Source organism: Mycolicibacterium sp. 624, assembly GCF_040548615.1.
Taxonomy (GTDB): domain Bacteria; phylum Actinomycetota; class Actinomycetes; order Mycobacteriales; family Mycobacteriaceae; genus Mycobacterium.
On the sequence record NZ_JBEPRZ010000001.1, the window covers coordinates 1,311,545 to 1,519,372 of the forward strand.

Here is a 207,828-nt window from a genome sequence, read left to right on the forward strand (position 1 = left end):
GATCCGCCCCTGCGGTCGCATTGCCCCATGTCCGCACGCCCACCGACATCTCGAAGCGAAGGCTCTCGCCGCTCAACGTCGTGCACCGGTTTCCCGGATGGACCACCACCTGTGGTTCGGTGTCGGCGTCGTGCGCGAAGCGATAGTGCTCTGTCCCGCGCGTGACGGCGACGTCACCGGGACTGAGGTCGAGCACGTCACCCGACTCCGTGACGATGACGGACTCGCCGTGCGTGACGCAGATCAGTGACAGCGGGGCGTCGTCCTGGATGCGCATCGCCCAAGGTGGGTCCAGCGAGGTCCGCAGCACGAACGCTCCGCGCGCGCGGACACCGTCGAGGAGCCCACCCAGTGCGTCCACACCGGAGAATGTAGACGATGGCGTATGCAAATGAGCCATTTGGCCATGGAACGTCTCGCGGTCCAGCGATTGACTGAGGTCATGTCAACGAGCCCGTACGTCATCGCCACCACCGCGGCTGCGGTGTCGACCGCCGCCGTCGGCGGTCTCTTCTACGCGTTCTCCACCTTCGTCATGAAGGGACTGGACCGCACCGAACCAGTTGAGGCGATCACCGCCATGCGGGGCATGAATGCCGAAGCCCAGGCGAATGCACCGTTCCTGATGCTCTTCGTGGGATCAGCCCTGCTGGCACTCGGCGTCGGCATCGCTGCAGCGCTTCGCCTGTCGACACCCGGCGCGCCCTACGTGTTGGCCGGCGCCGCACTGGGCCTGGTGGCGTTCGTCGTCACCATGGCGTTCAACGTCCCGCTGAACAACCGGCTCGACGCTGTCGACCCGGCCGTCCTGTCTACGGCTGAGGCAGTACGCCAGTGGCGTGACTATCTGGTGCCGTGGACGGCGTGGAACCACGTTCGGACGGTTGCGCCACTGGTGGGCTCGGCTCTGATACTGGTCGGCTTGGCGCAGCGCTGAATCGGTTGCCGCGGAACGTGAATGCGACCACGACCGCTGCCACCAGGGTGAGCAGGCCCGCGATGATCGCCGTCGGCGCGATACCGGAGTCGAAGGCCACCTTCGCCGAGTCCAGCAGCTTGTCGGCCACCGCGGGCGGCAACTGCTGGGCCACTGCCGTCGCGCCGCCGATGCTCTCCGCGGCGTCGGCGGTTTGTCCGGCGGACAGACCTTGTGGCACTTGGACATTGGCGCGGTAGAACGCCGTGAAGATCGTGCCCAGGATGGCGGTGCCGACCACCGCGCCCAGTTCGTACGCGGTCTCCGACACCGCTGAGGCCGCGCCGGCCTTGGCCGGTGGCACCGATGACACGATGGTGTCGTTGGTGATCGTCTGTGAGATGCCGACGCCGACCTCCAGCACGATGAACGACGCCACCACGGCGGCCACCGTCAGGTCGTGGCGGAACAGCAGGATCATGCCGAAGCCGAGCGACACCAGCACCAGACCCGTGACGACCAGGGCGTGCGGGGCGAACCACCTGACCAGTCGCACCACCCCGATGCCCGCCACCATCGACAGGACCGCGCCGGGCAGCGTCACCAGACCGGCCGCCAGGGGACTCAGCCCCAGCACGAGCTGGAGGTGTTGGGACACGAAGAAGATGAACCCGATGAGCCCCACAATCGACAAGAAGTTCGCCAGGATCGACGACGCGAACGGGGCGTAGCCGAAGAGCTTGATGTCGATCATCGGTGTGGCGCTTTGATTCTGGCGCCGCACGAACAGCAGGCCGGAGGCGACCGTCACGACCAGTGCGGCGCCGACCATCCAGGACAGGCCGTCGTGGGCGCCGGACTTGATGGCCCAGACCAGCGGAAGCATCGTCGTCAGCGACAACACGACGCTCGTCGGATCGAGTGGCCCGGGGTTGGGGTCACGCGACTCGGGCACCAGCCGCGGCGCGAAGATCAGCAGCGGCAGCAGGATCGGCACCGCGACCAGGAACACCGCACCCCAGTGGAAGTGCTCGAGCAGCACCCCACCCACGATCGGGCCCAGCGCGGACCCGGCGGTGAAGAACGATGCCCAGATCGCGATCGCGAGCCGGCGCGAGGACGCGTCCTCGAAGATGTTGCGGATCAACGACAGCGTCGACGGCATCAGCATGGCGCCGAAGAAGCCGAGCACGGCGCGTGCCAGGACGAGGTAGCCGGCGCTGGGTGCGAATGCCGCCGCCGCCGACACCGCCGCGAAACCGGTCGCGCCGATCATCAGCATGCGACGCCGTCCGATCCGGTCGCCGAGGCTTCCCATCGCCACCAGAAGCGTGGCGAGCACCAGCGAGTACACGTCGACGATCCACAACTGGGTGGTGGCCGCCGGGCGGAACTCCTGGGCGATGCTGGGTAGAGCGAACGCCAGGATGGTGTTGTCAACGGCGATCAGCAGTACCGGCAGCAATAGGACGGCCAGAGCCGCCCACGCCTTGCGCGGGGTCGTGATGGACTGCTGGCTCGACGCCTCGTTGGCGTCATGCCGGATGGACATTGTCACTCCTGTAGAACGGAAAAGCGGAAGGGTGCGGACGGGCGGACGGCCGCGTCTCAGCTCGAGTTCGGGTTGATCGTGCCCTCGACCAGGCTCGCCATGATGGCGTCAACGATCTGCACGCGGGGCGCACTGTTGAGCTTCATGGCCTCATAGCCCGCATTCAGAAGCGCCCAGAAGACCAGCCGTGGCCATCCGGGAGGCCCGGCCGACCCCTGACACGACGCGCGGTTGAGCATCTCGACGATCAGCTCGTCGCCCGTGTCGAGCTCGGCCGCGATCTCCGGGTCGGCGACGAGCGTCGGCTCGTTGAAGATGAAGGGCACGATCGGGCCGAGGTCGAGTTGGCACTCGACGACACGGCGCAGTGCCTCCACCGGTGGTCCGCAGTCGGGTTCGGCGTGCTCGATGGCCGCGTTACTCAGCGCGTGGACGTGACGCGCGAGCGCGCGCAGCAGATCGGAGCGTTCGGGAAAGTAGCGGTGCAGGGTGCTCCGGCCCACCTCGGCCTCGGCCGCGATATCACCGAGTGGGGTGGTGGGGTCGTCGGCGAGCAGGGTCATCGCAGCATCGAGAATCGCCCGACGCGTGCGAGCGCGCGAGCCACCTTCGATCGATTGCGGAGCTGCCATGGGGCTTAATGTAGCACATCATGACCAAAGTGGGACAGTGGTGTCCCATTATTCGGGTGGCGCGAAACCCGGGGTCTGTGGTGGAGCGACGGGAACGGGTGCGTAGGCCGCCTGCGCAGGCGCGTACGCCGGTGGTGGAGCCGGTGCGTAGCCGGGTGGGAACTGGGGCGGCGGCGCGGCCGGACGCAACCTGATGAGCTCGCGGCGGTGGCGCTCGGCCAGCACCGCGGCGAGCACTAACTGCGGCGGCGTGCCGGGCGGCGGTGGCGGCGAGATCTGCGCGACGACCTCGGCGGTGATCCGGTACGCCATCTGGTCGCGGAACTCGGGCTGCAATTGGGTGGCCCGGGAGAGGAACTGACGCGCGCGCTCGGCCTGCGCCGCACCGAGCCCGGAGAGCTGCAGCGAGGCCGCCCACCACGCCAGCTGCGGCGGCATGGTCGGCGGCGGGCTGAGCTTGGGCGCGCGCTCGCTGATGACCATGGTGCCCGCGAAGATGTCGCCGATGCGCTTGCCCCTGGCCGACAACAGGCTGCAGATCACCGCCGGACCACCGGTGAACATCCAGAGTTCGATGAAGCCGGCGAGGGCGCGAAACAATGCCTGCCGGAACCGTTCCGGTCCACCGTCGTCGGAGACGACGCGCAGGCCCATCGCCATCTTGCCGAGCGACCGTCCGCGCGTGGCGGTCTCGAAGATGATCGGGTAGCCGACGACGGCGAGCACCGTGAAGATGATCAGCACCGCCGCGGAGAACGCCGAGTCGAGGTCACGCAGCGTGGCCGCCCACAGCGCCACCCCGATCACGTAGCCGACGAAGATGACGGTCAGGTCGATGAACGCCGAGAGGGCGCGCACCGGCAACTGGGCGATCTGCACGTCCAACACCACGGCGTCGCCGGTCACCATCGGCTCGGGTTGGGCCACCATGAAACCCAACGCTACTAGGATTCCCAAGCGTGGATGTCGACGCGTTCGTGCTGGCACACCGCGCGTCGTGGGACCGCCTCGAAGAGCTGGTGAAGCGGCGCCGCAAGCTGACCGGTGCCGAGGTGGACGAACTGGTCGACCTGTACCAGCGGGTGTCCACCCATCTGTCGATGGTGCGGTCGGCGTCGGCGGACTCGGTCATCGTCGGTCGCCTGTCAGGCCTAGTCGCGCGCGCCCGTGCCGCGGTGACCGGCGCGCATGCGCCGCTGTGGAGCGAGTTCGTTCGCTTCTGGCTGGTGTCCTTCCCGGTGGTCGCCTACCGGTCGTGGCGGTGGTGGCTCGGATCGGCGGTGGCCTTCTTCGTGGTCGCCATCGTGATGGGGGCCTGGGTGGCGGGCAACCCCGAGGTGCAGTCGATGATCGGAACACCCGCCGACATCGAGCAACTGGTCAACCACGACTTCGCCTCGTACTACAGCGAGAACCCGGCCGGGTCGTTCGCGCTGCGGGTGTGGGTGAACAACGCGTGGGTGGCGGCCCAGTGCATCGGCTTCGCGATTCTGCTCGGAATCCCGATCCCCTACATCCTTTTCCAGAACGCCGCGAACGTCGCCGTCTCCGGTGGCCTGATGTTCAACGCGGGCAAGGGTGACGTCTTCCTCGGCCTGCTCGTGCCGCACGGTCTGATCGAACTCACCGCGGTGTTCCTGGCCGCCGCCGCGGGGATGCGCCTCGGGTGGTCGGTGATCTCGCCCGGTGACCGGCCACGCAGCCAGGTCCTCGCCGAACAGGGGCGTGCCGTCGTGTCGGTCGCCGTGGGTCTGGTCGCGGTGCTGCTGATCGCCGGCCTGATCGAGGCACTCGTGACACCGTCATCGCTGCCGACGTTCGCCCGGATCGCCATCGGTGTGGCCGCCGAGGTCGCGTTTCTCGGCTACGTGGTGCACTTCGGGCGCAAGGCCGCCCGGGCGGGGGAGACCGGTGACATCGAGGACGCACCCGACGTCGTCCCGACGGGATGAGTCACAGCCTGCCGGTGGCCTTCAGCGACAGATAGCGGTCCGCGAGTGCAGGCGCCAGATCCTCGGGTTGGGCATCGACGACGTCGACGCCGTGGCGGCGCAGCCTGGTCGCGATGGACATGCGGTCATTGCGGGCACGCTCGGCGGACGCCGCGTCGTACACCTGCGCGGCATCGGCGCGGCCCGCGGCCAGCGTGTCCACCCGGGGGTCGGCCACCGCGGCGAGCATCACCTGATGCTTGGCGGCCAACTGCGGTAGCACCGCCAGCAGCCCCTCGTCGAGTGCCGACGCGTTGAGGTCGGTGAGCAGCACGACGAGTGCGCGCCGCCGGAAGCGCCGCAGGACGGTGGCCACCGTTGCGGCCGCATCGGATTCGACGAGTGCGGGCTGCAGCGGTGCCATCGCATCGACGAGATGGGCCAGCACCTCGGTGCGCGACGCGTTGTAGACGCCTGCCCGGGGCACGCGGTCGTGCGCGATGAAGTCGACGTGGTCTCCGGCCCGGGAGGCCAGTGCCGCCAACAGGAGTGCGGCGTCCATCGACCAGTCCAGACGCGGCCATCCGCTGGGGTCACCCGCCGTGGGATCGACGCCGACCCGGCCAGCCGACGTGCGCCCGGTGTCGAGCACGATGACAATGCGACGGTCGCGTTCGGGCCGCCAGGTCCGCACCACGACATCGGATCGTCGTGCCGTTGCCCGCCAGTCGATCGAGCGCACGTCGTCACCCACCACGTATTCGCGCAGCGAGTCGAATTCGGTGCCCTGCCCGCGGATCAACACCGGCACCATGCCGTCGAGTTCACGCAGGCGGGCCAGCCTCGACGGCAGATGCTTGCGCGACAGGAACGGGGGAAGGATCCGGATCCGCCACGGCACGGGTTGCGATCTCTGTCTGCCCGCCAGCCCAAGAGGGCCGATCGAGCGTGCGGTGACCGCTGCGGACACCTGATCTCCGCGGCGGTTGGGCCGCAATGTCGTGACGACCCGAAGGCTTTGCCCCGCAGCGATATCGACGGGGTGTGTGCGGGGTTCGGCACGTGCCGACGGCGGCCACGCGTCGCGGACCACACCGCGGAACCGGCGGCCGCCGTCGTTCTCGATCACCAGTACCGCGTCGATGGTCTCGCCGAGCCGGGCCGAGGTGTCGCCGCTCCGGCGCAGGCTCAGCTTGCGGGTGTTCGCGGCCAACGCGACATCGGCCAGCACCGCCAGCACCAGCAGGGCGAACAGCGCGGCGAAAGCCGCTGCAGGCCATGGTGCGAACCCGATCGGCAGGACGCAGATCAGGGCGACCAGGCCGGTGCGGCCGGTGAGGATCACTAGCGCGGTACCGGGACCGCGGCCAGGATCCCGTCCAGCACACCGTCGGGTGTTGCGCCCTCGAGCTCGGCCTCGGGCCGAAGGGCCACGCGGTGCCGAAGGGTCGGACGGGCCATGGCCTTGACGTCGTCCGGGGTGACGTAGTTGCGTCCCGACAGCCAGGCCCAGGACCGCGATGTCGACAACAGCGCGGTCGCACCGCGCGGGGACACCCCGAGCTGCAGCGATGGCGAATGCCTTGTCGCCCCGACGATGTCGACGATGTAGCCGAGCACCTCATCGCCGACCAGCACCTGGCGCACGGCCTCGCGCCCGGCGGCCAGTTCGTCGGGTCCCGCGACGGGGCGAATCGCCGACAGGTCGCGCGGGTCGAAACCCTGGGCGTGCCTCGACAGGATTGCCACCTCCTGATCGCGCGGCGGCAGCGGCACATTGAGCTTGAGCAGGAAGCGGTCGAGCTGGGCCTCGGGCAACTGGTAGGTGCCCTCGTACTCGATGGGGTTCTGGGTGGCGGCGACGATGAAGGGGTCGGGCAGCGGCCGGGCCTCGCCGTCGACGCTGACCTGCCGTTCCTCCATGGCCTCCAGCAGGGCGGCCTGGGTCTTCGGCGGCGTCCGGTTGATCTCGTCGGCGAGCAGCAGGTTGGTGAACACCGGGCCGGAGCGGAACTCGAACTCCGCGGTGCGCGCGTCGTAGATCAGGGACCCGGTGATGTCTCCCGGCATCAGGTCGGGCGTGAACTGGACCCGCTTGAAGTCCAGCTGCAACGCCGCCGACAGGGTGCGCACCAGCAGCGTCTTGGCGACGCCGGGCACCCCCTCGAGCAGGACGTGGCCGCGGCACAACAGGGCGATCACCAGTCCGCTGACCACTGCGTCCTGGCCGACGACGGCCTTGGCGATCTCCGTCCGCAAGGCCAGCAGTGCATTTCGGGCAGCGTCGGCGCTCACGGTGGTTGGCTGTGTCACGACTGAGATACCTGTCTTTCGATGTCGTCCAGTTGGCGGGCGAGGGTGACCAATTCGGCATCGGTGGCCGGAGGTGGACCGAACAGCATGTGCCCGTGGGTATTCGGATCGCCGCCGATGCGCGCGGCGACGGCGGCGGCGACGGCAGGGGGCGCCGCGGTGGCCGCGAGGCCAAGGCGCGGCAGCATGCGGTGCAGCGCGCCCGTGCGCAGGGCATCGGCGGCGCGATCCCGTGAGCGCCGTGAGCGATACAGTCGGCCACGGCCCTCGACGGTCTCGGAGGCACGCACCACCACCGGCAGGTCCTCGGCGACCAGTGGGCCCACCCGCCGGCCGCGCCACAGCGCGACGAGCAGCACGACCAGACACAGCTGCAGCGCAATCCAGTTCACCCGGTCGGGGATGAGATCCATGATCGAGGCCGTGGCGTCGGACTCGCCCTCGATCAGTGTCGGGGTGTACCAGATGACCCGCTCGCGGCTGCCCGCCAGATTCATCGCCAGCGCGGCGTTGCCCTGTTTCGTCAGGCCGGAGTTGGTCATGAAGTCGGCGGTCCCGACCACGGTGACGGTGCGCCCGTCCTCGGCGTAGCGGACCACCGCGCCGCCATAGCAGCTCGTGACGTCGACGTCGCCGGTCGCCTCGTAGGTGGTGGCGGTCCCGAGTTGGGTCTCCCCGGCGCGGGTGGCCGCGCGCAGATCGCAGTCGGGCTCGCCGCCGAAGCTGGTCTCGTCGGCGACGCCGATCTCGGGGGCCAGGGCCTCACGGGTGCGCGATACGGGTTCGACGAGGAGTCGGTCGCCGGGGAGGTCGGCGAGACGACGCAGTCCGTCGTCGTCGACCAGGAAGAAGGTCTCGGCGATGACGAGCAGGGTGTCCGGGCGTGCGTCGCGCTCAACGTCGGCCAGCGACCGAGCCTCGATGACATCGACGCCGCGATCACGCAGCAGGGACACCAGGGCCAGTGCACCGTCCGGCGATGTGGCCGTGGGGTCCATGCGGCCGCCGGGTCGCGGAGCGGTCAGGTACGTGCTGAGCGTCGACACCGCGGCGATGATGACCAGGGCCAGCACCACCCACTTCGTCGTGCGCCAGGGCCCGGTCGCCTTGAGACCGGCAGGCGCGGTGGGGGTCTGCGTCATCGGATCTCGGCCCATCCGTCGGCCGCACCGGGCGTTGCCGGTGCCGTTGCGCCTGCGGCCCTGCGGGAGCGCAGGTGGTCGTCGAGGTCGGCGATGGTGCGGTAGGCGGTCTCGGTGCCGGGGCGTTCGCCGTAGGTGACGTCGTTGAAGGTGACTGCGGCACGGCGTAGTTCGGCCGCCAGGTCCGGCACGGCCGCCGCGGCGTCGCGGGCGAGTTCGGTGGCGGTGCGCCCCGGGACCGGATCGAGTATCGCGGTCTCCTCCAGGTGGCGGGCGACGGCGCGCAGGCGGTGGCGGATGGCTGCGGCCCAGTCGCCCTGCGCCGCGTACTGCTCAGCGGTGGCGCGATGCTCGGCCGAGGTCAGCTCGTGGGTGTCGAACAGGGCGGCACTGCGGCCCCGGTTGGTGCGCATGGTCCGCATCGCCACCCGCACGGCCACCACGGCGGCGATCACCAGGATGATCAGCAGCACGGTGATGGTGAACCAGCCGCCGGGGATCGACGCGCCCTCCACCATGATCCTGTAGAGCAGCTCGTCGATCCAGTCGAAGAATCGTTCGGTCAGCGATGCGTTGGGGTACATCGGTTTCGAGAGTTCGCGCAGGGCGGCGTCATGCGCGGCGTCCCGGTCGATGTCTACGGTCGGCACGTCACCGATGCGGGGTCTGCGAGGTCAGCCACAGGTAGTCGGTGGAGTCCGGCGATGCACCGGGTGGGACCGTCGCCCCGGTCTGCAGGACGAGGTCGAAGGCCTCCGCGCGGATGCGACGATCGGCGTAGAGCAGCACGATCACACCCGCGTTGAACGGGGACGTGATGATCTGACCGATCGCCGATCCGATGGACATCAGAATCATCGCGATGACCGCTCCGGTCGCCGTGGCGGCGCCGACGATCAGCATCTCGCCAGCGATGCTGAAGGGTATTGATACGGCAGCCGCGATGATCCCCGCCACCAGCTGACTGAGCAGCCAGATGCCAAGAACGCGCCAGAAGTCGTTCTTGACCAACGCGAACGAGCGCGTGATGGCAGGCATAACGCTGAGTCGTTCGAGCACCACCAGGGTGGGTGCGAAGACCAGCATCGTGCCCAGGTAGATCAGCCCCGCGATCACGGCCAGAACCACCGGCACACCGACGACGAAGGCAGCCACACCGCCGATGACGACGGCGACCATGGCGATGATGCCCGCGGCGACGCTGATGATGACCAGGGCGCCGACGACCTCGATCGCGACGATGCCGAACAGCGCGGGGAGGCGTCCGCGGACCCGCTCCCAGGCCTCCGCGATGGTGATCCTCGCGCCGAAGACCGCGCGGCCCACCACAACGGTGAGCAGGCCGCTCAGCACGATGGACGACACCAACGTGGTGAAGGCGCTCGCGAGGCCTGACAGCAGCGACCCGACCAGTCCGGCAGTGGTGGGCTCGCCGCCGTTCATGCCGACCGTGTTGTTCAGTTCTCCCATGGCGGCCAGGGGGCCGATCTGAAGCAGCAGCGCGACGATCTGCGCAACAATCACCACGACCGCTGTCAGACCGAGTGTGGCCTTGGGGTTCATCCGGATGTAGGCGACGGCACCGTTGAAGATGTCCGAGACGCTCAGTGGCCGCAGTGGGATGACACCCGGCTTCAGCGCGGGCGGCACCGGTGAATAGCCCTGCGGGCCGTAACCCTGCGGGCCGTATCCCTGTGGCGGGTACCCGGGTGGCGGATAGCCCTGCGGGGCGTACCCCGGTGGCGGATAGCCCTGAGGGGCGTACCCCGGTGGCGGATAGCCCTGCTGCGCATACCCCGGTGCCGGATAACCCTGCTGCGGATAACCCTGTTGCGGATAGTCGGGCGGTGGATACCCGGGGTAGTTCTGCGGATACGGCGCGGCCCCGCTCTGGTCCTGCCCGGGCGGCGGGTACCCGGGAGGCGGGTATCCCGACGGTGGCGGGCCGACCGGACCGAACCCACCGGCGTCGTTGCTCATGCCCACCATCCTGTCGAGAGCGGACCGGATTGACAACGTGCACCGTCGTCGGGCCGATAACGTGTCCTCACGATCGCGGCCGATGAAGGGACGCACCCACATGACCGACACCGGGCCCGCCGACGCGGCGCCGCTCGTCAACCGGGCGATCCGTCGCGACGTCGCGCGGGCGCTGACCGCGCTGACGCAGTGCCCCATCCCGATGACGCGCAGCGCCGCGCCATCGCCGAACACCTGGTGTGGATGCTGAAACCGATTGCCCGCGAGGAAACTCCGGCCGCAGCTGCCGCAGCCGCGGTGATCAGCGCGGCGCGACGGTACGCCGATGACGCCGCACACCGAGAAGAGGTCGCCGACGCGCTCGGCGTGCTGGCCCCGCTGCTGAACGAGTTGCGCGTCGGGATGCCGACGTCGACCCTGGCGCTACCGTGGCTGGTCGATGACGCGCCCACCGCAGAACGCCACGCGCTGGGCGTGTCGAGGCGCCTCGAGCGTGCCTACCGGCGCCGGACCTACCGGTGCTGGTATCTGCCAGAACACTGCGGGCTCAAACGCAACCTGAGTGCCCACGTGAGCGTCGACGTGAATGCGCCCACGGACGCCGTGTGGCGGGTGATCTCCGACCCGACCCGCACCGCGGAGTGGAGCCACGAGTGCAACGGTGCCCAGTTCCTGGACGGCGCAACCGAATCCGGGCTCGGCGTGCGTTTCAAGGGCGTCAACCGCTCGGGGCGTACCACGTGGTCGCGGGTGTGCACGATCTTCGCGTTCGAACCGGGCCGGGAGTTCGGCTACGTCACCTCCAGTGGCACCGGCGATGCGACGGCGTGGCACTTCCGGGTCTCGCCGACACCGACTGGCGCTCGCCTCGAGCAGGCGTTTCAGACCGTCGCGCTGCCGGCGTGGATGTCGGCCATGGTGGGTGTCCTGATGCCATCGCACGACGATCGGACGGGCGCGCTGCGCGAGGACATGCGACGTGCCGGCGCATTGGCCGAGCTTTACCACCGCACCCAGTCCTCGGCGTAGCCTCTCGGCCATGGCGGAACTCAAGGAACGGCTGCGGGCAGACCTGACGACGGCGATGAAGTCGCGGGACAAGTTGCGCACCGCGACGCTGCGGATGCTGCTCGCGGCGGTGCAGGCCGAGGAGGTCTCGGGTAAGTCGTCACGCGAACTGTCCGACGACGACGTGCTGAAGGTGCTCGCCCGTGAGTCGCGCAAGCGTGGCGAGGCCGCGCAGATCTACATCACGAACGGTCGCGGCGAACTGGCGGCCAACGAGCGTGCCGAGGCCAGCGTGATCGACGAGTACCTGCCGACCCAGCTCAACGACGACGAAGTGGCCAACGTGGTGAACACCGCGATCGCGCAGGTGGCCGAGGAGATCGGGCACGGTCCCGGCATGAAGCAGATGGGCCAGGTGATGAAGGCCGCGACGGCCATCGCCGACGGAAGGGTCGACGGGTCGCGTCTGTCGGCAGCCGTGAAGGACCGGTTGTAGCCGTTTTCCCGGGCCGCGCCCGGGTATCCGGAAACCCATGACGCGTTTCGGATACACCCTCATGACGGAGCAGAGCGGACCCAAACAACTTGTCGAGTACGCCGTTTCGGCGGAACGGGCGGGTTTCGACTTCGAGGTCTGCAGTGACCACTTCTCGCCGTGGCTGAGCGCGCAGGGGCATGCGCCCAACGCATGGACGGTGCTCGGGGCGGTCGCGCACGCGACGGACACCGTCGAACTCCTCACCTACGTGACGTGTCCGACGATGCGCTATCACCCCGCGGTGGTGGCCCAGCAGGCGGCGACGCTGCAGATTCTGGCCGACGGTCGCTTCACCCTCGGCCTGGGGAGCGGGGAGAACCTGAACGAACACGTGGTCGGTCAGGGCTGGCCGACCATCGCGCGGCGTCAGGAGATGCTCAGCGAGGCGATCCAGATCATCAGAGAGCTGTTCACCGGCGAGGTGGTCGACTGGAAGGGCGACTACTTTCAGGTGGACTCGGCCCGGCTGTGGGATCTCCCCGAGGTTCCAGTGGCGATCGCCGCCGCCGTGTCGGGGGACCGATCCGTGGAGGCGTTCGCACCGCTGGCCGACCACCTGATCGCCGTGCAGCCCGACAAGGACCTGGTGGACGCGTGGAGCCGTGCGCGCAAGGCGATCGGGCTGTCCGGCGAGGTCCGCGCCATCGGGCAGTTGCCAATCTGCTGGGATCCCGATCGCGATGCCGCTGTGGCGCGTGCTCACGAGCAGTTCCGGTGGTTCGCCGGCGGGTGGGCAGTCAACGCCGACCTGCCGACCACCGCGGGATTCGCGGGCGCGACCCAGTTCGTCACACCGGAGGACACCGCGTCGAACATCCCATGTGGCCCCGACCTTGAGGCGATCGTCACCGCGGTCGACGAGTACCGGCAGGCCGGCTTCACCGATATCGCGCTGGTTCAGGTCGGCGACGACGGGCAGGACCGCTTCCTCGATATAGCTGCCAAGCCGCTACTGGCGATGCTGCGCGACGCGGTCGGCTGAGCCACCGCGTCCGCCCGTCAGGCCCGTGGCCGGCGCTGGCGACGTAGGCAGCCATTGCAGCAAGAAGCCCTGACCGGATAAACCGAATCAGGGCCTCTATCTGCCTACACGAGTCGGGGTGACAGGATTTGAACCTGCGACCTCTTCGTCCCGAACGAAGCACGCTACCAAGCTGCGCCACACCCCGAGTAAAGCCACGACAGCGTATCGCACGGGGCCCGACGGACGCCAAACGCCTGGTCTGCGCCGCGGTGTCGGATGGTGCCTGGGCGAGGGGTAACCGTTTGATCAACACGCGGCGTGGGATGAATTCGGCGCACCCCGGCGTTGTCACGATCAGAAACGCGCACCACACGAGGGAGGAGAGATTCGATGACCACCTTGGGAGCAGCTCTCTACGGCGGGTTCTTCGGTATCGCTGCGCTGTGGCTTTTCCTGACGTCGGACGCGGTCGGTAGTCGGCGCGGTCAGACCCAGGTGCCGGAGCGTTCGAACTCGGCCAGCACGGCCTTCGACGCCGAGGTGTCCAGCCCCGCGCTGGTCAGCCATTCGTCACTGAAATAGGTGTCGGCGTAGCGGTCGCCGCTGTCCGCGAGCAGCGTGATGACCGACCCGCTGCGCTTCTGCGCGATCATCTCGGCCAGCAGGCCGAAGGCGCCCCACACATTGGTGCCGGTCGAGGGGCCGACACGCCGTCCCAGGACCGAGCCGACGTGATGTGCGGCGGCGATTGAGGCCGCATCGGGGACCACCATCATGCGATCGACCACATCGGGCAGAAACGACGGTTCCACCCGCGGACGACCGATGCCCTCGATGCGCGACGACGCGCCCGTGACGATGTCACGCCTGCCCTGGGCATAGGACGGGAAGAACGCCGAGTTCTCCGGGTCCACGACGCACAGCCGGGTGGGGTAGCGGCGATACCTGATGTAGCGCCCGATGGTCGCGCTCGTCCCGCCAGTCCCCGCTCCCACCACGATCCACTCGGGGCAGGGGTGCTGCTCCTCGCGCATCTGATCGAATATCGACTCGGCGATGTTGTTGTTGCCCCGCCAGTCCGTCGCGCGCTCGGCGTTGGTGAACTGGTCGAGATAGTGCCCGCCGGTCTCGGCGGCGAGACGTTCGGCCTCCGCGTACACCTGAGACGACTCGGCGACGAAATGGCAACGGCCACCCTGTGATTCGATCAGCTTGATCTTCGCCGTGCTGGTCGACGACGGCATCACGGCGATGAAAGGCAAGCCGAGCATCGCGGCGAAATATGCCTCGGAGACGGCCGTCGAGCCCGACGACGCCTCGATCACCGTGGTGTTCTCGCCGATCCATCCGTTGCACAACCCGTACAGGAAGAGCGATCTCGCCAACCGATGCTTGAGGCTGCCGGTGATGTGCGTCGTCTCGTCCTTGAGATACAGCTCGACGTCGACACCGTCACACCACGCCGCGGGTAGCGGATACCGCAGCAGATGTGTGTCGGCACTACGGCGTGCGTCGGCCTCGATCAGGCGTACGGCGTTATCCACCCACTGACGAGGCTGAGTCCGCGCAGCGTCCGTGGCGCCGTCGCTCACCGTGCCGCGACGGTCGACTGCGAGACACCTGCCCTGGTTCCGGCGTGACCGCCACCGGTGGGAGCGGCGACCAGTGTGAGAAGCGTGGCCTCCGGGCGGCAGCAGAACCGCAGCGGCGCGTACGGCGAGGTGCCGACGCCCGCCGAGACGTGCAGCTGGGTGTTGGTGCCCCACCGGGACGGTCCCTTGGCCCGTGACGGGTCAAGATCGCAGTTGGTCACCAGGGCGCCCTTGAACGGAAGGCAGAGCTGCCCGCCGTGGGTGTGGCCCGCCATGACCAGCTGGTAGCCGTCGGCGGCGAACCGGTCCAGCACCCGCGTGTAGGGCGCATGGGTGATGCCGAGCGTCAGGTTGGCCGCCGGGTTGGGGCGACCGGCGACGGTCTCGTAGCGGTCGCGCTTGAGGTGCGGGTCGTCGACACCGGCGGCCGCGATCACCAGACCGTTGACGTCGATCTCGCGCCGGGTGTGGGTCATGTCCAGCCAGCCGCGCTCGGTGAACGCCGCCCGCAGGTCCTGCCAGGGCAGCGGCACACCGGTGATGCGCTTGGACTTGTTGAAGATGTAGCTGGCGGGGTTCTTCGGCCGCGGCCCGAAGTAGTCGTTGCTGCCGAACACGAACAGTCCCGGCACCGACAGCAGATCCCCCATGGCCTGTACGACCGACGGCACGGCCTTCGGGTGCGCGAGATTGTCACCGGTGTTCACCACCAGGTCTGGGCTCCAGCGCGCCAGGTCGCGCAGCCAACCCTGCTTGCGTTGCTGTCCCGGGCGCATGTGGAAGTCCGACAGGTGCAGCACGCGCAGCGGCGACGAACCGGGCGTCAGCACCGGCATGGTCACTTCGCGAATCACGAACGCGTTGCGCTCGATGAGCGAACCGTAGGCGATCCCGGCGACCAGCGAGCCAGCGGCGACCGCCGCGGTGTTCTTCAGAATGGTCGATGGGTCGGGCATGCTCGCAGCCTACTGCCAGATGGGTGCAGGCCGCCCAAAGCACAGCGAGCCGTTATCAACCCCACAGTCGATACCCCGCCCGTCGGGCGGGGTATCGATCACGGTGGCGGCGGCGGTGGCGGCGGGGGTCCCAGGACCGGCACGGTGATCGGCGGAAGGCCGGGGATCTGAATGACCGTCGAGCCAACGGGAGCGGGCGGCCCATCCATGCCCGGGATCGGCGGAAGGCCGATTGGCGGTGGCGGTGGTGGCGGCGCGATGCCATTGCTGACCTGGATCGTGATGATCGACCCCGGCACCGTCTGGCCGGCTGGCGAGGTTCCGACGACCGTGCCCAGCCGCAAACCGCTGTTGACCGGGTTGGACTGATCGGCCACCTGGAAGCCCGCGTCCTTCAGACGTTGACGGGCCAGACTCTCACTCATGCCGGCGATGCTGGGCACCTTCGAACCCGGTGCACCGTCGACGAAACGCGGGTCAGTGGGCGGCAACTGCACGGTGTCCGGCGTGAACTGCTTCATGGCGGTGAACCACGTCCGGGCGGGCTCGTTACCGCCGAACAGGTTGCCCGATCCGCATTGCCGCAACGGGAACGAGCACAACTCCGTTGGGGCGGTGGAGTCGTCGTAGATGTAGTTGGCCGCGGCGTACTCACTGGTGAAGCCCAGGAACGCGGACGACCGGTTCGCCTCAGTGGTGCCGGTCTTGCCCGACATCGGCAGGTTCCAGCCGACCGATCCGGCCGCACCCGCCGCGGTACCCGAGCCGGTGTCGTCCTTGCTCATCGCGTTGGCCAGGGTGTTGGCCAGGCCCTCGGGCACTACCTGTTCGCACGTCTCGGTCGTGACCGAGACTTCTTGACCGGACCGGTCGAAGACCTTGTCGATCGGGTTCGGCGGGCACCACGTGCCGCCCGAGGCCAGCGTCGCTGCGACGTTCGACAGCTCAAGCGCGTTGACCTCGATGGGGCCCAGAGTGAAGGACCCCAGGTTCTGGCGCTTGACGAAGTCGGCCAGGCTCTCGTTGCTCTCAGGGTCGTAGTCGCGCGCGGTGCCGGGCAGGGCGTAGGAACGCAGGCCCAACTTGACCGCCATGTCGACGGTGCGCTGCACGCCCACCTGGGAGATCAGCTTGGCGAAGGCGGTGTTCGGGGAGGTGGCCAGCGCGTCTGTGACGGTCATCGAGCCGCGGTAGTTGCCCGCGTTCTGCACGCACCAGGTGGCGGGCGGGCAACCCTTGGCGCCGCCGCTGCCCAGCCCCTTGGCCTCGAACCGGGACGGCGCGTCCAGCTGCGCGTTGATGCCCATACCCATGTCGAGGGCCGCCGCGGTGGTGAAGATCTTGAACACCGACCCCGCGCCATTGCCCACCAACGAGAACGGTTGGGGCTGCATGGTCTCGCCGGCGTCCAGGTTCAGCCCGTAGGTGCGGTTACTCGCCATCGCGACGACCGGATGCGATTCCTTGCCGGGCCTGATCACGCTCATCACGCTGGCGACACCGTCGAGGTCCGGCGGCGCGATCCCGTCAACCGAGGACTTCACCGAGGCCTGCACGTCGGGATCGAGCGTCGTCTTGATGAGGTAACCGCCCTTGGCGACCTGCTCCTTGCTGATGCCCGCGCGTGCCAGGTACTCGAGTGCGTAGTCGCAGAAGAAGGCGCGGTCGCCCGCGGCGATACAGCCTCGCGGCAGCTCCATCGGTACCGGAAGCACGCCAAGGGGTTGCTCCTTGGCCTCCCGCAACGCCGACGCCTCGTGTGGCAGGTTCTCGATCATCGTGTCCAGCACGACGTTCCGCCGTGCCAGCGCACCGTCGGGGTTGGTGTACGGGTTGAGCGTGCTGGTCGACTGGACCATGCCCGCCAGCAGTGCGGCCTGTTGCCAGTTCAACTCGGAGGCGTTGATGCCGAAGTAGGTCTGGGCCGCGTCCTGCACCCCGAACGCGTTATTACCGAAGGACACCAGGTTGAGGTATCGGGTGAGGATCTCGGGCTTGGTGAACGTCTTGTCCAGTGTCAGCGCCATCCGGATCTCTCGCAGCTTGCGTGCGGGAGTGGTCTCGATGGCCGCGCGCTTCTCTGCCTCGGTCTGCGCGACGACGAGGAGTTGGTAGTTCTTGATGTACTGCTGCTCGAGGGTCGAGCCGCCGCGGGTGTCGCTGGCGCCCGAAAGGTAGCCAGAAAGGCCCGTCAGCGTGCCCTGCCAGTCGACACCGTTGTGGTCGGCGAACCTCTTGTCCTCGATCGAGACGATCGCCAACTTCATCGTGTTGGCGATCTGTTCGCTCGGAACCTCGAAACGTCGTTGGCTGTATAACCAGGCGATGGGGTTGCCGCGAGCGTCCACCATCGTGGAAACCGCGGGCACGTCACCCTCGACGAGTTGAGTGGATCCGTTGGCCACGACGTCGGACGCGCGGTTCGACATCAGGCCGAAGCCGCCGACGAGCGGAAACATGAAGGCGGCGGCCACGACGCTGGCCAAAACGCAGCACCACGCCAACTTGATGACCGTCACCGCAGTGGGTGGACGAGTCGGCGGGCGCTCAGACATGGGTTACAGAGTAGCGACGTCGGCTAACGACAGCTTTTCCGCCGCTGAATCGCCCCTGCTCGACACTTGGCGGGGTCCTGTATGGCCTGCCAGAGCGGTATGCGACGCTGACGGTGCCTGCATAAGTCAAGTCACGGCACGGTCGTCCCAAAAATTCGTGATTTGACTGTTGCGCAAAACCCCCCTGACCACCTAGCTTGGACAGACAGTGCGATCTAGGTAACACTACCGGTCGCAATGTGGCGCAGCTCGCAACAGCGTGCTATCGCTTGGGGTTGACCGCCGAAATGGCGGCTGGAGGAGGGATCGCACGTGTCAGGTACACGGCCGGCGGCTCGCAGGACAATCATGAGTTCCCCTGTAAATGCAGTTGTTGTTCAAAGTGTCGAGGCCGAGGCCCGCATCGCGTGGGTTTCGCAGGCCAGATGCCGGCAAGCCGATCCTGATGAATTGTTCGTGCGGGGGGCCGCACAGCGGAAGGCCGCAGTCATCTGCAGGCACTGCCCGGTCATCACCGAATGCGGCGCAGATGCACTCGACAACCGCGTCGAGTTCGGGGTGTGGGGTGGCATGACCGAGCGTCAGCGTCGCGCTTTGCTCAAGCAGCATCCCGAGGTCGTGTCCTGGGCGGACTTCTTTGCCGCTCAGCGTAAGCACCGCAGCGCGGTTTAGTACCGAGCCGCCTCGGCTCAGGCGGCTTCCCCGGTGATCTGATCGGCGATGGCGCGCAGCGCCTCGAGGTCCGACACGTCGAACGGCAGCGAGGGTACGCCGACGATCGAGACGTGCGGGTTTGCTCCCGTGAAGCGGGAGAGCAGTCGCACCTCACGTTTGGCCGTTAGCGCGCGGTCGGCGTGAATCCTCAGCACCGCCGCGGTCAACGCGTCGTCCTCGGTCAACGAGTCAGCCGCGGTGCTGGCCTGCTCGGGCTTCAGATCGCACAGCGTGGGGTGTGTGCGGTTGAGGATCAGCCCGGCAAGCGGCATCTTCTCCTGTGACAGACGGTCGACGAAGAACGATGCCTCCCGCAGCGCGTCGGGCTCGGCCGCCGACACCACCACGAACTGGGTGCCGCGTCGCTTGAGCAGTTCGTACGTGCGGTCGGCCTTCTCGCGGAATCCGCCGAATGTCGCATCCAGTGACTGCACGAAACTTGCCGCGTCGGAGAGCATTTGGGAACCGAGCACCGTCGACAGTGCCTTCATGGCCAGGCCGACGGCGCCGGTCACCAGGCGGCCGATGCCACGTCCCGGCGCGAGCAGCATCTTCCACAGCCGGCTGTCCATGAAACTGCCCAGGCGCTTCGGCGCGTCGAGGAAGTCAAGCGCATTGCGCGACGGCGGGGTGTCGACGACCACCAGGTCCCACTTGTCCTGGGCCAGCAGCTGTCCGAGCTTCTCCATCGCCATGTACTCCTGAGTCCCGGCGAGGGAGGTTGCCACGGTCTGATAGAACTGGTTCTCCAGAATCGCGTCTGCCCGATCGGATCCCGAGTACTGGATCACCATCTCGTCGAACGTGCGACGCATGTCGAGCATCATCGCGTGCAACTCCCCGGTGACCTCGGGGGCCAGCGGTACCCGCTGCGGGGTGTTGCCCAGATCCTTGACGCCGAGGGCCTGCGCGAGGCGCTTCGCGGGGTCGATGGTCAGCACCACAACGGTGCGGCCGTACTCGGCGGCCCGCAGCGCCATCGCGGCGGCCGTGGTGGTCTTGCCGACACCGCCTGCGCCACAACACACCACGACGCGGTTGGAGGTGTCGGACAGGATTGCCTGCATGTCGAGCGTGAGCGGTGTGGTGCTCATCTATCGGACTCCCTGCTGCGCGAGTTCTTCGGCGAGTTCATACAGGCTGCCCAGGTCGACGCCGTCGCGCAGGGCGGGCAGCTCCAGTCGTGGCACGTCGATCAGGTCGAGCTGCTCTGCGCTCTCGGCGCGCGCCGAGATCCGCGTGGCGTGCTGAATGGTCTCGGTCAACAGGCCCGCGAAGTCGGAGTCCGACAACGTGATTCCCGTCTTCGCGAGACCCGCTCGGACGGCGTCCGCGTCGACGTCACCCTCGGCCGCCTTGGCTAGATCGTCGGCACCGAGATAGGCCGGGATGTTGCGGTTCACGATGACGCTGCCGACATGCAGCCCCATCTCCTGCAGCTCCTCGATGGCCTCCACGGTCTCCTGAATCGGCAGGGCCTCCAGCAGCGTCACCAGATGGATCGAGGTCAGATCCGAGTGCAGCAGCTTGACGACGCCATCGGCCTGCGAGTGCACGGGACCGCCCTTGGCCAGGTCGGACACCGCCTTGGTGACATCGAGGAAGCGAGCGATGCGACCGGTGGGCGGTGAGTCGACGACAACGGCGTCGTAGGCCTGGTGCTTGGCCTTCTCCCGCTCCTTCTCGTTGCGCACCACGATTTCCTTGATCTTGCCCGTCAGCAGGACGTCGCGAAGGCCCGGCGCGATGGTGGTCGCGAACTCGACGGCACCGATGCGACGCATTGCGCGGCCGGCGATACCGAGGTTGTAGAACATGTCGAGGTACTCCAGGAACGCCGCCTCGGTGTCGATGGCCAGCGCATTGACCAGGCCACCGCCGTCGGCGGTCGCGATCTTCACCTCCTCGTAGGGAAGCGGCGGGACGTCGAAGAGCTGCGCGATGCCCTGGCGTCCCTCGACCTCCACCAACAGCACGCGGCGGCCACCCGCGGCGAGCGCCAGGGCAAGGGCCGCGGCGATTGTCGACTTTCCGGTGCCACCCTTTCCGGTCACGAAGTGCAGCCGGGCCTTGGTCGATCGCGAGGACCAGCCGACGGCGTTTCGGCCGGTGGATGCGGAGGAGGGGGGAGCCACCTATGCATGCTAACCAAGCCGCACCGCCTGACCCGTAAGCTCAGCCGCATGAGCGAACTGACTCGGTGGGAGTACGCCACGGTCCCCCTGCTGACACATGCGACAAAGCAGATCCTCGACCAATGGGGCGAGGACGGCTGGGAGCTGGTTTCGGTGCTACCTGGCCCGACCGGCGAGCAGCATGTCGCCTATCTGAAGCGACCCAAGTGACGGCGTCCGGGACCTGGTCGGCGCGCCTGGCGGAGCTGGGCATCGAGCTGCCCGCCGTCGTCGCTCCGCTGGCCGCCTACGTGCCCGCCGTCCGCACCGGCAACCTGGTCTACACGTCCGGGCAGCTGCCGATGCAGTCGGGTGAGCTGCCGCGCACCGGCAAGGTCGGCGCCGACGTCGACCCCGCCGACGCCAAGGATCTCGCGCGGACATGCGCGCTCAACGCGCTGGCCGCCGTGCACGCTCTGGTCGGCATCGATGCCGTCGTCCGGGTGGTGAAGGTGGTTGGCTTCGTCGCGTCCGCACCCGGCTTCAACGGACAACCCGGCGTCATCAACGGCGCATCGGCGCTGCTCGGTGACGTTTTCGGCGAGGCGGGCGCGCACGCCCGCTCCGCTGTGGGGGTGTCGGAGCTGCCGCTGGATGCGCCGGTCGAGGTCGAACTCATCGTGGAGGTCGCGGGGGCGTGACCTCCAACGCGGCATTGGAGCACCCCGCCTACGGGGCGCTGCGTCGCGTGACCGACACGGCGTCCGTCCTCCTGTGCGATAACCCCGGCCTGCTGACGCTCGACGGCACCAACACGTGGGTGCTTCAGGGACCGGGCAGCGACGAGATGGTGATCGTCGATCCCGGACCCGATGACGACGCGCATGTCGACGCCATCGCGAGCCTGGGCAAGATCCCGCTGATCCTGATCAGCCACAAGCACGGCGACCACACCGACGCCATCGACAAACTCGTCGATCGGACCGGTGCGACCGTCCGCGCGCTGGGTAGCGGATTCCTTCGCGGCCTCGGCGGTCCGCTGACCGACGGCGAGGTGATTGACGCCGCTGGCGTGCGCATCACCGTGATGGCCACGCCCGGCCACACCGCCGACTCGCTGTGCTTCCTGGTCGACGACGCCGTTCTGACCGCGGACACGGTCCTCGGGCGGGGAACGACCGTGATCGACAACGAGGACGGCAGCCTTCGCGACTACCTGGAGTCCCTGCGCCGTCTGCGTGGATTGGGCAAGCGCACGGTGCTGCCGGGGCACGGTCCCGATCTGGGTGACATTGAGGCGGTCGCGGGGATGTATCTGGCGCATCGCGAGGAACGGCTGGACCAGGTGCGAGACGCGCTAAAGGTGCTCGGTGAGGACGCCACCGCCCGACAGATCGTGGAGCACGTCTACACCGACGTGGACCAGAAGCTGTGGCCGCACGCGGAGTGGTCGGTCCAGGCGCAGCTGAACTACCTGCGCAGCTGACCTCTCCCCGCCCAGCAGTCGCAAAAGCCCCTCATTCACGTGGAGTGAAGTGAGGGGCTTGTGCGACTGTTCGCGCTACTAGCGCGCTCGGCGGGCCAGACGCTCGGAATCGCTGATCAGAACGCTCTTGCCCTCGAGGCGAATCCAGCCGCGGTGGGCGAAGTCGGCGAGCGCCTTGTTCACCGTCTCGCGGGAGGCGCCGACCAGCTGGGCGATCTCCTCCTGGGTCAGGTCGTGCGTGACCCGGAGCGAGCCGCCCTCCTGGGTGCCGAAACGCTGGGCCAGCTGCAGCAGCTGCTTGGCAACCCGGCCGGGCACGTCGGTGAAGATGAGGTCGGCCAGGTTGTTGTTGGTGCGGCGAAGCCGGCGAGCCAGCACACGCAACAACTGATCGGCGATCTCGGGACGGTCCTTGATCCACGCCTTGAGGGCGTCGCGGTTCATCGCCACGGCGCGCACCTCGGTGATGGTGGTGGCGCTCGAGGTCCGCGGACCGGGATCGAAGATGGACAGCTCGCCGAACATGTCCGACGGACCCATGATGGTCAGCAGGTTCTCGCGACCGTCGGGTGAGCGGCGACCGATCTTCACCTTGCCGGACATGATGATGTACAGCCGATCACCGGGCTCGCCCTCGGCGAACACCGTGTGTCCGCGCGGGAAATCGACGGGCTGCAACTCCTTGGCCAGCGCCGATACAGCGGTCGGTTCGACGCCCTGGAAGATTCCGGCCCTAGCCAGGATCTCGTCCACGTTGCCCCTCTTTTTGTTCTCGGGTGATATGACACGCGCAGGCTAAGCCGCCGCGCGATAGCGAACGTCAGTCTAGTGGGTGCCCGGTTCGCGACGTGCCAACGCTACACACGATCGGGCTGCCGGGTCGGCAGAAATTCGGGATTGCCCCGGTGATGGATGTAGATCCGGGCAGGCGCACGGTGCGATGCGGTGCTCGGAATCGACTCACTGAAGCGGGTGTGGAACGGCTCGTACACGCAGTCGGCGTCCAAATCGTCGTCGACGTCGTCGCGTGCGGGCGGACGTGCACAGTCGGCCTTGGCCCGGTCCAGGGCGGCGGCCACGTCCTTGTCGGAGACTGCGTCACCGACAAGATTCGATTCCAGGCGGTCAAGCCCGAAGGTCGCCAACATCAGCAACCCCGGGACGAAGACAACCAGCAACCACGACACAAGACTGAAGTAAACACGGCCAATATCTCGGCGTGATCACGAAATGCCACCGGTCTGTTCGCCGTGCTCGTTGACCCGTCAGTAGGCTGAATGCCGTGGCAGGACGCGTGCCCGCGAGCAAGCGGGCCTCCCAGAAAAAGTGGGCCGAAGAAACTCACCTCGGTCTGGTTCGTCGCGCGCGACGTATGAATCGTGCTCTCGCACAGGCCTTTCCGCACGTCTACTGCGAACTGGACTTCACCAACCCGCTCGAGCTCACCGTCGCCACGATCCTGTCTGCGCAAAGCACCGACAAGCGGGTGAACCTGACCACGCCTGCGCTGTTCAAGAAGTACTCGACGGCGCTGGACTATGCCCAGGCTGACCGCGAGGAGTTGGAGTCGATTATTCGGCCTACCGGCTTCTACCGGAACAAGGCGACGTCCTTGATGCGGCTCGGCCAGGAGCTCGTCGAGCGGTTCGACGGCCAGGTCCCCGACACGCTCGAGGAGTTGGTCACGCTTCCGGGTATCGGCCGCAAGACCGCAAACGTGGTCCTCGGAAATGCGTTCGACGTCCCGGGCATCACTGTGGACACCCACTTCGGGCGCTTGGTGCGGCGCTGGGGCTGGACGACGCTGGAGGACCCGGTCAAGGTCGAGTTCGCCATCGGCGAGCTGATCGAGCGCCGGGAGTGGACGTTATTGAGTCATCGCGTCATTTTTCATGGTCGACGCGTCTGCCACGCCCGCCGTCCGGCGTGCGGCGTGTGCGTGCTGGCCAAGGACTGCCCCTCCTTCGGCACGGGCCCGACCGACCCGCTGACCGCCGCGGCCCTGGTCAAGGGGCCCGAGACGGAACACCTGCTGGCACTGGCCGGACTCTGATGAGCAGTGGGGCGCGGTGGACGGCCGCGGTTCTGGTCGTCCTGGTGGCACTCGGCTTCGCGTTCTGGCAGGAACTGGGCGACGATGCCGACACCTCGACCAGCCCCACCGGATCACCGGTCGCACGTGATCACCGCGACGCCGACACACCCGAAGCGCTGGCCGGGCCACGTGCCAGCGCCGACCTCGCGCCATGTCCTCCTGCCGGCCCCGGAGCCGGGCCGGAGGTGCTGCGTGGCATCTCGGTCGAGTGCGCGGCCGACGGGTCGACGGTCGATGTCGCCCGCGCGGTCGACGACCGCATCGTGGTACTGAACCTGTGGGCCTACTGGTGCGGGCCGTGCGCCGACGAACTCCCGGCGATGGCCGAGTACCAGCGCCGCATGGGCTCGGAGGTGACGGTGCTGACCGTCCACCAGGACGAGAACGAGACCGCCGCGCTACTGCGACTCGCCGAACTGGGCGTACATCTGCCGACGCTGCAGGACGGCAGACGCCTGATCGCCGCGGCACTGAAGGTCCCCAACGTCATGCCCGCGACGGTTGTCCTGCGTTCGGACGGTAGCGTTGCCCAAATTCTGCCCCGATCCTTCGCCACGGCTGACGAGATCGCGGAGGCTGTGAACCCACGGATGGGAGTGCCGGGTTGAGTTCGGAGCGCGACGGCACTGGGGCCGAGTTCTTCCCCGATGCCGCCCCCGCGTGGCTCAAACCCCTCGTCGACAACATCGGCGAGGTACCCAGCGCCTACCGCAGCCGCATTCCGCCGGACGTCGCGGCCGCGTTCAAGGTCGCCAACGCCGCCGCCACCCTGTCCGGCACGAAGCGCGATGCCGCGGTGCTGGTGCTGTTCTCGGGCGCGCAGGACGCGCCCGCCGGCGGGTTGCCCGACGACGCCGACCTGCTGGTCACCGTGCGCGCCTCGACGCTTCGGCACCACGCGGGGCAGGCGGCCTTTCCCGGCGGAGCGTCCGACCCCGAGGACAACGGTCCGGTGTCCACGGCGCTGCGTGAGGCCAACGAGGAGACCGGTGTCGACACCGGTCGACTTCATCCCCTGGCCACCCTGGAACGGATGTTCATCCCGCCGTCGGGCTTCCACGTCGTGCCAGTCCTGGCGTACTCGCCGGACCCAGGCCCCGTGCACGCCGTCAGCCCGGAGGAGACAGCCATTGTGGCGAGGGTTCCGGTGCGTGCCTTCGTCAACCCCGAGAACCGGTTGATGGTGTACCGCAAGGAGCGCTCACGCCGGTACGCGGGCCCGGCGTTCCTGCTCAACCAGATGTTGGTGTGGGGATTCACCGGGCAGGTGATCTCGGCGGCGCTCGACGTCGCGGGATGGGCCAAGCCATGGAACACCGACGACGTACTTGAACTCGACGCGGCAATGGCCCTCGTCGGGGCCACCAGCAGCTACCGTGAAGGCCAACGATGACTTCCTCTCAATGGCTCGATCTGGCCGTACTCGCCGTCGCCTTCGTCGCCGCCGTATCCGGCTGGCGTTCCGGGGCGCTGGGCTCGCTGCTGTCCTTCTTCGGCGTGATCCTGGGTGCGGTGGCCGGTGTGCTGCTGGCTCCCCACGTCGTCAGCAACATCGACGGGGCCCGCACCAAGCTGTTCGTCTCCCTGTTTCTGATCCTCGGCCTTGTCGTGATCGGCGAGATCGCGGGCGTGGTGCTCGGACGGGCGGTTCGCGGTGCGATCCGCAATCGCACCCTGCGATCGTTCGACTCCGTGGTCGGCGTCGCCATTCAGCTGGTCGCGGTCCTGGTCGCGGCCTGGTTGCTGGCCACCCCGCTCACATCGTCGGATCAGCCGAATCTCGCTGCCGCCGTGCGAGGGTCGCGGGTTCTGGCTCAGGTCAATGATCTCGCGCCATCGTGGCTGCAGCGAGTACCCGCGCGCCTGTCGGGTCTGCTGGACACCTCCGGCCTGCCCGATGTCCTGCAACCGTTCGGCCGCACCCCGGTGGCCAACGTCGACGTGCCCGACGCCGCCCTGGCGACCGACCCCGTTGTCGCGGGCACGCGCCCGAGCGTGTTGAAGATTCGCGGCGTCGCGCCGAGCTGCCAGAAGGTGCTGGAGGGCAGCGGATTCGTCGTCGCCCCCAACCGCGTGATGTCCAACGCGCACGTGGTGGCGGGATCGGAGAGTGTCACGGTCGAGGCCGAGGGCAAGAGCTATGACGCCAGCGTGGTGTCCTATGACCCCAACGCCGACATCTCGATCCTCGACGTGCCGAACCTGCCGTCGGCGCCCCTGGTGTTCCACATGCAGGAGGCGCCCTCGGGAACCGACTCCGTGGTGATGGGCTACCCCGGCGGCGGTGACTTCACCGCCACGCCCGCCCGTATCCGCGAGATCATCCAGCTCAACGGGCCTGACATCTACCACACCACGACGGTGACACGCGAGGTCTACACGGTCAGAGGCACTGTCCGGCAGGGTAATTCCGGCGGGCCGCTGATCGATCGCAAGGGCAGGGTGCTGGGCGTGGTGTTCGGCGCCGCCGTCGACGACGCTGACACCGGGTTCGTGCTGACCGCCAACGAGGTGGCCAAGCAGATGGCCGGGGTGGGCGCTACTCAGAAGGTGCCCACCGGCACCTGCATCTCCTGAGCCGAGCGCTAAGCGCTGTCGTTCAGGAACCGGGTCAGCCGCTCGTTGACCGCCTCCGGTTGCTCCTCGTGCGCGAAATGGCCTGCACCGGAGATCGATACGTATCGCCCGTGAGGCGCGTAGTGGTGGGTGCGATTCACCGGGTCGGCCAGAACGTAGGGGTCGGCGTCGCCCCGCAGATGCAGGACCGGAACCGTCAGCGGGCGCTTCATCGATCTCATGAAGCGCATGCCCTCGCCGCGAAGCTGGCTGCGCACGGCCCATCGTTGATACTCCAGCGCGGAGTGTGCCGCCGAGGGAATCTGGATGGCTCGCCGCATGTGCCCGATCGTCTCGGTGAAGTCCGGTGAGGCCTGCCACTTCTCGCTAGCGCGGCTTCGGACCAGTGTTTCGAGATCCGCGGCGTCACCGCGGGTCAACACGTGCTCGGGCCAGAACGGCAACTGGTAGCCCAGCATGCGGGGCAGCAGCGCCAGGCCCTGGTCGCGCCGGGTCAACGCCGATGCCCGTAGCGCCACCGGATGGGGTGAACTCACCAAGGCGATGGCCCGCACCGCTCGCGGATGCAGCACCGAGGTCGCCCAGCACACCAGTCCGCCGTCGGCATGGCCGATCAGTGTGGCGCTCTCGTGCCCCAGCGCGCGGACGAGGCCCGCGGTGTCGCCGGCCAGGGTCCAGCCGTCGTAGCCGCGCGGCGGCTTGTCGCTGCCGCCGTAACCCCGCAGATCGACGGCAACCACCCGGGCCCCGCGCAGTCCCCGCAACTGGTGACGCCACGACCACCAGAATGAGCCGAATCCGTGCAGCAGGATCACGAGCGGTCGGTCGGCTGCGGCCGTCTCGTCGGACTGCGCTTCCACGACGTGGAAGCGAATCCCGTTGGCGTGCACCTCCAGATGCCGCCACGGACCCTCGATGCGTGTCACCGACGGGTCGGGCGGCGGCCGATTGCCGCGGCCCTTACGGGCCATTACCAGCCTGATGGATCTGTGGTCGCCACCGCGCGGCCGTCACCGTTGGGGGAGGGCTTGTCACCCCCGGGTACCAGGGCGACGCGCGCCTCCTTGACCGATTCGATGGTCTGCTGCGGTCCCCGGATCCGACGGACCTTCAGATAGCCAAGGAACGCGAACGCGATGGTGGTCAGCACCATGAGCCCGAACACGATGAGGTAGGCGGCCCACGACATCAGCCACAGGTTGAGCACTTCGGCGAGAAAGAAGAAGAAGAAGAACGTCGAGTAGAACAGCACGACCAGCGCGAGGATGAAGAAGACGCTGCCCGTGAGGCCCTTCTTCACATCACGGGTCACCTCGGCCTTGGCCAGGGCCACCTCGGCACGGACCAGTGTCGACATCTGCGTTGTCGCGTCTTTGACGAGATCGCCGATCGACGGATCGGCCTTGGGTGCGTGCGGATCCACCAAGGGAATCGACGTCACGGTGGTCGGCACGCCGTTCTTACGGTCACCAGCGCTCATGGACACGTCCTCCCGCGTCGAGGTCAATGCGGCCCATGTTGCCATGTCGCGTCGGGGGCAACGATCCCGGCCGACGATAGACTGACGGTGTTCTCCAAAACACGCGTCAAAAGAACATTGGGCCGGGGCAGACGATAGGGGTGCTGTTGAGACACCGCGAGTACGGCCCTGCTCAACGAGGTGCCGTTGCGGCGACCTTGGTCTTCCTGCTTGCACTGATGGGCGTGTCCCTCGCGACGCCAGCGGGTGCCGCGGACCCGGTGCCGCTGGGCGGTGGCTCCGGCATCGTCGTCAACGGTGAGTCGTTCTGCACGCTGACCGCGATCGGCAACGACAACCGCGGGAACCTGATCGGCTTCACCTCCGCACACTGCGGTGGGCCGGGAGCCCAGGTGGCCGCCGAGGGTGCCGAGGACCGTGGCGTGCTTGGCACGATGGTGGCAGGCAATGACGCGCTGGACTACGCCGTCATCCAGTTCGACCCGGCGCTGGTCGCACCGACCAACAACGTCAACGGATTCCAGATCGACGGCATCGGACCCGATCCGGCGTTCGGCGCGGTGTCATGCAAGCTCGGCCGCACCACCGGCTACTCGTGCGGCGTCACGTGGGGGCCGGGCAAGGATCCCGGCACGATCGTGAGCCAGGTGTGCGGTCAGCCCGGCGACTCCGGTGCACCTGTCACGGTGAACAACCGGCTGGTCGGCATGATCCACGGCGCCTTCACCGAGGGACTGCCGACCTGCGTGATCAAGTACATCCCGCTGCACACACCGGCCGTGACGATGTCGATGAACGCGATCCTTGCCGATATCGCCGCCAAGGACCGGCCGGGATCGGGCTTCGTCCCGGTCGGCGCGGTCGCCTAGCGCGGTCGGCGAACAGGGGCTACTTGCTGGCCCGGATCGCCTCGAACACGCCGGGGTCCAACAGCGTCGAGGTATCCCCGAGTTCGCGTCCCTCGGCCACGTCGCGCAGCAGACGACGCATGATCTTGCCGCTGCGGGTCTTGGGCAGTTCGGGCACGACGTGAATCTCACGCGGTCGGGCGATCGGCGAGATCTCCTTGGCCACCTCGGCCCGCAGCTCGTCGACCATGCCGTCGGCGCCGCCCTCGGCACTGGCCTTCAGGATGACGAACGCGCAGATGGCCTGGCCGGTCTGTTCATCGGTGGCTCCGACGACGGCGGCTTCGGCGACTCCGGCGTGGCCGACGAGTGCGGACTCAACCTCCGCGGTCGAGATGCGGTGGCCGGAGATGTTCATGACGTCGTCGATGCGGCCGAGCACCCAGATCTCGCCGTCCTTGCCGTAGCGGGCGCCGTCACCTGCGAAGTACCAGCCCTGCTCGGCGAACCTCGACCAGTAGGTCTCCTTGAATCGCTCCGGGTCGCCCCAGATGCCGCGCAGCATGGCAGGCCACGGCTTGTCGAGGACCAGGTAACCGCTGGCCTGTTCGCCGTGATCGGCGCCCGGCTCGAGTTGGTTGCCGTCGTCGTCGACGATCTTGGCTGAGATGCCCGGCAGTGGCGTCATGGCCGAACCCGGCTTGGTCTCGGTGACACCGGGCAGCGGCGAGATCATGATCGCGCCCGTCTCGGTCTGCCACCAGGTGTCGACGATGGGGGTCTGCTCGGCGCCGAACACCGTGCGGTACCAGCGCCACGCCTCGGGGTTGATGGGCTCGCCGACCGAACCCAGCAGCCGCAGGCTGGTCAGGTTGTGCTCGGCAGGGATCTGGCGGCCGAGCTTCATGAAGGTCCGGATGAGGGTAGGCGCTGTGTAATAGATTGTGACGCCGTACTTCTCGATGATCTCGAAGTGGCGATGCTCGGTGGGCGAGGCGGGTGTGCCCTCGTAGACCACCTGCGTGACACCGTTGGACAGCGGCCCGTACACGATGTAGCTGTGCCCGGTGACCCAGCCGATGTCAGCCGTGCACCAGAAGACGTCGGTCTCGGGCTTGACGTCGAAGACGTTGTAGTGGGTGTAGCTGGTTTGCGTCAGGTATCCGCCCGTGGTGTGCATGATGCCCTTGGGCTTGCCAGTGGTGCCCGAGGTGTACAGCAGGAACAGCGGGTGCTCGGCATCGAATGCCTCGGGGGTGTGTTCGGCGGACGCGGAGTCGACGACGTCATGCCACCAGAGGTCACGGCCCTCCGTCCACGCCGTGTCGATTCCGGTGCGGCGCACCACCAGAACGTTGGTGACCGACGGCTGGCCCTCGACGGCCTCGTCGACGGCCTCCTTGAGCGAGGCGGCCTTGCCGCGGCGGTACTGCCCGTCGGTGGTGATCACCAGCTTGGCCTCCGCGTCCTCGATGCGGGCCTTCAGCGCCGATGCCGAGAATCCGGCGAAGACGACCGAGTGCATCACGCCGAGGCGTGCGCAGGCCAGCATCGCGACGATGGCCTCCGGGACCATCGGCATGTAGATCGCGACGCGGTCACCCGCGACCAGGCCCAGGTCGGTGAAGGCGTTGGCGGCCCTGCACACCTCGTCCTTGAGCTCGGCGTAGGTGATGGAGCGGGCATCGCCAACCGGCTCACCCTCCCAGTGGATCGCGACGCGGTCACCGTTGCCGGCCTCCACGTGACGGTCGACGCAGTTGTAGGCGACGTTGAGCTTGCCGCCGACGAACCACTTCGCGAACGGTGCCTGCGACCAGTCCAGGACCTCGGTGAACGGTGTGTTCCAGGTCAACCGGTTCGCCTGCTCGGCCCAGAACGCCAACCTGTCCTTCTCGGCCCGGTCGTAGAGCTCGGCGGTGGCGTTAGCGTTGGCGGCGAAGTCGGCGGCAGGCGGGTAGGACGCCTGGACCTCAGCATGCGTGTCAGACATGAGTGTGAGGGTAGTCACCCGAGGTTGCACGGAGGTTGGCGACTCACACTGTCAGCTGCGGACGGTGCCTGGTGAGCGACGAACGAGCGGCGTGGAGAGCCCAGCGGTCGATCGACCATGCGCGAGACGACGGACTGCAGGCATTACCGTGTGCTGTCGTGGCCGCACCCGATCCCCTAGCCCCGCTTGCGGAGCTGCCTGGCGTCGCCGCCGCCGGCGACGAGGCGCGCGAGGCGCTGGGCCGGGCGCACCGGCACAAGTACAACCTGCGTGGGTGGCCCGCGACGGCGGCCGAGTCCTCGGTCCGCGCCGCGCGGGCGTCGTCGGTGCTCGACGGCGGGTCACTCAACCTTGCCGATGCGGGTGAGGTCGACCCCGTGCTGACGGGGGCGTTGCGCGTTGCCGAGGCGCTTGAGGGTGGCGCCACCTCGTTGGTGGGTACCTGGCAGCGCGCGCCGCTGCAGGCCATCGCCCGGCTGCACGCGCTGGCGGCTTCCGACCTGACCGACGATGACCGGCTCGGGCGGCCCCGCCCGGAGGCCGACGTGGCCCGGCGGCTCGAACTTCTCGGCGACCTCGTGATGGGCGGCACCCGGGTGCCGGCGCACGTGCTCGCGGCCGTCGCGCACGGCGAGCTGCTCACGCTCGAGCCGTTCGGGGTGGCCGACGGTGTGGTGGCCCGCGCCGTGTCGCGGCTGATTACGATCAGCAGCGGCCTGGACCCGCACGGCCTCGGCGTCCCGGAGATCTACTGGATGCGGCAATCCGGCGACTATCGCGCGTCGGCGCGGGGGTTTGCGTCGGGAACACCGGATGGCTTGACCGCCTGGCTGATCAACAGTTCGCGGGGTCTGCATGCCGGTGCACGCGAAGCGCTGTCGATAGCTCAGGCGATGGCGGGGTAGACGCCAGCAAACGCAAAGCGGGCGGCGTCCCGACTCACCTCACTGAGGTGGTTCAGGTCGCCGCCCGCTAGCACGAATACCGGTTACCATGCGTGCTGGGTGGGTTGCGTGGGTTGGCCTCGGCGTTCTTGCGATGCGCTACGGCTGCAACCTCACCCAAGAGGCCGACGTACCGTTCGCTCTCCGCAATTCCGCAGGCCCGCAACACTTCTGCCATTATCGCGGCTTGTGCTCCGCGTGGGTTCCGGAATTCGTGCTGGGTTGCTTGAGTTGGGAGACCGCGCCTTCTCTTCCGGCCCGGTCTTGGCCTTCCCAAGCTTCCGTGCCTCCTTTGTACTCCGTGACGGCGGTCACATCAAGTGGGAGGTGTTGGCGAGTCCCGATCGTTACGCCCACGCGTCTCAGCTACCCGGGCGGGGCCGCTGCCGGCGAGCCGACTCACCAAGCGAATCGGCGCAGCAGCGAGTAGGTCAGTGCGCCCGCGGCGAGCGCGCTGGCGCCCACGGCGACGGTCGTGGCGACGGCAGCCCCAGACGGTGCCGGAATCCGGCCGCGCAGTGGAACGGGTCGGGAGAACGTCCGGGCCGGCCACCCGCGGGCGGCGGCCTCCTTGCGCAGTGCGCGGTCCGGGTTGACCACCGTCGGGTGACCGACCGCCTCGAGCATCGGCAGATCGGTGATCGAGTCGGAGTACGCGTAGCAGTGCTCGAGCGAATAGCCCTCGCGCGCAGCGAGTTCCCGGATGGCCTCGACCTTGCCCTCGCCGTAGCAGTAGAAGGCCACCTCGCCCGTGTACTTGCCGTCCTCGACGACCATGCGGGTCGCCATCGCGTGGGTGGCGCCCAGGGCGCGCGCGATGGGGGCGACGATCTCCTCGCCCGAGGCGGACACGACGACGACGTCACGGCCGCACAGCTTGTGGTCGGCGATGAGATTCGCGGCCTCGGCGAAGACCAGGGGATCGACGATGTCGTGCAGGGTCTCAGCCACGATCGATTTCACCTGCTCGACGTTCCAGCCCGTGCACATGTTGGTGATGTAGGACCGCATCCGGTCCATCTGGTCGTGGTCAGCACCCGACATCAGGAACAGGAACTGGGCGTACGCGGACTTCAGGACGGTCTGCCGATTGATCAGCCCCTGATCGAAGAATGGTTTGCTGAAGGCGAGCGTGCTCGACTTTGCGATGACAGTCTTGTCGAGGTCGAAGAACGCAGCGGTGCGCACGGGGTGATCGGCGTCGGACTCGGGGACCGGGACCTCGCCGTGGCGGGCCGCGTCGGTTGCGGGCACGTTCTCAGCATAGGTGGCGGGTCGGCGGGCGAAGCGGTGATGACCCCCAACTGGCAGCGTCAGACACGTGCCGGTGGCTGCAACATTCCTGGTCACCGGGTGATTTCGTAGTCAAGCAGGACTTGCGCCACGTCGGGCTCCCTTGTGTATAGTGAGCATTACTCGGCTTATGTCGGGTGTGTATCAGCCCGACCCCCCGGGGCTGATACACGACGACCTCCGCCTCCTCCCCCCCTGGCGGGGGTCGTCCCTTTTTCCGGGGGCTTTCTCCGGCGTGTGTCATCCGTCGTGAGGCATGTAAAACCGGAAGCGCCCCGATCGCGTTGCGGAAATCGCATGCCCCGGTGTGTTTATCCACAGTCGCGACTTGATGCACAATTCGTTGCTAAACCTGCACGCGGCGTCGTGGTGGGCCACGAGACGCACGCACAGTTGGTCCATGAGTTCTGCAGGCGGCCTGTTGGCGTTGATCGACGACACCGGTCTGCGCGCCGACGCGGACCGCGTCGCGGCGGCGGTCGGCATGCGTGTGGTGCACGTGCCCGAGCCGTCCAACCGCAAGGTGTGGATGTCGGCTTCGGCGGTTGTGATCGACGATCACGCCGCGACGCGATGTGCGGAGTTCGGGCTGCCCCGCCGCGCACGGGTGTATCTGATCGGTCGCGGAGAAGCCGCTCCGGATCACTGGCGGGCCGCCATCGGTGTCGGCGCGCAGCGGGTGCTGATGCTGCCGGAGCAGGAGGACGAGCTCGCCGCGGAACTGTCCGATGTGGCCGACGGTCACCGCACCGAGCGACGCGGCGCGATCGTCGCAGTCATCGGTGGGCGCGGTGGCGCCGGGGCGTCGGTGTTCGCCACCGCCCTCGCCCTCACCGCCGGCGATGCGTTGCTGGTTGACGTCGACCCGTGGGGTGGCGGCATCGACCTCGTGCTGGGCAGTGAGGCGCAACCCGGTCTGCGCTGGCCGGACCTGAGCTCTGCGGGCGGCCGGTTGAGTCACGCAGCGCTGCGCGAGGCGCTTCCTGTCCGCCACGGTGTCGCGGTGCTGTCGGCGGGCCGAAGCGTCAGCGATATCGACGCCCGCGCCGTTGCCGCGGTGCTGGAGGCGGGGTGTCGAGGCGGTGCCACGGTCGTGTGCGACCTTGGGCGTCGCGACTCGCCCGCGGCCGAAACAGTCTTGGCGGCAGCGGATCTGGTCACATTGGTCAGCTGCGCCGACGTCCGATCGTGTGCCGCGTCGGCGGCGTTGGGGGCCTGGCTCGGCACGTCGAACCCGAACGTCGGGCTCGTCGTGCGCGGGCCCTCGCCTGGCGGCCTGCGCTGCGCCGACGTCGAACGGATCACCGGCCTTCCGCTGTTGGTGGCGATGCGGCCGCAGCATCAGGTGGCGGTCGCGCTTGAGCACGGCGGGCTCGAGCTGCGTCGACGATCGCCGTTGGCCGTCGCCGCGCGGCGCGTGCACGCGGTGCTGGGGAGACAGGCGCTGCCCCAAGCCGACGCGGTGGGTGTGGCGTGAGCGCCTCGCTGGTTGAACGGGTCCGCGAGCGGCTGGCTGGTGAGTCGGCGGCCCTGCGTCCCAGCGTCGTCGCCGCGGCAATCCGCGCGGAGTCCGGCGGTGTGATCGGTGACGCCGAGGTGCTCACCGAGCTTCGGGTGATGCAGACCGAACTGACCGGCGCGGGCATCCTGGAGCCGCTGCTTCGAGCTGCGGGCACCACCGACGTTCTGGTGGCAGCACCCGACTCGGTCTGGATCGATGACGGAACCGGGCTGCGGCGCAGTTCGATCCGATTCGCCGACGAGGCGTCGGTGCGTCGCCTGGCGCAGCGGCTCGCACTCGCGGTGGGGCGACGCCTCGACGATGCGCAGCCCTGGGTGGACGGGCAGCTCACCGGATTCGGCGAGTTCACCGTCCGCCTGCACGCGGTCCTTCCCCCGGTTGCCGCCGCCGGAACATGCCTGTCGCTGAGGGTGCTTCGGCCCGCGACGCAGGACCTCGGCGCGCTCGTGAACTCGGGCGCCATCGCCTCGGACGCGGCTCGGTTGCTGCGCGGCGTCATCGCCGCGCGCCGAGCGTTCCTGGTCTCCGGCGGTACCGGTGCGGGAAAGACGACGCTGCTGTCGGCCGCGCTCGGTGCGGTGCCGGCTCGCGAGCGCCTGGTGTGTGTCGAGGACGCGCCCGAGCTGGCGCCGCGGCACCCTCACCTGGTCAAGCTTGTCGCGCGCGCCGCCAACGTCGAGGGCGTCGGTGAGGTGACCGTGCGGGACCTGGTGCGTCAGGCGCTGCGGATGCGGCCCGACCGGATCGTGGTCGGCGAGGTGAGAGGTGGCGAGGTCGTCGACCTGCTCGCCGCGCTCAACACCGGCCACGACGGGGGAGCAGGCACGGTGCACGCCAACAGTCCCGCTGAGGTGCCGGCCCGGCTCGAGGCGCTCGCCGCAGCCGGCGGGCTGGACCGGCCGGCGCTGCACAGCCAGCTCGCCGCCGCCGTGCAGGTCCTGCTACACGTCGGCCGCGACGTCAGCGGATGTCGACGACTCGAGGAGATCGCGGTCCTGCAACGCGGTGCCGACGGTCTGGTGTCGGCCAGGACCGCATGGCATTCGGACACCGGATACGGCAGCGGTATCGAGTGTCTGCGGAGCCTGCTTCACGGCCGCGGGACGCCGTCGTGACCGCGGCGGCGCTGCTGCTTGCCGTCGCGGTGTTCCTCGCGTCGCCCTCACCGGGGCGTCGGCTGATGCCGCGGCGTGGGTCACCGATGACGTGGCCTCGTGGCTCGATGGGCGCGGTGACCGCGGCCGCCGTGGCACTTTGCGCCGTCGTCATTCCGGTGCCTGTGGTGGTGGCCGCGGTGATCGTGGCGGCGACGTTCACGGTGCGGCGGCGCCGGTCGGCGTCGGACGCGCGGCGTTCGCGGGAGTCTGACGCGTTGCAGGGCGCGCTGGCCGTGCTGATCGGCGAACTGCGTGTCGGGGTGCACCCGGTGGCGGCGTTCGATGTCGCGGCGCGTGAGGTGGACGGGCCGGTGGCCGACGGGCTGCGTGCAGTGGCGGCCCGCGCCCGCCTTGGTGCCGATGTCGCCGTCGGGCTGTCTGTCGCGGCGAGCTCGTCCGCGCTGGGTACGCACTGGGAGCGGCTGTCGGTGTGTTGGCGACTGGCCGAGGCACACGGACTGGCGATCGCGACGCTGATGCGGACGGCCCATCGCGACATCACCGAGCGGGAACGCTTCGCATCGCAGGTGCTCGCGGGTATGGCCGGTGCCCGTGCCACGGCCGCCGTGCTGGCGGGTCTGCCGGTGCTGGGCATCGGGCTTGGCCACCTCATCGGCGCCGAGCCGTTGTCATTCCTGATGTCCGACGGAGCCGGCGGGTGGCTGCTGGTCGTTGGTGTGACGCTGTCCTGCTGCGGGCTGCTGTGGTCGGATCGGATCGTCCGCGGGGTGTTGACATGAGCTGGGCGGCACTGCTGTTGGCGCTGGCTGTCATCGCCGGGGGCACGCCCGGTGGCCCGCGTCGCCGGCTGACTCCAACAGCTGGCGCGGGCGCTGCGAGCGCCCGGGCCCCCGAGATGGCCTGCGACCCGCTCGCCGTGGCGTCCGGGCTGGACGTTCTGTCGGCCTGCCTGTCGTCGGGAATGACGGTCGCGGGGGCGGCGGGGGCCGCGGCCGCGTCGGCACCCCGGGCGCTGGCCGACGTTCTGCACCGCGCCGCGGACCTCCTCGCACTCGGCGCCGAGCCTGCTCTCGCATGGTCGAACACCGCGGTCGACGACAGGAGGGTGGCGGCCCTGCTGCGGCTGGCCCGGCGGTCGTCGGCATCGGGTGCCGCGCTGGCACAGGGCGTCGCCGAACTGGCCGACCAGTCCCGGCTGGACGCGGCCGATACCGCCAGGGCGGCGGCCGAGCGCGCGTCGGTCTTGATCGCCGGACCACTGGGCCTGTGCTACCTGCCCGCGTTCGTGTGCCTGGGCATCGTGCCGGTGGTGGGTCTGGCCGGAGACGTGCTGAGGACCGGAGTGCTGTGACCGCACCGGGTTTCGCGGTGGCTGGCGGATCCGCCGCAGCCACGACCGATGGGAGGAAACACGATGATGGACACTGTGATTCGGCGGATACGCGCCCGGATGACGCTGCTGGTGGTCGACGAGTCCGGGATGTCGACTGTCGAGTACGCAATCGGGACGATCGCCGCGGCGGCGTTCGGCGCCATTCTGTACTCGGTGGTCACCGGCGACTCCATCGTCAGCGCGCTCACCAACCTGATCGGCCGGGCACTCACCACCAACGTCTGAACGGGGACGCGGGTGCCGTCACTGTCGAGGCCGCGCTCGCGATCGCGTCGCTGGTCGCGGTTCTGCTGTTGTGCGTCGCCGGGCTCGTGGCGGTGGCCACCCAGGTGCGCTGTGTCGACGCCGCGCGGGAGGCGGCGCGGCTGGCCGCGCGAGGTGATCGGGCCTCGGCGGAGGCGGCGGTACGTGGCGTCGGGCCGGACGGCGCCGACCTGCGTCTTCGCTCCGAGACCGGACACGTCATCGCCCGCGTCTCGGTTCCTGCACCCCTGCTGCCGGGTGTCGTCATCGCCGCGGAGGCGGTCGCCGCCGTCGAATCCGATTCGGGCTGAGCGGGGTTCGGCGACTCTGGTCGCGGCGGCGATGCTCGTCGTGCTGGTGATGATCAGTCTCGGTGGTGTCGCCGTCGGCTCGGCGGTCATCGCCCGCCACCGCGCGCAGGCGGCCGCGGATCTGGCGGCGTTGGCGGCGGCGGGCCGGATCGCTCTCGGCGGTGACGCGGCCTGCGCCTCGGCGGCGTCGATCGCGCGGCGCATGGGTGCGGCGATCGCGTCGTGCGCCGTTGACGGCCTCGACGTCGTGGTCAGTGTGGACGTCACTGCGGAACTGGGCCGCCTGCGTGTCGGCACGGCCCGCGCCGCGGCCCGGGCGGGCCCGGTGGAGGGTCGCTGGAGGTCATCAGAACAAGATTCGTAAGGCGGCGATGACCGCCAGTGTCGTTGTCGCCATGGAGAACACGTTGGCAATGAACGGGTGAAAATATGGCGAGAGTGGCCTCGCCAGCTGGCGAGCAGTCGGCGCGCCGAGTATCCCACCCAGTACCGAGCCGACGATCAGTGCTGGCCAGGAACCTTCAAACGCGATCACCGCGGTGGGGGCGGCGGACACCACCGGGACATAGGTCGCCGTCCACCCTCCGTCGCCGTACCAGCGCCGCCACAGCACGACACCCACGGCGGAGGCCAAGACTTGTGCGAACAGAATCTCCGGGATGAGTTCAAGACCGTACCCCGGAATCTGCGGGTTGATCAGATATCCGACACATACGCCCGCTATGAGAAGGCCACCTGCCCACTCATTGCCAATGAACTGAGCCTCGGAGAAGTCGGCTAGCACCCGACGCATCGTCCACGTGAATTCGTTGTGTCGGCGCCGCTTTGGCCCGGGGAGCGTCGAGAGCGTCGGAATTGGTGCTCGGCGCATCCATGGCAACAACAGGCAGCCAGCGCAGGCAGCCAGCCCACCGATGCCCATAGCTGTGACGATACCGACGACATTCGGGATGCCTGCCGGTTGACAGATCGCCGCGATGAGCAGCATCGAGAGCGGCGGCACGGTAAGCACACCCAAGACCGCGGCGGTGACCAACACGGCCCATCCGCGCCCATACAGGATGACGAGAGCTGCGGGCACCGATGCCACCACTACGAACGTGGGCTGCCATTGCCCGCCGTCGAGCAGACCGCGGAATACCACGTTCGAGATAACCAGCGACAAACCCGCAGATCCGAGCAACCACGGGAAGCGATCCCCGAAGCCATACGACACGGGGAAGCCGGCCCACCTCGACCCCCATCGCCACAGGAGGTACGCAGCGAGCGCGCCGGTTATCAGACCGAGCGAGGCCAGGGGACTCTTGTAGGAGCTGGGCTCTGACACGTCACCTATTACCCACAGCCCCCAAGCCGTCCATGACGACGTCGTGCTGTCGATCCACTGCTGAAAGGTGCTGCCGTTCAGGCGCGTACTCGCAACCGATTTCATGGCTACGCACACCAGTAGGGTGACGACAGCTAGCGTTGCCGCACCTGTGATCGTCTCCAGAGTGGCGGAGTGTCGGACTCGCTCGCTATCCAACTGTGGGGATGTTCCGCTCATGATGGATTGCCTTCCAATGACATGCCGAACAGCACCCGGGCGCCGCGAGGTACACGGGAGAACCCAAGCCAGCAGCGAACGAGATATTGGTAGTCGGCAGAAGACAGCTCAAGGAATCAAAGAGGCCCTGCCGTGAGCGTTGTCGGTCAGAGCTGGCGTGCCGCGGGAATGTTGTAGCTGTCAACCCATGGTCGTGCTTGCTCGAAGGCCGCGATGGCAGCCATCACTCCGGCGTCGTCATGCCGACGGCCAATCACCAACATGCCGACAGGCAGGCCGCCACAGAGTCCCGCGGGTACTGACGCACTCGGGTGACCGATGAAATTGGTGAAATACGTCATGCACCAACCGATCAACGGGTCGACATCCTCACCGTTGATTTCGGTGGGTCCCTGTGTCTCGCCGTCGGTGCCGTTGAGGACGGGTAGGCACGCCAGAGTCGGCGCAACGATGAAATCAAATTTGGTGAATGCTTCCTGGAAGCAGTCAAAGATCTTGGTCCGGGTGACCTGGTCGCGGATGAGATCGTCAATCGTCAGGCGAGCTGCCGAGTCAACCCACTGCATCATTGCCTGGGGGAGTTCGTCGGGGTAGGTGCTTCTGAGGTCAATGCCGTCGGCGGCCAAGGACTCGATGATCTCGTGAACGCCCAGCGCCGTGGTTCGCGCCCACATGTCACTGAGGTCGTGCTGCGCGAAGGGGATGGACAGGTCGACTTCGTCCACCGATGCGCCGAGCCTCTCGAAGGCACGCACCGACTCAGACACGATGGTGCGAACTTCTCCCTGCACCGGGAAGATCCCGTAGTCGGCTGTGAAGCCGATTCGTTTCCCCCGTACACCGCGGGTGAGTGCATCGATGAAGTCGACCGAGTCGGCCTGGGAGTTGGGATCGCGTGGGTCGTACCCATGCAGTGCGGTCATCGCCAGCGCGGAGTCCTCAACCGTGCGGGTGATCGGGCCTTCGTATAGATAGTAGGAGACACCGAAAGCATTGGGGCGAGCGATGAATGGAACTCGTCCTGCGGACGGTTGAAAGCCGACTACGCCGCTCCACGCCGAGGGGATGCGGATCGATCCGCCGCCGTCTGTCGCCCCGGCTAGAGGGACCATGCCGTCGGCCACGGCTGCCGCGCTACCTCCTGAGGAGCCGCCGGGGTTCCTCCTGGTATCGAACGGGTTCTTGGTTGCGCCGACAGCTTTGTTGTCGGTTGTGCCCCGAAAACCGAACGCCGGGCTGTTGGTCTGGCCAACGATGACCGCGCCGGCGGCTTCGATCCTGGCTGGATAGGTACTCCAGCTGTCGGCGATGTTGTCCTTGAGCGCGGAGAGCAGTCCTAGAGTCGCGGGCCACCCCGGCTTGAACCCGAACAGATCCTTCATGAGAGTGGGTACGCCAGCGAGCAGTCCTACGTCGGCGCCGTGTGTCAATCTGGATTCAAGTTCCCGTGCGCGGTCGAGTGCATCGTCATATCCCTTGTAGGTCACGGCATTCAGGGACGGATTACGCCGTTCAATTCTCTCGATGGCGGCATGTGTTGTCTCCACTGGCGACAACCGCTTGGCGCGCACCTCGCGGGCGATGTCTGCGGCAGAGAGCGTGTGTAGTTCGGAATCGAGGGTCATTGCCTACTCCTGTTGTGGCTGTGAGTAATTGCGCGAACGACGACGCCCTCACCAACTCAACGCCTCGTCTGCGTCGTGCTCATCGCGAAGATCTGACCGGTGGTGTGGTCTACGTCACGAAGTGTCCGATGGGTAGAAACGTAGGCCGCCCGGCCCTGGAGATCGTCGGTGGAATTACGTATTTTCGGGCAGGGTGACGAGACCCTCGCGGTCGGCGAGTAGTGCGGCGGCGGTGCGCGTGCCGACAGTGAGCTTCGCCAGAATGTGTTCGACGTGTGTGGTGACCGTTCGGGTGCTGGTCGACAGCTGATTCGCGATCTCACCGTTGGACAGCCCGGCCGTCAGGCCCGCCAGGACATCCAGTTCGCGCCTGGTGAGCCCGTAGGGAAGTGTCATGGGTTGCCAGCAGAGCAGCGCGCTGTAGTTGGCGTCGTGGAGCGGAATCAGCGACACGCCGACCGGATCACCCTTACGGGAGCGTCGCCCGCGGACATCATCGATCCAAGTGAATCGAACAGGTCGCTGCGCAGCCCGCAGGGCGTCGGTAGCTGCTTCGAGTAGTGCAGGAGGCGGCAGGTCGTCGCCGGTTAGCAAAACCCAGCCGCGAGCGTAGTCCAGCGCGGCGCAGCATTGGTTGGGCGCGATGAGGGCAGCGAACTGTCGTGCCGCAGCGAGTCGGTCAACGAGTGGAACAAGTCCGGATCCGACGATCTCCAACATCTGCTGCTCGAACTCTCCTGGAGCCGTTGCAGATTCAAGATTTACAGTGAACATGCCCAGATATGCCCCATGAGTCCCGCGCAGCAGCATTGTGGCGCCTTCTTTAAACCCGTTGGGTTCAATCGCTTTGACGTAGAACTCGGACTCGCGTCGATCGAACGGGCAGTCTCTCCAGAAGGTGGCGTCGTGCTGCCGCTCGAGGACCGGCCACACCTTGTCGTTGCGATAGACAGGGCCGTTCAGTGCGCTGCGCATGTAAGCCGTGTAGCCACGGCTGGCAACGGTGACGTGTGTCGATGCTCGGTCATCCCAGGCGGCGATCTGTGCGGCGGCGTACGGGAAGACGTTCGTCAGCTCGTCGAGCACCGCATTCGCCCGATCCTGCGCTGGCGCAGAGTCGGCGACGATCGCCGAGATTCGACGGATGGATACCAACGGCGATGGCCGCGACATATCCCTAGCTTAGGGCGCCGGGTCAACTCCACGCTCTAGGTGCGCGTGGTCCTGCCCTTGAGCGTCAGGCGCCCGGAACGCCGGGGTTTGGCGCGGCCCTCGTACTCGGCGAGTTCGGCATCGGTGGGTTCGCGCAGTGAGAGCAGACCACCGAACACCTCGTCCTCGAGCTCGACGCGGTGCACGGTGACGTGCACGGGTGTCCACCCGCCGCCGTTGGCGCGCAGCCGCAGCACGCTGGACACCGGCCCTCTGTCGAAGTCCGCGACCATGGCGGACACCTGGTCGTTGTCATCGGGGTGGGCAAGCGGCTCGCCGTCGGCGCGGCTGCGCCAGTCGTAGAACGGGCACGGCTCGTCGAGCCACTTCAGCAGTGTCCAGGACCTCAGGTCGACGATCGCACGATGCACTCCGGGCTCGGCCAGCCCGTTGAGGATTCGCTGCGCCAGGTCGTGCGGGACGATGGTGGACCGATCACGGACCGCACGCCAGTTCATCGCGCGGCAGATCATGCGTTCGGGTCCGCCGTCGCTCTCCGACAGGACTCGCGCGACGAACCCCACCGCGATCGGGTTGCCCTCATAATCGGTGACATCCCAGGTGCTGCAGAACGTCCGGCCGGGTTTGGGGTTGATCGCCACCGCGAGGACCCGAGTCTCACTCGGGTTGAGGTCGCGGGTGGGCAGATCCTCGGCGAAGGCCCGGCCCTGGGTGGCCTCGACCGTCGGGTTCATCCCGCTGTTGCACAGCGATTCGGCTGTGTCCGTGGCGATTCTGTTGGTCAGATCCCACTTCAGGGCACCCGGCACGATGCGCTCCTGCGGCTCGAGGTCTGGCGGGCCGGACCACACATGGACACCGTGTATCCGGCCGTCGGTCATCTGCACGACCTCCGTGCGAATCACGAGGTCGTTCTTGGGGGTGATGCTGCTGAGTCCATTGCCTGCCCGGACGGTTTCGCCGATCGCCGACTGGATCGCCATCAGATGGGGATCTCGCCGCAGGAAGGCGCTGATCGGGATCAAGTTCTTGGTCAGACTGCCCTGCGCGACCACCGCGGGCTCGGCGCCCAGCGTCTCCACGAGGAGCCAGTCGTGGGTCATCGACCCATTCTACCGGGCAGGGGTGCGCAAACCGGTTCGCGCAGGCCGCGAATCATGCCCTGTGGCCGATCCAAGAAACCTGGGAAAGTGCTGGTAGGGCTTGCGTGAGGCCCTGACGGGAGGTATTTTTCGACTGCGCGCTGGCCGACGGCCGTCGAGGGGTAGGTCGTCCCGCGGGTGGTTCACCGACTGTGTTCGGGCAGGTTTGCGAGTACCAGGCGCAGCACTGCGACGGCTCCTGCCTTGTCGAGCGGGTCATTCCCATTGCCACACTTCGGTGACTGCACACACGACGGGCAGCCCTGCGGACACTCGCACGCCTCGATGGCGGCCGCCGTGGCCGACCACCACGTCGAGATCCGGCGGAAACCGCGGTCAGCGAAGCCCGCGCCGCCGGGATAGCCGTCGTAGACGAAGATCGTTGGGGCGCCGTCCTCGGGCCCCACTGCCATGGAGACCCCGCCGATGTCACCTCGATCGCAACTGGCGACAAGTGGCAGCAGGCCGATGGACGCGTGTTCGGCGGCGTGCAGCGATCCGGGGAAGCGGATGGGGTCCAAACCGCTGTCCTGCAGGGCTTCCGGGGTGATGGTGCACATCACCGCCTTGGTGTCGAGGGTGTGGGTGGGCATGTCGACCTCGACCGAGTCGATGATCTCACCGTTGAGCCTACGTCGCAGGTACCCAACCACGGTGTTGGACACCGACACTGGGACAATGCCGATGGTGATCGGACCGTGGCTGCGCCGCTCGCCCTGGCCCGTGACGACGATGTCTGTCACCTCCCGCGCCGACGTGGTGTAGCCGGGGTCGTCGGGCCGTACGAACGCGACGCCGTCCTCGAAGTCGAGTGAGTCGACGACGTAGGTCTCCCCGCGGTGCAGGTAGACCGCGCCGGGATGCACCGAGGCGGGTGCCTGCCCAGCCCCCGTCGTGCCAAGCATGCGGCCCGTTCCGGTCTCGAGAATCGCGATCTGACCACCCGATGAACCTCGAATGTCCACTGCCGGATGGGGATCGAGGCCGGGGGCGGGGTGGTAGCCGGTGGGCCGGCGACGCAGCAGACCGTCGTCCACGAGTTCCGCGGCGACCGCCTCGGCGTTCCACGTCCGCACCTCCGCGTCCGTCAGAGGGAGTTCGGCCGCAGCACAGAGGAGTTGCGGGCCAAGCACATACGGGTTGGCGGGGTCGATGACGACGCGTTCAATGGGCTTGCCCAGCAGTGCCTGCGGGTGGTGTACCAGGTAGGTGTCCAGCGGATCGTCGCGGGCGATCATCACGACCAGTGCGCTTTGACCGCGCCTGCCGGCCCGGCCCGCCTGCTGCCAGAACGAGGCGACAGTCCCGGGAAAGCCAGCCAGGACCACGGCGTCGAGTCCTGCGATGTCCACGCCCAATTCGAGGGCGTTGGTCGTCGCCAGGCCCCGCAGGGTGCCCTCGGACAGTGCCCGTTCGAGCGCGCGCCGGTCCTCTGCCAGGTAACCGGCGCGGTAGGACCCGACCAACTCCACCAGATCGGGGGCCGTCGCCTCGAGTCGGGCGCGGGCGCCCAGCGCGGTGAGTTCGGCACCTCGGCGGGACCGGACGAAGGTCAGGGTCCGGGCACCCTCGGCCACTAGGTCCGCCATCACCCGGGCGGCCTCGGCGCCCGCCGAACGACGGACCGGTGCGCCGTTCTCGCCGGCCAGGTCGGTGCGCAGGGCGGGCTCCCACAGTGCGACGGTGCGACTGCCCTGGGGTGAGCCGTCCTCGGTCACCTCGGTGACGGTGTGCCCGAGCAGTTCTGAGGCGGTGGCCGCCGGTGCGGCCGTCGTCGCGCTGGCGAAGATCACCGTCGGCTCCGCCGAGCCGGCCGAGTACCTGGCGCACAACCGCACCAGCCGACGCAGCACCATCGCCACGTTGGAGCCGAATATGCCGCGGTAATAGTGACATTCGTCCACCACGATGAAGCGGAGGTTGCGCAGGAACACCGCCCAGCGAGCGTGATTGCGCAACAGTGACAGGTGGATCATGTCCGGATTGGAGAAGATCCAGCGCGACCGCTCCCTGGCGAACTGCCGCGCCTCGGTGGTGCTGTCGCCGTCGTAGGGACTCGGGCCGACGTCGGCCAGCCGGTGCACGGCAGCGGTCAGGGACTGCGCGGCGCGCAACTGGTCGTGGCCCAGTGCCTTGGTGGGCGAGAGATAGAGCGCGCGGGCGCGCGGGTCCGATGCCATCGTGGACAAAATGGGTAGCTGATAGGCCAAGGACTTGCCCGACGCGGTGCCGGTGGACAGCACCACGTGGCGCCCGGAGTGCGCGAGGTCGGCCGCCGCGACCTGATGCGTCCACGGCTCGGCGATGCCCCGCGCGACGAAGGCCGCCACGACATCGGCCTCTGCCCACCGCGGCCACGGGCGAGGGTGTGCACCACGCGCGGCGAGACCCTCGACGTGACGCAGCGGATGCTCGTCGGCGTCCGTGCCGCCGACCGCGCAGTCCAGCAGCTCGCGGCCGAAATCCGACATCTCTCACCTCCTCGGCCGCGGGTCGCGGTGGTCGGGATCCGCCCCGGCCATCGAAGCACGATGCGATCCCGTAGTAGTAGGCAGTATTAAAGGAAGGAAGGCACATGTCACAGGAGCCGTTGAGCGCTCGTACGGCCCGGCGGCACGATCGGACTGGCCTGCTGGCCTAGTGTCGTTTTCGTGAGTCAGCTGTCGTTCTTCTCGGCTGAGTCGGTGCCGCCTGCGGTCTCCGACTTGACCGGGATGCTCGCTGCCTCGGGGCAGGTGGTCCTGGTGGGCAGCGGCGCAGCGCAGGCGGTCCGGTTGTCGGTGGTCGTCGATGCCGTGTGGCGGGCGGAGGCGCTGGCCGTGATGATCGCCGAGGCCGGACTCACCCCTGAGATCTCCCGCACCGACGAGGAAACGCCGTTGGTGCGCACCGACGTCGATCGGCGGCTGTTGCCGATTGCGGCCGACTGGACACGGGGAGCGGTCAAGACCGTACCGCCCCAGTGGCTGCCCGGGCCGCGCGAGCTGCGCGCGTGGACGCTGGCCGCGGGAACTCCCGAAGCCGACCGCTACCTGCTCGGACTGGACCCGCACGCGCCGGATACGCATTCCGCACTCGCCTCGGCGATGATGCGGGTCGGGATGGCACCAACATTAATCGGCACCAGGGGGGCACATCCGGCACTACGAATCAGCGGCCGCCGACGGCTATTGCGCCTGGTAGAGAACGTGGGGGAACCTCCAGCCGGTGACGAGGCGTTCCTGCAATGGCCGCGCTCCTAATTCCCCTCGCCGGGTGAGCCGGTTTGCATAGGCTGCGCCAGAATGCGAAATTGACAGTTGCCATGGGCCGAATCGCGCGTGCAAGCGTGACTGGTGACCGGGTGGCGGCACAGAAGTGGAGTGGGTACGAGGTTGGCTGACCAGAGTGGTGGCAGCGGCAACGGCAGGGTGCGGCGACTCGTCATAGTCGAGTCGCCGACTAAGGCGCGCAAAATCGCCGGATACCTTGGGTCCAACTACGTCGTGGAATCGTCGCGTGGGCACATCCGCGACCTGCCGCGATCGGCCGCCGATGTCCCCGCGAAGTACAAGTCCGAACCCTGGGCACGCCTCGGGGTCAATGTCGATGCCGACTTCGAGCCCCTATATATCGTCAGCCCCGACAAAAAGGGCACCGTCACCGAGCTGAAGGACCTGCTCAAGGGCGTCGACGAGCTTTATCTCGCAACAGACGGTGACCGCGAGGGCGAGGCCATCGCCTGGCACCTCCTCGAGACGCTCAAGCCGACGGTCCCGGTCAAGCGGATGGTGTTCCACGAGATCACCGAGTCCGCCATCCGGGCGGCCGCCGAGGATCCGCGTGACCTCGACATAGACCTGGTCGACGCCCAGGAGACCCGACGCATCCTCGACCGTTTGTACGGCTACGAGGTCAGCCCGGTGCTGTGGAAGAAGGTGGCCCCGAAGCTGTCCGCGGGTCGCGTGCAGTCGGTGGCGACGCGCATCATCGTCTCCCGCGAACGCGAACGCATGGCGTTCCGCAGTGCGGGCTACTGGGACGTCACCGCCCAACTCGACGCCAGCGTGTCCGATCCGCAGGCGTCGCCGCCGAAGTTCACGGCCAAGCTCAACTCCGTCGACGGGCGGCGGGTGGCCTCCGGGCGCGACTTCGACTCGCTTGGCGCGGTCCGCAAGCCCGACGAGGTGCTGGTGCTCGACGAGGCGGCGGCGACGTCGCTGGCCACGGGGCTGCACGGGGCGCATATGACGGTGTCCTCAGTCGAGCAGAAGCCCTACACGCGCAAGCCGTACGCACCGTTCATGACCTCGACGCTGCAGCAGGAGGCGGGCCGCAAGCTGCGGTTCAGCTCCGAGCGCTGCATGAGCATCGCGCAGCGCCTGTACGAGAACGGCTACATCACCTACATGCGTACCGACTCGACGACGCTGTCGGAGTCGGCCATCAATGCCGCACGTAACCAGGCTCGCCAGCTCTACGGCGAGGAGTACGTGCACCCGACGGCGCGCCAGTACACCCGCAAGGTGAAGAACGCGCAGGAGGCCCATGAGGCCATCCGCCCCGCTGGTGATGTGTTCCAGACACCGGGTCAGCTGCACGCCGCGCTCGACACTGACGAGTTCCGGCTCTACGAGCTGATCTGGCAGCGCACCGTGGCCTCCCAGATGGCGGACGCCAGGGGTACCACGCTGTCGCTGCGCATCTCGGGTACCTCGAGCGCCAACGGCGCAGCCCCACGTGAGGTGGTGTTCGGCGCCAGTGGCCGCACCATCACCTTCGCGGGCTTCCTGAAGGCCTACGTCGAGAGCCTCGACGAGCAGGCTGGCGGCGAGGCCGATGACGCCGAGAGCCGGCTGCCGAACCTGACCCAGGGCCAGCAGGTGGACGCCACCGAGCTGACCCCGGACGGGCACACCACCAACCCGCCCGCCCGGTACACCGAGGCGTCGCTGATCAAGGCGCTCGAGGAACTGGGCATCGGGCGCCCGTCAACGTACAGCTCGATCATCAAGACCATCCAGGACCGCGGCTACGTCCACAAGAAGGGCAGCGCGCTGGTCCCGTCGTGGGTGGCGTTCGCTGTCATCGGGCTTCTCGAGCAGCACTTCGGGCGGCTCGTCGACTACGACTTCACCGCTGCCATGGAGGACGAGCTCGACGAGATCGCCTCCGGTAACGAGCGACGGACCAACTGGCTCAACAACTTCTACTTCGGCGGCGAGCACGGCGTGGAGGGCTCGATCGCCCGCGCGGGTGGTCTGAAGAAACTCGTCGGCGGCAATCTCGAGGAGATCGACGCTCGAGTCGTCAACTCCATCAAGCTGTTCGACGACGAAGAGGGCCGCGCGGTCAACGTCCGTGTCGGTCGCAACGGTCCATATCTGGAGCGGATGGTCGCCGACCCCGACAACCCGGGTGAACTCAAGCCGCAGCGGGCGAACCTGAAGGACGAGCTGACCCCCGACGAGTTGACCCTCGAACTCGCCGAGAAGCTTTTCGCCACACCGCAGGAGGGTCGCACGCTGGGCGTCGACCCCGAGACCGGCCATGAGATCGTGGCCAAGGACGGGCGGTACGGCCCGTACGTGACCGAGGTGCTGCCGCAACCGCCGGAGGAACCCGAGGACGGTGCGCCGGCGAAGAAGGGTAAGAAGCCGACCGGTCCCAAGCCTCGCACCGGGTCACTGCTGCGATCGATGGACCTCGAGACGGTGACGCTCGAGGACGCTTTGCGACTGCTGTCGCTGCCACGCGTTGTCGGTGTCGATCCGAGCAACAACGAGGAGATCACCGCGCAGAACGGCCGCTACGGCCCATACCTCAAGCGCGGCACGGACTCTCGATCGCTGGCCACCGAAGAGCAGATGTTCGACATCACGCTCGATGAGGCGTTGAAGATCTACGCCGAGCCCAAGCGGCGTGGACGTCAGGGTGCTGCGACGCCGCCGCTGCGCGAACTCGGCACCGACCCCGTCTCCGAGAAGCCGATGGTGATCAAGGACGGCCGGTTCGGTCCGTACGTGACCGACGGTGAAACGAACGCCAGCCTGCGCAAGGGTGATGACGTGCTGTCGATCACCGACGCGCGGGCCTCCGAGCTGCTGGCGGATCGTCGAGCCCGCGGCCCCGTCAAGAAGGCGGCCAAGAAGGCTCCCGCCAAGAAGGCCGCGGTCAAGAAGGTCGCGAAGAAGGCTCCCGCCAAGAAGGCTGCGGCCAAGAAGGTGGCGAAAAAGGCCTAAGCGGTCGGGGTTAGGCGTCTGACGGCGTCGGCTCCGGCTGGGGGGCTTCGGCCTCCGCGTCATGGCTTATCGGCGGTGGCGAGAACAGGTTCGTCGGGCGGGCCAGCTGCGTCGGTGCGACGCGGCCGCGCAGTTCAACGATCTCGCCGACCTCCCAGCACAGCGCCTCGGCATCCACGGCACCGCTGACGGCGATGGCCGAGGCCAGCACGTGGCCCTCCTCGAGTTTGGCCAGCTCGGTGAGGCGGGCGGCCTCGTTAACCGGGTCACCGATCACCGTGTACTCGAAGCGGGCCTGCGCGCCGATGTGGCCGGCGATGGCGCGGCCGGAGGAGACGCCGATACCGAACTCGGTCTGGCCCAGCACCGCCACCAGTTCGTCGTGCACCTCGCGGGATGCCGCCAGCGCGGCGCCCGAGGCATCGGGATGTTCGATGGGCGCGCCGAATATTGCCAGCGCCGCGTCGCCCTGGAACTTGTTGACGAACCCGCCGTGGCGGTTCACGGTGTCGACGATGACGCGGAAGAAGTCGTTGAGCAGGCTCACGACCTCCGAGGCGGGCACCGTGGAGGCGAGCTGCGTCGAGCCCACCAGGTCGACGAACAGGACGGCGACATCGCGTTCCTGACCGCCGAGCTCGGTGCCGCGTTCCAGTGCGCGACGGGCCACGTCCTCGCCGACGTAGCGACCGAACAGGTCTCGTAGGCGTTGTCGTTCGGCGAGGTCACGGACCATGTCGTTGAACCCGGCCTGCAACAGGCCCAGTTCGCTGGCGTCGTAGATCTGCATGTGCGCGTTGTAGTTGCCGCGCTGCACTTCGCCGAGCGCCCACCGCAACTGGCGCAGTGGGTCGGCGATGGACATCGCGACCAGCACCGTCCCGGACAGGCCGATGACGAGCCCGGCAATGGCCAGCAGCAGGATCGGTGTGGTCAGCCGATCGGCGGGTGCGGTGAGGATCTCGAACTTGCTTGCCACGACTGCCAGCACGATCGCGAGGATCGGCACGCCGGTCGACAGCACCCAGGTCAGGACCTGCCGCTGAATGACGCCGGGCGCCCGGAAGTTGGCAGGCACACCACCGCGCAGCGCGGCCACGGCCACGGGCCGCAACACCCGCTCCGACTGCAGGTAGCCGATGATGGCGGTCGCCGTGGCACCCAGCGCCGTGGCGACGGCCACGACGGGAGCGGACTTGCTGGCCACCGGCCAGCTCGCGACGATGAAGACGATGGAGCCCAGCAGCCAGTTCGTCACGTTGATCAGGGACCGGTAGTACGGCATCTTCAGCGCGCGTGCACGGGCGAGTTCGGTGATCGCGGGGTCTGAGCTACTCAGCAGGGTGTCGTTGCGCTGCCAGCGGATCACCGGAAGCAGCATGCGCAGGGTCAGATAGGCGCCCACGCCGAACGACACGAAGAGATAGATCAGGAAGACCGCCAGGTTGAACACCGGCAGGTCCTGCAGCTGGACGCGGTCCTCCGGCGGCAGGCCAAACCGCAGGAAACCCAGGACCAGCAGCGCGCCGATGATGTCGGCCTGCAGCATGCCGAGGGTGAACACCGGCCACGGGGTACGCGCCACCCACCGGACGAATGCGATGATTCGCCCGATCGGTCTGGCCCCTGTGGTCATGCGATAACCGTATCGGTCCACGGCGACCGTTAGCGTCCCCGTTAGGCAGGTTGTGTCGCTGTCGGCACTAGGGTGGGCTCGATATGAGCGGTGTTTTCTCGCGTCTGGTTGGCCAGGACGCGGTCGAGGCGGAGTTGGTGGGTGCCGCCGTCGCCGCGCGCGGTGATTCGGCTCACAGGGCGGACATGCCGACCTCGAGCGGCACCATGACCCACGCCTGGCTGATCACGGGTCCGCCCGGGTCGGGCCGCTCGATCGCCGCACTGTGCTTCGCCGCTGCCCTGCAGTGCACGTCGGATGGCACCCCGGGGTGTGGTGAGTGCCGCGCGTGCACGACCACCATGGCGGGCACCCACGGTGACGTTCGCCGGATCATTCCCGAGGGGCTGTCGATCGGCGTCGGGGAGATGCGCGAGATCGTTCAGATAGCGTCGCGGCGCCCAGGCACTGGCCGGTGGCAGGTCGTGCTCGTCGAGGATGCCGACCGACTGACCGAGGGTGCGGCGAATGCGCTGCTCAAGGTGGTTGAGGAACCGCCGCCGTCCACGGTGTTCCTGCTGTGCGCACCGTCGGTGGACCCCGAGGACATCGCGATCACGCTCAAGTCCAGGTGCAGGCACGTGGCCCTGGTGACGCCGCGGCTCGAGGCGATCGCCCAGGTGTTGATGGACACCGACGGATTGCCCGAGGCCGACGCCATGTGGGCGGCCTCGGTCAGCGGCGGCCACGTCGGTCGGGCTCGCCGCCTGGCCACCGACGACGAGGCCCGGCGCCGCCGCGAACGCGCTCTGGGACTGGCACGTGATGCGGCCACGCCGTCGCGGGCCTACGCATCGGCCGAGGAGTTGGTGGTCACCGCCGAGGATGAGGCCAAGGCACTGACCGGTGAGCGCAATGAGGTGGAGACCGAGGAACTGCGCACGGCGCTCGGTGCGGGCGGCACCGGCAAGGGTGCCGCCGGCGCGTTGCGCGGCTCGGCGGGTGCGCTCAAGGACCTGGAAAAGAGACAGAAGTCACGTCAGACGAGGGCGTCCCGCGACGCTCTTGACCGCGCTTTGATCGATCTGGCGACGTATTTCCGCGACGCGTTGGTGGTGTCGGCCGGGGCCGGGACGGTGCAGGCCAATCACCCTGACATGGCCGAGAAGGTGGGGGCCATGGCGGCGCACGTGCCCGCCGACCGGCTGCTGCGCTGTATCGAGGCGGTGCTGGAGTGCCGGGAGGCGCTGGCGATCAACGTCAAGCCGAAGTTCGCCGTGGATGCGATGGTCGCGACCGTCGGGCAGGCCCTGCGCGGGTGACTCCGACGGGGTAGGCGCGAATTGGGTTGGCGGCGCGGCCTGCCGTAGACTCTGCTGCGCCTGCCACTCGAACGCTTGGCTGCTCTTACAAGCGCTCATCGGCTGGGCATCGCCGCCTTAGCTCAGTCGGTAGAGCGTCTCACTCGTAATGAGAAGGTCGGGGGTTCGATTCCCCCAGGCGGCTCCATGTTCACTTCGCCGAACGTGACACCACGGCGATTCTCAGCCCCGATTCTCGCGCTCACGTCACGTTCGGCGAATGCGGCTGGGTCACACGTCCTCGGCGAGCGCTGCTTCGGCGATCTTCGCCGCGGTGGCGGCCGCCGGGAAGCCCGCATAGCCACTGGCGTGGTAGATGATCTCGGCCAGCTCGTCGTCGGTGAGACCGTTGGTGCGGGCGATCCTGAAGTGGGCGTGCAGCTCGTCGTTGGCCCGCAGCGCCATCAGGATGCCGAGCGTGACGAGGCTGCGGTCGCGTCGGCTGATGCCGTCACGGGCCCAGAGCCTGCCGAACACGCTCTCGACGCCAATGTCCATCAGTTCGGGCGCGAAGCCGCTGCTGAAGTCGACGTCACCGTCGTCGTCCGGGATGGAGCCTGGCAGCAGCTCGCGGAAGACCCGAAGGCCCTCATCGCGTAAGTTAGTCATGCTTACTATTCTGGCACGACGGTCACTCGGTCGGTGCCAGATATCCGACGGGACCCGACGCAACGCACACCGACAACGCCGAGGTGTTGGCCTGCACGTCGATGGCGTCGCCCGCACCGGGCAGTCGCACGAACACCCGGTTGAGGCCGGGCCGCACCGGCACCTTCACCTGCGTCCCCTCCGACAGCGAGACGGTGATCGACCCGTCGCTGTTGGCCAGATAGTTGAGCTCGGCTGTCCACTCCGACGGCAGCAGCGGCCCGTCGAGCGGGATCCGTGCCGGCGCGTCGGGCTGTACCAGGTAGCCGCAGCTCGGCAGGGGACCGAGTTGCATCGAGCGCACCCACGTCACCTTGGCGCCGAGCAGCCGCCCCGACATGTCGAGCATCCGCAGGTCGGTGGTGGCCGCGGCGAACTCGGGTCGGTCGCGAATCAGGGCGAACACGTGGCTGAGCAGGTTCTCCGGCCACTGGATCCGTTGCAGGATCAGCGGGTCGACCTCCTGGTCGAGCATCGGCGCATCCGACGCGGCGGCGGCCTGGGCCAGGGACGCCCGCCCGTTCTGCAGGTAGGACCTGGTCGGGTTGTCCTGCCAGATGGTGTTGAACGTCGCGGTCGAGTACAGGCTGCTCGCGACGAACAGGGCTGTGCCGACAGCGACGACGGCAGTGCGCGCGCGTGAGGAGTCCAGCCACCGCGATGTCTCCCTGTTCGGCGCGCACAGCCCGACGGCGGCCAGCAGCGCCAGTACCACCACCAGGTCGGGCAGGTAGCGCAGCGTCTGCGCCAGCTCCAGCGCCGTGAACTGAGAGGACCGCATCAGATAGATCGGTATCTGGCAGGCCACCGCGTAACCGATCGCCGCCAACCACACCCAGCCGATCCGCTGCTTGCGCACCAGGCTCACCACGAAGACCGCGGCCAGTGCGGCCCAGCCCAGCGCCATGACCGTCAAAGGCGGTGTCGCCCAGGGAGATGCGGGTGCCCAGCGCTGCCAGTCCCACGGTCCGCCCACCAGGCCGGGCACGATACCGTGCGTCACCGACCGCAGTAGCAGGTCAGAGGTCATGCCCAGATCGAAGCTCCACCGCTGCTGATCGACCACCAGCAGATAGACGCCGATCCACGCGATCAGCACCGCCAGGCACGCCGCCCACAACCGGATACCGCTCCGCCACACGGTTTTACACGCAGCGCCGTCCCCGGCGACGTGTGCGAGCAGTGCGACCACCGCGAACGCCACGAACGGGATCACCGCGGCCTTCTCGAAGAACTGCAGCCCCACGAGGAACGCGATGACGCCTGTGACGGCGTATCGCTGGTTGCCGGTGCGCACCAACAGAATTGCGTCGGCGCACACCCACGCCATCGCCGCGATCATGGGCAGTGCGTTGAGTGCGGCCGCCCACCACGAGAAGGCCGGCAACCCAAGCGGGGTGAACAGTGCGAAGGTCAGCGGGAGCAGCAGCACGGGGCGCCAGCCGAGGATGACGTACAGCGCCCGCAACAACGCCAGGGACGCGACCAGCTGCAGGACCACCAGGCTGATGGCCGGACCGATCCAGTCCAGAGGCGCCAGCCGGGTGATGCCACCGGCGATCAGGAACGCCGCGGGCATGACGTGCCCGTCGTGGTCGTCGAACAGGTATGAGGCCGACAGCAGGCCCTGAGTGCCCGCGCGGCCGGTCAGGATCAGATCGTCCCAGTAGAAGTAGCCGTGAAATGCGAGCACCGCGCGGACCAGCAGCTGCAGCGCGATCAACGCGACGGCGGTGCGGGGGACCCAGGTAACCACCCCCGGTCGCTGCGCTCCTGCCCGCCGGATGTTCACGTCCGCCGACTGTACGGATGGGGGAGCACCATCGGTATGGTGGCCCCGTGCGGACACTAGTCACCGGCGCGGCCGGTTTCATTGGATCGACGCTGGTAGACCGCTTGCTTGCCGACGGGCACAGCGTGGTCGGCGTCGATGACCTCAGCTCGGGTCGCAGTACCAACATCACGACGGCCGAACAGAGCGACGTGTTCGAGTTCGCCAAGGCCGACATCGTCGATGCCGACCTCATCGCGCTGCTGGCCGACGTCAAGCCCGAGGTGGTCTTCCATCTCGCCGCGCAGATCTCGGTCACGCACTCCGTTGACGACCCGCAGCGCGACTCCAGCGTCAACGTCGTCGGCACGGTCCGGCTGGCCGAGGCCGCCCGCCGGGCGGGTGTGCGCAAGGTGGTGCACACGTCGTCGGGCGGGTCGATCTACGGCATCCCGCCGTCCTACCCGACCACCGAGGACATGCCCGTCGACCCGTCCTCGCCGTACGCGGCGAGCAAGGTGTGCGGCGAGGTCTACCTCAATATGTTCCGCAACCTCTACGGGCTGGACTGCTCGCATATCGCGCCTGCCAACGTCTACGGCCCGCGCCAGGATCCGCACGGCGAGGCCGGTGTTGTCGCGATCTTCGCCCAGGCGCTGCTGGCGGGCCGGGCCACCAAGATCTTCGGCGACGGCACGGACACGCGTGACTACGTGTTCGTCGAGGACGTCGTCGACGCTTTCGTGCGGGCCGGCGGCGAGGCCGGGGGTGGCCAGCGGTTCAACGTCGGCACCGGGGTGGAGACCTCGACCCGGCAGCTGCACACGGCGATCGCCGCGGCGGCGGGTAAACCCGACGAGCCCGAGTTGCACCCGCCCCGGCTCGGCGACCTGAAGCGCTCGCGGCTGGACGCCTCCCGGGCCCACGACGTGCTGGGATGGGCTCCGCAGGTCACTCTGGCCGACGGCGTGCGCCGGACGGTCGACTACTTCCGCGAGGAATGATCACAAAAAGATTGTGAGTACTCACTTTCTGTTGTAGGTTGGCGTCGACCCAAGGAGACGCCATGACGTTCGACGTCATCATTCGCAACGGCCTGTGGTTCGACGGCACCGGTCGCGCGCCCGCGACCAGGACGCTCGGCATCCGTGACGGCATCGTCGCCGCGGTGTCTGCCGGACCGCTCGACGAGGCCGGGTGTCCCGACGTCATCGACGCCGACGGCAAGTGGGTGCTCCCCGGTTTCATCGACGTGCACACCCACTACGACGCCGAGGTCCTGCTCGACCCGGGTCTGCGCGAATCGGTGCGCCACGGCGTCACCACCGTGCTGCTCGGCAACTGCTCGCTGTCGACGGTGTACGCCTCGTCTGAGGATGCCGCCGATCTGTTCAGCCGTGTCGAGGCGGTGCCCCGCCAGTACGTGCTCGGCGCGCTCGAGGCCAAGAAGTGCTGGACCACACCCGCCGAGTACGTGGCGGCACTCGATGAGCTGCCACTGGGCCCAAACGTCGCCTCGATGCTGGGCCACTCGGACCTGCGCACCGCGGTGCTTGGCCTCGACCGTGCCACCACCGACGACGTGCGGCCGACCGACGCCGAACTGGACCGGATGGCGACAATGCTCGAAAAGGCGCTCGACGCAGGCCTTCTCGGTATGTCCGGGATGGACGCGGCGATCGACAAGCTCGACGGGGATCGGTACCGGTCCCGCGCGCTGCCGTCCACTTTCGCGACATGGCGCGAGCGGCGCAGGCTCATCGCCGTCCTGCGCAAACGAGGCAGAATCCTGCAGAGCGCGCCGAATGTGAAGAGCCCGATCTCCGCGCTGCTGTTCTTCCTGTCCAGCAGTCGCATGCTCGGCCGACGGTCGGGTGTGCGCATGAGCCTGCTGGTGTCGGCCGACGCCAAGTCCGCGCCCGCGGCCGTGCACGTATTCGGGCCCGGCACCCGGCTCCTCAACAAGCTGCTCGGCTCGTCCGTGCGCTTCCAGCACCTGCCCGTACCGTTCGAGTTGTACTCCGACGGAATCGATCTGCCCGTCTTCGAGGAGTTCGGCGCGGGGACTGCCGCACTGCACCTGCGTGACCAGTTGGAGCGCAACGAGCTTCTCGCCGACACCGAGTATCGGCGTCGGTTCCGTCGCTCCTTCGACCGCAAGAAGCTCGGACCGAGCCTGTGGCACAGGGACTTCCACGACGCGGCCATCGTGGAGTGCCCCGACGAGTCGCTTATCGGCAAGAGCTTCGGGCAGATCGCCGACGAGCGCGGTCTGCACCCGTTGGACGCGTTCCTCGACGTCCTGGTCGAGAACGGCGAGCGCAACGTCCGCTGGACGACCATCGTGGCGAACCATCGACCGAAGCACCTCGATCGACTCGCCGCCGAACCGTCCATTCACATGGGCTTCTCGGACGCCGGTGCGCACCTGCGCAATATGGCGTTCTACAACTACGCGCTGCGGCTGCTCAAGCGCACCCGTGACGCCGACCGGGCCGGCAGGCCGTTCCTGACCATCGAGCACGCGGTGCACCGGCTCACCGCCGAGGTCGCCGACTGGTTCGGCGTTCCGGCGGGCACCCTGCGCGAGGGCGACCGCGCCGACTTCGTGGTCGTCGACCCTGCGGGTCTCGATGCCTCGGTCGACGCCTACCACGAGTCGGAAGTTCCCTTCTACGGCGGACTCTCGCGGATGGTCAACCGAAACGACGCCGCCGTGGTCGCGACGGGAGTCAACGGCTCGGTCGTGTTCCGCAACGGCGAGTTCGTCGAGGGCTACGCCCGCGGCGCCGGGTCAGGCCACTTCCTGCGGGCGGGTGTCGCTCAGCCGAGGCGCGCGAGAACGACACTCTGACATGGCCAGAACTCAGCAGCAGCGCCGCGAGGAGACCGTTGCGCGCCTTCTCGACGCCTGCATCGACACCATCGTCGAGGTCGGCTACGCGCGGGCATCGGCCGCGGTGATCGCCAAGCGCGCCAAGGTGTCCGACGGCGCGCTGTTCCGGCACTTCCCCACGATGGGTGACTTCATGGCCGCCACGGCTCACGAGGTCATGCGGCGCCAACTCGACGCGTTCACCAAGCGTGTCGCCGAGATCCCCGCCGACCAACCGGCCCTCGATGCCTCTCTGATAGTCCTGCGCGACGTCACCGGCAACGCGACGAACGCCGTGATGTACGAGCTGCTCGTCGCCGCGCGCACCGACGAGAGGCTCAGGGCGACGCTGCAGGTGGTCCTCGCCGAGTACGCCGCGAACATCTACGACGTCGCGAAGTCGCTGCCCGGCGCCGACCGATTCCCGCCGGACGTGCTGGCGGTAGTCGTCGCCACCCTGACGAACGCGTTCGACGGTGCCGCGATCGTGCGCGGCGTGCTCCCACAACCCGAACTCGAGGACGGCCGCATCGCGCTGCTGTCGGCACTGCTCAACGGCACACTGCCGAGCTAGGCGTCCTCGGGTGCACGCGCACCGTCGAGTGCGACGGCCCGTGCCAACTGCGCGTACTTCAGTTCGAGGTCCTTGAAGCGCATGTAGGTGCTGAGGGTGGTGAACAGGAACGCCACGATCAGCGCGTATCCGAGCAGGTCGGACCCGCGGTCGACGCCGAGCCAGTTGGCCAGCACGGTCGTGTCGTCGGGTCGCACGATGGCGTATACCGCGGCCACCACGAACAGGACGTAGCCCACCTTCACCCACGCCCGGGCCTGCGCGCTGCGCCGTGACCGCAGCAGGTACACCAGCAGCGTGATGATGGCCGCGATCAGCAGGACCTGGATCCAGTTCATCGACGCATCCTTCCGCGCAGCAGTCCGTCGAAGACGATGTTGACGCCGTTGACCAACGGCTGCCCCTTCGACATCGAGTAGTCGGTGTAGATGATCTCGACGGGTTCCTCGGCCACCCGCCAACCGTTCTCGACTATCAGCGCAATGATCTCGCTGGCGTGGCTCATCCCGCTCATGGTGATGTTGAGCGATTCGGCGACGGTCCTGTTGAAAACCCGCAGACCGTTGTGCGCATCGGTCAGCCCCAGCTTGCGGCTGGCCGGGCTGAGCTTGGCGATGAGAGGGAACAGCATCCGCCGCAGCGCGGGCATGCGCGCGGGCACACTGCCGCCGAAGCGGGTGCCGATGACGATGTCGAGGTTCTCGGCGACAAGACGGTCGATCATCCGGATGACGTCCTTCACGCGGTGCTGACCGTCGGCGTCGAACGTCACGAACACCGCTGCGCCGGGCCGGGCGCGGGCGTACTCGACGCCGGTCTGGATGGCCGCGCCCTGGCCCAGGTTGACCGGGTGGCGCACCAGGTGTGCCCCGGCGCGCAGCGCTCGCTCGCCGGTGTCGTCGCGGCTGCCGTCATCGACGCAGACCACATTGGGAAATACGGTGCGAACGTCGGCGATGACGTCGCTGATGACGCTCGCCTCGTTGAAGGCTGGGACGACGATCCACACGTCGCGGTACGGGCTGTCGATGCCGATCAAGTTACACGCTTACGCTGGGTGCGCCCTTGCGCAGCGCAACCAGGTGCACGCCGATTCCGACCAGCGGTCCGCACATCAGGGCCACCACTGTGCGGGTCGCGAGATCCAGGGGTAGCAGCAGAAGAAGGGTCGAGGCCAGCGTCGCCCCGACCCAGCCGGCGGCGTACGCGCGGTGCAGTGCGGCGGCGACGGCGGCGGCACCTGTCAGGGTGAGCAGCGCGATGGCTATCGCCGCCGCGGTGAGCCACGCCAGCAGCGTGCCGCTGGCCTGATACTGGGGACCGAACGCAGCCGTCAGCAGCCACGGTCCGGCCAGACCCGCGATCGCCACCGCCAGTGCGCCGAGACCGATGACCACCAGGGTCGGCATCAGCAGGGCACGCAACCGGGCCTCGCGCTGGTCGACGAAGTAAGCGATCAGGTTGCCCTGCATGGCAGTCAGCGGTACCAGCAGCGGTGCGCGGGTCAGCGTGACCGCCAGTATCACCACACCACCGGCCGCGCCGAGGTCGGCTGAGGTGGCCTTCAGCAGCACCGGGAAGCCCATGACGAGAATCGCACTTGCGCCCGCCGCGGCGATGGAGTGCGTCGCCCCCCGCAGGAAGGTGCCGACGGTACCGGGCGTCAGCAGCCGCGCCGCGGCGCGCGACGCCGGGGAGGCCAGCAGCAGGATCAGCCATGCCATCGAGCCCGCGACGGTCGCCCACAGGTAACCGACCAGCGCCCACCCGACCAGGAAGGTGGTGATCGCCACCGCGACCCGGCCGATGGCGTCACCGACGATCAGCGCCCCGTACTGGCTCCACCGGTTAACCCCGGCCAGCACCCCCAACAGCGTGGCGTGCACACAGAAACCAGCTATGCCTGCGGCCAGCAGGCCCACGCTCAGCCACCGGGACTCGACGAAGACGTGGCTTGACCACAGCGGCGCGGTGACGGCGACAGTCGCCGCGGAGGCCAGACCGACAAGCACCGCCACCCGAATCGGACGGATCCGCGGACCGGTGGGGTACCGCGCCGCACCGGCTTGTGCGACCTCGCGCACCTCGCGGGTGGACTCCTGGAGCAGGCCGTTGGCGGCCCCGGCCAGCAACCCGAAAGCACCCCAGAACACCGCGAACACCGAGAATCCCGCCGGTTCGAGGTCGCGCGCCGCGAGGTAGAGCACCAGGTACCCGCACACCGCGCTGATCAGCGTGGCGATACCGACCCTGACGACGCTGCCCCTGGTGACCGGCCCCAGCGCGGGAACGGGCGACGCGCCGTCGGTCACAGGTCCGGTAGCGCGGTGGAGTACAGCCAGGCCTGCCACAGCGGGCGCAGCGACTCGTCGGAGTAATTGGCGGCCAGACCGGTGAAGTCGTCAGTCACGGCGGTCGAGTGACGGTACCGGGTGGTCCACTCCCGGAGCAGGTCGAAGAAGTTCTCGTCACCGATGGTGCGGCGCAACACGTGCAGCGTCACCGCGCCCCGCTTGTACACCCGGTCGTCGAACATGTCGCGTGGGCCGGGGTCGGCCAGAAGCAGGTCCTGACGTGAGGACGCGAGCTTCTGGTAGTAGTACCGGGCGCGCTCGTCGGCGGTGCGGTCACCGGACTCCTCCGACCACAACCACTCGGCGTAGCAGGCGAAGCCCTCGTGCAACCAGATGTCGCGCCAGCGTCGCGCCGTCACCGAATTGCCGAACCACTGATGCGCCATCTCGTGGGCGACGAGTCGCTCGGCGCGGCGCGTACCGTCGCAGTGGTTGGCGCCGAATATCGAGATTCCCTGTGCCTCAAGGGGAATCTCCAAGTCATCGTCGGTGATCACCACGGTGTAGCCGCTCGAGAGGGGATACGGGCCGAAGAGCTTGACGAAGAGCTTCATCATCTGCGGCTGACGCCCGAAGTCATGGTCGAAGTTGGCGCGCAGACGCTCCGGCAGCACGACGCTCATCGGCACCGGCGTCTTGGTGACCCGGTGCTCCTCGTACTCGCCGATCTGCAGCGTGACGAGGTAGGTGGAGGTGGGTTCGGCCTGCTCGTAGGTCCACGTCGTCATCGCCGCGCGGGTGCGACGCGACACCAGCTTGCCGTTGGCCACCGCGTGGTAGGGATTCTCGGTGGTGATCGCGATGCGGTAGCTCGCCTTGCTGCTCGGGTGGTCATCACACGGGAACCACGATGCCGCCCCGTTGGGCTGGCCCGCCACCAGCGCCCCGCTGGACAACTCCTCGAATCCGACTTCGCCCCACAGGGTTCGGATGGGCCGGGGGGTTCCGCCGTAGCGCACCACCACGGCCATCGCGGCACCCGCGGGTAGCGCGGAGGCCAAGGTGATCTGAAGCTTTCCGCGTGAGGTGTGAAACGACGCGGGCCTGCGCCCGTTGACCGACACCTTGGACACCGACAGCGTGTCGGCGAGGTCCAGGGTGAACGTCTTGAGCGACGCCAGGGTCGTCGCCGTGATGGTGGCGGCACCCGACAGCCGGTTGATGTTGACCTTGTACTCGATGTCGAGCTCGTACCGCGACACCCGGTAGCCAAAGTTCCCGTTTCCGGGCAGGTAGGGGTCGATCACCGGGGGAGATGCCTTGAGCGCCTTCTTAAACCGGGTCACGCGGCGGAGGCTCCGGACTTCTTCGACTTCGCCGCGCGGCCGCTGCGCTTCTTGCCCAACGGGTTCCATGGCGCGATCGGGTTGCCCTGCCATCGGGTCGAGGCCGGGACCTCGTCGCCGCGCATCACCAGGGAGGCGGGTCCCACCGTGGCACCCGCGCCGATCCTCGCGGCGGGTAGCGCCACACAGTGCGGCCCGAGCGTCGAACCGGCCTCGAGTGTGACGGTGTCCATCCGCATGATGCGGTCGTGGAACAGGTGCGTCTGCACGACGCAGCCACGGTTGACCGTCGCGCCCGCGCCCAGCTCGACCAGGTCGGCCTCGGGCAGCCAGTAGGTCTCGCACCACACCCCGGCCCCGATCTTCGCGCCGAGCGCCCGCAGCCAGAGGTTCATCACGAACGTGCCGCTGGCGGCGCGGGCGAACCAGGGTGCGGCGACCGTCTCGACGAAGGTGTCCGAAACCTCATTGCGCCAGACGAACGACGACCACAGGGGATGCTCGATGGCGCGAATCCTGCCGATCACCAACCACTTCGCCACCACCGCGATGGTTCCGGCGATCGCGCCGGCCACCAGCAGGATGATCCCGCCACCCAACGCGGCCCACACGTAGCCGAACTCACCGGCCAGGTACTGCAGCGCACCGAGCACCGCGACGCCGATCGCGAACGTGACGATGAGCGGGATGACGCGGCACGTCTCGACCAGTGAGCGCAGCAGCTTCAACCGCGGCGACGGATGGAATGTGCGCAGTGCGTCGGCCGGGGCCGGTTGGCGGCGCAACCGGATCGGGGGGCTGCCCAACCACGACGAGCCCGCCTTCGCCTTGTGTGGTGCCGCGCTCAGCACCGCGACCAGACCGTCATCGGGTACCCGTCGGCCGGGTTGGGTGATACCGGAGTTGCCGAGGAACGCCCGCTTGCCGATCGTCGCCTTGGCGACGTGAATCCAGCCGCCGCCGAGTTCGTAGGAGGCCACCATGGTGTCGTCGGCCAGGAACGCGCCGTCCTCGATGACGGTGAACTTCGGGGTGAGCAGCGCGGTCGAGATCTCGGTTCCGCGACCGACTTTCGCGCCAAGCAAACGCAGCCACCACGGGGTGAGCAGGCTGGCGTAGATGGGGAACAGATAGTTGCGCGCCGCGTCCATGAGCCGTTCTGTCGCCCACAGCTGCCAGCCGACGCGGCTGCGCACCGGGTGATAACCCTCGTGCAGGCCCAGCGCCAACACGCGGACACCGATCACCGTCAACCCGGCGTACGCGACAACCGCGGCCAGCGTGGCCGCCGGTGTCCAGATCAGCGCGGGGACAATCGCTTCGGTCAGCGATGTGGTGTCGCGGATCGCCCAGCCCAACACGGCCAGTCCGGTACCAAGCGCGACGAGCGGCACACCGCCGAGCAGTACCGAGGTGAGGCCGTACATGAGCACCCAGAACGGGGCGCGGCGCGGTCGCTCGTCGGGCCACGGGTGCCGGGCCTTGCCCGACTTGAGCGCCGGTGAGCCCTTCCAGAACTGACCCGCCTTGACCTTGCCGACCACGCCGGAACCCGGTGCGACGTCGGCATTCTTGCCCACCACGGCGCCAGGCAGCAGGGTCGTTCGCGCCCCGATCGTGGCGTCGTTGCCGATCTCGATGCGACCGACGTGGAAGTGGTCGCCGTCGATCCAGTGCCCGGTGAGGTCCACCTCCGGCTCGATCGAACACCGGTGGCCGAGGGTCAGCATGCCGGTGACGGGAGGGGCGGAGTGCAGGTCGACGCCCTTGCCCACCCTGTTGCCCAACATCCGGGCGTAGTAGACGAGCCATGGCGCACCGGCCTGGTTCTCGGCCCCGCTGGCCTCGCCGAGTCGCTCGGCCAGCCAGACGCGCAGATGCACCGATCCACCACGTCGGTAGGTGCCCGGTTCGAGCCCGCCGAGCAGCATGCGTGCGCACAGCACCGCGATACCCATCCGGCCCGGGGGCGTGACGAAGACCAGGAACCCCGCCAGGATCCACCACCAGTTGACCGGCACGGCCCACGACAGCAGGCCCAGACCCGCGGCGATGTTGTTGAACAGCGCCAGCCACACCACCCACTGCATACCGGTCAGGGTCGCCAGCGGCAGCGACATCCCGACCTGCGCCAGCTGCGTCAGACGCGACACCTTCTTGACGGTCCGCGTGATGACCGCGGGCGGCGGGTCGAGTTCGTCGAGGTAGCCCGCCAGCGATCCCAGCCGGGGATGGTCGTACAGGTCGGCGACCGTCACCTGCGGGTAGCGCGCCCGCAGCGCGGCGACCAACTGCGCCGCCGACAGCGAGCCTCCGCCGAGCGCGAAGAAGTCCTCCTCCGGTCCCGCGACGGGTGCGGCGAGCACATCGCGCCACAGTCCGGCGAGCCAGCCGGTGGTGCCCGCGAGATCGGGGTCGTCCGCACCGGTGTCGCCCGCCACGGGCCACGGCAGCGCGTCGCGGTCGACCTTGCCCGACGTGCGGGTGGGCAGTTCGTCGACCAGGACCAGGCGCGGCACCAGCGCGGCGGGCAGCGACTCGGCCAGCGCAATGCGCGCCGCGGCGACGTCGAAGTCCGGGTCGGCGCTCGCGATGTAGCCGACCAGAAGTGGTGTGCCGCTTGCGGTCTTGCGCACCGCCGCGGCACCGCCGCTGACACCGGGCAGGTTAACCAGCGCAGAGTCGACCTCGCCGAGTTCGATGCGGCGCCCGCCGACCTTGACCTGATCGTCGGCGCGACCCTGGAAGTAGAGCCCGTCGGACTCGAGACGGACCAGGTCACCGCTGCGGTAGGCCCGCGCCCAGCCCAGCGTGGGCATCGGCGCGTACTTCTCGGCGTCCTTCTCCGGGTCCAGGTAGCGCGCGAGCCCCACACCGCCGATCACCAGCTCCCCGGTCTCGCCCACGGGCACCGTAAGGCCGTCCTTGTCGACGACGGCCAGGTCCCAGCCCGGCAGCGGCAGGCCGATGCTGACGGGACCGCGCCCGTCCAGCTTGGCCAGGCACGCCACGACAGTCGCCTCGGTGGGGCCGTAGGTGTTCCACACCTCGCGGCCCGCCGAATCGGGGCCTGCCGCGAGCCGTTCCGCCAGTTCCGGCGGGCATGCCTCGCCGCCGAATATCAGCAGGCGCACCGCCTCCAGCGCCTCGGCGGGCCACAGCGCGGCCAGCGTCGGCACCGTCGAGACCACCGTGATGTCGCGCGCCACCAGCCACGGCCCCAGATCCATGCCGCTGCGCACCAGCGAACGGGGCGCAGGCACCAGACATGCGCCGTGCCGCCAGGCCAGCCACATCTCCTCACATGACGCGTCGAAGGCCACCGACAGCCCGGCGAGTACCCGGTCGCCGGGCCCTAGCGGATTGGCCTGCAGGAATATCTGGGCCTCGGCGTCGACGAACGCCGCCGCGTTGCGGTGCGTCACCGCGACGCCCTTGGGCGTTCCGGTCGAGCCGGACGTGAAGATGATCCACGCGTCGTCGCGACCGAGCGGCCTGGCGGCGCGCCAGCCCCGCGACGACCCGTGACCGCGGATGAGGCCGGCCTCGGTGATGACGCCGACGACGCCGGCCTCGCCGAACACCAGGGCGGCCCGCTCGTCGGGGTCGTCAGCGTCGACCGGCACGTATGCCGCGCCTGCGGCGAGGGTGGACAGGATCGCCACGTACAGCGCGTAGCTGCCCGACGGCATGCGGATGCCGATGCGGTCGCCGCGCCCGATGCCCCGGGCGGCCAGCCACTCCACGCTCTCCTCGACGTCGGCGATCAGCTCGGCGTAGGTGAGCTGAACGTCACCGTCGTCGAGCGCGGGTGCGTCCGGATGGCGCTCGGCGGTGGCGTAGAGGATGTCGATCAGCGTGCGTGGCTCCGTCGCCGCCGAGGACAACAGGTACTGGGCGGGGATGCCGAACTCCGGAGGTCCCTCGTCTGCTGTCACGAGTACAAACTACTAAGGCTCGGGGGGTTCGGCTGACGGCGCACGGCGGCGCGATCACATCGATATCGCGATCCCGTCGATGTCGCGTGTGAATTCCGCGGAAATGCGGATTCCGTTGGACTCTGGCTGATCACAAACATCGCACCTATCCACGCGGAGGGCCTAGCGTGGCGGTGGTGCGGATCTTTGTGGCTGATGAGGCAGGCGAGGACGTCAGCGAGCTGACCTCCGGTGGACAACCCGTGGTGAGGCTCACAGCCCCCGATCTGCAGTGGGCCAAGCGCGGTACCGCCAGAATCCACGCCGACGGCGGTGGCGTGGCGGTGATCCTCGATGTCTCGGTCGCGGTGCCTGGTGACTTCCGGGTGCCTGCGGCCTCCGAAACGGTGCACTATGCGGGCACCGTGGCGGGGCTGGCGGGGCTTATCGCCGACATCGGCTTGGCGGGCGTCGCCGACGGCGTCACCCTGGTCCCCGCCACCGAACTGGGCCCCGGGGAGCTGCGCCAGCTCGGGCAGGACGTGCTGCGCCGCCTCGCCGATCGCGAGCCGAAGTCCGCCTGATCGGCTGAGTCACCGCCGCCGCGGAACCCCCGGCGGCCCTAGAGTTTCCTGCGATGGCTCGTTACCGCTTCTGCGTGATCGGCGCAGGCATTGTCGGACTCGCGACAGCACACCGACTGCTGAGTGAGCACCCTGGCGCCTCCGTCGTGGTCATCGAGGCCGAGGATGACGTGGGCCGGCACCAGACCGGGCACAACAGCGGCGTCATCCACTCCGGCATCTACTACGAACCGGGCAGCCTCAAGGCGACGTTGTGCAAGGCGGGGGAGCAGGCCACCAAGGAGTTCTGCGCCGAGCACGCCATCGAGTTCGACGAGTGCGGCAAGCTCATCGTGGCCACCGACGCAGGCGAGGTCGCGCGATGCGACGCCCTGGCCGAGCGCGCAGTGATCAACGGCATCGAGTGCCGCCGGGTCAGCGGCGCGGAACTGACCGAGATGGAACCCAACGTCACCGGTCTGGCCGCGTTGTACCTGCCCCGCACCGGCATAGTCGACTACCGCAGGGTGTGTACGACGCTGGCCGGCCTGATCCTGGACTCGGGCGGGGAACTGCGCACCGGTGAACGCGTCGTCGCGATCGAGGAGGGCGCCGCAGGCGTCACGGTCGGCACGACGTCGGGCACCGTTGCCTGTGAGCGTCTGGTGGTGTGTGCGGGCCTTCAGGCCGACCGCCTGGCCCGGATGGCGGGCCTGCGGGTCGACGTCCAGATCGTGCCATTCCGCGGCGAGTACTTCCGGCTGCCGCCTGGCCGGTCCGGGTTCGTGCAGCGGCTGATCTACCCGGTGCCCGACCCGGCGCTGCCGTTCCTCGGCGTGCACCTGAGCCCAACGATCTCCGGCGATATCACCGTCGGGCCCAGCGCGGTGCTCGGTCTCGCGCGGGAGGGCTACCCGAAGTTCTCGGTGAACCTGCGCGACGTCGCGTCGATGGCCACCTTCCCCGGGGTGTGGCGCGTCGCGGCGGCGAACATCGCCCTGGGTTGCAGGGAGATCGGCAACTCGGTGTTCAAGGGCAGATACCTGACGGAGTGCCGCAGGTACGCGCCTGAGCTGACCAAGGCCGACCTGCTGGCCCATCCCGCGGGTATCCGCGCCCAGGCCGTCGGCCGCGACGGGACGTTGCTGCACGACTTCGTCATCGAGCGGACCGACCGGATGATCCATGTGCTGAACTCGCCGTCGCCAGCGGCCACCGCGGCGTTGCCCATCGGGCGCCACATTGCCGCGCTGGCCGCGTAGCCGAGGCCGAAACGGACGGATCAATTCCAGTCGATGCAGTTAGCTGCTGCTGGAGATCGCAATCATTCTTGGTGTTCGGCAGGCGTCGATGCCGGCGATATCCATAGCCAGAACCCGGGGTCGTCGTCGTTGGCGCCACCTGGCGGTGCGGCTCGCTCGGCAGGGAATGGCCCTCGGATGCTGCGTCGGTCGAGCTTTTCAGCTAGCGTTCTCCTGCTGGCAAAATTCGATAAGACCAAGATCGAGAGGCGTTCCGACTCGAACTGTCCTCGAAACAGCAAACTATAGGTACGGAATGCGGCGACGCTTCCAAGCCTCGGGTGCGAATCCCCGGCTCGGCGTGTATTGGACGAAAGGGATCGTTGTGGGTTCAACCGAGACGCCCCCCGCGTCGGGTGGCGCGAAGTTGCGGGCTCGGATCATCGGGCTCGACGGCGTGCGCGGTCTGCTCTGCCTGTCGATCGCCATCACCCACGTAACCACGCACTACACACCCAAGACCGCGGAGACGTGGATGACGAGCCTGCTGGGGTTCTCCCTGGTGTACTTCTTCGTCCTCAGTGGCTTTTTGCTGTTCCTGCCGTACGTGCGGAATCTCGTCGTGGATCGCGCCGCCGCGAAGATGCCGGGCGTGCGTGACTACGCGCTGCACCGGATCGCCCGGATCATGCCCTGCTATCTGGTGATCTTCCTGATCGTCAACTACGTACTGCAGGTCGCGTACGTCCAGAATCCCGCGCTGCAGCCGCTCGGCACCGATGACGGCACCGGAATGATCACCGACCCCGGAATGCTGCTCGCCAACCTCACCCTGACCCAGACCTACTTTCCCGCCTACATCCAGACCGGCATCAACCCCGCGTGGTCGCTGACGCTGGAGTACGCGTTCTACGCGTCCCTGCCGCTGCTCGGCATGATCCTGTTCGCGCTGCGCAAGCGGATCAACCTCAACCCCTTCGTGCTGGCGGCACTGGCACCTGCCCTGCTGCTCATCGTGGGGCTGGTCGGCCGGTCGCTGATCCCCGTCGTGTTCGCCCACGCCGGGACGACGGACTTCATGTTGCTCAACTGGGGTCCGAACTGGGCCGCGGTCTTCACCAAGAGCTTCTTGACCAATGCGGACAACTTCGCCCTCGGGATGTTCGCCGCCGTGGTGTTCGTGGCGATCGAACGCGGTGCGCTCATCGAGCGGTGGAGCGCTCGGGTGCGGACGATCAGCGCGGTGGCGATCCTGCCGACATTCGCGGTGTCCGCGGTGCTGCTCGTGGTGGCCAACCAGTTCGTCACCGCAGGCGTTGCCGTGGTCGCCGCACTGATGATCCTGGTGATCGTGGCACCGCTGGCGCGTGGTGAGCGGACCAGGCTGGCGGTGTGGCTGGACAGCCGCCCCATCCGCTACGTCGGCGAGATCTCGCTGTCGGCCTACCTGTGGCACTTCCCGGTCATGCTCATGCTGGACCGCTTGAATCTGATGGCGGGTGACACCGCAGCGGGCATGTGGCGCAACGTCGTGCTGCTGCTGGCCGTCACCATCGCGGTCGCCTCGGTGACCTACTACGCCGTCGAGAAGCCCGTCATGAGGTGGATCAAGAGCCGTCGAACCAGGAGGCTCGCGCTAGGGCAGGACGCGAAGCCGGTACCCGCCGAACCTGCGCCCAGCGCGCCGTAGCCTGATCTGCTCCTCGCGTGCGCGGCACTCACCAATTGTGGTATCCGCCTTCGGGTCCCAGCATTCGCTCCAGCCGACTCCGGTTGACCTTCGCGAGTTCGTTGCGGACCACCTTGCGTTCGGTCTCGAGGTCGTTGTGCATGCGGTCGATCACCGATGCGGTCACGTCTGCGGCGCACAGCCCGTTGACGAACATCACGAATCCGAACCCGAACCGCTGCGCGTAGGCCCCGGCCGCCGATGACAGGGCCGCCATCACGGCGGTGTCGTCATCCCACACCGAACACTGCTCGGCGCGGCTGCGGGGGCTGCGGGGCCGGCGACCGACGTCGGGGCACGCCTCCAGGATCTGATCGATCGCGGCCTCGGGCATGGCGAACAGCAGCGCATCGGCCTGCCGAAACAACGTGGCGTGGTCGGGGTAGGGCCGCCCACGCGCAAGGTCGCGCGACAGTCTCAGGCAGTTGGCGCACTCGTACAACGCGTAGGCAGCCCTGCGCTCAGGCCACGCGTTGAACGCATCGAGGCCAACCCCCTGATACATGAACACAACTCCATGATCGAAGGCGCAGAGAACACCTGGGTTACCCCGTGTAACGACGGTGCTAAATCAGCCCCGGATCGGGGCCGCGGATCTCAGTGACCGCTGTTCTTGAACCGCTCGATGGAGGCCTTCACCTCGGCCTCGGCCTCTTCGCGTCCGACCCAGTCGGCGGCCTTGACGTACTTGCCCGGCTCGAGATCCTTGTAGTGCACGAAGAAGTGCTTGATGGCCTCGAGTTCGAACTCGTTGACGTCGCCGACGTCCTGGACGTGGTCCCAGCGCGGATCGCCTGCGGGGACGCACAACACCTTGTCGTCGCCGCCCTTCTCGTCGGTCATCCGGAACATCGCGACCGGACGGGCATCCAGCGCCGCCCCCGGGAACAGCGGCTCAGGCAGCAGCACCAGCGCGTCCAGCGGGTCCCCGTCCTCGCCGAGGGTGTCCTCGATGAAGCCGTAGTCGGCCGGGTAGCCGAAGGCCGTGTAGAGGTAGCGGTCCAGCTTCAGCTTGCCGGTTTCGTGATCCACCTCGTACTTATTGCGCGAGCCCTTTTGGATCTCGACGACAACCTCGAACTCCACCGTCGCGGCTCCTTCGTCTCTAAAGTCTGTGGCTCGTCGGGTGACGGCGCGGGTCCACCATAGACGAGCGATACCCTGGCCAATACGGGTTGCTCGGCAGCCCGGGTCTCGCAATCGCATCCCAGGAGAGTCATGCGGCCCACTCGGTGGCGTCGGTCCACCCACGTACTCGTGGGTGTCGCGGTGCTGCTGCTCGTCACCGCGGTGGTGGCGGTGGGCGCCATGCTCACCACAGGCGGTCCCGCATCCGACGCGGCGCAGGCCGTCGACCGGCAGCCGGATCCGGCCGTCGCGGAGCCCGCTGTCTTCGGGCTCGCGCACACCGCCCCCGAGCCGAAACCCACCCTGCTCGCGGCCAGGCTGGCCCCGGTTGTCGCCGATCCGAATCTCGGACGGTTCACCGGCCGCGTCACCGACGCCGTCACCGGGACCGAGCTGTGGACCCAGGGTGCGTCGATCCCGATGCAGCCGGCCTCGACCAACAAGACACTCACCGCAGCGGCCGCGCTGCTCGCGCTCGATCGCGACGCCACGCTGAGAACCACGGTGCACACCGACGTCGACTCGCCGGGCGTGGTGATCCTCAAGGGCGGTGGTGATCCGACACTGTCGGCGGCAGGCCCCAAGACGCAGACCTGGTACCGCAACGCGGCCCGGATCGCCGACCTCGCCGATCAGGTGCGCGCGTCCGGTACCGCCGTCAGATCAGTGATGGTGGACCTGAGCGCCTACAGCGGCCCCACCATGGCGCCCGGCTGGGATCCGTTGGACATCCAGAACGGCGATATCGCCCCAATCGAGTCGGTGATGCTTGACGGTGGTCGCACCCAGCCGGTGAGCGTCGAGTCGCGACGGTCGAACACGCCTGGCCTGGACGCCGGACGGGCACTGGCCGTGGCGCTGGGCGTCAACCCGGCGAAGGTCGGTGTCGTGCCCTCGACGGTGGTTGAGGGGGACGAGATCGCCTCGGTTTCCTCGCCGCCGCTCATGGAACGGCTGCGCGACATGATGAACGCCTCGGACAACGTGATGGCCGAGAGCATTGGCCGCGAGGTCGCCGCGGCACTGGGCCGGCCGCAGAGCTTCGACGGAGCCGCCCACGCGGTGCTCGACGAGATCGGTGACGCCGGGATCGACACCACCGGGGCGGTGCTGTTCGACTCCAGCGGGCTGTCGATCGACGACAGGTTGACTGCGCAGACGCTGGATGAGGTCGTCGTCGCTGCCACCGGCGACGAGGAACACCGATTGCGTCCACTCGTCGATCTGCTGCCCATCGCCGGTGGTAGCGGCACGCTGTCCAACCGGTTCCTGGACACCGCCCCTGGCCGTGACGCCGCGGGTTTCCTGCGCGCCAAGACCGGTTCGCTGACGGGTACCAACGCGTTGGCGGGCATCGTCACCGATGCGAGCGGCAGGGTCCTGACGTTCTCCCTGATCTCGAACGAGGCCGGTCCCACCGGACGCACGTCGATCGACGCGGTGGCCGCCGCACTGCGGTCCTGCGGGTGCAGCGCATGACTTCCGCCGCAGGCCCGACGGTCGGCCGCACCGTCGACTGGAATTTCGCCGCCACGGTCGGAGGCAAGCTGGTCCGGCCCGCGCCGGCGACCACCGACTACACGCGCAGGCAGGTCATCGACGAACTGGCCGACTCCGCACGGCGGGCAGAGCTGCCGGTGCGTGAGGTCACCGGGCTCAACGAGGGCTCCGAGATCGCCGAGGCGCGCGTCATTGACCGTCGTGAATGGGTGTGCGCCGCCACCGAATCCATGCGCGTCATGACAGGTGGGGACAATGGCGAAGGCAAGTCGAGCGGCCTGCTGACGCGCCGCATCACGGGCGCCCAGACAGGCGCCGTTCTGGCATTCATCTCGTCGGGCATCCTCGGCCAGTACGACCCGTTCACGGCAAATGGCGGTGAGCTACTCCTGGTGTACCCCAACGTCATTGCCGTCGAGCGCCTGATGCGGGTGTCACCCGCGGACTTCCGGCTCTGGGTGTGCCTGCACGAGGTGACCCACCGGGTGCAGTTCCGGGCCAATCCGTGGCTGGCCGGGTACATGTCGAGCACGCTCGGGGTGCTCACCGACGAGGACGGTCAGGACCTCGGTGCGATGATCGGCCGGCTCAATGAGTTCGTGCGCGATCGCAGGAACTCGAACGGCGAAGCCACCCAACCGAATTCCGAGGGCATCGTCGGACTGCTGCGGGCCGTCCAGTCCGAACCGCAACGCGAGGCGCTCGACAAACTGCTGGTGTTGGGCACCCTTCTGGAGGGCCACGCCGACCACGTGATGGACGCCGTCGGCCCCGCCGTGGTGCCGTCGGTGGCCACCATCCGGCGCAGGTTCAACGAGCGCAGGCAACGCCGACAACCCCCGCTGCAGCGCGTGATCCGGGCGCTTCTCGGTGTGGACGCCAAGATGAGTCAGTACACCCGGGGCAAGGCCTTCGTCGACGACGTGGTGGACAAGGTGGGTATGGCCAGGTTCAACACCGTGTGGACGTCACCCGAGACCCTGCCACTGCCAAGCGAAGTCGACGAGCCGCAGCGATGGATCGAACGGGTCCTGTAGCTGCGCTGCGTCGCGCGGTGGAGGACTTCATCCGCGCGAACCCGCCTGAGGAGAACCGATGGTGCGTCGCGCTGTCCGGCGGCGCGGACTCGCTCGCCCTGACCGCCGTCGCGGCCCGGCTGCGTCCCACCACGGCGCTGATCGTCGACCACGGACTGCAGGACGGCTCGGCCGGGGTCGCCGCCACAGCGCGTGAGCAGGCGCTCGCATTGGGCTGTGTGGAGGCCCGCGTGCTGCCGGTCAGCGTCGGCTCGGCGGGTGGTCCCGAGGCCGCCGCGCGCAGCGCCCGCTACGCCGCGCTGGATGCGGCGCGCGCGGGATTGTCCGTGCTGCTCGGGCACACGCTCGACGATCAGGCCGAGACGGTGCTGCTTGGTCTGGGCCGCGGGTCGGGTCCGCGGTCCATCGCGGGGATGCGCGCACTGGATCCGCCGTGGGGCCGACCCCTGCTTGGGACGCGTCGGACCGTCACCGAGGCGGCCTGTGCGGAACTGGGGCTGTCGCCGTGGCACGACCCGCACAACACCGACCGGCGGTTCACCCGGGTGCGGCTGCGCACCGAGGTGCTGCCACTGCTCGAGGACGTGCTCGGTGGAGGTGTCGCCGAATCGCTGGCCCGCACCGCTGCCGCCCTGCGGGAGGACACCGAGACTCTCGACGCCCTCGCGCATGACGTGCTGGCCGGGTGCACGCCAGGGGCAGGCCTGGCGATCACCGACCTGATCGGGCTGCCCGCGTCGGTCCGGCGCCGGGTGATCCGTGGCTGGCTGCTGACCGGCGGCGCGACGGGCCTGACAGACAAGCAGATTCGCGGTATCGACGTCCTGGTCACCGGGTGGCGGGGACAAGGCGGCGTCGCTGTCGGATCACCGCTGCACCGCGAGCGACTCGTCGCCGTGCGGCGCGACGGAAGGCTCGAGCTGACCCGCGAACCCGTGTGAGCGGAAAGCGCTTGGTCGGTCGTATTGGTCGCAGGCGTCCCGACGTGGCACGCTGGTGCCGTGCCAGCGCATCGTGCCGCCGACCTGTATCCCGGTGACATCAAGTCGGTGCTCCTCTCCGAGGAGCAGATTCAAGCGCGGACCGCTGAGCTGGGTGACCAGATCGCATCCGTGTACCGCGACGCCATCGGGGACGACGGCCAGGACTTGCTCCTCGTCACGGTGCTCAAGGGTGCCGTCATGTTCGTCACCGACCTGTCGCGGGCGATCCCGATCCCCACGCAGCTCGAGTTCATGGCGGTGAGTTCCTACGGCTCGGCCACATCGTCATCCGGTGTGGTGCGCATCCTCAAGGACCTCGACCGCGATATCAACGGCCGTGACGTGCTGATCGTCGAGGACATCGTCGACTCCGGGCTGACGCTGTCGTGGCTGCTGCGCAACCTCGCCACCCGCGGCCCCAGGTCGCTGGCCGTGTGCACGCTACTGCGCAAGCTCGATGCCGTGCGCGCCGACGTCGACATCACCTACGTGGGCTTCGACATCCCCAATGAGTTCGTCGTCGGTTACGGGCTCGACTACGCCGAGCGCTACCGCGATCTGCCGTACATCGGCACCCTCGACCCCAAGGTGTACTCAGACTCCTGACGAAGGGCAGCGTGCGATATGGCTCGAACGGAAACCGGAGTCGAATCCGGCACGGACGTCCATACGGCACTGCGCATCTGCCCCTTCTGCGAGGCGACGTGCGGCCTGACCCTCACGATCGACACGGGCCGGGTGACATCGGCCCGCGGTGACCGTGACGACGTGTTCAGCGCCGGGTTCATCTGCCCCAAGGGTGCGAGCTTCGGAGAACTCGACGCCGACCCGGACCGTCTGACCGCACCCCTGATCCGCCGCGACGGCGCGCTCGTCGAGGTCGGCTGGGACGAGGCCTTCCAGGCGGCCGCGGACGGGCTCGGCACCGTCCTGCGCGAGCACGGCGGACAGTCGGTCGCGGTCTACATCGGCAACCCGAACGCGCACACCATCGCGGGTGCGCTCTACCTGCCGCTGATCATCAAGGGCCTCGGCACCCATCTGACGTTCTCCGCGAGCACGCTGGACCAGATGCCCAAACACGTCGCGCTTGGGCTGATGTTCGGCAATCCGCTCGCGTTCACCGTGCCCGATCTCGACCGCACCGATCACCTCGTCGTCATCGGCGCCAATCCGCTGGTGTCCAACGGAAGCCTGGCCACCGCCGCGGACTTCGGCGGGAAGCTCAAGGCGTTGCGCCGCCGCGGCGGTCGCCTCGTCGTCATCGACCCGGCCCGCACCCGAACCGCGGAGCTGGCCGACCACCACATCGCACCGCGGCCCGGAACCGACGCCGCGCTCCTGTTCGCCATCGTGCACACACTCTTCGACGAGAGCCTGGTGTCCGACGACCTGGGTGGACTCGAGCCCCATGTCGAGGGCCTCGAGGACGTCGCCGTCCTGTCGGCGGGGTTCGCGCCCGAGACGGTCGCCGCACACTGCGGTGTGCCCGCCGAGGAGATCCGCACCGTGGCGCGTGAACTGGTCGCCGCCCCGAGCGCTGCCGTGTACGGCCGGATCGGCACCTCCACCGTGGAGTTCGGCACCATCGGCAGCTGGCTCATCGACGTCATCAACATCCTGACCGGCAACCTCGACCGGGTCGGCGGGGCGATGTTCCCGCAGTCGCCCGTCGGGTCCGCGCCGCGACCGCCCAAGCCGGGCAGGGGTTTTCGCACCGGCCGGTGGCACAGCAGGGTATCCGGACATCCCGAGGTGCTCTCCGAACTGCCCGCCGCTGCGTTGGCGGAGGAACTCGAGACACCAGGTGACGGGCAGCCCACGGCGATCATCACCGTCGCGGGCAACCCCGTGCTGTCGGCGCCCGACGGTGACCGCCTGAGCCGTGCGCTCGACGCCGTCGGCTTCATGCTCAGCGTCGATCCCTACCTCAACGAGACCACCCGGCACGCCGACGTCATCCTGCCGCCACCGCCGCCGTCACGTAGCGCCCACTTCGACGTCGCGTTGAGCAACACGCCGGTGCGCAACAACGCCCGCTACTCGCCGCCGGCTGTCGACCTCGCGCCGGATCAACCCGACGAGCCGGAGATCCTGGCGCGCCTCGCGCTTGTCCTGTACGGGATGGGGCCGTTCGCCGATCCGGCGCTCGTCGACGAGCAGGTCATCGCGATGACACTGGCCAAGGAGACCTCCGACCCCGACTCGCCCGTTGCGGGCCGCGACCCCGAGGAACTGACCGCCATGCTGGCGTCGGGGCGAGGCTATGAGCGCAGGCTCGACATGATGCTGCGCCTCGGCCCCTACGGCGACTGGTTCGGCGCCAACCCGGAGGGGCTCACGCTGCAGCGGCTCAAGGATTCCCCGCACGGAATCGACCTCGGCGCGTTGCGGCCCCGGCTGACCGAGGTGCTGCGAACCCCGTCGGGCAAGGTGGAACTCGCGCCGGCGGCGCTGGTCGCCGACGTGGCGCGGCTGACGGCGTCCCTAAACCGTGGCGTGGACGATTTCGTGCTGATCGGCCGTCGCCATCTGCGGTCCAACAACAGCTGGATGCACAATGTGCCCGCGCTGGCCGGCGGCACCAACCGCTGCACGCTGCGAATGCATCCGGCTGACGCGGCAGAACTCGGCGTCACCGACTGGGCCCGCATCAAGGGTCCCGGTGGTGAACTCGAGGCCCCCGTCGAGATCACCGACACCATCCGCCGTGGCGTCGTCTCCCTGCCGCACGGGTGGGGCCACGGCCAGAGCGGGACCAGGCAGGCCGTCGCCGCGGGTCAGGCAGGGGTGAATGTCAATCAGCTCAACGACGGCACGTCGCTGGATCCGTTGTCGGGAACGTCTGTGCTGAGCGGGATTCCGGTGCAGATCGCACCGGCGGGCAGGAGCGAAGCGACCGGGGGATAGATCCGGCCTAGCGCAGCTCCCAGACCACCGTCACCGAGAAGCCGACGGTCTGCTCGCCGGGCTGTAGCGGCGCATCGGCCTGCATCGCCTCGAAACGCGGCATCGGCGTCGGCGGCGGTGTGCTGCCCGAATCGACCTCGGAGATCGAGATGACGTCGCCCAGGCTCAGACCCGACAGCTGCGAGTACTGCTGGGCGCGATCCTTGGCGTCGTTGAACGCGCGAGCGCGGGCGTCCTTCACCAGCTGGGAGTTGTCCTCGATGGAGAAGCTGACTGAATTGATGCGGGTGGCGTTGCCGCCGGTGGTCTGAATCGCGGTGATCGTCGGAGACGCGGCGTCGATACTGCGGATCTTCACCGCGATCGAATTGCTCGCCCGGTAACCGGTGATGACGGAGTTGTCCCCGTACTGCGGCGACAGGCTGACGTCTGTGGTGCTGATGTCCTTGCGGTCGATGCCCTGATTCGCGACGGCGTCGATAACCGCGGTCATGCGCTCGTTCGTCTGGTTCATCGCGGCGGTGGCATCCGATGCGGTCGACTCGATCGCGGCGTTGACCGTGACGGTGTCGGGTGCACCCTGAACCTTGCCCTCACCCACCACGGTGACCTGGCGGGGAACGGGTCCGTCGGGTCCGGAGACCGGCGATGCGGGGGAGGCGTCGCACGCCGAGAGGCCGACCACCATCAGCCCCGCCGCGGCGAGAACGAGGATCCGGGACGGCTTCTTCATCCACGCGCACAACGGCATACGGACTGGCATACCCCGCACCCTACAGATCTGATCGGTGTGCGCCGATGAACTCGAGTAAGGCCGCGTTGACCTCGTGGGGGCGCTCCTGCTGCAGCCAGTGCCCCGCGCCGGGGATCATCACCTCGCGGTAGTCGCCGGTGACGACCTCGCGCGCCCGGGCGGGCCGGTTGACCGTCAGCGCCGGATCGGCCGAGCCGCCGACGAACAGCGCGGGCACGGTGATGGTGGTCGCGGGCATCACCGCCGTCAGCTCCCAGTTGCGATCGAGGTTGCGGTACCAGTTCAGCGGGCCGGTGAATCCCGTGCGGGTGAACTCCGCGACGTAGTGGTCGAACTCGCGGCGGCCGATCCACGGTGGCAACCCGCCGGGTTCGGCAATCCGGTCGATGAACCCCAGCGGTCCCGGTGCGTGCATACGAGACGCTGCGGCCCGGTCGTCCGGATCGGTACCGCTCATGATCCGCCGCAGCGTCGTCGCCGGATCGCGGTCCATCTCGGCGTCGGCCACACCGGGTTGCTGAAAGTGGAGCATGTAGAAGAAGTGCTCGCCGAACGTCCGTCGCAGCGCCTCGGTCGGTGGGCGCTTGGGCCGGGGCACCGGTGGCATGCTCAGCCCGGCGACGGCCTTCACCCGGTCGGGGTGGACCAGCGGGAAGTGCCAGGTGAGGATGGCGCCCCAGTCATGGCCGACGACGACGGCCTGTTCGGCGTCGACGTCATCGAGCAGTCCGGCGAGATCGCCGGTCAGGGCGATGATGTCGTAGTCGGTGACGGCCTCGGGTCGTGACGAGCCGCCGTAGCCACGCTGATCGGGTGCCAGCACGTGGAATCCGGCATCGGCCAGCGCCTGCACCTGATGGCGCCAGGCGTATGCGAGGTCGGGGAAGCCGTGCACGAGGAGGACCACCGGCGCGCCGCGCTCACCGGCCTCGGTGACCCGCAGCCGCACCCCGTTGACCTCGACGTAGCGTTCGATGGGGTCGACCACGGACTCACCCAAGCACAGCAACCGAGCGCGGCCGTGGGTGGATCGGGTTGGTGGGAACCCGGCGGCGACCGTGCGACGTTGGGCAAGCGGTAGCCTTGAACAACCCAAACTGTGAGTACCGGAAGGACCGGGCCGGCGTAGCACCAGCCGGCCAAAAACAACGATGAACCGAAAGAACGTCATCCGCACCCTCAGCGCGATAGCGGTCGTGTTGCTGCTGGGGTGGTCCTTCTTCTACTTCAGCGACGACACGCGAGGGTACAAGCCCGTCGACACCTCGGTGGCGATCGCGCAGGTCAATGCCGACAACGTCAACAGCGCCCAGATCGATGACCGCGAGCAGCAGGTACGTCTCGACCTGAAGAACGGCAACGGCGACACCGAGAACAGCAACAAGATCATCTCCAAGTACCCCACGGGGTACGGGGTGCAGCTGTTCGAAGCCCTGAACGCCAAGAACGCCAAGGTCAACACCGTCGTCAACCAGGGCAGTGTGCTGGGCTCGCTGTTGATCTACCTGTTGCCGCTGCTCCTGCTGGTCGGCCTGTTCGTGATGTTCTCCCGCATGCAGTCGGGCGGACGAATGGGCTTCGGCTTCGGCAAGTCCAAGGCCAAGCAGCTGAGCAAGGACATGCCCAAGACCACGTTCGCCGACGTCGCGGGCGTCGACGAGGCGGTCGAGGAGCTCTACGAGATCAAGGACTTCCTGCAGAACCCGACGCGGTATCAGGCGCTCGGCGCCAAGATCCCCAAGGGCGTACTGCTGTACGGCCCGCCCGGTACCGGCAAGACGCTGCTGGCCCGCGCCGTCGCCGGTGAGGCCGAGGTCCCGTTCTTCACCATCTCCGGCTCGGACTTCGTCGAGATGTTCGTCGGCGTCGGGGCCTCGCGCGTTCGCGACATGTTCGAGCAGGCCAAGCAGAACAGCCCCTGCATCATCTTCGTCGACGAGATCGACGCCGTCGGCCGCCAGCGCGGCGCCGGCCTCGGCGGTGGGCACGACGAACGCGAACAGACGCTCAATCAGCTGCTGGTCGAGATGGACGGTTTCGGTGACCGCCAGGGCGTCATCCTGATCGCCGCCACCAACCGGCCCGACATCCTCGACCCGGCGCTGCTGCGGCCGGGCCGCTTCGACCGTCAGATCCCGGTGTCCAATCCCGATATCGCGGGGAGGCGCGCGGTGCTGCGCGTGCACTCGGCGGGTAAGCCGATCGCCCCCGACGCCGACCTCGACGGATTGGCCAAGCGCACCGTCGGTATGTCCGGCGCCGATCTGGCCAACGTCATCAACGAGGCCGCCCTGCTGACGGCCCGCGAGAACGGCACCGTCATCACTGGCGCCGCGCTCGAGGAGGCCGTCGACCGTGTCGTCGGCGGGCCGCGCCGCAAGGGCCGCATCATCAGCGAGCACGAGAAGAAGATCACCGCCTACCACGAGGGTGGTCACACCCTGGCGGCGTGGGCGATGCCCGATATCGAGCCGATCTACAAGGTCACGATCCTGGCCCGCGGTCGCACCGGTGGTCACGCGGTCGCTGTCCCCGAGGACGACAAGGGTCTGATGACCCGGTCAGAGATGATTGCCCGCCTGGTCTTCGCCCTGGGTGGTCGCGCGGCCGAGGAACTGGTGTTCCGGGAGCCGACGACGGGCGCGGTGTCCGATATCGAGCAGGCCACCAAGATCGCGCGCGCCATGGTCACCGAGTACGGCATGAGCGCCAAGCTGGGTGCGGTCCGCTACGGCACCGAGCACGGCGACCCGTTCCTGGGTCGCACGATGGGCACGCAGGCCGACTACAGCCACGAGGTCGCGCAGATCATCGATGACGAGGTCCGCAAGCTCATCGAGGCCGCCCACACCGAGGCGTGGGAGATCCTGTCCGAGTACCGCGACGTGCTCGACATCCTCGCCGGTGAGCTTCTCGAGAAGGAGACGCTGCACCGCGTCGAACTCGAGGCGATCTTCGGTGATGTCCAGAAGCGGCCCCGGCTCACGATGTTCGACGACTTCGGGGGCCGCGTGCCGTCGGACAAGCCGCCGATCAAGACTCCCGGTGAACTCGCCATCGAACGCGGCGAGGAGTGGCCCAAGCCCGCTCCTGAGCCGGCGTTCAAGGCGGCCATCGCGGCCGCATCTCGCGCCGCAGAGGCGGCCGGAGGGCCATACGGCCCCGGCGGCCCGAATGGCTCCGGCGGCAACGGGACCGGTGTCAACGGGCAGGGCCACGGCGGTTGGCCCAACGGCGCCCCCGCGAACGGCGCGCCCGACAATGCCGGACAAACACAGCCTGACTACGGCGCCCCCGCCGGTTGGCACGCACCAGGCTGGCCCCCTCGGCCAGGCCAGCAGGGTCACCCGGGCCAGCAGGGACAGCAGGGGCAGTGGTACCCGCCACCGCCGCCGCCGTCGGGGTGGGCGCCGCAGCCAGGAGGCCAGCCGCCGTATCCGCAGTATCAGCCGTACCCGCAGCCCGGGCCACACGTCCCGCAGGGGCGCTCACACGATCCGAACCGGACGCCGAGCCCTCCGCAAGACGAACAGGGAGACGGCCGGTCCGGCGACCAGCCCACCCCACCCCCACCGGGCTGATACGAACGGAGTGACTAGATGACGCGGTCGGAGATCGACCCGGTGCGGCGCACTGTGCCCCCGGCGTTCGACCAGGCTCGTGCCGAGGCCGCAGTCCGTGAGTTGCTCATCGCGGTCGGCGAGGATCCCGACAGGCACGGATTGATCGACACCCCTGCCAGGGTGGCGCGCGCGTACCAGGAGATGTTCGCGGGCCTCTACATCGATCCGGATCACGTGCTGGACACCACGTTCGACGAGCAGCACGACGAACTCGTACTGGTCAAGGAAATCCCGATGTACTCCACGTGCGAGCATCATCTGGTGGCGTTCCACGGGGTTGCGCACGTCGGTTACATCCCGGGCGTCGACGGGCGTGTGACAGGCCTGTCCAAGATCGCGCGGCTCGTCGACCTCTACGCGAAGCGCCCGCAGGTGCAGGAGCGACTGACCGCTCAGGTCGCGGACGGGTTGATGCGCAGGCTCAATCCGCGCGGCGTCATTGTCGTGATCGAGGCCGAGCACCTGTGCATGGCGATGCGTGGTGTTCGCAAGCCCGGCGCCATCACCACGACGTCGGCCGTCCGCGGTCAGTTCAAGGTCGACAACGCATCACGGGCCGAGGCGCTGGACCTGATTCTGCGACGGTGACACCGACACGCGCGACCCCTCATCCCGTCGCTTCGCTCGCCCCGTTGGTGATGGGAGTCGTCAACGTCACCGATGACTCCTTCTCCGACGGCGGACTCTTTCTCGACAGGCAGCGCGCCGTCGAGCACGGCTTGGCACTGGCTGCCGAGGGTGCGCAGATAATCGACGTCGGCGGTGAGTCGACCCGACCCGGCGCGGTGCGGATCGAGGCATCCGTGGAGACCGCCCGCGTGCTTCCCGTCGTCAAAGAGCTTGCCGAGCAGGGGATCACGGTCAGCATCGACACCATGCACGCCGACGTGGCACGGGCCGCGTTGGAGAACGGCGCCAGCATCGTCAACGACGTTTCCGGTGGGCGCGCCGACCCTGCCATGGCCCCGCTGCTCGCCGATGCCGGCGTGCCGTGGGTGCTGATGCACTGGCGTCCTCTGGACGCCGGTGAGCCACACCGGGTGCCCGACTACCGCGACGTGGTCACCGATGTGCGCACCGAACTCCTGGCCGCCGTCGACGCCGCCGTGGCAGCCGGTGTTGACCCCGCCAACCTGATCATCGATCCGGGTCTGGGCTTTGCGAAGTCCGCCGCCCACAACTGGGCGCTGCTGCGGGCGCTGCCGGATCTGGTCGCCACCGGAATCCCGGTCCTGGTGGGGGCGTCGCGCAAGCGGTTCCTCGGAACGCTGCTCGCCGAGCCCACGGGCCAGGTACGCCCACCGGACGGCCGGGAGACGGCCACCGCGGTGATCTCCGCGCTGGCCGCGCTGCACGGTGCCTGGGGTGTTCGAGTGCACGATGTGCGCGCGTCGGTGGACGCACTGAAGGTCCTGGGTGCCTGGCAGGGGCGAAGCGATGTGGAGGGTGTCGGCGACCATGGCTGATCGAATTGAGCTGCGCGGCTTGACCGTTCGAGGAAACCACGGTGTGTTCGATCACGAGCGGGTCGAGGGCCAGGACTTCGTCGTGGATCTGACGGTGTGGGTCGACCTCGCCGCCGCGGCCGCCAGTGATGACCTGGCAGACACCCTCGACTACGGATCGTTGGCGCAGCGCGCGGCGGACATCATTGCCGGACCGCCGCGAAACCTGATCGAGACGGTCGCCGCCGAGATCGCCGAGGACGTCATGGTCGATGCACGAGTGCACGCCGTTGAGGTGGTGGTGCACAAGCCGCACGCACCGATCCCGTTGTCGTTCACCGATGTTGCCGTTGTGGCTCGCAGGTCCAGGCGCTCCGGCAGGGGTGGCCCCGAGTGACTCGAGTCGTGTTGTCCATCGGATCGAACCTCGGCGATCGCCTGGCCCGGCTGCAATCAGTGGTGGACGGTCTGGGTGCCGCGGTGCGGGCCGTGTCCCCGGTCTATGAGACGGCAGCGTGGGGTGGTGTCGAACAGGGGCCCTTCCTCAACGCCGTGGTGATCGCCGACGATCCCGCGTTGGACGCACGGGCGTGGCTGCGGCGAGGCCAGGAACTCGAGCGCGCTGCCGACCGCGTCCGCGAGGTGCATTGGGGCCCGCGCACACTCGACGTCGACATCGTCACGTGTCATGACGGCTCGGCCGAGGTGACGTCAGACGACGAGGAACTCACCCTGCCGCATCCGCTGGCACATCAGCGGGCCTTCGTCCTGGCCCCCTGGCTGGCAGTGGATCCGTCGGCCACTTTGACCGTGGCCGGTGAGACGGCACCCGTCGCAGCACTGCTCGACGCCATCGACGCCGACGAGCGGGCGGGCGTGCACCAAGTCGATCTGGCGTTGGCACTCTGATGGGACCGACCCGCAAGCGTGACCTGACGGTGGCGACCCTGATCGCGGCCGTCGCCGGCTACATCCTGGTGATCGGCCTGTACCGCTGGTTCCCGCCGCTGACGGTGTGGACGGGGCTGTCGCTCCTCCTGGTCGGGGCCGCCGAGGCCGGGTGGGGGTTCTACATCCGGTCGAAGATCGGCGCCGGTGAGATCGGGCCAGGACGCGGGCGGGTGCACCCGTTGGCCGTGGCGCGCGCGGTCACCATCGCGAAGGCGTCGGCATGGATGGGGGCGGTGGTACTCGGCTGGTGGATCGGCGTCATCGTGTATCTGCTCCCGCGTCGAGACGTGATCAGGGTGGCGGGCGAGGACACCGCGGGTGCCGTCGTCGCGGCGTTGAGCGCGCTGGCTCTGGTGATCGGGGCGCTCTGGCTACAGCATTGCTGCAAGTCTCCGCAGGATCACTCCGAGGACCCGGATGGCGTTCCGGAGTAGCCGATCTGCGAGGTCGGTGCGCCGAATCGCCGAACTGGTCGACACGCGATGTGAGCTGTGACCGGTACAGTCGGCCCATGACCGATCCGACTCGTGGGACGCGCTCTCGGCGCGCCACCCGGAGGCCGGGTTGGGCGCTTATGACGACGTTGCTGGTGCTCGCCATTCTGGCCAGTTCTGCGCTGGTGTTCACCAATCGCGTTGAGCTGCTGAAGCTTGCCGTGATCGTCGCACTGTGGGCCGCGGTGGTCGCGGCGTTCGTGTCCTTCATCTACCGCAGGCAGGCCGACGTCGACTCCGCCAGGGCCCGTGACCTCAAGCTCGTCTACGACTTGCAGCTCGACCGCGAGATCTCGGCGCGCCGCGAGTACGAACTGTCCGTCGAGTCCGCAGTGCGACGTGAGCTGGCCTCCGAGATGCAATCGCAGGCCGCCGACGAGGTGGCCAGCCTGCGCGCGGAACTCGCGGCACTGCGTGCGAACCTCGAGATCCTCTTCGACACCGATCTGGCGCACCGTCCCGCGCTGGAGACCGAGCGCAGCAGCGTGCACGGGTTCGCCGACTGGGATGGCGCCGATGGCGCATCGGATCGCGAGCGCTTCGCGCCGGGCCGCGTCATAAGCAGCCGTATCGACACCGAGGATGCTGACGCGACCGACCCCAACACCGAGGAGAGCCCGATCATCGACGTCCCTGTCGAGCCACCGCCGGCGGAACCCGACTGGGCAGTGCAGCCGGCCGCCGGTGCGCATCGACGGCCGTCCGAGGTCGACCCGGCATCGCGCTGGCAAGCCCCGGCACCTGTGACGCCGCCACCGCCGCCGGTGACGCCGGTAACGCCGACGCCGCCGCCGGTGCCGCCACCACCGCCACCGCAGCCGACGTGGACACCCGAGCCGGCGCCCGCCCCGGCGGCGTCCGGAGCTGCGCGTCCGTGGCTGCCCTCGCAGCCTCCGGTGTCCGCACCACCGACGACCCCGCCTGCCTCGGTGCTGCCACCGCCGCCGCCACCGCCGCCACCCGTGCAGCAGCCCGCGGCGCGTTCGCCGTGGCAGGAACCCGAGCGTCCCGGTCGACACACCTCGGATCCCGAACCCGCAGTCACATCGACCGGGTGGCGGCCCGTACCGGCCGAGGGCGAGTTCATCCCCGCAGGCACCCCGGGCAGCAACTGGGTCGCCCCGACGGTGGACAACGGGGCCGAACTCCCATCACCTCCCGCCGTACCCCTGGTGCCTCCGGCCGTGACGTCGCCTCCGTCCGTGACACCGCCTCCCGCCATGGCACCGCCTTCGACCGAGCCCGGGGCCGGCGGCAGGCACTGGACACCTCAGGACCCGGCGGCCTCGGAGCCGGCGCGTCGCGCACGGCACTCATCTCCCGGGCAGGATCCGGGCCGGCCGTCGCCGCCCACCCTCGCGACCGCTGCGCCGCCGACGCCTCGCGAGCCCGAGAAGCCGCGCCCGTCGCGGCACCGCGGCCCGGAAGAACCCCAGGAACGCGAGGAGCCCAGCGAACCGGAAGGGCAGCACAGCGGTGGCCTGCCGGCATCGGAGTTGCTGGCACGGCTGCAGGGAAGCTCGACGGGAGGCGGCAGGCGCCGTCGTCGCGAGGAGTGAGCTAGTCTCTTGGCGTCCGTCCGGTACCCGTGGAGCGGGACTGGAACGAGTTAACTCATGACGTCAGCGAGGTCGTCGCAGTGGGGACCCCCAACGCATTCCGCCCGGCCCGTCTCGCGGTGGGCATCATCTCCGCAGGTCGGGTCGGTACGGCCCTCGGGGTAGCGCTCGAACGGGCCGAGCACGTCGTGGCGGCCTGCAGCGCCATCTCGAGTGCCTCACTGCGGCGCGCCGAGCAGCGACTGCCCGATTCTCCTGTGCTACCCGTGGACGAGGTTGCGCGCCGCGCGGAGTTGTTGCTGCTGGCGGTCCCCGACGCCGAACTGGCGGGCCTGGTGTCGGGCCTGGCGGCCACCGGCTCGGTCCGACCGGGCACCATCGTCGTCCACACCTCGGGAGCCAACGGCGTCACGCTGCTGAACCCCCTCACCGAACAGGGCTGCATCCCGCTGGCGATCCACCCGGCGATGACCTTCACCGGAGCCGACGAGGACATCGCCCGGCTATCGGAGTCCTGCTTCGGGATCACCGCGGCCGACGAGGTCGGCTACGCCATCGCGCAGTCCCTGGTCCTCGAGATCGGCGGTGAGCCGTTCCGAGTGCGTGAGAACGCCCGAACGCTGTACCACGCAGCGCTTGCACATGCGGGCAATCACGTCAGCACCGTGGTGCTCGACGCCGTCGAGGCACTTCGCGTCGCGCTCCGGGGGCAGGAGTTGCTGGGGCAGGAACTCGTCGGTGACGGCCCGGGCGGGCTCGCCGAGCGGGTCATCGCCCCACTGGCTCGGGCATCGCTCGACAACGCGTTGCGCCGCGGCCAGAGTGCGCTGACGGGCCCCGTGGCCCGCGGTGACGCATCGGCGGTGCGCGCGCACCTGCTGGCCTTCGCCGAAGCCGATCCCGAACTCGGGCAGGCATACCGGGCGAACTCGCTGCGGACCGCGCAGCGGGCGCACGCCTCCGAAGACGTATTCGCCGTATTGACCGCCGATCCCGGGGAGAAGTCCTGAGTACTCGCAAACCGCCCAAGTTCAACCCGGGCGAACTCAACGTCTACTCGCGACCGAGCGAGATGGCCGATGTCTCGCGTGCCCTGCGCGCGACCGGTCGCCGCATCATGCTGGTGCCCACGATGGGCGCGCTGCACGACGGACACCTCTCTCTGGTGCGTGCCGCCAAGCGGGTGCCGGGCTCCGTCGTCGTGGTGTCGATCTTCGTGAACCCCTTGCAGTTTGGCGCCGGTGAGGACCTCGACGCCTATCCGCAGCCGCTGGACGCCGACCTCGCGCTGTTGCGGGCAGAGGGCGTCGAGATCGCCTTCACGCCGACGGCCGCCGACATGTATCCGGCGGGCCAACGCACCACGGTCCTGCCAGGTCCGCTGGGCGCCGAACTTGAGGGCGATTCGCGGCCAACGCATTTCGCGGGCATGCTGACCGTCGTTCTCAAGCTGCTGCAGATCGCGCGACCGGACCGGGCGTTCTTCGGTGAGAAGGACTACCAGCAGCTGGTGCTGGTCCGACAGATGGCCGACGATTTCAATCTCGACGTGCGGATCGTCGCGGTGCCCATCGTGCGGGAACCCGATGGCCTCGCGATGTCCTCGCGCAACGCCTATCTCGACGACGTGCAACGCGAACACGCGGGTGCGTTGTCCGCGGCGCTGATGGCAGGTATGTACGCCGCGTCGCGCGGTGTGGACGCCGCACTGGATGCGGCGCGGGCCGTCCTCGACGAGGTACCGGCCATCGACGTCGAGTACATCGAGATCCGCGACACCTGGTTGGGGCCACCACCCGCCGAGGGGGTTGCCCGACTGCTGGTGGCGGGCAGGCTCGGGCGAACGCGGCTGCTGGACAACATCGCGATCGACATCGGCGCATCCGCCGGCATCGACGGGCACTCCCGGGTCGAGTCGGATGGGAACCACGAATTGCCCTGGAGGAATTGATGTTCCGCACAATGCTGAAGTCGAAGATTCACCGGGCCACGGTGACGCAGGCGGACCTGCACTACGTCGGATCGGTGACCATCGACGAGGATCTGATGGACGCTGCCGACCTGCTCGAGGGCGAGCAGGTGACCATCGTCGACATCGACAATGGCAACCGCTTGGTGACCTATGCCATCACCGGTGAACGCGGCAGCGGCGTCATCGGGATCAACGGTGCGGCGGCCCACCTGATTCACCCGGGCGATCTGGTGATCCTGATCGCCTACGCCACGCTGGCGGATGCCGAGGCTCGGTCGTATGAGCCCCGGATCGTCTTCGTCGACGGACAGAACCGCCAGCTCGACCTCGGTGTCGATCCCGCCCACGTGCCGGCCAACGCCGCCGGCCTGATGTCCCCGCGGTAGACCGTGCTACTCGCGATCGACGTCCGCAACACCCACACCGTCGTCGGGCTGATATCGGGCTCGGGTGACCACTCGAAGGTGGTGCACAACTGGCGAATTCGCACCGAGTCCGAGGTCACCGCCGATGAGCTGGCACTCACCATCGACGGGCTGATCGGCGACGACGCCGAACGCCTCACCGGCGCCACCGGGCTGTCCACGGTGCCGTCGGTGCTGCACGAGATCAGGGTGATGCTCGAGCAGTACTGGCCCTCTGTTCCGCACGTGCTCATCGAACCCGGTGTGCGAACCGGTATTCCGCTGCTCGTCGACAACCCGAAGGATATTGGGGCCGACCGCATCGTCAACTGCCTTGCCGCCTATCACCGGTTCCGGGGTGCCGCGATCGTCGTCGACTTCGGCTCGTCGATATGCGTTGACGTCGTGTCGGCCAAGGGGGAGTTCCTGGGTGGTGCCATCGCCCCCGGCGTGCAGGTGTCCTCGGATGCCGCCGCGGCGCGCTCGGCCGCGCTGCGCCGTGTCGAGCTGACTAGGCCGCGTTCGGTCGTCGGAAAGAACACCGTGGAGTCGATGCAGTCCGGTGCGGTGTTCGGCTTCGCCGGTCTGGTCGACGGCTTGGTGAACCGGATCCGCGACGATATCGACGGATTCGGCGGCGACGACGTCGCGGTCGTGGCGACCGGACACACCGCGCCGCTGGTGCTGCCCGATCTGCGCACCGTCGAGCACTACGACAAGCACCTGACATTGGACGGGCTGCGCATGGTGTTCGAGCGCAATAGAGACAACCAGCGGGCCAAGCGCTAACCGCACTGGGGTCGTGAGGAGCGTGGCCTCAGCGGTCGCGTCGGTGGGGCCGGGCGCGACTTCATTTAAGCTGGCACGTCGTGAGCACTGCAGATGATCTCGAGTCCGACGTCCCCGAGCAGTTTCGGATCCGTCAGGCCAAACGGGAGCGACTGCTCGCCGAGGGCCGCGACCCGTACCCGGTGGAGGTGCCGCGCACCCACACCCTCGCCGAGGTTCGGGCTTCCTACCCCAACCTCGAGCCAGCCGCCGAGACGGGCGAGTACGTGGGTGTCGCCGGGCGCGTGGTGTTCGCCCGCAATTCGGGGAAGTTGTGCTTCGCGACGCTGCAGGAGGGCGACGGCACCCAACTCCAGGTGATGCTGAGCCTCGACAAGGTCGGCCAGGAGTCCCTCGATGCGTGGAAGGGCGACGTCGATCTTGCCGACATCGTCTTCGTCCACGGCGAGGTGATCAGCTCCCGTCGCGGTGAACTGTCTGTGCTTGCGGATTCGTGGCAAATAATCTCGAAGGCTCTGCGGCCACTCCCCGTCGCGCACAAGGAGATGAGTGAGGAGTCGCGGGTCCGTCAGCGTTACGTCGATCTGATCGTCCGCCCGGAGGCGCGCAGCATTGCTCGCCAGCGCATCGCGGTTGTCCGTGCCGTTCGTTCCGCACTGGAGCGCCGAGGATTTCTCGAAGTCGAGACGCCGATACTGCAGACGCTCGCCGGCGGTGCCGCGGCGCGGCCATTCGTCACCCACTCGAATGCCCTCGACACCGACCTGTTCCTCCGGATCGCACCTGAGTTGTTCCTCAAGCGATGCTTGGTCGGAGGATTCGAGAGAGTCTTCGAGTTGAATCGCGTTTTCCGTAACGAAGGCGCGGATTCCACGCATTCGCCGGAATTCGCGATGCTGGAGACTTATCAGGCGTACGGCACCTACGACGATTCTGCGATCGTGACGCGGGAACTTATTCAGGAGGTCGCCGACGAGGCGATTGGCACCAGAAACGTCCCGCTGCCCGACGGATCCACCTACGATCTCGACGGCGAATGGGACATGGTGGAAATGTACCCGTCCCTGTCATCGGCGCTGGGTGAGGAGATCACCCCGGACACCGGTGTCGATCGGTTGTGGGCGATCGCGGATGGCCTGGGCGTGGAGATTCCCCGAGACCGGGGTTTCGGCCACGGCAAGCTGGTCGAGGAGCTCTGGGAGCATCAGGTCGGCGACAAGCTGTGGGCCCCAACTTTCGTGCGGGACTTCCCTGTCGAGACGTCGCCTCTCACACGTGAACACCGCACTATTCCCGGTGTCACCGAGAAGTGGGATCTCTACATCCGCAAGTTCGAGCTGGCGACGGGATACTCCGAACTCATCGATCCGGTGATCCAACGCGAGCGATTCGCGGCTCAGGCCCGTGCCGCCGCGGCGGGTGACGACGAGGCAATGCTTCTCGACGAGGATTTCCTCACCGCATTGGAGTACGCCATGCCACCCACTACGGGAACCGGAATGGGCATCGATCGATTGTTGATGGCATTGACGGGCTTGTCGATTAGGGAGACGGTTTTGTTCCCGATTGTCCGTCGTCACGGGAACTGATCACCAGATATCATACTTGTTGAATGATTTGAGTTCTTGTGCCAATATTGCCGTAAGGGTTCGTTGGACCCGTCAGTGCAGCAGAAGGGTCAGTGTGGACTTATGGCGAAGAAGGTAACCGTCACGTTGGTCGACGATTTCGACGGCGAAGGTGCTGCAGACGAAACCGTCGAATTTGCGATCGATGGCGTGAGTTATGAGATCGACCTTTCGTCCAAGAATGCCGCGAAGCTGCGCAACGATATGAAGCAATGGCTCGAGGCGGGGCGTCGTGTCGGCGGCCGTCGACGTGGCCGAGCTGTGGGCACTGGCCGTGGCCGGGCCTCGATCGACCGGGAGCAGAGCGCTGCCATCCGGGAGTGGGCACGCCGCAATGGACACAACGTGTCGACGCGCGGCCGTATCCCGGCAGACGTCATCGACGCGTTCCACGCGGCAACGTAGGCAGGCATTGCCGATTCCGTCTGCGCCGGTCGTTGGGCGCAGATCGGCGTTCGCTCGTGGCGTACCGATTGGGCTCCGTTGCGGAACGTTCGGCGCCTACCTGGCGTTGGTCACGTAACAGGCCAATTGCGTAGCGCTCGATTGCCGGAGACACCCAGGGCAGCCGGGGCTGCCGCCCACTACAGTGGACGGCAGGTGCAGGACGCGGTGCTACCGCGTGACGAGCTGCGCTATCTGATCGAGAGCAGGTAACCACCGATGTTCGAACGCTTCACTGACCGCGCACGGCGCGTCGTCGTCCTGGCCCAAGAAGAGGCCCGGATGCTCAATCACAACTACATCGGCACCGAGCACATCCTCTTGGGACTCATTCACGAGGGCGAGGGCGTGGCGGCCAAGTCGCTGGAATCTCTCGGCATCTCGTTGGAGGGCGTGCGCAGCCAGGTCGAGGAGATCATCGGCCAGGGCCAGCAGGCGCCGTCCGGACACATCCCCTTCACGCCGCGGGCCAAGAAGGTCCTCGAGCTGTCCCTGCGCGAGGCGCTGCAGCTCGGCCACAACTACATCGGCACCGAGCACATTCTGCTCGGGCTGATTCGCGAGGGCGAGGGTGTCGCAGCCCAGGTGCTGGTCAAGCTCGGCGCCGAACTCACTCGGGTGCGCCAGCAGGTCATCCAGCTGCTGAGCGGTTACCAGGGCAAGGAGACCGCCGAGGCCGGTACCGGCGGTCGTGGCGGCGAGGCGGGCAACCCGTCGACGTCGCTGGTCCTGGACCAGTTCGGCCGTAACCTCACCGCCGCTGCCATGGAGGGCAAGCTCGATCCGGTCATCGGCCGCGAGAAGGAAATCGAGCGGGTCATGCAGGTGCTGAGCCGCCGCACCAAGAACAACCCGGTGCTGATCGGTGAGCCCGGCGTCGGCAAGACCGCCGTCGTCGAGGGTCTCGCGCAGGCCATCGTGCACGGTGAGGTCCCCGAGACGCTCAAGGACAAGCAGCTGTACACCCTCGACCTGGGTTCCCTGGTCGCGGGTAGCCGCTACCGCGGTGACTTCGAGGAACGCCTCAAGAAGGTGCTCAAGGAGATCAACACCCGCGGCGACATCATCCTGTTCATCGATGAGCTGCACACGCTCGTCGGCGCGGGTGCCGCCGAGGGCGCGATCGACGCGGCAAGCATCCTCAAGCCGAAGCTGGCTCGCGGTGAGCTGCAGACCATCGGTGCCACCACGCTCGACGAGTACCGCAAGTACATCGAGAAGGACGCCGCCCTGGAGCGCCGGTTCCAGCCGGTCCAGGTGGGCGAGCCGACCGTCGAGCACACCATCGAGATCCTCAAGGGTCTGCGTGACCGGTATGAGGCACACCACCGTGTCTCGATCACCGACGGCGCGATTGTCGCCGCGGCGACACTGGCCGACCGGTACATCAACGACCGGTTCCTGCCGGACAAGGCCATCGACCTGATCGACGAGGCCGGCGCCCGGATGCGAATCCGCCGGATGACCGCTCCGCCAGACCTGCGCGAGTTCGACGAGAAGATCGCCGACGCGCGCCGCGAGAAGGAGTCCGCGATCGACGCGCAGGACTTCGAGAAGGCCGCCAATCTGCGCGACAAGGAGAAGCAGCTCGTCGCGCAGCGCGCCGAGCGGGAGAAGCAGTGGCGCTCCGGTGATCTTGACGTGGTCGCCGAGGTCGACGACGAGCAGATCGCGGAGGTCCTCGGCAATTGGACCGGTATCCCGGTGTTCAAGCTGACGGAGGCCGAGACCACGCGCCTGCTGCGCATGGAGGACGAGCTGCACAAGCGGATCATCGGCCAGGAGGATGCCGTCAAGGCCGTCTCCAAGGCGATCCGTCGTACCCGTGCGGGGCTCAAGGATCCGAAGCGCCCGTCGGGCTCGTTCATCTTCGCCGGCCCGTCCGGTGTCGGTAAGACCGAGCTGTCCAAGGCGCTCGCCGAGTTCCTGTTCGGCGACGACGACGCGCTCATTCAGATCGACATGGGCGAGTTCCACGACCGCTTCACCGCGTCGCGGCTGTTCGGTGCCCCTCCCGGGTACGTCGGCTACGAGGAGGGCGGCCAGCTCACCGAGAAGGTGCGTCGCAAGCCGTTCAGCGTCGTGCTGTTCGACGAGATCGAGAAGGCCCACCAGGAGATCTACAACAGCCTGTTGCAGGTCCTCGAGGACGGCCGCCTCACCGACGGCCAGGGGCGCACGGTCGACTTCAAGAACACCGTGCTGATCTTCACGTCCAACCTCGGCACGTCCGATATCAGCAAGGCGGTTGGGCTCGGCTTCACCCAGGGTGGTGGCGAGAACAACTACGAGCGGATGAAGCAGAAGGTCAACGACGAGCTGAAGAAACACTTCCGCCCGGAGTTCCTCAACCGCATCGACGACATCATCGTCTTCCACCAGCTGACCAAGGAGGAGATCATCCAGATGGTCGACCTCATGATCGGCCGTGTGGAGAAGCAGTTGAAGGCCAAGGACATGGCCATGGAGCTGACGGACAAGGCGAAGTCGCTGCTGGCCAAGCGTGGCTTCGACCCGGTGCTGGGGGCCCGGCCGCTGCGCCGGACCATCCAGCGCGAGATCGAGGACGCCCTGTCGGAGAAGATCCTCTTCGAGGAGATCGGCCCCGGTCAGATCGTCTCGGTCGACGTCGAGGGCTGGGACGGCGAGAGCGCCAACATCGAGAACGCGGTGTTCACGTTCGCCGGTGCGCGCAAGCCGGTCGTCGAACCCGATCTGGCTGGCGCCGGAACGGGCGGCGCCGCGGCCGGAGCGGCGACAGCTGCCGAATAGCGAGGAATCACGGAAGGGCCCCGACGCGAGTCGGGGCCCTTTTCGTCTCCGCAGGCAGTGGACTGTTCGATCTGGCACCCCCTCTGCTTAGAATGCTGCTGTAATCGACGGATAAAGGAATCTGGTGGAAATCCAGAACGGTCGCGCCACTGTGAATAGTCAGACCCGACGCCGTCACCCCTGTGATACGGGACGCGAATTCCCGAAAGGAACGTAGACATGACTCCCTCCAAGGCCCGCGTGGCCAAGGCTCCCGCCATCGACCTCTCCGCCGCGAGCGCGGCGGTGTGGCTGTCGGCCACCGCATTCCTTGCGCTTCTGGTGCTCTACTTCGTCGGCATGGATCAGGGCGCGACGTCGGTGTTCGGTGCCGACAACACCACGATTCACGAGTTCATTCACGACGCCCGCCATCTCCTCGGCTTCCCCTGCCACTGACGAACCGGTAAGGGATAACAGAAAATGGAGAAGCAGATCATCGGGCGCGGCCTTCTGGCCGGCGCCCTAGCTGGAGTGCTCGCGTTCGTCTTCGCTCGGATCTTCCTTGAGCCGGTCATCGAACTGGCAATCGGCTACGAGGACGGTATCGGGGCGGCCCACGAGGCCCTGGAGACCGCGGCAGGTGCCGCCGGGCACAGTCACGGTGAGGAGGGCGAGGGATTCACCCGCGCCATCCAGATGAACATCGGGATGGGTCTTGGCGTGCTGCTGTTCAGCATCGCGATCGGAGCGCTGTTCGCCGTGGTCTTCGCGGTGGCCTACGGCAGGGTCGGCAACGTGTCGGCCAAGCTGTTGTCGCTGTATGTTGCGGGCGGCATGTTGGTGAGCGCGTTCATCGTCCCGGCGCTGAAGTACCCGCCGAGCCCGCCCGCACTCAGCCTCGACGAGACCATCCGCCAGCGGACGCTGCTGTACCTGCTGATGGTGGTGCTGTCGGTGGCGTTGTTCGTCGCAGCGGTCTATCTGCGCGGGCGGCTCGTCGAGAAGCTCGGGGCGTGGAACTCCACGCTGGCCGCCGGCGCCGGTTACATCGTGGCGATCGGCGTGGTGATGCTGGTGCTGCCGACCATCGATGAGACACCGGCACCGCTGAAGGACGACGCGGGCACGATCGTCTACGAAGGTTTCCCCGCCGACCTGCTGTATGACTTCAGGCTCTACGCGCTGGGCACCCAGGTTGTGATCTACGCGACGATCGGATTGGTGTTCGGAGTGCTCGCCTCCCGTCTGCTCGAGGGCAAGCGCCAGGAGAACATCGCCGCGTGAGCGTCCGTGAGTGAGATCGTCCGGCTGACGCTGGTGTCGCATGCAATGACCGACGCCATGTCAGCCGGACGGTTTCCCACCGACGAACCACTCAATGCGCTTGGCCACCGCCAGGTCGACGCCACAATGGATCTGGGTCCGGTCGATGCGGTGTGGTGCGGCCCGGAGAAGCGGACTCGGCAGACCGCCGAACTTCTGGGCCTGCGCGCCGAGACCGATACGCGGCTGGCCGATCTGGATCACGGGGCGTGGCGGGGCAGCCTGCTCTCAAAGGTCCCACCCGGCGACCTGACGGTGTGGCTGACCGATCCCACACAGGCGCCGCACGGCGGTGAGTCGGTTGTGGCCCTGATCCTGCGGGTAGGGGAGTGGCTGGAATCCGTTGGCACCCGGCCGGGCCGGCTGGTGGCCGTGACACATCCGGCGGTCATCCGCGCCGCCATCCTGGCCGCCCTCGATTCACCACCGAAGTCGTTCTGGCGCATCGACATTGCTCCGGCCAGCCGAACCGTCATGCACCGGCGCGGGCACGCCTGGACGCTGCGTTCGACAGGCTAGCGGACGGGGATCAGCCCGAACGTCTGCTCGGCGATGGCGAGCAGCCAACCCGCGGCAGTCTGACTGCGGTAGCTCGGCCAGTTCAGCTGGAAGCTGACCACCCAGGCCTGGCCCGTGCGGTCCTCGGCATACCAACTGAACGTCAGGTCCCCGGGCAGGTTTCCGCCCTTGGCGCCGATGTAGTGCCACCTCTTGCCGTCGAGTTCGATTCCGGGGATCGCCGACAGGATCTCGCGCACCGGTGCGCCGGGGCCGACGGCCGCCGCCTGCAGCGCCGCGTGCACCCGGCAGATGTCGGCCGCGCTGCCGTACCACTCGACGCCAAACGGAGATGCGGGCGTGTGGGTGCGCTGCGGATCCGGTTCGTAGGGTTGTTCATTGGTCTGCTGGAGCAGCCGCGCGCGGCCCTGCGGGGTGGCCTCCTTCCACTGCTCGCGCAGATCAGGTTCACCCCATCCGACGGAGAACAGCTCGTGCGCGGTGGGGAACGGTGTCATGCTGGCGGGGTCGTGGTGGCCGGCCGTGGCAAGTGCGCGTTCGACCGCACCCGGTCCGAGCCGGGCGATCAGCAGGTCGGTGGCCATGTTGTCGCTGGCCGAGATCATCTGCTGGGCGGCCTCGCGCACCGACACCGTGGCGCCGGGCTCGAGATCGTCCAGACCCGCGGAGCCGACGGCCTTGGCCTCCGCGGTGATCGTCATCTGGTCGGTCCAGTTCAGCGTTCCGGCGTTGACCGCGTTCGCGACCGCCAGTAGCACGTACAGCTTGAAGATCGACGCCAGAGGCAGGGACTCGTCGAGGTTGGTGCCCGCGACCGCCTCGCACCGGCCGTCGGTGACCTTCGAGGCCTGGTAGGAGTAGCGCGCGCCCGACTTGGTCAGCTCGGCGTCGATATCCGACCACTGCCGGATGACGGGGCGCTGCAGTGAGACGTCGAAGCGATCGACCAGCCCCGCGTCATCGGTGCGCAGTTCGATGGTCTGCGCGACCGCGTACGAGGTGAGCACTCGCAGTGTGGCGTGGCCCGCGCCGATGTCCACACCGGTGACGGTGAACGGGCGGTCCCACCACAGCCGGTCCATCTTCCCGGTGACGTCCTGGACCTGGTCGGGCGCGGCGAGCGTGCCGACGCCGACCGTGCCGATGGGCCAATCGGAGTTGATCATGTCGAGGGTCTGCTTGGCGCGCAGCCCCTGTGGTGTGTTCGTGTCGACGTATGCGCGCGCCTCGGCCGGTGCCGGACCGGTGTGTCCACAACCGCAGGCCACGGTCACGACGAGGGCGGTGGCGAGCGCAGCGCCGATCCTTCGTTGTCGCGACCGGCCTGCGCTACGACGAGGTGCCGGGCCCCGCAACGTCCAACACAACCTCGAACTCGAGCAACGATGCGCCGGTGGCCACGGGATTCGCCCGCTGCCCGGCATGTGCCTCAGCGGCGGGGCCGCCCGCCCAGGCCTGGAAGGCCTCATCCGACTCCCACTGCGTCACGACGAAGTAGCGATTCTCGCCCTTCACTGGACGGAGCAATTGAAAGCCCAGGAATCCGGGCTGGTTGTCGACGGAGTGGGCACGGTTGGCGAAGCGCTTCTCCAACTCGGGGCCAGCTTCGGGCGGAACTTCGATCGCATTGATCTTCACCACTGCCATGCGCTTCAGGCTACCGCTACGCCTGCGGGCAGGATTGACCCATGCGTTCCGAACGACTGACGGATCGGGGTGGCCGGGGTCAGCCCGTGGTCCTGGTGCATGGGCTGATGGGGCGTGGCAGCACGTGGTCGCGTCAACTGCCGTGGCTCACGGCGTCCTCACAGGTGTTCACCTACGACGCGCCGTGGCACAGGGGACGCGACGTGGCCGACGTCGAGCCGATCAGCACCGAGCGCTTCGTCGCCGACCTCGCCGACGCCGTGGCCGCGCTGGGCCGTCCGGCCACGCTGATCGGTCACTCGATGGGAGGCCTGCACGCGTGGTGTGTGGCAGCTGAGTACCCCGAACTGGTCCGTGCGCTGGTCGTCGAGGACATGGCTCCCGACTTCCGTGGCCGCACCACTGGTCCCTGGGAGCCGTGGGTGCACGCGCTACCCGTCGAGTTCACCTCGCAGCGGGCGATATTCGACGAGTTCGGCGATGTCGCGGGGCAGTACTTCATGGAGGCCTTCGACCGGACCTCGGGCGGTTGGCGGTTGCACGGGGACCCCGAGCGGTGGGTGCAGATCGCCGCGGAGTGGGGCACCCGGGACTACTGGAGCCAGTGGCAGTCGGTGCGGGTGCCCGCGCTGCTGATCGAGGCGGGCAACGGCGTCACCCCGCCCGGGCAGATGGCCCGGATGTGCGAAACCGGCCACCAGGCAACCTATCTGAAGGTTCCTGGAGCCGGCCATCTGGTGCATGACGACCGTCCGCGGGAATACCGGGACGCGGTCGAGGCGTTTCTAGCGACGTTCGCCGCGCACTCCTGAGACGGGCCACGTCGGGGCCTGCTCGAAGCGGGTGCGTGCCGCGTCGGCGTCGTGCTGGATGCGGTACCAGTCGGGGTCGTCGACGAGGCCCTGAAGGTAGCCGCGGGTCGGCTGGCTGCGGTGTGCCGACCAGCTCGCCACGGCGGCCACGGCGAACGGTGCGGCGAGGATGAGGAAGGTCAACAACATGTCCATGGCAGCAATTATTCGACCGAATACATTCCGCCAACAGTGGCAGAAGTGACCTTGAGGGATAAGATACTGCCATGATCAAGAGTGTCTCCGCGCTGGTGTTGGACGGAACCGCTGTCTTCGAGTTCGGCGTCATCTGCGAGGTCTTCGGCATCGATCGGGCGGCCGACGGTGTGCCGAACTTCGACTTCAAGGTGTGCGGGCCAGAGCCTGGGCGGCCGGTGCGGACGTCGGTCGGCGCCACCTTGATCCCCGACCACGGCCTCGAGGACCTGGTCAGCGCGGACCTGGTCGCGATCCCCGCCATCGGCGGACCCGACTACCCTCCCGAGGCGCTCGACGCGATCCGACGAGCCGCGCAGCGCGGCGCGATCATCCTGACCGTCTGCTCGGGGGCCTTCGTCGCGGGGGCGGCGGGGCTGTTGGACGGCCGACCCTGCACCACGCACTGGATGCACGCCGACGAACTCGCGCGGGCGTACCCGACCGCCCGAGTCGACCGCAATGTGCTGTTCGTCGACGACGGCAACCTGATCACCAGCGCTGGGACCGCCGCGGGTATCGACGCGTGCCTGCATCTGGTCCGTCGCGAACTGGGCAGTGAGGTCACCAACAAGATCGCGCGCCGGATGGTGGTGGCGCCGCAGCGCGACGGCGGGCAGCGTCAGTACATCGAACAGCCCATCCCGGTGCGGTGTTCGGAGGGGTTCGCACCCCATCTGGACTGGATCCTGACCAACCTCGAGACGCCGCACACCGTGGCGAGCCTGGCCAAACGGGCCAGCATGTCGGCCCGCACATTCGCGCGCCGCTTCGTCGAGGAGACGGGCCGCACACCGATGCAGTGGGTCACCGATCAGCGGGTGCTCTACGCACGAACACTGCTCGAGGAGACGGATCTCGACATCGACCGCGTCGCCGACCGGTCCGGGTTCGGTACCGCCACGCTGCTACGCCACCACTTCCGCCGCATCATCGGGGTCACGCCGTCGGACTATCGCCGCAGCTTCGCTTGCGGTGAACCCCCCTGTGCCGAAACGGCTTAGGGGCCCGTTTCCGGTTCGCATGACAGGGCGTGCAGCCGCCACTGCCCGGGGATGCCCTTGAGTTCGTGCTGACCGCGGTCGGTGAACTCGTGGTGCGACCCGGTGACGATCTCACGCACCGTCGAGGACACCAGCACCTCACCCGCGCCCGCGCGTGCGGCGACGCGTGCTCCGATGTGCACGGCCATGCCCGCGATATCGTCGCCGCGCATCTCGACCTCACCGACGTGTATCCCGACGCGGACCTCGAGGCCAAGCGGCCGGACGGCGTCGACGATCGCCTCGGCGCAGTCGAGTGCGACGCTGGGCGTGGTGAACGTCGCGACGAAACCGTCACCGGCGGTGTTGACCTCGCGGCCGCGGAACCTCTCGAGTTCGTGTCGGATCCTGGCGTCGTGGTGATCCAGGAGGTCGCGCCAGCGGTCGTCGCCCATGGTCGCGGCCCGCGCCGTGGAGCCGACGATATCGGTGAACACGATCGTGGTCAGGACGCGCTCGGCCTCTGACCCCGTGCGCACGCCAGTGATGAACTCCTCGACCTCGTCGAGGACGGGCGTGGTGTCACCTATCCAATAGAGGGTGTCGGCGCCGTCGAGTTCGACGTAACGAGCTCCGGCGATGTGGTCGACCAGATACCGGCCGTGGCCCACATTGACGAATTTCGATGCCGCTCGGTGCATCACCAGCGTCGGTGCGGTGATCGACGGAAGTTTCTCTCGCACATCGGCTTCGGCGAGTACCCGATTTGCCATGCGCGCCATGCTCGGTGAGGCGGCACGGTTGCCCGCGTGATCCCACCAGGTGCGGAACGGGCCGTCGCCGACGACCGACGGCGCGATAACCGACAGCACGTCGAAACCCTGCTCGAGCGCATTGGGTTCGATGACGACCGTGGTGAACGGACTGGCGCCGCTGGCCTGGGCCCCGACGGGGTAGTCGGGCGCCCACAGTGCCCGGGCGCTGCCGTTGAGCACCACCAGATGACTGACCCGGTCGGGATGGTCGGCGGCCAGCAGCAGCGCGCTGACCGCGGTGAATCCCGACCCCAGCACCGCGACGCGTTCACACCCGACGGCGTCCATGACCGTGATGGCGTCCTCCGCCCAGCACGACGGTGTGACGGTGGCGGCCGAACCGATGCGAGAGGACATGCCCATGCCGCGGTGGTCGAAGCGGATCACCCGGCAGAACGACGACAAACGGCGGTAGAAGCGGTACATCGACGGCTCGCTGTCGATGGAGTCGATCGGAACGAACGGACCCGGCATCACCACCAGATCGACGGGGCCGCTGCCGAGTACCTGATAGGCGATGTCCAGATCACCGCGGGATGCATAGTGAGTCCGCGGAGTCTGCGAACCACGTCCGGCCACATGCAAAGGCTAATTGACTGCGTGCCTCGGCGACTGGGATTCCCCGCCCTCGCCCGCGAGTGCGAACAACCCATCCGCGGTCTGTTCCACCAGGCCGTCGACCAGGAGCGAATCCAGCGCCCGGTCCCGTTGCGCGGTGTCGGAAAGCCACACCACGTCGAGCTGGGCGCGGGTCACCGGGACGGTGCTGCCGCGCAGCACGTCAAGCAGCTTTCCGCGGACCTGCCGGTCGGTGCCCGCGTAGCGCTGCGGCCGCCGCGCCGGTGCGCTCGCCGGGGGGAAGCCGGCGGACCGCCACGCGCACCGGCTCAGTGGGCACACGCCGCAACGCGGCGAGCGCGCGGTGCAGACCGTGGCGCCGAGTTCCATGATGGCAACCGAAAAGCGCGGTCCCTCATTATTATTGGGAAGAAGTGCCGCCACGTCGGCGAGGTCGCGAACGCTTGCCGGTGAATCCGCCCGACCGTGCACCGTACGCGCGACGACGCGACGCACGTTGGTGTCCACGACCGGGACGTTGTGCCCGTAAGCGAAGCACGCCACGGCCCGCGCGGTGTAGGCGCCAACGCCGGGCAGCGTCAGCAACGTCTCGACGTCGTCGGGCACGCGGTCGTCGTAGTCGACGGCGATGGTGCGCGCGCATTCATGCAATCGCTTCGCCCTGCGCGGATAGCCCAGCTTGCCCCAGGCCCGCAGCACGTCGGCAGCCGAGGCCGCCGCCGTCGCCGACGGTGTCGGCCAGCGCGCCACCCAGTCGAGCCATATCGGCTCGACCCGAGCCACCGGGGTCTGCTGCAGCATGAACTCGCTGACCAGAATCTGCCAGGCGCTGGTGGGTGGTTGTCGCCACGGCAGGTCCCGCTTCTGAGCGTCATACCACGTCAGAAGCTCACCCGCGTCGACCGTCATCGCGGCCTCGGGCAGAATGACGAACATGCCCAACTCGAACCCCGTGTCCGCTTGGAAGGCACTCAAGGATGGTAACGACCGGTTCGTAGCCGGCCAGCCACAGCATCCGAGCCAGAGCATCGAGGACCGGGCGAGGCTGGCTCACGGGCAGAAGCCGACCGCGGTGGTGTTCGGTTGCGCCGACAGCCGGGTCGCCGCCGAGATCATCTTCGACCAGGGGCTCGGCGATATGTTCGTGGTGCGGACCGCGGGCCACGTCGCCGACTCAGCCGTGCTGGGCTCCATCGAGTACGCCGTCACGGTGCTCGACGTGCCTCTGATCGTGGTGTTGGGCCACGACAGCTGCGGCGCGGTGAAGGCGACCCTGGCGGCGCTCGATGAGGGCGAGGTACCCGGTGGGTACGTTCGTGACATCGTCGAACGGGTCACACCGTCCATCCTGCTGGGACGCCAGATGGGGATGAGCCGCGTCGATGAGTTCGAGGCCCGGCACGTCAACGAGACCGTCGCCCAGCTGCGGATCCGCTCAGCGGCCATCGCCCAGCGAATCATCGAGGGCAAGGTGGCGATCGTCGGCCTCACCTACCACCTGGCCGACGGCAGGGTGGCGTTGCGCGATCATCTGGGCAACATCGGCGAGGTCTGAGCCCCGCAAGCTCGGTGGCTCCCGGGCGGTCGCGTAGGCCCGGCTTCTGAAAGACTCGGCCGACGTTCTGGTGCCGATCCGGCAGTCGTCTTTGAGTGACATCACACGAGCCTGAGAGGCGACACGCCGAGCCGGGTCGAACGCTCGGTCATGACGTGGCCTTACCGTTACATTGTGCTGGATCTAGAACCGAACGGCCCGCTCCCGCAGGAGATCTACCGGCGGCGTCGGATGCTCGCAATCGGTGTCTCGGCGCTGGTCATCCTGATAGTCGCCATCCTCGTCATCGTCGTCGTGTCCAACGCCACCGGTGACTCGAAGCCAGCGGAGAACACCTCCGCGTCGGAGGGCCAGGCGCCGCCGACTCCATTGCCGGGTGAGAATCCTGAGGTCAAGACGCCGGTTCAGCCGCCGGCGCAGCAAGCTCCGCCCCCGACACCCACACCGTCCGCTGCCGTCACACCGCCTCCAGTGCTCACCGAGGGCGACGACTGCCCCGATTCCACACTCGCGGTCAAGGGCATCACCAGCCAGCCCAACTACGTCGTCGGCGATCAGCCGAAGTTCACCATGGTGGTCACCAACATCGGCCTGGTCGGGTGCCAGCGAGATGTCGGCGCCGCCGTGCTCGCGGCCTATGTGTACTCGCTGGACAACAACCGGCTGTGGTCCAACCTCGACTGCGCGCCGTCCAACGAGACGCTGGTCAAGACCTTCAAGCCGGGAGAGCAGGTGACCACCGAGGTCACCTGGACCGGTATGGGGTCGGCGCCGAACTGCCCGCTGCCCCGCGAACCCATCGGCCCGGGTACCTACAACCTGGTGGTCCAGCTGGGCAATCTGCGATCCGCGGCAGTCCCGTTCATACTCGCCGAGGCCGCGCCGCCGGCACCCGGCGACGCACCGCCAGCCGCGCCCGAGGGTGAGGCACCCGTCGGGTAGGGGTCAGGCCAGCTGATCGGCGATGGTCGACTCGGCGAGCGCCGAGAGCCCTTCTCGGATGTGGCGCGCCCACATCGACCCGATGCCGTCGACCGACTGCAGGTCGCTCGCGCTGGCCGCCAGCACGCCCTGCAGTGAGCCGAACGAGCGCACCAGCAGGTCGACGTGGGCGAACTGCAGACGGGGGATGCCCGCCATCGCGCGGTAGCCGCGTGAACTCATCGACGAGTCCTGGGCCTCGAGTGTTGAGGGGTAGCCGAAAACCCTTGCCAGAACGGTGAAGTCGAGCAGTTCGTTATCGGAGAGGCCGTCGAGTTCGTCGAGGGTCGCCGTCACCTGCGCAGCGGTCGGCGGGTCGGGATTGGCGTGATAGTCGCGGGCGATCAGCTCGCGCGCGGTGTCGTTGTCGCCGACGAGCTCCTCGAGTTGGAGCTTGAGCTGACGGCCGGCGGTACCGAGTTCGACGACATCGGCGTCGATCTCGAGGCTGATCCGGCGAACCATCTCAAGGCGCTGCACCACCGTCATCACATCGCGCATCGTGACGAAGTCCTCGATCTCCGCGGTGGACAGCTGCCGGTTGACCTCGTCGAGCCGGGTCTTGTACCGCTCGAGTGTGGCGATGGTCTGGTTGGCCCGCGACAGGATCGTCGCGGAGTCGGGTACCACGTGGCGCTCGCCCGCCACGTAGACCGTCACGATGCTCATCGAGTGGCTGACCGACACGACCGGGAAACCCGTCTGCACGGCGGTGCGCTCAGCTGAACGGTGCCGGGTGCCGGATTCATCGGTGGGGATTGTCGGATCGGGTACCAGCTGGACGTTGGCGCGCAGGATGTGTGCGCCGTCGCTGGACAGCACCACGGCGCCGTCCATCTTCGACAGCTCCCGCAGGCGGGTGGGGGCGTAGCGGACGTCGAGGGAGAACCCGCCGTCGCAGATGGCCTCGACGCTGTCGTCGTAGCCCAGCACGATGAGGGCACCGGTCCGGCCACGAAGGATGCGCTCCAGACCGTCGCGCAGCGGTGTGCCGGGCGCGAGCCGCCCCAGGGTTTCACGCAGTGTGGGTCGTGCGAGCTGAACGACGTTGCCCCGCGTGGCCCTGCCGGTGGACTTCACGCCCATCGTCCCTCCTCGGATCAGCCGCCATTCTCCGCGATTTGCCGCAGAACCCGCAACGCCCCGCCGATATTGTCCGCATTCATCAGCCGCAGACTCGCCGGACCATCCTGCACGCCGGGTGGCACCACCGCACACGTGAACCCCAGCCGAGCCGCCTCGGCCAGGCGCCGATCCATGCCGGTGACGCGTCGCAGATCGCCTGCCAGGCCGACCTCGCCGATCGCCACGGTTGTCGAGGGCATCGGCAGATCCGCGTACGCCGAGGCGATCGCCAGCGCGACCGCAAGATCTGATGACGGGTCGGTCAGCCGCATACCGCCGACCGTGGACAGATAGATGTCATAGGTTCCGACCGACAGGTGCGCACGCTTCTCGAGCACAGCGGTGATCATGGCAGCGCGTGAGGAGTCGATACCGCTGACCGCGCGGCGGGGACTACCGGTCGCCGCCGAGCCGATGAGCGCCTGAACCTCGCCGATCAGTGGGCGCTTACCGTCGAGGCTGACTGTGACCGCGGTGCCCGACACCGGTGCGGGCCGCTGATCGAGGAACAGGCCAGACGGGTCGGCGACGCCCTCGATGCCGCTGTCGTGCAGCAGGAAGCAGCCGACCTCGTCGGCGGCACCGAAGCGGTTCTTCACACCCCGCACCATTCGCAGCGCGGTCGCGCGGTCTCCCTCGAAGTGCAGCACGACGTCGACGAGGTGTTCCAGCGAGCGCGGGCCCGCGATGGCGCCGTCCTTGGTGACGTGGCCGACCAGGATCATCGCGATGCCGGTGGTCTTGGCGGTCATGGTCAGCGCCGACGTGACGGCGCGCACCTGGGTGACGCCGCCCGTGACGCCGTCAGCCTCGGCGGTCGACATTGTCTGCACGGAGTCGACGACAACCAGTGAGGGGCGCACAGCCTCGATGTGCCCCAATGCGGTCTGCAGGTCGGACTCGGCGGCCAGGAACACCTCGTCGTGGGTGCAGCCCGTGCGCTCGGCACGAAGTCTGATCTGGCCCGCTGACTCCTCACCCGACAGGTACAGGGCGCGACGGCCCGTCTCGGCCCAGCGATGCACCACCTCGAGCAGCAGCGTCGATTTGCCGACCCCGGGATCGCCTGCCAGTAACGTGACGGATCCCGGCACCAGCCCACCGCCCAGCACGCGGTCCAATTCGGATATGCCCGTGTGGAAGTGGCGCGTCGACCCAGGATCGATTGAGGTGATCGGGACGGCGGGGGACGTGGGTGTGACGGCACGGTGTACCGACGATCCGCCCAGCGCCGCCAGCACCGCGACCTCGGTGACCGTGCCCCAGGTGCCGCAGTCGGGACAGCGGCCCACCCACTTGGCCGCTACGTGACTGCACTCCGAGCAGCGGTACTGCGAACGCGTTTTCGAGCTGCTCCGTGCCACGCCGTGACGTTATCCGGCGGCACTGACAGAACGGCTGAGCCGAGCTAGTGTTCGCCGCCCGTGTCGCCGCCGCCATGGCTCGCGCCGCCGCTGTTGGGCTCGCCGTCGCGGCGCGGTGTCTCACCCGCGGAGATCGGCACGGGCACGGTGCGCGAACCCGCACGCTCGAAGGTGAAGGTGAAGTCGTAGTTGATGCCGTTGGTGATCGGCTTGGTCAGAGTGACCGTGGCCTCCGCCGTCTCGGCGTTCTCGACGGCTTCGAGCGGGCTGATCTGCCCGTCCGGAGTGCCGACGATCAGCGTGCCCGAGATCGGGACCTCGGTGTCGCCCGTGAGCGACACCGTGCCGACGTCGGAGGTGATCGACACCAGCTTGTCGCCCTCTTCGGCGGAGCCGTTGGCGGCGACGAACAGCAACTCGACGGAACTGCCGGGCTGCACGTAGTCGGAGGTCTGCTCCGCCCTCAGGTGAAGGTTGCGCAGGGCGACGCCGTAGTTCTCCTCGCCGACCCAGGCGTTGTTGCCATTGACGGCCGGATGCTGCATCGCCGTCTGAGACACCTGGCCGGCGCTGCAGCCGGACAACACGACTGTCGCGGCGAGCCCGCAGGCCGCCACGGCAGAGGTGACGGCGAATGTGCGAGATCTGGGGCGGTTCACAGAAGCCTCCTGCTAGGGCCACGGCAGCATGCGGACGGGCGTCCGACGCTTCGACTATGCAGAGTAGTAGGTGCGCCTCGAGCGCGGTAGCCGAGGTCGGGCCGGGCGGTCACCTGGTGTGCGTGTGGTGTCCGAAACTGCCCGAAATTACACGACAACGGTCGTCGAAGCGGCGTCGGGAGCGGCTGCACAATAGCCCGCGGGGGTTTGCCCGCGCCCCTGCGCAGTGCACGTATTCTCCGCCCTGTCAACCCCTCGTCGCCACCTGCAATGCCCCTGACCTGCATCGTTGATCCGCGCGTGTCTTGGCGCCGTGTTACCATTGGGTTGTGAAAGGGGCTCTAATCTGATGATTTTCAAGGTCGGAGACACCGTCGTTTATCCACACCACGGCGCAGCGTTGATCGAGGCGATCGAAACCCGAACCATCAAGGGCGAGCAGAAGGAATACCTCGTCTTGAAGGTCGCGCAGGGTGACCTCACAGTTCGCGTTCCCGCAGACAATGCCGAGTACGTGGGCGTCCGTGACGTGGTTGGCCAAGAGGGTCTCGACAAGGTATTTCAGGTGCTGCGTGCCCCGCATACCGAGGAGCCGACCAACTGGTCGCGCCGCTACAAGGCGAACCTCGAGAAGCTGGCTTCCGGTGACGTGAACAAGGTGGCCGAGGTCGTCCGCGACCTGTGGCGCCGCGATCAGGAGCGCGGGCTGTCCGCAGGCGAGAAGCGGATGCTTGCCAAGGCTCGTCAGATCCTGGTTGGCGAGCTCGCGCTCGCCGAGAACACGGATGACGAGAAGGCTGCGACCATTCTCGATGAGGCGCTGGCCGCCGCGTCCTGACGACACCGCTGTAGGTGATACCGCGGATCGGCCTGGGCACCGACGTCCATCCCATTGAGGTTGGCCGTCCGTGTTGGCTGCTGTGCCTGCACTTCGATGGCGCTGACGGCTGCGCCGGTCACTCTGACGGCGACGTCGCCGCCCATGCTCTATGTGATGCGCTGCTGAGCGCGGCCGGTCTCGGCGACCTCGGTGAGGTCTTCGGCACCGACCGCGCGCAGTGGCGCGGTGTCAGCGGAGCCGACATGCTCCGTCACGTTCACTCCCTGGTTCGAACTGCGGGGTTCACGGTGGGTAATGCCGCCGTTCAGGTCATCGGCAATCGGCCCAAGATCGGGCCGCGCCGTGCTGAGGCGCAGACACTGCTGTCCGAACTCCTCGAAGCCCCGGTATCGGTGTCGGCGACCACCACCGATGGGCTTGGTCTGACGGGCCGCGGAGAGGGCCTGGCGGCCATCGCGACGGCCCTCTTGGTCACCGACGAGCGCTTGCGCGGGGAGCCGACTTCCCTCCGATGAAGGTTTGAGCCGCTCAGGCCGGTAAGCTGGCTCGTCGTGACCGATCGCGGCGTATTGCGCCTCCATGACACCCTCGCGGGTGGTGTGCGAGAGTTCGTGCCGTTGCGCGAGGGCCACGTGTCGATATACCTCTGCGGTGCCACCGTGCAGGGACTACCGCACATTGGCCACGTCCGCAGCGGTGTCGCATTCGACGTGTTGCGGCGATGGCTGACCGCGAAGGGTTACGACGTCGCCTTCATCCGCAACGTCACCGACATCGACGACAAGATCCTGAACAAGGCCGCCGATGCGGGCAGGCCGTGGTGGGAGTGGGCGGCGACGTTCGAACGCGCCTTCACCGCCGCCTACGACGCGCTCGGCGTGCTGCCGCCGTCGGCTGAACCGCGGGCGACCGGGCACATCACGCAGATGGTCGAGCTGATCGAGCGGCTCATCGCCGAGGGTCACGCCTATGCCGGGGATGGTGACGTGTACTTCGACGTGGCCAGCTACCCGGATTACGGCAAGCTGTCGGGGCACCGCGTGGACGACGTGCACCAGGGCGAGGGTGTGGCCACCGGCAAGCGGGATCAGCGCGACTTCACCCTGTGGAAGGGTGCCAAGCCCGGCGAGCCGTCGTGGCCGACGCCGTGGGGGCCTGGCCGGCCCGGCTGGCACACCGAGTGCGTCGCCATGTGCGAGTCGTACCTGGGTGCCGAGTTCGACATCCACGCTGGCGGGATGGATCTCGTCTTCCCGCACCACGAGAACGAGATCGCACAGGCCAAGGCCGCGGGCGACGGTTTCGCGCAGTACTGGTTGCACAACGGCTGGGTGACGCTCGGCGGCGAGAAGATGAGCAAGTCACTCGGTAACGTGCTGTCGATTCCCGCCGTGCTGCAACGTGTTCGGCCTGCCGAACTGCGGTACTACCTGGGTAGCGCGCACTACCGGTCGATGCTGGAGTTCTCGGAGAACGCGCTGCAGGACGCGGTGCGGGCCTACTCCGGTGTCGAGGACTTCCTGCACCGGGTGTGCAGCCGGGTGGGGCCCGTGGTTCCCGGCGAGTGGACGGCGAAGTTCGCGGCCGCCCTCGACGACGATTTGGCGGTGCCATCCGCTCTGGCCGAGGTGCACGCGGCCCGCGCTGAGGGCAATCGCGCGCTGGACAGCGGTGACCACGAGGGCGCGATGAAGCACGCGCAGTCGATCAGGGCCATGATGGGCATTCTGGGCTGCGACCCCCTCGATGAGCGTTGGGAGTCGCGCGACGAGACGTCCGCGGCGCTGGCCGCCGTCGACGTGTTGGTGCAGTGGGCGCTTGTCCAGCGTCACGAGGCCAGGGACAATCGGGACTGGGCGCAGGCAGACGAGATCCGGGATCGGCTCAAGGCCGCCGGTATCGAGGTCACCGACACCGCGGACGGTCCGCAATGGTCTCTCATCGATGGAAGCGGCAAGTAAGTGGCGGGAAACTCTCAGCGGCGCGGCGCCGTACGCAAGGCAGGCACGAAGAAGGGCCCGGTAGTCGGGTCCGGTGGAGTGCGGCGAGGCGGTCTGGAGGCCAGGGGCGCCACACCGCCCGCGCATCAGCGCCCGCACCATCCGGCCGCGAAGCGCGCCGCCAGGGCAACCCGGCAGAAGCAGGGGCGGCAGAAGACCGAGGACACCACCGAGGTCGTGCTCGGCCGTAACCCCGTCGTCGAGTGCCTGCGCGCGGGCGTGCCCGCGACCGCGCTCTACGTCGCGATTGGTATCGACACCGACGAGCGTGTCACCGAATCCGTCACGCGCGCAGCTGATTCCGGTATCGCGATCCTCGAGGTCGCGCGTCATGACCTGGACCGGATGAGCACGAATGGCCTACACCAGGGCATCGCGCTGCAGGTGCCGCCGTATGAGTACGCCCACCCCGACGACATGTTGGCGTCGGCGACCAGCGATGTCACGCCTGCCCTTCTGGTCGCGCTGGACAACATCTCCGATCCCCGCAACCTCGGTGCCATAGTGCGCTCGGTCGCGGCATTCGGCGGCCACGGCGTGGTGATACCGCAGCGCAGGTCGGCCTCGGTCACCGCGGTGGCGTGGCGCACCAGTGCCGGGGCGGCGGCGCGGCTACCCGTCGCGCGCGCCACGAACCTCAACCGCACGCTGAAGAGTTGGTCGGATGCCGGTCTGATGGTGGTCGGCCTGGACGCCAACGGTGACACCGAACTGGACGAACTCCAGGGCGATGGCCCGATGGTCGTGGTGGTCGGCTCGGAGGGCAAGGGCCTCTCGCGTCTGGTCCGGGAGAATTGCGACGCGATCGTGTCGATCCCGATGGCGGGCCCGACGGAGTCGCTCAACGCCTCGGTGGCCGCGGGCGTGGTTCTGGCCGAGATCGCCCGCCAGCGCCGGAACTGATTCGCCTGCGTTCCAGGCGGCTCAGACGCCGAGGTATCGCACGCTGCACCACAGCCCGAGCACGCCGAGTACAAGTGTCACCGGCACGGTGCACAACCCCACCAGGGTGAATTCGGCGAATGGTGCGGCGATCCGGTCGCGGTGGACGACGTGGCGCCACAACAGATTCGACAGTGAGCCGGGATAGGTCAGGTTCGGCCCCACATTCACCCCGATGAGCACCGCCAGCACCGCCGCAGGCCCAGCCCCGGCGACCAGCGGCAGCAGCACCAGGACTGCGGGCAGGTTGTTCACCAGGTTGGCCAGCAGCGCCGCCACCACGGCGACGCCGAGCAGGGCGGGCAGCGTCGTGCCGATCGGCAGCAGGTGGCGCATTGCGTCACCGAGCCCGTGCTGCATCACCCCGGCGACCACCACACCGAGGCACAGCACGAACGCCAGGAACGGCACGTTGGCGGCCGCCACGATACCGACGACGGTGGTGCGGCCCCTGGCCAGTGCGCGCACACCAAGCACGATCGCGCCCCCGAGGGCTGCCCACGCCGGTGACACGTCGAGCAGGGATGTGACGGCGAATCCGGCCAGCGTGAGCCCGAGGACGGAGAGGACGAAAACCGGCACCTCCGGTGGCTCAGCGATGTCGGGTGCGTCATCCTCGGCCGGGACCGCCAACTCGCGCCGGAAGAACCACCGCAACAGGACGAACTCGGCACCGATCACCAAGAGCCACGGCAGTGTCATGACGGCGGTGAAGTGAGCGAAGGTCAGGCCTGCGGCGCTGAACGCCAACAGGTTGGTCAGGTTGGACACCGGCAGCAGCAGCGACGCGCTGTTGGCCAGGTGCGCGGTGGCATACGCGTGCGGGCGCGACGGCACCCGCATGGCCCGAGCGGTCGCCAGGACCACGGGTGTCAGCAGCACTACCGTCGCATCCAGGCTGAGCACGGCCGTCGTGACGGCGGCGATCACGAAGACCGTGGCCAGCAGGCGCCGCGGATCACCGGCGCTGCGGCGCGCCATGGCCACCCCCGCCGCGTGGAAGAGGCCCTCGTCGTCGCACAGCTTCGCCAGCACCAGCACCGTGGCCAGGAAGCCGACGACCGGTGCCAGGCGCGCGATCTCGGCCAGTGCGGCCTCACTCGATACGACACCGGCCGCGATCAGCAGACCCGCGGCGGGCACGGCGGCCAACGCCTCCGGTAGGCCACGTGGACGGGCAAGTGCGAACGCCAGCACCACTGCCAGTGCGACCAGCGCCAGGGTCAGCTCCACGGGTCGCTGCGCGCCCACAGTGTCGGAAGATGCAGCGGCACAGCGTCTTCGCGGGCCAATTGGGTGAGCACTCGCATCGAGACATCCAGATCATCACCCGCGTATGGCAGCGCCCGCAGCGGTTCGTGCAGTGGTCGGAAGAAGTCATCCCAGTGCACCAGGACAACACGGCGGGCGCCGACTGTGCGCACCGTCTCGGTCCAGTAGTCGACGATGTAGGACTCGGGCTGAAGCCCCAGTTGGCCGATGCCCAGGTACACCACATCGGCGCGATGACCGACGAGCGCACCCGCCACGAAACCGGCGCTGCCCACCAGCAGAAGGCTGCGTCCGCTGGGCCGGTGCCGGATCAGCGTCGACCACGCCTCACCGCAGCGATAGGCCGAAACCCGCACCGGGGGCACCACCGGAGCGTCGATGCTGCCGGGGAAGCGGTCGGGCGGACAGTGGTGGCCCTCGACGAGGGTGACGTCGAAGGCGCCCAGCGGCACCGGTTGTCCGGGTGCGGCGACGACCACCCTGTCCTCGGGCAGCCCGCCCCCGCGTCCGACGTTGGCGGTCGACTCCCCGCCGACCACGACCGCCCCGGTGCGCCCGGCGACCACCGCGCTATCCATGACGTGGTCGAAGTGGCTGTGAACGGGCAGCACGGCGTCCAGACGCTCGATGCCCAGCCGGGCCAGACTGCCGTCGATGCGGGGCAGTGACGGTGTCAATCGCCCGGCGCCGACGGCGATCAGGCCGGGGCGCGAGAAGAAGCCGTCGGTCAGCACGGCCGACGTGCCGTCGTCGATCAGCAGCGTGGTGACCCCCGCCCACGTCACGGACAGTGGCGACGACGGTGCGGCGGCGGGCGCGTCGAAGTGTTTGGCGTAGTCGCCCAGATCGGGCCTGCCGAGTCGCAGGCGCATCAGGCGAACGCCGCGAGCGAGATGCCGTCGGCGATCAGGCGGTCCCGGACGGCGTGGGCGATAGCTACGGCGCCCGGCGAATCACCGTGGACGCACACCGATTCCACCGTGACGTCGATGATCGTTCCGTCAATGGCGGTGAGGTTGCCGCGGTCGACCATGATTGCGACGCGTTCGGCGATCTCGGCGACGTCGTGCAGCACCGCGCCGGAATCGGTGCGCGGCACGAGTGTGCCGTCGGGTCGGTAGGCACGGTCGGCGAACGCCTCGGGAACGGTTCGCAGGCCCAGACTCTGCGCCGCGTCGAAGAACGTCGACCCGGCCAGGCCGAGGACCGCTAGATCCGGGTCGACGGCATGGACCGCCTGCGCCACCGCCTCGGCCTGGGCGCGGTGGTTGACGATCGTGTTGTACAGCGCGCCATGGGGTTTGACGTAGCTGACGGCTGCGCCGGCGGCGTGAGCCAAGGCCGCGAGCGCGCCGATCTGGTAGATGACGTCGGCGGTGAGGTCGGCGGGGCTGACGTCGATGAATCGTCGGCCGAAGCCAGCCAGGTCCCGGTAGCCGACCTGGGCGCCGATACGCACGCCGCGATCGGCCGCGGCGCGACAGGTGCTGGCCAGTCCCGCGGGGTCACCGGCGTGGAAGCCACAGGCGATGTTGGCGCTGGAGACCACATCGAGCATCGCCTCGTCGTCGCCGAGGCGCCAGACTCCGAAGCCCTCGCCGAGGTCGGCGTTGAGATCGATGGTCGCGGCGGACACGTGGGTCAGCCTACGGCCGAGGCGGTACCGCGGTCGCCGTCGGCGCCCACTGATTCTCCGAGACGAACTCCGACAGCGGCCTGCCGATCGTCCATTCCTCGAGTTCGAGGACCGGCCGGTCCGGAAACTCCGGAACCGGGCCCAGGCACAGGATCGCGACGGGCTCCGCGCCGTCGGGCATCTGCAGGAGGCGTGCCAGCGCGGCGGGGTCGAATATCGACACCCAGCCCAGCCCGAGGCCCTCGGCGCGGGCGGCGAGCCAGATGTTCTGGATGGCGCACGACACCGACGCGAGATCCATCTGCGGCAACGTCCTTCGGCCGAAGACGTGCCGGTCACGTCCCTCACCGAGAGCGACGACGAACAGTTCGGCGCAGTCCAGGATGCCCTCGACCTTGAGCGCCAGGAACTCGTCACTGCGTGTGCCCAGGGCCTCGGCGGTCCGGTGGCGCTCCTCATCGACCAGGCTGTGGATATCGCTGCGGAGCGCGGTGTCGGTCACCCGGATGAACCGCCACGGCTGCATCAGCCCAACGCTGGGGGCGGCGTGCGCCGCGGCCAGGAGACGGGCCAGGACGTCGGCCGGCACCGTCGCACCGCGAACGAACTCGCGCATGTCGCGACGCTGCGCGATCGCGCGGTACACCGCGCGTCGTTCCTGGTCGCTGAACTCGTGCGCGGTCACGCCGGTCAGCTTAGGTGGGAGGATTGCTCTGTGAGTTCCCGCCGTGACGACGTCCTGATCACCGCGACCGAACTTCGACGGCTGCTAGCCGCGGGTGAGCGGGTGAGCCTGCTGGACGTGCGATGGCAACTCGCCGAACCCGACGGTCGTGCCGCGCACAGTGCCAGCCACCTCCCGGGTGCTGTGTACGTCTCGCTCGATGACGAGCTCAGCGACCACTCCGTGCAGGGGCGAGGCCGCCACCCGCTTCCATCGGGGGCCGCTGTGGGGCAGGCCGCGCGGCGCTGGGGCATTCGCCCGGGTGTGCCGGTGGTGGTCTACGACGACTGGAACCGTGCCGGGTCATCCCGCGCGTGGTGGGTTCTTACGGCGGCGGGCATCCCCGGTGTGCGGATTCTCGACGGGGGGCTGGCTGCATGGACGGCGATCGGTGGTGAACTCGAAACCGGCACGCCCACAGTTCAATCCAGTGATGTGTCGGCCGACTACGATGATCTGTATCTCGGCGCGCTGCCCACGCTGACCGCTGACGGTGCGGCCAGGCTCGGGCCGCGCCTGGTCGATGCGCGGGCGCCGGAGCGCTTCCGCGGCGAGTCCGAACCGGTCGACCCGGTGGCCGGTCACGTTCCCGGCGCCACCAATGTGCCGAGCACGTCATTGCTGGCCGCAGACGGCACGTTCCTGCCCGATCCCGATCTGAGCCGGGCGCTGCGCGACGCGACGGGGGCGTACTGCGGATCGGGTGTGACGGCGGCGGTCGTGGTCGCGGCGTCGGCGGCGGTCGGCTCGCCGGTGGCCCTGTTCCCCGGTTCCTGGTCGGAGTGGTCTGCGGACACGTCGCGCCCGGTGGCCACCGGGGACTGAGCGGGGGCTCTGCGCGTTGACGCCACCCGATGCGGCACAACTTAATGGAAACGGTTATCGTTATCGCTGTGCTGATCACCTCGCGCCGCCGCGTCGCCGCCGCCCTACTCCTGGCCTCACCGTTCGCCCTGATTGCATGTGGCAGCAGCGGGGACGATGCGACGAGGGCCACGGCGACCTCGGACGCGCCGCCGTGCCCGGTGACACCCGTCGAGGTCCTGGTCAGCGTCGACCAGTGGGGCGAGATCGTCTCTGAACTCGGCGGGGCGTGCGCGAACGTCACGACCCTGTTGGCCAGCTCATCGGTCGACCCGCACGACTACGAGCCGTCCCCGGCCGACGCCGCGAAGTTCGGTGACGCGCAGTTGATCGTCATAAACGGCGGTCACTACGACGAGTGGGCGGCCAAGCTGGCCGCCAGCTCCGCCCCCGGGGTCCCAGTGGTGGACGCCGTCGAACTCACGGCCCATGACGAGGCCGGGCACGACGAGGCCGGTCACGACGAGGCCGGGCATGACGAGGCCGGGCACGATCACGGCGCGCAGAACCCGCACGTCTGGTACGACCCCGCGGCCGTCACGACCGTCAGCGACGCCGTCACCACGGAGTTCAAGAAGCTCGCACCGCAGGCCGCCGACTACTTCACGCAGCGGCGCACCGACCTCGGGCAGGCGTTCGCGTCGTACGACGAGGCCGTCGCCGCGATCAAGGGATCCGCGACCGGCAAGACCTACGCCGCGACGGAGGCCGTGTTCGACCCCATGGCGGCAGCGCTCGGCCTGCAGAACAAGACCCCGCAGGGCTACCAGACCGCCTCCAACAACGAGACCGACCCGTCGCCGGCTGACCTCAATGCGTTCCTGAGCTTGCTGCGCGACAAGGGTGTCGACGTGCTGATCTACAACACCCAGACGCAGGGCTCGGTCCCGGAGCAGATTCGCGGCGCAGCCGAGCAAGCGGGCGTTCCGGTGGTGGAAGTGACTGAAACGGTGACACCCGGCGCGGATTCGTTCGAGGCTTGGCAGGTGGACCAACTGACTTCACTGGCCAAGGCACTCGGTGTCGACATCTGAGCCCGTGGCGCTGTCCCTCGATGACGTCAGCGTCGTTCGCGGCGGCCGGCTGATCTGGTCGGAGGGCACATTCGAGGTGCCTGCGGGCGGCATCGTCGCGGTCATCGGATCGAGCGGTTCGGGCAAGACCACGTTGTTGCACGCGGTGCTGGGGATGATCCCGACGGCGTCCGGGGAGATCCGGGTGCTCGGCAAGCCGCCGGGCGAGGCCACCGGGCTCATCGGCTATGTCCCACAGAACTACGCGGCCGCGGCCGGCGGCGCGATCAGGGCCCGTGACGCAGTGATGCTCGGACTGACCGGCAACCGTTGGGGTTTCGGCAGGCCCGAGGCTGCACAGCGTCGGCGGGTGGACGAGATCCTGAAGGCAGTCGACGCGGGCGACTTTGCCTCGCGTCGGCTGTCACAACTCTCCGGCGGTCAGCGTCAGCGCATCGCCATCGCCGCGGCGCTCGTCGGAAGGCCGCGACTGCTCATCCTCGACGAGCCGTTGACGTCGCTCGACGTGCGCAACCAGCGCGCCATCGTCGGACTGCTGGCCAGGATCCGGGATGACTTCGGCGTCACCATCATCGTTGTCGCCCACGATCTCAACCCGCTGCTGGGGATCCTCGACGGCGCGATCTACCTGCTCGACGGGCATGCCCACTTCGACACCATGGACGAGGTCGTCGACGAGGAACTGCTGACCCACCTGTATGGCACGTCGATCCAGGTCGTGCACACCCCGCAGGGCGAGCTCTACATGCGGAGCGTGTGATGTCGGTATCGGTCGTGGCGCTGGGCTATCAGCACAACTGGTGGGACATCTTGACGTCGGACTTCATGCGCAACGCACTGGTCGGCGGCACGCTGGTCGCGTTGGCGGCCGGCTTGATCGGCTACTTCATCATCGTGCGCAACAGCGCGTTCGCGGCACATGCTTTGGCGCACATCGGTTTTCCGGGTGCCACCGGTGCGGTCCTGCTCGGCATTCCCGTGACGGCAGGCCTTGCGGTGTTCTGCGTCGGTGGCGCACTGGTCATCGGTGCGCTGGGCAAGCGGGCCGATGAACGCGAGGTCGCGACGGGCACCGTGCTGGCCGCGGCGACGGGCCTCGGGCTGTTCTTCAGCTCGCTGGCGACCAAGAGCAGCAGCACCGTCACCAACGTCCTGTTCGGCAATCTGCTCGCGGTGACGCATCAGCAGTTGCTGACCTTCGGTGTGGGCCTCGCGGTGATTGCCGCCGTGGTCGCCTTCATCTACCGGCCGCTGCTGTTCGCGTCGGTCAACCCCGAGGTCGCTGAGGCCAAGGGGGTGCCGGTGCGGGCGCTGTCCGTGATCTTCATGGTGCTGTTGGGGCTGTCAGTGACGATGGCCGTGCAGGCCGTCGGCACGCTGCTGTTATTTGCGCTGGTTGTGACGCCTGCGGCGACCGCGATCCTGATCACGGCGCGGCCTGGATCAGCCATGGTGCTGGCGACGGTGCTGGCGGTCGGGTCGGTGTGGGTGGGTCTGGCCGTCTCGGCGATGTTCAACGTGCCGCCGAGTTTCGTGATCACCACCATCGTGACGGTCATCTGGCTGGCGGTGTGGGCGGTTGGGCAGCGCCGCGGCCGTGACCGCAGTGTGCCGGTGCCGACACACGGCGGCGCGCCCGCCGATATCTGACGGCAAACGACCTCACTGCCGAGAAACGTAGGGGTTTCCCCGATTCCTCTGACGCTGCGCTGCTGCCACTATCAACGCGGCGGTCGTTCGGGGTCGCCACCGCGGGTCGATGCACGTCGCGAGGGGGACGGCGGGTTCGATTTGAGTTTCTGGACGGCGACGTGCGAGGGGTCGCCGTCGTCCAGGGAGCTGGGTCTGTGCGCACGGAAACCCGGCCCGGTGGCGACGCCCGGACGTATCCCTGTCGCCCAATCCCTCGCCATGCGCCTGAGCAGGCGATCACTCGTCTACCCTCATGGAGCATGTCCAGAGGACCAATGCCCCGCCGTCGGGCGACCCTGGCATCGTTGGCCGCCGAACTCAAGGTTTCGCGGACCACAATCTCCAATGCCTACAACCGGCCAGACCAACTGTCGGCCGATCTGCGCGAGCGTGTCATGGCTACCGCCAAGCAGATGGGCTATCCGGGCCCCGACCCCGTGGCACGCTCCCTGCGGACGCGGCGAGCGGGTGCGGTCGGCCTGATGATCACCGAACCGCTGAGCTATTGGTTCAACGATCCGGCGGCCCTCGACTTCGTGGCGGGTCTCGCCGAATCGTGTGAGGAGGCCGGTCAGGGTCTTCTCCTCGTCGCCGCGGGCCCCAACCGCACCGTGAGCGACGGCACCGCTGCGGTCCTGTCCGCCGGGGTCGACGGCTTCGTGGTGTACTCCGCATCCGACGACGACCCGTACCTTCCCGTGGTGGCGCAGCGTGCGCTGCCCCTGGTGGTCGTCGACCAGCCCAAGGACGTGACCGGCGCGTCGCGCGTCTGTATCGACGACCGCGCCGCGATGCGCGAGATCGCCGATCACGTCATCGGTCTGGGGCACCGCGAGATAGGCCTTCTCACAATGCGTCTGGGGCGGGAGTGGCCGCACGGCGAGCGCGCGGCCGCGGTGGCCGATGCCGAGCGGGTGCAGACATCGCACTTCCACGTTCAAAGTGAGCGTGTGCACGGTGTCTATGACGCCCTGGCGGCCGCGGGGCTGAAACCCGAATCGCTGACCGTCGTGGAGAGTTCCGAGCACCTCCCGACCTCGGGTGGTATCGCCGCGGAGGTGGCGCTGGAGGCCAATCCGCGCGTGACGGCGCTGATGTGCACCGCCGACGTTCTCGCGTTGTCGGCGATGGACCAACTCCGCTCGCGGGGCATCTACGTGCCAGGCCAGATGACGGTGACGGGTTTCGATGGCATCCCCGACGCGTTGGCGCGGGGCCTCACCACGGTCCGCCAGCCCAGCGTCCAGAAGGGTCTGCGGGCGGGTCGTCTGCTGCACGATCCGCCGCGCTCCGGGCTTCCGGTGATTGAGGTGCTCGACACCGAACTCGTCCGCGGTCGCACGTCCGGACCGCCTGCCTGAGCGCTTTGCGCAGGTCAAAAAACCGCGTGTGACGTGGTGTTAAAGCGCATAGTCGTAAAACTCGCATTTCAGATGCGGAATTAATACCGTCGGACGCATGCAGCTGACACGGTTCACCGATCTTGGCCTCCGCGCCATGATGCTGCTGGCTGCGGGCGAGTCCAATGATCGCCGCGTCACCTCCCGCATGATCGCGGCCGGCGCGGGCGCCTCTGAGCACCATGTCGCCAAGGCGGTGTCGCGCCTGGTCGATCTCGGCATGGTCAACGCCCGGCGTGGACGCGTCGGGGGACTCGAGCTCACCGATGCCGGGCGCGATGCCTCGATCGGCTGGCTGATCCGCCAGCTCGAGGGAGATCGGGAGGTCGTCGAATGCGGTGGCGACGATCCCTGCCCGCTCATCGCGGCGTGCCGGCTGCGCCGTGCGCTGAATGACGCCAAGGAGGCCTTCTACTCCGAACTCGACCGCCACACCGTCGCCGATCTCGCCGGAAGCCCAAGTCTGCCCATCGTTTTGCAAACAATCGAAAGAAGGGAACACCAATGACCGTCACCCTGCCAGAGCCGCCCATCGTCAACGATGAACTCGAGCCGCACCATGCCGAGGTGATCAAGGCGACCCTGCCGCTGGTCGGGGCGAACATCGGTGAGATCACCACGGTGTTCTATCGGACGTTGTTCGCCAATCACCCTGCGCTGATTCGCAATCTGTTCAATCGGGGCAACCAGGCGCAAGGCGCACAGCAGCGGGCACTGGCGGCGTCGATCGCGACCTTCGCGACGCACCTCATCGACCCGGAGCTGCCCCATCCGTCGGAGCTGCTGTCACGGATCGGGCACAAGCACGCATCGTTGGGCATCACGGCCGACCAGTATCCGATCGTGTACGAGAACCTCTTCGCGGCGATCGTCGAGGTGCTCGGCGCCGACACGGTGACCGCCGATGTCGCTGCGGCATGGGACCGGGTGTACTGGATCATGGCCAACACCCTGATCGCACTGGAGCGCGACCTCTACGCCGCCGCGGGTGTGGCCGACGGTGACGTCCATCGGCGGGCAGCGGTGGTGTCCCGGGTCGACGACCCATCCGGTGCCGTGCTGCTGTCGGTCCGCCCCATCGGCGGACCGATCCCCGATAATGTTCCCGGACAGTACATTTCAGTCGGCGTGACAATGGCAGATGGTGCACGCCAGCTACGGCAGTACAGTCTGGTCAACGCGCCAGGAGCCGAGGAACTCACGTTCGCGGTGAAGCCGGTCAACGCTGATGGCGACGCTCCCGCGGGCGAGGTGTCCACCTGGATCAGGGCCAATGTCCGGGTGGGTGACCTGCTCGACATCACGATGCCGTTCGGGGATCTGCCCGTGCCCGACAGTGCGCAGCGTCCGACGGTGCTGGTGTCGGCGGGTATCGGCATCACCCCGATGATCGGGCTGCTCGAGTACTTCGCCGCGCAGACACCCGATCGCCAGGTCCATGTCCTACACGCCGACCGAGGCGACCAGGAGCATCCGCTGCGGGAACGGCAACAGGAGTTGGTGTCGCAGTTGCCCAACGCCACCCTCGACATCTGGTACGAGGACGGCCTGACCGGTGAGCGCGCCGGCGTGCACGCCGGACGCATGGTTCTCTCCAACGTGTCCGTGCCCGCGGGCGCCGAGGTATACCTCTGCGGCAATGACGGATTCGTCCGGGCGGTGCGGGCCCAGCTGACCGACCTCGGGGTGCCCGCCGAGCAGGTGCACTGCGAGCTGTTCAGCCCGAACGACTGGCTGCTGGGCTAGACGCAGGCACCTAGGACGGGATCTCGCGCAGTGGTGGGCCTGCCCGCCACTGCGCGAGGATCGGCTGCACGCCCTCCGTCAGCATCGGCAGCTGTGGAGCCATGGCCAGACACGCGACCACTGCCAGCAGGCCCGCGGCGTCGGTGACGCGCAGAACCCGGCCGTCCAGCGGGCGCAGACCCAATGGCGTGGCCGCCTCGTTGTAGGCGGCCACGCCCTCGGGTCCCACCATGGCAAGGTCGGACTCGACGGCACCCATGGTGACGAGTTCGAAGTCCGACCACAGTTCGCCATCAGCGGTCGTGATCATGTTGTGGTACGGCGCATCTCCGTGAATCGGCTGGATCTCGACACCGGGGAAGGTCGACTCGAACGCCGACCGTGACGTGAGCACGGGCTCGAGAACGGACCACTCTCGCTGTGCCCGTTCGAGATCGCCTGCATCGAGGAGGTCGGGGAGATGCTCCAACGCCGCCAAACCGTCAGGAATGTAGGTGCCGAACGGTGCCCAGAACCCCAGCCCCTCACCGGGGTAGTCGCGCAGCACCGCATGTAGCCGCGCCGTCTGCTCGACACGTGTGACCATGTCCGGTTCGACATCGGCCACCTGATCGACGTACTGCCAGAACGTCATCGAGAAGCCCTCGCGCCGAACAGGTTCACGCGGCACCAGTGGGCTCGGCGGTACGACGGGATGGCCGTTGTCGGCGAGCCACCCCGCCACCGACAACTCTGAACGCTGCTGTGCGGTCTGGGATTCGGGGTCCGCAGTCTGTGATGGCGGCAGCACGGTCGGCACTCGAACCACAACGGGTGCCGGGTCCAGGTGCACGATGACGGAGAACACGTCGTAGAGCACTCGCGGACTCGCGACCCGGAGCCCGAGATCGCGGCCCGCGGACGTTGCGGCGGCAACTGCGCGTGCGGTTCGTGCGGCAATCTGCTCAGGGGTCAGCACCGTGCCCAGTATGACGCTCAAACACCTGCTCGTCGAGCCGATTTCAGCTGCGCCGCGCGGCGAGCAGGTAGGCCAGTACGTCGGCCACGTCATCCGGGGTGCCGATGCGGAAGCCCGCCGCCGTGTCACCCGGGCCGACCTTGATCCCGATATCGTCCTCGCGCATTCGGCGAAAGGCCTTCTCGTCGGTGACATCGTCGCCGAGGAACACCACGACTGTCGCCGAGGTCTGCTCGCGCAGGATGTCGACGGCCTCGCCCTTGTCGGTGTCGATGACGGCGAACTCCAGCACGGCCTTGCCCGCCGTGACGTGTGCGTCCCATTCGGTGGACGCAGCACGTGCGGCTGCCAGCGCTGCCTCGCCGTCGGCATCGCTGGCGTTGCGAATGTGCAGGGCGACGCTGGCCGGCTTGGTCTCCACGGCGACACCGGGACGATTCGTCGCTATCGCGTCCAGTTCGGCGACCATCCGGCCGAGCAGCGTCTCGTCCACGTCGTGGGCGAAGCCGCTCAAGAACTCCGCGCCGTGGCTCCCCACCAGATGGACACTCGGCGGCATCGCCGACAGGTCACGCAGCACGCCCAGCGCACGTCCCGACACCAGCGCGGTGTGGGTGTCGGGCAGGTCGGCGAGCGCGATGAGGGCCTCCGCCGCAGCGGGCAACGCACGAGCCGCGGCGGGATCGTTGACGATGGGTGCGAGCGTCCCGTCGAAGTCCGACGTGACGAGCAGGCGCGGTGTCGCGGCGGCGACGTCGAGCGCCCCGATGAGTTCTGCCGGTAGCACCCCTACATCCTCCCCGGCCGCTGCGCTCCTGCCGGCCGCCGGGTCAGATCTTGGGGTGTTCCCCGTCGCCTATCAGCAGTCGCACGGCGAGATCGAGTCGCTTGCTGACGTCGGTGGCCGAGGCCCTGCGGGTCAGCCAGGCCAGCAGGTTCGAAAGCCAGACATCGGAGATGACGCGGGCGATGTGGTACTGATCCTCGGTCGGCTCGCCGTCGCTCATCGCCCTGGCGAACATCGAGTCCATCAGCTTGCCGACGTGATCGACCTCACCGGCCGCCGACGCGTCGGCGAACACGAATGCACGCGTCATCGCCTCGGTCAGCAGGGGATTGCGTTGCATCGAGCGGTTGAGCTTGCCGACCATGATGTTGAGTCGCTGGTACGGCGTCCCGCCGGTGAGGGAGGCCCGGTCGGTCTTGGCGTCGATGCGCTCGAACTCCCGGCCCAGGGCAGACACCAGCAGGTGCACCTTGGACGGGAAGTAGCGATACAGGGTGCCGACGGCGACGTCGGCGCGTTCTGCGACGGCCCGCATCTGGACGGCCTCGTAGCCGCCCTTGGAGGCAATGGCCAGGGTGGCGTCGAGGATGCGTTTGCGTCGCTCGCGCTGAGCTTCGGATCCGAGTTCGGATTCAGCTAGGACAGCCACGTTCGTCACCTGGCGTGGGCCGGTGGTCGAATCCGACCCCGAACCCGAGTTGGTCGCTGCTGGCAGCGAAGTCCCTGACATTCGGCGGTCAGCTCCTTCTCCTTGCACACTAGGTGGAAAGGATACGCATTCCGATCTCTGATTTCCCACCTCCGTGCCCCTGGGACCCTCTAGGTGTCCTGCCGTTATGGCGGTCGACTTGACGTTCGAACGCTGTCACCATTAGAACACGTTCTAGTGAGAAGCAACGTTTTCTCGCATAAGGCTAGGAGGCTCGAGATGGCTGCTTCTCTTGCGGCGGGAACCGCACCAGGCACCGACGAACAGTTTGCTGCGCGTGAACTCGTCCGGAGCTGGGCTGCGACATCCGGGTCGATCCAGGCGGTACGCGCCGTCGAGGAGGGCAACCCCGACGCGTGGCGGACCCCATACCGGGGTCTGGCCGATCTCGGGCTCTTCGGCGTCGCGGTTGACGAGGAACGCGGTGGAGCCGGCGGCAGCATCGAGGACCTCGGCGCGATGGTCGCCGAGGCCGCCGCTGCGCTGGTGCCCGGTCCCGTCGTGACGACGGCGCTGGCCACCCTCGTGGTCACCGACGAGGCGCTGCTCGACGCGCTCGTCTCCGGTGAGCGCACGGCGGGTGTGGCGCTGCGCTCCGACATCACCTTCGATTCGGCGGCGGGCACCGCGACCGGTAGCGCCGCATTCGTGACCGGTGGGGAACCGGGCGGCGTGCTGATACTGCCCGCAGGCGATGGCTGGCTGGTGGTCGACGCGACCGCCACCGGTGTCACGGTCGAACCGCTGGCGGCCACCGACTTCTCCCGCCCGCTGGCCAGTGTTGAACTGTCGGCTGCACCGGCCTCGGTTATCGACATGACGTATCAGCGGGTGGCCGACCTGACCGCGACGCTGCTGGCCGCCGAGGCAGCGGGCCTGTCGCGCTGGATGGTCGAGACCGCGACCGAGTACGCGAAGGTCCGCGAGCAGTTCGGCAAGCCCATCGGCAGCTTCCAGGCCGTCAAGCACATGTGCGCGGAGATGCTGCTGCGCTCCGAGCAGATCTCGACAGCGGCCGCCGACGCGGCGAGCGCCGTGTCGGATCCCGAGCCCGACCAGCTCTCGATCGCGGTCGCGGTCGCGTCGGCCGTCGGGATCGAGGCCGAGAAGGACAATGCGCGTGACTGCATCCAGGTTCTCGGCGGGATCGGCTTCACCTGGGAACACGACGCCCATCTGTACCTGCGGCGGGCCTACGCCAACGCCCAGTTCCTGGGCGGCAGGTCATTCTGGTTGCGGCGGTGCGCGCAGCTGACGCGTGCCGGTGTGCGTCGGCACCTGCACGTCGATGTGAGCGGTGCCGAGGGCATTCGAGCGGAGGTCGCCGCGACCGCCGCCGATATCGCCGCCCTGCCGGCGGAGAAGCGTCAGGCCGCGCTCGCCGAGACCGGCCTGATGGCCCCGCACTGGCCAAAGCCCTACGGCCGGGATGCGACTCCCGCCGAGCAATTGGTGATCGATCAGGAACTCGAGGCCGCCGGCGTGGTCAGGCCCGACATCTCGATCGGCTGGTGGGCCGCGCCGACGATCTTCGGCCACGGCAGCCCCGAGCAGATCGAGAGGTTCATTCCCGGCACGCTCAACGGCGACGTCTACTGGTGCCAGCTCTTCAGTGAGCCGGGTGCGGGTAGTGACCTTGCGGCGTTGCGCACCAAGGCCGTTCGCACCGAGGGGGGCTGGAAGCTGACCGGGCAGAAGGTCTGGACGTCGAACGCGCACCGCGCCGACTGGGGCATCTGCCTGGCCCGCACCAACCCCGACGTGCCCAAGCACAAGGGCATCACCTACTTCCTGGTGGACATGAAGTCGGCGGGCATCGACATCCGGCCGCTGCGCGAGATCACCGGCGAGGCACTGTTCAACGAGGTGTTCTTCGACGACCTGTTCGTCCCCGACGACATGGTTGTCGGACCCGTCGACGGCGGCTGGCCGCTTGCCCGCACCACGCTGGCCAACGAGCGCGTGGCGATCGCCGCCGGCGGTGCGCTCGACAAGGGCATGGAGCACTTGCTCGCCATGATCGGCGACGCCGAACTCGACCCGGTCGACACGGACCGGATCGGCGCACTGATCGTCCTGGCACAGGTCGGCTCTCTTCTCGACCAGTTGATCGCGAAGATGGCCGTCGGGGGCCACGACCCGGGTGCTCCGTCGAGCGTGCGCAAGTTGATCGGCGTGCGGTACCGGCAGCGGCTGGCCGAGGCGATCATGGACTCCGAACCGGGTGCGGGCATCGTGGATTCGCCCGATGTCCGCTACTTCCTCAACAGCCTGTGCCTGTCCATCGCGGGCGGCACCGAGCAGATCCTGCTCAACCTCGCGGGCGAGCGGTTACTGGGTCTGCCGCGCTGACCCCTGTTTCTCCCGCGAGCAGACACAAAACTGCCCCTTTTCACGCGAAAAGGGGCAGTTTTGCGTCTGCTCGGCAGTCTCAGTAGGTCGTCTGCGCGCAGGCGGTCGGTGTGGTGAGGTTCACCGTGCCGTAGACCACCTGGATGTATGAGCACACGATGTAGTCGGCGTCGGTCTTGGGCCGGCCGGTCGACCAGTCGGTGGTGCGGGTGCTGCCGTGCAGCATGAACTTCTCCGGCGGGCCGCTGCCGGCGTAGACAGTCGCGAACTGAGTGTCGTTGATGGACTTGAACATCCGAGTGTTCGGCGCGTTGAAGTCCGAATCCATGTACATGTCGCGGTCCATCGACCGCACCGTGGTGCTCTGCTTGCCGTAGAAGTCCCAGGGGAAGGGGATCGGCCCGTCGGGTCCGCGCAGGTTCGCCGCGGTGGTGAAGTAGCACTGATTCTCGGCGAGAACGCAATTGGCCGTCGTGTGCATCTCCAGCGTGACCACCGGATCGATGGGGATCGATGCTGTCGCACTGTTCTCCGCCGCGGCCGACACCGCCATCGGCGTGACGAGTGCCAGCGTCAGCCAGGACGCCGAGAGCAAGGCAGCGCTGGTGGCGAGCCGCTTCATATTGTTCCTCACACATTCTCCCGAGTCGCTGCGCTCTGACCCGCGATCACTTCTTCCCGAGTCGCTGCGCTCCTGCCCGCCGATGCGGTCGGGCCCACGTTAGCCCGCGCTCTACTCGTCATAGGTGACTTCGACCGAATCGGACTTCGGGATCGCCTGGCAGCCCAGGATCAGGCCCTCCTCGAGATCGGACGCCTCGAGCACGTCATTGATCTCCATGTCGACCTCGCCGCTCTTCAGCAGCACCGCGCAGGCGCCGCAGTGCCCCTCGCGGCAGGAGAACGGCGCGTCGAGGCCCTTGTCCAACAGCACGTCGAGCAACTTGGCACTACGTGGCCAACGGATCTCGTGGGTCTCGCCGTCGAGTGTCACCACGGCGGTGGCGGGGCCGCGGTCGTCGTCGTCGGAGTCATCGATCACCACAGCCGCGAACGGGTCGGACTCCAGTGACTTGAACACCTCGACATGGATCCGATCGGGCGCGGTGCCCGCGGCATTGAGTGCTTCCTGCGCGCCGGCCATGAACGGGCCGGGGCCGCAGATGAACGCCTCGTGGCCCACGTACGGCGACACCAACGTGGCGAGCGCGGCCGCGGACGGCAGTCCCTGCACCGTCTCAAGCCAGTGCACGACCGTCAGCCGGTCGGGGTACTTCGCCGCCAGGTCGCGCAGCGCGCCGGCAAAGATCACCGACTTCTCATCGCGGTTGGCGTAGACCAGCACCACCTTGCCGGAGCCCTCGGACAGCGCGGACTTGCAGATCGCCATCATCGGCGTGATACCGCTGCCCGCGGCCATCAGGAGGAAGTCGGTGTCGAGCGTCTTGGGCACGAAGGTGCCCGACGGCGCGAGCACGTGGATGCGCATACCGGCGTGGGCGTTATCGCACAACCAGTGCGACGCGTATCCCCCGTCGGTGCGCTTGACGGTGACCGTGAGCGCGTCGTCGGTGTAGGGCGAGCTACTCAGTGAGTAGCAGCGCGCCACCGACCCGGTGCGGTCACTGGGCACCCGCAGCGTGAGGAACTGGCCGGGCGCATATCGCAGCCGGTCGGCCGGTACGTCGGCTCCGTCCGGCGTCTTGAACACGAGCGATCGCGCATCCGCGGTCTCCTCGATGACGCCCGCCAACTCCAGTTCGAGCACGTGGTTGCCGAGTGGCTCGTCCGTCACGGTCCGTCCCCTCTCGTCACGTTGTATGGCCAGAACTAGAACATGTTACAAAAATGCGCTTCCGCAGGTCTAGCCGCCATGGATAGGCCCTACTCGACACAAATCGTAACGTGTTCTAATCTTGCGACTAGAGCTGGATACTCTAAATACCTAGCCCCGCCGATCCTGGAGGCAATTCAGTGACGTCCATTGAACAACGAGACGCGCAGTCGGTCCTAGACGGCATCGATGATTTGTTGCCGCGGATCGCCAAGCGGGCGCAGGCGGCCGAGGATTTGCGCCGTCTTCCTGATGAGACCGTGGCCGATCTCGACGAGGTCGGCTTCTTCAAGCTCCTGCAGCCCGAGCAGTGGGGTGGCCTGCAGTGCGATCCGACGCTGTTCTACGAGGCGGCCCGCAGGCTTGCCAGCGCGTGTGGTTCGACCGGTTGGGTGAGCTCGATCATCGGCGTGCACAACTGGCACCTCGCGCTGTTCGATCAGCGTGCGCAGGACGAGGTCTGGGGTGAGGACCCGACGGTCCGCATCTCGTCCTCCTACGCACCGATGGGTGCGGGCGTCGTCGTCGATGGCGGCTACCTCGTCAGCGGTGCCTGGCAGTGGTCATCCGGTTGCGACCACGCCACCTGGGCGTTCCTCGGCGGCCCGGTCATCAAGGACGGCAAGCCGGTCGACTTCGGCAGCTTCCTGATTCCGCGCACCGAGTACCGCATCGACGACGTCTGGAACGTCGTCGGGCTGAAGGGCACCGGCAGCAACAACGTCGTGGTCAAGGACGTGTTCGTGCCGACGCACCGCTTCCTGTCCTACAAGGCGATGAACGATCGCACCGCGGGCGGCCTGGAGAACAACACCGCGCCGGTGTACAAGATGCCGTGGGGCACAGTGCATCCCACCACCATCTCGGCCCCCATCATGGGAATGGCCTACGGCGCCTACGACGCCCACGTAGAGCATCAGGGCAAGCGCGTGCGCGCAGCGTTCGCCGGTGAGAAGTCCAAGGACGATCCGTTCGCCAAGGTCCGCATCGCCGAAGCTGCCAGTGACATCGACGCCGGGTGGCGTCAGTTGATCGGCAACGTCGGCGACGAGTACGCACTGCTCAAGGCGGACAAGGAGATTCCGTTCGAACTGCGTGCCCGCGCCCGCCGGGACCAGGTGCGCGCCACCGCGCGTGCGATCGCGTCGATCGATCTGCTGTTCGAGGCATCGGGTGCCACCGCGCTCAACGTCGACCAGCCCGTCCAGCGATTCTGGCGCGACGCGCATGCCGGCCGCGTGCACGCGGCCAACGAGCCGGAACGTGCCTACCTGATCTTCGGCAATGACGCATTCGGGCTGCCGCCACAGGACACGATGGTCTGATGACCGCTGTCCAGGACATAACGTTCGAGTCGACCTCGCGGTACGCGCAGGTCACCGACCAGATGCGTCTGCACTATCACGAGGCAGGCGTCAGCAACCGGGAGACCGCGGGGACTGTCGTGCTGCTGCACGGCGGTGGTCCCGGGGCGTCGAGCTGGTCGAATTTCTCGAAGAACATCGCGGTGTTGGCGCAGCACTTCCATGTGCTGGCCGTCGATCAGCCCGGCTACGGCCACTCCGACAAGCACACCGAGCACGAGCAGTACAACCGGTACAGCGCCAACGCCCTGCTGGCTCTGTTCGATCACCTGGGCATCGAACGTGCTGCGCTGGTGGGCAACTCGCTGGGTGGCGGCACCGCGGTGCGGTTCGCGCTGGACAACCCGAAGCGCGCCGGTCGGCTGGTGTTGATGGGCCCCGGTGGTCTGAGTGTGAACCTGTTCGCGCCCGACCCCACCGAGGGTGTGAAGTTGCTGGGCAAGTTCACCCATCAACCCACGCGCGAGAACATGGAGAAGTTCCTGCGCATCATGGTGTTCGACCAGAACCTGGTCACACCTGAACTCATCGACGAGCGTTTCGCGATCGCCAGCCAGCCTGAGTCGCTGGCGGCGGCTAAGGCCATGGGCAAGTCCTTCGCGGGTGCTGACTTCGAACTCGGCATGATGTGGCGCGAGGTCTACAAGCTGCGTCAGCCCGTGCTGCTGATCTGGGGACGCGAGGACCGAGTCAACCCGCTCGATGGTGCTCTGGTGGCACTCAAGCAGATTCAGCGCGCTCAACTGCACGTGTTCGGTCAGTGCGGACACTGGGCACAGCTGGAGAAGTTCGACGAGTTCAACAAGCTGACGGTTGATTTTCTTGGGAGTTGAGCGATGAGCATCAAGTCACTTGGATACCTGCGCATCGAGGCCACCGACATATCGGCCTGGCGCGAGTACGGGCTGAAGGTCCTCGGCATGGTCGAGGGCTCAGGCTCCACTGACGGCGCGCTCTACCTGCGGATGGACGAGTTCCCGGCCCGCCTGGTCATCGTGCCGGGCGAGCACGACCGGCTAATGCAGTCCGGCTGGGAAGCGGCGAACGCCGCAGACCTGCAGGAGATCCGCAAGCGTCTCGACCTCGAGGGCACGCCCTACAAGGAGGCGACCGCCACCGAGCTGGCCGAGCGTCGTGTCGACGAGATGATCGTCTTCGATGACCCGTCGGGCAATACGCTTGAGGTGTTTCACGGCGCGGCTCTCGAGCACCGGCGTCTGGTCAGTCCGTATGGCCACAAGTTCGTCACCGAGGAGCAGGGCCTTGGTCACGTCGTGTTGACCACCCGCGACGATGCCGAGACTCTGCACTTCTACCGCGACGTCCTCGGGTTCAGCCTGCGCGACTCAATGCGTCTGCCCCCGCAATTGGTCGGCCGTCCCGCCGACGGGCCGCCCGCTTGGCTGCGCTTCCTCGGGGTGAATCCTCGGCACCATAGTTTGGCGTTCATGCCGGGCGAAACCCCCAGCGGGATTGTCCATCTCATGGTTGAGGTGGGCTGCGCCGATGACGTCGGGTTGTGCCTGGACCGCGCGCTGCGCCGCAAGGTGAAGATGTCGGCGACTCTGGGGCGCCACGTCAACGACAAGATGCTGTCGTTCTACATGAAGACCCCCGGCGGGTTCGACATCGAGTTCGGTTGTGAGGGACTCGAGGTCGCCGACGACGGTTGGGTGGCCAGGGAGAGCACCGCGGTCAGCCTGTGGGGTCACGACTTCAGCGTCGGGTTCAAGTAGTCGATATCGTGACCGCCAACGAGATAGACCCGCGGACATTCCGTAGCGTGCTTGGCCAGTTCTGCACCGGCATCACGATCATCACCACGATGCACGAGGACGTGCCGGTGGGGTTCGCATGCCAGTCGTTCGCAGCGCTGTCGCTGGATCCGCCGCTGGTGCTGTTCTGCCCGACCAAGGTCTCGCGGTCGTGGCAGGCCATCGAGGCCAGCGGGAAGTTCTGCGTCAACGTGCTGCACGAGAAGCAGAAGGACGTCTCCGCGCGGTTCGGCTCCAGGGAACCCGACAAGTTCGCCGGAATCGACTGGAGCCCATCTGAACTCGGGTCACCGCTGATCAAGGACACGCTGGCGCACATCGACTGCACGGTGGCGTCGGTCCATGACGGCGGCGACCACTTCGTCGTCTTCGGCGCGGTGCACTCGCTTTCGGAGGTGCCCAAGCGCAAGCCTCGGCCGCTGCTGTTCTACCGCGGTGAGTACACCGGTATCGAGCCGGACAAGAACACGCCCGCGCAGTGGCGTGACGATCTCGAGCAGTTCATCACCACCACCACTGCCGACACCTGGCTCTAGTCTCCGGTGCGCCGCAGTTCGAGGTCGAGGTCGAAGGTGGAGTCACAGCCGCCTGTCACGACCTGATGCGCACGGCCGGTCAGCACCGGCAGCGGATCCACCGGTGGTTGAGGTAGGTCGAATCTGCTGGTCGTGACGTAGCGGGACGTGGTCGTGCCCGGGCAGTCGGCAGGCAGCGGCGGTGTGGATTCGGTCCACCGATCATCGGCGAAGGTCAGGGCGAGCACCGCGTCGTTGTCGCCCCGAAGCAGCGTCTGGCAGCGTTCACCCGTTCGTAGGCAATGGGTTTCGCCGCGATAGTTCTCGATCGGGAACGTCGTGCCGGTGGGCCGATGGGTCTGTGAGTAGGTGTAGCTGCCGCGCAACGCCGTCGCGGGAGATGGTGCCCGGGGCGGCACGGTGTTCGGGTCTGCGAGTCGGATCCGCGGGTTGACGTCGGCCACCCGGGTGAGTTCGAGTGTGCGCTGACCGGTGCACGCGCCCACGGCGGCAGCCTCCTCGTATGTCCCGGTCAGTGTGCCGTCGGGTTTCGGTTCGAGGGAGATGACGGTCCACACCGCCGTGTCGAGCGGTTCACCGGTCGCCTGGGGAGTGCACTGGCCGGGGTCCTCCGAGACGGCCGTCCACCGACCGTCGAGGAAGTCGAAGACCTTGGTGCGGAACGGAACACCGTCGGTTCGGTTGGGGTCGACGATGGACACCGTCGCCACGCAGTGGTCGTCGTCGCACACCGAGCGCGCGATCCACGTGTCCGCGCCGGCGCCAGGTACCTGAGTCACGCTGTAGGTGCCGTCGAAGGTCGGCGTGGGATGCGCGTCGCCGGTGGCCGTGTCGATGCCGGTCTGGGAGGCCTGAGACGAACATCCGGTGATGAGTAGTGCGGCCGCCGCGGCGCCGAGGATGCGGCGTCTCACGGTGCTCGTCCCGTGCCGTCCCCGACGCGGTCGAGGGTGACGTCAAGAGTCAGCGATCCGGGACAGGTCCCGGTCTGCGTGGTGCGTTGGGTGCCCGTCAGTTTGGGGATGGGGTCGGAGACTGGCTGGGGGAGCGCGAACTGTCCGGTGAGCGTCGATCTCGCGGCGCCACCGTCGGGACAAGTGGCGTCGAGGGGAGCGCTCGTCGAGGTCCACTGTCCCTCCGCGAATGTCATGACCAGGATGGCCTTCGAGTCGGGGTCGACGAGATAGGTCAGACACCGCTCGCCGGTGCGCAGGCATTGTGTGTTGCCGGAGTAGGTGGTCGGCGGATAGACCTGGCCGGAGCGGGGGTTGGTCTGCACCTGCCGGTACTCGCCCCACAGGGCGGCGGCGGGGGACGACTGCCGGGCGGATTGCGTCGCGGGGTCGGCGACCTCGACGGCGGGATCGCCGTCGCCCGTGCGCGACAGGGTGACGGTCTGCGTTGAGTTGTGGCACGCGCCGCCGACCGACGACCGGTTGGTGTACGTGCCGACCAGAGTCCCGTCGGGTTTGGGCGCCAGCACGTAGGTCTGCCAGCCCTGCACGGTGATCGACTCACCCTTGGAGTTGACACATTCCGACGGCACCTCGTCCACCGATACCCAGTGACCGCCGACGAAGTCGAGAACCATGCTCGGCGGACGAGGGGCACTCGACGCGGCGGGCGCGACCTCCGTGGCGGCGGCGACGCATCCGGTGTCCCGGCACGCCGAGCGGGCCACCCAGGTGACGGTGGCGGCGCTGTCGGGAATCACGTTGCCGCCCAGTGTGGTGCTGGGGCCGAACACGGCGCTGAAGGTGCCGTTCAGCTCCGCTGCCGTGTCAACGCCGGGAGTCTCCGAGGAGCAGGCCGCCGATATGCAGGTGAGGACGGCGACGGTTGCGGCGAGCGCCAGGCCCGGCCGGTTCACGACCGGGTGTGCGCGATGACGAAGTCCGCGACCACCGCCGCGACTTCACGGTGGTTGACGTCATTGAGGATGTCGTGGTGGCCGCCGGGGGATTCCACCAGTTCGAGCCGTTCGATCTGCTCGGCGTATGCGCGCACCGCGCCGATATCGGCGATCGGGTCGGACTCGCCGTGCACGGCCAGCGTCGGTATCGCCAGCGACGGTAGATCGGCACCGAATCGGTCCCACGCTCTGTCCAGCTCCCGGGTCAGGGTGGCCCCGTTGGCGTCGACGAACGCCAACGGGTCATTCTCCAGCGAGTCCAGGTAGAAGGGATCTGCCGATAGCCAGCTGGGATCGAGGTCGAATGAACTGTCGGCGTCCAGCATCTCGGCGATCGGGATCAGTGGGGCACCCGATATGACGGCGGCCCGGTACCGGTCGGGATTCTCGAGCACCCGGAAGAGCGTGACGATGGAGCCGAACGAGTGGCCCGCGGCCACCAAGGGCAACCCCGGGCTGGTCCGCTCGGCCAGCTGCGTCAGCTCCTCGGCGAGCGCCGAGGACGCCTCGATGGAGCCGAAGTCGCCGCGCGTTCCCGGTGACAGCCCGTGTCCGAGCTGGTCGACGGCCCACACGTCGATTCCCTTGGCGTTCAGCGCGAATGCGTAGCGGTGGTACAGCCCGGTGTGTTCGCCGAATCCGTGCAGGAACACGACCGCAGCACTCGGTTCGGCGCTGGCCCAGTGCCGGTAGTAGGCGCTTGGGCCATCGGTGTCGAGGAACGGCATGTCTGCACGCTAGGGCACGAGGCCCAGTAACGCGTCGTGTTGGTCGGCCATGCGGGTGCGGATCGCGTCGAACACGGCGGCCACCTCGGGCCGGTGCATCGTCTCGGCGCGTGTGACGAGCCAGTACGACAGTTGCAGTGCGACGGTGTCGGGCAGCACGCGGACGAGATCGTCGTGGCGGGCAGCCATGAAACAGGGCAGCAGGCCCAGGCCTGCGGAAGCCCGTGTCGCCTCCACGTGCACGAACACATTGGTGGAGGTGATGGACTCGCGCATTCCGGGGGCGACACTTCGGGCCAGGTCCAGATCGTCGACCTGCAGCATCGAATCGATGAAGTAGATCAGCGGGTGGCCCGTCAACTCGGCACGCGAGGCCGGAGCCCCGCGCCGGGCCAGATAGTCGCGTGACCCGTACAGACCCAGGTGGTAGTCGCCGAGTCGAATCGCCTGGGCGCGGTGAACCTGCGGTTCACCGACCACCACCTCGAAGTCGAGGCCGGACCGCTGCTGTGTGGCGCGTCGCGTGGTGGCCACGATCTCGACCGCCACACCGGGATGGCGCCGTTGCACCTCGGCAATGGCCGGCGCGGCGATGTAGGCGCTGAATCCGTCGGTCGCCGACATGCGCACGACGCCCTCGAGCACCGGGGGACTGGCCGGGTCTGCGGAGAGCGCGCGGACCGCGGACTCCACCGCCTCGGCGGCACCGAGCGCCTCACGCCCCCGGTCGGTGAGTTCCCAGCCGCCGCCGACCCGTGCGAGGAGCCGGCCGCCGAGGGACTGCTCCAGCGCGGCGATGCGGCGCGCGATGGTGGTGTGGTTGACGCCGAGTTCGTCGGCCGCCTGGGTGTACCGACCGGATCGTCCGACCGCCAGCAGCACGAGTAGGTCATCGGCGCTGAGGCGCCGCTGTGGTGTGGGACCTGGCATATCTGCATTTTCGCAGATTCGTCCTGCAGTTTTGGCCATTGCCTCTGCCGTGCGCCTGCATCAATACTCAGATGCGATTGTGTGCCGCATCACAGGAGGAGTCATCCAATGACCAGCTCGATACCGACCGGCCTCAAGCGGGTGGTCGCCGCGTCGATGGCGGGCACCGTCGTCGAGTGGTATGAGTTCTTCCTCTACGGCACCGCTGCCACCCTGGTGTTCAGCAAGGTGTTCTTCTCGGAGACCACCAGTGAGCTCAACGCGATCTTCCTCGCGTTCGCGACCTATGCCGTCGGCTTTGTCGCGCGCCCGCTCGGCGGTGTGGTGTTCGGCCACTACGGCGACAAGTTCGGCCGCAAGAAACTGCTGCAGTTCTCTCTGCTTCTGGTCGGCGCGGCCACGTTCCTGATGGGATGCCTGCCGACGTTCGGCCAGATCGGCTACTGGGCGCCGGGGCTGCTCGTCGCGCTGCGGTTCATCCAGGGCTTCGCGGTCGGTGGCGAGTGGGGTGGCGCGATACTGCTGGTGGCCGAGCATAGCCCGAACAAGCAGCGCGGCTTCTGGGCCAGCTGGCCGCAAGCTGGTGTGCCCGTGGGCAATATGCTCGCGACGGTCGTGCTGCTGGTGCTCACCGCAACGCTGTCGGAGTCCTCGTTCCTGTCGTGGGGCTGGCGCGTGGCGTTCTGGCTATCGGCGGTGGTGGTCCTCATCGGCTACTACATCCGCACCAAGGTCACCGACGCGCCGATCTTCGTTGCGGCACAACAGGAGGCCGAGAAGATCAAGGCGACGTCGTTCAGTGTCGTCGAGGTGCTCAAGCGCTACCCGCGCGGTGTCTTCACCGCCATGGGTCTGCGGTTTGGCGAGAACATCATGTACTACCTGGTGGTCACGTTCTCGATCACCTATCTGAAGGTTCAGGTGGGTGCGGACACCAGTTCGATCCTGTGGTACCTGCTTGTCGCGCACGCGGTGCACTTCGCCGCTATCCCCGTCGTCGGGTACCTGTCGGACCGTTGGGGACGGCGCCCGGTGTACCTGGTGGGTGCGATCCTGGGCAGCACCTGGGGCTTCTTCGCCTTCCCGATGATGAACAGCGGCGACTTCGTGATCGTCACCACCGCGATCACACTCGGCCTGATCATCCATGCGTTCATGTATGCGCCGCAGCCGGCGATCATGGCGGAGATGTTCCCAACCCGGATGCGGTATTCGGGTGTCTCCCTCGGATATCAGGTCACCTCGATCGTGGCGGGGTCGCTGGCGCCGCTCATCGCAGTGAAGCTGCTCGAGATCTACGGCTCCTCGGTGCCGATCTCGATATACCTAGCGGCGGCCTGCGCCATCACGCTGGTCGCGGTGCTGTTCACCAGGGAGACCAAGGGTGTCGACCTGGAGTCCCTCGACATCGCCGACGCGGAGGCGGTGGCTTCCGAGCGCAACCGGGCCGGCGTGTGATGCCGGATCTGACAGGTCGTTCGGCGCTGGTCACCGGAGGTGCGAGCGGTATCGGTGCGGCGTGTGCCCGCGAACTGGCCAGCAGGGGCGCTTCGGTGACGGTCGCAGACGTCGATGGCGCGGCGGCCAAGACACTGGCCGATGAGATAGGCGGAACCGTTTGGGCTGTCGACCTTCTCGACGTCGCGGTGTTGGAGGACCTGCAGCTGGCAGTGGACGTGCTGGTCAACAACGCCGGCGTGCAGACGGTCGAGGAAATCACCGCATTCGATCCGGCGCGGTTTCGCTCCATGCTCGCGCTGATGGTCGAGGCGCCTTTTCTGCTGATTCGTGCGGCCCTGCCGCACATGTACGCACAGCGCTTCGGCCGGATCGTCAACGTGTCCTCAGTGCACGGTCTGCGGGCATCGGAGTTCAAGGTCGCCTACGTCACCGCCAAGCACGGTTTGGAGGGACTGTCCAAGGTCACGGCGTTGGAGGGTGGACCCCACGACGTCACCAGCAACTGTGTGAACCCGGGCTACGTGCGAACCCCTTTGGTGGCCAAGCAGATCACCGACCAGGCCCGCACCCACGGCATCACCGAGGATGAGGTGCTCAGCAAGGTGTTGCTCACCGAGAGCGCCATCAAGCGACTCGTGGAGCCCGAGGATGTCGCGGCGCTGGTGGGCTGGTTGGCCTCACCGAGTGCCGGCATGGTGACCGGCGCCTCGTACACGATGGATGGCGGCTGGAGCGCTCGTTAGAGCTGAGCTGCCAGCCAGGGGCCCATGCGGCGCAGCGACTCGGAGATGTCAGTGGCGGCGCCGGCGAAGGACAATCGGACGTAGGAGCCCCCGTGGACGGTGTCGAAGTCGATCCCCGGAGCGATCGCAACACCGGTGTCCGCCAACAGCTTCGCGCAGAAGGCCAGGGAGTCTGATGAGTAGTCGGAGATATCGGCGTACACATAGAACGCGCCGTCGGCGGGCGCCAGCCGGCCCAACCCGATATCGGGTAGCCCGGTCAACAGCAGTTCGCGGTTCACCGCGTACTCACCGACGAGTGCGTCGGCCTCGGCGATCGCCGCAGGCGTGAACGCCGCGACGGCGGCCTTCTGCGGCAGTGTCGGCGGGCAGATCGAGAAGTTCCCGGTCAGGCAGTCCACGGCGCGCAGCAGCGGTCGCGGGACCAGCAGCCAGCCGAGCCGCCAACCGGTCATCGCGAAGTACTTCGAGAAGCTGTTCACGACGATCGCGTCACGCGATGTCTCCCACGCGCAACTCGTCTGCGGCGCGCCGGGATACACCAGACCCTGGTAGATCTCATCGCTGATCAACTGCACCCCCGAGGACTCGCACCACGATGCGATCGCAGCCAGCTCGGCGGGCGGGATGACGGTGCCGGTGGGGTTGGCCGGGCTCGCGATCACCACGCCCTTGATGGGTGGGCTGATCTCGGCGAGCATCTCGACCGTCGGCTGGAATCGGGTGTCCGGCCCGCATGGCACCTCGACCACCTCGCAGCCGAGCGCGGAGAGGATGTTGCGGTAACAGGGGTAGCCGGGGCTGGTCACGGCCACCCGGTCACCGACGTCGAAACAGGTCAGGAACGCGAGCAGGAAGCCACCCGAGGACCCCGTGGTGACGACGACCTCGTCGGGGTCCACCGCGACGCCGTACTGCTTGTCGTACGACGCCGCTATCCCCTCGCGCAGTTCGGGGATGCCCATGGCGACGGTGTAGCCGAGGTTCTCCTCGGCGAGGGCCCGCGCGGCCGCCTCGATGATCGGGCTGGGCGCCTTGGCGCTCGGCTGACCCGCCGACAGATTCACCAGGTCGCCGTGCGAACGCTGGCGTTCTGCGGCGGCCAGCCACACGTCCATGACGTAGAACGGCGGGATCCCGGCTCGTAACGCGACGCGGTTGCTCACTCGAGCCAGGCTAGAACAGGTCGGCCTCGAGCCGGCGCAGATGGTCTCGCGGCGGTCCGAGAAGCTGCGCGCTGCCGTGGGCACGCTTGAAGTACAGCTGGATGTCGTGCTCCCAGGTGATCGCGATGCCACCGTGCATCTGGACCGCCTCGGCGGCCACCGCGCTGAACGCCTCGCTGGCCGCGACACGTGCCAGCGCGGCCGAGGTTGGCGACGGATCGGCGATCGCGTCGTTGACCACCGCACGCGCCGACTGCACCTCGACGTACATATCGGCCATCCGGTGCTTGAGCGCCTGGAAACTGCCGATGGGCCTGCCGAATTGCACGCGGTCCTTGGTGTACGCGACGGTCAGGTCCAGGCAGTGCGTCGCCGCACCGATCTGCTCGGCGGCCAACAGGATGGCCGCGGTGTCAGCCAGCGCTGGGTTGGCGGCCAACGGTGCGGTCTCCTGCGCTGCGAGCTTGGCCAGCCTGCGCGTCGGGTCCATCGTCGTGATCGGCTCGGAGGTGAACGTCGTCCACCGCACCAGGGCGTCGCCGTCAACCGCGACCACCACATCGGCGATGTCGCCGTTGACGACGTAATCGGCATCGAACACCACGGCGCCGATGGACGTACCCTCCGCCAGCGCGCCCAGCGCGTCGGTGTCGGGTTCGTCGGCGGCCAGCAGCGCCAGTTCGGTCAGCGTCGTGCCCAGCAGCGGTGTCGGCACCAGATGCCTGCCGAGTTCCTCGAGCACCACGGCCGCGTCACCCAGTTCGCCGCCAGCACCGCCCAGCTCCTCGGGCACCACAAGTGCGGCCGCGCCGACCTGCTCGCACAGCAGCTTCCAGAGCCCCTCGTCGTAGCCGCGCTCCGACTCCATGGCCGTACGGACGGCTTCGGGCGAGGCGTGCTTGTCGACCAGCGCGGTGACGGTGTCGCGCAACAGGTCCCGCTCTTCACTCATCGGGCCAACCTCTCAAGAACGCGGTGACGATGCCACGTCGGGTCACCCCAGGCCGAGTGCAGTGCCTGCACCTTCAGTAGCAGCAGGGACAGATCGTGCTCCTGGGTGAACCCGATGGCGCCGTGTGTCTGCAGCGATGAGCGTGCTGACAGCAGAGCGGCATCCGACGCGGCGGCCTTCGCCGCGCTGACGTCACGCTCGGTGTCGGGTGAGGAGTCGGCCAGCGACAGTGCGGCGCCGTACACCAGGGGACGGGCCAGCTCGACGGCGATGTGCACGTCGGCCAGCTTGTGTTTGATCGCCTGGTATGACCCGATCAGCCTGCCGAATTGGCTGCGCTGTTTGGCGTACGCCACCGATGCGTCCAGCATCGCCTGGCCCGCCCCGACCAGCTGGGCGGCCGTGATGAGGGCACCGAACTCGAAGGCGCGGGCGGTGTCGGCCTGCTGAGCCTCGCCGCTCGCTGACACATCGAACAGGGTGCGGGCGGGGTCGACGGACTCGTGGGCCTGCCCTGCGATCCCGTCGCGGACGCCGCTGTCGTCGGCGACCAGGAGCAGGCCTGCCTTGTCCGCGTCGACGGCGCGCGGGGTGTGCGGGGCCATCGCGACCGTGGCGATCAGCGCACCCGAGGCCAGACCTTCGGCACGCTCGTCGTCGGCGAGGAGCACCGGCGCGACGGCGATGGACTCGGACACCGGGCCGGGAACACCCCAGTAGCCAAGGCGTTCGGCGGCGACCACGAGGTCCACCGGATGCGCGCCGATACCGTCGAAGCGCTCAGGCACGGCCAGTGCCGTCACGCCCAGGTCTGCCAGCGTCGCCCACACCTTGCGGCCGGGGTCTGCGTCACCCGCCGACCATGCCCGCACCGCGGCGGGCACATCGGCCGCGCCGAGAGCCGCGTCGATGCTCGCGGCGAAATCGCGCTGCTGTTCGTCGATCTCGAAGTTCACTGTTACTGCCCCTTGCTCTCGCGAGGCAGACCCAGCAGCCGCTCGGCGATGATGTTGCGCTGAATCTCGTTGGTGCCCGCGTAAATCGGGCCGCCCAATGCGAACAGCAGGCCCTCGGTCCAGTTATCTGCCAGCTCGGCGTCGGGACCCCGCAGGTCCAGTGCGGTCTGGTGCAGCGCGACGTCCAGGTCGGACCAGAACACCTTGGTGACCGACGACTCGACGCCGAGTTCGCCGCCACCGACCAGGCGCGTCACCGTGCCGAACGTGTGCAGCCGGTACGCCTGTGCCTTGATCCAGGCGTCGGCGACGCGCTCGGCGTATGCCGGATTGCGGTCGGACTTCCAGAGGTCGACGAGTCGCTCGGCCGGTGCGAGGAATCGAGCTGGGCTGCGCAGCGACATGCCGCGCTCATTGCTCGAGGTGCTCATGGCCGCGCGCCAGCCGTCGTTGACGCCGCCGATGACGTCCTCGTCGGGGACGAAGACGTCGTCGAGGAAGACCTCGCCGAATCCGGTGTCACCACCGAGTTGCGCGATGGGCCGCACGGTGACGCCGTCGGCCTTCAGGTCGAACATGAAGTAGGTCAACCCCTTGTGCCGCTGGGCCTCGGGGTCCGAGCGGAACAAGCCGAACGCCCTGTCGCCGAAGGGGGCCCGCGAACTCCAGATCTTTTGACCGTTGAGCTTCCAGCCGCCGTCGGTTCTGGTGGCGGTGGACCGCAGCGATGCCAGGTCGCTGCCCGCCTCGGGCTCCGACCACGCCTGCGCCCAGATCTCCTCACCGCTGGCCATCTTGGGCAGGATTCGGTCCAGTTGCTCGGGTGTTCCGTGTGCGAACAGGGTCGGCGCCAGCATCGAGGTGCCGTTAGCGCTGGCCCGGCCGGGTGCGCCCGCGCGGAAGTACTCCTCCTCGTAGACCACCCACTGCAACAGCGTCGCGTCGCGACCGCCGTACTTCTCGGGCCACGCGATGACCGACAGGCCCGCGTCGAACAGCACCTTGTCCCAGTGCCGGTGCTGCTCGAAGCCCTCGGCGATGTCGTAGGACTTGGTCGGGAAGTGCGCGGTGTTGGCGGCGAGGAAGTCGCGGACCTCAGCCCGGAACTCCTCGGTCGCCTCGTCGAACTGTAAGTCCATCAAATCATCTCTCGCAGTTGGGGTTTGACGACCTTGCCGCCGGCGTTGCGCGGAAGCGCGTCCACGAACGCGACAGCGCGCGGCGTCTTGAAATTGGCCAGATGCTCGCGGGCGCTGGCGATCACACTCTGTTCGTCGAGTTCGGCGCCCGGCTTCACCACGACGAACGCCTTGCCGACCTCGCCCATGCGCTCGTCGGGCACGCCGATCACGGCGGCCTCGGCGACTCCGTCGATGCGGGCGAGTACCTGCTCGACCTCCGCCGGGTACACGTTGAAGCCGCCGCTGATGTACATGTCCTTGAGGCGGTCGGTGATCCGCAGATTGCCCGCCTCGTCGAGGTTTCCGATATCCCCGGTGTGCAGCCAGCCGTCGGCGTCGATGGCTGCCGCGGTGGCCTCGGGGTCGTCGAGGTAGCCGAGCATGACGTTGGGACCCCGCAGCAGTACCTCGCCGGATACTGGTTCGTCGCCGCCTGTCGGCGCCGCGTCGATCCGGAGTTCGAAGCCGGCGATGGGGCGTCCGCTGGTGGTGGCGACCGTGACGGCGTCATCGTCGGATCGGCACATGGTGCCGAAACCGCTTGCCTCGGTGAGCCCGTACGCGGTCAGCACGATGTCGATGTCGAGCTCGGACTGCATCCGTTCAATGAGGATCACCGGAATGGTGGCCGCCCCGGTCACGGCGAATCGCAGTGATGTCAGGTCGTACTCGGCGCGCTTGGGATGGTCGAGCAGCGTCTGGTAGATCGTTGGGGGACCTGGCAGCACTGTGATGCGGTGCTCCTGCACCGCGCGCATCGCCCGCTCGGGGTCGAACGTCAACTGCGGGATGAGCGTCGCACCCCTCTGCAGGCATGTCAGGATGCCGGCCTTGTAGCCGAAGTTGTGGAAGAACGGGTTGATGCACAGGTAGCGGTCGTCGCTGGTGAGTTCGGCGCAGTCGGCCCACGCCGCCGGCGCGTCAAGCGACTGCCGGTGCGCGCACAGCACACCCTTGCTGCGGCCCGTGGTGCCCGAGGTGAACAGGATGTCGGACACGTCGTCGGGTCGCACGGCCGCCGCGCGGGCATCTGCCGCGGCGACGTCGGTGCCGCGCGCGATGAACGCATCCCACGACGCCGCCGAGTCGGCGTCGCCGTCCTGCACGGGCACCCGCACAACGTGGCGCAGGTCGGGCAGGGCGCCGAGGTCGAGTTCGCCAACTCTGTCGGCGCCGAGGAACTCGCCCATGCCGATCAGCAGTGGCGCCTTGGTGCGGGCCAGGATGTCGTTGGCCTCGCTGGCGGTGTAGCGGGTGTTCAGCGGTACGACGACCCCGCCTGCGTAGGTCGTGGCGAGGCTGGCGACGACCCAGTGCCAGGAGTTGGGTGACCAGATGGCCACGCAGTCTCCAGGGCCCACTCCGAGGGCGATCATCGCCGCCGCGGCCTGCCTGACCTCGTCCTTCAGGTCGGCGTAGGTGAGCACGCGGTCGTCGGTGACGACGGCGGCGCGGTCGGGAAACTCGCCGGCTATCCGGTGCAGGGTTGCGGGGATGGTCCTGGGCTGCGAGGACTCCAAGTCACTGCGCTCCTGCCCGCCGGGCGTCGTCATTGATGCTCCTCTAACAAAGCAAGTGCTTGGTAGGTTAGCCTACAAGAATGTTGGAAGTCGAGGAGTTCCGGACCGAGGTCCGGCAATGGCTCGCCGACAACCTGGTCGGTGAGTACGCGGCACTCAAGGGTCTCGGTGGGCCCGGACGTGAGCACGAGGCGTTCGAGGAACGGCGCGCCTGGAACCAGCATCTCGCGAAGGCGGGGCTGACGTGTCTGGGCTGGCCGGTGGAACATGGCGGTCGTGGGCTGTCGGTGGCGCACCGCGTTGCGTTCTACGAGGAGTACGCCAAGGCCGACGCGCCGGACAAGGTCAATCACTTCGGTGAGGAACTCCTGGGTCCGACGCTGATCGCCTACGGCACACCCGAACAGCAGAAGCGCTTCCTGCCCAAGATCCTCGACGTCACCGAGCTGTGGTCGCAGGGCTACTCCGAGCCGGGTGCGGGCAGTGACCTCGCCAACGTCTCGACGTCGGCCGAACTCGACGGCGATGCCTGGGTGATCAACGGGCAGAAGGTGTGGACGTCACTCGCGCACTGGGCGCAGTGGTGCTTCGTCATCGCCCGTACCGAGAAGGGCTCCAAGCGCCACGCCGGACTGTCGTATCTACTGGTGCCGCTGGATCAGCCGGGAGTGGAGATCCGCCCGATCGTCCAGCTGACCGGAGACTCGGAGTTCAACGAGGTCTTCTTCGACGACGCCCGCACCGACGCAGCTCTCGTGGTGGGGGAGCCGGGCGACGGTTGGCGGGTCGCCATGGGCACCCTGACCTTCGAGCGCGGAGTCTCCACGCTCGGCCAGCAGATCCGTTACGCACGTGAGCACTCCGGCCTGGTAGAGCTGGCCAAGCAGACCGGCGCCATCGACGATCCGCTGATCCGGGAGCGACTGACCCGGTCGTGGGCGGGGCTGCAGACCATGCGGTCGTATGCGCTGGCCACGATGGATGTGGAGCAACCGGGTCAAGACAATGTGTCGAAACTGCTGTGGGCCAACTGGCATCGCGATCTCGGGGAGATCGCGATGGACGTTCAGGGGATGGCGGGCCTGGCGCTCATCGGCGCCGAGTTCGACGAGTGGCAGCGGCTCTACCTCTTCTCCCGCTCGGACACGATCTACGGCGGTTCGAACGAGATTCAGCGAAACATCATCGCCGAGCGCGTGCTCGGCCTGCCACGAGAGGTTAAGGGCTAATGAGTCTGGCGGTTGCCCCCAAGGAGATCGACGGCCACGGATTGCTCAAGGGCAAGGTCGTGCTGGTGACGGCAGCCGCGGGAACCGGCATCGGTTCGACGACCGCACGGCGGGCGCTGCTGGAGGGCGCCGATGTCGTGGTGTCCGATTTCCACGAACGCCGCCTCGGTGAGACGCGCGACGAGCTGGCGGGTCTGGGGCTGGGCCGCGTCGATGCCGTGGTGTGTGACGTGACGTCGACCGAGGCCGTCGACGCCCTGATCACCACCGCGGTGGAGAAGATGGGTCGCCTCGACGTGCTGGTCAACAACGCCGGTCTGGGCGGGCAGACGCCCGTCATCGATATGACCGACGACGAGTGGGACCGCGTCCTCAATGTCACGCTCACCTCGGTCATGCGGGCCACCCGCGCGACGCTGCGCTACTTCCGCGGCGTCGAGCACGGCGGTGTCATCGTCAACAACGCCAGTGTGCTGGGTTGGCGCGCACAGCACTCGCAGTCGCACTACGCGGCGGCCAAGGCCGGTGTGATGGCGCTGACTCGCTGCAGCGCAATCGAAGCCGTCGAGTACGGCGTCCGCATCAACGCGGTGTCGCCGAGCATCGCACGGCACAAGTTCCTCGAGAAGACCAGTTCGTCCGAACTTCTCGACCAACTGGCCTCGGACGAGGCGTTCGGCAGGGCCGCCGAACCATGGGAGATCGCGACCACTATCGCGTTTTTGGCCAGTGACTACTCCAGTTACCTGACCGGAGAGGTCATATCGGTATCCAGTCAGCGCGCGTGAGCCCCGTACGCTGGGCGACGTGAAGCGACTGGCGTTGGCCCTGGCCGTGGTGGCGGTACTGACCGGATGCTCGGGCGCCAGCAACTCGGGCGGCCGCACAACATGCGCGGACTTCCTGGCCATGCGCACCGAGGATCAGGACGCGACCGTGGCCAGGTACCTGAAGGAGCGCGACGGCAAGAACTCGTCGACGGGTGACATCGTGTCGCAGCGATCCGCCTTCGCCAAGCTCTGCACGCCCGAGGACAAAAAGGACTCCAAGATCGCCGACCTCGGCTGACGCAGGCCTTTCTCCACCGTATCTTCACAACTGCACCCCGGAAGCACCACACCAGGCACTTACAGTCTGAAGTGTGAAGCGAATCCTGGTGGTCGACGACGAGCCGACCATCCTGGCCGCGGTGGCCGCTCGCCTTCGTGCCGAGGAATTCCTGGTGGATACCGCCGTCGACGGACCGTCGGCGGTAGCGAAGGCCGCGGCGACCGATCCCGATCTGGTGGTGCTCGACGTCATGCTGCCCGGTTTCGATGGGTTGGAGGTATGCCGACGAATCCACGCCGTGCGCCCGACGCCGGTACTGATGCTCACGGCCCGCAGCGACGAGACGGACATGCTGGTGGGCCTGGGCATAGGGGCCGACGACTACCTGACCAAACCCTTCAGCATGCGCGAACTCGTCGCGCGCGTTCGTGTGTTGCTGCGTCGCGCGGATCGGACGAGCGAGACATCACCGGTCTCGGTCGGTGAGTACCGAATCGACGTGCAGGCGCGTCGTGTTCACCGGGCCGATGAGGAAATCCACCTCACCAAGCTGGAATTCGACGTGCTGGCCTTCCTCGCAGGGAGGCCGAGGGCCGCGGTGCCCCGTGAGACGCTCCTGGAGCACGTCTGGGGCTGGGCCTCGGGGGTGGAGACCCGCACGGTGGACAGCCACGTGAAGGCATTGCGGCGCAAGCTCGGAGCGGAACTCATCCGTACGGTGCACGGCGTCGGCTACGCGCTGGAGCCGCCACGATGAGCCGGCTGGCCGCCGTGTGGGACCGGCTGCCGCGCCCGTTGGACCCGTTCGCCTCGTTCAAGGTCAAGATGGGTCTGCTGGTTGTCAGCGCCATCACCCTGATCGCGCTCACGTTCCAGATCGGCGCGGGGTGGCAGCTCCGATACACGCTGCTCGCCGCGCTGGTCGTCTCGCTCGTCTTCACTCAGTTTCTCGCGCACGGGATGACCTCCCCGCTGCGTCAGATGACCGCGGCAGCCCGTGCCATGGCGCGGGGTGACTACAGCGTGCGTGTGCGCGCCACGTCCAGGGACGAGGTGGGACAGCTGGCTGCGGCCTACAACCAGATGGCGGCCGATCTCGGTGCCGCGGACGAGTACCGGCGCGGGCTCATCGCCAATGTCTCCCACGAACTCCGGACCCCCATCGCGGCGCTGCACGCGCTGCTGGAGAACGTCGTCGACGGCGTCGACAAACCGGATGCCAAAACCATGCGGTTGGCGTTGTCGCAGACCGAGCGACTCGGCGAGCTGGTGACCAACCTGCTTGACCTCTCGCGGCTCGAAGGCGGTGCGATCCCGCTGCAGCAAGGCCCATTCCGAGTCAGCGACTTTCTCGGCGAGGCGATCGCGCACGTCGCCGTGTCGACACCCGATGTCGAGATAGTCGTACGGGTGTCGCCGCCGACCCTGATCGCCGTCGCGGACCCGGCGCGGCTTCGGCAGGTCGTCGTCAACCTGGTAGACAACGCGATTCGGCACAGTCCAGCCGGGGGCCGCGTGTCGGTCGACGCGAGTGCCGCCACCCTCACGGGACTGCGCCTGGAGGTGTGCGACGAGGGCCCGGGCATACCGGCTGTCGAGCGCGAACGGTTGTTCCAGCGCTTCACCCGTGGTGCGACGTCGGCGGGAGGCACAGGCCTCGGGTTGGCGATCGCTCGGTGGGCGGCCGAACTGCACGGTGGCGCAGTCGAAGTCATGGACACCAGTACAGGCTGCCGCATAGCGGTCACCATCCCCCAGACGGCGGAGGAGTTCACATGACCGTGACGGTTCCTGGCGCGCACATGCCGCCACCAGTGCTTGGCCCGACCCGCCCCGGCTATGGCGAGCCGGGCTGGACCGTCTGGCCGCACCGCGTGTGGCCACTCGATTCTCTGGCACAAGCGCCTCGGCGGGTCGTCGTGTCCGCCCTCGTGGTCGGTGTACTCGGCACCGCGGTGTGGCGGCCGACGGTGCTGAGCATCGGATACCTCGTCGCCGGCCTGATGGTCTTCGCTGTGGTCTACGGCACCGGTGAGCGTCGACCCACCCGCGGTGAGTGGCTGGGAATGGGACTGACGTTGGCGCTGCTCTCGGTTCCGGCGCTGCTCGCCGCGGAGTGGCTCGGCGTGCTCTGCATCATGGCGGCGTGGCTCGTCGGTTGGTGCACGCTGGTCGGAGGTCGCACCTGGACATCGGTGTTCATGGCGCCGTTCGTGCCGCTGCTGCTTCCCGCGCGGTTGACCGGCTGGGTTCGGCGTGCCGCACCCGCGTTGGTGCCGCACGCGGTGGGCGGTATGAAGCTGGCCCGCTTCGGGGCCGTCATCGCGATCACGGTGACGCTGGTGCTGGTGTTCGGTGGTCTACTCACCGCCGCGGACCCGGCGTTCGCGCACTTTGTCGACAACGTGGTTCCCGCGCTGGACCTCGACGGCCTCGTCGGCCGCGTTCTGGTGTTCGCACTCGCGGCGGCCCTCGTGCTCGGTGGTGGCTATGTGATGCGCTTCGCACCGCGGCTGGACGCCGTGGCGCCCGCGCCGATGCGGTCCGTGCCGAGGTGGGAGTGGGCGGTGCCGCTGGGTGTGCTCGACGCGTTGTTCGTGGCGTTTGTCGCCGTACAGGCGACGGTCCTCTTCGGAGGCCACCGCCACGTCCTCGAAACCGAGGGACTGACGTACGCCGAGTACGCGCGGCAGGGGTTCTGGCAGCTGCTCTGGGTATCGGCGTTGACGCTGCTGGTGATCAGCGTCGTCATCCGGGTCGCCGCTCGCGTCACCGCCGCGGATCGGCGGGCGCTGCGGGTGCTGGTGGGAACGACGTGCGCCACCTCGGTGGTCGTGGTGATCTCGGCGATCCACCGGATGTGGCTCTATCAGGAGGCCTACGGCTTCAGCGTGCAGCGGCTCGTGGTCATCACCATCGAGTTGTGGCTCGGCGCGGTGTTCGTGCTGATTGCACTGGCAGGCGTCGGTATGACGGCGCGCTGGCTGCCGCGCGCGGTCCTGGTGTCCGGTGCCGTTGCGCTGCTCGGCCTGGCGGCGATCAACCCGGAGCGGCTGATCGCCGAGCGCAACATCGACCGCTATGAGCAGACGGGGCAGCTGGACGCCTCGTACCTGCTGTCGCTGTCATCGGATGCCGAGCCCGCGTTGGCCCGGCTGCCCGAACCGACGCCGCAGTGCGCGGACTATCGCGCTGACGCACCGGACGCGTGGTACGAGTTCAACCTGTCGCGGTGGCGCGCCAGTGGTGCTGACCCGGCGACCGCCACCTGCCCGCAGTACGTCGAGTAGTTCGAGCCGGTCCATTCACGAAGCGTCTCACCGGCGGACCGGGTCAGCGGCCGGCGACAAGGCGCGCACGAGATCGGCGGTTGTCGGAGCGCCCTGCCAGTCGCCGGGCACAGTACAGGCGAGGGCTCCGCACACCGCTGCTGCCGCCAAGCTCTCCGGGACGGTATGACCGGTCATGGTGTGCGCGAGATATCCGGCGACGAAAGCGTCTCCGGCGCCGACGGTGTCGACTGAGGTGACCTGGTGCGGGTCTTGGCGGTGGAACTCACCGCCGACCGATGCTGCCGCCCCCGCCTCGCCCAGCTTGACCACCGCGTAGCCGCGGGCGAGCGACGTCATTGCCTCGCACGTTGCGCGTAGATCCCGGGTGCCGGTGAACATGTGGGCCTCGTCGAGGCCGGCGAAGACGATATCGGCCTGGCCCAGCATCGGTGTGAGGACCTCGGCTGCGGTCTGCCGATCCCACAGTGCGCTGCGGTAATTGACGTCGAACGATATGGAGATGTCGCGAGCGTGGGCAAGCGCGAGGACGTGCTCGACCGTGGCGCGGCAACTCTCGCTCAGCGCCGGTGTGATCCCGGAGAGGTGGACATATGTGGCGCCGTCGAGCGCGCTCTCATCAATATCAGCTGGCGTGAGCGCGGCCGCTGCGCTTGTCGAGCGGTAGTAGAGCACTTCGGTGTGCGTGATCGAATGCCGGTTCTTGATCATCAGGCCGGTGGGTCGGCTCGGCTCTCGGCACGCGACGACACGAACGTGCTCAGCTGACAGTTCGCGCTCGATGAGTTCGCCGACGGCGTCTGCGCCCAGCCTCGATATCCAGGTCGAGCGTATCCCCAGGCGAGCAACCCCGATCGCCACGTTCGACTCGGCACCGCCGATGGACAGGGCCAGATGGCTTTGGTGTCGCAGGGGGCCGGGGGAGGGGGAGGCGAGCAGACCCATTGTCTCGCCGACGGTGACGAGAGACGGAATGCGTTGCGTCATCGGCTTGCATTTCGCACGGCGAGTGCGGCGCGGGCACGCAGGCCGGCGTCGTCTCCGGTTCGGTGATAGTCCCCCTGCAATACCGACCCGAGGCCGACCGCCCTGGCGCCGGCATCGAGCCAGTCGCCGATGTCCTCGAGTCCGATGCCGCCTGTCGGGATGAGAGGAATGTCTGGCAGGGGCGCCCTGATGTCGCGGAGATAGCCGATGCCGAGCCGGCCGGCCGGGAACAGTTTCACCGCCGTCACACCGGCCGCCCAGGCGGCGCACACCTCGGTGGGTGTGAAAGCGCCTGGGTAGACCTCGAGGCCAAGAGCAGTCGCCGCGCGTACGACAGCCTGGTCGGTGTGCGGCGAGACGACGAATGACGCTCCGGCGCTTGATGCCTCGTGCACCTGGGCCACGGTGGTGACCGACCCGGCGCCGACGACGACGTCGTCGGGCGCCGATTCCCGGATGCTGCGAATGGCGTCGATCCCGCCTGCCGTGGACAGGGTGACTTCGATACGGCGGAATCCCTCGTCGACGAGAATGGCGGCAAGAGCGGGAAATGACTCCGCAGTGGGAGCCCGAAGGACTGCAAGCAGTCGATCGGCGAACTGGCTCATGATGTGAGGTTCCGTTCGTATTGGGGGCGGAATGTCAGGCGCCGGTGAAGCGTGCGTGTCGCTTGTGGACGAAGGCGTCGATACCCTCGCGGCCGTCGGCGCTGTCGAACAGGCGACCGAGCGCGCTCTGCTCGGCGGTCAATGCGGCACGGCGATCACTGACGATTCCGTCATCGATCACCCGCTTTGCCTCCCGGACCGCACGTGGGGCACTGGTCGCCAGAGTGGTTGCGAAATAGATTGCGCGGGGCATCAATTGCTCGGCATCAGTGACCTCGATCAGGAGATCGCGGCGCAGCGCCTCATCCGGTCTGATGGTCCGGCCCGTCATCACGATCTCTTTGGTGAATCGGACACCTGCGCTTTGCGCAAGGCGCTGCGTCCCACCGCCCCCGGGTATCAAGCCGAGTTTGACTTCGGGCAGTGCGAAGCGCGCGTGCTCGGACGCGATGATGAAGTCGCAGCACAGGGCCAGCTCGAAACCGCCGCCGAACGCGTAGCCGTTGACTGCGGCGACGGTGGGCTGCGGTAGCGCCTCAAACGACTCGAACACGCGGCGGGATGTGAGCTGATACTCGCTGAACTCCTCGACGGAGGCCTGAAAGTACTCGCCGACATCGGCGCCTGCGATGAACCCACGGCCGGTGCCGGTCAGAATCACCGCTCGGATGGCGCGGCTGCTTCTGATCCGGGCGATCTGCGCGCCGAGCGCGACCACCAGGTCACTCGAGAGAGCGCCCAGTTTCTCCACCCGGTCGATACGCAGGACACGGATGGCAGCGCCGTCATCGACACTGTGGTCTTCAACTGCCAGGTTGGGGTGGGGGTACTCAATGGTGTTCGAGGTCATGCCTTTCCCCTTCCGAGAAGCTCCGCGGTGTGTTCACCCACCCGCGGCGGGGACAGGCGCTGCTGCCACGGGGTTGCACTGAGTTTGATAGGGCACCCGACAAGCTCGATCGGAGTGCCCGCTGGGCCGTCCACGGTGACGAGTAGGTCGGAGTCGATATCGCGAAGCTCATCGACGGCTTCCTTGGTGGTGCGCACTGCGGCGGCCCAGATACCCTCGGGGACAAGGATGTCGAGCCAATGTCGAGTGGTGTTCGTCCGGATCGTCCGCTCGATACTCTGCTTGGCGATATCACGTTCGGTCCAGGCGTCGAACCCGGCCAGTTCGGGTCGTTCGAGTGCGGCGGCGATGTCCTCGAGCGGCGCCATCGCGATGGCCATCCAGCCGTCGCTGGTCTCGTACACCCCGAACGGGGCGGACAGCCACGACTGTCCGATCCCGGATTCGGATCGCTGGTACTCGCTGTTCTGGTTGACCTGCGCCGAGATCTCCTGGCACTGCATGGCGATGGCGACCGAGTACAGGTCCACCTCCACCCGCTGGCCCACCCCGTGGGTGTTCCTGGCGATGAGCGCAGCCAGGATCCCGTTGGCCAGCGTCAGCGCGGTGGCGTGATCGACGATCGCCGTGCCGGCAGGCGTGGGGGGATCGCTGCGCCGGCCGGTGGACGCGGCAAGCCCGGACATAGCCTGAATGAGCAGATCCTGGCCGGGCCTGCCCTCCTTGGCGAATGCGGTGTCCTGGCCCCAGCCTGATCCCGAGCAGTAGATGATGTCGGCCCTGACGGCCTTGAAGTCGTTGTAGCCCAGTCCGAGCCGGTCCATCACACCCGGTCGGAAGTTCTCGACGACCACATCGCAGGTGGCCGCCAGTTCGAGAAGTGCCGCGCGGGTGCTTGGCTGTTTGAGATCGAGCGCGATCGAGCGCTTGTTGCGATTCATCGCAAGGAAGGCGGCCGACTGCCCGGAGACGTAACCGCCCATCATCGCCAGGTCGCGTTCCCATTCACCGTCGGGCCTCTCCACCTTGATGACGTCGGCGCCGAGGTCAGCGAGCAGCTGGGTGGCGAACGGGCCCAGCATCATCTGAGTGAAGTCAAGGATGCGGATGGAGTCGAGTGCTTGCATGGCTCAGTCCTTCTCTGTTTGAGACAGTCGATTCCGCAGCGCGGTGCGGTCGAGCTTGCCGGCGGGATTGCGTGGGAGTTCGTCGACAACGTGCACGGTTACCGGCTTCTTGTAGCCGGCGATGCGCCGGGCGCACGCCGCGGCGATACGGTCTGACAGCGATTGCGGGTCGAGTCCACGTGACGCCGGCTCGAGCACCACGGCAGCGGTGACGCCTTCTCCCCACACCGGGTGGGGCAGTCCGAGGACTGCTGCCTCGCGTACGTCGTCGAGCGCGGTGAGCACGCACTCGACCTCGGCGGGATGGACATTGAAGCCGCCGCTGACGATCACGTCGGTGCTGCGGCCGAGCAGGTGAACGTATCCATCGCGGTCGACTCGGGCCAGATCACCGGTGCGAAACCAGCCGTCAGACAGCACTTCTGCGGTCAGACCGGCCCGGTTCCAGTATTCGGGCATCACGGTGTCTGCCCGAACGATGACCTCTCCGTCGACTACGCGGAGTTCAACACCCCGGCAGACGCGTCCGGCAGAGCTCAACCTGTCGGGATCCGTGGTCGAGTGATCCTCTGGTGTCAGGACGGTCAGGGGAGCGAGTGCCTCGGCCAGACCGTAGAACTGGACCAGCGTGCCGGGAAAAGTGTTGTGTGCCAACCTCAGCGCGTCAATCGAGATCGGTGAGCCCCCATAGGGTATCGCTCGAAGTCCGGCCGGTACCCAGTGGGATTCCACCGCGGCTCGGGTGATGCGTTCGAGCATGACGGGGGCCAGCGGTAACACGGTGACCCCGAATGAGTCGATCGCGTTGAGCACCGCATGGGGGTCGAACTTCGACATGGTCACCGTTGCCGCACCGCACACCGCGCTGTCAAGTCCGATGGAACCGCCGAAATGCGTCATCGGGGCAACCGCCAGCACCACATCATCAGGACTCAACGACGGCAGCTGATCAAGCGCGCGATTCGTCTGCGCCACCCAGGTGCGGTGCGTGACGACGGCGGCCTTGGGCCTTCCGGTGGTCCCCGAGCTGTACATCAACATCGCGATGGCATCGGGCTCCGGGGCGGGCCAGGAGATCTTCGAGGCTGACGGCTGACCCCTCAGCGACGCGGGCGACAGTACGCCGGGGCCTGGCTCGTCATCGCATACGAAAAGCGCCGCAGACCATTGCAACTCGTCGAGCGCGGCACGAATGGCGTCATGCGCCTCGGCTGTGCAGCAGACTATGGTGGCCTCACAGTCGATCGCGATGGCCGCGATCTCGCGTGGATGCAACCGCGGTGACAGGGCGACACGGACCAAACCGGATCCGAGAACTGCACGTTCCAGGATTCGCAGGATCATGCTGTTGGACAGCACCACCATGACCCGATCGCCGGGGACGGCGCCGTGGTCGGCGAACACGGTGGTGGCTGTCCCGGCGAGTTCGGCGACATCATTGAACGTCAGCGCGTCGCTGGATCCGCTTGCGCAGCGCAGTGCGCGGCGATTGCCGTGCAGCCCTTCGACGGCGGCGAACTGCTCAGCCACCGTGGCGGGACCCTCAGCTGCGAACATGCTCGCGCCACAGTCGGTTGATGACGGTCACCACGTCACCGGCGGGGGTGCCAGCAGTGATCGATGCGTGCACAGCATGCGATGCTGCGTGCTGGTAGGCCGGGTATCCCCGGAGCCGCGGCCGCAGAAAGGCCCGGTCCATCGTGGCCAATGTCCCGCGGTAGAAATCGCTGACCTGCTCGTTGATACGGGTGTCGGTCCACACCGAACGGCGGCCGGCCTGACCGCCTGATGCGCTGTACAGACCCTGCTGAATCGGACCGGACGTTGCATAGCGAACGAATTCAGCTGCCTCGGACCCGAATTCCGATTCAGCCGATACCGACAGCCCAACTCCCCCCGTCAGGGTTCCGACAGATGCGTTGATGCCGCCGAGGGTCGGGGCGTCGGTGAACGCGACGACCTCTCCGCGGTCCGTGGGCTGCGAGTAGGTGATGTATCCGAACACCAACGGGCTGTAGACGGCGATGTCGGTGGGATCGGCCAGTCGCTCGAGCACGGTGATCGGATCGCAGCGCAGTGATTCCGGTGCGCAGTGTCGCAGCACCGCCGCGGTGTGTCCGAGCGCCGCGGTCAGCACGCCGGTGTCGATCCCGGAATCGCCGAACCAATCTGGACGGCCGTCCGCGCGACGACTCCGGTGGTGGGTGGAATCGGCGTCGGCGACGGCTTCGCACAGGGATAGCAAGGTGCCCCACAGATGCGTGGGATTCGCAGCGATTAGTACCTTTTCGCGGCCGTGGTGGTGTGCGAACTGTTTCACCGCGTCCCAGTGTGTCGGCACCTCGGCGATTTCGACGCGATCCTGCTGATGCGCGCTGACCATGCAGGCCGCATCGACCGCACCGCCCCACAGTCGCCCGTCCCACTGATAGCTGGCGTGACTGGGCCCTGCCGAATCGGTCACACGATCCGCGATGTCGTCGGGTGACCAGAAGTCATCGAGTGCGGCCAACGCGCCGCCGGCCACGGCGTCACCGATGAAGGGATGGTCGAGCGCCACCAGGTCGTAGTCGCCGGCGAGGTCGACGATGGGAACCTCTTCAAATGCCTTGAGCGGCCGGGATGTCCACTCCACCGCGATGCCTGTCTCGCGACGGAACTGCGCTGCGCACGCGGAAAGTGCGGCGACTCCGCGGGGATGATCCCAAGTGATTCCGCGAAGCGGTCGGCCTCCGGCACCGGGCCGGCGGGGCTCCTGCACAGCACAACCTCCTCTGTTGGTAATACGATTTACCACCGGGGAAGGATTTGTCAAGACGGGTGCGGTGAACCCAGTTAGCGGCCGGGTCGGGGTGGGGCGGTGGAGGCGCGTACCACCAGGGCGGGCGCCGGATCGGCAATGCGCTCGTGGCGCGCTGGCCCATCGTCCAGTTGCTCGAGCATCAAAGTGACAGCGCGCACGCCGAGTTCGAACAGGGGGAGGCGGACCACCGTCAATGTGGGTCGAAGGAACTCGGCCAGGGCCATGTCGTGCAATCCGATGACCGACAGATCGCTCGGAACGTCGACCCCGGCGTCGTTCGCCGCAGCCAGGGCGCCAACCGCCGAGAACGAGTTCGCGATGAACACCGCGGTGGGCCGGTGGGGTGGCGCGAGCAGCGTGCTCATTCCGCGGTACCCCGCCTCGGGCGTGTGGCCACCGGCGACGACACGCGTGTCAGGTGCGGGAAGTCCGGCTGCCGCAAGCGAATCTGCCCAGCCTTTGCGCCGTGGGCTGGTGCGGTTCGCCGGCCCGTCGACGTGCAACAGGCCGATGTCGCGGTGGCCGAGTTCTATGAGATGGGAGACGGCGAGCCGGGCAGCGCCGTAGTCATCAACCGCCACGCTGCCGATGGTGCCGCGGGAGCGATCGTTGAGCAGCACAGTCGGCACCCGTTCGGCGGCGATCTTCGCCACTGGGGCGTCGGATGCGGTGCCTGCGCGTTGGAGCAGGAGACCGTCGATCGCCCCGCTGGCCACGACACGCTGGAACAGGCTGCGATCGGTGGCGAGTGCATCGACGTCGGCCAGCATGAGGGCATAACCGGCGCGGGTCGCCTCGGCCTGTGCCCCCGCGATGATCTGGCTGTAGATCGGATTGCTGGCGTCGTGGACCGCCAGGCCGATCACCCCGACCTTGGCCTTTCGCAGTGCTCGGGCGGCGAAGTTGGGCGTGTAGTCGAGTTCAGCGGCGGCCTGGCGGACTCGCTGTTTGGTCTCCTCGCGGGCCCGCAGCGTCTCGTCGCCATTGAGTAGTCGGGACACCACACCGGGCGACACACCGGCCAGCCGTGCCACGTCGGCCGCGGTAGCCGTCGACCCTCTTGAAGGTGTCGCCACGCGTTGCCTCCCGATCGATCCAACCCTGGTCCGGCCAGCTTTACCTTACGGTGGGCGGCCCGCGGCTTCCCGCCCGAACCTGACGACTCGCGTCGCGTCCGGACGTCGGTGGCGGGTTGTGCGCGGCACACGTGGCGTGAATTCCCAAGGCGCAGAACGATGGCCACGATCGGGGGCGCCGGAGGCCTGAATTTCATCGGGTCGTTGACAGTGATCCGAGTCATATCGTAGTGTCTGGTAAATCGTATTACCAACGTGGCTGAGGTGCCCGCGTGACCGTCGCAGCCCGCACCGCCTATCGTCGCCACTTCCATAAGGAGGCCTGTGAACACCGCAGAAACCACCCCGCGGCCAGCCGGAAAACCCAGGATCATCGCCGCAGCGGCCGCCGGCAACTTCGTCGAGTGGTACGACTTCGCGATCTACGGCTACTTCGCGCCCGTTCTCGCCGAGGTGTTCTTTCCCAAATCCAATGGCTTGAACGGATTGTTGGCCACCTTGGCGGTATTCGGCGCGGCATTCGTGCTGCGCCCAATCGGCGCCCTGGTGTTCGGCAACCTCGGTGATCGCAGGGGCCGGCGATGGGTGCTGTCGGTCGTCATCTTGACCATGGCAGGCGCGACCACGCTGATCGGACTGCTGCCGTCGTATGACGCCGTCGGTGTCCTCGCGCCACTGGCACTCATCGTGTTGCGGCTGGTACAGGGCTTTTCCGCCGGTGGCGAGTTCGGCGGCGCGGCGTCGTTGCTCTTCGAGCACTCGACACCGGACAAGCGGGGTCTTTTCGGATCGGTTCAGCCCGCCAGCATCGTGGCCGCATTAGCGGTTTCCGCGGGGTTGGGCACCGCCCTGACGTCGATCATGTCCGAGGAGTTCCTTCACTCGACGGGGTGGCGCATCCCGTTCCTGCTCGCGCTTCCCCTTGGTGTCATCGGTTGGTACATCCGGCGCCACATCGATGAGACGCCCGCGTTCGCCCAGATGCAGGACGAGGGCAGGGTGTCCGAACATCCCGTGCGAGACGTGTTCCGGGGTCATTGGCGAATGATTCTGGCCGGTACGGCAGCCATAGTGTCGTGGACCGCGGGCGGCTATGCCACCCTGCAGTTCCTGCCCGCATTCTTCGGCGGCGTCCTGCACCGGCCGTTGTCGGAAGGGCTGACGGCATCGCTCGTCGGTTTGACCGCCTATGCGGGATTCATCGTTCTCGGCGGCTGGCTTGCCGATCGCATCGCCCGGTGGAAGGTCATGACTGTCGGCGCGGTCGGATTGGCCGTGGTCGCAGTTCCGGGGTACTACCTGCTGATTCAAGGCGGAGCGATCCGGATTGGTGTCGCGGTCGTGCTCTTCGCGATCTTCCTCGGCCTCACCGCGGGTCCCACCACCGCGATGCTGTCCGAACTGATACCCGACAATGTGCGGGCCTCGTACCTGTCGATCGTCTACGCCGTCGCCAATGCCGCCTTCGGTGGCTTCGCCCCGTATATCGTCACGGCACTGATCTCCTCCAGCGGAAGCCTGCTGTCACCGGCCTGGTATCTCATCGGACTCCAGCTGTGCGCTGTGGGCGGACTCATCGCCGTCGGGGTTCATCACCGGAACCGGGCCCGAACGCCAGCGGTTCCGGTGGCGTAGCGAGCCGAGCTAGCCGAGCAAGCGCTTGGTTGATACTCTGGGTGAGTGGAGAAGGCGCCGCTCAGCCGCCGTGACGAGTTGCTAGACCTCGCCGCGACGATGTTCGCCGAGCGCGGTTTGCGCGCCACCACCGTGCGCGACATCGCAGACTCGGCGGGAATCCTCTCCGGCAGTCTCTATCACCACTTCAAGTCCAAGGAGCAGATGGTCGAGGAGGTCCTGCGGGACTTCCTCGATTGGCTGTTCGCGCGCTACCAGCAGATCGTCGAGACTGAGCCCGACCCGCTGGCGCGTGTCACGGGGCTCTTCATGACCTCGTTCGAGGCGATCGAGCACCGCCACGCCCAGGTCGTCATCTACCAGGATGAGGCCAAGCGCCTGTCGTCGCTGCCGCAGTTCGACTTCGTCGACGAGCGCAACCGCGAACAGCGCAGCATGTGGGTGGACATCCTGAAGCAGGGTGTCGCGCAGGGCTGTTTCCGGCCCGACCTCGACGTCGACCTCGTCTACCGCTTCATCCGCGACACCACCTGGGTCTCGGTCCGCTGGTATCAGCCAGGCGGACCGCTCACGGCCGAGCAGGTCGGCCGCCAGTATCTCGCCATCGTTCTTGGCGGCATCACGACAGAAGGAGTCTAGACATGGCCGAGGCGTACATCATCGACGCTGTGCGAACCGCGGTTGGTAAGCGCAACGGATCGCTTGCCGGCCTGCACCCCGTCGACCTCGGAGCCACCGTCTGGCGTGGGCTGTTCGAGCGCAACGACGTCGACCCGGGTGCCGTCGACGACGTGATCGCCGGCTGCGTCGACGCCGTCGGCGGCCAGGCGGGCAACATCGCACGGCTGTCGTGGCTGGCCGCGGGCTTCCCCGAGGAGGTGCCGGGCGTCACCGTCGACCGTCAGTGCGGGTCGAGCCAGCAGGCCATCTCCTTTGGCGCACAGGCGATCCTGTCGGGTACCGCAGACGTCATCGTCGCCGGTGGCATGCAGAACATGAGCCAGATTCCGATCAGCTCCGCGATGATCGTCGGCGAGCAGTTCGGCTTCACCTCGCCAACCAACGAGTCCAAGAGCTGGCTGCACCGCTACGGCGACCAGGAGATCTCGCAGTTCCGCGGCTCCGAGATGATCGCCGAGAAGTGGAACCTGTCGCGCGAGGAGATGGAGCAGTTCTCGCTGACCAGCCACCAGCGTGCGCAGGAAGCCATCCGCGCCGGGCACTTCGAGAAGGAGATCATCTCGGTAGACGGCTTCGTCACCGACGAGGGCCCGCGGGACACCTCGCTGGAGAAGATGGCCGGGCTCAAGACCCTCATCGACGGCGGCCGTCTGACCGCAGCCATGGCCAGCCAGATCTCCGATGGCGCCAGCGCGGTACTTCTCGCGTCCGAGAAGGCGGTCAAGGAGCACGGGCTGAAGCCGCGGGCTCGCATCCACCACATCAGCGCCCGTGGTGCCGACCCGGTGTTCATGCTGACCGGCCCGATCCCGGCGACGCACTTCGCGCTGGAGAAGACCGGGCTGTCGATCGACGATATCGACACCATCGAGATCAACGAGGCCTTCGCGCCCGTCGTGATGGCATGGCTCAAGGAGACCGGCGCTGACCCGGCGAAGGTCAACCCCAGCGGCGGCGGCATCGCGCTCGGCCATCCGCTCGGCGCGACGGGTGCCAAGCTGTTCGCCACCATGCTGAACACCTTGGAGCGCACCGGCGGTCGCTACGGTCTGCAGACCATGTGCGAGGGCGGCGGCACCGCCAACGTCACGATCATCGAGCGCCTCTAGCTGTCTCGCCGAGTGTGAATCTGACGACGTTTCGAGGCCGATTTCGTCGTCAGATTCACAAACGAGCGGTGGTTGACCGAGGCGTGCCTGTGGATAACCGCGACGCGGGGGCTTAACGCGTCAGGCCTCGCGCGCAGGCTGCGAGACGTGGGGGACATACCGTGGCCGTTCGTCGGCGCTGAGGCGTTATCCAGCGCCGTCATCCCCGAGCGCGCAATGCGCAAGGCATACGTGTCGCTGTATCCCGGCGTGTACGTGCCGCGAGGTGTCGAAGTCACGGCACGACAACGCGCCGAGGCCGCGTGGCTGTGGTCGAGGCGCCGCGGTGTCGTGGCGGGCCAGTCTGCCGCCGCGATGCTCGGCGTCAAATGGGTCGACAAGAGAAACCCAGCCGAGTTGATCCATGACAACCGGAGGTCGCCGGCGCGGCTCGTCATCCGCACCGAGGCGCTCGCACCTGGGGAGACGCTGAACGTCGGCGCGATGGCTGTAACCGCGCCTGCCCGAACGGCATTCGACATCGGCCGTCACACCGCTGGCCGTGTTCAGGCCGTGCAACGACTCGACGCGCTGGCCAACGCGACCGGGGTGAAGGTCATCGACGTCGAGGCTGTAATCGCTGCCCATCCGGGAGCCAGAGGTCTGCCGCGTCTACGACGGCTGCTTCCGCTGATCGACGGTGGCGCCGAGTCGCCGCAGGAGACAGTCGCGAGGCTGGCGCTCGTCGACGCGGGACTACCGGCGCCGCGAACGCAGTTGGAGATCTTCGATGAGTACGGCGGATTCGTCGCGCGTGTCGACATGGCCTACGACGAGGTGAAGGTGGCGATCGAGTACGACGGTCCGCAGCACTGGAGCGACCCGGCCGTGCGACAACGCGATATCGACAAGCAGTACGAGCTGATCCGGCTGGGCTGGTTCGTGATCAGGGCCAGCCGCGACCTGCTCAAGTTCCGACGCGCGACCTACGTGTCACGCGTCGAGAGCGTGCTGCTTGAGCGAGGCTTCACTTGGTGAGATGGCGCATTTGTGAATCTGGCGACGCTACATGCTGTTTGGGCGTCGCCAGATTCACAAACCGTGGGTATTGAGGGGCACTAGCTAGCGGCCGTCGGCGCCTTTCGCGCCAGAACCTCCGGTGGAACCCGTTGCGCCGGTGTTGCCGCCGCCGATGCCGGTCTCGCCGCCGGCGCCACCCGCACCGCCTTGGCCACCGGCACCACCCGTACCGCCCGTCCCGGAACCGCCTGCGGTGCCCGAGGATCCGAAGATGCCGCCCTTCCCGCCTGCGCCGCCGTTACCGCCCTTCCCGCCCGCGCCGCCAGTGCCGCCCTTCCCGCCTGCGCCGCCGTTGCCCTTCAAGGCACCATCGATCTTCGCAGATCCATTGCCTATGTAGCGGGCCCAGCCGCTGCCGCCGTTTCCGCCGGTGCCTCCCGCGCCTCCGGTATCTCCGTTGCCGCCGTTTCCGCCGTTGCCGCCGGTCCCGCCCTTACCGCCCGAGCCGAAGATGGCTCCGCCATTTCCGCCCTTGCCACCGTTGCCGCCTGCAGTGCCGTTTCCGCCGGTCGCACCGGTGCCGCCCGTCCCTCCCGTGCCGCCGTTGCCGATCGTTGCAGTCGCGCTCGAGTTGTTGGCGGTGGTCGTGGCGTCGCCACCGTTTCCGCCGGTGCCGCCCGCGGCGCCAGTGCCGCCGGTGCCTCCCGTGCCTCCGTTCCCGCCCACTGCGCTCACAGGGGCACCAATGGCTGTGGGCTTCGTGTCCGACGAACCACCGTTACCGCCGGTGCCGCCGACCTCGCCCGGGATCCCATCCGATCCGGCACCGCCGATCTCGCCCTTGCATCCGTTGGTCGAGCAGCTCGCGCCGTTGCCGCCCGTTTGTGCGGTGGTGCCCGTCGGGGCGGGGTTCACGCCATTCGAGCCGTGAGTGCCGTCGCTAGCGCGACCTCCGGCCCCGCCGTCACCGAGCAACATCGCGCTGCCACCGTTGCCGCCGCTGGCACCCACTCCTCCGGCGCCGCCAGCCCCGCCGTTGCCGATCAGGCCCGACCTCCCGCCGTTGCCGCCGTTCACCCCGTCGACCGTCGAGTTCCAGCCAGCCCCGCCGTTGCCCCAGAGCAAGCCCCCTGCGCCGCCATTTGGATGGGCCTCGGTGCCGTTCAACCCGTTGCCGATCAACAAACCGCCGTCGCCGAACAGCGGGGACCCACCGATCGTGAGCGGCCCCGGCACCGCGAAGGTTCGCGCGTCGGAGTCCGTCCGACTCGTTGGGTTCGACTGGGGGGTCGGGACCCCGCCCCAGCCGACCAGTGAGGCATTCGCGGTGCGCAATGCCTGGGCGGAGAAGATCGTTCCGGGCGTCGATGACTGTCCGGTCGACGTTGACGGTGCCGGCGCGGGGTCTACCAACAACTGTGGGAGCGACGGCGGCGACGTCCGATCAACACCGAGGGGGAGTGGAAGGGGCCTGGTCGGCAATGTCGAGTACGCATCGCCGACCAGTGGCAGCGAGAACCGCGTCAAGATCGGATCGATGGTCGCCGCCGTCACGGCAGGTTCGCTCGAAGGCCCTGCCGAATCTGTGCCGTAGCCAACCCCACCGGCCGCGATCACGCCCAACGATAGTGCTGCCGAAGCGACCATCGAAGTGCTTCGCCATTTGCTGTCGCCGCGATGCACGCGCCTTTTGCCCATCCTATTTACCCCTTTTGTCAAGCAATTTCGTTGCTGAATCAAGTTCCGGCAAGGACGTTAGACGGTGATGACATCCGCCGTGCGGAAAGCTGTGGAAAACCTGAGTGCAACAGCTCACAGTCCGCTGAGGCCGACCAAGGCCAGGCTGCCGAACGCCAGGATCCAGCTGGCAAGGCTGCCGACCAGGAAGTACTCGGTGACGTCATCGATGCCGACGCGCTCGGCGTTGCCGTCGCGGTCGCGCTTGGCGCTGATTTCGGGGAACCGGATGATGCTCTTGGCCGCCACCACCGCCGAGGCCATGGTTAGTTGTCCGCGCCCACCGAGCCGAGGACCAGTCGCACCACCTGGTTGGCCATCGCGAGTTGCGCCAGGAGCACGCCGTGCACCATCAGCGCGCGGCCCGGTGAGGTGTCCAGGCCTAACCGTGACGTCCAGCGCCCGACGAGGCCGCCGACATCGGATGGCCCAGCCGGACAACAGGATCAGCACCGCGACCGCAGTCCCGATAATCACCAGCGGCGTCGCCTGATGCCTGCCGGTGCACTCGGCGCGCACGCATGTCACCTGCCAGCCGACGGACGCGATGGCCGCGATCGCAAGCAGCACGAGGTCGCCGAGGTGCCAGAGCGCGGCCGGCAGCGCAACGCTCACCCGTACCGCCCGGGAATCCTTCTGGAGGCGTCGAGCGGTGACCGTGCCCCGTCTTACCGCATCTTGATCAAGGAATGGCCGGCCCGCGCCCCGTCAGTGGTCGTGAATGACCACACCGCGAAAGTTGCGCCCGGCGAGCATGTCGTCGTAAGCCTCGTTGATGTCGTGGAGTTTGTACTCACTCGTCACGGTCTCGTCGAGGAGCAGCTGACCGCTGCGGTACAGGTCGAGCAGCCGCGGGATATCCGCCCGCGGGTTGGCCTCGCCGTAGAGGCTGCCCAACAGTCGCTTCTGGAACAGCGTGAACAACGCCATCGGGATGGTCGGGGTGTCGTCGGCGAAGGCGGCGATCCCGGTGAGCACCACCGCGCCGCCCTTGCGCACCAGCTCGAGTGCCTCGCCGATCATCGGACCCTTCACCAGCCCGACCGTCAGTATCGCCGAGTCCGCCATGACGCCCTTGGTGAGGTCGGCGACCAGCGCTGTCGCCTCGGCCATCGATGTGGCGAAATGCGTTGCACCGAACTGGGTTACCTTGTCGCGTTTGTCCGCCACGATGTCGACGGCGATGATCCGCTCGGCACCCGCGAGCCGCGCACCCTGCAGTGCGCCGCTGCCGACACCGCCGCACCCGATGACCACCACGGTGTCGCCGGGGCGGACGTTGGCGGTGTTCACCGCAGAACCCCAACCGGTGGTGACACCGCAACCGATCAGGCACGCCCGCGACAACGGGATGTCGTCGTCGATCTTGACCAGCGAGGCGTCGGATACGACGCCGTACTCGGCGAACGTGCCAAGCAGAAGCGAGACGCTGATGTCCTGGGCGCCGATGTGCCTGCGGTAGGTGCCGTCCAACTGCGTCCCGCTCAGCAGCATCGCGCCCAGATCACACAGGTTCTGATGGCCGCTGGCGCACCACCGACACTTCCCGCACGCAGGCAGAAACGACGCGACGACGTGGTCGCCGGGTTTCAGGCCCCGGACACCGGGCCCGACCTCCTGCACGATGCCGGCGCCCTCGTGACCCCCGATGAACGGAAAAGGCGCGGGGAAGTCGCCGGTGCGTGGGTGGTGGTCGGAGTGGCAGAGGCCGGTCGCCTCGAACGAGACCAGGACCTCGCCCTCCTGGGGTGGATCGAGGTCGACCTCCTCGACGCTCCAATCACCATGCACGTTCCACAACACGGCCGCATTCATCTTCATGTGCTCGTCCCCCGCACAGTTGTCTGTGAGCCGAGTGTAGGAACGACGAGGCGCGGCGTCGGTGCTTTCGCCGCTTTGGTGGGCTTAGGAGCGTCGCGCTCACGGGTTCAATGCCTGAGTCAAACGAAGGGGAGAAGGCATTGCCTCCGGTTACACGCCCGAATCTCTACGTCGGGTCGTGGAACGGATTGCAGTACAACGAGTGTCACGCCATGACGCACAGTATTCAGTCAGTTGCGGGAGTCAGTTCGGGTAGCTGCCAGGTTCCATCGAGTATTGCGGCGTGCGGCCGGTAAAGCCGGACCAGGAAGTTCCATCCTTCGGGTGTCGCGATGGTGTTGGGCTTGTCGCCGGATCCGTTGGGGTCGAACCGGACTGTGACCGAGCCATCCGGATTCTTGACGCCGGTGACGCTGTTGACGGTGTACTGGTTCTGTTCGTTTGGCTCGAAGAATCCCCGTGCGTTGTACACCGAGACCGACCAGAATCCATCTACCGGAACGTCACGCAACGTGAGTGTCTGGACGTGGGGAGACGGCGTCGGGTCGACGCCGATATACGTGGCCTCGTCGGTGGGGAGTCCGCCCCAGCCGGCGGCGGTCCCGATGAGGTGGCGGATGGGGTCAACCTGATCGCGGGTACCGAATGTGTGGTCGAAAGCCTGGAGGCCCTTGGCCAGCGCGAGTAACGCGTCGCGTGTTGCGTCCATGCTCGTATCGTCGTAGTCCGGGTACACGAAGGGTGTGGCTGACCCGGATTCGAGTTTCAGTGCGTCCTGGAGTTGTGCGACTTCGGCGAGGTCGCTGTCGTCGAGAGGGTTGACGAGGATGCGTACGCCGACAAGCACATATGGCGTCGCGAACCGATCTACGGTGAGCCGGTAGGTGCCGGCGTCGTGGTAGACGTCGTTGATGAAGTGATCTTGGTTGACGATCATCGCCGAGAGGTAGCGGTCGCCAGAATCGGGGAGTGTCAGGATGGCTCCCGCGGATATGTCAACGATCGCGAAGCTGTACAGGGTGTCGCGATTGAGGCGGATCACGGTTTGCTGGTCAATGGGTGCAGGCTCGCGATTGTGCCGGAATGTGTTGACTCCGCCCGCATCACGTTGGATGTCGGCAAACATTCGGTCGGTCTCTGCTCGGACGAAATTGTCAACGTTGACATGCATTCCACGAGTATCCCCCGGACTGTTCCACATGGTGAGTACCGACTCCCGTGTCGGGATTCACGCCGGCGCCACACTCCGGCGATCAGTGCGCGGCTGCGACCAATGCCAGACCGCCGAACGCCAGGATCCAGCTGGCAAGGCTGCCGACTAGGAAGTACTCGGTGACGTCATCGATTCCGACGCGCTCGGCGTTGCCGTCGCGGTCGCGCTTGGAGCTGATCTCGGGGAACCGGATGATGCTCTTGGCCGCCACCACCGCCGACGCCATGGTCAGTTGGCCGGCCAGGCCCAGCCCGACGATCAGCAGGCGCTCCATCGGACCGAGCAGTCGGCCGCCCTTCAGCTGATCCGACGCCTGCGGCTGGCCGACGGGCTTGACCGCGCCCACCGAACCGAGGACCAGTCGTACCACCTGATTGGCCGTCGCCAGTTGTACCAGCAGCACGCCGAGCACCATCAACACGCGGTCTGGTGAGGCGTCCAGGCCTACCCATGACGTCCAGCGCTCGACGAGGCCGCCGACGTCGGATGCCCAGCCGGACAACAGAATCAGCACCGCGATAGCCGTCCCGAACACCACCAGTGGCGTCGCCTGATGCCTGCCGGTCCGCTCGGCGCGCTCGCATGTCACCTGCCATCCGACGCACGCGATGGCCGCGATCGCAAGCAGCACGAGGTCACCGAGGTGCCAGAGCCCGGCCGCCAGCGCGACGTCCACCAGGACTGCCACACCGATCAGCGGTGGCAGCCACGTCGTGCGGATCAGCCGTCGGCTGATGTCACCAACGCCGACAGCGATGAGCAACGCCGCCAGCATGCTCATCGGATCTCCGAGAGGTATTGCGAGGCAAGCACTATGAGGTCCAGACCGTCGCGGCTCACGCGCTGGGAGACCGCCGACGGGCTGATCTTCTCCGCGGCGGCGAGATCCTTCTTCGACCGGTTGGACATGAGACCTCTCAGGATGCGGATGGACCGTTCATCGAGTGATCCAAACATGTGATCCCGACACATCAGTGCGGCGTTGACGGTGTCGGCGGACGGTCCGTCACCCCCGACGTTGCGGTAGGTGATGCGCACGAGGGCGAGTCCCGGTTGCCGTTGTGCGTCGGCGGTCCACTCGATGGCTGCCCGCGCCGACCACCAGCCGGGGCCGTCCTGGATTCCGGTGGCTTCGTCGAGCACGCTGACCGCGCCCCACCCGATACCGAATCTGACGTCCACGTCAGGGGCGACCGCGAGACGCACCGCCCATGCCGCGGCGATGGCCTCGCCGATGGTGGCGTAGCTGCCCTGAAACTCGTCGCCGACCGTGAACGCCGGGGCGTCGATCGCGTTGTGGGCGACGGCGCGCAGGACTGCGGTCAGGTCGTGGTGCAACGCGCGCCGGTCGGCGGAGCCGCGCGAGTCCACGACGTCGCCGATCAGCGTCGCTCTCGATGAAGCTGACGGCTGCACATCGGCCATATGAAGACTATAGCTTAATTTGCACTAAATGAAGCTATTCACTTCACTATGGCTGAATGAAGGAGGACGCTTCAGTCAAGTGCCTCACGGCGTCGGCCACGATCGAGTCGATCAGCTCGGCGCACGATGGCAGGTCGCCGATGATGCCCGCCACCTGACCCGATGCCAGCACGCCGGCGTCGGTGTTGCCCTCGACGAGGCCGGCTTTCAGCAGCATCGGCGTGTTACCTGCCATCAGGACCTGCGACCACGTCAGTTCCTTGCCGTGCCGCATGGCCAGACCGTCGCTGATCATCGATTTCCAGCTGCGGCCGGACATCTTCTTGAACTTCTGGGCGTTGCCGATCGCGGCGCTGAACCCGCGCACGGGTGATCCGCTCTCCAGCTTCTCGACCAGGCCGGTTCGCAGCACGCGGTGCGGCATGCCGTCGACGCGGGTCGACACCACGGTGCCGTCCAGGCCGGCGTCCAGGTAGCGCTGCTTGACCGCGTCGGGCACCGTCGAGTCCGACGTCAGCAGGAACCGGGTCCCCATGCCGACGCCGGCCGCACCGTAGGACAGGGCGGCGGCCAGGCCGCGACCGTCGAAGAAGCCACCGGCGGCGATGACCGGTATTCCGGTGTCCTTGACGGCATCGAGCACCGAGGGCAGCAGCAGGGTGGTGGCCACTGGGCCGGTGTGCCCACCGCCCTCGCCGCCCTGCACCATGACCGCGTCGGCGCCCCAGCTGGCCACCTTCTTGGCGTGCTTGGCCAGCCCGACCGATGGGATCACCACGACGCCCGCATCTTTGAGCTTGGCGATCAGCTCGGGCTTGGGTGCTAAAGCGAAGGAGGCGACTTTGACTCCTTCGCGGATCAGGAGGTCGACGCGATCATTGGCGTCGCCGAGGTCGGCACGCATGTTGATGCCGAAGGGTTTGTCGGTGGTGGCCTTGACCTTGGTGACGGCGGTCTGCAGCTCCTCGAGCGTCATGGTGGCTGAGGCCAGGATGCCCAGTCCGCCGGCGTTGGAGGTCGCGGCGACCAGCCGCGCACCCGCGACCCAGCCCATACCGGTCTGCACGACCGGATGCTCGATGCCGACCAGCTCGGTCAGCGGTGTGCGCAGCTTGCCCATGATCAGACCTTGACTTCCTTGTCCCGCAGCGACTTGGGATCGATGACCTCGCGCAGCAGCCGCTGCTCTTCGTCGGTGGGCAGGCGTGTGGTGTCGGCGGAGTCCAGGCCGTGCACCTCGAAGCCGGTGTTCTCGGCGACCTGCTGGGCGTCGACGCCGGGGTGCAGCGACACCGCCCGCATCTGACGGTCGGGACCGTTGAAGTCGAACACGCCGAGGTTGCTCACCACCCGGAACACGTTGACGAACCGGTAGGCGGGGTTATCGGGATCGACCTTGTCCCAGCCGATGCCCGACACGATGTCGACGGTGTCGCCGAACACGCGCGTGGAGTGGCTGCCGACCCAGTAGCTGGTGGCGTGGTTGATGGTGTTGCCGGGCGCGCCACGGACACCGAACATCTGACGCTTCGGGTGCTGAACCGGGCCGAACGCCGACAGGTTCTGGTTGCCGTAGCGGTCGATCTGGTTGGCGCCCATGACGACGTGGCGCCGACCCCAGGCCAGCGTCTCGAAGACTCGGCCGAACGGCATCCAACCCTCGATGGCTCCCGTCGCACCGATGGCGGGGGTATCGGCCAGCAGTCGGGCCTCGCCATCGCTGAGCAGGATGTCGGGGGAGAACGTCAGACGGGCCAGGCGAGCACCGACGGACACGATGGTCGTCATCGGGCTGACCATGATCTCGCCTGCATCGCGGAACAGTTCGGCGCACGCGACGGCGCACACCTCGGCTCGGGTCACAGAGATCACTTGGACGCCTCCTTTGCGGCGGCTTGCTCTTCGGCGAACTTGCGGACTGCGGCCTGGTAGTCGGCCTCGCTGCCAGACAGGTATGTGGCGACAAACTCCTGCCACGTCTCGTCGGAGCCCGCGGCTTCGGCGTAGTGGCGTTGGAACTTCTCGTCACGCTTGTAATCGGGTTCGGCGGTGGTGAAGTGGGCTCCACCGGGTGCCTCGACGACGGAGTCGACCATCATCCGGTTGATCAGGAGTGCCTGCGGCGGCACCGACTTGATGAGTTCCTCGGTGGACACGACGCGCTCCACGCTCAGGAAGCGACGTTGCGCGGCCATCAGGTACAGGTCGTCGAAGTACGGGTCGATTCCGGTGTAGGCCGCATTGCCCTGTGCGTCACCGAGGTTCATGTGCACGAACGCCGCATCGAGGTTCAGCGCAGGCATCGCGATCAATTCCTCGAAGCCACCGTCAGTCTCATAGGGAGACTTCACCGTCTTCAGCTCGTCGCCCCAGAATGCTCGGACATCGCTGCCGAGTCCGGCGCGGATCGGCAGGAACGGCAGGCGCTGTGCCGCGGCCTGCAGTCCGCACCGCACCATGCCCTCGTCCATCTCGCGGGCCTCGATCGCACCGGTGGTGCGGGCCTTGGCGAACCAGGGGTCGTAGAACGGCGGCGAGTCCAGCGAGACGAAGCCGTAGTAGGCGCGCTTGACCTTGCCTGCCGAACACAGCAGTCCGAGATCGGGACCGCCGTAGGTCACGACGGTCAGATCGGTGACGTCGGTGCGCAACAGGGCCCGCACGAAGGCCATCGGCTTGCGCCGCGATCCCCAGCCACCGATGCCGATGGTCATACCGCTCTCAATGGACGAGACGGCCTCGTCCAAAGTGGTCCGTTTGTCTGCCATTACTTCCCCGCTCGCTTCGCTCGTGCCCGCCGAATCATGCCTTTTCGGATCCCTTCTTCGTTCCTGCGAACGCATCGCGGTGCTCGTCGGACACCCCGGCCAGGTTGAGTTCGAAGGTGAAGCCCTGTTCCATCCGGTACCTGGCGTTGACCGGCTGAACGTCGATGTAGTTGAGCGCCTCCTTGGCGGCGCGGATCACCCGGGTGTCCTTGCTGGCGATATCGCGAGCCACCCGAAGCGCGGACTCGTCGAGGTCCGCGCGCGGCACCACCTCGTGCACCGAGCCGAAGTGATGCAGGGTCTGCGCATCCACGGTGGCGGCTGTGTAGAACAGTCGCCGCATCATGTGCTGGGGGACGAGGCGCGACAGGTGGGTGGCCGCGCCGAGTGCGCCGCGTTCCACCTCCGGCAGCCCGAACGTGGCGTCATCGGAGGCGACGATGACATCGGCGTTGCCGACCAGTCCGATACCGCCGCCGACGCAGAAGCCGTTGACGGCCGCGACGACCGGCACCTCGCACTCGTAGACCGAGCGGAACGCGTGGAAGCAGCCGCGATTGGCGTCGATGAGCGCTGTGAAGCCCTCGGTGTTCTGCATCTCCTTGATGTCGACGCCGGCGTTGAAGCCGCGGCCCTCGGCGCGCAGGATCACCACGTGGGTGCTGCGGTCGCGGCCCGCCGCGGTGATGGCGTCGCCGAGTTCAAACCATCCCCGTGACGGGATGGCGTTGACCTTCGGATAGTCGACGGTGACCGAGACGATGCCCGGTTCGACCGTTTTGGTGGTGATCGTCATGCGAATACCTCAGCTACTCCGGGGGGTGGCTACCTAAGCAAGCACTTGCTTGGTACGCTAGCACAGTGACCGACGGGGCTGGAATCAATCTGCGACTGGATGGCCGGGTAGTTCTGGTGACCGGCGGCGTACGAGGGGTCGGCGCCGGTATCAGTGCCGTGTTCGCCGATCAGGGGGCGACCGTCGTGACGTGTGCCCGACGTCCTGTCGAGGGTTCGCCCTATGAGTTCCACTCCTGCGACGTCCGTGACGACGACTCGGTGAGGGCGCTCATCGACGCCATCGTCGGTAAGCACGGCCGCCTCGACGTCGTCGTCAACAACGCGGGCGGATCGCCCTACGTCCTGGCCGCCGACGCGTCGGCCAAGTTCAACAGCAAGATCATCGAACTCAACCTCCTTGGCCCGCTGTCGGTCTCGCAGCATGCGAACGCGGTCATGCAGAACCAGGACAGCGGCGGGACAATCGTCAACGTCTCCAGCGTCAGCGGAGGTCGGCCAACCCCGGGCACCGCCGCCTACGGTGCGGCCAAGGCGGGCGTGGACAACCTGACCAAGACGCTGGCCGTGGAGTGGGCGCCGAGGGTTCGGGTGAACTCCGTCGTCGTGGGGATGGTCGAGACCGAGCAGTCCGAACTCTTCTACGGCGATGCCGACTCGATCGCGGCGATCTCACGCAACGTCCCGCTTGGCCGGTTGGCCAAGCCGACTGACGTCGGCTGGGCGACCGCATTTCTGGCCTCTGACGCCGCGTCCTACATCAGCGGCGCATCGCTCGAGGTGCATGGCGGTGGCGAGCCGCCGCACTACCTGTCCACCACCACTGCTGACATCAAATAGCGCATTCTTCAAACATTGAGGGAGACAACGAATATGGGACTGCTTGACGGACGTGTGGTCATCGTGACAGGCGCGGGTGGCGGCCTCGGCCGGGCGCACGCCCTGGCATTCGCCGCTGAGGGCGCTCGTGTCGTGGTCAACGACATCGGTGTGGGACTCGATGGATCGGCCGCAGGTGGCGGTAGCGCCGCGCAGGGCGTCGTCGATGAGATCGTCTCCGCCGGTGGGGAAGCCGTCACCAGCGGGGCGAACGTCGCCGACTGGGCGCAGGCCGAGGGTCTGATCCAGACCGCCGTCGACGCGTTCGGTGGGCTCGACGTGTTGGTCAACAACGCAGGTATCGTGCGGGACCGGATGTTCGCCAACACCAGCGAGGAGGAGTTCGACGCCGTCACGGCGGTTCACCTCAAGGGACACTTCGCCACGATGAAACACGCCGCTGCGTACTGGCGGGCGCAGTCCAAGGCGGGGAACCCGGTCGACGCGCGCATCATCAACACCAGCAGCGGTGCCGGTCTGCAGGGCAGCGTGGGGCAGGCCAACTACAGTGCCGCCAAGGCGGGTATCGCCGCGCTGACACTGGTCGCCTCGGCCGAGATGGGCCGCTACGGCGTCACCGTCAACGCCATCGCACCGTCGGCGCGCACCCGAATGACCGAGACCGTGTTCGCCGACATGATGTCGACGCAGGAGTCCGCGTTCGACGCCATGGCGCCGGAGAACGTCTCACCGCTGTTGGTGTGGCTGGGCAGTGTCGAGTCCCGCGAGGTCACCGGCCGCGTGTTCGAGGTCGAGGGCGGCATCATCCGCGTCGCCGAGGGCTGGGCACGCGGGGGCGAGGTGGACAAGGGTGCCCGCTGGGATCCCGCCGAACTCGGCCCCGTGGTGTCGGACCTGCTGGCCAAGTCGCGGACGCCGCTGCCGGTCTTCGGGGCCTGATCTGCGCGCTAGGCCACGTACATGGTGAGGAACAGCAGGGCCATCGTGACGATGTAGATCGCCATGCAGATGCGGGTGATTCGTCTGCGTCGTGCTGCCGGGAACACGGCCGGCAGCACGACCGCGAACAGCAGTCCCGAGATTATGCCGACCACGGTGCCGAACATCAGACCGAAGCCGTGCGGGTCCGAGGCCGGATCGGTTGAGAGCACCGAACTGGCAACGATGTACACACAAAACAGCCAGAGCACCCCGGCCGCCGCCCCGAACAGTCCGGCGGTGACACGTGCGATGACGGCGATCATTCCTGCGCCGGGTCATCGGTGCAGGTCGCCAGGAAGGTCTTGCCGTCCTGTTCGGCGACCTGAGCGGGGTTGAGCCAGCCCACATCCTGGAACCAGTAGGTGTCATTCGGATGGTCGGATGACCCGTCGATCACCTCGGCGATCTGTGCGGTGGAGCCCCATCCGCCGTCGCCTCCGTAGACGGAGATGCGTACCGAATCCGCACTGCGCCAGTCGAAGTCAGCGGGTAGCGGCTTGGTGGCCTGCAACCCCGGGTAGGGGCCGCCCACCGTGAGGTGCTCAGCGTCGAAGGCCGCGTTGCCGGGTGCGCGGAGTTCGAGTTCAACCTCACCCGGCTCGAAGTACAGGCTGAACGCCGTGGCTCCAGAACATGGAGAACCCGTCCAGATCTGCAGGTTGCCGTCCGTGACACGCGCGCCGAATGCCGGCCGCAGCGACGGGGCGAACGGGGCCGTCTGTTCCCAGCTGTCCTGGCCACAGCCAGCGATGAGCGCGACGACCATCGCGATCAGCGCAGCACCACGACGCATCAGTGATACCCCCCGTCGGACAGCCCGGCGTCCTCTTCGAGTCTGTTGGTCTTGCCGAGGACCTTCTCGCGGAAGATCTCCCAGCCGTACTCCCTGAGCATGGTGCCGTAACCCTTGTCGGCCCACTGCTGTGAATGGCGTTCCTCGTGATGAAGAATCCGATCGAGATCGAGCCGGCCCTGGCGCCCATTGCCGTCCTCCGCCGGGTACCACATCTGGCCGGACTCGGCGACCTGTTTGAGTTGCTGCGCGGAATCACTGGGGTCGTCGATGTTCAGCATGAAGATGTCACCCCAGGTGGAGCCGCCTGCCTCGCTGTACAAGTCCTGTAACTGGTTGCCGCCGAGCCCCATTAGCATTCCGTTCGGCGTGGTCATCAGTCGACCGCCGTTGCTGTCCACGAAGCCGACGTCCTTGTCGTAACTCCAGGAGTTCGCTTCCTGCCGGTCGATGATCCGCTGGACCTCGTCGGCGGAGTACGGGGTCTCCGCGAAGTCCTTCGTGCCCGGTGAATCGCCATAGTCGGTGCCCGCGTTGAGGACATAGGTCATCAGGACCGCCTTGCGCGCATCCTCACCCGAGGTGCCCTTGGGGATGAGGAAGAACGACTTGCCGTCCTTGTCGGTGACCTTCTCCATACCGTTGAGCACGTTGAAGCTCTCCGGGGTGATGTTGTGTCGGCGGGCGATGTCGACGATGACCTCCGGTGGCACACCCTGGCGTTGGGCGTTCTCGAGCCATTCCCGGTAGTAGCCATCCGGCGGTGGGCCGTCGAGCAGACCCGCCTCGCGCAGGGCCTTCTCATACGGGTCCTGGGGTTCGGCGGGCTTGTCACCGTCCTTGCCGCGCTGATCGCCGTCCGCGAATCGCTGGTCGCCCAGGGCCCGGTACTCCGCGTCGAGGCCGCGGATCCCGGCACCGATGGCGTTCAGCTCGCCGTTGGACCGCGAGACGATCTGGGCGACCTCACCGAGGCCCTTCTGGACGATCGGCAGCAGCATCCGCTCGCCGGCCGCGTTGCGGGGAACCGCGTTGGCCGCATCCAGCACCCACTTGCGGACCGCGTCGAGGTCGGCCCGTCCGGTGGTGACCACCGCAGCTGTCCTGTCGATCTGAGTGCGCAGGCGCTGGTCCAGACCTCCGAGTTCGCCGATCACCCGACGGTGCTCGGTGTTGACCGCGTCATATGCAGCGGACGCCGAACCCGTCCACCGGGATCCGGGCGCCGCTGCGCTCAGGTCGGATTCGAGTTGGCCGAGTTGGCTGCTGGCGTCGAATGGTTCGCCCGTCTGCGGTGAGCCCTGACCGAAGGTTGTCCGCGCGCTCGACCAGGTCGACGTGAACGCGTCCAGCACACCCATGCGCGCCTCCCCAGCCCGCCGTGGCGAGCGGTTCGCCAGTGATCCCATTCTCCCATGGCCCGCGGCGCCGGAAAGCGCGAATCTGCCGCGCCGAACTCAGGGTTCGCAGACCACCAGTGGAATCACCCGGTCGGCGGCGTCGCGATAGTTCTTGTACGGCGGATACATCTTGATCAGCACCGGCCAGTACCGCCTGCGTTCCTCGTCTGTCGCGTCGCGGGCCGTCATCGTCAGATGCTCGTCGCGAACCTGCACGCGCACTTCGGGATTGGTCTTCAGGTTGCGGTACCACATGGGGCTGCCGTCGCGGCCACCGAAGGATGCGGGTAGCACCACCCTGGCGCCGTCGCGCAGATAGAGCGTCGCGGTGGTTCTCGGCAGACCCGACTTACGGCCGGTCGTGGTGAGCAGTGCGGCTGGGAACCACAGGAGTTTCGCGCCCAGCCTGCCATTGGTGCGCCGGTACACCGCGATGTGCGCGCGCGTGAAGTACTTCAGCAGCAGCGCCAGCAGCGTCGAGTTCCGGATCCAATCCGAGATACGGCCCATGTCCCTGCTTAGCCGGGAGCGGCACTTCGCAAACGCGCTACTTCTTCGTCCGCCGGCTGCCGCCATGCCAGTCCTCCTGTGTGCCGACCGCATCGGGGTCGACGCCGAAGCTGGCCAGCTGCGGCCGTTCGCGCAGGCTGCGCTTTATCTCGGCGAAGCCGGGGAACGCCGCCAGCCCGACGACGTGGTCCCACAACACGCCCGCGTCGGCCTCATCGGGCAGTCGACTGATCACCGGACCGAAGAACGCGGTACCGGCCGGTGGTTCAAAGTGCAGAATCGGGGTTCCGACGTCGCGTCCCGTCAGGGACAGCGCCTCCTCGGTCTCGGCGCGAACCTCGTCGTCGAGGCCTGTGTCATCGAGCGTGTCGGCCAGATCCGTTGGCAGGCCAACCGCACTCAGGACGGGCTCCAACATGTGCCGCGCACCCTGATCGGATGCCGACAACGGGTCGACGGCGCGCGATGTGTCGAAGATGCGGGTGCCGATCGCCTCATACAGGGGGCCGACGGCAGCGCGGCCGTGCTCGGCGCGCACGCGTGCGGCCACTCGAAGCAGCCGGAGCCCTGCGGTGTGCCCAGCCTCGTACTCGGGTGGGAAGTGCGACGCGTAGTCGATGTTCGCGTTGAGGATTCGCAGCGAGATGAAGCGCCAGTCCACCCGATAGTCACGCTGTGCGGCGACCACCCGCACCCACTTGCTCGTCAGCCAGGCGAACGGGCAGACCGGGTCGAAGTAGAAGTGCAGGTCGGCGGGAGCGTCGGCGCTCATGCCGGCTCGCAGACCACCAGCGGGATCTTGCGCTCGGTCCAGGACTGGTAGTCGTCGTAGGTCGGGTACATCGCGACGAGCTTGGGCCAGTACAGGTTCCGCTCATCCTCGGTGGCCTCGCGGGCGGTCAGGACGAGCTTCTCGTCCTTGATCTCGACGGTGACCTTCGGGTTGGCGCGCAGGTTCAGGTACCACATGGGGTGTTTGTCGCTGCCGCCCTTGGAGGCGGCCACGATCACGCGGTCGCCGTCGCGAAGGAAGTACAGCGGGCTGACGCGTGGCTCGCCGGTCTTGCGGCCGATGGTGGTCAGCAGCGCGACCGGGATGCCCTGGAAGTTGCCGCCGAGGCCCTCGCCCTTGTTGCGGCGGTACATGAAGGTGTTGATGCGAGACATCCACTTCACGGCGAAGTCGCCGAACGCGGTGTCCATGTACTTGGGGCGTGATTTCGGCATGGCGCGATCCTAATCGCGTTACGCGCGGTGCAGGAAGGGGTGGAACCGGACCCGGATGTGGTGGATCAGCCCGTCACTCGCCGGGATGAGGAACGTCTCGTCGACGTGTGCCGCCACGCGTGTGCCGCCCACCGAGAACTTGGTGAGCACGTCGTAGCGGGCGTTCACCTCGTCGCCGTCGATGGTGTAGTCGGCCGGGGTGGTGGCCCCGATGACGCGGTACTGCGGGCCGCGATTCAAGCTGCGCCGCAGGTGATTTCCCGAGAAGCCGTTCTTCATGCCCTGCTCGATCCGAGTGCACTGCGGTGCGAACGGAACAGCGTCCCCATCGTGGGTGACGAGCGCGTCTATGTAGGCCTTCGCCGCGGCGATGCGCTCGGCATCGGAAACGGGCACGGGTTAGATTCGCTCGATGATCGTGCCGGTGGACAGTGCGCCGCCCGCGCACATCGTGATGAGCGCGGTGCTCTTGTCGGTGCGCTCCAACTCATGCAGCGCCGTGGTGATCAGGCGGGCACCGGTGCTGCCGACCGGGTGACCGAGCGCGATGGCACCGCCGTTGACGTTCACCTTGTCCATGTCCGGGTTGTGCACCCGGGCCCACGACAGGACCACCGATGCGAAGGCCTCGTTGATCTCGACGATGTCGATGTCGCCCATCTTCATGCCGGCCTTCTCCAGCACCTTGGCGGTCGACTGCACGGGCCCGTCGAGGTGGTAGTAGGCCTCCGACCCGACGTTGGCCTGGCTGACGATGCGGGCGCGCGGCTTCAGTCCGAGCGCCTTCGCCTTGTCCTCGTCCATCCACAACACGGCCGCCGCGCCATCGGAGATCTGCGATGACGTGCCTGCGGTGTGGATGGCGCCCTCCATGACGGGCTTCAGCGCCGCCAGGCCCTCAAGCGTGGTCTCGCGCAGTCCCTGGTCGCGGGTGACGGGCGCCCGCTCGGACGTCGGCCGCTTGTTCTCGTCGAGAACCGGCGCGACGATGGGCGAGATCTCGCGGTCGAACCGACCCTCGGCCCAGGCCACCTTGGCCTTCTGCTGCGAGGCGAAGCCGAACGCGTCGATGTCCTCACGGGTGATTCCGCGCCGCTTGGCGATCCGCTCGGCGGCGGTGAACTGATCGGGCATGTCGATATCCCAGGACGCGGCCCGAATGATCGAGCGGTCCGGTCCCGCGTTGGCGCCGAGGCCCACGCGGCTCATCGCCTCGATGCCGCAGGCGATGCCGATATCGATCGCGCCGCCCGCGATGAGGCCGTGGACCAGATGGTTGGCCTGCTGCGCGCTGCCGCACTGGCAGTCCACCGTGGTGGCACCGACGTGCTCGGGCAGGCCCGCGGTCAGCCAGGCGACCCGGGTGATGTTGTTGGACTGCTCACCGAACTGGGTGACGCAGCCGCCGATGAGCTGCTCGACGTCACCGGCGTCGATGCCGGCCTTGGCCACTAGAGCCTTCTGGACCTCGCCCAGGAGTTCGGTCGCGTGCAATCCGGATAGCCAACCGTTGCGCTTGCCGATGGGGCTGCGAGTGGCTTCGACGATGACAGGGTTACCCATCTCGCCAGGCTAGAACACGTTTCATAAGTCTGACAAGCTGCGATGTCGCCACGCCTTTGATCTGCGGTGAACCCATGTTTTACTGGCACTAGAACACGTTGCAATTGAGGAGAGCACCCCTATGGCACCCCCCATGATTCCGGCAGACTTCGACTTCCTCGACGCGAATCTGAACCTCGAGCGCCTTCCGGTCGCTGAACTCGCCGAGTTGCGCAAGTCAGAGCCAGTGCACTGGGTCGACGTGCCGGGCGGAACCGGCGGATTCGGGGACAAGGGCTACTGGCTGGTCACCAAGCACGCCGACGTCAAGGACGTGTCCAAGCGCAGCGACGTCTTCGGCAGCTCACCCGACGGAGCCATCCCGGTCTGGCCGAAGGAGATGACGCGCGACGCCATCGACCTGCAGCGGGCCGTCATGCTGAACATGGACGCGCCGCAGCACACCCGTCTGCGCAAGATCATCTCGCGCGGTTTCACGCCGCGCGCCGTTGGGCGGCTGGAGGCCGAACTCGCCGAGCGTGCCCAGAAGATCGCCGAGACCGCGGCGGCCGCGGGCTCCGGCGACTTCGTCGAGCAGGTCTCCTGCGAGCTGCCGCTGCAGGCCATCGCCGGTCTGCTGGGCGTGCCGCAGGAGGACCGCGACAAGCTGTTCCGCTGGTCCAACGAGATGACCGCCGGTGAGGACCCGGAGTACGCCGATGTCGACCCGGCGATGTCGTCGTTCGAACTCATCACCTACGCGATGAAGATGGCCGAGGAGCGCGCCAAGAATCCCACCGAGGACATCGTCACGCAGCTGATCGAGGCCGATATCGACGGCGAGAAGCTGTCGGACGACGAGTTCGGCTTCTTCGTCATCATGCTCGCGGTGGCGGGTAACGAGACCACGCGCAACTCGATCACCCACGGCATGATCGCGTTCTCGCAGAACCCCGATCAGTGGGAGCTATACAAGAAGGAGCGCCCGGGCACCACGGCCGACGAGATCATTCGCTGGGCCACACCGGTGTCGGCGTTCCAGCGCACCGCGCTCGAGGATGCCGAGCTCTCGGGTGTGCAGATCAAGAAGGGCGAGCGGGTGGTGCTGTCGTACCGCTCGGCGAACTTCGACGAAGACGTCTTCGACGATCCGCACAGCTTCAACATCCTGCGCGACCCGAACCCGCAGGTCGGTTTCGGCGGCACCGGCGCGCACTACTGCGTCGGGGCGAACCTGGCGCGGATGACCATCAACCTCATCTTCAATGCGATCGCCGATCACATGCCGGATCTCAAGCCGATCGGTGAGCCCGAGCGGCTGAAGTCGGGCTGGCTCAACGGCATCAAGCACTGGCAGGTCGACTACACAGGCGCCAAGGCGTAGCCAGCACTTACGCTTTCAGGGTCGCCGCGCGCGGACGTGGCGCACGAATCAAGGAGGATTCGGGTGGACTTCAGTCCAGACGAAGGTCAGCAGGCCGTTACCGACGTGGTGGCCTCAGCGCTCGGCCGTGACAACAGCTGGAACGCGCTCGTCGATGGCGGTGTCATCGCGTTCGGTGTTCCCGAGCGGCTCGGTGGCGACGGGCTCGGCCTGCCGGAGATCACCTCGGCGCTCACCGAGATCGGCAGACACGGAACCGTCAGTCCAGCACTGGCGACCCTCGGCCTCGGCCTTCTGCCGCTGCTCGATCTGGCCTCCGAGGAACAGCAGGACCGCTTCCTGGCCGGCGTGGCCAAGGGCGGCGTGCTCTCGGCGGCGCTCAACGAGCCGGGCGCGTCACTGCCGGAACGGCCGGCGACTGTCCTGGCCGACGGCAAGCTGTCGGGCACCAAGATCGGCGTCCCCTTTGCAGCACTTGCAGATTGGCTCGTCGTCACGACCGACAGCGGTGTCGTCGTCGTGTCGGCCAAGGCCGACGGCGTGACGCTCACCCAGTCTCCGACGTCCAACGGATCCGATGAGTACTCGGTGACGTTCGCCGGGGTGGCCGTGCCCGATACCGACGTGCTGGTCGGCGCGCAGGTGCACCGTGTGAACCAGCTCGCGCTGGCCGCCATCGGTGCGTTCGCGGCGGGCCTCGTCGCGGGTGCGCTGCGGCTGACCGCAGACTACGTCGCCACCCGCGAGCAGTTCGGCAAGCCGTTGTCGACGTTCCAGACCGTCGCCGCTCAGCTGGCCGAGGTCTACATCGCATCGCGCACGATCTCGCTGGCCGCGACATCGGTGGTGTGGCGTCTGTCGGAGGGGCGTGACGCCGAGGAGGACCTCGACGTGCTGGGTTACTGGCTGGCGTCGCAGGCGCCGCCCGTCATGCAGATCTGTCATCACCTGCACGGCGGCATGGGTATGGACATCACCTACCCGATGGACCGCTACTACTCCACGATCAAGGATCTGACCCGACTGTTGGGCGGTCCCTCGCTTCGTCTGAACCTTCTTGCGGCCTCCAATCTGGTGGGAGCGTAATGCACATCGAACTGACTCCGGAGCAGCGTCAGCTGCAAGCCGAACTGCGACAGTACTTCTCGACTCTCATCTCGCCCGAAGAGCATCAGGCGATGGAGTCCGACCGGCACAACGAGGCCTACCGTGCCGTCATCAAGCGGATGGGATCCGACGGCAAGCTCGGCGTGGGCTGGCCCAAGGAGTTCGGTGGGCTGGGGCTGGGGCCGGTCGAGCAGTCCATCTTCGTCAACGAGGCAGCGCGCGCTGATGTACCGCTGCCCGCGGTGACGCTGCAGACCGTCGGCCCCACGCTGCAGGTGTACGGCAGCGAGATGCAGAAGAAGAAGTTCCTACCCGCCATCCTGGCCGGCGAGGTGCACTTCGCGATCGGCTACACCGAGCCCGAGGCGGGCACCGACCTGGCGTCGCTGCGCACCACCGCGATCCGTCATGGCGACGAGTACATCGTCAACGGCCAGAAGGTCTTCACCACGGGTGCGCACGACGCCGATTACATCTGGCTGGCGTGCCGCACCGACCCGGATGCCGTGAAGCACAAGGGCATCTCGATCCTCATCGTCGACACGAGGGATCCGGGCTACTCGTGGACACCGATGATCCTGTCCGACGGTGCCCACCACACCAACGCGACGTACTACAACGACGTCCGGGTGCCCGCTGACATGGTCGTCGGCGAGGTGAACGCGGGCTGGCGCCTGATCACCACGCAGCTCAACCACGAGCGCGTCATGCTCGGCCCCGCAGGCAAGGTGGCGTCGATCTATGACCGGGTGCACGCATGGGCTTCCAAGCCCGGCGGCAACGGCGTGACGCCCATCGAGAATGACGACGTGCTGCGCCTGCTTGGCGAGATCAAGGCCATCTGGCGGATCAACGAGCTGCTCAACTGGCAGGTCGCCGCGGGCGGCGAGACCATTGAGGTCGCCGACGCCGCGGCCACCAAGGTGTTCGGCACCGAACGCATCCAGAAGGTGGGCCGGCTGGCGGAGGAGATCGTCGGTGCATACGGCAACCCCGCCGAGCCCGAGACCGCAGAACTGCTCAAATGGCTTGACTCACAGACGAAGCGCAACCTGGTCATCACCTTCGGTGGCGGTGTGAACGAGGTGATGCGGGAGATGATCGCCGCATCGGGCCTCAAGGTTCCGAGGGTTCCCCGATGAGCGCTTGCGCGAAGAGCCGAGGACACCGATGAGCGCTTGCGCGAAGAGCCGAGGACACCGATGAGCGCTTGCGCGAAGAGCCGAGGAGACAAATGAGCGCCGTCGACGACATCAAGGCCGCGGCCGAGCGGGTCAAGGCCGAGGGCAAGAGCAAACCGCGGGTCGGCAGGCACCCGGTCAATCAACCGATGGTCGACCACTGGCTCGACGCGATCGGTGACAAGAACCCCATCTACGTCGACGAGTCCGCCGCCAAGGCGGCCGGTCACCCCGGGGTCGTGGCACCGCCCGCCATGATCCAGGTGTGGACGATGATGGGTCTCGGCGGCGTCAGGCCCGACGACGATCCGCTGGGCAAGATTCTCGAGTTGTTCGATGACGCGGGCTATGTCGGTGTCGTGGCGACCAACTGTGAGCAGACCTACCACCGCTATCTGCGTCCCGGCGAGGAAGTCAGCGTCGCCGCGGAATTGACCGACGTGGTCGGCCCGAAGCGGACCGCATTGGGTGAGGCGTTCTTCATCACACAGCGCATCACCTGGTCGGTCGGCGACGAGGATGTCGCCGAGATGATGTGGCGCATCATGAAGTTCATTCCGGCTGACCGCGAGCAGGCGCCGTCGTCAGTGCCTGACGACCTTGATGCCGATTCCGCCATGCGTCCGGCGTCCTCCAAGGACACCAAGTTCTTCTGGGACGGCGTCAACGCGCACGAACTGCGTGTCCAGAAACGCGAGGACGGCTCGCTGCAGCATCCGCCGGTGCCGGCGCTCTGGCTCGACAAGGAGCGGGAGACCGACTACGTCGTCGCCTCCGGCAAGGGCAGCGTGTTCAGTTTCGTGGTGCACCACGCGCCGAAGGTGCCGGGTCGCACGCCCCCGTTCGTCATAGCCCTCGTCGAACTCGAAGAGGGTGTGCGCATGCTCGGTGAGCTCCGCAATGTCGAGCCCTCCACCGTGGAGATCGGAATGCCCGTCCGCGCAATGTATATCGACTTCCCGGCCAACGACGTCGGGCCAGCTTGGACCAACTACGCATGGGAGCCGGACCTGTGAGCGCACCCGTCATCGAGATCGGCACCACGCTGCCCGAACTCAAGCTGTACGGCGACCCGACGTTCATCGTGTCGACCGCGATCGCCACGCGCGACTATCAGGACGTGCACCACGACCGGGACAAGGCTCAGGCCAAGGGTTCCAAGGACATCTTCGTCAACATCCTCACCGACACCGGTCTGGTGCAGCGCTACATCACGGACTGGGCGGGCCCGTCGGCGGTCATCAAGACCATCGGCCTGCGGCTCGGGGTGCCGTGGTACGCCTATGACACCGTGACGTTCGCCGGGGAGGTCACCGCGGTGGAGGACGGTGTGATCACGTTGAAGATCGTGGGCAGCAACAGCCTTGGCGATCACGTCATCGCCAACGCGACCCTGACGGTGGGTGTCTGATGGGAGAGCTCTCCGGCAAGGCGGCGATCGTCGGGATCGGCGCCACCGACTTCTCGAAGAACTCCGGGCGCAGCGAGTTGCGACTGGCCGCCGAGGCGGTCCTCGACGCTCTCGACGACGCCGGTCTGACACCCGCTGACGTCGACGGTATGACGACGTTCACGATGGACACCAATACCGAGGTCGCCGTCGCGCGGGCCACCGGTATCGGGGACCTGAAGTTCTTCTCCAAGATTCACCATGGCGGCGGCGCGGCGTGTGCCACCGTGCAGCAGGCGGCTGTCGCGGTGGCCACCGGTGTCGCGGATTGCGTTGTGGCATACCGGGCTTTCAATGAACGCTCCGGCATGCGGTTCGGCCAGGTGCAGATGCGGCTGGTGGAGAACGCCGACTCAACCGGTGTCGACAACTCGTTCTCCTACCCGCACGGTCTCTCAACGCCGGCAGCGCAGGTCGCGATGATCGCCAAGCGCTACATGCATCTCTCCGGAGCCACCAGCAGGGATTTCGGTGCGATCTCGGTGGCGGACCGCAAGCACGCCGCGAACAATCCCAAGGCGTACTTCTATGAGAAGCCGATCACCATCGAGGAGCATCAGGCCTCGCGGTGGATCGCCGAACCGCTCCGACTGCTGGACTGCTGCCAGGAGACCGACGGCGGTGTCGCGCTCGTCATCGTCTCGGCCGAACGGGCCAAGGACCTGAAGAATCGGCCGGCAATCATCGAGGCGGCCGCCCAGGGGGCGAGCCCGGACCAGTATTCGATGGTGAGCTACTACCGTCCCGAACTCGACGGCCTGCCCGAGATGGGGTTGGTGGGTAAGCAACTCTGGTCCCAGTCTGGCCTGAAGCCCACTGACATCCAGACCGCGATCCTCTACGACCACTTCACGCCGTTCACCCTGATCCAGTTGGAGGAGTTGGGCTTCTGCGGGTGGGGTGAGGCCAAGGACTTCATCGCCGACGGTGCCATTGAGATCGGCGGCAGGTTGCCCATCAACACCCACGGCGGGCAACTGGGCGAGGCCTACATCCACGGAATGAACGGCATCGCCGAGGGTGTTCGCCAGCTGCGCGGAACGTCGGTCAACCCGGTCCCGGACGTCGAGCATGTCCTGGTCACGGCGGGTACGGGCGTGCCCACCTCGGGACTCATCCTCGGCTGAGGTCCCGCACGCTCGACACCGACTCGGCGATTCGGGCGCCCTGGCAACCTGAGATTGCCGCCTTCGAACTGCGTGCTGCGGCGGTACTGTCTAGAACGACACTCGGACACGCGTAAGGGGAGCCGCGTCATGGGACTCCAGCAGGATGTCAGCCCGTACGGGTCGCAGACGGTTATGGGACCTGGTTGGCCCAACGTCGACGAGGACGCGCTCGCGGCTTCGGCGGCCCAGTACGAGGCGTTGGCAGCAAAGCTGACCGGATCGGTCGTACCGCTGCAGCAGAGCCAGTTGATGTCGCTCTCGGACAGCTGGAAGGGCGGGGGAGCGGTCGCCGCGGCCGGTGAGGCCACCACGATCATCGGTGGGCACGAGGCCAATGCCGCCCAGGCGGCGTCGATCGCGCTGAAGCTGCGCAGTATGGAGGTCACCGTTGCGCGGACGAAGGCGCTGGTCAACGCGACGGCGATGGAGACGCAGCGGGAATGCGAGGCCATCCAGGCGATGCCTATCAGCAACACCGCGGAACTGATCCAGAGCCGGCTGAAGATGGGCCTGGCGCAGAACACCGCCTACGTCAACGCCAACACCGCTGAACTCGCCAACGGCCTCGGGGTGTCTCCCACCCTTCCGCCGACCGGAGCCCCGACCGCGCCGATGCAACAGGGCGCCGACAAAGCGGCCAAGGCGGGTGAGGAAGCCGGTGGGATGGGCTCGGAGCAGGGCATGCAGATGATGATGCAGATGGCCTCGATGGGCGCTCAACTGCCGCAGCAGATCGGCGGGATGCTGACGCAGGCCCCGCAACAACTCATGCAGCCACTGCAGCAGTTGGCACAGCCGCTGCAACAGCTGACATCGATGTTCGGCGGCAAGGGGGGTTCCGGCGGCTCCGGGGCCATGCCCTTCTCGTCGTTCTCCAACCACCCGTTGGCCGGCGGATCGGGCGCGGGCTCCGGCGGCGGCATGGTCAAGGCGGCGTCGTTGCCGGGTTCCGGCGGTATCGGGGCGCAGACCCCGATGATGGCGAGTCTGATGGGCACCTCCCTGGACGCCTCCGCCATGCGCGCCGGTGCGGGCGGTGGCGCGGTTGGCGGTCTGGCCCCCGTCGCTGCCGGGGGCATGGGTGGCGGCATGGGCATGATGCCGCACCGCGGGGAGTCCGGCGGTGGCTCCTCCTCGTCGCTGGCGGCGCCTGCGGCTCTCGAGTACGACCTGGCCGAGGACGACGTCGACGATGACTGGTGAACGACGATGACTGGTGAACGACGATGCGCCACAGGCGAATCGATCAGAGGAGTTGAGCGCTGATGTCAACGTTCGAGAAGCCCCAGGGGATCAGCTGGGACCCAGCCTCGGTGGAGCTTCCCCCCGTGCCGATGTTGCCGCCCGGGCAGGACGCCATGAGCATGACGATTTCCGCTCTGCTTCCCATGCTCGCCGCTCCGCTACAGGCGAGTATCGCCTCGTTGCAGGCGAAGGAGACGATGTTCTCCGGCAAGTTGGGTGCAGCTCAGGCGGCCTATGAGGGTGCCGACGAGTCCGGAGGTCAGTCGGTCGGACAGCTGAGCAGCATGCTCGGCCAGATGGGTCAGATGGGTCAGCAGGCGGGCCAGGCCGGTCAGGGTGCGGGCGGCGGCTCCGGCATGTTCGGCCAGATGATGCAGCAGGCCATGCAGGCCGCGCAGGGTATCGGTCAGCAGGGCGGTGGCTCACAAGGCGGCGGATCTCCGCAGGGCGGCGCCCCGCAGGGCGGTGGTGCACCCGCCTCGATGGGCCAGGGGCAGGGTCCGGCAGGGGCTCCCGCACAGGCGCCGCGCGAGGAGAACCCGGGTGACAGGCAGGAGCGCACCGAGGCTCGCGAAGATCGCGAGGAGCGGCGCGATGACGTGGGTGAACGGCCCCCGACCGAACAGGGACCCGTAGGCGCATCGGGACCTGAACCCGGGAGCCACGGAGTGGGTCCCGCCCCCGTCGAGTCATCGCAGCCGCCGCGTCACAGCGGCGAGGACGACCTCGCGCGCCGGATGTAGCGCCACTGCGGAGACGCGTTCTGCGCGCGACCCGCGCCAGGCGCCTTCAACTATTACCCTCAGTACCGCGGCCCGGCTAGGTTCGGGCCGTAGTAATGCAGCCCGGCCCGCGCCGGGATGTGCCAGGAGGGCCCCATTCACCACCCGGGGGCGGATTGCAGGAGTTGTGAAGTGATGGCGAGCCATACCGAGGTGCGGGTGTGACGGTGCCCCCACCATCGGATCCGCGCCAGCCAGACTCGCTGGAATCGGATGAGGACAACCCCAACAGCGACGTCCACGAAGAGACCGGCCACGAAGACACCGGACCCTTGCGCATTCCCGCGGAACCGCCTGTCGAGCAACCTGATTGGGAGGTCGTGGAGGACGAGTGGCATGCCGAGTCGGGGGTTGACCAGCTGCCCCCCGACTTACTCACTCCAGACCCCGTACCGGATTTCGGCCACTGCGTAGAGCATCCGTCGCGACCCATCCGTCGCTTCGAGCCGCACGACGATGGCCCGTGGTCGGGTGAGTTTGCGCCGCCACCGCCTCCGGTGATCCCGCGCCAGGTGCCGATCCGGGTCAAGCCCAATATCCCCGTGCGCCCCATCGCGATCGCGGCCGCGGTCGTCGTGATCCTGGGCGGACTTGGTTTCTGGATGTTCGGCTCGTCCGACGACGATGCATCGCCGGCGGAGCCGACGACCACGACGTCGGCAGCACCGGTCGCCGACGCCCGGGAGCGACTGCGCGCGCTGCTGCCCCCTGGCTACTCCGATGCCGCCTGCGAGCCCGTTGCGACCCCGAAGGGCGCTGTGGCCAAGTTCGGCTGCGAGCGCAACCTCGATGAGGGCGGCCCTCCGTTGGCGACCTACACGCTGGTCCCCGACAAGGCGTCGCTCAAGGCCGCGTTCGACGACATCATCAAGGGGTCCAACGTCGTTGTCTGCCCGGGCTCGATCCAGTCACCCGGCCCCTGGCGGCGAAATGCCACCCCTCAGAAGGTCGCGGGCACGCTGTTCTGCGGATACCAACGGGACCTCCCGCTCGTGGCGTGGACCGACGACGCCGAACTGTTGGTCAGTGCGATCCGCGGCGACGAGAAGGGGCCGACGCTGCCCCAGCTCTACACCTGGTGGACATCGCACTCCTGATCCGTGCCGATATCGGTCTTGATATGACGGGCCCATATGACGATGGCCGCCGACCTGCCCGGAGGCAGATCGGCGGCCACTGACGTGTCGTATCGCGTCGACGAGGATCAGCTCGGCGGCGGCACCACCACAGTGGTGGTGGGTGCGGCCGAGGCCGGCGTGCCGTGCGACACGGGTGCATCCGACTGGGCTGGAACCTCTTGAGCTGCAGCGGGAACCGGTGCGGGCTCACCCTGTGTGCCCGCCGGAAGCGGTGTGCCCTGGCTGCCTGCGGGGACCGGTGCGCCCTCGGCGGCCGGGACGGCTGCGGGTACGCCAGCGGTGGCGGGCGTGCCCTCGGCGGCCGGGACAGCTGCGGCGGCCGGCGTGCCCTCGGCGGCCGGGGCGGCCTCCGCCAGCGGAGTTCCCGAGCTGCCCGCAGGAAGCGGCGCGCCGGGAACGGTACCGGCGCTCGCGGGAAGCGGAGCGCCCTCGGTCACAGTACTCGGCTCGACGATCGTGCCTTCGGGCTTGGTCTCGACCGAGGCGGGCGAGGCTGCCGGGGTCGACGCGGTCTGGCCGCCCCGCGTGGACGGTGAGGACTGGGTGGGCTGCGGAGCCGGAGGCGTCCACACCAGCAAGTCATTGCCACCTGCGTTGTACACCACGCTGTCCGGCTGTGCGCCGGTCACGTCGAAGTAGATCTTGCCGCTGGTCTCCTGGCCCTGGGACAGAGTCGACGGGTTGACACCCTCGGGGGTGGCGACACCGAACAACGCCCGGTAGGTCTGGCCGTCCTTCGCGCGCGCATTGAAGTTCGACACGAAGGGAGTGGCGCCGCCCTGGATGGCCTGGTCGGTGGCGGTGACCTCCCAAAGGGTGCCGGCCGCCTGGTACGGAATGACGTCGGTGCTCTGCTTGAGGCCCGTCACGGTCCAGCCCTGAACGACGTTGCCCTCCACCAACTTGCCCTGGGAACCGATCGGTTGGGTGGTGGGGGCTGCTGCGGCGGCACCCTCTGCGGCTACCTCTGCGGCGGCGATGCCCGCGCCGGCGACGCCGATCGCACCTGCGGCGACCGCAGCGGCGGCCAACTTGGTTATCGTCATGGTGTACTTCACGGTTTCGTGCCCTCCTGAATCGTTTCGTCAATCATTTCGACTGGCGTCATCCCCCGACGGGAATGGTCACGTCAGTCGAAACTAGCAGCTCGACGCCGTCGGCTTGGGGGTACTCGTGAGTCGGTTGGGTACACCACAAGCCAGTGCGCGACAGCCCAATACCCAGTTGGCTTTCGGCCAAAACATCGTTCGAGGTATTGGTAATTGATGCTGCGCGAATTCATCGCAAAGGCGGGGCGGCATCGGTGACCAGCGCGAACGGGAGGATCTCTCGAATTCGTCGACGGCAGCAAGAGCCGCTGAATTCGCCAGCGCACCCCAGGTCACCGTCGGTTACTGCGATCGCGGAGCCATCGCCGCAAGACTCGAGGTTAGTTCAAATCCCGCAGAGCTAAGCGGGAATCAACTCGACGCCGGCGAGTGCCACCGCGTCATCGCGTTCGGGTGCGGTGACGACCGCCTGGAAGCCATCGCCCGCCCTCCAGATGCTCACCTTGAGTGTCTCGCCCGGGAACACGACACCCGCGAACCGGGCGCCGTAGGTTCCCACCCGCGACGTGTCACCGTCGAGGAGCAGATCGGTCATGGCCTTGGCGGTCATGCCGTAAGTGCAGAGGCCGTGCAGGATTGGCCTTGGGAATCCCGCCGCCGAGGCGAACGCCGGATCGGAGTGCAGGGGATTGCGGTCTCCGCACATCCGGTACAGCAGCGCCTGCTGCGGTGAGACCGGGATGGTCAGCTCGAAGTCCGGTGCCCGCGCAGGAGGTTCCGATGACGTCGACGGCCCGCGCTCGCCGCCGAAGTCGCCCTCGCCGCGAGCGAAGATGGACCGCTTCTGGGTCCACAACACAGCCCCCTCGGGTGATTTCACCGTCGTCTCCGACCAGATCACCGCGGCCTTGCCCTTGTCCCAGATGTCGGTGAACCGGGTCACGGCGATACCCGTTCCCGACGCCGGGATGGGACCCGGAACCGTCACGGCCTCGCTGCCGTGCAGCACCCTGCTCAGCTCGATGTCGATGCCCGGGAACTTAACCGCCGGAGGCTCTGTCATGTGGAAGCTCTGTGCAACGTTGCCGAACGTCGGAAGCACCTGCGGCTTGTCGTCGATCAGGTAGCGCAACTCGCGTGGATCCATGGGATCCGAGCCTGCACCGAGGCCGAGGTGGTAGAGCTGCACATCGCTACTAGTCCAAGAGAATTCGGCCGGGGGCAGCTCCGCACCCAATGCAACGTCGAGGTCGATTGGCACCGTTACTCCTTGCCTGCGAGGTGAAGCGCCGCCAGATATCCGAAGGCCATCGCGGGCCCAATCGTGCCGCCGGGCCCAGGATAGGTATGGCCCATCACCGGCGAACTTACGTTGCCCGCAGCGTACAACCCCTCGATGATCGAGTCGTCGTCTCGTAGCGCACGGCCGTGCACATCGGTGCGGACGCCGCCCTTGGTGCCCAGATCGCCCGGCACCATCTTCGCCGCGTAGTACGGGCCGTGGCTGATCTCGCCGAGGTTCGGGTTGGGCTTGTTGGTCGGATCGCCGTAGTAGCGGTCATAGGCGCTCTCGCCGCGCTTGAAGTCCTCGTCGACACCGCTGCGGGCGAAGCCGTTGAACCGCTCCACGGTCGCCTTGAAGGCGTCGGTGGGCAGCCCGGTCTTCTCGGCGAGCTCCTCGAGGGTGTCGGCCTTGACGATGACACCGGACTCCAGCCACTTCTTCGGAATCCGTTGGCCGGGCTGAAGTCCGGCGAAGATGAACCGATCGCGGTACTGCTGGTCGAACACCAACCAGGCCGGGATGTTCTCACCCGGTCCGGGACCCTGGCCGTGCTCGCCGCCGTACATGTGGTGGCACGCCTCGACGTACGGCATGGACTCGTTCATGAAGCGCTTGCCCGCCATGTTCACGATGATCGAGCCGGGGGAGTTGCGCTCGGACAGGGCGAACCACGGTGAGTCCACGAGCGGGACCGTCGGACCCCACCAGGCGTCCTCCATGATCTCCAGTGCCGCACCGAGTTTCTCGGCCGCCAGGATGCCGTCACCGGTGTTGGCCACCGCGCCGACGGTCCACTCGGTGGTGATCGGGGCGCGCTGGTACTTCACCCGCATCTGCTCGTTGTGCTCGAAGCCGCCGCTACCGAGGATGACGCCGCGGCGGGCCTTGATCAATTGGGGCTCAGCGCTTTCGGGGCCATTCGTGTCGCGTACGTAGATACCCTTGACGACGCCGTTCTCGACGTAGAGGTCGGTCAGGGCGGTGTTCAGGAGGACCGGCACGCCCGCCTTCTGCAGCCCGACGCGCAGCGGCGCGATGAGCGCACGGCCCATGCCGACCAGGTTCTTGCCGGTGGCCTTCGCCCACGTCGCCCTGATTCCGACCTTGAGGCTGCGGGCCAGCCCACGGGGGTGGCGCTTGAGCTGGTTGAGCCGGACGTAGTCCTGCTGCATCACGACCATGTTCATCGGGACCTTGCCGTACGGCGGCTCCAGGCCCTTCTCGTCGGGACCGAGCTTGCGCGCGTTGAACGGCTTGGGTTCGACCGACCTGCCGGTGGGCTTGCCGCCCGCCGTCTCGGGGTAGTAGTCGGAGTACCCGGGCACCCAGCACAGCTTGAGCGGCGAGTGCTTCAGCACGAACGACAGCATCTCGGGTCCGCGATCGAGATAGGTGTCGATCTTCTCCGCCGGGACGGCGTCACCGATGATCGTGTGCAGGTAGGTACGTGCGGCTTCAGCGGTGTCCTTGACCCCGTCTCGCTGCAGAATCTCATTGTTTGGGATCCACACACCGCCACCTGACCGCGCAGTGGAACCTCCGTAGTGCGGGGCCTTCTCAACGACTACTGTCGAGAGTCCCTGGTGGGCGGCGGTGAGGGCAGCGACCATGCCGGCCGCGCCACTGCCGACCACGACGACGTCGTACTCCTGCTCAGTCATGTAGAACACGTTATAGAATTGCCCGGCCGACCCACAACTGTGCCGGTCGAACAAACGAGGGGACTTCACGAATGCTGTCCTTTGAGGTGCGCGACGAGCTGGCCGCCGAGCTGGCCCAGGCCGAGCGCAGCAAGGTGCCCATGAAACCGTTGACCGACGGGGTTCCTGGTATCGACGTCGTCGACGCCTACGAGATCCAGCTCATCAACATCCGGCAGCGGGTCGCCGAGGGCGCCCGCGTCATCGGCCACAAGGTGGGCCTGTCATCCGAGGCGATGCAGAAGATGATGAACGTCGACGAGCCCGACTACGGTCACCTGCTCGACGACATGGAGGTCTTCGAGGACGTCCCGGTCAAGGCGGGCCGCTTCCTCTATCCACGGGTCGAGGTCGAAGTCGGGTTCATTCTGGCCGACGACCTCCCGGGTGAGGGCTGCACCGAGGACGACGTGCTGGCCGCGACCGCCGCGTTCGCGCCGTCCATCGAGTTGATCGACACCCGGATCACCGACTGGAAGATCAAGTTGTGCGACACCATCGCCGACAACGCCTCGTCGGCGGGCTGGGTGCTGGGCAAGGAGCGCGTGTCGCCCAAGGACATCGACATCCGCAATATCGACGCCGTACTGAAGTGCAACGGTGAGGTCGTCGCCGAGGGGCGAAGTGACGCCGTGCTGGGTAATCCCGTGACCGCCGTGGCGTGGTTGGCCCGCAAGGTCGATCAATTCGGGGTGCGTCTGAAGGCCGGCGACATCGTGTTGCCGGGGTCGTGCACGCGTGCGATAGATGCACGTCCTGGTGACAATTTCGTGGCAGATTTCAACGGACTGGGTTCAGTTCGTCTTTCATTCGAGTGATGTTTCGAGTTTAGGAGCCGAACAATGGCTGATAAAGCATCTGTGGCGATCGTGGGGTCGGGCAACATCAGCACCGATCTGTTGTACAAGTTGCTGCGTTCGGAGTGGCTCGAGCCGCGTTGGATGATCGGCATCGACCCGGAGAGCGAGGGCCTGGCCCGGGCGCGCAAGCTGGGCCTGGAGACCAGTCACGAGGGTGTGGACTGGCTGTTGGGTCTGGACGAGAGGCCCGACATGGTGTTCGAGGCCACCAGCGCCTACGTTCACCGCGCCGCCGCGCCGCGGTACGAGGAGGCGGGCATCCGGGCCATCGACCTGACCCCTGCCGCCGTCGGCCCCGGCGTGATCCCGCCCGCGAATCTGCGTGCGCACCTGGATGCGCCGAACGTCAACATGGTCACCTGCGGTGGGCAGGCCACCATCCCCATGGTCTACGCGGTCAGCCGCGTCGTGGACGTGCCCTACGCCGAGATCGTGGCGTCAGTGTCGTCGGCGTCGGCGGGTCCGGGCACGCGGGCCAACATCGACGAGTTCACCAAGACCACGAGCAAGGGCGTCGAGGAGATCGGTGGTGCCGCTCGTGGCAAGGCGATCATCATCCTCAACCCCGCCGAACCGCCGATGATCATGCGCGACACCATCTTCTGCGCCATTCCAGAGGACGCAGATCAGGACGCGATCACCCGGTCGATCAAGGAGGTGGTGGCCGAGGTGCAGACCTACGTGCCCGGCTACCGGTTACTCAACGAGCCGCAGTTCGACCCACCGTCGGTGCACTCGGGTGGCTACGCGCTGGTCACGACGTTCGTCGAAGTGGAGGGTGCGGGTGACTACCTGCCGCCCTACGCTGGAAACCTGGACATCATGACCGCCGCGGCGACCAAGGTCGGCGAGGAGATCGCCAAGGAACGGGTTACCGCCGCAACCGCTGGAGGCCAGGCATGAGCATCAGCGAAGAGATCTTCTTCAACCCCGTCTGGGACGTGCGGATGACCGATACGTCGTTGCGCGACGGTAGTCATCACAAGCGTCACCAGTTCACCAAGGACGAGGTGCAGTCCATCGTCGCGGCGCTGGACGCCGCCGGCGTCCCGGTCATCGAGGTCACCCACGGTGATGGCCTCGGTGGGTCGAGCTTCAACTACGGCTTCTCCAAGACGCCCGAGCAGGAACTGATCAAGCTGGCCGCCGAGACGGCCAAGGAATCCAAGATCGCCTTCCTGATGCTGCCCGGTTTGGGTACCAAGGACGACATCAAGGAAGCCCAGAACAACGGCGGGTCGATCTGCCGGATCGCCACACACTGCACCGAGGCCGATGTCTCGATCCAGCACTTCGGCCTCGCGCGTGAACTCGGGCTGGAGACCGTGGGCTTCCTGATGATGTCCCACACCATTGCGCCGGAGAAGCTGGCCGCGCAGGCCCGCATCATGGCCGATGCGGGATGCCAGTGCGTTTACGTCGTGGACTCGGCGGGTGCCCTGGTGCTCGAAGGCGTGACCGACCGGGTCGCCGCGTTGGTCGCCGAACTCGGGTCGGATGCGCAGGTTGGCTTCCACGGCCACGAGAACCTGGGTCTGGGCGTGGCCAACAGCGTGGCGGCCGTGCGGGCGGGAGCCAAGCAGATCGACGGCAGCACTCGCCGGTTCGGCGCCGGTGCGGGCAACGCGCCGGTGGAGGCCATGATCGGGGTGTTCGACAAGATCGGCGTCAAGACCGGTATCGACTTCTTCGAGATCGCCGACGCCGCCGAGGACGTGGTTCGCCCTGCGATGCCCGCCGAGTGCCTGCTGGATCGCAATGCGCTGATCATGGGCTATTCCGGGGTGTACTCCAGCTTCCTCAAGCACGCCATCCGCCAGTCCGAGCGCTACGGCGTTCCGGCGCATCAACTGCTGCACCGTGCCGGTCAGCGCAAGCTCATCGGTGGCCAGGAAGACCAGCTCATCGACATCGCGCTGGAGATCAAGCGCGAGCAAGAGGCCGCAGCCACGGCTGGGTAGCCGTTGTTCGGTGCAAATCCTGTGCCGAGTGTGAATCTGACGACGCTCCGATAGGTAATCGCGTCGCCAGATTCACACTCGGGATGAAAAACTTTCGACTCCCTGACACGCGAGCTGACCTGGGCGGACGCTTCCTCGTCCGCGCCGGGTCGGGTGTGCCGTGGTTTAGCCGACCCCGGTTCACGGTTAGGCCTAGGTCTGCGATCACCGCATCGCAGACCGAAGGGAGGGTCGAATGACCCAGTACAAGATGACCGAAACGACCGTGCGACGCGGCCTGTACGGCATGCTCGCCGGCGGCCTGCTCAGTGGCATCGCATCCGCAGCCATCGCCATGCCGATGGCCAATGCCGAGCCCACCGAGCCCGCGCAGCCCACCGCCGGTTCGTGCTCCGTGAGCGATATGGCCACGACACAGAGTTCCGTGTCTGCGCTGATGAGCACATACCTGCAGGCTCACCCTGAGACCGACCAGGAACTCTCGGACATCGCCAAGCAGCCGGTGTCCCAGGCCACGCAGTCCTACCGCGCCTACTTTGCGGAGAACTCGCAGGTGGCCGATGAGTTGCGGGATATCCAGCAGCCGGTGACGGACCTGGCCAGCCAGTGCGGCACCCAGGTGACACCGAATTTGGTCACCGACGCACTGAAGACCGCCTAGTCGCTGACCGCATGTCCTGAGTGAGTTCAGGAAGAGCCCACCGCGTCGATCCCTCTAGACGCGGTGGGCTCTTTCGTGTCCGGACACAGGACGGTGAGATGGCAGCGTTTTCAATTAGCTGTTTGGCGTTTCCGCCTTGACCGGGCAGGGGTTGATAGTGTTCCCTGGTGTCATGTCACAACACCGTCGGCCTGGTAAGTCCATGTTAAAGACCGTTTGCCGCTCCGGCAGTGTTGGGATCGCCACGGTTGGTGCAGGAGCGTTGCTGCTGGGTGGGCACGGGGCACTCGCGGCCGAGCCCGGCCAGGGCGCCATGCCGGAGGTTCAGACCACGGCGAACGCCAGCTTCTACCGCCTCTTCCCGTGGGCGGTCGCGCCGTCGCCGTCGACGAGCACCACGGGTGCTGCGGCCGTGTCGGCAGTCGTCACCGATGCCGCCGCCGGCGTGCGGGGCGCCCTGCAGACCGTCAACCAGCTCGGTCCGATCAAGTTCAACCTGGACTCGCTGAGGTCGCTCAGCGCCAGTGGACCACCGCCCGGCAGCACCGCCGGCACGGCCAACTACACCCAGATGGATCAGTGGATGGCCGGCGTCACCGGATTGATCAGCAGCACCGGCGCGCTGGGCTTCACAGACAACGCTGTGTCCTACGACCCCTACGTGGCCACCCACGCCGGCGTCCTGCAGATGGCCAACCGAGTCGGCCCGTTCGTCTTCGACCTCAACGTGCTCAAGGCCATCGGCTTCACTCAGGCCCCGACCGGCCAGGCCGGTGTGAACGGTCAGCCGGACAACTTCAGCTCGGTGGACATCGGGCGGTGGACGGCCGGAATTCCCGGAGTGTTCACCAATTCCGGTACCACGGGCTTCGTCACCTACCAGGACTTCGCCAACGGACCCTTCTACGACTACCGCGTCGGTGGCCTGCACACCGTCACCCAGATCGGTCCGATGACCTTCGAATTCAAATTCCTGCCGTACGTCAAGACCGGTCTCCTCCTCCCGCCCACCCTCTCCTTCGGACTGGCGCCCGGCATGACGGCCGCCAACACTCCGTTCGCGCTCTTCACCCCGCCGACACCCGGGGTGGTCCAGCCCAATGGCGGACTTCCGGTTCCACCAGCCGTTGCGGCACCGGCACCGGCACCGGCACCGGCACCGGCACCGGCACCGGCGGCTGTCGCTGCAGAGCCGGAGCCTGCTGCAGCGCCCGAGCCCGCTGCGCCAGCTGAGCGCGCCGCGACCAGCAGCGACGCGTTGGCGCAGGACTCCGTTGAGGAGACCTCGGCGCCCGAGACCACCCAGATCTCCGCCAAGAAGCCTGCGACCGTGATACCCGGCGTCAACGGGGCCCCGCTGGCCAAGCCGCCGACGACCGCGAAAACCGGTGCGTCGGGGAGTAACCCGTTCAAGCCGATCAAGGACATGATCACCAACGGAATCGGCGCCATCACCGGTAAGCGCCCGACGGCAGCACCCAGCGACACCGCCACGTCAGGCGCTCAGGGCTCGGACGGCGGATCCAATGGGGGTTCGGGGTCCGGCGGCGGCACGGACTCCGGAGCCGAGTGACTTGAGCTGCCCGTTCTGATCCCGTCGGACCGAGCGGGCAGGATGGCCTCATGGCGACCCGCGAACAGGCTCAGACCCTCCTCGAGCAGTTGGCCGGGCCACAGGCGACACTGCGAGACGACCAGTGGACGGCCATCGAGGCGCTCGTCGTGCACGGTCGCCAGGCGCTCGTCGTCCAGCGCACCGGCTGGGGCAAGTCCGCGGTCTACTTCATCGCCGCGAAGCTCCTCCGTGCTCAGGGGCGCGGCCCGACGGTCATCGTGTCGCCGCTGTTGGCACTCATGCGCAACCAGGTCGTCGCCGCTGAGCGGGCCGGTGTGCGCGCGGCGACGATCAACTCGAGCAATGTCGCCGACTGGCAGGATGTGCATCGCGCCGTCGGGGCGGGTGAGCTGGACGTGCTGCTGGTCAGCCCGGAACGGCTGAACAACCCGGACTTCCGCGACCAGGTGCTTCCGGAGTTGGCGCGTGACGCGGGCCTTGTCGTGATCGACGAGGCGCACTGCGTGTCGGACTGGGGTCACGACTTCCGGCCCGACTACCGGCGCATTCGCACGCTGATCGGAGAGCTGGGCAGCGGCATACCGGTGTTGGCGACCACCGCCACGGCCAATGACCGAGTGGTCGAGGATGTCCGAAGCCAGCTCGGTGTCGGCGGGCGCGACACCCTGGTACTGCGTGGTGGCCTGGATCGCGAGTCGCTGAGGCTGGCCGTCGTGAAGGCGGGCAACCCCGCGCAGCGTGCGGCATGGCTTGCCGCGCACATGGAGTCGCTGCCGGGTTCTGGAATCATCTACACGCTGACGGTGGCGCAGGCCAACGATGTCGCGGCCATGCTGCGCGACCGTGGGCACGCGGTTGCCTCCTACACCGGTGCCACCGAGGCGGCCGAACGCGAACAGCTGGAATCCGATCTCCTCGACAACAGGGTCAAGGCGCTGGTGGCCACGTCCGCGTTGGGCATGGGCTTCGACAAGCCAGACCTCGGCTTCGTCGTGCACCTCGGCGCGCCGCCATCACCGATCGCCTACTACCAGCAGGTGGGCCGTGCTGGCCGTTCCACCGAGAGCGCTGAGGTCGTGCTGTTGCCCGGTGCCGAGGACCGTGACGTCTGGCGCTTCTTCGCCTCGGTGGCGTTCCCGTCCGAGGCCATGGTGCGCAACGTTATTCGTGCACTGGAGCCTGACCGGGCACAGTCCACTCCTGCGCTCGAGCCCCTGGTCGACATGGGCAGGACGCGGTTGGAGATGGTGCTGAAGGTGCTCGACGTCGACGGTGCTGTGCGTCGTGTGAAGGGCGGCTGGATCAGCACCGGCGAGTCTTGGGACTACGACGAGGACCGCTATCGCAGGCTCGACGAGGCGCGCACCAGGGAGCAGCAGGCGATGCTCGACTACCTGGACACAGATGAGTGCCGGATGACGTTCCTGCGCAGCCAGCTCAACGATCCCGAACTCGCAGCCGACGATCGCTGCGGCAGGTGTGACAACTGTGCCGGCGCGCACTACGACTCACACGTGGACCCGTCCGCCGCGGAGGACACACGGGCGCGGTTGATGCGTCCCGGTGTCGACGTCACGCCGCGCAAGCAGTGGCCATCAGGTCTGAGCAAGCTCGGAGTCACGTTGAGCGGCAAGATCTCCGACGGTCCCGCCTCGGGCCGGGTGATCGGCAGGATGACGGATCTGGGCTGGGGTGCGCGCCTGCGCCAGGTGCTCGATGAGCCCGACGCCGACGTTCCCGACGACGTGGTGCGCGCCGCGGTGGGCGTGCTTGCTGCGTGGAAATGGGAGACCAGGCCGACGGCGGTCATGGGACTGGACTCCGAACGGCACCCGAAGCTCATTGCCTCGCTGACACGGCGGCTGGCGGAGGTGGGCCGGCTCGAGCATCTGGGCGTGCTGCGCTACGGCATGGAGCGCAGACCCGTTACCGCAGCCAACTCCGCCTACCGAGTTGCCGCCCTCAATGGCTCGTGGGATCCGCCGGACACCGGCCTGCTTGCGACGCTCGAGGGGCCGGTGCTGCTGGTCGACGATCTGATCGATACCGGTTGGACCATGACAATGGCGACGCGTGTGCTGCGCCAGGCCGGCGCAACCGAGGTCCTGCCATTCGCTGTGGCGGCGGTCAGCTAGCGCAGACTTCGGCGCGAAAGGTGTTTGCGGACGCAAAGTATGTAGCGATCTGAACTGTGCGATTCATCCGCGCCTAGTTAGACATGCTTGGCTAACGACTGCGTTTTGTGTGGCGCCTGACTTTTGTTAATCAAGGGCCTTACCCGCGCTCAATCGAATTTGCTGGTACTCGAGGTGCTCTGCGCAGCGCCAGCCCTCGCAGGGCTGTCGCATGTCCAGCCGGATCGGAGCACGCAGGCGACGTCTCTGGGCGGGGTCGCATCGGGTGTCCTGTGATATCGGAACAACTGTGAACCCGCAGCGAGGTTTGCGGCCGCAGGCCGTCGGCGCCGACACTCAGACGCGCTCCTGGATCCACGCCGTCGTGAAGCGCTGCATGGCGGAGATGTTCTGAACCAACAGGCGGCCCATGATGCCCTCAACCGCACCGCCGATCATGGGGACCCTAAACTGAACGGTGGCTGTGCATTTCATGTGCGATCCGTTCGGAGTCGGTGCCAGCAGAGCCGTGCCGGCCCCGGACCCCGGCGCTCCGTCAGGTACCACGCTGACCTGCCCGCGAACCCGGCCGTCACCGATCGGGCTCCATGTCTCGTTCTGCACAACCCGCCATTCGCGGGGAAAGAACTTTGCGGCCGGTCCCGGGAGCTTGTCGTGGTGCATCTCCTTGACGACGACCGCCGTCACGGCGCCATCGGAGTCGACGGTCAACGAGTCCAGGCTGCCGAGGCCGCCGAAAGTCTCCAGCCGCGCCAGCCAGTAGGCCCTCTCTCCGAACGCGTGGTGGATTTGCTCGACGGTGGCCGGCGAGTTGACCGAGAAGTCGAATGACCGCGACACAGCAACAGCGTATTCCTGGATTGACGATTTCTACACCCCCGCTGAAAGAAGTCGATATGCTGACATGCTGCAATAGAAGCGTCATAGCTGGGTGGGGCCGCGGGGGCGGACAGCGTGATGCAGGGCATTGGGGGCAATCGCCTTGTATCCGGGAGCGCTGGTCGATTTCAAGGTCCACCCAAGGGGGGAGGACCGCGTGAGTATCAATCCGTTCGACGATGAAAATGGAACCTTTGTCGTCTTGGTCAATGACGAGGAGCAACACAGCCTCTGGCCGACCTTCGCCGATGTGCCTGACGGCTGGAGGCAGGTCTATGGGGAAGCAGACCGCGCTGCGTGTTTGGACTACATCGAACAGAACTGGCCCGATATCCGGCCGAAGAGTCTGCGCGAGAGGCTGGCCCGAGGGCCAGCGGTCTAACAGGTAATGGCCATGGGGGGCATGGTTAGTACATATCGCGGTGGGGGAGCCCGATGCAGGTTGACGACTGGACACTGCCTGTAACACGTGCACAGCTAGATATCTGGCTGGCGCAGGAAACTGCTCACTCGGGCACGGGGTGGCAGCTCGGCTTGTTCGTGAGGATCGATGGTGCGGTAGAACGAGATGCCCTGGAATGGGCCATCCGTCGAGTGATACAAGAGGCAGAGCCGGTCAGGGCCGCGTTCTCCGAGGTGGATGGCCAGGTCTTCCAGAGGGTGCTTGACCACCCGGATGTCGAGTTGGTCTTCCACGACCTGACCGGTTCTCGCGATCCCATGCAGGAAGCCCGCGAGGTGGCGTCCTCGATTCAACGCACGCTCATGCCATTGACCGGTCCCCTGTTCAAATTTGCACTGTTCCAGACGCAAGCCGAGGAATTCTGTCTGTTCGCGTGCTGCCACCACATCGTCCTGGATGGATCCGGTATTGCGCTGGTTGGCCATCGGATTGCATCTGTCTACTCGGCGGTCGTCGCTGGTGCACCCATTGACCCTGCATTGTTCGGCTCGCTGTCTGACCTGGTTGACTGCGAATCGGAGTACGAGGCGTCCGCTGAGTATCTCGAGGATCAGGGGTATTGGAGTCGAAACCTTCCCCAGGAAGACGCACCAGATCGGCCGACCGCCGCCGCGGGCGACAGTGACTCGTTCTGGCCGTCAGCGCCGGTGCAACTGGATCCGGTGGTCCTTCGCGGGGCCGAGGAGTTGTCTGAAGCATGGAACGTCCCTCGATCAGCGGTCCTCACCGCCGCGTGCGCACTCCTGGTGCGTGGCTGGCGAGCCGAGGGCTCAGAGGTAGTACTCGACTTCCCCGTCAGCCGGCGTGTGCACCCCGCGCTGAAGACACTTCCCGGAATGGTGGCGGGGGTTGTCCCACTGGTGATTTCGGTGCCGCCGGAATCCTCGGTTGCGAGTTTCTGTCAGCACGTCGACAGCCGGATACGGGAAGCCCTTCTGCATCAACGCTTCCCGGTTCACGCACTTGAACGCAGAGTCGATTCCCACGGACCTGGCTGGCTCGCCAATCGGGTCAACGTCAACTTTCTGCCATCCACATTCACCTTGGACTTCGGTGGTGCGGCGGCGACGGCGGAATTGACCAATGCCGGAATGGTGGGTGGCTTCGGGCTGATCTTCTCGGGCGCCGGCAGTCAGCTCTTTCTCAGCACCATGGGCACCGGGCAACCGTTCTCGAACTTTGAGGTCTCGGATTTGGCGAGACGGTTTGAGCGGGTGTTGGAGTCGATGGTGGTGGATCCGGGGCGGTTGTTGTCGTCGGTGGATGTGCTCGACGGGGCTGAGCGTGAGTGCTTGGACGGGCTCGGTCATCGTGCGGTGTTGACCGAGTCGGTGGCGGGGGTGTCGATTCCGGCGTTGTTCGCGGCGCAGGTTCTGCACGCACCGGATGCGGTGGCGGTCAGTTGTGCGGGTGCCTCGTTGTCGTATCGGGAGTTGGACGAGGCCTCGAATCGACTGGCGCACTTGTTGGTGGGGTTGGGTGCGGGGCCGGGTCGGTGTGTGGCCCTGTTGTTGAATCGGTCGGTTGAGGCGATCGTGTCGATTCTGGCGGTGTTGAAGTCTGGTGCGGCGTATCTGCCGATTGATCCGGCTCATCCGGATGCGCGGGTGCAGTTCATGCTCGCTGACGCGGCGCCGGTCGCGGCGATCACCTCGGCGGGTTTGGCGCATCGTTTGGCTGGGTGTGGGGTGGTGGTCGTTGATGTCGGGGATCGGCGTATCGGGGGGTGTCCCAGTAGTGGGTTGCCGGGTCCGGCTGCTGATGATGTCGCGCATGTCATCTACACGTCGGGGACCACGGGTGTGCCCAAGGGTGTTGCGGTCACCCATCAGAATGTGACTCGGCTCTTCGAGGGTCTTGATGTGGGTGTGGTGTTGGGTCCGGGGCAGGTGTGGGCGCAGTGTTCGTCGTTGGCCTTTGACTTCTCGGTGTGGGAGATCTGGGGTGCGCTGCTGCATGGGGGCCGGTTGGTGGTGGTGCCCGAGGATCTGACGCGCTCCCCGCAGGATCTACAGGCCCTTCTCACACGTGAGCGGGTCAGTGTGTTGAGCCAGACCCCGTCGGCGGTGGGGATGCTCTGCCCGGATGGGTTGGAGTCGGCGGCGTTGATGGTGGCCGCCGAACCGTGCCCGCTCGATGTGGTGGACCGGTGGGCGCCGGGTCGGGTGATGATCAACGGGTACGGGCCGACGGAGACCACGGTGTATGCCACGATCAGCGCCCCGTTGGCTCCTGGTGCGGGTGTGGTGCCGATCGGATTGCCGGTGCCGGGTGCGGCGTTGTTTGTGCTGGATGGCTGGTTGCGGGAGGTGCCGGTCGGGGTGGTCGGTGAGTTGTATGTGGCCGGTCGCGGTGTCGGGGTGGGTTATGTGCGGCGCCCGTCGTTGACGGGTTCACGGTTTGTGGCCTGCCCGTTCGCGTCGGGTGCCCGGATGTATCGGACCGGGGATCTGGTGTCCTGGGGTGCCGATGGGCAGTTGCGCTATGCCGGCCGTGCTGATGAGCAGGTCAAGATCCGCGGTTACCGCATCGAGCTCGGGGAGATTCAAACAGCTCTGGCTGATCTGGAGGGTGTGGCGCAGGCGGTGGTGACCGTTCGGGAGGATCAGCCCGGCGACTTACGTCTCGTCGGCTACGTCACCGAGTCGGTCACTGGCACTGTGGATTCGGCGACGATACGCGCGGCACTGGCCGAGCGGCTTCCGGCTTATATGGTGCCCGCGGCCGTGGTGAGTCTGGAGGCCCTGCCGTTGACGGTCAACGGCAAGCTCGACAAGAAGGCGTTGCCGGCACCGGAGTACATCGATGTCGACCGGTACCGTGCTCCGAGCACTGCGACCGAGGAGATCCTGGCCGGCATCTACGCCCGGGTTCTGGGCCTGGAGCGGGTCGGGGTCGATGACTCCTTCTTCGACCTGGGTGGGGACTCCCTGTCGGCGATGCGTCTGATTGCCGCGGTCAACACCAGCTTGGACGCCGACCTCGCGGTGCGCACCCTGTTCGACACACCCACCGTGGCCCAACTGGCACCACACATCAGCGCGGGCTCGGGTGGGCGTGAACCACTGACAGCCCAACAGCGACCCGCGGTCATCCCATTGTCGTATGCCCAACAACGGATGTGGTTCCTCAATCGGTTCGAGGATGGGGTCGCGACCTACAACATGCCCACCGCATTCCGAATCGGCGGGGCGCTGGACGTGGCGGCGCTGGATGCGGCGCTCGATGATGTGATCGCCCGGCACGAGAGTCTTCGCACCATCTTCCCCAACGTCGACGGTGTGCCATTGCAGAAGGTGTTGCCCGCCGAGCCGGGGATGTGGCGGCGCGGTGGCGCGGCGCTGGTATCGATCCCGGAGAATGACGTGGCCGGCGCGTTGATCTCGTTGGCGGAGTATCGGTTTGACCTGTCGACAGAGATCCCAGTGCGGGCCCAGATCTATCAGGTGGCACCCGCGCAGTATGTGCTGGGGATCGTGTTGCACCATATCGCCTTCGACGGTTGGTCACTGGCCCCGATGGTTCGAGATGTGGCGGAGGCCTATCGGGCCCGTGGACAGGGCCTGGCCCCGAGTTGGGCGCCGCTACCGGTGCAGTACGCCGATTACACGTTGTGGCAACAGAATTGGCTGGGGTCAGAGTCTGATCCAGCCAGTGTTATCGGCGGTCAGTTGGCCTACTGGCGGCAGGAGTTGGCCGGGCTGCCCGAGGTGGTGTCGATACCGACGGATCGCCCCCGTCCCCCGGTGCCGAGTTATCGCGGCGACGGGGTGGAGCTTCGCATCGATCCGCAGGTATGGGCGGGGGTCAAGGCGCTGGCGGCGGAGCACAACGCGACGGCCTCGATGGTTTTGCAGGCCGTGGTGGCGGTGCTGATGCATCGGGTCGGGGTCGGTGACGACGTGGCGATGGGCACGGCGATCGCGGGGCGGATGGATCAGGCACTCGACGAGCTGGTCGGATTCTTCGTCAACACCTGGGTGCTGCGCGTGGCAGTCAACTCCACACTGCGTTTCAGCGAGGTTCTCGAGCAGGTGCGGCACAAAGCGCTGGATGCCTACAGCAATCAGGATGTGCCGTTCGAGTTGCTGGTCGAGCAGCTGAATCCAACGCGTTCCGCGTCGCACCATCCGCTGTTCCAAGTGGCCACGACCCTGCAAAACAATGTGCGCCCCGAGGTTGCACTGGACGGGGCCAATGTCGAGTCGGTGGAGGTGGGAACTCGCACCGCGAAGTTCGACCTGGACATCCAGCTGAGAGAGGTCCCGGCCGAGGATTCTGGGGCGCCATTCGCGTTGCGGGAGAGGCCCGGTGAGGATGCCGGGGCTGCGATGGCTGCCGGGGTGGTGACCTATGCCACGGATTTGTTCGATCGGTCGACCGTTGAGCGGTTGGTGGGCTGGTTCGGCCAGGTGGTTGAGGCGGTGGTGGCTGATTCGTCGGTGGTGGTGGGTGAGGTGGCGTTGCTGGATCGCGGTGAGCGTGATCTGGTGTTGGAGAAGTGGTCTGGTGCGCAGGTGGTGGCGCCGGTGGGGTGGGGGCCGCAGTTGTTGGCGGCGGCGGTGGCTGCTGATCCGGATGCGGTGGCGGTTGTTGATGGGGTGCGGCAGTGGTCCTATCGCGAGCTTGATGAGGCGTCGAATCGGTTGGCGCGGTTGTTGATTGAGATTGGTGTGGGTCCTGAGCGCGCGGTGGGCGTGGCGATGGGTCGGTGTGCGGAGTTGGTGTTGGCGTGGTGGGCGGTGCTCAAGGCTGGCGGGGTGTATGTGCCGGTGGATCGGGGGCATCCGGTCGAGCGGATTGCCACGGTGTTGCATGCTGTCGAGGCCGTGTGTGTGTTGAGCTGTGGGGCCGATGCGGTGGACGGGGCTGGGGCGCGGCCGCTGCTGCGTGTTGATGGGTTGGATCTGTCGGGGCGCTCGGCGAGTCCGATCATCGATGCTGAGCGGTTGGCTCCGGTGGGGGTGCAGGATGCGGCGTATGTGATCTTCACGTCGGGGTCCACCGGGACACCGAAGGGGGTGGCGGTCAGCCACGCCGGACTACTTGCCGAGGCCGCAGCACATCGGGAAGTGTTTGGCTTGGGTGCGGATTCGCGAGTGCTGATGGTGGCCGCCCCGACATTTGATGCGTCGGTGTTCGAGTGGTTGTTGGCGGTGGCGTCCGGGGCAGCGTTGGTGGTCGCTCCGCCGGAATCGTATGCCGGCGAGGCGCTGACCGCGCTGGTGCAGGAACAACGTGTCACAGCGGCATTGTTGACTCCGACGGTGCTGGCGACGGTGGACAGGGCTCGGCTCGACGGACGGCTGGGCACGCTCATCACGGGCGGGGAGGCTTGCCCGGCGGAGTTGGTGACCGCCTGGGCGCCGGGTCGGCGGATGTTCAACGCCTACGGCCCCACCGAGGTCACCATCTGGGCGACGTGGAGTGCGCTGACAGCGGGGCAGCCTGTCGGCATCGGTGCTCCGATCGCGGGAGTGAGCGCGCTGGTGCTGGATGCGCGGCTGAACCCGGCGGCGGTCGGCGTGGTCGGTGAGCTGTATCTGGGTGGGCCAGTGGTGGCGCGCGGTTATGTGGGCCGCGCGGAGCTGACCGCGGATCGGTTCGTGGCCAACCCCTATGGCGCAGCGCAGGAACCCGGAGCACGGATGTATCGCACCGGCGACCTCGTCCGCTGGAGTGCCCAGGGGCAGCTGGAGTATCTGGGTCGCGCCGATGCCCAGATCAAACTGCGCGGTCTGCGCATCGAGTTGGGCGAGGTCGAGAACACCCTGCTGGCCTGCCCGCTGGTCACCCGGGCCGCGGCGGCGGTGCACCACACCGACACCGTTGACCACCTCATCGCCTACGTCGCACTGGAGCGCACCAGCAGCGCCGATCACGACGCCGAGGTCGTCGAGCAGTGGCAGTACGTCTACGACGAGCTGTACGACGCCGATCTCGAGGAGGCGGAGTTCGGCAGCGACTTCCGCGGCTGGAACAGCAGCTACACCGACCAGCCAATCCCGCTGCACGAGATGCAGGAATGGCGCTCGGCCGCCGTGGAACGGATCATGGCGCTTGGACCGCGGCGGGTGCTCGAGATCGGAGTGGGCTCGGGGCTGTTGATGGCTCACGTTGCCCCGAGGTGTGTGGAGTACTGGGGCACGGACTTCTCCGCGCCGACCATTCAGACTCTGCAGGACGCGGTGGCCGGACAGTCCTGGGGTGACCGGGTGCGGTTGCATGTGCAGCCGGCCGATGTGGTCGAGGGATTGCCCCAGAACCATTTCGACGTGGTGGTCCTCAACTCGGTCGCCCAGTACTTCCCGAGCGCGGACTATCTCGCCGATGTCATCGATAAGGCTGTGGAGCTACTGGCGCCCGGCGGAACAATGTTCCTCGGCGACATCCGCAATCACAGCCTGCAGGGCGCATTCCAAACCGGCATCGCGCTGGCGCACACCACGACCCGCGACGCCGACGAGATCCGACAGCGCGTTCAACGCGCCATGCTTGGTGAGCGCGAACTGATGTTGGCCCCAGAGTTCTTCACCACATGGGTGGCCGGACATCCATCAGCGGCCGGGCTGAGCATCCACGTCAAACGCGGTGACGCTGACAACGAACTCAGCAGGTACCGCTACGACGTCATCATCCACAAGACACCCACGCGAGTGTGCTCATTGGCCTCCGCGCCCATATGGGAATGGACCGACTGCGCGGGTATGAATGGGCTGCACTCCGAGTTGTTGTCACAACGTCCGGGAATCATGCGCGTTCGTGCGATCCCCCGCGCTGGAGTGATCTCCGATGTGCGCCTCGAAGAAGCCCTGGCCACCGGCCTGCCCTTGGCGGAGGCGCGCACCCATGCCAATGCCGCCGAACTCACCGACACCGCCACGCCCGAGCAGCTGCACCGCCTCGGCGAGTCCATTGGATATCACGTCGCGGTCACCTGGGGAGCTCAGCCCGGCACGCTGGACGCCGTCTTCATCGCCCCAACCGACGATGCGCACAGCCCGGCGCTGACCGACCTCTACCTACCAATTCGTGGGGCTCAGCAGCGCAGCGCCTATGCCAATGACCCCGACACCAACAACAAGGTCGGCGCGGTGCGGCAGTGGTTGAGTGCGCGATTGCCGGAGTACATGGTGCCGGCTCAGATCCTGGTGCTCGACGAGTTCCCGTTGACCACCTCGGGAAAGATCGACCGAAAGTCCCTCCCCGAACCGGTGTTCGCGGCCACCCCCTTCCGTATGCCGCAGACCCCGACCGAGAAGACCGTCGCCGAGGTGTTCGCCGAGGTGCTCGGGCTTGAGCAGGTCGGCCTCGACGACGACTTCTTCGCCCTGGGTGGGGATTCGTTGATAGCCATCCGGGTCACCGCACGATTGCAGTCGGCACTGGGGCGGGACGTGCCGGTGCGGTATCTCTTCGACGCTCCGACTGTCGCGAACCTCGCCGACTACCTGGAGCGGAATCAAGGCGATGTGGCGCGCCCTGCCTTGCGGGCAATGCCACGCCCGCCGCAGATCCCGTTGTCGTACGCCCAGCAGCGGTTGTGGTTCCTGGAGCAGTTGCAGGGTCCGTCCCCGATCTACAACATGGCGGTGGCGTTGCGGCTGAGTGGCGGCCTGGATGCGGGAGCGCTCGGCACGGCGCTAAAGGATCTGGTGGTCCGCCATGAGAGCCTGCGGACCGTGTACTCCGCGGTTGACGGGGTACCTCAGCAGCTGGTGATGCCCGCAGAGCAGGCAGATCTTGGCTGGCAGGTTGTTGATGCCAGCGGCTGGTCGGTGGGCCGCCTGGAGAATGCCGTCGGCGCGGTGGCGCAGCACAGTTTTGATCTGGCCAACGAGATCCCGTTGCGGGCAACTCTTTTCCGCGTTGGCGCCGATGAGCACGTGTTGGTGGCCGTCGTCCATCACATCGCCGCCGACGGCTGGTCGGTAACTCCCCTGGTCGCTGATCTGGGGATGGCCTATGCCAGCCGCTGTGGCGGACAGGTCCCGGACTGGCAGCCGTTACCGGTGCAGTACGTGGACTACACGCTGTGGCAACAGGACTGGTTGGGATCAGAGTCTGATCCCGACAGTGTGATCTCCGCGCAGTTGGCCTATTGGGAACAGTCGCTGACAGGGTTGCCCGAGCGGCTGGAGTTGCCGACTGACCGACCATATCCACCGGTGGCCGACCACCGGGGCGCCAGCGTGGCCGTGGACTGGCCGGCCGAACTTCAGCAGCAGCTCACTCGGCTGGCTCATGAGCACAACGCAACCAGTTCTATGGTGGTGCAGGCAGCGCTGGCGGCGCTGTTGTCGAAGATCAGCGCGAGTTCTGATGTGGCGGTGGGAATTGCGACTGCCGGACGAAATGATCCAGCGCTGGACGAACTTGTGGGGTTCTTCGTCAACACCCTGGTGCTGCGGGTCGATCTGGCTGGGGACCCCACCATCGCCGAGTTGCTGGATCAGGTGCGCCAGCGCA

The 207,828-nt window shown here is 67.4% G+C and carries 196 protein-coding genes, 2 tRNA genes and 1 pseudogene (1 of these 199 running past the window's edge); 106 read left to right on the forward strand and 93 right to left on the reverse strand.

Translation table 11 applies throughout. From position 1 onward, the window contains the following. Positions 1–361, reverse strand: partial view of an AraC family transcriptional regulator gene (locus ABIA65_RS06145; RefSeq protein WP_241402730.1) — the 5' end (the start) only. 572 nt of this gene lie to the left of the window's left edge; 361 of the gene's 933 nt are visible here — the first part of the coding sequence; the start codon lies at positions 359–361; the stop codon falls past the left edge of the window. A gap of 264 nt (positions 362–625) precedes the next feature. Here ABIA65_RS06145 and ABIA65_RS06150 point away from each other — a divergent pair. After that, positions 626–850: pseudogene (locus ABIA65_RS06150) on the forward strand (anthrone oxygenase family protein); the annotation flags it as partial. Here ABIA65_RS06150 and lfrA read toward each other — a convergent pair. The 3 genes from lfrA to ABIA65_RS06165 are packed head-to-tail and all read right to left on the reverse strand — an operon-like array spanning position 813 to position 4,030. Beyond that, positions 813–2,468, reverse strand: a complete 1,656-nt coding sequence (gene lfrA / locus ABIA65_RS06155) for an efflux MFS transporter LfrA (RefSeq protein WP_354522959.1) — start codon at positions 2,466–2,468, stop codon at positions 813–815. The pseudogene ABIA65_RS06150 and the gene lfrA overlap by 38 nt on opposite strands. A gap of 56 nt (positions 2,469–2,524) precedes the next feature. Continuing rightward, entirely contained in the window at positions 2,525–3,100 is a 576-nt protein-coding gene (locus ABIA65_RS06160) for a TetR/AcrR family transcriptional regulator (protein ID WP_354522960.1), read from the reverse strand. Between the two features lie 48 nt (positions 3,101–3,148). Further along, entirely contained in the window at positions 3,149–4,030 is an 882-nt protein-coding gene (locus ABIA65_RS06165; protein WP_354522961.1) for an RDD family protein, read from the reverse strand. Positions 4,031–4,059: 29 nt separating this feature from the next. Here ABIA65_RS06165 and ABIA65_RS06170 point away from each other — a divergent pair, with 29 nt between their 5' ends. Then, positions 4,060–5,052: a stage II sporulation protein M gene (locus ABIA65_RS06170; protein WP_354522962.1), complete on the forward strand. Its 993-nt coding sequence runs from the start codon at positions 4,060–4,062 to the stop codon at positions 5,050–5,052. A 1-nt stretch (position 5,053) separates the two neighbouring features. On the opposite strand, the gene ABIA65_RS06175 is transcribed toward ABIA65_RS06170, so the two are convergent. From ABIA65_RS06175 to ABIA65_RS06195, 5 genes are read right to left on the reverse strand one after another with little or no spacing between them, the layout of a single operon-like run. Then, positions 5,054–6,376, reverse strand: coding sequence for a DUF58 domain-containing protein (locus tag ABIA65_RS06175; RefSeq protein WP_354522963.1), 1,323 nt, complete (start codon positions 6,374–6,376; stop codon positions 5,054–5,056). After that, a complete protein-coding gene (locus tag ABIA65_RS06180; protein ID WP_241402736.1) occupies positions 6,376–7,344 on the reverse strand; it encodes an AAA family ATPase in 969 nt (322 codons plus the stop codon). The genes ABIA65_RS06175 and ABIA65_RS06180 overlap by 1 nt, the downstream gene beginning before the upstream one ends. Next, complete coding sequence (locus ABIA65_RS06185; RefSeq protein ID WP_502919524.1) at positions 7,341–8,501, reverse strand: DUF4350 domain-containing protein; 1,161 nt, start codon at positions 8,499–8,501, stop codon at positions 7,341–7,343. The genes ABIA65_RS06180 and ABIA65_RS06185 overlap by 4 nt, the downstream gene beginning before the upstream one ends. Then, entirely contained in the window at positions 8,483–9,136 is a 654-nt protein-coding gene (locus tag ABIA65_RS06190; protein ID WP_241402738.1) for a DUF4129 domain-containing protein, read from the reverse strand. The genes ABIA65_RS06185 and ABIA65_RS06190 overlap by 19 nt, the downstream gene beginning before the upstream one ends. A gap of 1 nt (position 9,137) precedes the next feature. Beyond that, positions 9,138–10,466: a hypothetical protein gene (locus ABIA65_RS06195; RefSeq protein ID WP_502919525.1), complete on the reverse strand. Its 1,329-nt coding sequence runs from the start codon at positions 10,464–10,466 to the stop codon at positions 9,138–9,140. Positions 10,467–10,548: 82 nt separating this feature from the next. On the opposite strand from ABIA65_RS06195, the gene ABIA65_RS06200 reads away from it, so the two are divergent. Genes ABIA65_RS06200 through ABIA65_RS06215 form a run of 4 tightly spaced genes read left to right on the forward strand, consistent with a single transcriptional unit; the run spans position 10,549 to position 12,994 of the window. Continuing rightward, entirely contained in the window at positions 10,549–10,716 is a 168-nt protein-coding gene (locus ABIA65_RS06200; RefSeq protein WP_354523118.1) for a hypothetical protein, read from the forward strand. Continuing rightward, positions 10,656–11,495, forward strand: a complete 840-nt coding sequence (locus tag ABIA65_RS06205) for an SRPBCC family protein (RefSeq protein ID WP_354522965.1) — start codon at positions 10,656–10,658, stop codon at positions 11,493–11,495. Before ABIA65_RS06200 ends, ABIA65_RS06205 begins: the two co-directional genes overlap by 61 nt. A 10-nt stretch (positions 11,496–11,505) precedes the next feature. After that, complete coding sequence (locus tag ABIA65_RS06210) at positions 11,506–11,970, forward strand: GatB/YqeY domain-containing protein (RefSeq protein ID WP_241402740.1); 465 nt, start codon at positions 11,506–11,508, stop codon at positions 11,968–11,970. Positions 11,971–12,007: 37 nt separating this feature from the next. Beyond that, positions 12,008–12,994, forward strand: coding sequence for an LLM class F420-dependent oxidoreductase (locus ABIA65_RS06215; RefSeq protein WP_354522966.1), 987 nt, complete (start codon positions 12,008–12,010; stop codon positions 12,992–12,994). A gap of 113 nt (positions 12,995–13,107) precedes the next feature. Here the strand turns inward: ABIA65_RS06215 and ABIA65_RS06220 are convergent. From ABIA65_RS06220 to ponA2, 4 genes are all read right to left on the reverse strand, one after another. Then, positions 13,108–13,181 (reverse strand) — tRNA-Pro (locus ABIA65_RS06220). A 280-nt stretch (positions 13,182–13,461) separates the two neighbouring features. Next, positions 13,462–14,568, reverse strand: coding sequence for an L-cysteine desulfhydrase Cds1 (gene cds1, locus ABIA65_RS06225; RefSeq protein ID WP_241402742.1), 1,107 nt, complete (start codon positions 14,566–14,568; stop codon positions 13,462–13,464). Beyond that, on the reverse strand, positions 14,565–15,524 hold the full coding sequence (locus tag ABIA65_RS06230) for a metallophosphoesterase (RefSeq protein ID WP_241402743.1): 960 nt from the start codon (positions 15,522–15,524) through the stop codon (positions 14,565–14,567). The genes cds1 and ABIA65_RS06230 overlap by 4 nt, the downstream gene beginning before the upstream one ends. A 98-nt stretch (positions 15,525–15,622) precedes the next feature. After that, positions 15,623–18,079, reverse strand: coding sequence for a transglycosylase/D,D-transpeptidase PonA2 (gene ponA2, locus ABIA65_RS06235; protein WP_241402744.1), 2,457 nt, complete (start codon positions 18,077–18,079; stop codon positions 15,623–15,625). A gap of 312 nt (positions 18,080–18,391) precedes the next feature. Between ponA2 and ABIA65_RS06240 the strand changes: the two genes are divergently transcribed. Continuing rightward, the gene (locus ABIA65_RS06240; protein ID WP_241402745.1) at positions 18,392–18,751 is read left to right on the forward strand and encodes a WhiB family transcriptional regulator; all 360 of its coding nucleotides are present in this window, start codon (positions 18,392–18,394) and stop codon (positions 18,749–18,751) included. Between the two features lie 17 nt (positions 18,752–18,768). On the opposite strand, the gene bagB is transcribed toward ABIA65_RS06240, so the two are convergent. Together bagB and bagA are read right to left on the reverse strand one after the other, a co-directional pair. Further along, positions 18,769–19,887 (reverse strand): ATPase BagB, encoded by a 1,119-nt coding sequence (gene bagB / locus ABIA65_RS06245; protein ID WP_241402746.1) that lies wholly within the window; start codon positions 19,885–19,887, stop codon positions 18,769–18,771. Next, entirely contained in the window at positions 19,888–20,928 is a 1,041-nt protein-coding gene (bagA, locus tag ABIA65_RS06250) for an ATPase BagA (RefSeq protein ID WP_241402747.1), read from the reverse strand. Positions 20,929–20,976: 48 nt separating this feature from the next. On the opposite strand from bagA, the gene sp36 reads away from it, so the two are divergent. Genes sp36 through ABIA65_RS06265 form a run of 3 tightly spaced genes read left to right on the forward strand, consistent with a single transcriptional unit; the run spans position 20,977 to position 22,393 of the window. Then, positions 20,977–21,138: a Sp36 family protein gene (gene sp36 / locus ABIA65_RS06255; protein ID WP_241402748.1), complete on the forward strand. Its 162-nt coding sequence runs from the start codon at positions 20,977–20,979 to the stop codon at positions 21,136–21,138. Further along, complete coding sequence (locus tag ABIA65_RS06260; protein WP_241402749.1) at positions 21,135–21,608, forward strand: RidA family protein; 474 nt, start codon at positions 21,135–21,137, stop codon at positions 21,606–21,608. The genes sp36 and ABIA65_RS06260 overlap by 4 nt, the downstream gene beginning before the upstream one ends. Next, on the forward strand, positions 21,605–22,393 hold the full coding sequence (locus ABIA65_RS06265) for an MBL fold metallo-hydrolase (protein ID WP_241402750.1): 789 nt from the start codon (positions 21,605–21,607) through the stop codon (positions 22,391–22,393). The genes ABIA65_RS06260 and ABIA65_RS06265 overlap by 4 nt, the downstream gene beginning before the upstream one ends. 78 nt (positions 22,394–22,471) lie before the next feature. Here the strand turns inward: ABIA65_RS06265 and ABIA65_RS06270 are convergent, their stop codons facing one another. Both ABIA65_RS06270 and ABIA65_RS06275 read right to left on the reverse strand, forming a co-directional pair. Further along, positions 22,472–23,146 (reverse strand): Crp/Fnr family transcriptional regulator, encoded by a 675-nt coding sequence (locus ABIA65_RS06270; RefSeq protein WP_241402751.1) that lies wholly within the window; start codon positions 23,144–23,146, stop codon positions 22,472–22,474. 104 nt (positions 23,147–23,250) lie between these two features. Further along, a complete protein-coding gene (locus ABIA65_RS06275) occupies positions 23,251–23,580 on the reverse strand; it encodes a hypothetical protein (RefSeq protein ID WP_241402752.1) in 330 nt (109 codons plus the stop codon). Between the two features lie 95 nt (positions 23,581–23,675). Between ABIA65_RS06275 and nth the strand changes: the two genes are divergently transcribed. The 4 genes from nth to marP are packed head-to-tail and all read left to right on the forward strand — an operon-like array spanning position 23,676 to position 27,065. Beyond that, a complete protein-coding gene (gene nth, locus ABIA65_RS06280) occupies positions 23,676–24,446 on the forward strand; it encodes an endonuclease III (RefSeq protein ID WP_241402753.1) in 771 nt (256 codons plus the stop codon). Then, positions 24,446–25,096 carry a TlpA family protein disulfide reductase gene (locus tag ABIA65_RS06285; protein WP_354522967.1) on the forward strand — a complete coding sequence of 217 codons (651 nt, stop codon included), beginning with the start codon at positions 24,446–24,448 and terminating at the stop codon, positions 25,094–25,096. The genes nth and ABIA65_RS06285 overlap by 1 nt, the downstream gene beginning before the upstream one ends. Beyond that, complete coding sequence (locus ABIA65_RS06290) at positions 25,093–25,881, forward strand: NUDIX hydrolase (protein WP_354522968.1); 789 nt, start codon at positions 25,093–25,095, stop codon at positions 25,879–25,881. The genes ABIA65_RS06285 and ABIA65_RS06290 overlap by 4 nt, the downstream gene beginning before the upstream one ends. Then, positions 25,878–27,065, forward strand: coding sequence for an acid resistance serine protease MarP (gene marP, locus ABIA65_RS06295; protein ID WP_241402756.1), 1,188 nt, complete (start codon positions 25,878–25,880; stop codon positions 27,063–27,065). Before ABIA65_RS06290 ends, marP begins: the two co-directional genes overlap by 4 nt. A gap of 8 nt (positions 27,066–27,073) precedes the next feature. Here the strand turns inward: marP and ABIA65_RS06300 are convergent, their stop codons facing one another. Together ABIA65_RS06300 and ABIA65_RS06305 are read right to left on the reverse strand one after the other, a co-directional pair. Continuing rightward, a complete protein-coding gene (locus ABIA65_RS06300) occupies positions 27,074–28,036 on the reverse strand; it encodes an alpha/beta fold hydrolase (RefSeq protein WP_241402757.1) in 963 nt (320 codons plus the stop codon). Beyond that, complete coding sequence (locus tag ABIA65_RS06305) at positions 28,036–28,545, reverse strand: phage holin family protein (protein WP_241402758.1); 510 nt, start codon at positions 28,543–28,545, stop codon at positions 28,036–28,038. The genes ABIA65_RS06300 and ABIA65_RS06305 overlap by 1 nt, the downstream gene beginning before the upstream one ends. 218 nt (positions 28,546–28,763) lie before the next feature. Here ABIA65_RS06305 and ABIA65_RS06310 point away from each other — a divergent pair, with 218 nt between their 5' ends. Beyond that, complete coding sequence (locus tag ABIA65_RS06310; protein ID WP_241405440.1) at positions 28,764–29,414, forward strand: S1 family peptidase; 651 nt, start codon at positions 28,764–28,766, stop codon at positions 29,412–29,414. Positions 29,415–29,433: 19 nt separating this feature from the next. On the opposite strand, the gene acs is transcribed toward ABIA65_RS06310, so the two are convergent. Next, positions 29,434–31,386, reverse strand: coding sequence for an acetate--CoA ligase (acs, locus tag ABIA65_RS06315; RefSeq protein ID WP_241402759.1), 1,953 nt, complete (start codon positions 31,384–31,386; stop codon positions 29,434–29,436). Positions 31,387–31,544: 158 nt separating this feature from the next. On the opposite strand from acs, the gene ABIA65_RS06320 reads away from it, so the two are divergent. Beyond that, entirely contained in the window at positions 31,545–32,291 is a 747-nt protein-coding gene (locus ABIA65_RS06320; protein ID WP_241402760.1) for a Fic family protein, read from the forward strand. A gap of 438 nt (positions 32,292–32,729) precedes the next feature. On the opposite strand, the gene ABIA65_RS06325 is transcribed toward ABIA65_RS06320, so the two are convergent. After that, on the reverse strand, positions 32,730–33,584 hold the full coding sequence (locus ABIA65_RS06325) for an HAD-IB family hydrolase (protein WP_502919526.1): 855 nt from the start codon (positions 33,582–33,584) through the stop codon (positions 32,730–32,732). Between the two features lie 439 nt (positions 33,585–34,023). Here ABIA65_RS06325 and ssd point away from each other — a divergent pair, with 439 nt between their 5' ends. The 7 genes from ssd (at position 34,024) to ABIA65_RS06360 (ending at position 38,574) form a co-directional block, all read left to right on the forward strand. Continuing rightward, positions 34,024–35,100: a septum site-determining protein Ssd gene (gene ssd / locus ABIA65_RS06330; protein WP_305853326.1), complete on the forward strand. Its 1,077-nt coding sequence runs from the start codon at positions 34,024–34,026 to the stop codon at positions 35,098–35,100. After that, positions 35,097–36,260 (forward strand): TadA family conjugal transfer-associated ATPase, encoded by a 1,164-nt coding sequence (locus ABIA65_RS06335; protein WP_354522969.1) that lies wholly within the window; start codon positions 35,097–35,099, stop codon positions 36,258–36,260. The genes ssd and ABIA65_RS06335 overlap by 4 nt, the downstream gene beginning before the upstream one ends. Beyond that, positions 36,257–37,042 carry a type II secretion system F family protein gene (locus ABIA65_RS06340; RefSeq protein WP_354522970.1) on the forward strand — a complete coding sequence of 262 codons (786 nt, stop codon included), beginning with the start codon at positions 36,257–36,259 and terminating at the stop codon, positions 37,040–37,042. Before ABIA65_RS06335 ends, ABIA65_RS06340 begins: the two co-directional genes overlap by 4 nt. Next, positions 37,039–37,614, forward strand: a complete 576-nt coding sequence (locus tag ABIA65_RS06345; RefSeq protein ID WP_354522971.1) for a type II secretion system F family protein — start codon at positions 37,039–37,041, stop codon at positions 37,612–37,614. Before ABIA65_RS06340 ends, ABIA65_RS06345 begins: the two co-directional genes overlap by 4 nt. Positions 37,615–37,677: 63 nt before the next feature. After that, positions 37,678–37,881 carry a DUF4244 domain-containing protein gene (locus tag ABIA65_RS06350; protein WP_502919527.1) on the forward strand — a complete coding sequence of 68 codons (204 nt, stop codon included), beginning with the start codon at positions 37,678–37,680 and terminating at the stop codon, positions 37,879–37,881. Then, a complete protein-coding gene (locus ABIA65_RS06355) occupies positions 37,878–38,210 on the forward strand; it encodes a TadE family type IV pilus minor pilin (RefSeq protein ID WP_354523107.1) in 333 nt (110 codons plus the stop codon). Before ABIA65_RS06350 ends, ABIA65_RS06355 begins: the two co-directional genes overlap by 4 nt. Then, on the forward strand, positions 38,158–38,574 hold the full coding sequence (locus tag ABIA65_RS06360; protein WP_354522973.1) for an Rv3654c family TadE-like protein: 417 nt from the start codon (positions 38,158–38,160) through the stop codon (positions 38,572–38,574). The genes ABIA65_RS06355 and ABIA65_RS06360 overlap by 53 nt, the downstream gene beginning before the upstream one ends. Here ABIA65_RS06360 and ABIA65_RS06365 read toward each other — a convergent pair. From ABIA65_RS06365 to ABIA65_RS06385, 5 genes are all read right to left on the reverse strand, one after another. Beyond that, positions 38,557–39,537, reverse strand: a complete 981-nt coding sequence (locus ABIA65_RS06365) for a hypothetical protein (protein ID WP_241402770.1) — start codon at positions 39,535–39,537, stop codon at positions 38,557–38,559. The genes ABIA65_RS06360 and ABIA65_RS06365 overlap by 18 nt on opposite strands. A 365-nt stretch (positions 39,538–39,902) precedes the next feature. Then, positions 39,903–41,381, reverse strand: a complete 1,479-nt coding sequence (locus tag ABIA65_RS06370) for an amidase (protein WP_354522974.1) — start codon at positions 41,379–41,381, stop codon at positions 39,903–39,905. Positions 41,382–41,555: 174 nt separating this feature from the next. After that, a complete protein-coding gene (locus ABIA65_RS06375; protein ID WP_354522975.1) occupies positions 41,556–42,467 on the reverse strand; it encodes a helix-turn-helix transcriptional regulator in 912 nt (303 codons plus the stop codon). Positions 42,468–42,589: 122 nt separating this feature from the next. Next, positions 42,590–43,657: a PAS domain-containing protein gene (locus ABIA65_RS06380; protein ID WP_354522976.1), complete on the reverse strand. Its 1,068-nt coding sequence runs from the start codon at positions 43,655–43,657 to the stop codon at positions 42,590–42,592. A gap of 182 nt (positions 43,658–43,839) precedes the next feature. Beyond that, positions 43,840–46,167, reverse strand: coding sequence for a DNA 3'-5' helicase SftH (locus tag ABIA65_RS06385; RefSeq protein ID WP_354522977.1), 2,328 nt, complete (start codon positions 46,165–46,167; stop codon positions 43,840–43,842). A gap of 180 nt (positions 46,168–46,347) precedes the next feature. On the opposite strand from ABIA65_RS06385, the gene ABIA65_RS06390 reads away from it, so the two are divergent. After that, on the forward strand, positions 46,348–46,938 hold the full coding sequence (locus tag ABIA65_RS06390; RefSeq protein WP_241402778.1) for a hypothetical protein: 591 nt from the start codon (positions 46,348–46,350) through the stop codon (positions 46,936–46,938). Between the two features lie 132 nt (positions 46,939–47,070). Further along, on the forward strand, positions 47,071–49,917 hold the full coding sequence (gene topA / locus ABIA65_RS06395) for a type I DNA topoisomerase (protein WP_241402779.1): 2,847 nt from the start codon (positions 47,071–47,073) through the stop codon (positions 49,915–49,917). A 10-nt stretch (positions 49,918–49,927) separates the two neighbouring features. Here topA and ABIA65_RS06400 read toward each other — a convergent pair whose 3' ends face one another. After that, entirely contained in the window at positions 49,928–51,553 is a 1,626-nt protein-coding gene (locus ABIA65_RS06400; RefSeq protein ID WP_354522978.1) for an adenylate/guanylate cyclase domain-containing protein, read from the reverse strand. Between the two features lie 83 nt (positions 51,554–51,636). Here ABIA65_RS06400 and ABIA65_RS06405 point away from each other — a divergent pair, with 83 nt between their 5' ends. Continuing rightward, a complete protein-coding gene (locus ABIA65_RS06405) occupies positions 51,637–52,854 on the forward strand; it encodes a DNA polymerase III subunit delta' (protein WP_354522979.1) in 1,218 nt (405 codons plus the stop codon). 111 nt (positions 52,855–52,965) lie between these two features. Then, positions 52,966–53,041, forward strand: a tRNA-Thr gene (locus ABIA65_RS06410). An 83-nt stretch (positions 53,042–53,124) separates the two neighbouring features. Here the strand turns inward: ABIA65_RS06410 and ABIA65_RS06415 are convergent. After that, a complete protein-coding gene (locus ABIA65_RS06415; protein WP_241402787.1) occupies positions 53,125–53,502 on the reverse strand; it encodes a carboxymuconolactone decarboxylase family protein in 378 nt (125 codons plus the stop codon). A 22-nt stretch (positions 53,503–53,524) separates the two neighbouring features. Then, a complete protein-coding gene (locus ABIA65_RS06420; RefSeq protein WP_371746937.1) occupies positions 53,525–55,333 on the reverse strand; it encodes a hypothetical protein in 1,809 nt (602 codons plus the stop codon). A 47-nt stretch (positions 55,334–55,380) separates the two neighbouring features. Here ABIA65_RS06420 and ABIA65_RS06425 point away from each other — a divergent pair, with 47 nt between their 5' ends. From ABIA65_RS06425 to ABIA65_RS06435, 3 genes are all read left to right on the forward strand, one after another. Next, complete coding sequence (locus tag ABIA65_RS06425; protein WP_241402794.1) at positions 55,381–56,316, forward strand: NAD-dependent epimerase/dehydratase family protein; 936 nt, start codon at positions 55,381–55,383, stop codon at positions 56,314–56,316. Positions 56,317–56,378: 62 nt separating this feature from the next. After that, positions 56,379–58,166, forward strand: a complete 1,788-nt coding sequence (locus ABIA65_RS06430; RefSeq protein ID WP_354522980.1) for an N-acyl-D-amino-acid deacylase family protein — start codon at positions 56,379–56,381, stop codon at positions 58,164–58,166. Position 58,167: 1 nt separating this feature from the next. Then, positions 58,168–58,761, forward strand: coding sequence for a TetR/AcrR family transcriptional regulator (locus ABIA65_RS06435; protein ID WP_241402798.1), 594 nt, complete (start codon positions 58,168–58,170; stop codon positions 58,759–58,761). Here the strand turns inward: ABIA65_RS06435 and ABIA65_RS06440 are convergent. Genes ABIA65_RS06440 through ABIA65_RS06460 form a run of 5 tightly spaced genes read right to left on the reverse strand, consistent with a single transcriptional unit; the run spans position 58,758 to position 66,339 of the window. Continuing rightward, positions 58,758–59,099: a DUF2304 domain-containing protein gene (locus ABIA65_RS06440; RefSeq protein ID WP_241402800.1), complete on the reverse strand. Its 342-nt coding sequence runs from the start codon at positions 59,097–59,099 to the stop codon at positions 58,758–58,760. The two genes, ABIA65_RS06435 and ABIA65_RS06440, sit on opposite strands and share 4 nt — an antisense overlap. Continuing rightward, positions 59,096–59,797 carry a polyprenyl-phospho-N-acetylgalactosaminyl synthase PpgS gene (gene ppgS / locus ABIA65_RS06445; protein WP_241405447.1) on the reverse strand — a complete coding sequence of 234 codons (702 nt, stop codon included), beginning with the start codon at positions 59,795–59,797 and terminating at the stop codon, positions 59,096–59,098. The genes ABIA65_RS06440 and ppgS overlap by 4 nt, the downstream gene beginning before the upstream one ends. A 4-nt stretch (positions 59,798–59,801) precedes the next feature. Beyond that, the gene (locus tag ABIA65_RS06450) at positions 59,802–61,103 is read right to left on the reverse strand and encodes a hypothetical protein (RefSeq protein ID WP_371747077.1); all 1,302 of its coding nucleotides are present in this window, start codon (positions 61,101–61,103) and stop codon (positions 59,802–59,804) included. Further along, the gene (locus tag ABIA65_RS06455) at positions 61,070–62,401 is read right to left on the reverse strand and encodes a M1 family metallopeptidase (RefSeq protein ID WP_241402802.1); all 1,332 of its coding nucleotides are present in this window, start codon (positions 62,399–62,401) and stop codon (positions 61,070–61,072) included. The genes ABIA65_RS06450 and ABIA65_RS06455 overlap by 34 nt, the downstream gene beginning before the upstream one ends. Further along, complete coding sequence (locus ABIA65_RS06460) at positions 62,398–66,339, reverse strand: Pls/PosA family non-ribosomal peptide synthetase (RefSeq protein ID WP_354522981.1); 3,942 nt, start codon at positions 66,337–66,339, stop codon at positions 62,398–62,400. The genes ABIA65_RS06455 and ABIA65_RS06460 overlap by 4 nt, the downstream gene beginning before the upstream one ends. Positions 66,340–66,515: 176 nt before the next feature. Here ABIA65_RS06460 and ABIA65_RS06465 point away from each other — a divergent pair, with 176 nt between their 5' ends. The 3 genes from ABIA65_RS06465 (at position 66,516) to ABIA65_RS06475 (ending at position 69,812) form a co-directional block, all read left to right on the forward strand. Next, on the forward strand, positions 66,516–66,902 hold the full coding sequence (locus tag ABIA65_RS06465; RefSeq protein WP_241402804.1) for a hypothetical protein: 387 nt from the start codon (positions 66,516–66,518) through the stop codon (positions 66,900–66,902). Positions 66,903–66,955: 53 nt separating this feature from the next. After that, positions 66,956–68,143, forward strand: coding sequence for an L-2-hydroxyglutarate dehydrogenase (gene lhgD / locus ABIA65_RS06470; RefSeq protein ID WP_354522982.1), 1,188 nt, complete (start codon positions 66,956–66,958; stop codon positions 68,141–68,143). 364 nt (positions 68,144–68,507) lie between these two features. Beyond that, entirely contained in the window at positions 68,508–69,812 is a 1,305-nt protein-coding gene (locus tag ABIA65_RS06475; RefSeq protein WP_354522983.1) for an acyltransferase family protein, read from the forward strand. Positions 69,813–69,840: 28 nt separating this feature from the next. Here the strand turns inward: ABIA65_RS06475 and ABIA65_RS06480 are convergent, their stop codons facing one another. Both ABIA65_RS06480 and ABIA65_RS06485 read right to left on the reverse strand, forming a co-directional pair. After that, a complete protein-coding gene (locus ABIA65_RS06480; protein WP_241402807.1) occupies positions 69,841–70,356 on the reverse strand; it encodes a 2-oxo-4-hydroxy-4-carboxy-5-ureidoimidazoline decarboxylase in 516 nt (171 codons plus the stop codon). Positions 70,357–70,448: 92 nt separating this feature from the next. Further along, the gene (locus tag ABIA65_RS06485) at positions 70,449–70,937 is read right to left on the reverse strand and encodes an inorganic diphosphatase (RefSeq protein ID WP_241402808.1); all 489 of its coding nucleotides are present in this window, start codon (positions 70,935–70,937) and stop codon (positions 70,449–70,451) included. Positions 70,938–71,069: 132 nt separating this feature from the next. Between ABIA65_RS06485 and dacB the strand changes: the two genes are divergently transcribed. Genes dacB through ABIA65_RS06510 form a run of 5 tightly spaced genes read left to right on the forward strand, consistent with a single transcriptional unit; the run spans position 71,070 to position 77,409 of the window. Then, on the forward strand, positions 71,070–72,458 hold the full coding sequence (gene dacB, locus ABIA65_RS06490) for a D-alanyl-D-alanine carboxypeptidase/D-alanyl-D-alanine endopeptidase (protein ID WP_354522984.1): 1,389 nt from the start codon (positions 71,070–71,072) through the stop codon (positions 72,456–72,458). Continuing rightward, complete coding sequence (locus tag ABIA65_RS06495) at positions 72,455–73,516, forward strand: Rv3626c family coenzyme F420 biosynthesis-associated protein (protein WP_354522985.1); 1,062 nt, start codon at positions 72,455–72,457, stop codon at positions 73,514–73,516. The genes dacB and ABIA65_RS06495 overlap by 4 nt, the downstream gene beginning before the upstream one ends. Beyond that, complete coding sequence (gene tilS / locus ABIA65_RS06500) at positions 73,495–74,457, forward strand: tRNA lysidine(34) synthetase TilS (RefSeq protein ID WP_241402811.1); 963 nt, start codon at positions 73,495–73,497, stop codon at positions 74,455–74,457. The genes ABIA65_RS06495 and tilS overlap by 22 nt, the downstream gene beginning before the upstream one ends. A gap of 60 nt (positions 74,458–74,517) precedes the next feature. Then, on the forward strand, positions 74,518–75,105 hold the full coding sequence (gene hpt / locus ABIA65_RS06505) for a hypoxanthine phosphoribosyltransferase (protein WP_241402812.1): 588 nt from the start codon (positions 74,518–74,520) through the stop codon (positions 75,103–75,105). A gap of 18 nt (positions 75,106–75,123) precedes the next feature. After that, complete coding sequence (locus ABIA65_RS06510) at positions 75,124–77,409, forward strand: molybdopterin-dependent oxidoreductase (protein ID WP_354522986.1); 2,286 nt, start codon at positions 75,124–75,126, stop codon at positions 77,407–77,409. Positions 77,410–77,416: 7 nt separating this feature from the next. Here the strand turns inward: ABIA65_RS06510 and ABIA65_RS06515 are convergent, their stop codons facing one another. After that, complete coding sequence (locus ABIA65_RS06515) at positions 77,417–78,160, reverse strand: SIMPL domain-containing protein (protein WP_354523109.1); 744 nt, start codon at positions 78,158–78,160, stop codon at positions 77,417–77,419. 22 nt (positions 78,161–78,182) lie between these two features. Continuing rightward, positions 78,183–79,151 (reverse strand): alpha/beta fold hydrolase, encoded by a 969-nt coding sequence (locus tag ABIA65_RS06520; protein WP_354522987.1) that lies wholly within the window; start codon positions 79,149–79,151, stop codon positions 78,183–78,185. A gap of 163 nt (positions 79,152–79,314) precedes the next feature. Between ABIA65_RS06520 and ftsH the strand changes: the two genes are divergently transcribed. From ftsH to ABIA65_RS06605, 17 genes are all read left to right on the forward strand, one after another. Beyond that, a complete protein-coding gene (ftsH, locus tag ABIA65_RS06525; RefSeq protein WP_354522988.1) occupies positions 79,315–81,744 on the forward strand; it encodes an ATP-dependent zinc metalloprotease FtsH in 2,430 nt (809 codons plus the stop codon). A gap of 18 nt (positions 81,745–81,762) precedes the next feature. Further along, positions 81,763–82,374, forward strand: coding sequence for a GTP cyclohydrolase I FolE (folE, locus tag ABIA65_RS06530; protein ID WP_241402816.1), 612 nt, complete (start codon positions 81,763–81,765; stop codon positions 82,372–82,374). A gap of 50 nt (positions 82,375–82,424) precedes the next feature. Beyond that, the gene (folP, locus tag ABIA65_RS06535) at positions 82,425–83,252 is read left to right on the forward strand and encodes a dihydropteroate synthase (RefSeq protein WP_354523111.1); all 828 of its coding nucleotides are present in this window, start codon (positions 82,425–82,427) and stop codon (positions 83,250–83,252) included. Beyond that, positions 83,245–83,628, forward strand: coding sequence for a dihydroneopterin aldolase (gene folB, locus ABIA65_RS06540; RefSeq protein WP_241402817.1), 384 nt, complete (start codon positions 83,245–83,247; stop codon positions 83,626–83,628). The genes folP and folB overlap by 8 nt, the downstream gene beginning before the upstream one ends. Next, positions 83,625–84,140: a 2-amino-4-hydroxy-6-hydroxymethyldihydropteridine diphosphokinase gene (folK, locus tag ABIA65_RS06545; protein ID WP_354522989.1), complete on the forward strand. Its 516-nt coding sequence runs from the start codon at positions 83,625–83,627 to the stop codon at positions 84,138–84,140. Before folB ends, folK begins: the two co-directional genes overlap by 4 nt. Beyond that, positions 84,140–84,616 carry a DUF3180 domain-containing protein gene (locus tag ABIA65_RS06550; RefSeq protein ID WP_241402819.1) on the forward strand — a complete coding sequence of 159 codons (477 nt, stop codon included), beginning with the start codon at positions 84,140–84,142 and terminating at the stop codon, positions 84,614–84,616. The genes folK and ABIA65_RS06550 overlap by 1 nt, the downstream gene beginning before the upstream one ends. Positions 84,617–84,693: 77 nt before the next feature. Beyond that, on the forward strand, positions 84,694–86,235 hold the full coding sequence (locus ABIA65_RS06555) for a DUF6779 domain-containing protein (protein WP_354522990.1): 1,542 nt from the start codon (positions 84,694–84,696) through the stop codon (positions 86,233–86,235). 80 nt (positions 86,236–86,315) lie between these two features. After that, a complete protein-coding gene (locus ABIA65_RS06560; RefSeq protein WP_241402821.1) occupies positions 86,316–87,245 on the forward strand; it encodes a Rossmann-like and DUF2520 domain-containing protein in 930 nt (309 codons plus the stop codon). Beyond that, a complete protein-coding gene (gene panC / locus ABIA65_RS06565) occupies positions 87,242–88,186 on the forward strand; it encodes a pantoate--beta-alanine ligase (RefSeq protein WP_354523112.1) in 945 nt (314 codons plus the stop codon). The genes ABIA65_RS06560 and panC overlap by 4 nt, the downstream gene beginning before the upstream one ends. Next, positions 88,186–88,593 carry an aspartate 1-decarboxylase gene (panD, locus tag ABIA65_RS06570; protein ID WP_241402822.1) on the forward strand — a complete coding sequence of 136 codons (408 nt, stop codon included), beginning with the start codon at positions 88,186–88,188 and terminating at the stop codon, positions 88,591–88,593. Before panC ends, panD begins: the two co-directional genes overlap by 1 nt. A gap of 3 nt (positions 88,594–88,596) precedes the next feature. Continuing rightward, positions 88,597–89,400, forward strand: coding sequence for a type III pantothenate kinase (locus ABIA65_RS06575; RefSeq protein ID WP_354522991.1), 804 nt, complete (start codon positions 88,597–88,599; stop codon positions 89,398–89,400). An 80-nt stretch (positions 89,401–89,480) separates the two neighbouring features. Continuing rightward, positions 89,481–90,989 (forward strand): lysine--tRNA ligase, encoded by a 1,509-nt coding sequence (gene lysS / locus ABIA65_RS06580; protein WP_354522992.1) that lies wholly within the window; start codon positions 89,481–89,483, stop codon positions 90,987–90,989. A 102-nt stretch (positions 90,990–91,091) separates the two neighbouring features. After that, the gene (lsr2, locus tag ABIA65_RS06585; RefSeq protein ID WP_241402825.1) at positions 91,092–91,433 is read left to right on the forward strand and encodes a histone-like nucleoid-structuring protein Lsr2; all 342 of its coding nucleotides are present in this window, start codon (positions 91,092–91,094) and stop codon (positions 91,431–91,433) included. A gap of 258 nt (positions 91,434–91,691) precedes the next feature. After that, the gene (clpC1, locus tag ABIA65_RS06590) at positions 91,692–94,244 is read left to right on the forward strand and encodes an ATP-dependent protease ATP-binding subunit ClpC (protein ID WP_241402826.1); all 2,553 of its coding nucleotides are present in this window, start codon (positions 91,692–91,694) and stop codon (positions 94,242–94,244) included. A 219-nt stretch (positions 94,245–94,463) separates the two neighbouring features. Then, positions 94,464–94,682 (forward strand): CbtB domain-containing protein, encoded by a 219-nt coding sequence (locus ABIA65_RS06595; RefSeq protein ID WP_241402827.1) that lies wholly within the window; start codon positions 94,464–94,466, stop codon positions 94,680–94,682. Between the two features lie 24 nt (positions 94,683–94,706). Beyond that, positions 94,707–95,510: a CbtA family protein gene (locus ABIA65_RS06600; RefSeq protein ID WP_354522993.1), complete on the forward strand. Its 804-nt coding sequence runs from the start codon at positions 94,707–94,709 to the stop codon at positions 95,508–95,510. Positions 95,511–95,516: 6 nt separating this feature from the next. Next, entirely contained in the window at positions 95,517–96,068 is a 552-nt protein-coding gene (locus ABIA65_RS06605) for a histidine phosphatase family protein (protein WP_354522994.1), read from the forward strand. Here the strand turns inward: ABIA65_RS06605 and ABIA65_RS06610 are convergent. Continuing rightward, the gene (locus ABIA65_RS06610; RefSeq protein WP_354522995.1) at positions 96,065–97,423 is read right to left on the reverse strand and encodes a serine hydrolase; all 1,359 of its coding nucleotides are present in this window, start codon (positions 97,421–97,423) and stop codon (positions 96,065–96,067) included. The genes ABIA65_RS06605 and ABIA65_RS06610 overlap by 4 nt on opposite strands. Next, positions 97,398–97,715, reverse strand: coding sequence for a mycobilin-forming heme oxygenase MhuD (mhuD, locus tag ABIA65_RS06615; RefSeq protein ID WP_241402831.1), 318 nt, complete (start codon positions 97,713–97,715; stop codon positions 97,398–97,400). Before mhuD ends, ABIA65_RS06610 begins: the two co-directional genes overlap by 26 nt. 41 nt (positions 97,716–97,756) lie before the next feature. On the opposite strand from mhuD, the gene ABIA65_RS06620 reads away from it, so the two are divergent. Then, positions 97,757–98,527, forward strand: coding sequence for an alpha/beta fold hydrolase (locus tag ABIA65_RS06620; RefSeq protein ID WP_354522996.1), 771 nt, complete (start codon positions 97,757–97,759; stop codon positions 98,525–98,527). Here ABIA65_RS06620 and ABIA65_RS06625 read toward each other — a convergent pair. Then, positions 98,501–98,722 carry a hypothetical protein gene (locus tag ABIA65_RS06625; RefSeq protein ID WP_241402833.1) on the reverse strand — a complete coding sequence of 74 codons (222 nt, stop codon included), beginning with the start codon at positions 98,720–98,722 and terminating at the stop codon, positions 98,501–98,503. The genes ABIA65_RS06620 and ABIA65_RS06625 overlap by 27 nt on opposite strands. Before the next feature lie 71 nt (positions 98,723–98,793). On the opposite strand from ABIA65_RS06625, the gene ABIA65_RS06630 reads away from it, so the two are divergent. Next, positions 98,794–99,765 (forward strand): GlxA family transcriptional regulator, encoded by a 972-nt coding sequence (locus tag ABIA65_RS06630; protein ID WP_354522997.1) that lies wholly within the window; start codon positions 98,794–98,796, stop codon positions 99,763–99,765. Here the strand turns inward: ABIA65_RS06630 and lipJ are convergent. Together lipJ and ABIA65_RS06640 are read right to left on the reverse strand one after the other, a co-directional pair. Beyond that, entirely contained in the window at positions 99,762–101,138 is a 1,377-nt protein-coding gene (gene lipJ, locus ABIA65_RS06635; protein ID WP_354522998.1) for a bifunctional lipase/adenylate cyclase LipJ, read from the reverse strand. The genes ABIA65_RS06630 and lipJ overlap by 4 nt on opposite strands. A gap of 9 nt (positions 101,139–101,147) precedes the next feature. Further along, positions 101,148–102,047 carry an iron-sulfur binding domain-containing protein gene (locus ABIA65_RS06640; protein ID WP_354523113.1) on the reverse strand — a complete coding sequence of 300 codons (900 nt, stop codon included), beginning with the start codon at positions 102,045–102,047 and terminating at the stop codon, positions 101,148–101,150. Positions 102,048–102,072: 25 nt separating this feature from the next. Between ABIA65_RS06640 and ABIA65_RS06645 the strand changes: the two genes are divergently transcribed. After that, a complete protein-coding gene (locus ABIA65_RS06645) occupies positions 102,073–102,693 on the forward strand; it encodes a carbonic anhydrase (RefSeq protein ID WP_241402836.1) in 621 nt (206 codons plus the stop codon). Between the two features lie 174 nt (positions 102,694–102,867). Continuing rightward, positions 102,868–103,635: a hypothetical protein gene (locus ABIA65_RS06650; RefSeq protein ID WP_354522999.1), complete on the forward strand. Its 768-nt coding sequence runs from the start codon at positions 102,868–102,870 to the stop codon at positions 103,633–103,635. Positions 103,636–103,638: 3 nt separating this feature from the next. Here the strand turns inward: ABIA65_RS06650 and disA are convergent, their stop codons facing one another. Genes disA through ABIA65_RS06665 form a run of 3 tightly spaced genes read right to left on the reverse strand, consistent with a single transcriptional unit; the run spans position 103,639 to position 106,822 of the window. After that, positions 103,639–104,760 (reverse strand): DNA integrity scanning diadenylate cyclase DisA, encoded by a 1,122-nt coding sequence (disA, locus tag ABIA65_RS06655; RefSeq protein WP_241402838.1) that lies wholly within the window; start codon positions 104,758–104,760, stop codon positions 103,639–103,641. Positions 104,761–104,774: 14 nt separating this feature from the next. Continuing rightward, on the reverse strand, positions 104,775–106,163 hold the full coding sequence (gene radA / locus ABIA65_RS06660) for a DNA repair protein RadA (RefSeq protein ID WP_354523000.1): 1,389 nt from the start codon (positions 106,161–106,163) through the stop codon (positions 104,775–104,777). A 44-nt stretch (positions 106,164–106,207) separates the two neighbouring features. Further along, entirely contained in the window at positions 106,208–106,822 is a 615-nt protein-coding gene (locus ABIA65_RS06665) for a copper chaperone PCu(A)C domain-containing protein (protein WP_354523001.1), read from the reverse strand. Positions 106,823–107,171: 349 nt separating this feature from the next. Here ABIA65_RS06665 and carD point away from each other — a divergent pair, with 349 nt between their 5' ends. The 4 genes from carD to rlmB are packed head-to-tail and all read left to right on the forward strand — an operon-like array spanning position 107,172 to position 110,566. Further along, positions 107,172–107,660 carry an RNA polymerase-binding transcription factor CarD gene (gene carD / locus ABIA65_RS06670; RefSeq protein WP_043412998.1) on the forward strand — a complete coding sequence of 163 codons (489 nt, stop codon included), beginning with the start codon at positions 107,172–107,174 and terminating at the stop codon, positions 107,658–107,660. Between the two features lie 14 nt (positions 107,661–107,674). After that, positions 107,675–108,178 (forward strand): 2-C-methyl-D-erythritol 2,4-cyclodiphosphate synthase, encoded by a 504-nt coding sequence (ispF, locus tag ABIA65_RS06675; RefSeq protein ID WP_354523002.1) that lies wholly within the window; start codon positions 107,675–107,677, stop codon positions 108,176–108,178. Between the two features lie 36 nt (positions 108,179–108,214). Then, a complete protein-coding gene (gene cysS / locus ABIA65_RS06680; RefSeq protein ID WP_354523003.1) occupies positions 108,215–109,624 on the forward strand; it encodes a cysteine--tRNA ligase in 1,410 nt (469 codons plus the stop codon). Further along, positions 109,625–110,566 carry a 23S rRNA (guanosine(2251)-2'-O)-methyltransferase RlmB gene (gene rlmB, locus ABIA65_RS06685; RefSeq protein ID WP_354523004.1) on the forward strand — a complete coding sequence of 314 codons (942 nt, stop codon included), beginning with the start codon at positions 109,625–109,627 and terminating at the stop codon, positions 110,564–110,566. Positions 110,567–110,587: 21 nt separating this feature from the next. Here the strand turns inward: rlmB and ABIA65_RS06690 are convergent, their stop codons facing one another. Genes ABIA65_RS06690 through bluB form a run of 4 tightly spaced genes read right to left on the reverse strand, consistent with a single transcriptional unit; the run spans position 110,588 to position 114,198 of the window. Further along, positions 110,588–111,832 (reverse strand): SLC13 family permease, encoded by a 1,245-nt coding sequence (locus tag ABIA65_RS06690; protein ID WP_354523114.1) that lies wholly within the window; start codon positions 111,830–111,832, stop codon positions 110,588–110,590. Further along, a complete protein-coding gene (locus ABIA65_RS06695) occupies positions 111,829–112,749 on the reverse strand; it encodes an MBL fold metallo-hydrolase (protein WP_354523005.1) in 921 nt (306 codons plus the stop codon). The genes ABIA65_RS06690 and ABIA65_RS06695 overlap by 4 nt, the downstream gene beginning before the upstream one ends. Next, positions 112,749–113,513 carry a LamB/YcsF family protein gene (locus tag ABIA65_RS06700; RefSeq protein WP_354523006.1) on the reverse strand — a complete coding sequence of 255 codons (765 nt, stop codon included), beginning with the start codon at positions 113,511–113,513 and terminating at the stop codon, positions 112,749–112,751. The genes ABIA65_RS06695 and ABIA65_RS06700 overlap by 1 nt, the downstream gene beginning before the upstream one ends. Positions 113,514–113,523: 10 nt before the next feature. Then, positions 113,524–114,198 carry a 5,6-dimethylbenzimidazole synthase gene (gene bluB / locus ABIA65_RS06705; protein ID WP_241402846.1) on the reverse strand — a complete coding sequence of 225 codons (675 nt, stop codon included), beginning with the start codon at positions 114,196–114,198 and terminating at the stop codon, positions 113,524–113,526. A gap of 30 nt (positions 114,199–114,228) precedes the next feature. On the opposite strand from bluB, the gene ABIA65_RS06710 reads away from it, so the two are divergent. The 7 genes from ABIA65_RS06710 (at position 114,229) to ABIA65_RS06740 (ending at position 120,973) form a co-directional block, all read left to right on the forward strand. After that, positions 114,229–115,062, forward strand: a complete 834-nt coding sequence (locus ABIA65_RS06710) for a sulfurtransferase (protein WP_241402847.1) — start codon at positions 114,229–114,231, stop codon at positions 115,060–115,062. A 44-nt stretch (positions 115,063–115,106) separates the two neighbouring features. Continuing rightward, positions 115,107–116,135 (forward strand): metal ABC transporter solute-binding protein, Zn/Mn family, encoded by a 1,029-nt coding sequence (locus tag ABIA65_RS06715; RefSeq protein WP_354523007.1) that lies wholly within the window; start codon positions 115,107–115,109, stop codon positions 116,133–116,135. Next, the gene (locus ABIA65_RS06720) at positions 116,122–116,895 is read left to right on the forward strand and encodes a metal ABC transporter ATP-binding protein (RefSeq protein ID WP_241402849.1); all 774 of its coding nucleotides are present in this window, start codon (positions 116,122–116,124) and stop codon (positions 116,893–116,895) included. Before ABIA65_RS06715 ends, ABIA65_RS06720 begins: the two co-directional genes overlap by 14 nt. After that, complete coding sequence (locus ABIA65_RS06725; RefSeq protein WP_354523008.1) at positions 116,895–117,785, forward strand: metal ABC transporter permease; 891 nt, start codon at positions 116,895–116,897, stop codon at positions 117,783–117,785. Before ABIA65_RS06720 ends, ABIA65_RS06725 begins: the two co-directional genes overlap by 1 nt. Positions 117,786–118,087: 302 nt before the next feature. After that, positions 118,088–119,188 (forward strand): Rv3575c family transcriptional regulator, encoded by a 1,101-nt coding sequence (locus ABIA65_RS06730; RefSeq protein ID WP_241402851.1) that lies wholly within the window; start codon positions 118,088–118,090, stop codon positions 119,186–119,188. 97 nt (positions 119,189–119,285) lie between these two features. Next, entirely contained in the window at positions 119,286–119,735 is a 450-nt protein-coding gene (locus ABIA65_RS06735) for an RrF2 family transcriptional regulator (protein WP_241402852.1), read from the forward strand. Beyond that, complete coding sequence (locus tag ABIA65_RS06740; protein WP_354523009.1) at positions 119,732–120,973, forward strand: NO-inducible flavohemoprotein; 1,242 nt, start codon at positions 119,732–119,734, stop codon at positions 120,971–120,973. The genes ABIA65_RS06735 and ABIA65_RS06740 overlap by 4 nt, the downstream gene beginning before the upstream one ends. 10 nt (positions 120,974–120,983) lie before the next feature. Here ABIA65_RS06740 and ABIA65_RS06745 read toward each other — a convergent pair whose 3' ends face one another. The 3 genes from ABIA65_RS06745 to kstR are packed head-to-tail and all read right to left on the reverse strand — an operon-like array spanning position 120,984 to position 123,448. Further along, a complete protein-coding gene (locus tag ABIA65_RS06745; RefSeq protein WP_241405453.1) occupies positions 120,984–121,931 on the reverse strand; it encodes a phosphotransferase in 948 nt (315 codons plus the stop codon). Positions 121,932–121,974: 43 nt separating this feature from the next. After that, positions 121,975–122,718 (reverse strand): trehalose-phosphatase, encoded by a 744-nt coding sequence (otsB, locus tag ABIA65_RS06750; RefSeq protein ID WP_354523010.1) that lies wholly within the window; start codon positions 122,716–122,718, stop codon positions 121,975–121,977. Between the two features lie 43 nt (positions 122,719–122,761). Continuing rightward, positions 122,762–123,448 carry a cholesterol catabolism transcriptional regulator KstR gene (gene kstR / locus ABIA65_RS06755; RefSeq protein WP_241402855.1) on the reverse strand — a complete coding sequence of 229 codons (687 nt, stop codon included), beginning with the start codon at positions 123,446–123,448 and terminating at the stop codon, positions 122,762–122,764. A 198-nt stretch (positions 123,449–123,646) separates the two neighbouring features. Between kstR and ABIA65_RS06760 the strand changes: the two genes are divergently transcribed. After that, entirely contained in the window at positions 123,647–125,779 is a 2,133-nt protein-coding gene (locus ABIA65_RS06760; RefSeq protein ID WP_354523011.1) for an acyl-CoA dehydrogenase family protein, read from the forward strand. A gap of 79 nt (positions 125,780–125,858) precedes the next feature. On the opposite strand, the gene ABIA65_RS06765 is transcribed toward ABIA65_RS06760, so the two are convergent. Then, positions 125,859–126,401, reverse strand: a complete 543-nt coding sequence (locus ABIA65_RS06765) for a hypothetical protein (RefSeq protein ID WP_354523012.1) — start codon at positions 126,399–126,401, stop codon at positions 125,859–125,861. A gap of 111 nt (positions 126,402–126,512) precedes the next feature. Further along, the gene (locus ABIA65_RS06770; RefSeq protein WP_354523013.1) at positions 126,513–127,574 is read right to left on the reverse strand and encodes a 2Fe-2S iron-sulfur cluster-binding protein; all 1,062 of its coding nucleotides are present in this window, start codon (positions 127,572–127,574) and stop codon (positions 126,513–126,515) included. Positions 127,575–127,753: 179 nt separating this feature from the next. Here ABIA65_RS06770 and hsaA point away from each other — a divergent pair, with 179 nt between their 5' ends. From hsaA to hsaB, 4 genes are read left to right on the forward strand one after another with little or no spacing between them, the layout of a single operon-like run. Beyond that, positions 127,754–128,938, forward strand: coding sequence for a 3-hydroxy-9,10-secoandrosta-1,3,5(10)-triene-9,17-dione monooxygenase oxygenase subunit (gene hsaA / locus ABIA65_RS06775; protein ID WP_241402859.1), 1,185 nt, complete (start codon positions 127,754–127,756; stop codon positions 128,936–128,938). Further along, positions 128,938–129,810, forward strand: coding sequence for a 4,5:9,10-diseco-3-hydroxy-5,9,17-trioxoandrosta-1(10),2-diene-4-oate hydrolase (gene hsaD / locus ABIA65_RS06780; RefSeq protein ID WP_241402860.1), 873 nt, complete (start codon positions 128,938–128,940; stop codon positions 129,808–129,810). Before hsaA ends, hsaD begins: the two co-directional genes overlap by 1 nt. A 3-nt stretch (positions 129,811–129,813) precedes the next feature. Beyond that, complete coding sequence (gene hsaC, locus ABIA65_RS06785) at positions 129,814–130,713, forward strand: iron-dependent extradiol dioxygenase HsaC (protein WP_241402861.1); 900 nt, start codon at positions 129,814–129,816, stop codon at positions 130,711–130,713. A gap of 8 nt (positions 130,714–130,721) precedes the next feature. Beyond that, entirely contained in the window at positions 130,722–131,288 is a 567-nt protein-coding gene (gene hsaB / locus ABIA65_RS06790) for a 3-hydroxy-9,10-secoandrosta-1,3,5(10)-triene-9,17-dione monooxygenase reductase subunit (protein ID WP_241402862.1), read from the forward strand. Here the strand turns inward: hsaB and ABIA65_RS06795 are convergent. Genes ABIA65_RS06795 through ABIA65_RS06810 form a run of 4 tightly spaced genes read right to left on the reverse strand, consistent with a single transcriptional unit; the run spans position 131,285 to position 134,897 of the window. Beyond that, on the reverse strand, positions 131,285–132,202 hold the full coding sequence (locus tag ABIA65_RS06795) for an Rv2253/PknI dimerization domain-containing protein (RefSeq protein ID WP_354523014.1): 918 nt from the start codon (positions 132,200–132,202) through the stop codon (positions 131,285–131,287). The genes hsaB and ABIA65_RS06795 overlap by 4 nt on opposite strands. Then, on the reverse strand, positions 132,199–133,158 hold the full coding sequence (locus ABIA65_RS06800) for an Rv2253/PknI dimerization domain-containing protein (protein WP_354523015.1): 960 nt from the start codon (positions 133,156–133,158) through the stop codon (positions 132,199–132,201). Before ABIA65_RS06800 ends, ABIA65_RS06795 begins: the two co-directional genes overlap by 4 nt. Then, positions 133,155–133,928, reverse strand: a complete 774-nt coding sequence (locus tag ABIA65_RS06805) for an alpha/beta fold hydrolase (RefSeq protein ID WP_354523016.1) — start codon at positions 133,926–133,928, stop codon at positions 133,155–133,157. Before ABIA65_RS06805 ends, ABIA65_RS06800 begins: the two co-directional genes overlap by 4 nt. Before the next feature lie 9 nt (positions 133,929–133,937). Beyond that, complete coding sequence (locus ABIA65_RS06810; RefSeq protein WP_502919528.1) at positions 133,938–134,897, reverse strand: LysR family transcriptional regulator; 960 nt, start codon at positions 134,895–134,897, stop codon at positions 133,938–133,940. 69 nt (positions 134,898–134,966) lie between these two features. Between ABIA65_RS06810 and ABIA65_RS06815 the strand changes: the two genes are divergently transcribed. Both ABIA65_RS06815 and ABIA65_RS06820 read left to right on the forward strand, forming a co-directional pair. Continuing rightward, entirely contained in the window at positions 134,967–136,316 is a 1,350-nt protein-coding gene (locus ABIA65_RS06815; RefSeq protein ID WP_354523018.1) for an MFS transporter, read from the forward strand. Then, on the forward strand, positions 136,316–137,062 hold the full coding sequence (locus ABIA65_RS06820) for a 3-hydroxybutyrate dehydrogenase (RefSeq protein ID WP_354523019.1): 747 nt from the start codon (positions 136,316–136,318) through the stop codon (positions 137,060–137,062). The genes ABIA65_RS06815 and ABIA65_RS06820 overlap by 1 nt, the downstream gene beginning before the upstream one ends. Here the strand turns inward: ABIA65_RS06820 and ABIA65_RS06825 are convergent. The 5 genes from ABIA65_RS06825 to fadD3 are packed head-to-tail and all read right to left on the reverse strand — an operon-like array spanning position 137,059 to position 142,870. Continuing rightward, positions 137,059–138,228 (reverse strand): pyridoxal phosphate-dependent aminotransferase, encoded by a 1,170-nt coding sequence (locus ABIA65_RS06825; protein ID WP_354523020.1) that lies wholly within the window; start codon positions 138,226–138,228, stop codon positions 137,059–137,061. The genes ABIA65_RS06820 and ABIA65_RS06825 overlap by 4 nt on opposite strands. A gap of 10 nt (positions 138,229–138,238) precedes the next feature. Continuing rightward, positions 138,239–139,180 carry an acyl-CoA dehydrogenase IpdE2 gene (gene ipdE2, locus ABIA65_RS06830; protein WP_354523021.1) on the reverse strand — a complete coding sequence of 314 codons (942 nt, stop codon included), beginning with the start codon at positions 139,178–139,180 and terminating at the stop codon, positions 138,239–138,241. Continuing rightward, positions 139,177–140,136: an acyl-CoA dehydrogenase family protein gene (locus ABIA65_RS06835; protein ID WP_241402870.1), complete on the reverse strand. Its 960-nt coding sequence runs from the start codon at positions 140,134–140,136 to the stop codon at positions 139,177–139,179. The genes ipdE2 and ABIA65_RS06835 overlap by 4 nt, the downstream gene beginning before the upstream one ends. A gap of 2 nt (positions 140,137–140,138) precedes the next feature. Then, positions 140,139–141,275, reverse strand: a complete 1,137-nt coding sequence (locus ABIA65_RS06840) for an acyl-CoA dehydrogenase family protein (protein ID WP_241402871.1) — start codon at positions 141,273–141,275, stop codon at positions 140,139–140,141. After that, a complete protein-coding gene (gene fadD3 / locus ABIA65_RS06845; protein WP_354523022.1) occupies positions 141,275–142,870 on the reverse strand; it encodes a 3-((3aS,4S,7aS)-7a-methyl-1,5-dioxo-octahydro-1H-inden-4-yl)propanoate--CoA ligase FadD3 in 1,596 nt (531 codons plus the stop codon). The genes ABIA65_RS06840 and fadD3 overlap by 1 nt, the downstream gene beginning before the upstream one ends. A 47-nt stretch (positions 142,871–142,917) precedes the next feature. On the opposite strand from fadD3, the gene ipdE1 reads away from it, so the two are divergent. The 6 genes from ipdE1 (at position 142,918) to ABIA65_RS06875 (ending at position 148,406) form a co-directional block, all read left to right on the forward strand. After that, on the forward strand, positions 142,918–144,066 hold the full coding sequence (gene ipdE1, locus ABIA65_RS06850; RefSeq protein WP_354523023.1) for an acyl-CoA dehydrogenase IpdE1: 1,149 nt from the start codon (positions 142,918–142,920) through the stop codon (positions 144,064–144,066). Beyond that, entirely contained in the window at positions 144,066–144,854 is a 789-nt protein-coding gene (ipdF, locus tag ABIA65_RS06855) for a (5R,7aS)-5-hydroxy-7a-methyl-1-oxo-2,3,5,6,7,7a-hexahydro-1H-indene-carboxyl-CoA reductase (RefSeq protein WP_354523024.1), read from the forward strand. Before ipdE1 ends, ipdF begins: the two co-directional genes overlap by 1 nt. Positions 144,855–144,873: 19 nt before the next feature. After that, the gene (locus ABIA65_RS06860; RefSeq protein ID WP_354523025.1) at positions 144,874–145,134 is read left to right on the forward strand and encodes a hypothetical protein; all 261 of its coding nucleotides are present in this window, start codon (positions 144,874–144,876) and stop codon (positions 145,132–145,134) included. Between the two features lie 73 nt (positions 145,135–145,207). Beyond that, a complete protein-coding gene (locus ABIA65_RS06865; protein WP_241402876.1) occupies positions 145,208–145,873 on the forward strand; it encodes a response regulator transcription factor in 666 nt (221 codons plus the stop codon). Beyond that, positions 145,870–146,895, forward strand: a complete 1,026-nt coding sequence (locus ABIA65_RS06870) for a HAMP domain-containing sensor histidine kinase (RefSeq protein WP_354523026.1) — start codon at positions 145,870–145,872, stop codon at positions 146,893–146,895. Before ABIA65_RS06865 ends, ABIA65_RS06870 begins: the two co-directional genes overlap by 4 nt. Further along, positions 146,892–148,406 (forward strand): DUF4153 domain-containing protein, encoded by a 1,515-nt coding sequence (locus tag ABIA65_RS06875; protein WP_354523027.1) that lies wholly within the window; start codon positions 146,892–146,894, stop codon positions 148,404–148,406. The genes ABIA65_RS06870 and ABIA65_RS06875 overlap by 4 nt, the downstream gene beginning before the upstream one ends. Before the next feature lie 27 nt (positions 148,407–148,433). Here ABIA65_RS06875 and ABIA65_RS06880 read toward each other — a convergent pair whose 3' ends face one another. The 7 genes from ABIA65_RS06880 to ABIA65_RS06910 all read right to left on the reverse strand — a co-directional run bounded on the left by ABIA65_RS06880 (position 148,434) and on the right by ABIA65_RS06910 (position 155,857). Then, a complete protein-coding gene (locus ABIA65_RS06880; RefSeq protein ID WP_354523028.1) occupies positions 148,434–149,393 on the reverse strand; it encodes a sugar kinase in 960 nt (319 codons plus the stop codon). Beyond that, positions 149,390–150,001 carry a bifunctional 4-hydroxy-2-oxoglutarate aldolase/2-dehydro-3-deoxy-phosphogluconate aldolase gene (locus tag ABIA65_RS06885; RefSeq protein WP_354523029.1) on the reverse strand — a complete coding sequence of 204 codons (612 nt, stop codon included), beginning with the start codon at positions 149,999–150,001 and terminating at the stop codon, positions 149,390–149,392. Before ABIA65_RS06885 ends, ABIA65_RS06880 begins: the two co-directional genes overlap by 4 nt. A gap of 34 nt (positions 150,002–150,035) precedes the next feature. After that, complete coding sequence (locus ABIA65_RS06890; RefSeq protein ID WP_354523030.1) at positions 150,036–150,851, reverse strand: enoyl-CoA hydratase/isomerase family protein; 816 nt, start codon at positions 150,849–150,851, stop codon at positions 150,036–150,038. After that, positions 150,848–151,978: a CaiB/BaiF CoA transferase family protein gene (locus ABIA65_RS06895; protein WP_354523031.1), complete on the reverse strand. Its 1,131-nt coding sequence runs from the start codon at positions 151,976–151,978 to the stop codon at positions 150,848–150,850. Before ABIA65_RS06895 ends, ABIA65_RS06890 begins: the two co-directional genes overlap by 4 nt. A 3-nt stretch (positions 151,979–151,981) precedes the next feature. Then, positions 151,982–153,535 carry a class I adenylate-forming enzyme family protein gene (locus tag ABIA65_RS06900; RefSeq protein WP_354523032.1) on the reverse strand — a complete coding sequence of 518 codons (1,554 nt, stop codon included), beginning with the start codon at positions 153,533–153,535 and terminating at the stop codon, positions 151,982–151,984. Continuing rightward, positions 153,522–154,739 carry a hypothetical protein gene (locus ABIA65_RS06905; protein ID WP_354523033.1) on the reverse strand — a complete coding sequence of 406 codons (1,218 nt, stop codon included), beginning with the start codon at positions 154,737–154,739 and terminating at the stop codon, positions 153,522–153,524. Before ABIA65_RS06905 ends, ABIA65_RS06900 begins: the two co-directional genes overlap by 14 nt. A 74-nt stretch (positions 154,740–154,813) precedes the next feature. Then, positions 154,814–155,857: a LacI family DNA-binding transcriptional regulator gene (locus ABIA65_RS06910; protein WP_354523034.1), complete on the reverse strand. Its 1,044-nt coding sequence runs from the start codon at positions 155,855–155,857 to the stop codon at positions 154,814–154,816. Between the two features lie 324 nt (positions 155,858–156,181). Between ABIA65_RS06910 and ABIA65_RS06915 the strand changes: the two genes are divergently transcribed. The 4 genes from ABIA65_RS06915 (at position 156,182) to ABIA65_RS06930 (ending at position 160,299) form a co-directional block, all read left to right on the forward strand. Further along, positions 156,182–157,492, forward strand: a complete 1,311-nt coding sequence (locus tag ABIA65_RS06915; RefSeq protein WP_241402894.1) for an MFS transporter — start codon at positions 156,182–156,184, stop codon at positions 157,490–157,492. Between the two features lie 45 nt (positions 157,493–157,537). Next, positions 157,538–158,131 (forward strand): TetR family transcriptional regulator KstR2, encoded by a 594-nt coding sequence (kstR2, locus tag ABIA65_RS06920; RefSeq protein WP_354523035.1) that lies wholly within the window; start codon positions 157,538–157,540, stop codon positions 158,129–158,131. A gap of 2 nt (positions 158,132–158,133) precedes the next feature. Next, entirely contained in the window at positions 158,134–159,282 is a 1,149-nt protein-coding gene (gene fadA6, locus ABIA65_RS06925; RefSeq protein WP_354523036.1) for a steroid 3-ketoacyl-CoA thiolase FadA6, read from the forward strand. 147 nt (positions 159,283–159,429) lie between these two features. Further along, positions 159,430–160,299 (forward strand): endonuclease domain-containing protein, encoded by an 870-nt coding sequence (locus ABIA65_RS06930; RefSeq protein ID WP_354523037.1) that lies wholly within the window; start codon positions 159,430–159,432, stop codon positions 160,297–160,299. 84 nt (positions 160,300–160,383) lie between these two features. Here the strand turns inward: ABIA65_RS06930 and ABIA65_RS06935 are convergent, their stop codons facing one another. From ABIA65_RS06935 to echA20, 10 genes are all read right to left on the reverse strand, one after another. After that, positions 160,384–161,835, reverse strand: a complete 1,452-nt coding sequence (locus tag ABIA65_RS06935; protein ID WP_354523038.1) for a PGRS repeat-containing protein — start codon at positions 161,833–161,835, stop codon at positions 160,384–160,386. A 258-nt stretch (positions 161,836–162,093) separates the two neighbouring features. Further along, on the reverse strand, positions 162,094–162,633 hold the full coding sequence (locus ABIA65_RS06940) for a hypothetical protein (RefSeq protein WP_354523039.1): 540 nt from the start codon (positions 162,631–162,633) through the stop codon (positions 162,094–162,096). Between the two features lie 93 nt (positions 162,634–162,726). Next, positions 162,727–163,839, reverse strand: a complete 1,113-nt coding sequence (locus ABIA65_RS06945) for an NDMA-dependent alcohol dehydrogenase (RefSeq protein WP_354523040.1) — start codon at positions 163,837–163,839, stop codon at positions 162,727–162,729. Positions 163,840–164,065: 226 nt separating this feature from the next. Further along, complete coding sequence (locus ABIA65_RS06950) at positions 164,066–164,965, reverse strand: DUF1214 domain-containing protein (RefSeq protein WP_354523041.1); 900 nt, start codon at positions 164,963–164,965, stop codon at positions 164,066–164,068. Between the two features lie 127 nt (positions 164,966–165,092). Beyond that, positions 165,093–165,833 carry a hypothetical protein gene (locus ABIA65_RS06955; protein WP_354523042.1) on the reverse strand — a complete coding sequence of 247 codons (741 nt, stop codon included), beginning with the start codon at positions 165,831–165,833 and terminating at the stop codon, positions 165,093–165,095. Beyond that, positions 165,830–166,477 (reverse strand): SatD family protein, encoded by a 648-nt coding sequence (locus ABIA65_RS06960; protein ID WP_241402907.1) that lies wholly within the window; start codon positions 166,475–166,477, stop codon positions 165,830–165,832. Before ABIA65_RS06960 ends, ABIA65_RS06955 begins: the two co-directional genes overlap by 4 nt. Positions 166,478–166,523: 46 nt before the next feature. Then, on the reverse strand, positions 166,524–167,597 hold the full coding sequence (ipdC, locus tag ABIA65_RS06965) for a (3aS,4S,5R,7aS)-5-hydroxy-7a-methyl-1-oxo-octahydro-1H-indene-4-carboxyl-CoA dehydrogenase (RefSeq protein WP_241402909.1): 1,074 nt from the start codon (positions 167,595–167,597) through the stop codon (positions 166,524–166,526). Between the two features lie 2 nt (positions 167,598–167,599). Then, positions 167,600–168,349, reverse strand: coding sequence for a cholesterol ring-cleaving hydrolase subunit IpdB (ipdB, locus tag ABIA65_RS06970; protein WP_354523043.1), 750 nt, complete (start codon positions 168,347–168,349; stop codon positions 167,600–167,602). After that, positions 168,346–169,245: a cholesterol ring-cleaving hydrolase subunit IpdA gene (gene ipdA / locus ABIA65_RS06975; protein WP_354523044.1), complete on the reverse strand. Its 900-nt coding sequence runs from the start codon at positions 169,243–169,245 to the stop codon at positions 168,346–168,348. Before ipdA ends, ipdB begins: the two co-directional genes overlap by 4 nt. A 34-nt stretch (positions 169,246–169,279) precedes the next feature. Continuing rightward, positions 169,280–170,041, reverse strand: a complete 762-nt coding sequence (echA20, locus tag ABIA65_RS06980; RefSeq protein WP_241402915.1) for a (7aS)-7a-methyl-1,5-dioxo-2,3,5,6,7,7a-hexahydro-1H-indene-carboxyl-CoA hydrolase — start codon at positions 170,039–170,041, stop codon at positions 169,280–169,282. A 65-nt stretch (positions 170,042–170,106) separates the two neighbouring features. Between echA20 and ABIA65_RS06985 the strand changes: the two genes are divergently transcribed. Together ABIA65_RS06985 and ABIA65_RS06990 are read left to right on the forward strand one after the other, a co-directional pair. Further along, positions 170,107–170,880, forward strand: a complete 774-nt coding sequence (locus ABIA65_RS06985) for an SDR family oxidoreductase (RefSeq protein WP_241402917.1) — start codon at positions 170,107–170,109, stop codon at positions 170,878–170,880. 33 nt (positions 170,881–170,913) lie between these two features. Next, the gene (locus tag ABIA65_RS06990) at positions 170,914–171,819 is read left to right on the forward strand and encodes an SDR family oxidoreductase (RefSeq protein ID WP_241402921.1); all 906 of its coding nucleotides are present in this window, start codon (positions 170,914–170,916) and stop codon (positions 171,817–171,819) included. A gap of 8 nt (positions 171,820–171,827) precedes the next feature. On the opposite strand, the gene ABIA65_RS06995 is transcribed toward ABIA65_RS06990, so the two are convergent. From ABIA65_RS06995 to ABIA65_RS07030, 8 genes are all read right to left on the reverse strand, one after another. After that, positions 171,828–172,124 carry a hypothetical protein gene (locus ABIA65_RS06995; protein WP_354523045.1) on the reverse strand — a complete coding sequence of 99 codons (297 nt, stop codon included), beginning with the start codon at positions 172,122–172,124 and terminating at the stop codon, positions 171,828–171,830. Further along, positions 172,121–172,654, reverse strand: coding sequence for a hypothetical protein (locus ABIA65_RS07000; protein ID WP_354523046.1), 534 nt, complete (start codon positions 172,652–172,654; stop codon positions 172,121–172,123). The genes ABIA65_RS06995 and ABIA65_RS07000 overlap by 4 nt, the downstream gene beginning before the upstream one ends. Continuing rightward, a complete protein-coding gene (locus ABIA65_RS07005) occupies positions 172,654–174,015 on the reverse strand; it encodes an EspA/EspE family type VII secretion system effector (protein ID WP_354523047.1) in 1,362 nt (453 codons plus the stop codon). The genes ABIA65_RS07000 and ABIA65_RS07005 overlap by 1 nt, the downstream gene beginning before the upstream one ends. Positions 174,016–174,111: 96 nt before the next feature. Then, positions 174,112–174,564, reverse strand: coding sequence for a nitroreductase family deazaflavin-dependent oxidoreductase (locus tag ABIA65_RS07010; protein ID WP_241402926.1), 453 nt, complete (start codon positions 174,562–174,564; stop codon positions 174,112–174,114). 37 nt (positions 174,565–174,601) lie between these two features. Beyond that, a complete protein-coding gene (locus tag ABIA65_RS07015; protein WP_354523048.1) occupies positions 174,602–175,336 on the reverse strand; it encodes a mycothiol-dependent nitroreductase Rv2466c family protein in 735 nt (244 codons plus the stop codon). Beyond that, positions 175,333–175,791 carry a nitroreductase family deazaflavin-dependent oxidoreductase gene (locus ABIA65_RS07020; protein ID WP_241402928.1) on the reverse strand — a complete coding sequence of 153 codons (459 nt, stop codon included), beginning with the start codon at positions 175,789–175,791 and terminating at the stop codon, positions 175,333–175,335. Before ABIA65_RS07020 ends, ABIA65_RS07015 begins: the two co-directional genes overlap by 4 nt. Before the next feature lie 18 nt (positions 175,792–175,809). Continuing rightward, positions 175,810–176,187, reverse strand: coding sequence for a DUF8021 domain-containing protein (locus tag ABIA65_RS07025; RefSeq protein WP_241402929.1), 378 nt, complete (start codon positions 176,185–176,187; stop codon positions 175,810–175,812). Between the two features lie 3 nt (positions 176,188–176,190). Beyond that, positions 176,191–177,354, reverse strand: coding sequence for a steroid 3-ketoacyl-CoA thiolase (locus ABIA65_RS07030; RefSeq protein WP_241402930.1), 1,164 nt, complete (start codon positions 177,352–177,354; stop codon positions 176,191–176,193). 121 nt (positions 177,355–177,475) lie between these two features. Between ABIA65_RS07030 and ABIA65_RS07035 the strand changes: the two genes are divergently transcribed. The 9 genes from ABIA65_RS07035 to ABIA65_RS07075 all read left to right on the forward strand — a co-directional run bounded on the left by ABIA65_RS07035 (position 177,476) and on the right by ABIA65_RS07075 (position 186,748). After that, positions 177,476–178,717, forward strand: a complete 1,242-nt coding sequence (locus ABIA65_RS07035) for a cytochrome P450 (protein ID WP_241402931.1) — start codon at positions 177,476–177,478, stop codon at positions 178,715–178,717. Positions 178,718–178,780: 63 nt separating this feature from the next. Beyond that, on the forward strand, positions 178,781–179,803 hold the full coding sequence (locus ABIA65_RS07040; RefSeq protein WP_241402932.1) for an acyl-CoA dehydrogenase family protein: 1,023 nt from the start codon (positions 178,781–178,783) through the stop codon (positions 179,801–179,803). Then, complete coding sequence (gene fadE29 / locus ABIA65_RS07045) at positions 179,803–180,966, forward strand: acyl-CoA dehydrogenase FadE29 (RefSeq protein WP_354523049.1); 1,164 nt, start codon at positions 179,803–179,805, stop codon at positions 180,964–180,966. Before ABIA65_RS07040 ends, fadE29 begins: the two co-directional genes overlap by 1 nt. 92 nt (positions 180,967–181,058) lie before the next feature. After that, complete coding sequence (locus ABIA65_RS07050) at positions 181,059–182,021, forward strand: bifunctional MaoC family dehydratase N-terminal/OB-fold nucleic acid binding domain-containing protein (protein WP_354523050.1); 963 nt, start codon at positions 181,059–181,061, stop codon at positions 182,019–182,021. Next, positions 182,018–182,416, forward strand: a complete 399-nt coding sequence (locus tag ABIA65_RS07055) for a MaoC family dehydratase (protein WP_371746940.1) — start codon at positions 182,018–182,020, stop codon at positions 182,414–182,416. Before ABIA65_RS07050 ends, ABIA65_RS07055 begins: the two co-directional genes overlap by 4 nt. Further along, entirely contained in the window at positions 182,416–183,582 is a 1,167-nt protein-coding gene (gene ltp2 / locus ABIA65_RS07060) for a 17-hydroxy-3-oxo-4-pregnene-20-carboxyl-CoA lyase (RefSeq protein WP_241402936.1), read from the forward strand. The genes ABIA65_RS07055 and ltp2 overlap by 1 nt, the downstream gene beginning before the upstream one ends. A 129-nt stretch (positions 183,583–183,711) precedes the next feature. Beyond that, positions 183,712–184,827: a hypothetical protein gene (locus ABIA65_RS07065; RefSeq protein WP_354523051.1), complete on the forward strand. Its 1,116-nt coding sequence runs from the start codon at positions 183,712–183,714 to the stop codon at positions 184,825–184,827. Positions 184,828–184,889: 62 nt separating this feature from the next. After that, a complete protein-coding gene (locus ABIA65_RS07070; RefSeq protein ID WP_354523052.1) occupies positions 184,890–185,612 on the forward strand; it encodes a PE domain-containing protein in 723 nt (240 codons plus the stop codon). 200 nt (positions 185,613–185,812) lie between these two features. Continuing rightward, positions 185,813–186,748, forward strand: a complete 936-nt coding sequence (locus tag ABIA65_RS07075) for a hypothetical protein (RefSeq protein ID WP_354523053.1) — start codon at positions 185,813–185,815, stop codon at positions 186,746–186,748. A 107-nt stretch (positions 186,749–186,855) separates the two neighbouring features. Here the strand turns inward: ABIA65_RS07075 and ABIA65_RS07080 are convergent, their stop codons facing one another. The 3 genes from ABIA65_RS07080 to kstD all read right to left on the reverse strand — a co-directional run bounded on the left by ABIA65_RS07080 (position 186,856) and on the right by kstD (position 190,785). Further along, positions 186,856–187,836 (reverse strand): MPT63 family protein, encoded by a 981-nt coding sequence (locus tag ABIA65_RS07080; protein ID WP_354523054.1) that lies wholly within the window; start codon positions 187,834–187,836, stop codon positions 186,856–186,858. Between the two features lie 403 nt (positions 187,837–188,239). After that, a complete protein-coding gene (gene chsH3 / locus ABIA65_RS07085) occupies positions 188,240–189,100 on the reverse strand; it encodes an enoyl-CoA hydratase ChsH3 (protein WP_354523055.1) in 861 nt (286 codons plus the stop codon). Positions 189,101–189,102: 2 nt separating this feature from the next. After that, positions 189,103–190,785, reverse strand: coding sequence for a 3-oxosteroid 1-dehydrogenase (gene kstD, locus ABIA65_RS07090; protein ID WP_241402942.1), 1,683 nt, complete (start codon positions 190,783–190,785; stop codon positions 189,103–189,105). A gap of 71 nt (positions 190,786–190,856) precedes the next feature. Between kstD and ABIA65_RS07095 the strand changes: the two genes are divergently transcribed. From ABIA65_RS07095 to ABIA65_RS07120, 6 genes are all read left to right on the forward strand, one after another. Next, positions 190,857–191,642 carry a 2-keto-4-pentenoate hydratase gene (locus ABIA65_RS07095; RefSeq protein WP_241402943.1) on the forward strand — a complete coding sequence of 262 codons (786 nt, stop codon included), beginning with the start codon at positions 190,857–190,859 and terminating at the stop codon, positions 191,640–191,642. Between the two features lie 24 nt (positions 191,643–191,666). Beyond that, positions 191,667–192,587 carry an acetaldehyde dehydrogenase (acetylating) gene (locus tag ABIA65_RS07100; protein ID WP_241402944.1) on the forward strand — a complete coding sequence of 307 codons (921 nt, stop codon included), beginning with the start codon at positions 191,667–191,669 and terminating at the stop codon, positions 192,585–192,587. Beyond that, positions 192,584–193,645 carry a 4-hydroxy-2-oxovalerate aldolase gene (gene dmpG / locus ABIA65_RS07105; RefSeq protein WP_241402945.1) on the forward strand — a complete coding sequence of 354 codons (1,062 nt, stop codon included), beginning with the start codon at positions 192,584–192,586 and terminating at the stop codon, positions 193,643–193,645. The genes ABIA65_RS07100 and dmpG overlap by 4 nt, the downstream gene beginning before the upstream one ends. Before the next feature lie 235 nt (positions 193,646–193,880). After that, positions 193,881–194,306: a heme-binding protein gene (locus ABIA65_RS07110; RefSeq protein WP_241402946.1), complete on the forward strand. Its 426-nt coding sequence runs from the start codon at positions 193,881–193,883 to the stop codon at positions 194,304–194,306. Positions 194,307–194,508: 202 nt separating this feature from the next. Next, entirely contained in the window at positions 194,509–195,879 is a 1,371-nt protein-coding gene (locus ABIA65_RS07115; protein ID WP_354523056.1) for a hypothetical protein, read from the forward strand. 50 nt (positions 195,880–195,929) lie between these two features. Beyond that, positions 195,930–198,017 carry a RecQ family ATP-dependent DNA helicase gene (locus ABIA65_RS07120; RefSeq protein ID WP_241402948.1) on the forward strand — a complete coding sequence of 696 codons (2,088 nt, stop codon included), beginning with the start codon at positions 195,930–195,932 and terminating at the stop codon, positions 198,015–198,017. Between the two features lie 336 nt (positions 198,018–198,353). On the opposite strand, the gene ABIA65_RS07125 is transcribed toward ABIA65_RS07120, so the two are convergent. Continuing rightward, positions 198,354–198,857 carry a DUF2505 domain-containing protein gene (locus ABIA65_RS07125; RefSeq protein ID WP_241402949.1) on the reverse strand — a complete coding sequence of 168 codons (504 nt, stop codon included), beginning with the start codon at positions 198,855–198,857 and terminating at the stop codon, positions 198,354–198,356. A gap of 196 nt (positions 198,858–199,053) precedes the next feature. On the opposite strand from ABIA65_RS07125, the gene ABIA65_RS07130 reads away from it, so the two are divergent. Together ABIA65_RS07130 and ABIA65_RS07135 are read left to right on the forward strand one after the other, a co-directional pair. Beyond that, positions 199,054–199,278: an MbtH family protein gene (locus tag ABIA65_RS07130; RefSeq protein WP_241402950.1), complete on the forward strand. Its 225-nt coding sequence runs from the start codon at positions 199,054–199,056 to the stop codon at positions 199,276–199,278. Between the two features lie 53 nt (positions 199,279–199,331). Beyond that, a partial coding sequence (locus ABIA65_RS07135; protein WP_354523057.1) for a non-ribosomal peptide synthetase occupies positions 199,332–207,828 on the forward strand: 8,497 nt, incomplete at its 3' end.

Bases quoted from the DNA above. Each gene is read 5' to 3' on its own strand.
- ABIA65_RS06625 (WP_241402833.1), bottom strand. From the start codon at position 98,722: ATGGACATGTTGTTGACCTTCCTCATCCTCGCCGCACCGTTCGCCGTG.
- ABIA65_RS06515 (WP_354523109.1), bottom strand. From the start codon at position 78,160: ATGCCGTTGTGCGCGTGGATGAAGAAGCCGTCCCGGATCCTCGTTCTC.
- ABIA65_RS06620 (WP_354522996.1), top strand. From the start codon at position 97,757: ATGCGTTCCGAACGACTGACGGATCGGGGTGGCCGGGGTCAGCCCGTG.
- folE (WP_241402816.1), top strand. From the start codon at position 81,763: ATGACGCGGTCGGAGATCGACCCGGTGCGGCGCACTGTGCCCCCGGCG.
- sp36 (WP_241402748.1), top strand. From the start codon at position 20,977: ATGAGCGAACTGACTCGGTGGGAGTACGCCACGGTCCCCCTGCTGACA.
- ABIA65_RS06955 (WP_354523042.1), bottom strand. From the start codon at position 165,833: ATGAGCATGCTGGCGGCGTTGCTCATCGCTGTCGGCGTTGGTGACATC.
- ABIA65_RS06430 (WP_354522980.1), top strand. From the start codon at position 56,379: ATGACGTTCGACGTCATCATTCGCAACGGCCTGTGGTTCGACGGCACC.
- mhuD (WP_241402831.1), bottom strand. From the start codon at position 97,715: ATGGCAGTGGTGAAGATCAATGCGATCGAAGTTCCGCCCGAAGCTGGC.
- ABIA65_RS06895 (WP_354523031.1), bottom strand. From the start codon at position 151,978: ATGCAAGCACTCGACTCCATCCGCATCCTTGACTTCACTCAGATGATG.
- tilS (WP_241402811.1), top strand. From the start codon at position 73,495: ATGGATCGAACGGGTCCTGTAGCTGCGCTGCGTCGCGCGGTGGAGGAC.
- ABIA65_RS07065 (WP_354523051.1), top strand. From the start codon at position 183,712: ATGGGACTCCAGCAGGATGTCAGCCCGTACGGGTCGCAGACGGTTATG.
- folB (WP_241402817.1), top strand. From the start codon at position 83,245: ATGGCTGATCGAATTGAGCTGCGCGGCTTGACCGTTCGAGGAAACCAC.
- ABIA65_RS06555 (WP_354522990.1), top strand. From the start codon at position 84,694: ATGACCGATCCGACTCGTGGGACGCGCTCTCGGCGCGCCACCCGGAGG.
- ABIA65_RS06215 (WP_354522966.1), top strand. From the start codon at position 12,008: ATGACGCGTTTCGGATACACCCTCATGACGGAGCAGAGCGGACCCAAA.
- ABIA65_RS07115 (WP_354523056.1), top strand. From the start codon at position 194,509: ATGTTAAAGACCGTTTGCCGCTCCGGCAGTGTTGGGATCGCCACGGTT.
- ssd (WP_305853326.1), top strand. From the start codon at position 34,024: ATGAGTTCTGCAGGCGGCCTGTTGGCGTTGATCGACGACACCGGTCTG.
- ABIA65_RS07030 (WP_241402930.1), bottom strand. From the start codon at position 177,354: ATGGGTAACCCTGTCATCGTCGAAGCCACTCGCAGCCCCATCGGCAAG.
- ponA2 (WP_241402744.1), bottom strand. From the start codon at position 18,079: ATGTCTGAGCGCCCGCCGACTCGTCCACCCACTGCGGTGACGGTCATC.
- ABIA65_RS06840 (WP_241402871.1), bottom strand. From the start codon at position 141,275: ATGGACTTACAGTTCGACGAGGCGACCGAGGAGTTCCGGGCTGAGGTC.
- panD (WP_241402822.1), top strand. From the start codon at position 88,186: ATGTTCCGCACAATGCTGAAGTCGAAGATTCACCGGGCCACGGTGACG.
- ABIA65_RS06950 (WP_354523041.1), bottom strand. From the start codon at position 164,965: ATGTTTGCCGACATCCAACGTGATGCGGGCGGAGTCAACACATTCCGG.
- ABIA65_RS06715 (WP_354523007.1), top strand. From the start codon at position 115,107: ATGGAAACGGTTATCGTTATCGCTGTGCTGATCACCTCGCGCCGCCGC.
- ABIA65_RS06645 (WP_241402836.1), top strand. From the start codon at position 102,073: ATGCCCAACTCGAACCCCGTGTCCGCTTGGAAGGCACTCAAGGATGGT.
- ABIA65_RS06440 (WP_241402800.1), bottom strand. From the start codon at position 59,099: ATGAACTGGATCCAGGTCCTGCTGATCGCGGCCATCATCACGCTGCTG.
- ABIA65_RS06195 (WP_502919525.1), bottom strand. From the start codon at position 10,466: ATGAGCAACGACGCCGGTGGGTTCGGTCCGGTCGGCCCGCCACCGTCG.
- ABIA65_RS07010 (WP_241402926.1), bottom strand. From the start codon at position 174,564: ATGGGCCGTATCTCGGATTGGATCCGGAACTCGACGCTGCTGGCGCTG.
- ABIA65_RS06185 (WP_502919524.1), bottom strand. From the start codon at position 8,501: ATGGGCCGAGATCCGATGACGCAGACCCCCACCGCGCCTGCCGGTCTC.
- ABIA65_RS07100 (WP_241402944.1), top strand. From the start codon at position 191,667: ATGGCTGATAAAGCATCTGTGGCGATCGTGGGGTCGGGCAACATCAGC.
- fadD3 (WP_354523022.1), bottom strand. From the start codon at position 142,870: ATGACGACGCCCGGCGGGCAGGAGCGCAGTGACTTGGAGTCCTCGCAG.
- ABIA65_RS06890 (WP_354523030.1), bottom strand. From the start codon at position 150,851: ATGACCTCGAACACCATTGAGTACCCCCACCCCAACCTGGCAGTTGAA.
- acs (WP_241402759.1), bottom strand. From the start codon at position 31,386: ATGTCTGACACGCATGCTGAGGTCCAGGCGTCCTACCCGCCTGCCGCC.
- ABIA65_RS06875 (WP_354523027.1), top strand. From the start codon at position 146,892: ATGACCGTGACGGTTCCTGGCGCGCACATGCCGCCACCAGTGCTTGGC.
- kstD (WP_241402942.1), bottom strand. From the start codon at position 190,785: ATGACTGAGCAGGAGTACGACGTCGTCGTGGTCGGCAGTGGCGCGGCC.
- lsr2 (WP_241402825.1), top strand. From the start codon at position 91,092: ATGGCGAAGAAGGTAACCGTCACGTTGGTCGACGATTTCGACGGCGAA.
- marP (WP_241402756.1), top strand. From the start codon at position 25,878: ATGACTTCCTCTCAATGGCTCGATCTGGCCGTACTCGCCGTCGCCTTC.
- ABIA65_RS07110 (WP_241402946.1), top strand. From the start codon at position 193,881: ATGACCCAGTACAAGATGACCGAAACGACCGTGCGACGCGGCCTGTAC.
- ABIA65_RS06210 (WP_241402740.1), top strand. From the start codon at position 11,506: ATGGCGGAACTCAAGGAACGGCTGCGGGCAGACCTGACGACGGCGATG.
- ABIA65_RS06415 (WP_241402787.1), bottom strand. From the start codon at position 53,502: ATGACTAACTTACGCGATGAGGGCCTTCGGGTCTTCCGCGAGCTGCTG.
- ltp2 (WP_241402936.1), top strand. From the start codon at position 182,416: ATGGGAGAGCTCTCCGGCAAGGCGGCGATCGTCGGGATCGGCGCCACC.
- lhgD (WP_354522982.1), top strand. From the start codon at position 66,956: ATGGCTCGTTACCGCTTCTGCGTGATCGGCGCAGGCATTGTCGGACTC.
- ipdE2 (WP_354523021.1), bottom strand. From the start codon at position 139,180: ATGAGTGAAGAGCGGGACCTGTTGCGCGACACCGTCACCGCGCTGGTC.
- ABIA65_RS07080 (WP_354523054.1), bottom strand. From the start codon at position 187,836: ATGACGATAACCAAGTTGGCCGCCGCTGCGGTCGCCGCAGGTGCGATC.
- ABIA65_RS06870 (WP_354523026.1), top strand. From the start codon at position 145,870: ATGAGCCGGCTGGCCGCCGTGTGGGACCGGCTGCCGCGCCCGTTGGAC.
- hsaD (WP_241402860.1), top strand. From the start codon at position 128,938: ATGACCGCTGTCCAGGACATAACGTTCGAGTCGACCTCGCGGTACGCG.
- ABIA65_RS06730 (WP_241402851.1), top strand. From the start codon at position 118,088: ATGTCCAGAGGACCAATGCCCCGCCGTCGGGCGACCCTGGCATCGTTG.
- ABIA65_RS06725 (WP_354523008.1), top strand. From the start codon at position 116,895: ATGTCGGTATCGGTCGTGGCGCTGGGCTATCAGCACAACTGGTGGGAC.
- ABIA65_RS07120 (WP_241402948.1), top strand. From the start codon at position 195,930: ATGGCGACCCGCGAACAGGCTCAGACCCTCCTCGAGCAGTTGGCCGGG.
- ABIA65_RS06350 (WP_502919527.1), top strand. From the start codon at position 37,678: ATGATGGACACTGTGATTCGGCGGATACGCGCCCGGATGACGCTGCTG.
- ABIA65_RS06160 (WP_354522960.1), bottom strand. From the start codon at position 3,100: ATGGCAGCTCCGCAATCGATCGAAGGTGGCTCGCGCGCTCGCACGCGT.
- ABIA65_RS06345 (WP_354522971.1), top strand. From the start codon at position 37,039: ATGAGCTGGGCGGCACTGCTGTTGGCGCTGGCTGTCATCGCCGGGGGC.
- ABIA65_RS06305 (WP_241402758.1), bottom strand. From the start codon at position 28,545: ATGAGCGCTGGTGACCGTAAGAACGGCGTGCCGACCACCGTGACGTCG.
- disA (WP_241402838.1), bottom strand. From the start codon at position 104,760: ATGGGCGTGAAGTCCACCGGCAGGGCCACGCGGGGCAACGTCGTTCAG.
- ipdA (WP_354523044.1), bottom strand. From the start codon at position 169,245: ATGGCAGACAAACGGACCACTTTGGACGAGGCCGTCTCGTCCATTGAG.
- ABIA65_RS07035 (WP_241402931.1), top strand. From the start codon at position 177,476: ATGGCACCCCCCATGATTCCGGCAGACTTCGACTTCCTCGACGCGAAT.
- fadA6 (WP_354523036.1), top strand. From the start codon at position 158,134: ATGGCCGAGGCGTACATCATCGACGCTGTGCGAACCGCGGTTGGTAAG.
- ABIA65_RS06900 (WP_354523032.1), bottom strand. From the start codon at position 153,535: ATGTTCGCAGCTGAGGGTCCCGCCACGGTGGCTGAGCAGTTCGCCGCC.
- bagB (WP_241402746.1), bottom strand. From the start codon at position 19,887: ATGAGCACCACACCGCTCACGCTCGACATGCAGGCAATCCTGTCCGAC.
- ABIA65_RS06385 (WP_354522977.1), bottom strand. From the start codon at position 46,167: ATGTCGGATTTCGGCCGCGAGCTGCTGGACTGCGCGGTCGGCGGCACG.
- fadE29 (WP_354523049.1), top strand. From the start codon at position 179,803: ATGCACATCGAACTGACTCCGGAGCAGCGTCAGCTGCAAGCCGAACTG.
- ftsH (WP_354522988.1), top strand. From the start codon at position 79,315: ATGAACCGAAAGAACGTCATCCGCACCCTCAGCGCGATAGCGGTCGTG.
- ABIA65_RS06600 (WP_354522993.1), top strand. From the start codon at position 94,707: ATGGAGAAGCAGATCATCGGGCGCGGCCTTCTGGCCGGCGCCCTAGCT.
- ABIA65_RS07005 (WP_354523047.1), bottom strand. From the start codon at position 174,015: ATGGGTGTGCTGGACGCGTTCACGTCGACCTGGTCGAGCGCGCGGACA.
- ipdC (WP_241402909.1), bottom strand. From the start codon at position 167,597: ATGGGCAAGCTGCGCACACCGCTGACCGAGCTGGTCGGCATCGAGCAT.
- ABIA65_RS06820 (WP_354523019.1), top strand. From the start codon at position 136,316: ATGCCGGATCTGACAGGTCGTTCGGCGCTGGTCACCGGAGGTGCGAGC.
- ABIA65_RS06695 (WP_354523005.1), bottom strand. From the start codon at position 112,749: ATGCGCCTGCGACTCGGCAGGCCCGATCTGGGCGACTACGCCAAACAC.
- ABIA65_RS06380 (WP_354522976.1), bottom strand. From the start codon at position 43,657: ATGACCCACGACTGGCTCCTCGTGGAGACGCTGGGCGCCGAGCCCGCG.
- echA20 (WP_241402915.1), bottom strand. From the start codon at position 170,041: ATGACGATCACCACCAAAACGGTCGAACCGGGCATCGTCTCGGTCACC.
- ABIA65_RS06735 (WP_241402852.1), top strand. From the start codon at position 119,286: ATGCAGCTGACACGGTTCACCGATCTTGGCCTCCGCGCCATGATGCTG.
- carD (WP_043412998.1), top strand. From the start codon at position 107,172: ATGATTTTCAAGGTCGGAGACACCGTCGTTTATCCACACCACGGCGCA.
- ABIA65_RS06480 (WP_241402807.1), bottom strand. From the start codon at position 70,356: ATGTATCAGGGGGTTGGCCTCGATGCGTTCAACGCGTGGCCTGAGCGC.
- ABIA65_RS06765 (WP_354523012.1), bottom strand. From the start codon at position 126,401: ATGAAGCGGCTCGCCACCAGCGCTGCCTTGCTCTCGGCGTCCTGGCTG.
- folP (WP_354523111.1), top strand. From the start codon at position 82,425: ATGGGAGTCGTCAACGTCACCGATGACTCCTTCTCCGACGGCGGACTC.
- kstR (WP_241402855.1), bottom strand. From the start codon at position 123,448: ATGTCAGGGACTTCGCTGCCAGCAGCGACCAACTCGGGTTCGGGGTCG.
- ABIA65_RS06165 (WP_354522961.1), bottom strand. From the start codon at position 4,030: ATGGTGGCCCAACCCGAGCCGATGGTGACCGGCGACGCCGTGGTGTTG.
- ABIA65_RS06805 (WP_354523016.1), bottom strand. From the start codon at position 133,928: ATGCCGTTCCTCGACACCGATGGCCCAAGCGCCTACTACCGGCACTGG.
- ABIA65_RS06740 (WP_354523009.1), top strand. From the start codon at position 119,732: ATGACCGTCACCCTGCCAGAGCCGCCCATCGTCAACGATGAACTCGAG.
- ABIA65_RS06945 (WP_354523040.1), bottom strand. From the start codon at position 163,839: ATGAAGATGAATGCGGCCGTGTTGTGGAACGTGCATGGTGATTGGAGC.
- dacB (WP_354522984.1), top strand. From the start codon at position 71,070: ATGCGGCCCACTCGGTGGCGTCGGTCCACCCACGTACTCGTGGGTGTC.
- ABIA65_RS06370 (WP_354522974.1), bottom strand. From the start codon at position 41,381: ATGACCCTCGATTCCGAACTACACACGCTCTCTGCCGCAGACATCGCC.
- ABIA65_RS06510 (WP_354522986.1), top strand. From the start codon at position 75,124: ATGGCTCGAACGGAAACCGGAGTCGAATCCGGCACGGACGTCCATACG.
- ipdF (WP_354523024.1), top strand. From the start codon at position 144,066: ATGAGTCTGGCGGTTGCCCCCAAGGAGATCGACGGCCACGGATTGCTC.
- ABIA65_RS06760 (WP_354523011.1), top strand. From the start codon at position 123,647: ATGGCTGCTTCTCTTGCGGCGGGAACCGCACCAGGCACCGACGAACAG.
- ABIA65_RS06200 (WP_354523118.1), top strand. From the start codon at position 10,549: ATGAAGGGACGCACCCACATGACCGACACCGGGCCCGCCGACGCGGCG.
- ipdE1 (WP_354523023.1), top strand. From the start codon at position 142,918: ATGTTGGAAGTCGAGGAGTTCCGGACCGAGGTCCGGCAATGGCTCGCC.
- ABIA65_RS06815 (WP_354523018.1), top strand. From the start codon at position 134,967: ATGACCAGCTCGATACCGACCGGCCTCAAGCGGGTGGTCGCCGCGTCG.
- hsaC (WP_241402861.1), top strand. From the start codon at position 129,814: ATGAGCATCAAGTCACTTGGATACCTGCGCATCGAGGCCACCGACATA.
- ABIA65_RS06990 (WP_241402921.1), top strand. From the start codon at position 170,914: ATGGGACTGCTTGACGGACGTGTGGTCATCGTGACAGGCGCGGGTGGC.
- ABIA65_RS06995 (WP_354523045.1), bottom strand. From the start codon at position 172,124: ATGATCGCCGTCATCGCACGTGTCACCGCCGGACTGTTCGGGGCGGCG.
- ABIA65_RS06230 (WP_241402743.1), bottom strand. From the start codon at position 15,524: ATGCCCGACCCATCGACCATTCTGAAGAACACCGCGGCGGTCGCCGCT.
- ABIA65_RS06435 (WP_241402798.1), top strand. From the start codon at position 58,168: ATGGCCAGAACTCAGCAGCAGCGCCGCGAGGAGACCGTTGCGCGCCTT.
- ABIA65_RS06550 (WP_241402819.1), top strand. From the start codon at position 84,140: ATGGGACCGACCCGCAAGCGTGACCTGACGGTGGCGACCCTGATCGCG.
- ABIA65_RS06640 (WP_354523113.1), bottom strand. From the start codon at position 102,047: ATGACGGTCGACGCGGGTGAGCTTCTGACGTGGTATGACGCTCAGAAG.
- ABIA65_RS07000 (WP_354523046.1), bottom strand. From the start codon at position 172,654: ATGCGTCGTGGTGCTGCGCTGATCGCGATGGTCGTCGCGCTCATCGCT.
- ABIA65_RS06810 (WP_502919528.1), bottom strand. From the start codon at position 134,897: ATGGCCAAAACTGCAGGACGAATCTGCGAAAATGCAGATATGCCAGGT.
- clpC1 (WP_241402826.1), top strand. From the start codon at position 91,692: ATGTTCGAACGCTTCACTGACCGCGCACGGCGCGTCGTCGTCCTGGCC.
- ABIA65_RS07095 (WP_241402943.1), top strand. From the start codon at position 190,857: ATGCTGTCCTTTGAGGTGCGCGACGAGCTGGCCGCCGAGCTGGCCCAG.
- dmpG (WP_241402945.1), top strand. From the start codon at position 192,584: ATGAGCATCAGCGAAGAGATCTTCTTCAACCCCGTCTGGGACGTGCGG.
- ABIA65_RS06405 (WP_354522979.1), top strand. From the start codon at position 51,637: ATGAGCGGTGTTTTCTCGCGTCTGGTTGGCCAGGACGCGGTCGAGGCG.
- ABIA65_RS06630 (WP_354522997.1), top strand. From the start codon at position 98,794: ATGATCAAGAGTGTCTCCGCGCTGGTGTTGGACGGAACCGCTGTCTTC.
- ABIA65_RS06400 (WP_354522978.1), bottom strand. From the start codon at position 51,553: ATGACCACAGGGGCCAGACCGATCGGGCGAATCATCGCATTCGTCCGG.
- ABIA65_RS06885 (WP_354523029.1), bottom strand. From the start codon at position 150,001: ATGAGCCAGTTCGCCGATCGACTGCTTGCAGTCCTTCGGGCTCCCACT.
- ABIA65_RS07050 (WP_354523050.1), top strand. From the start codon at position 181,059: ATGAGCGCCGTCGACGACATCAAGGCCGCGGCCGAGCGGGTCAAGGCC.
- ABIA65_RS07015 (WP_354523048.1), bottom strand. From the start codon at position 175,336: ATGAGCGCCGACGCTCCCGCCGACCTGCACTTCTACTTCGACCCGGTC.
- ABIA65_RS06595 (WP_241402827.1), top strand. From the start codon at position 94,464: ATGACTCCCTCCAAGGCCCGCGTGGCCAAGGCTCCCGCCATCGACCTC.
- ABIA65_RS06285 (WP_354522967.1), top strand. From the start codon at position 24,446: ATGAGCAGTGGGGCGCGGTGGACGGCCGCGGTTCTGGTCGTCCTGGTG.
- ABIA65_RS07020 (WP_241402928.1), bottom strand. From the start codon at position 175,791: ATGCCGAAATCACGCCCCAAGTACATGGACACCGCGTTCGGCGACTTC.
- ABIA65_RS06310 (WP_241405440.1), top strand. From the start codon at position 28,764: ATGGGCGTGTCCCTCGCGACGCCAGCGGGTGCCGCGGACCCGGTGCCG.
- ABIA65_RS07070 (WP_354523052.1), top strand. From the start codon at position 184,890: ATGTCAACGTTCGAGAAGCCCCAGGGGATCAGCTGGGACCCAGCCTCG.
- ABIA65_RS06495 (WP_354522985.1), top strand. From the start codon at position 72,455: ATGACTTCCGCCGCAGGCCCGACGGTCGGCCGCACCGTCGACTGGAAT.
- ABIA65_RS06300 (WP_241402757.1), bottom strand. From the start codon at position 28,036: ATGGCCCGTAAGGGCCGCGGCAATCGGCCGCCGCCCGACCCGTCGGTG.
- ABIA65_RS06880 (WP_354523028.1), bottom strand. From the start codon at position 149,393: ATGACGCAACGCATTCCGTCTCTCGTCACCGTCGGCGAGACAATGGGT.
- lfrA (WP_354522959.1), bottom strand. From the start codon at position 2,468: ATGTCCATCCGGCATGACGCCAACGAGGCGTCGAGCCAGCAGTCCATC.
- ABIA65_RS06960 (WP_241402907.1), bottom strand. From the start codon at position 166,477: ATGGCCGATGTGCAGCCGTCAGCTTCATCGAGAGCGACGCTGATCGGC.